The following is a 227409-nucleotide window of genomic DNA, read 5'->3' on the forward strand; positions in this document are numbered from 1 at the left end:
CACCGACCTGCGCGATCCCCTGCGCGGGCCGGTCCCGTTGGGCGACTGACCGGCCGTCAGGCGGTGGAGGCGGCGGGCGCGGGCGCCCGTCCGGCGCGGTCCGCGCGCGGCTCCCCGGCGTCTCCGGCGCCGTGCCGCAGCGCGTCCCGGCGCGCCCACACGATCGCCGCGCCGGTCACGGCGGCCACCGCGGCGACCACGAACGGCACGTGCGTGTCCGTCCACTCCGCGAGCTTCGGCGCCAGGTAGGGGGCCGCCGCGGCGGCGAACCACCGTACGAAGTTGTAGCCCGCGCTGGCCACCGGCCGCGGGCTGTCCGAGACGCCGAGCGCCAGCTCCGTGAACACCGTGTTGTTGACCCCGATGAACGCCCCCGACAGCACCGTCCCCGCGACGGCCGCCGCGTGCCCGCCGTACCCGAGCACCAGCAGGTCGGCCGCGAGCAGCAGCAGCGAGCCGCCGAGCACCCGCAGCGAGCCGAAACGGCGCTGGAGCCGGGGCGCGACGAGCACGGAGAAGACGGCGAGCAGCAGGCCCCAGCCGAAGAAGACGGCGCCGGAGCGGTACGGCGACATGTGCAGCACGAACGGCGTGAAGGCGAGCACCGTGAAGAAGGCGTAGTTGTAGCAGAACGCCGCCGCCGCGGTCGACGCCAGCCCGCCGTGCCCCAGCGCCCGCAGCGGGTCGAGCAGCCCCGTCTTCCGCGCGGGCGGCGGCTGTTCGCGCAGGAACGCGGCGATGGCGGCGAAGCCGACGGCCATCAGGACGGCGGTGCCGAAGAACGGGTAGCGCCAGTTCAGGTCGCCCAGTACGGCGCCGACCAGCGGGCCGCAGGCCATGCCGAGGCCGAGGGCCGACTCGTACAGCAGGATCGCCGCCGCGCTCCCGCCGGACGCGGCGCCGACGATGACGGCCAGGGACGTGGAGACGAACAGCGCGTTCCCCAGGCCCCAGCCCGTACGGAAGCCGACCAGCTCGTCCACCGACCCGGCCGTCCCGGACAGCGCGGCGAAGACGACGACGAGCGCGAGGCCCGCGAGGAGCGTCCGGCGCCCGCCGATCCGGCTGGACACGAAGCCGGTGAACAGCATGGCCACGGCCGTGACCAGGAAGTACGAGGTGAACAGCAGCGACACCTCGCTCGGTGACGCCGCCAGGCCCGCCGCGATGGACGGCAGGATCGGGTCGACGAGGCCGATGCCCATGAACGCGACGACCGCCGCCCCCGCCGTCGCCCAGACCGCCTTCGGCTGGCGCAGGATGCCGCCGCCGTCGTCTCCGCCGTTCCCGGTCCCGTTCCCGCCGTCGGTGCGGTCTCCGTCGTACGGGTCGTACGGGTCGTGCGCGTCCGCCATGTCGTCCTTCCCCTCTCCGCCTCGCGCGGTGTCCGCTCCGCATATTAGGTTAGGCATGCTAATTAATGCAAGCTACATCTATCCCGGGAGGGTGCTTTCGGGCGCCTCGGAAGAGGGTCGGCGGGTGATCGTCCTTGACGCCGTGGCGGCCTGGTAGGAACGTGGTGCTTCATGAGGGGCGAACCGAGTTGCCCGAAATGTGGTGGCCGGGTCCGGGCGCCCGGTCTCTTCGCGGACACCTGGCAGTGCGACGCGCACGGCAGCGTCCACCCGCTGCAACCGGTGATACCGCCCAGCGTCGAAGCGCTCGCCGTCGTCGTCGGCCGGACCCGGGTCCCCGTGTGGATGCCCTGGCCGCTGCCCGTCGGCTGGCTGTTCTCCGGCGTCGCCTGCGCGGGCGACGACCGCAACGGCGGCCGCGCCACCGTCGTCGCCTGCTCCGGACCGGGACCGCTCGGCGGCCCCGGCGAGCTGCTGCTCGTCGCCGAGGAGCTGGGCGTCGGCCTCGGCGCCCGCTACGCCGGGATCGACGGCCCCGACCCAGGCCCGTACATGTGCGTCGACAAGCCCCCGCAGGCCAAGGTCCTCGCCGCCGGGCGCCCCACCCCGCTCTGGCACGTCGGGGACGCCCCCGCCGACCGCGCCGTCTTCGCCGGCGAGGCGCGCGGCCTGTGGCTGTGGGCCATCGTCTGGCCGGAGCAGTCCGGGCTGCTGCTCTACGACGAACTGGTCCTCACCGACCTGCGGGACGCCGGAGCCGAGGTCGACCTGCTGCCGCTGGGCGCCCTGTCGCCCCGCATCCTCGCCTAGGACATCGCCCAGACCGGCGGGCGCGTCCCCGCCCGCCGGTAGGGTGGGCCGCGACCGTCGCCGCCTGCCCCGCTGGAGCGCCGCCCGTGCGTATTGACCTGCACACCCACTCCGCCGCGTCCGACGGCACCGACTCCCCGGGCGAACTCGTACGCAACGCCGCCGCCGCGGGCCTCGACGTCGTCGGCCTCACCGACCACGACACCGTCGCGGGCCACGACGAGGCCGCGGCGGCGCTGCCCACCGGGCTCACCCTCGTCACCGGCGCCGAGCTGTCCTGCCGTTACGAGGGCATCAGCCTGCACATGCTCGCGTACCTCTTCGACCCCGCCGAGCCCGAGCTGGCCCGCGAACGCGAGCTGGTGCGCGACGACCGGGTGCCGCGGGCGCGCGGCATGGTCGGGAAGCTGCGGGAGCTGGGCGTGCCGGTCACCTGGGAGCGGGTCGCGGAGATCGCGGGCGACGGCGCCGTCGGCAGGCCGCACATCGCCACGGCGATGGTCGAACTGGGCGTCGTGGACAGCGTCTCCGACGCCTTCACCAGCGAGTGGATCGCCAACGACGGGCGGGCTTACGTGGACAAGCACGAGCTGGACCCGTTCCTCGCCGTCCGCCTCATCAAGGGCGCCGGGGGCGTCGCGGTCTTCGCGCACCCGCTCGCGGTCAAGCGCGGCGAGTGCGTGCCCGAGTCCGTCCTGGCCGAGCTGGCCGCCGCCGGACTCGACGGACTGGAGGCGGACCACATGGACCACGAGCCCGCCACCCGCACCCGGCTGCACGGCATGGCCGCGGACCTCGGCCTGTTCGCCACCGGCTCCAGCGACTACCACGGCAGCCGCAAGGACGTCGCGCTCGGCGCGCACACCACGTCCCCGGAGGCGTACGAGCGGCTCGTCGCGCGGGCGACGGGCGCGAAGCCGATCACGGGCTGAGCCCCCGGGCGGGCCGCCTCACCGGCCGGTGCGTCACCGCCCGGTGCGCGCCGCCGCCTCCCAGCCGCGCACCAGCGCGTGCGCGGTCTCCGACGGCCGGTCCACGTTCGGCGAGTGCTCGGCGCCCGCGACGACCGTACGGCGCGCGCCCAGCCGTACGGCCATGTCGTCCAGCCAGTCCACCGGCCACACGTAGTCCGCCTCCCCGGACAGCACGTGCACCGGCAGGTCCAGCGCGGCCAGTTCCGCGACCCGGTCCGGCTCGTCGAGCAGCTGCCGGGCGGCCGCCGTCACCTGCTGCGGCGCGGTGTTGATCCAGCGGCGGTGCAGGAACTCCCGTACGGCGGGCGGCGTCCGTTCGTCGGCGGCCTCCGGCGGGTCCAGCTCGCGCATCGCCTGCCAGACGGCCTCCATGTCCAGCACGGCCAGCCCGGCGACCAGCAGCTCCAGCCGCTCCCGCTGGGCCCGGCAGACGGCCGCCGGACCACTGCTCAGCAGCGTCAGCGACGCGGCGCGGGAGGCGTCGCGGAGCATGGCCGCCCGCGAGATCTGGCCGCCCAGCGAGTGCCCCACGAGATGCACCCGGTCGCCCTCGCCCACGGCGGCCAGCAGCGCCAGCACGTCCGAGGCCAGCTCGTCCTGCCCGTACGCGGCCTCGTCGGACGGCCCGGGGGACTCGTGCTGGCCGCGCCCGTCGACGGCCACGACCCGGTAACCGGCGTCGGCCAGCGGGGTCAGCAACGCGATGAAGTCCTCCTTGCTGCCGGTGAAACCGGGCAGCAGCAGGGCCGTACCGTGCCGGGCGCTCCCGGCCTCGTGCGCGGCGAACTCGCCGCGCTCCGTCACCAGCGGGAACGCGCGGGCACCGGCCGGGAGGTCGACGTTCGGCGGCTTGCTCATGCGAGGACGCTACTGCCCGCGCGCCCCGCCCCCGCACGCGCCCCCGGGCACGCGGCCCGTACGCGCGCCCCGTCCCGTACGCACCGGCCAACACCCCCGTACGCACGACCGCGCCCGCCGTGCGCGGGGCACGACGGGCGCGGTGACGCTGCCAGGGGTACGGCTAGGTGGTGTCCGGGGCTCAGCCCTCGGACGTCCCCGTCCCCGACTTGGGCCGGGACCGGCGCCGCCTGCGCGGCTTGCGCGCGGCCGACTCGTCGGACGGCGCGGACGCGTCGCCCTCCGCCGCGGGCGCCGCCTCGGCGGCCGCCTGCTGGCCGGTGCCGCCGCCGCCCGAGCGCGTACGCCGCCTGCGGCGCGGCGCGCGCGCCGGCGCCTCGCCGTCCGCCTGCGGACCGGCCGCTGCCTCGGCGGCCTGCCCCCCGGCGGTGTCCACGGCCGCGACCGCGTCACCCGGGGCGCCGTCCACGGACCTGCCACCGCGCGTACGGCGGCGCTCCCGCGGCGCACGCGTGCGCTTCGGCCGCTCCTCGGCGGCCTGCCGACGCCCGCGCGGCGCCCGCGAACCGGGCTCGCCCAGGTCCTCGACCTCCTCCGCCGACAGCCCGGCCCGGGTGCGCTCGGCGCGCGGCAGGATGCCCTTGGTGCCCGCGGGGATGCCCAGCGCCTCGTAGAAGTGCGGGGACGTGGAGTACGTCTCCTCCGGGTCGTTGAAGTCCAGCTCCAGCGCCTTGTTGATCAGCTGCCAGCGCGGGATGTCGTCCCAGTCGACCAGGGTGACGGCCGTGCCGTACCCGCCCGCGCGGCCCGTACGGCCGATGCGGTGCAGATACGCCTTCTCGTCCTCGGGCGTCTGGTAGTTGACGACGTGCGTCACGCCGGAGACGTCGATGCCGCGCGCGGCGACGTCCGTGCACACCAGCACGTCCACCTTGCCGTTGCGGAACGCGCGCAGCGCCTGCTCGCGCGCCCCCTGGCCGAGGTCGCCGTGCACGGCACCGGCCGCGAAGCCGCGCCGTACGAGCTGCTCGGCGGTGTCCGCCGCGGTCCGCTTCGTCCGGCAGAACACCATCACCAGGCCACGGCCGTCGGCCTGGAGGATGCGGGCGAGCATCTCGGCCTTGTCCATGTTGTGCGCGCGGAACACGTGCTGCGTGGTGTTCGCCACGGTCTGGCCCGCGTCGTCCGGCTCGGAGGCGCGGATGTGCGTGGGCTGGCTCATGTAGCGCCGGGCGAGCGAGATGACCTGACCCGGCATGGTGGCCGAGAACAGCATCGTCTGACGCTTCACCGGCAGCAGCTGGATGATCTTCTCGACGTCCGGCAGGAAGCCCAGGTCCAGCATCTCGTCGGCCTCGTCGAGGACCAGCGACCGGACGTGGGACAGGTCCAGCTTCCGCTGGCCCGCCAGGTCGAGCAGGCGGCCGGGGGTGCCGACGACGACGTCGACGCCCTTCTTCAACGCCTCGACCTGCGGCTCGTAGGCGCGGCCGCCGTAGATGGACAGCACGCGGACGTTGCGCACCTTGCCCGCGGTCTGGAGGTCGTTGGTCACCTGCTGGCACAGCTCACGCGTCGGTACGACGACGAGCGCCTGCGGGGCGTCGGTCATCCGGTCGGGTCCGGCGCGGCCGGACTCGACGTCGGCGGGCACGGTGACGGCCTCCAGCAGCGGCAGCCCGAAGCCCAGCGTCTTGCCGGTGCCGGTCTTGGCCTGGCCGATGACGTCGCTGCCCGCGAGTGCGACGGGGAGGGTCATCTCCTGGATGGGGAAGGGGACGGTGATGCCGACGGCTTCGAGGGCCTCGGCTGTCTCGGAAAGGATTCCGAGCTCTCGGAACGTGGTGGACAGGATGCTTGTCCTCTTCTGTGTGACGCGGAACGGGGCGTCGTAGGGGACCTGGTCCCCAGCGGAGCGAGGGCGGGTCGTACCGCACCGGACGGCGGATCGGCCTTCTCGGCCTCGGTCCGCCAGTCGGTGCGGGACCACAAGCTCTCGCTCTAGCGCCCGTATCGCGCGAGCGGCCCCTCGTTGCCGCGGTCCGTGCGGGGAGCACGGGCCCGGCGGAGGGCTTTCGGGTCGGAGCCGATCGGGCCACCGACCGGGCATCCGCATATGCGTGGAGCCCACCGACATCAGGTGGGCCGATATCACTGTACCCCGGATACGCGCATGTGTACCGGGGCGATTGTTGTGTACGAGTTCCGTGGGGCGGTCCGGCAGCCGGAACAGGGCCTCCCGACCCTGGTCGTGCGGGCTATCGTGCACGGCATGGAGACGTCTGACACAACCCCCGACACCGCGGCGGCAGCCGACGACGACAGCAGCGGCGAGACCGGCGGGATCGCCGCCCAGGACTGGGCGGAGGCGTCCGCCGACCCGCAGTACCGCGCCGCGGTCGTCGACCTGCTCGGCGCGCTGGCGTACGGCGAGCTGGCCGCCTTCGAGCGGCTGGCCGAGGACGCCAAGCTCGCGCCCTCGCTCGCCGACAAGGCGCAGCTGGCGTCGATGGCGTCCGCGGAGTTCCAGCACTTCGACCGGCTGCGCGAGCGGCTGGCGGACATCGACGAGGACCCGACGGAGGCCATGCGGCCGTTCGCGAAGCCGCTCGACGAGTTCCACCGCCAGACCGCGCCCTCGGACTGGCTGGAGGGTCTGATCAAGGCGTACGTGGGCGACTCGATCGCCTCGGACTTCTACCGCGAGGTGGCCGTACGGCTCGACAGCGACACCCGCGCGCTCGTCCTCGGCGTCCTCGACGACACGGGTCACTCCAGCTTCGCCGTCGAGAAGGTGCGCGCCGCGATCGAGGCCGACCCGCGGGTCGGCGGGCGGCTCGCCCTGTGGGCGCGGCGGCTGATGGGAGAGGCCCTGTCGCAGGCCCAGCGGGTGGTCGCGGACCGGGACGCGCTGTCGACGATGCTGGTCGGCGGCGTCGCGGACGGTTTCGACCTGGCGGAGGTCGGGCGGATGTTCTCGCGCATCACGGAGGCGCACACGAAGCGGATGGCGGCGCTGGGGCTGGCGGCGTGACGCACGGCCGGTGACGTAGGGGGCGCGGCGTACGGGTCGTGCCGTACGGCCGGTGACACGGGACCCGTGGCGTACGGCGTACGGGAGGCCGGACGCGGGACGGCCGCCGCGGGTGGCGGCGGCCGAGGGCGGGTCCGGTGGCGGGTCAGGGGACGCGGGGTCGGGGCGCGACCTCCGGTCGGAAGGTGACGGGCGGCCGCACGTTCCCCAGCAGCAGCGAGAGGATGGCCGCGCTCACGGCGGCGGCGACGGACAGGGTCACCAGCGAGTGCCCGGTGCCCAGCACGATCCGGGTGATCACGCCGCCGAGCAGCGCGGCGGCGGTCCCGGTGCCCAGGACCAGCACCCGGTCGGGGAGCCGCGACGGCAGCCAGCGGACGGCCGCGAGCGCGAGGACGAGTCCGAGGACGGCGGAGCCGAGCGCTTCCCAGAACACGGGGCCTCCCAGAGGTGGTGTCGTGCGGTCGCTCCCGTACTCCCCGGGTGAAGAGAATGTGAAACGGCGGCCGCGGTGAATTCTCGGGTGTGTGCCCGGGAGTTCACCGCGGCCGCCGTCGGCTGCGGCGCGCGCCCCGCGAACAGGGGCGCACGGCAGGTCAGATGGCGCCGAAGCCCACCTTGCGGGCGGCCTGCTCGCCGATCTCGACGTACGCCACGCGGTCGGACGGCACCAGGACCTTCCGTCCGCGCTCGTCCTCGAGGCAGAGCACGGTGCCGTTCTTGCCGAGCGCCGTCTCCACCGCGCTCCGCACCTCGTCGGCGGTCTGCCCGCTCTCGATGACGATCTCGCGGGGCGCGTGCTGCACGCCGATCTTGACCTCCACGGCTATGTCCCTCCGAACGGTCAGTTGGGTGCGCGGCCAGCCGCGCGGTACGCAGCACAGATTAGCCCGCCCGCGTACCGCGGCGGCGCACGAGGCCGCATGCCAACAGCGAACACGACGCCCGGTGCCGGGGCCCTGCGAGGCGGGCGCTACTGGAGCGGGAACTCCGCGATGCCCCGCCACGACAGCGACGCGATCAGCCGCGCCGCCGCGTCGCGCGGGATGCGCTGGCCCGCGCCGAGCCAGTACCGCGCGGTGATCTGGGCCATCCCGCACAGGCCCACCGCCAGCAGCATCGCCTGCTCGTCGGGGAGCTTGGTGTCCTCGCTGATGACCTCGCTGACGGCCTTGGCGCAGTCGAGGCTGACCCGGTCGACCCGCTCCCGTACGGCGGGCTCGTTCGTCAGGTCGGACTCGAAGACCAGCCGGAAGGCGCCGCCCTCGTCCTCGACGTACGCGAAGTACGCGTCCATGGTCGCGCCGACGCGCAGCTTGTTGTCCGTGGTGGACGCCAACGCCGCGCGCACCGCGGCCAGCAGCGACTCGCAGTGCTGGTCGAGGAGGGCGAGATAGAGGTCGAGCTTGCCGGGGAAGTGCTGGTACAGCACCGGCTTGCTGACCCCGGCCCGGTCCGCGATGTCGTCCATGGCCGCCGCGTGGTAGCCCTGCGCGACGAAGACCGCCTGGGCGGCGCCCAGCAGCTGGTTGCGCCGCGCCCTGCGCGGCAGGCGCGTGCCGCGCGGGCGCGCTTCTGCTGTCGGCTCGGTCGCTGTCACGCTCGCCTCCCGGTACTTCCCCGGCGGAACCGGGGGACGTTCATCCTGCGCGCCGCGCGCGCCGAACCGTCATCGTACTTTTCGGTAACAGCGCTGTGCGTCCCGCGGGCGGAGAATTTCACCGGCTGGACGGAGAGCCGGACCGAGTCGTGCCGCTTTAACGGTATTCGTCCTCGTTCACCTCCACCTCCCGCGCCTGCTCGGCGGCGTCCGCGGGGTCCGCCTCCTCGCCGCCACGGGCGGTCAGCGGTGCCTCCCGCTGTCGGAGCGCGTGCGTGCGCTGCTCCGTGGTGTCCGCTTCGGGGGCTTCGAGGGCGATCTCGCCCGGTCCGTCCTCGCCGCCGTCCTCGCCGTCCTCGAAGGTGTCGGGGTCGGTCGGGTCCACGTTCATGTCGATCCCCTTCCGGGCCGGAGCCCTTCGTACGAGCGTACGAGCGTCCTCCGGCCGTCGCCAGCAGGTCGCCGGTCGTACGAATTCCCCCTCCGTGCGGCCGAACACGTGAGCCCGTACGTGATCGTCTCGTAACATTGCCCCATGTCGTCGACCGAGCAGCCCGACATCCAGGCCGCGATGCCCCCCGCGGTCCCTCCCACCAGCAGCGCGCGCGTCGGAGACGGCGAGTCGCTGCGCGCCGTGCGGCTGCCCGGCCTCACGCTCGGAGTGCGGTCCCGCGTCCCGAGACGGGACGGCTTGCCGCCCGCGCTGTACGTGCACGGGCTCGGCGGCTCCTCGCAGAACTGGTCGCTCCTGATGGAGCTGCTCGACGACACCGTCGACGGCGAGGCCGTCGACCTGCCGGGCTTCGGCGACTCCCCGCCCGCCGACGACGGGGACTACTCGGTGACGGGCCACGCCCGCGCCGTCATCCGCTACCTGGAGGCCGCCGACCGCGGCCCCGTGCACCTGCTGGGCAACTCGATGGGCGGCGCCGTCTCCACCCGCGTCGCCGCCGTACGCCCCGACCTCGTCCGTACGCTCACCCTCGTCTCGCCCGCGCTGCCCGAACTGCGGCCGCAGCGTACGGCCGTGCCCACCGCGCTCCTCGCGGTACCCGGCGTCGCCGGGCTGTTCGGGCGCCTCACCAAGGGCTGGACGGCGGAACGCCGCACGCGTGAGGTACTGGCGCTCTGTTACGGCGACCCCGGACGGGTGACACCGGAGGGCTTCGCGTTGGCGGTCGAGGAGTACGAACGGCGGCTCACGCTCCCGTACTTCTGGGACTCGCTGGCCGGTTCGGCGCGCGGCATCGTCAACGCGTACACGATGGGCGGCCAGCACTCCCTCTGGCGGCAGGCCGAGCGGGTGCTCGCGCCGACGCTGCTGGTGTACGGAGGGCGCGACCTGCTGGTGTCCTACCGGATGGCGCGCCGGGCGAACGCGGCCTTCCGCGACTCGCGGTTGCTGACCCTGCCGGAGTCCGGACACGTGGCGATGATGGAGTATCCCGAAGTGGTCGCGGGCGCCTTCCGCGAACTGCTCACCGAGACCGGCCGCGCGCCGGACGGGACCGCCGTGAACTCCGAGACCCTGACGAGGGGTGCCTAGTGGGACGCCACAGCCGTAAGCGCCGCGGCGGGGACGCCGGGAGCCCCGACGCGCCCGAGGGTGCCGCCGCCGAGGTGCCGCGGCAGCCGCCGCCGTCGGCACGACCGCCCGGTGGGCGGGGCGCGCCCGGCGCCGACGCGACGGGGACGCCCGCGCACGGGACGTCGCTGTTCGGCGGCCCCGCGGCCGGGCCGGGGCCCGGTACGCCGCCGCGCGGTGTGCCCGGCGTCGGCCCCGCCACCCGTGGCGGGCACCCGCAGCACCGCGAACCGGGCGGCGGCTGGGGCGCGTCGGGCGCGGGCCAGGGCCCGCCCACCGGCGGCGTGCCGCGGGTGTCGCCGCTGCCCGGCCGGGGGACGCCGAACCGGCCGTCCGGGCCCCGGCAGGAGTACCTCGACGCGTTCGACGCCCTGGACGACACGGGCGAGAACGTCTTCGCGGCGGGCGCCCCGCAGCGGAAACCGCAGCCCCGGCGGCCGTCGCAGCCACAGAAGCAGTCGCAGCAGCAGCCACCGGCGCGGGCGGGGCGCGAGGAGCCGGACCCCGGCCCCCCGGAGTTCGAACCCCCGGAGCCCGGCCACCCGTTGGACGACTTCCCGGTGAAGCCCCTGGCCGTACGGGAGCGGCGCGCGCCCGACGGGGACCGGGACGACGAGGACCGCGGCCCGGAGCCGGGCCCGGGAAGGCGCCCGCCGGACGACGACGAGCCGTACGCGCCCCTGGCGGTGGTCGACACGGGCGGTGGGAAGCCCGCCCGCAAGCGCACGTTCGCGGGGGTGGGCGCCGCGGCCGTCGCGACGGTGCTCGCGGTCGTCGTGGGCGGGCAGATCGTCAGCGGCTCGCACGACCGTGACACCCGGGCCGCGAGCCGCGACGTCGACCGCGGCAGGGGCGACGACGCCTCCCGCTCCGACGCGCGCCCCGGCCCCGCGCAGGGGCCCGCGAAGCCCGAGGCGCCGCTCACGTACGACGACAAGCTGGCCGCGGTGCTGCCGCTGGACGGGAAGCTGAAGGGGCCGGGCGACTTCACGGCCGTACCGGGCCGTCAGACCGGCGCCGAGGGCGGCCCGGTGATGCGCTACCGGGTCGACGTGGAGAAGGAACTCCCGCTCGACGGCGAGCTGTTCGCGCAGGCCGTGCACACCACCCTGAACGACGAACGGAGTTGGGCGCACGACGACGCCCGCAGCTTCGAGCGCGTGTCCTCCGGGCGGGCCGACTTCGTCATCACCCTGGCCAGCCCCGGCACGACCGCCGAGTGGTGCGCCAAGTCCGGCCTGGACACCCGCGAGCAGAACGTCTCCTGCGACTCCGCCGCGACCAACCGAGTCATGATCAACGCCTACCGCTGGGCGCAGGGTGCGAAGACCTTCGGGGACAAGCTGATGGGCGAGTACCGGCAGATGCTCATCAACCACGAGGTGGGCCACCGCCTCGGGCACGACCACGTGGGCTGCGAGAAGCGGGGCGAGGCCGCGCCCGTGATGATGCAGCAGACCAAGACGCTGACGACGGACGGCCGGACGTGCCGCCCGAACGCCTGGCCGTTCCCGCACGCGTAGCGGGCCCGGCGCGTACGGCGTGCGCGGCGCGCTCGGTACGCGGGGCGCGCGCGGCCCCGTCGCGTCGGCCCGCGCGCGGGGCGTACGGGCGCTCCCCTCGGCGCGCGTCCGGCCTCTAGCCGCCCGGAACGCCTCACCGCAGGGAAAGTCACGACCGTTCACCCCTTCTGGTGGCGCGACGGACAACCGTCCATCACTGTCGGGCGTCAGCCGCATACCGTCGGTCGCATCACACCACTGCGGAGCCCCGTCAGTGGCATGGACGACGACGGACCGGGGGTGCGCCCGTGCGCGTGGCACTGCTGACGGAGGGTGGTTACCCGTCTGCGCGTGGTGAGTCGGTGCTCTGGTGCGACCGGCTGCTGCGGGGACTGGACAGCCACGAGTTCGAGCTGTACGCGCTGACCCGCAGCGCCCGCCAGGAGCGGGCCGGTTGGTGCGACCTGCCGCGGAACGTCGCGCGGGTGTCCGTCGCCCCCCTGTGGGGCGGTGCCCCCGCGGCGGAGCCCGGCGGCGGGCGCGGCCTGGAGGGGCGGCGCGAACGGCGCCTGTTCGAGGCGCACTTCGGCGAGCTGGCCGCGGCCGTCTGCGCCGTCGGCCCCGACGACGGCTCCACGGCCCTGGCGGACCGTTTCGCCTCCGGCCTGTACGGCCTCGCCTCCCTCGCCCGGCAGCACGGCGGACTCCCCGCCGCGCTCCGCTCCGAACGGGCCGTCCGCATCCTGGAGTCCGCCTGCCGCGCGCCCGGCGCGCTGCGCTCCGCGCAGTCCGCGAAGGTGCCCGACCTGCTGGCCGTCGTGGACCGGCTGGAGCGCGCGCTGCGCCCGCTGTCGCTGGACTGGTACGGCGAGCCGGACGGCGACAGCGGCCTCGCCGCCGCCGACCTCTGCCACGCCGTGGGCGGCGGCACCGCAGCCCTCGCGGGGCTGCTGGCGGCCCGCGCGTACGGCACGCCGCTGCTCGTCACCGAGTACGGCGTGCGGTTGCGCGAGCACTACCTGGCGAGCGCCGCGGACGCCGTCGCGCCGTCCGCCGCGGGCGCTCCCGTACGTGCCCTGCTGGCGTCGTTCCAGGCCCGGTTGGCCCGCGAGACGTACACGCGGGCACAGCTGATCACCCCCGGCAACGCGCACGCCCGCCGCTGGCAGGAGCGCTTCGGCGCGCGCCGCGAGCGGCTGCGCACCGTGTACCCGGGGATGGACGCCACCCCCTTCGCGGGGGTCGTCGAGGAGACCGCGGACGCGGCGGCGCGCGGCGCGGGCGGCGGGGGCGGCACGCTGGTCTGGGTGGGGCGGATCGCCCCGGCGAAGGACCTGGTGGCGCTGCTGCACGCGTTCGCCGAGGTGCGGAAGGCCGTGCCGCGCGCGCGGCTGCGCATCGTGGACACCTCCGGCGCGCACGAGGCGGCCGCGAACGAATACGCGGCGCACTGCCGGGAGTTGGCCGGCCAGCTCTTCCCCGGCGGCGTCGCGGACGCCCGCGCCGGCCGTACGGCGGACGAGGCGGCGCACCGTACGGCCGACGGGCCGCGTACGGGCGCGGCGGAGCGGGCGGCGGAGCGGGCGCGTACGGCGGCCGGGCGCGCGGGCGGGCAGGCGCGCCCCGAGGAGGCGCCGGTCGTGTTCGACGCGGTCGGCGGTCCGGGGGTGCCGACGCTGGCGGACGCGTACGCGTCGGCGGGCGTGGTCGTCCTGTCGAGCCTTGTCGAGGGGTTCCCCGTCTCCCTGGTGGAGGCCATGTTCTGCGCGCGGGCGACGGTCTCGACGGACGCCGGAGCGGTGTGCGAGGTGATCGGCGGTACGGGGCTGGTCGTGCCGCAGCGCGATCCGCGCGCGCTGGCGGAGGCGTGCGTCGCGCTGCTGCGCGACCCCGCGCGCCGCGCGCGCCTGGGGGCGGCGGCCCGCGCGCGGGCGCTCGAACTCTTCACCGCCGAGCAGAACATCGAGGCGTTCCGCGCCATCTACCTGGAGCTGATGTCGCACTGCCCCGTGCGCCGCGACACCGCCGACGCGACCGGCGAGGACGGCACCCGCCACCCGCTGCCCTTCGCCCGCCCGGCCGAGGCGCACCTGCCCGGCCGCTGGGCGGGCACCACGCGCCCGCCCACGGGTGCCTCCGGCGGCCCCGCCGGGCACCACGCCGGGGGCCAGCGGCCGCCCGCGCGCACCGAACCGCAGCCGGGCGCCCCCCGCCCCGGCACCCCACCCACCTGGGCACGCCGTACGGGGCGCGCCGACGCCGTACGAGGCGCCGCGCCGCCGCGGGTGTCCGCCCGGCACGGAAAGGAGGACCCCAAGTGACCCCCCACGCACCTGGTTTCCCGCCCCCGCCCCCACCGCGGTCCGCCGAGTCCGCCGCGCCCGCCTCCGGTCCGCCTGTGGGGGGCGGCACGGAGGACGTCGGCGCGGCGGGCCCGACGGGCGACGCAGGCGGGTGGCGCGCGGGCCCGGAGGGCGCCCCCGCCCCCGCCCCCGACGCCGGGCCGCACGCGGACGGCGAGCGGCCCGGCGGGCCCGGTCCGGCGGCGTCGGCGCCGGTCAACCCCGGCGCCTGGGACGCCCGTTCGTGGGTGCTCCTGGACGGGCCCGAGCCGGAGCCGGGGCCGTTCGCGGCGCCCGCCGCGCCCGCGCCGCAGCCGTACGGCGAGCCGCCGCGCGTCCACGGCGTCGTGGGCGGTCGTGTGCCGCCCCGTACTGCCGGGGACGCGACGCACGTCCCCGTCCGTACGGCGCCCGCGGCGGACGGTCCGCCTCCGGCGGACGCGCCGACGCCGGACGCGCCGCGGGTCGTCTGGCCCGAGGCGGGGCAGGCCGACGACGTGGCGCCGCTGGACGCCGCGCGGGTGCCCGCCGTGGAGCAGACCGGGGTGACGAAGGGGCCGCGCCGCGACCGGCCCGTCGTGCCGGTGCCGTCCGCCGCGCCCCCGTCCGTGGCGGCCGACCCGCGCCCGGCGGACGGGCCGCCCGCCGAGGACGCCGTACGCCCGGACGCGCCCGGCGCGCACGACGAGCCGCACGTCCCCGACGACCCTGCCCCCGACGCCCCCGCCCCCGCCCCCGAGCCGCAGGCGCCCGACGGGTCGGGTCGCGACCCGCGCGGGCGGGTGTCCGCCGACCCGGTGCGCGCGCTGATGCGGCAGTACCGCGAGCTGTGCGAACGGGCCGTCGACCCGCTGGAGATCGCCGCCGGGCTGGAGGCGCGCGGCGTCACGGACCGTACGGCGGCCCGCTTCCGGCACCGCGACGTCTTCTCGCTCGCCGAGGAGCTGTACGCGCGCGTGCCCCACGCGGAGAGCACCGACGGCACCGACCACCCCGACGGCGAGGGCGGCGGCACCTCCGCCGGGCCCGCCACCCGCGCCCGCACCCGTACCGGCCGCGCCGCCCGCACCCGTACCGCCCGGCGCCGTACGGCCGCACCGTCCGCGCCCTCCGTACCCGCCGCGCGCGCGGCGGGCCGTCCGCCGCTGCGCCGCCGCGTCGCCGCCGCGCTCCGGCGGGCCGCCCTCCGGGTCGCCGTGCCGCTGCTGCCCGGGGTGTTGTGCTGCGCCGCGTTCGCGGCGCTCGCGCGCCCGGACCTGCCGGGCCCGGCCCGCCAGGGCGTCGCCGTACTGGGCACTGTCGCGGTGCTCGCCGCCCTGTGGTGGGCCGTACGGCCGCTCCTGCGCGACGCCGCGCACGCGTCCCCCGTACGGCACGGGCACGCGTACGCCCACGAGGACGGGCACGTGCACGGCGAGCCGCCCCGGACCCCGCTCCCCGTCGTGCCCGCACTCGCCCTCTGCGCGCTCCTCGGCTACGCCCTGCGCGGCGACTGGCTCCTGGCCGAACTCCTCGCGGGCGGCCCGCACCCCGGTGACGCGGCGCCCGCCGGAACGCGCCGGTCCGTGCCGATCGCCCTCGCGTGCGCCGTGGCGCCCGCCGTCTGGTGCGCGCGGTGGTTCGCGGCGCGCGCCCGGCGGCGGTTGGCGCGCAGCCGTACCCTCGCCGAGTTCGCGTCGGGGGTACGCCCGCTGCTCGCGGTCGCGGTCGCGGTGTTCGCGGCGCTGCTGCTCGCCGTGGAGTGCGCGGCGGGGCTCGTGGCGGACGGCGCGCTCCCACCCGCCGGTACGCAGGCCGCCACGGCCGCGCTCGGCGTGCTGCTGTTCGTCGCGCTGCTGCTCGCCGTGCACGGCTTCGCGCGCGCCGCCGTGGTCGGTACGGGCGCGGCCTGCGCGCTGGAGGCGCTGGCCCTGGGCGCCGTGCTCGCCGCCCGGCTGCCCGGCGCCGAGGCGCTGGACGTGCCGGTGGCGCGCACGGCGGGGGAGTGGGGGCCGTCCGCCGTGCCCGCCCTGCTCTGCGCCGCCGTCGCGCTCGCGCTGCTGGCGTACGCCGCCCGCGTGCTGACCGGCGCGTCCGCGCACCACGTACCGGCCGCGCACCCCGTACCGCGGGCGCACCCCGTACCGGCCGCGCCGCAGGGCCCGCCCGCGCACCCGACCCCGTTCGCGTACGACGGGACGGCCGCCCCCTGACCGCCGTCCCCGACACCCACCCCACGTCCCCCTTCCGCCCCGCCCGTCCCCGAACAGGCCCGTCCCGCACCACCGTTCGACCCACCGCCTGAGGAGCACACGCCCGATGACCGCTGAGCCGTCGCGGAGCGCGCAGGCCGCGCACCCGCCGTACCGCACCGCCGTTCCCGCCCACCCCCACCAGGAGGCCGCGCGATGAGAGTGCTGCTCCTCGGCGCCCACGGATACCTCGGCCGCTTCGTCGCCGACCGGCTGCTGGCCGACCCCGCCGTGACGCTCACCGCCCTGGGCCGGAGCGACGACTCCGACGTGCGGTTCGACCTGTCCACGGGCAGTCCCGGGGCGCTCACCCGGTTCCTCGACGCCGTGCACCCGGGCGTCGTCGTCAACTGCGCGGGCACCACCCGCGGCAGCGCCCGCGACCTCACCCGGCACAACACCGTCAGCGCGGCCACCGTCTGCGAGGCGCTGCGCCGCAGCGGCTGCGGGGCGCGGCTGGTGCACACGGGCTGCGCCTCCGAGTACGGCCCGTCGCCCGCCGGTTCGTCCACCGCGGAGGACTCGATGCCGCGCCCCGGCGGCCCGTACGGCGTGAGCAAGCTCGCCGCCACCGAACTGGTGCTGGGCTCCGGCCTGGACGCGGTGGTGCTGCGGGTGTTCTCGCCGGTCGGGCCCGGCACGCCCGCCGGTTCGCCGCTGGGCAGGCTCGCGGAGGCGATGCGGCGCGCGATCCAGCAGGGCGACAGCGAGCTGAAGCTGCCGGGCCTCGGCGTGCAGCGGGACTTCGTCGACGTACGGGACGTCGCGCGCGCGGTGCACGCCGCGTCCCTGTCGGCCGCGCAGGGGGTCGTCAACATCGGCACCGGCCGCTCCGTACGCCTCCGCGACGCCGCCTCCGTACTGGCCCGCGTCTCCGGCTACACCGGCGCCGTCCACGAACTGGACACGCAGGCGGCGGGCCTCACCGGCGGGGGTGGCGCCTACCCGTACCCGGACGGCTGCGGCAGCTGGCAGCAGGCGGACGTGCGCACCGCGCGCGACCGGCTCGGCTGGCGGCCCCGTATCGCGCTGGAGGAGTCGCTGGCCGACATCTGGATGGAGGCGGCGTGCCGCATGTGACGAAGCCGGGGTGCGCGCGCCCCGCGAGCGGCACGGAGGGCCGGCTCGGCCTCGGCGTCCCCGGCTACGCGCACCCGCTGCTGGCCCCGCTGGAGTGGGCCGAGCTGGCCCGCCCGGCGGCGCCGCTGCACTGGGCGGTGCTGGACGTGGCCCGCGGGCCCGGCGGCGGCCCCGACCCGGCCTGCCGGGAGGCGGCCGACCGGCTGCGCGCGCGGGGCCGCCCCGTCCTGGGGAACCTGGAACTGCGCGACGGCGCGCGCCCGTTCGGGGAACTGGTGTCGGACGCGCACCGCTTTCTCGACTGGTACGGGGTGGACGGCTTCTACCTGGCGCACTGCCCGTGCGCCCCCGCGCAGCTGGACGAGACGCGGCGCACGGCGACCACCCTGCGCGCCCTGAGCGACGACGGCCCGCTGGTCTTCGGGCACGGGCGGCACCCGTACCCGGGCTACGCCGACTGCGCCGACCAGCTGGTGACCTTCGCGGGCGGCTGGCCCGACTACCGCTGGTCGCAGGCGCCGGAGTGGACCGCCGCACTCCCGCCGGAGCGCTTCTGCCACCTCGTGCACGGGGTGTCCCGCACGCACCTGGACGAGGCGCTGCGCATCGCGCGTTGGCAGGGGGCGGGGACGGTGTGGTTCACGGACCGTTCCGCGGCGCGGGGCGCGGACCCGTGGGAGGGGCTGCCCGGCTACTGGGACGAAATCATCTCGCGCCTCGGACCAGGTGTCTCGGAATGAAAGAGCACGTGGCAGTGTTGAGCGAACACCCGAACGTCACCGACCACCCTTGTTGAGGTCTTCGTGTCGCTGCCACCCCTGGTCGAGCCGGCTCCCGAGCTCACCGTCGACGAGGTCCGCAGGTACTCCCGCCACCTGATCATCCCCGACGTCGGGATGGACGGGCAGAAGCGGCTCAAGAACGCCAAGGTGCTCTGCGTGGGCGCGGGCGGCCTGGGCTCGCCCGCGCTGATGTACATGGCGGCGGCGGGCATCGGGACGCTCGGCATCGTGGAGTTCGACGAGGTCGACGAGTCGAACCTGCAACGCCAGATCATCCACAGCCAGGCCGACATCGGCCGGTCGAAGGCGGCGTCCGCGAAGGACACGGTGCTCGGCATCAACCCGTACGTGGACGTGCGGCTGCACGAGGAGCGGCTCGACTCGTCGAACGTGCTGGACCTCTTCGCGCAGTACGACCTGATCGTCGACGGCACGGACAACTTCGCCACCCGCTACCTGGTCAACGACGCCTGCGTGCTGCTCGGCAAGCCGTACGTCTGGGGCTCCATCTACCGCTTCGACGGGCAGGCGTCCGTCTTCTGGAGCGAGCACGGCCCCTGCTACCGCTGCCTCTACCCCGAGCCCCCGCCCCCCGGCATGGTGCCCAGCTGCGCCGAGGGCGGCGTGCTCGGCGTGCTCTGCGCGTCCATCGGCTCGATCCAGGTCAACGAGGCCATCAAGGTCCTCGCGGGCATCGGTGACCCGCTGGTCGGCCGCCTGATGATCTACGACGCGCTGGAGATGACGTACCGGCAGGTCAAGGTCCGCAAGGACCCGGACTGCGCGATCTGCGGCGAGAACCCGACGGTCACCGAACTGATCGACTACGAGGCGTTCTGCGGCGTCGTCAGCGACGAGGCGCAGGAGGCCGCGGCCGGGTCCACGATCACTCCGAAGCAGCTCAAGGAGTGGATGGACGACGGCGAGGCCATCGACGTGATCGACGTGCGCGAGCCCAACGAGTACGAGATCGTCTCCATCCCCGGCGCCCGCCTGATCCCCAAGGACGGCTTCCTGATGGGCGACGCCCTCGGCGACCTGCCGCAGGACAAGCGGATCGTCCTGCACTGCAAGACGGGTGTCCGGTCCGCGGAAGTCCTCGCGGTGCTGAAGAACGCGGGCTTCTCGGACGCGGTGCACGTCGGCGGCGGCGTCATCGGCTGGGTGCACCAGATCGAGCCGGACAAGCCCGTCTACTGACCGGCTGATGGGCGGGCCTGCGGCGACTGCCGCAGGCCCGCTTTTTCGTGGGGGAGTGCCGCCGTCGTCGGTCGTTGTCGGCCGTCCGTGGCCCTCGTCGCACGGCCCACAGACGGCCCGGCTCGGTGGCGGCTCGTACGAGTGGGTGCGTGATGTGCGGGTGAGGCGTTCGGTTCGATCGAGGACCGCTGTTCGGCTTTGGGCGGTGCGGTCGGAGGCGAGGCCGGCGAGGGCGCGCGGCGGTCGTGTTGCCACTGCTCGGCTCTGCCGGGCCGTGCTCCCGGCCGCGGTCTTCTGGGTGGTGTGTGCGCTTGCCCACGGTGGTCACGGCTCGGCCCCGTCCGTCATCGTCCGCAGACGCAGGCCGGAAGGGTCGGGGACCGCGCACCCCCGTTCGGCGAGGAGCGTGCGTACTTCTGCGATCGCGCGGGTGAGGGTGGAGCGATCCACGCCGAACAGCGGGCCGAGCACCGCGTGCGGCAGGTCGTGCCGCAGATGGATCTCCGAGCCCCCTCCCCCGCACGGGTCCGGGCCGCGGTTCGAGGACGGCTGGGTCGCCGGGCTCCGTGACGTCGCCTGTCCTCGTCGGATGGCTCGCCCGGTGTCAGCGGGTTGCCACGGCCGCCAGGTCGAAGGTGCGCGGGGGGCCGGCGAGGGCCGCCTTGGCCTCGGCGCCGAGACTGTCGAGGATCTCGACCTCTCCTGCTTCGACGCCGTCCAGCGCGAGGCGCGCGAGGGCGGCCGGGTCGTTCATCACCTCGGCGGAGAACGTCAGTCCGGTGTCCTTCATGGCCTCGCGCAGCGTCGCGGTGCCGATGAGCCCGGGGACCAGTGCGGAGACGAGAGTCCCCTGGCCCGCCAACTCCAGCCGCACGCCGTTGGTCAGGCCCCACTGGGCGGACTTGGCGGCGGCCAGGGCGGTGTTCGCCTCGACGCTGGTCCAGGCCGTGAGCGACAGGACGTTGAGGATGGCGCCGCCGCCGTTCCTGGCCAGGACGGGAGCGAAGGCCCGGATCATGTCGAGGGTGCCGAAGAAATGGGTGTCGATCATCTGCCCGATCGCGGCGCGGTCACCGTTCATCAGGCTTGCCACGGCCGTGGAGGCGCCGTTGTTGATCAGGAGGTCGACGTCGGCGGCGGTCCGGCTGACGGCGTCGATGGAGTCTTGGTCGGTGATGTCGAGCGGCAGTACTCGGGCGCCGGGGACGTCGACGAGTTCCGGGCGGCGGGCGGTCGCGTAGACCTTGGCGCCGCGCCGCAGCAGTTCCTCGGTCAGATGGCGACCGAACCCCCGGTTCGCACCGGTGACGAGAGCAGTGGCGCCGTGGATGTGCATGGAAGATCCACTCGATTCTGTCGGGGTGACGAGCAAGAAAGATGACCGCATGGTCATAATCGAGCCTAGGCCGAAGATGACCGACTGGTCAACTTGCTAGGATGCCGTCATGCCTCCAGCAGCTCGTCCGGCTCGCGTCGATGCCGTCCGCAACCGCGCCGCGCTGCTGGCAGCAGCAGAGGCCGAGTTCGCGGAACGGGGCACCGACGCCTCGATCGCCGGCATAGCCCAGCGCGCGGGCGTGGCCAAGGGCACGGTCTTCCGTCACTTCGCCACGAAGGACGACCTGGTCGCGGCCGTGGCCAGTGATCGCTTCGCGCAGCTCGAAGCCGTCGCCCGGCGCCTCGCGGAGTCACCCGACCCTGGTGCGGCGCTACGGGAGTTCACGTCCGCGACCGCGGAGGTCCTGCAGCAGCAGGGCCTCACGTTCCTACGGGCGGCCAGCGAGTGCAGCCCCGTCGTCGCCGGAAGCCGCGACCGGCTGCTCGCGAGCGCCGACGTGCTGGTCGAGCGGGCGCGCCGGGACGGCATCGTGCGCGCCGATGTCACCGGGGCCGACGTCCTGCTGCTGACCTGCGCCACCGTCCACACCGCCGCGGCCGGGCCGGGCCCGGCCCCGGATCTGTGGCGGCGCTACCTGACCATCGTCGTCGACGGCCTGCGTCCCGAGAGCGCCAGCCCCCTGCCGGTCCCGGCCCCGCAACAGCCCTGAGACGTGTTCCGGAAGTCGCGTCGTCCGCCCCGCCCGTCCTGTCGCAGTGCTGACAGACCGTGGGCCGCTGACCTGCAAGGACGGTAGTGGTCTCCCCCGAGCAGCGAGAAGCGGGCTCGCGAGGCGATCGATCGCGCCTTCGGGAGCGGCCTCGATCCCGTAGACGGCCCACAGGCGGAACCGGGTGGCCGCCCCTCCCGCGTGCCGCCCCCCTGACACGGCGCGCCCGTTACAGCGCGCCCTTCCGCGTCAGCTGCGTGAACGAGATCCAGCCGGGCAGCACCGGCAGCCAGAACGTCATCAGCCGGAACAGCAGCACCGCCGGCGTCGCGATCTCCTTCGGGACGCCGAACGTGATCAGGCCCGCGATCAGCGCCGCCTCCACCGCGCCCAGACCGCCGGGGGTGGGCGCGGCCGAGCCCAGCGCGTTGCCCGCGAGGAAGACGACGGCGACGGTCGCGTAGCTCATCTCGTTCCAGCCGAAGGCCCGTACGGACGCGTCCAGGCACATCACGAACGCGATCGACAGCATCAGCGTGCCGCCCAGCCCCGACAGCAGCTGCTTCGGCCGCTGCACCACGTCCAGCATGCGCGGCACCACACCGGCGAACAGCGACCGCACGCGGTCGTACACGAACTTCCGCAGCGTCGGCACCGCCGTCACGATCAGCGCCAGTACCGCCGCCGTCAGCAGGCCCGCGATGACCGTACGGGACGGCGAGAACGTCGGCGTGTGCTCCGTACCGGTGAGGTAGCCGAAGACCATCAGCAGGATGACGTTGTTGGCGAGGCCGAACAGCTGCGACGCCCCGACGCTCGCCACCGCATGGCCGGGCCGTACGCCCGCCCGCTGGAGGAAGCGCGTGTTCAGCGCGACGCCGCCGATGGCCGCCGGGGCGACCAGCTTCACGAACGAGCCCGCGACCTGCGCCTGCACGGTGCGCAGGAACGACACCTTCTCCGGTACGAAGCCGAGCAGCGCCGTCGCCGCCGCCACGTAGGTCAACGAGGAGAACAGCAGTGCCGTCGCGACCCACTCCCACTGCGCCTGCGCCACCACCTCGTCGATCTGCACGTGGCTGAGCTGCGAGAAGAGGAAGTACGCGGCGAGCGCCCCGGCGATGAAGCTGACCAGGGTGCGCGGCTTGATGCGTTCCAGCCGGGCGGGCTCTATCGGGGCCTGCGGACGGATCAGCAGCACCTGCTGCCGGATCTGCACCAGCAGGTCCTCCTCGCGCGCCTCCTCCAACGCCTCGTCGATGGCCTTCTTCTGCGCCCGCTGCTCCGCGCGCAGCGACTTCCGGTCGCTCGCCGACGCGGCGAGCCCCTTCGCCTCCTTCTGCGCGCGCGACGCCTCCAGCACCGCGTCCCGTTCCCGCTGCGCGCGCTCCTTCGCGAGCTTCCGCAGCGTCGTACGGGTGCTGCGGCTGAGCGCGATCGGCTGGAGCAGCGGCAGGCTGTCCGCGATGGCGTCCGGGCCGAGGACGCCCACGGCCGCCGCGACGGCACGTTCGGCACCGGTCCGCAGCCCGAACGCGGTGAGCAGCTGCGCCACGTCCATCCGCAGCAGCAGGTCGCCCGCGGCGATCTCCCCGCCGCGCAGGTCGGTGAGGAAGACCGAGCCGGAACGATCCACCAGCAGCGCCTCGCCCGTCAGCCGCCGATGGGCGATGCGCCGCGACTGGAGCGCCGCGACCTGCCGCCAGGCGCGGTCCATCAGTTCGTCGGTGATCTCCTCGTCCCGGACCGAGTCGAGCTGGCGGCCGCCGATGTGCTCGTAGACCAGCATCACGGCGTCCGGGCCCAGTTCGGAGGTCGCGATGAGGCGCGGCGCGTTGGCACCGGCGGCGATCGCGGCGTACGCGAGGAGCGCCTCCTGCTCCAGCGCCTGCCGCAGCGACTGGAGGCTGCGGCGCTGGGTGAGGCTGCGCAGGGCGAGTCGGCGCCACACGCGGTAGAAGTACCCGTGCGCCTGCTGTTCCCGGTCGACGACGGTGACGTCGAGCGGCGGGCCGTCCTCCAGGGTGACGCGGTACGCGCGACCCCGGTCGTTGGTGTCGGCCTGCTCGGTGTCGGCCTCCTCCACGCGCAGCGCGCTCACCGGGTGGAAGCCGACGCGGCGCAGCCCGGCGAGCAGGGTCTGGCCGGTGGGCCGCACGTTGGGGGAGCCGACCGCGTACAGGGTGGCGTACGCCACGGTCCAGCCGATGAGGACGGTGACGAGGATCGAGAACGGCGTCGAGTAGCCCGCGATGAGCACCGCGAACGAGTCGAGCACCAGCACGCCCCACAGCAGCACCCGCCAGCGCGGGCGGCGGGCCATGCCGACGGCCGTCATGTAGGCGATGACGGGGGCGAGATAGCTGTGCACCGGGGTGGTGACGGAGCCGTCGGTGAGGGGTTTGGTGAGCGCGTCGTGGACGGAGCGGGGCGCGACCTCCGTCACCCACAGGTCGATGGAGAGGGACGTCCCGTGGGCGAGTACGGCGGCGAGGACGCCGTCCGCGATGCGCAGGCCGTCGCGTTTCACGAGCCGTTCGACGGCGAAGGCGACGGGGACGAGCAGCACGGCGACGCTGGAGGCGAGGCCGGTGATGCTGATCAGGAGGGCGGGCGCCTGCTCGGTGCCCTTCTTGACGTCGTCCTCCAGACCGGCCGTGGTGCCGTGCGCGAAGGCGGCGATGGTCAGCACGACGACGATACCGAGCAGGCCGAGGCCCATCCGCATCAGGTCCGAGGGGCGGTGCACCCGGGCGGGCAGCAGCGGTTCGTCGCTCTCGATGTGGTCGCCCCCGGAGGGGTCGCCGGGGGTGGTGGCGCGCGCGGGGGCGCCCTCGGCCCGGTCCGCGTCCCCGGTCCCGTCACCGGGGTCCGCGTCGGCCCCCGGGTGCTCCGCGGTGGCGGACGCGCCGACGGACGGGAGCGCCGCCGCCTGTTGAGGCTCGGCCCCCCGCCACGGCTCGGTCGCCGTCTCGTCCTGGTCTCGTATCACGTGTCACCGCCGGGAAGATGGTGGCACGCGAGTACGGCTACGGGGGACAAGGGGGCGCATTCCGGTAGCGCGAGATTGTTAACACCGCGCCGACGCTGTCGGTGGGGTACGGCAGCATGAGGGCCATGCGAGCAAGCGAGCGCCCGGAGACCGCCGGGCCGCCGGAGACCGCCGGTCCGCCGGAACTGCCCGAGTACGCGGAGCGGGTGCTGGACGTGGCCGAACGGGTCCCGCCGGGCCGCGTGCTGACGTACGGCGACGTCGCGGAGTGGCTGCGGGACGAGGACGAGGAGCGCGACCGGCGTGCCACCGGCGGGCCCCGGCAGGTGGGCCGGGTGCTGGCGCTGTACGGCGGCGCGGTGCCCTGGTGGCGTGTGGTGCGCTCCGACGGTGTGCTGCTCCCCGGGCAGGAGTTGGCGGCCATGGCGCGTTACCGCGCGGAGGGCACGCCCCTCCGCGGCGCCGGGCGCTCGGCGGAGGGGCACGTCCCGCGCGTCGACATGCGCCGGGCCCGGTGGGACGGCGTGGACGGATGACCAGCGGTTCGGCCTGCTCACAGGTACCAGCTTCCGTCATGTCCCCCGGAGCCAGCCACCGGTCCGCCCGTACGGGGGACGCGCGCGGGCGCGGGTGCCGGGCGCCCGCGCCGGGGGTCGGTGACCCGGGGGAGCCGCCGCGCCCCGTGTGCCCCCTGGCGTAGCGTCGGCACCGTCCGGCACCGCACCGCCCCGCGGGGGCCCGCCCCGGCGGTCTCCACCTCGTACGGCCCCACCTCGTACGGCCCCGCTCCGTACCGCCCCACCTCGTACGGCTCCACCGAGCAAGGCCCCGTCCCAAGGCGACCCACGTGAACAGCTCCCTCCCGACCACGACGCACCGGACCGCGCCACGGGCCGGTGCGTACCGTCTGGTGCGTACGCCCGTCGGGCCCGTGGAGCTCCCTGCCTTGGACGCACGCCAGCGTGCGGTGGTTGACCACCGGGCGGGGCCCCTGCTCGTCCTCGCCGGGCCCGGCACGGGCAAGACCACCACGCTCGTGGAGGCCGTCGCGGAACGCGTGCGCGGGGGCGCCGACCCGGAACGTGTCCTGGTGCTGACCTTCAGCCGCAAGGCCGCCGTCGAGCTGCGGGACCGGATGGCCGCGCGGATCGGCGGCCGGGGGGCGCCGCAGGCGTCGACGTTCCACTCGTACTGCTACGCGCTCGTACGGGCGCACCAGGACGCCGAGTTGTTCGCGGAACCGCTGCGGCTGCTGTCCGGGCCGGAGCAGGACCTGTACCTGCGCGAACTGCTCGCCGGGCAGCGGGAGCTGGCGGCCGGTGCCCGCGCGCGCGTCACCTGGCCCGACGACCTGCGCGCCTGCCTCACCACCCGCGGCTTCGCGGACGAGGTCCGCGCCGTTCTCGCGCGCAGCCGCGAACTGGGCCTGGGCCCGGACGCGTTGGGCGCCTTCGCGCGCCGTACGGGCCGTCCCGACTGGGCGGCCGCCGCGGACTTCTTCGCCGAGTACCTGGACGTGCTCGACGCGCAGGGCGTCCTCGACTACGCCGAACTCGTCCACCGCGCGGTGCTGCTGGCCGAGCGCGACGAGGTCGCGCGGAAGCTGCGGGCGGCGTACGACGCGGTGTACGTCGACGAGTACCAGGACACCGACCCGGCGCAGGTGCGGCTGCTGCGGGCGCTCGCGGGGGACGGGCGGACGCTGACGGCGTTCGGGGACCCGGACCAGTCGATCTACGCGTTCAGGGGCGCCGACGTGGGCGGCATCCTCGGCTTCCGTACGGACTTCCGCCGCCGCGACGGGCGCCCCGCGCGCGTGGAGGTGCTGGGCACCAACCGCCGCTCCGGCGCGGAACTGCTGCGCGCCACCCGTGAGATCACCCGCCGCATGCCGCTGACGCGCCTCCCCGCCGACGCCGTACGGGCGCACCGCGACCTGCGGCCGGTGCGCGGGGGCGGCGCGGTGGACGTCGTGACGTGCCCGACGCCGGGCGCCGAACTCGACACCGTCGCCGACGTGCTGCGCCGCGCGCACCTGGAGGACGGGGTGCCGTGGCGGGACATGGCGGTGCTGGTGCGCGCGGGGGGACGCACGATCCCGTCCGTACGGCGGGCGTTGACCACGGCGGGTGTGCCGCTGGCCGTCGACGGCGACGACGTGCCCCTGCGGCACGAACCGGCGGTGGCGCCGCTGCTGACCGCGTTGCGGGTGGCGGCACGGGAGGCGGCGACGGGGGAGGTGTCGGCGGGGGAGGCGTCGACGGAACAGGTGGTTCCGGAACGGGACGTCCCGCCCGCCGGGGCGGCGCCGCCCCTCGACACCGACACCGCGCTCACCCTGCTCACCTCGCCGCTCGGCGGCATGGACGCCGCCGACCTGCGCCGCCTCGGCCGCGCCCTGCGCGACGAGGAACGGGCCGCGGGCCACGCCGTACCGCGCCCCTCCGACACGCTGCTCGCCGAGGCGCTCACCGAACCGGAGCGCCTGGTCGCGCACGACCCCGCGTACGCGCGCGGAGCCCAGCGCCTCGGCCGCCTCCTGCGCGAGGCGCGCGACGTGCTCGCCGCGGGAGGCACCGCCGAGGAGGCGCTGTGGCGCCTCTGGGACGGCACCCCGTGGCCGCAGCGCCTGGAGCGCGCGGCGCTGCGCGGCGGCGCCGCCGGGCGCAACGCGGACCGCGACCTGGACGCCGTGTGCGCGCTGTTCGCCGTCGCGTCCCGCGCGGAGGAACGTACCGGCGGGCGGGGCGCGTTCAACTTCCTGGAGGAGGTCGACGCCCAGGACATCGCCGCCGACACGCTCGCCCCCCGCGCGGTGCGCCCCGACGCCGTACGGCTGATGACCGCGCACCGCGCCAAGGGCCTGGAGTGGCGGCTCGTCGTCGTCGCCGGGGTGCAGGAGGGCCTCTGGCCCGACCTGCGGCGCCGCGGTTCGCTGCTGGAGGCCGACCGCATCGGCCGCGACGGGCTGGCGGAGCCGCTCACCCCGGCCGCGCTGCTCGCGGAGGAGCGGCGGCTGTTCTACGTGGCGGCGACCCGCGCCCGGGAACGCCTCGTCGTGACGGCCGTACGGGCGCAGGCGGACGACGGCGACCAGCCGTCCCGCTTCCTCACCGAACTCGGCGTCGAGCCGCGCGCGGTGACCACCCGCCCGCGCCGCCCGCTCGCCGTGGCGCCGCTCGTCGCGGAACTGCGCGCCACCACCGTCGACCCCGCCGCCTCGCCCGCGCTGCGCGAGGCGGCGGCGGAACGGCTGGCGCGGCTGGCCGCGTTGCGCGACGACGACGGGTACGCGCTCGTGCCCGCGGCCCATCCGCAACGCTGGTGGGGCATGTACGAGCCGACCCGCTCGAAGGTGCCGCTGCGGGACCGGGACCAGCCGGTGGCGCTGTCCGGCAGCGCGCTGGAGCAGCTGGCGCACACCTGCTCGCTCCAGTGGTTCCTGGGCCGTGAGGTGCGCGCGGACGAACCGGCGGGCGCCGCCCAGGGCTTCGGGAACGTGCTGCACGTACTCGCGGACGAGGTCGCCTCCGGCGGGACGCCCGCCGACCTCGACGTGCTCATGGAACGTCTCGACTCCGTCTGGGACGGCCTCGCCTTCGACGCGCCGTGGCGGTCGCGGCAGGAGAAGGAGAGCGCCCGCGCCGCCCTCGAACGCTTCCTGCGCTGGCACGTGACCGCGCGCGGCGAGGGCCGCCGTACGGTCGGCAGCGAGCACGGCTTCGACGTGACGTTGGAGGCCGGGGAGTTCACCGTCCGCATCCGCGGCAGCATGGACCGGGTGGAGGGCGACGCGGCGGGACGCGCGTACGTCGTGGACTTCAAGACCGGCAAGGCCAAGCCCTCCGCCGCCGACGTCGCCGACCACCCGCAGCTCGCCGTCTACCAGCTGGCCGTACGCGAGGGGGCCGCCGACGAACTCTTCGACGGCGCGCGCCCGGAGCCCGGCGGCGCCGAACTGGTCCACCTGCGGCTCGGGGCCACCCGCAAGGAGGGCGGTGCCGAACTGCCCGCCGTGCAGCGGCAGGAGCCCCTGGACGGCGAGCGGGTCGCTGAGCTGCTGGCGACGGCGGCGGGCCGCGTCCTGGACGAGCGGTTCACCCCGGCCACCGGGGGGCACTGCGCGTTCTGCGCGTTCCGCGGGGCGTGTTCGGCGCAGCCGGAGGGGCGGCAGGTCGTCGAGTGACGCGGGCGGGGACCGTACGGGCGCACCGCACGGCGGGCCGCGCGCACCGTACGCCCGCGTCGCGCGCACCGTACGGACGCCACCCCCGCGCCGCCTGTCGGTGCCGGGAGTTAGCGTCTCCGGTGTGCCCGTACAGCTCAGCGATCCCGAACAGCTCAAGGAGCTGCTCGGCATCCCCTTCACCCCTGAGCAGACGGAGTGCATCACCGCGCCCCTCGCCCCGCAGGTCGTCGTCGCGGGCGCGGGCTCCGGCAAGACGACCGTCATGGCGGCCCGCGTCGTCTGGCTCGTCGGCACCGGGCAGGTCGCCCCGGACCGGGTGCTCGGCCTGACCTTCACCAACAAGGCCGCCGCCGAACTGGCCGAACGCGTCCGCTCCGCCCTCGTCCGCGCGGGCGTCACCGACCCCGACCCGGCCGACCCCGACCACGCGCCCGGCGAGCCGCAGATCCTCACGTACCACGCGTTCGCCGGGCGCCTCCTCAAGGAGCACGGCCTGCGGCTCGGCCTCGAACCGGGCGCGCGCCTCCTCGCGGACGCCACCCGCTTCCAGCTCGCGGCGGGCGTACTGGCGGCGGCGCCCGGCCCGTTCGAGGGCCTGCGGAACGGGCTGAGCACGCACGTACGCGACCTGCTCGCGCTCGACTCCGAACTCTCCGAGCACCTCGTACCGCCCGACCGGCTGCGCGCGTACGACGCCGGGCTGCTCGCGGAGCTGGCCGACGCGGAGCTGACCAACGACCAGCTGCGGAAGATCCCGCAGGCCGCGCTCGGCCGTACCGAACTGCTTGGCCTCGTCGAGGAGTACCGCGCCCGCAAACGCGAGCGCGACCGGCTCGACTTCGGTGACCAGATCGCGCTGTCCGCCCGGCTCGCGCGCGACGTGCCGGAGGTGGGGCGGCTGCTGCGGGAGGAGTTCGGGGTGGTGCTCCTCGACGAGTACCAGGACACGTCCGTCGCCCAACGCGTCCTGCTCGCGGGCCTCTTCGGCGCCCCCACCGGGCACCCCGTGACCGCCGTGGGCGACCCCTGCCAGGCCATCTACGGCTGGCGCGGCGCCTCCGTCGCCAACCTCGACGACTTCCCCGGCCACTTCCCGTACGCCGACGGCGCCCCCGCCCGCCGCCTCTCCCTCAGCGAGAACAGGCGCAGCGGCGGCCGCCTCCTCCGGCTCGCCAACGACCTCGCCGCCCCGCTGCGCGCCCGCCACGAGGGCGTACGGGCACTGCGCCCCGCGCCCGGCGCCGAGCACGACGGGCGCGTCCGCTGCGCGCTGCTGCCGACGCACGCCGAGGAGCTGACGTGGCTCGCGGACTCCGTCGCGCACCTCGTCCGTACGGGCACACCGCCCGGCGAGATCGCCGTACTGTGCCGTACGGGCGGCGACTTCGCCGAGATCCAGGGCGCGCTGGTGGCCCGCGAGGTCCCCGTCGAGGTCGTCGGACTGTCCGGGCTCGTGCACCTGCCGGAGGTCGCGGACCTGATCGCCATGTGCGAGGTGCTCCAGGACCCCACCGCGAACGCCCCCCTCGTCCGCCTCCTCATCGGCCCCCGCTGGCGGATCGGCCCCCGAGACCTGGCGCTCCTCGGGCGGCGCGCGCGGCTGCTCGTACGGCGCGCGCGCGACGGCGAGCAGGACCGCGAACGGCGGCTCGCGGCGGCCGTCGAGGGGGTGGACCCCACGGAGGTGGTGTCGCTGGCGGACGCGCTGGACACGTTCCTGGCGGGGGAGGGCACGGACGTCCCCGGTGCGCGGGACGCGCCGGGGGGCCGCGACGGCGGGTACGGGGACGAGCTGCCGTTCTCGGCGGACGCGCGGGTCCGGTTCGCCCGGTTCGCGGCGGAGATCCGGGACCTGCGGCGGTCGCTGGCCGACCCGCTGATGGACGTGCTGCACCGGGTGCTGGCCGTGACCGGCCTGGAGGTGGAGCTGTCCGCGTCCCCGCACGCCCTGGCGGCACGGCGGCGCGAGACGCTGCACGCGTTCCTGGACGTCGCCGCCGGATTCGCCGGGCTCGACGGCGAGGCCACGCTGCTGGCGTTCCTCGGCTTCCTGCGTACGGCCGCCCAGTACGAGAAGGGCCTCGACACCTCCCTGCCGGGCGGCGAGGACACGGTGAAGGTGCTCACCGCCCACAAGGCGAAGGGCCTGGAGTGGGACGTCGTGGCCACCCCCGGGCTGGTCGGCGGGCAGTTCCCCAGCGAGCAGGGCCGCGAGTCGTGGCTCAGCCGCCCCGGCGTCCTCCCGTACCCGCTGCGCGGCGACGCGGCCACGCTGCCCGCGGTCGAGGCGTGGACGGCGAAGGCCCGCAAGGAGTACGACACCGGGCTGCGCGACCACCAGGCCACCGAGGAGCTGCGGCTGGGCTACGTCGCGTTCACCCGCGCCCGTTCGCTGCTGCTCGGCTCCGGGCACTGGTGGGGGCCGAACCAGAAGCGGGCGCGCGGCCCGTCGGCGTTCCTGGAGGCGCTGCGCGCGCACTGCGAGGCCGACCCGGCGCACGGCGAGGTGGAGGCGTGGGCGGAGGCGCCCGCGCCGCACGAGTCGAACCCGGCGCTGGACGCGCCCGCCGAGGAGCGGGCCTGGCCGATGCCGCTGGACGGCGAGGCGCTGGCACGGCGGCGGTCGGCGGCGGCGCGGGTGCTGGCGCGGCTGGAGGAGGGCGCCGGTACGGACGGGGGCGCGGACACGGCGGCGGGTGCGGGGGCCGTACGCGCGGCCGGGCCCGCTCCGTCCGGGCTGACGCCGGAGGAGGCGCGGCTCACCGGCTCCTGGGACCGCGACCTGGACGCGCTCGCCGCCGAACTCCGCCGCGCCCGCGCCACCGTCCACGACGTGCCGCTGCCCGCGTCGCTCTCCGCCACCCAACTGCTGCGCCTGGCCGCCGACCCCGACGGTCTCGCCCGCGAACTCGCCCGCCCCATGCCACAACCGCCGCGGCCCGCCGCCGCGCGGCGCGGCACCCGCTTCCACGCCTGGGTCGAGTCCCGGTTCGAGGCCCTGCCCCTGCCGATGCTCGGCCCGGACGAACTCCCCGGCGCGGACGGGGAGTCGGCGGACACGCCCGCCGGGATCGAGGACGAGCGGGATCTGGCGGAGCTGAAGGAGGCGTTCGAGCGCACCGCGTACGCGCGCCGCACCCCGTACCGCGTGGAGGTCCCGTTCCAGCTGTCCCTCGGCGGCCGTACGGTCCGGGGCCGCATCGACGCCGTCTACCGGGCGGAGGGCGGCGGCGCGGGCGAGGGCGTCGCGTGGGAGATCGTCGACTGGAAGACGGGCCGCGGGCGGCACGCCGACCCGCTCCAACTGGCCGTCTACCGGCTCGCCTGGGCCGAGCGGCGGGGCGTGCCGCTGGAAGCGGTGGACGCCGCGTTCCTGTACGTGCGCACGGGGGAGCTGGTCCGCCCGGCGTCCCTGCCGGGGCGGGAGGAGCTGGCACGGCTGCTGCGGGAACCGGAACCGGAACCGGAACCGGGACCGGGACCGGGGGCGGGCGGCGGTCCGCCGCCGGAACGCGTACCGGGGCCGCGGCACGAACCCGCACCGGAACTGTGGCCCGCGGACGAGCGGGAACCGGACCCGTACGACGACCCCGGCCCGTACGGCGACCCGTACGGCGACCTCGACCCGTACGGCGACGGCGACCGGGGCCCGGACCCCGGCGAGCGGCCGGATGAGGGGGCCGCCGGGCAGGACGGTTAGGCTCGTGGCCATGAGCAGCCCACCGGACGGCGCCGTCCCGGCTCCCGTGGCCGCCGCCCGTACGCACGCCCGCCGCACCGTCGAAGAGCCGCACGCCCGTGGGCCCGTACCGCGTCACCCGCGAGGGTGGTTCGGCGCCGAGCGGGGGCCGGTCGTGGGCGCCGCGTGGTCCGGTACTGCTCGGGAACACCCCCGTACCGTCGGCCGACCCGCACCAGCGGCCGTACGACCGGCGGCGCCGACGACGAAGGGAATCGGGAAGACCACGTGACGACCTGGACCGACGACCGCAGTGCCGACCGGCCGATCATGCTGACCGGGGACGGCGGCATCGACCGCGCCGCCCACCACCGGCTGGACGAGGCGTGGCTGGCCGCGGCGTGGAGCCACCCGACGACACGCGTCTTCGTGGTCTCCGGCGGCCAGGTCCTCGTCGAGGACACGGCGGACGGCCGTACGGAACTGGTGACCATGGGCACGTTCGACGCCCCCATCACCGAGTCGCACCGCTACTTCCTGGGCATCGACGAGGACGGCGTACGCTACTTCGCGCTCCAGAAGGACTCCCTGCCCGGCCGCATGGACGAGGCCGCCCGCCCGGCCGGTCTGCGCGAGGCGGGCGGGCTGCTGTCCGAACGGGACGCCGGGCTCCTCGTACACGCCGTCGCCCTGGAGAACTGGCAGCGCCTGCACCGCTTCTGCTCCCGCTGCGGCGAACGTACGGTCATCGCCGCCGCCGGCCACATCCGCCGCTGCCCGGCCTGCGGCGCCGAGCACTACCCGCGCACCGACCCCGCCGTGATCATGCTGGTCACCGACCACGACGACCGGGCGCTGCTCGGCCGCCAGATGCACTGGCCGGAGGGGCGGTTCTCGACGCTCGCCGGATTCGTGGAGCCCGGCGAGTCCATCGAGCACGCCGTCGTCCGCGAGGTCGCGGAGGAGGCGGGCGTGACGATCGGGGACGTCGAGTACGTCGGCAGCCAGCCGTGGCCGTTCCCCTCCAGCCTGATGCTGGGCTTCATGGCGCACGCCACGTCGCCCGAGGTGCGGGTGGACGGGGACGAGATCGAGGAGGCGCGCTGGTTCTCCCGGGACGACCTGACGGCGGCGATCGCGTCGGGCGAGGTGCTGCCGCTGTCGGGCGTCTCGATCGGGGCACGCCTGGTGGAGCTGTGGTACGGCAAGCCGCTGCCGCGTCCGCGCTGAGGCCGCACGCCTGAACCGCCGCCGGGGGAGGCGCCGTCGACGCGTGCGCCTCCCCGTGGCGGCCGGACCGGTCGGTCGGGCGGACCGGTCCGTCGGACCGGCCGGTCAGACCGCGAGGGCGGCCTTCACCTGGGCCAGCGAGGGGTTCGTCATGGTGCTGGACTCGCCGCCGCTCTCGGGGACCACGAGCACGGTGGGCACGGTCTGGTTGCCGCCGTTGGCCTTCTCCACGAAGGCGGCGGACTCCGGGTCGTGCTCGATGTTGATCTCCGTGTACGCGATGCCCTCGCGGTCCATCTGACCCTTGAGGCGACGGCAGTAGCCGCACCAGGTGGTGCTGTACATGGTCACGGTTCCGGGCATGGCTGCTCGCGCTCCTTCGTGTGGTCGGCGATGGCAGAAGGGGAACGTGCGACCACCCGGAACCATTCCCGTTCCGGCGGCCGACCGCGTACGACCCGCCGCCGGAGCGTCCGCGCCGCCGGTACCGCCGCAGCGCGGACCCGCCCGTATTCGTACGAACAATCCACCCCGGCTGTGGACAACCGACCCGGGAGCCTCCGGGGACCTGACAGCATGGCGGGGTGACTGCAACAACGGACGCCACCCTCTTCCCCTCCGTCCCCGACCGGTCCGATCACGTCGAGCCGCCCCGCGACGCCGACGCCGTGCTGGACGGCCTCGACCCCGAGCAGCGGGCCGTCGCCACCGCTCTCCAGGGACCGGTGTGCGTGCTCGCGGGCGCGGGGACGGGCAAGACGCGCGCCATCACGCACCGCATCGCGTACGGGGTGCGGGCCGGGCTGCTGCCCCCGGCGAGCGTCCTCGCCGTCACCTTCACCAACCGCGCGGCGGGGGAGATGCGCGGGCGGCTGCGCCAGCTCGGCGCCACCGGCGTGCAGGCGCGCACGTTCCACTCGGCGGCGCTGCGCCAGCTCCAGTTCTTCTGGCCGCGAGCGGTCGGCGGTGAGCCGCCGCAGCTGCTGGAGCGCAAGATCCAGCTGGTGGCGGAGGCGGCGGCACGCTCCCGTATCCGCCTCGACCGGAACGAACTGCGGGACGTCACCGGCGAGATCGAGTGGTCCAAGGTCACCCAGACCACGCCGGAGGACTATCCGGCAGCCGTCGCCAAGTCGAGCCGCGAGGCGCCCCGCGACCCGGCGGAGACCAGCCGGATCTTCGCGCTGTACGAGCAGTTGAAGCGGGACCGCTCCGTCATGGACTTCGAGGACGTGCTGCTGCTGACCGTCGGCGTGCTCCAGGACCGGCCGGACATCGCGGACACGGTCCGCGGGCAGTACCAGCACTTCGTCGTCGACGAGTACCAGGACGTCAGCCCCCTCCAGCAGCGGCTGCTGGACCTGTGGTTGGGCGACCGGGACAGCCTGTGCGTCGTCGGTGACGCCAGCCAGACGATCTACTCCTTCACCGGCGCCACCCCCGACCACCTGCTCGACTTCCGCACCCGCCACCCGGACGCCACGGTGGTGAAGCTGGTCCGGGACTACCGCTCGACACCCCAGGTCGTCCACCTGGCCAACGGGCTGCTGGGACAGGCCCGCGGCCGCGCCGCCGAGCACCGCCTGGAGCTGGTCTCGCAGGTCCCCGCGGGCCCCGAACCGGCCTACGTGGAGTACGCCGACGAGCCCGCCGAGGCAGAGGGCACCGCCAAGCGCATCCGCGACCTGATCGACGCGGGTGTGCCCGCCAGCGGCATCGCGGTGCTCTACCGGGTGAACGCGCAGTCCGAGATCTACGAGCAGGCCCTCTCCGACGCGGGCGTGCCGTACCAACTCCGTGGCGCCGAGCGCTTCTTCGAGCGCGCCGAGGTCCGGGAGGCCGGTGTCGCCCTGCGCGGGGCGGCGCGCGCGGGCGGCAACGACCCGCTGCTGGAGGACGCCGCGGACCTGCCCTCGCAGGTGCGCGCCGTCCTCACGTCCCGCGGCTGGACCACCGAGCCTCCGGCCGGTTCGGGCGCGGCCCGCGACCGCTGGGAGTCGTTGGCCGCGCTGGTGCGGCTCGCGGAGGACTTCGGCAAGGCACGCCCGGAGGCCGGGCTGTCCGACCTCGTCGCGGAGCTGGACGAGCGGGCGAACGCGCAGCACGCCCCGACCGTCGAGGGCGTCACGCTCGCGTCGCTGCACTCCGCGAAGGGCCTGGAGTGGGACGCCGTGTTCCTGGTCGGTCTCACCGAGGGCATGATGCCGATCACGTACGCCAAGACGGACGAGCAGGTCGAGGAGGAGCGGCGCCTGCTGTACGTCGGGGTGACCCGCGCCCGCACCCACCTCGGGCTGTCCTGGGCCCTGTCCCGCTCGCCGGGGGGCCGCGCGGGCCGTCGGCCGAGCCGCTTCCTCAACGGGCTGCGGCCGGGCTCCCCGGCGGCGGGCGCCCGTACGGCGGGCGGTGAGGGCGGCGTCGAGCGCGGCCGGTCCCGCAAGCGGCGCGGTCCGGTGCGCTGCCGGGTGTGCGGGCGCACACTCACGGACGCGGGCGAGATGAAGCTGATGCGCTGCGAGGGCTGCCCGTCCGACCTCGACGAGCAGCTGTACGAGCGGCTGCGCGAATGGCGTTCCGGCCAGGCGCAGCAGCTGGGCCAGCCCGCGTACTGCGTCTTCACCGACAAGACGCTGATGGCCATCGCGGAGAGGGTGCCGGGCAGCGAGAGCGAGCTGTCCGGGATCTCCGGTGTCGGCGCGCGGAAGTTGGAGCGTTTCGGCCCCGACGTGCTGGCGCTCTGCGCGGGTGAGGAGCCCGCCGAGGAGGCTGTTACAGAAGAGTCGGAAAAATAGTTTGCGCGGGTGGCGGGGAGCCTCATAGCCTTCCGGACATGGCGAGGGCGGGGCTTCTCAGCTCCACACCTTCCATGCTGTACTGAACTCAGAACCCCTTCGGACCGGCCTTCGACCGGTCCCCCGAGACGCCGAGAGGAGGCGAGCCCAGTGAGCGCAATCATCGAGACAGTCGCGACCGTCGACCTGACCGATCACTCGGTCGTCGCCTCTTGCCTGCCCCAGCTCATCGTCGGCGGCACCGGTGTGTCCGGTGTCAGCGCGAGTGGTGGCCTGCGGCTCGGCGGCAATGAGCGACCGACGACGGCACCGGCGGCAGTAGCGGCGCAGGCGCAGGCGTATGCCTCCGTCTTTGCGGCGGCCAATGGTGCCGGCGAAGGACGCCAGAAGAAGCAGCAGTACACGATGTGGGCCTTCCGTGGCCACGACCCCTGGAGAGATCCAGCCTGATCGGCGCGATCAGGTCGGTACCTTCCAGGGCCGCGGAACCCATACCGGGATCCGCGGCCCTTCTGTTTGCCCCAGCCCGGCCACCAGCCGGGCCGACCAGACAACAGACACGACAGACGAGGACGAACCCGACAGTGCAGACCGAGACGCACGCCCCGTCACCGACCACCGATCTGATGCCACCCGATGCCACGGAGGACACCTTGACCGCGCCGCTCACCACTCTCACCGAACTCGACGAGGCCATCGAGCGCCTCGGCGTCACCGTTCCCTGCCGGTCGTACGACCCGGAGGTGTTCTTCGCCGAGTCGCCCGCCGACGTCGAGTACGCCAAGTCCCTCTGCCAGACCTGCCCGCTGCGTGAGGCCTGCCTCGCCGGTGCCAAGGACCGGCGCGAGCCGTGGGGCGTCTGGGGCGGCGAGCTGTTCGTCCAGGGTGTCGTCGTCCCGCGGAAGCGTCCGCGCGGCCGTCCCCGCAAGAACCCGGTCGTCGCATGAACACCTCGGGCACGATCAGCCGACCGTCGACGCGCGATCCGCAGCTGCGTCACCTTCCGAAGCAGGACCCGATCATGAGCACCTCCACCACCGGCACCGCCGCCCGTCGTCAGACGCTCGCGGACGTGTCACCCCAGAACAGGACCCGAGACATGCAACTCATGCCAGAATCCCTGGCGCGCGCCCATATGGAGACACAGCTGCGCGCCGCCGAATCCGAACGCAGGGCGCTGCGCGTGGTGACCGCCCGCCGCTTGCAGCGCCGTGCCGAACGGGCCTCCCTGCGGGCCCGCCGCGCGATCGCCATGGCGGTCATGCAGTGATCCGGGGCCGGGGCACGGGCACGGTGCCCCGGCGGACGGCGCTGCGCCGGGCCCGGACCGGGGTGGCAGACAGATGACCGAGGAGGGAACCGGGGCGTCGCGCCCCGGTTCCCTCGCGTGCCGCCGTTATCTTCATGAGGATGGATGAGAAGACGACCGGCGCCACGGTCTGCCACCTCTGCGGGACCGCCGCCCCGGAGCCACCGGTGACGTGGGTCTGCTCCGTCGAGAACGGCGACCGGCGGTACTTCTGCGAGCAGTGTTCACGCACCCACCTCCGTTCCATCGAGGGCCGCATCGACTCCAGCTGGTGGTGACGGCGCGAAGCCCGGGACCCACTGCTCCAACTCGTCCCGCATCCGGACCGTGGCGCCCAGCTGGCACAGCACGCCGATGGTGCTGAGCGTCACCCGGTGGATCAGCAGGTACGAGGGCGGCAGGTTGAGCTGCTTGCCCAACTGGTGCGCGGGCGACCGCGGATCAGCGATCCGGGTGGCCTGGTCCCGCATCCAGCCGCGGTCGAAGTCGAAGGACTCCGCGCGTGCCGGCTCGATGATCGGCAGCAGGTAGTCCAGCACGGCGGCCGGGTCCAGTTCTATCGAGTCCTTCACGAAGCCCTCGTCTCGCAGCAGCCCGTACACCTCGTCGGCCTCGCCGTCGAGCGTCATCCGCAGCGCCGTGCCGATCGTGGGCGGCAGCCCGTCGGGCAGCCGGTCGACCGTGCCGAAGTCCATGACGCCCAGGCGCCAGGCGGACGCGGGGCCCTCGTTCCCCGAAGGGCCGGAACCCCCGGTGAGCAGCCGGAAGTTGCCCGGATGCGGGTCGGCGTGCAGCAGGCCCGTACGGGCCGTGCCCGCGAAGAGGAACCGGGCGAGCAGCTGCCCCGCGCGGTCCCGCTCCTCCTCGCCGCCGTCGGAGATCACCTCGGACAGCGGCACGCCCCCCATCCACTCGGTCACCAGCACCTGGTCGCCCTGGTGCACCACGTCGGGGACGAACACGTCGGGGTCGTCGGCGAACTCCGCCGCGTACGCCCGCTGGGCCTCCGCCTCCAGGGCGTAGTCCAGCTCCTCGGTGACCCGTTCCCGCAGCTCAGCGATGAGCGGCTTGATGTCCATGCCCGGGATGAGCGGCCCCAGCAGCCTGGCGAAGCGGCCCAGTTGGGCGAGGTCGGAGACCAGCGCCTCGCCCGCGCCCGGGTACTGCACCTTCACGGCGACCTCGCGGCCGTCGTGCCACACCGCCCGGTGCACCTGGCCGATCGAGGCGGCCGCCGCAGGCTTGTCGTCGAACTCCTCGAAGAGGTCGCGCCAGTCCTCCCCGAGCCGCTCCGCCAGCACGGCGTGCACGGTGGCGGTCGGCATCGGGGGAGCGGCTTCCTGGAGCTTGGTGAGCGCCGCGCGGTACGGACCCGCTATGTCCTCGGGCAGCGCCGACTCGAAGACGGAGAGGGCCTGCCCGAACTTCATCGCGCCGCCCTTCAGCTCCCCGAGCACCTTGAACAGCTGCTCGGCGGTGCGCTGTTGCAGCTCGTGCCCGACCAGATCCGCGGAGTAGCCGCCGATCCGCTTGCCGAGCCCCCAGGTGGCCCGACCCGCGAACCCGAGCGGCAGCGCGGCCAGCTTCGCTGTGCGGGTGACCGCCTTGCGGGGAAGATCAGACATGCGCCCCTCCAACTCCCTGACAGCACCACCGGATCGCGGCACCGACGACACGTCGGCGCATCCGGGACCGCCCACTACCCCGCCATTGTGGCCTGTCCGGCCTCCCGCGCCGAGGGTGGGCGCTCCACCGTCGCTGAATCGGCACCGCACGGACATTCCCGGTGGGCCGTGAACAGCTCCGTGTCCGGTACGAGGTGGGGCAGGACGAGCCGCATGCGGTACCCGGCGGCGCACCCGCCGTCGCCGTCGAGATAGCTCAGCGCGTACGAGGCGACGGCCCCCGCGACCATCAACGCCAGCGCCGTGTCGCAGGCCGCCACCCCCGCCCGCCGCCGCGCCGCGGTGCGCCACTGCCCCACCACCAGCGGCCAGCTGGGCTCCCGCTCGGAACGGGTCCGCATCAGGCAGCTCGCGCACGGTGTCACGCCGGGCAGCACCAACGGGCCCACGACGCCCGTGCCCTCGATGACGCCGCCGTACAGATGCGGGATGCCCGCCCGCACGAACCGCTCGGCGGTGGCCGGGTCCGGGGCGTACGCGTCGAGGCCGTCCCGTGGCGCGATCACCACCAGGCTGAGCCCGTCCCGCGCCCCTTCGTCCGCCGGACTTCCGCGCGTCGGCCACGGTGCCGCGCCGTTGACCGCCTTGCGGGCCGCCGCGTCGCGGCGCTCCCCGACGCCCGTGCCGGGGATGCCGCCGGGCGTCGTGTCCCAGGGCTCCACCTGTCCGCCGTCCACCACGTCCACCCGCCCGACGCCCGCCGCCGACAGCGCCGCGGCCACGGTGGCGCCGACCCGGCCCGCGCCGCGCACCTGCACCCGCCCGGCCCGTCTGGCCGCCAATCTGCGCGGCCCGCCACCCGGCTCCGGATGCACCACGGAGAGCGACGCGAGGTCCGCGCGCAGCCGCTCACCGACACCGGCCGCGGCCTGCCGGTCGGCGGTGGCGTCGTCGATCAGCCCGGCCCTGGTGAGCCGTTCGACGAGTCTGTCCGCCGCGTCCGGCGGCAGCCCCAGCGCGGTGGCCTCCGACCGGAGCCGGGGCAGGCTCCGGGTGCCGTCCAGCAGGTCGAGGAGGACGGCGGTGGTGTCGTCCACGGGCCCCAGCAGCACGGCGTGGGCCGCGGCCACGCCGTACTGAACGGTCTGCCTGTCGCGCCAGCCGCGCCGCAGCGCGGGCTTGATCATCGGGTGCATGGGGACAGCATGGAGGTTCGCGCCGGAACCCCGTCGAGGTTGTCCACAGGTGGGGTTGACTAGTCGTACGAGTCAGGCCCGTCACGGCACGTCCGCGTGATACGGCCCGGAGCCGGGACTTCCGCGGGCGACTGCGGGTAACGTCGGCACGTGCCCGCCGACCCGCTGAACAGCACCAGCAGGGGCGCGGTCGAGGTGCGCCGCAGCGCCCGCCGCCGCCGCACGGTCTCCGCCTACCGCGAGGGGGACCGGACCGTCGTGCTCATCCCCGCCCGCATGACGGTGGCCGAGGAGGAGCGCTGGGTCGGCGTGATGCTCGACAAGCTCGCCGCGCAGGAGAGCCGCCGCCTGCTGAGCGACGCGGAGCTGGCCGAACGCGCCGCGGACCTCTCCGCGCGCCACCTCCAGGGACGTGCCCGGCCCGCGTCCGTACGCTGGGTCACCAACCAGAACACCCGCTGGGGCTCCTGCACCCCCGCCGAGGGCAGCATCCGCCTCTCGCACCGGCTCCAGGGGATGCCGGAGTACGTGATCGACTACGTCCTCCTGCACGAGCTGGCGCACCTCCTCGTCCCCGGCCACGGCGACCGCTTCTGGCGCCTCCTCGACGGTTATCCCCGTACGGAGCGGGCGCGCGGATTCCTGGAGGGCGTCAGCGCCGCCGACCGGCTGCCGTATCTTCCCGCCGTCCGCGACGAGTGAACTGTCGGTCGTACCGGTTAGCCTGGCGCGACGTACACATGGCAGACGGATGGGGGACGGTCGTTACGCATGGGCAGGGAATTCCAGCGAGGCCACAAGGCCAAGATCAGTGACCTGACAGCGGGAACGGATCTGTACGTCGGCGTGCAGATCACGGGTCCCGGGCTCACCTTCGACATCAGCTGCTTCGGGCTGGACGCCGAGGAGAAGCTCTCCGACGACCGCTACTTCGTCTTCTTCAACCAGCCGAAGTCGCCCGAGGAGTCCATCCAGCAGCTCGGCGCGCAGGCCGGTGACACGGAGTCGTTCCGGGTCACCCTCGACCGCGTCCCCCCGAGCATCCAGCGGCTGACCTTCAGCGCGACGGTCGACGGCGGCGGGCAGATGTCGCAGATCGCCCCCGGCTACGTCCGGATCGTCGCGGGTGGTGAGGAGGTCGCGCGGTACGCGTTCCAGGGCTCGGAGTTCAGCACCGAGCGCGCCGTGATGCTCGCGGACTTCTACCTGAAGGACGTCTGGCGGTTCGCGGCCGTCGGCCAGGGCTTCGACGGCGGACTCGACGCGCTGCTCCGGCACTTCGGCGGCGAGGTCGCGGAGGAGGAGCCCGCCGCGCCGCAGGGTGGCGTGCCCGGCTTCGCGCCGCCTCCCGGGTCGCCCGCGCCGCAACAGCCGCAGCCCGCACCGGGGTTCGCCCCGCCCCAGGCGCCCCAGGCCCCGTCGCCCTCGGCCGCGCACGCCGGTGCCCCCACCATCGCCGCGCCCCTCGTACCGCCCGGCCAGCTCCCCGGCCAGCCCGTGCCGCCACCGGGCCCGCCCGGCGCCCCGGGCCAGACCCCGCCGTACGGCCAGCAGCCCCCGGGCCAGCCGCTGCCCGTGCCCCCGCCGCCGGGCGCTCCGCAGGGCGCCCCGTTCGGCCAACCGCCCGCCCAGGCGCCGCCCTTCGGGCAGCAGCCCCCGGGCCAGCCGCTGCCCGTGCCGCCGCCCGGCGGCCAGCAGGGAGCGCCCGGCCAGTCCGTGCCCAACCCGTTCGGCCAGCCCGGCGCCCCCGGGATGCCGCAGGCACCGCACGTGCCGCAGGGACCGGCGGCCGGAATCGCCGTCACCCTGGAGAAGTACCGCGAGGCGCCCACCGGGCAGCGCTGGACCCTCCAGAACAGCCACCTCGCCCGTGTCGACTTCGGCGTCGAGGGCACGCCCGTCCTCGCCAAGCAGGGCAGCATGGTGCTCTACCAGGGCAAGGTCGACTTCAGCTACAAGGGAGCGGGCTTCCGCGGCCGGGTCGTCGGCAACGCCACCGGCCAGGAGATGCAGCTGATGCGCTGCTCCGGCGGCGGCCAGGTGTTCTTCGCCGAGGAGGCGGGCGACCTTCACCCCATCGAGTTGCAGGGCGACGCGATCTGCGTCTCTGCGGAGAACGTCCTCGCGTTCGACGAGACGCTCCAGCACGAGGTACGGCGCATCGAGGGCCACGGGATTCCGGGCGGGGCGCTGTTCACGATGCAGTTCCAGGGCACGGGCACCGTCATCGTCAAGACCCAGGGCACCCCGGTCGTCCTGCCGGTCACGCCGACGACGTTCGCCGACGCCGACGCGGTCGTCGCCTGGTCGGCCGCCGCGCAGGTCATCGTGTCCAGCCAGGTGCGGCTGCGCCGCCAGGCGTACCCGGGGCACAGCGGCGAGACCGTGAACCTCCAGTTCCGCGGCGCCCCCGGCAACTTCATCGTCGTCCAGCCCTGCGAGGTCTGAGGAGCCCGTCATGCACCAGCAATCGATCTCGGGCTACGCCCCGACCGCCCCCGCCGCCCGCATGGAGAACCACGGCGCCAGCATGCTCCGGGTCGCCATGCAGTCCGGTCAGGACCTCTTCGCCCGTACCGGCTCGATGGTCGCGTACGAGGGCTTCGTGCAGTACGAGCCGAACCCGCCCGCCGTCCGCCAGATGGCCTCCCAGTGGCTGACGGGCGAGGGCGCGCCGCTGATGCGGTGCCACGGCGACGGCCTGCTCTACCTCGCGGACTACGGCGCGGACGTCGTCGTGCTCAACCTCAACGAGGACAGCCTCTCCGTCAACGGCAGCAACATCCTCGCCTTCGACGCCCATCTCAGCTGGGGCGTCCAGCGGGTGAAGGGCATGGCCAAGTTCTCCGGCCAGGGCCTGTTCAACGTCGCGATCCAGGGCACCGGCTGGGTGGCGCTGACCACCCGGGGGACGCCCGTCGTGGTCGACTGCGGACGCGGCGCGGACGAGACGTACGTCGACCCGGACGCGCTCGTCGCCTGGTCGACGCATCTGAAGATGAAGGGCAAGCGCAGCTTCAAGGCGTCGTCGATGATCGGGCGCGGCAGCGGGGAGGCGTACCAGATGGGCTTCTCCGGCCAGGGGTTCGTCGTCGTGCAGCCCAGCGAGGACAGCACCGACCGCCTGCGGGCGCGGGGCTGAGGGGGGAACCACACATGCAGAGTCCGCTTTTCGGCTACACCGAGGTCCAGTCCGCCGAGCGCTACAGCCTCCAGAACCCGCGGCTGCTGCGCGTCGCGCTGACCGGCCACGACGACGTGCTCGCCCGGCAGGGCAGCATGGTCGCGTACCAGGGGCTGATGGAGTTCGACGGCGAATACCGTTCGCGCGGCCAGCGCCGCGACCGCGCCCGCACCGGTGAGGGCCTCGACCTGATGCGCTGCTCCGGGCAGGGCACGGTCTTCCTGGCCAACCTCGCGCAGTACATCCACATCGTGGACGTCGACCACGAGGGGCTGACGGTCGACGGGCAGTACGTCCTCGCGCTGGACTCCGGCCTCCACCACGAGGTGATCTCGGTGGACAGTCAGTACGGCGTGTCCGGGTCCGGCAAGTACAACCTGAACATCACCGGCCAGGGCAAGGTCGCGCTCATGACCTCCGGCCAGCCGCTGATGCTCCGGGTCACCCCGGAGACGTACGCGAACGCCGACTCCGACGCCGTCGTCGCCTGGTCCAGCTCGCTGCGCGTCCAGATGCAGGCGCAGACCAGTTCGTCGGGCGTCTGGCGCCGCCGGGGCAACACGGGCGAGGGCTGGGAGCTGAGCTTCATGGGGCAGGGCTTCGCCCTGGTGCAGCCCAGCGAGCTGCTGCCGCCGCAGAACGCGGTGATCGGGCGGGGCGCGGCGCAGTTCGGCATGGGTCAGCAGGGCGCCCGCGGCCAGAACCAGGGCAACATCTGGACCAACTGAGCCACCCGCGACGCGCGACGCGGCGGGACCGGGACCCCCGGACCCGCCGCACGGCCCTCGTCGTACGCTCCGCGCCGCACGGGACCGCCGCCCGCGTCCGGGCTACAGCCGGGCGCGGGTGCGTTCCACCAGCCGTACGACCGACGCGTCGGCCACCGCCGCCACGTCGTCGTACGCGTACCACCGCAGCTCCAGCGACTCCTCGCTGACGGCCTCCACCGCGCCGGGCGGCGCCACCGCCGCGTACTGCACGTCCAGGTGCCAGGCGCACGGCGTCAGATGCCGGTCCAGCCCGACGGGGCCGCCGGGCAGCAGCTCCAGCCCCGCGACGCCGGACTCCTCCACCGCCTCCCGCAGCGCCGCCCCCGCGAGCGTGGTGTCACCGGGCTCGCAGTGCCCGCCGGTCTGGAGCCACATCCGCAGCTTGCGGTGCAGCGTCAGCAGCACCCGGCCGCGTACGGGGTCGACCACCAGGGCGCTCGCCGTGAGGTGGCCGTCCCCGCAGGACCGGAGCATCGCGTCGGGGCGGTCGGCCAGGTGGTCGAGGTACGCCAGCCGGAGCCGGTCCTGGTCCGCTTCGGGCGCGGACCACTCCTTGAGGACGCGGGACGCGTCGTCGTGCAGGGTCACTTCGCCGGGCCGCCGCCGTCGCCGCCGTCACCCGTACCGTCGGCGCCGTCCGTACGGTCCGTGCCGTCCGTACCACCCGTGCCCGCGTCACCCGATCCGGTGCCGCCCTCGCTCCCGCCCTTGCCGCCGCCCGCCGCGCCGCGCTGCTGCTCCGCCGCGTCGCCGAGCATCTTGTCCAGCTCGGAGAAGTCCAGGTGCTCGCGGTGCACGAACCCGTCCGGGTCGTCCAGGTCCTCCGCCGTCGGCAGCATGTCCGGGTGCTCCCACAGCCCGTCGCGCCCGTCCACACCCCGCGCGTCGGTGAGCGACGCCCACAGCCGCGCCGCGTCCCGCAGCCGACGCGGCCGCAGCTCCAGACCGATCAGCGTGGCGAACGTCTGCTCCGCCGGACCACCGGACGCCCGCCGCCGCCGCAGGGTCTCGCGCAGCGCGCCCGCCGACGGCAGGTGCGGCTCGGCGGCACTGTGCACCACCGCGTCGACCCACCCCTCGACCAGCGCCAGCGCCGTCTCCAGCCGGGCCAGCGCCGCCTTCTGCTCCGGCGTGTCCTCGGGCTGGAACATGCCCTGCTGCAACGCCTGTTGCAGCTCCTCCGGGTGCTGCGGGTCGAGCTGCCCGACGACGTCCTCCAGCTTCCCCGTGTCCACCTTGATCCCACGGGCGTACCCCTCGACCGCGCCGAACAGGTGCGACCGGAGCCACGGCACGTGCGCGAACAGCCGCTGGTGCGCGGCCTCGCGGAGCGCCAGGTAGAGCCGTACCTCCTCCTGCGGTACGCCCAGCCCCTCGCCGAAGATCTCGACGTTCTGCGGGAGCAGCGCCGCCTTGCCCGCCGGGCCCAGCGGCAGCCCGACGTCCGTCGAGCCGACCACCTCACCGGCCAGCACGCCCAGCGCCTGCCCGATCTGGGTGCCGAACATGGCGCCGCCCATGGAACGCATCATGCCGAGCAGCGGCCCCGCCATCGCCTGCATCTCGGCGGGCAGCACGTCGCCCATCGCCGCGCCGACCCGCTCCGCGACCGGGTCGACCAGGTCCTTCCACACGGGCAGCGTCGCCTCGACCCACTCCGCGCGGCTCCACGCCACGGCGGCGCCGGAACCGGACGGCAGCGACGTCGCGCCGTCCAGCCACAGGTCCGCGAGGCGTACGGCCTCCGCGACCGCCGCGTGCTCCTGCGGCCCGACGCTGGCGTCCTTCGAACCGGCCCCGGCGCCCGCGCCCGGCGCGTCCTCGGGCACGCCCTGGGCGACGGTCTGCCGGGCGATGTCCTTGGCCATGTCCCAGTTCACCGGGCCGCCGTCGTACGACATCATCTGGCCGAGCCGCTGGAAGGCGGCACCCAGGTCGCCTGCGTCGAACGAGCCGCCGGCACCGCCGCCCAGCGAGCCGAACATGGCGGCCAGAGGATTGTCCGCACCGCCCTGGCCTGCGCCGAAGCCGAACGGGTTGGGCTGGCCGCCCTGGCCGCCGCCCTGCTTCCGCCTGCCCTCGTCCCCGTCCTCGGGCTCCTCGGGAGGTACGCCGAATCCGAATGGGATGTCACTCACGGGTTGCCTCGGATCTGTCTCGTCGGACGGTTCTGTCGGTGCGATCTGGTGGGCTCCGACTCCAGCCTAGACACCTGTCAGGCAGGATGGAGCCTGCGCACCTCGTACCGGAAACAACCGCTGGAGACGCCCGGTGAGTTCCACCCAGACCGACGTTCGCGCAGCGCGAACCCCCATCGTCGCCGTGACCGGCGCTGCCTCCGGGGTCGGTGCGCTGCTCACCGAGCGGCTGGCCGCCTCCTCCGAGGTACGGCGGGTCATGGCCCTCGACGAGCGGAGAGGGGAGGTCGCGGAGGCGGAGTGGCACACCCTGGACGTACGTGATCCGGCCATCGCCGACAGGCTGCGCGGCGACGGTCGCCCGGCGGACGTCGTGGTGCACCTCGCCCTGGACCTCGACCTGGAACGGGACCCCACGGCCCGCACCGCGTACAACGTCCGCGGCACCCAGACCGTGCTCACCGCCGCCGCTGCCGCGGGTGTGCGCCGCGTCGTGCTGTGCACGTCGGCGATGGTCTACGGGGCGCTCCCGGACAACGACGTGCCCCTCGCGGAGGACGCCGAACTCCGCGCCACGGCGGAGGCCACCGGCGTCGGTGACCTGCTGGAGATCGAACGCCTCGCCCGCCGCGCCCCCCGCGCGCACCCCGGGCTCAACGTCACCGTGGTGCGCCCCGCCATCCTCGTCGGGGGCACCGACACCGCGCTGACGCGGCACTTCGAGTCGCCGCGGCTGCTCGTCGTGGCCGGTTCCCGGCCCTGCTGGCAGTTCTGCCACATCGAGGATCTGGTGAGCGCGCTGGAGTACGCCGCGCTGGAGAAGGCGGAGGGCGAACTGGCCGTCGGGTGCGACGGCTGGCTGGAGCAGGAGGAGGTCGAGGAACTCACCGGCACGCGCCGCATGGAGCTGCCCTCCGCGGTCGCGCTCGGCGCCGCCTCCCGCCTGCACCGCCTGGGCCTCACCCCGTCCCCGGCGGGCGACCTCGCGTACACCATGCACCCCTGGGTCGTCAGCGGCCGCCGCCTGCACGAGGCGGGTTGGCGCCCGGGGTGGACGAACGAGGAGGTCCTCGCGGAACTCGTCGAGGAGGTATCCGGCCGCCACACCGTGGCCGGTCGCCGCCTCGGGCGCAAGGACGCCACCGCCGCGGGCGCCACCGCCGCGGGCGCGACCGTGGCCCTGCTGGGCACGGCGGCGCTGGTCCGCCGGGCGCGCAAGCGGCGCGGCCTGTAGCGGGGCCGCGGCCGTACGTACGGGGGCGCGCCGCATCGTACGGCCTGCGGATGTGCTCGCGGGCGGGTCGGTACGGCAGCATGACAGGCATGGCACAGACGTACGATCACCCCGGCGAACGGGGCGCTCCGGACCCGATCAGGTTGCTGGAGGTCCGCGACGGCCCGCTGTCGCTGGACGAGGTCTTCAAGGCGGTGGGCGACGAGGCCGCGGGCGGCACCGCCCTCTTCGTGGGCACGGTCCGCAACCACGACGGCGGCACGGACGTGGACCGCCTCGGGTACTCGTCGCACCCGACGGCCGAGGCGGAGCTGCGCAGGGTCGCGGAGGCGGTGGCGGCGGACTTCCCCGTACGGGCGCTGGCGGCCGTACACCGCGTGGGCGACCTGGCGGTGGGCGACCTCGCCGTGGTGGTGGCGGTGTCCTGCCCCCACCGCGCGGAGGCGTTCGCCGCGTGCCGCCGCCTCATCGACGACCTCAAGACGGAGGTCCCGATCTGGAAGCACCAGACCTTCACGGACGGCCAGGAGGAATGGGTCGGGGCAGGGCTTTAGCCCGCCGGTCGGGGTGGTGGCCGGGTGACGGGAGGGCGGGTGGGGCTTTAGCCCCTCGTATCGGGGTGGTGGCCGGGCGACGGGAGGGCGGGGCGAGTACCCGGCCCCGTGCGGCGAAGTGCGGGTGGGATTGCCCCCGTTCGGCGGCGTTACCCTCGCGGGCGCGTTCCGGTTGCGTGACCGGTGGGGCGGCCGCAGCGTTGGGAACTGCGACGGTTAACCTGCTCATCAGCCGGTCGTTCCGGTTGACGCGGCTCAACGTGAGGCACAGGAGGACTAGATGGCTGCTCTCCTCTGGCTGCTCATCCCGGTCGTGGCCGGTGTGGTGGCGAGCGTGTGGGGCGGTCTGGCCGCACGGCGCCGCACCGTGATCCCCGACGCGGACGGCGTGGCCGGATACGAACGGTTCCGGCAGGCCATAGAGCGTTCCGCCACGGCGCCTCCCGTCTCCTCCTCCCCTTCCCCGTCCCGCGTCGCGGTCGGCTCCGTGCCGGCGCCCGGTGCCACGGACGGACCGGCCCGGGAAGCCCGCTGACGGACCCGTCCCGTACTGTTTCGGCATGCCACGCCGCACCGCCACCATGCTCGCGTCCATGCTGCTGCTGATAGCCGTGCTCTGCGCCGCCATGCTGATGAAGGTGCCGTACGCGGCGATGTCGCCCGGCCCCACGTACAACACGCTGGGCACGGTCAAGGGCAAGCAGGTGCTGAGCTTCCCGGGCAAGGAGGACTCCGGGAACAAGGCCAGTGGGCACCTGAACATGACGACCGTACGGGTCACCAGCTCCGAGTACCGGATGAACCTCTTCGAGGCGGTCTACGGCTGGCTGGCCGACGACAACGCGGTCGTGCCGCATTCCACGCTCTACCCGTCGGACAAGTCGGCGAAGGAGGTGGACGAGGAGAACGCGGAGGAGTTCAGCAGGTCGCAGGAGAGCGCTAAGGTGGCGGCGCTCAAGGCGCTCGGGAAGACCGTTCCCACGCGCGTCGTGGTGCAGTCGGTGGTCAAGGACGGTGCCGCGCACGGCAGGCTGCACGCCGGTGACGTGATCCAGGCGGTGGACGGCAAGCCGGTCGAGAACCCGCAGGACGTGGGCGAGTTGGTGACGAAGCACGAGCCGGGGGCGAAGGTCGACTTCACGATCGTCCCGGCCGCCGAGGCGGACGCCGCGGAGAAGGCGGAGAAGGACCCCAACGACCTGAAGGGGAAGCGGATCACGGTGCCGACGAAGAAGGCACCTGACGACGGGCGCGCACTCGTCGGCATACAGCCGGGGACGGCGCACACGTTCCCGTTCCCCATCGACATCACGCTCGCGGACGTCGGCGGGCCGAGCGCCGGGCTGATGTTCGCGCTGGGCATCGTGGACAAGCTGACGAAGGACGACCTGACCGGTGGGGCGTTCGTGGCGGGCACCGGCACCATCGACGCCGACGGGAAGGTCGGCGCGATCGGCGGCATCCAGATGAAGACCGTGGCGGCCCGCGACAAGGGAGCGGAGTTCTTTATGACACCGAAGGACAACTGCTCCGCGGCGGCGGCGCACACGCCGGACGGACTGACCCTGGTGAAGGTCGACACGATGGACGACGCGATGGACGCGCTGAAGAAGATCCGCGAGGACCGTACGTCGGAGCTGCCGCGCTGCTCCGCGGGGTGAACCGCCCGTGACGCGCGACGGTGGAGCGGCGGGCGCGGGCCCGGCCGTGCCGTGGGGCACGGTCCGGACCCGGGCGCCCCGGCGCGGGACGGGCCCGCGCGGAGCGGGTCAGTCCTCGAACGTGGCGGCCAGCGCGTCCGCCAGGCCCGGTACGAGCCCCGCGCCCGTGAGCACCTCGGTGGCGGAGTCCTTGTCGCGCAGCCGCAGCGCGGAGTCCCGGGCGCCGTCCCGCAGGACGGCCACCGTCATCCGCACCTCCTGCCGCTCGGGGTGCGCGGCCACCCACTCCGCCAGCCGCGACCCGTCCAGCCCGTCCGGTACGGACTCCTCCGCCGACGGCGGCAGCATCAGGCGTTCCACGGTGAGCGCGCAGCCCGCGACGGCGCCGGGCCAGGCGACCGTACCGAGGAACTCGTCGAGCGCGGTGCCCGCCGGGAGCGCCTCCTGCTCGACGGGCGTGTACGTGCCCGCGGCCTCGTCCTGGTGGGCGCCGGGGGCCAGTTGGGCGGCGAGCGAGGGTTCCTCGGCACGCAGTTGCGCGGTGTCGACCAGGGCGAACAGGCGCGCGGGCTGGTCCCAGCCGAGCCCGGCGGCGTACTCGTCGATCTCTAGGACGGCGCGGGTCAGCGGGGTGCCCGCGAGGGGGGTGCCGTCGTGGTGGAAGTTGTCCATCCCCATATCGTGCACTCGAAGACCCCGGAAACGGGAACTGAGTAAAGCTTGAGTAAGTTGCCTTAGTGGGCCGACGATGCGGTCCGTTCCATCCACAGCGAATCTTCGAGGTGCGCACCTTGGCTTTCCAGATGCCGGACCGGGGCTCGGGTGGCCCCACCGGGCCACGGATCAGAGTCGGCCGACCGTCGAGGCGCGCACGCACGCTGCTGATGACAGTCGGCGTCCTCGCCGTCCTGGCCATGCTCTTCGTCATGTTCGCCGGGTTCTGGACCGACTGGCTCTGGTATCGCTCGGTGGGTTACCGCTCGGTCTTCACCAAGACCCTGTGGACCAAGATCGGCCTGTTCGCGGTGTTCGGCCTGCTGATGGCGGGCGTCGTCGGGGTGAACATCTGGCTGGCGCACCGGCTGCGGCCGCCGCTCAGCGCGATGTCGCTGGAGCAGCAGAGCCTCGACCGGTACCGCATGAGCGTCGCGCCGTACAAGAAGTGGATCCTCCTCGGGGTCACCGCTCTCGTGGGGCTGATCTCCGGGGCGTCGGCCGCGGGCCAGTGGCGCACGTGGCTGATGTGGGTGAACGGGGTCTCGTTCGGGCAGAAGGACCCGCAGTTCCACAAGGACGTGTCGTTCTACGCCTTCGACCTTCCGTGGTACCGCTTCCTGCTGAGCTTCGGCTTCGCGGCCGCGGTGCTGTCCCTGCTGGCGGCCGGGCTGGTGCACTACCTCTACGGCGGGCTGCGGATCACCAGTCCCGGCGCGCGCGCGACGGCGCAGGCCACCGGCCACCTGTCGGTGCTGCTGGGCACGTTCGTGGCGCTGAAGGCGGTGGCGTACTGGCTGGACCGGTACGGGCTGGCCGTCAAGGGCAGCGACTTCAAGGCGACGGACAACTGGACGGGCCTGAAGTACGTCGACGCCAACGCGTACCTGCCGGCGAAGACGATCCTGTTCATCATCGCGATCATCTGCGCGCTGCTGTTCTTCGCGACGCTCTGGCGCCGTACGTGGCAGCTGCCGATGATCGGCTTCGGGCTGATGGTGCTCTCCGCGATCCTGATCGGCGGGCTGTACCCGGCGATCGTGCAGAAGTTCCAGGTCGAGCCGAACGAGCAGGCCAAGGAGACGCCTTACATCCAGAAGAACATCAAGGCGACCCGCGACGCGTACAACATCGACGACGCGAAGGTGAACGACTACCCGGGCACGTCCACGTCGGAGAAGGGCACCCTGCGGGACGCCGCCGACAGCGCGGCCAGCATGCGGCTGCTCGACCCGAACGTGGTGTCGCCCACGTTCCAGCAGAAGCAGCAGGTCCGCGGGTACTACCAGTTCCCGTCCACGCTGGACGTCGACCGGTACACGGACAAGGACGGCAAGGAGCAGGACACCGTCGTCGGTCTCCGTGAGATCAACACCGAGGGCATCCCCAAGAAGGGCTGGATCAACGAGCACTTCAAGTACACCCACGGCTACGGCATGGTCGCGGGCAAGGGCACCGAGGTGGACGAGGACGGCGAGCCCGTCTTCACGGAGAAGGACCTGCCGCCGAAGGGCCAGATCGGCAAGTACCAGCCGCGGATCTACTACGGCGAGAAGACCTCGCAGTACTCGATCGTGGGCGGCCCCCAGCAGGAGCTGGACTACGCCGACGACAACGGCGAGAAGACGTACACCTACACCGGCAGCAGCGGGGTGGACCTGTCCAGCCCGGTGAACCGGGCGGCGTATGCGGTGAACTTCAACGAGCCGCGCATCCTCTACTCGGGCGCGATCGGCGAGGGTTCGCAGATCCTCTACAACCGGACGCCGAAGGAGCGGGTCGAGGCGGTGGCGCCGTGGCTGACCATCGACGGCGACCCGTACCCGGCGGTGGTGGACGGCCGGGTGAAGTGGATCGTGGACGCGTACACGACCACGAACCAGTACCCGTACTCGTCGCGTACGACGCTCGGTGACACCACGGCCGACGCGCTGACGGACAGCCAGCGTTCGGTGGTCGCCCAGCAGAACCGGGTCAACTACATCCGGAACTCGGTGAAGGCGACGGTCGACGCGTACAGCGGCAAGGTCGACATGTACCAGTGGGACACCAAGGACCCGGTGCTGAAGACGTGGATGAAGGCGTTCCCGGACACGGTGAAGCCGAAGGCCGAGATCAACGACTCGCTGATGGCCCATCTCCGTTACCCGCAGGACCTGTTCAAGGTGCAGCGGGAGCTGCTGACGCGCTACCACGTCACGTCGCCGTCGCAGTTCTACAGCGGCAGTGAGCGCTGGCAGATCCCGGACGACCCGACGCACAAGGGCAACGCGGTCCCGCCGTACTACCTGAGCATGAAGATGCCGCAGCAGAAGGAGCAGCGCTTCTCCCTGACGACGACCTTCAACCCGGTCGAACGGCAGACGCTGGGTGCCTTCATGGCGGTGGACGCGGACGCGGCGAGCCGGGACTACGGCAAGATCACGATGCTCAAGTTGCCGTCGAACACCACCGTTTCGGGTCCGCAACAGGTGCAGAGCAAGATCAACTCCGATCCGGAGATCGCCAACGACCTCAACATCCTCAAGAGAGGCGACTCCGAGATCGAGTACGGCAACATGCTGACCGTGCCGTTGGAGGGCGGGCTGCTCTACATCGAACCGGTCTACATCCGAGGGGCCGACACCAACTACCCGCGGATGAGAAAGGTCGTGGCGACCTTCGGTGAGGAGATCGCCTACGAGGACACCCTCAAGGAGGCGCTCGACGGCGTCTTCCCGACCGACGGGGACGGGGAGAAGGATCCGGGCGGCGACGAGGACCCGGGTCAGGACGAGGACGAGCAGAAGGACCCGCCGTCGTCCGGCGACCCGACCGCCGAAGAGGCCCTGAAGGACGCCCAGGAGGCGTACGACAAGGGCCAGGAGGCGATGGAGAAGGGCAACTGGGAGGAGTACGGCAGGGCTCAGGAGGACCTCAAGGAGGCTCTGGAGCGCGCGGCCAACTCCCAGGGCGGTTCGTCCAGTTAGTGCTCACTGAGTGAGCGTGGCGCCCGAGGGCCCGGAGTCAACTGACTCCGGGCCCTTCGCTTGAGTGGGGGGTCTTTGGGTATGAGGCGTTTGGAGTGTCTCTCTGTCGGGAAGTCGACAAACCGCTGAAGTGACCTCACTGGCTGCGGTATACCAGGTGTACGAGGGTTGCGGGTGGTGCGACGATGGGGCTTATGGGGGACAAGGCGAAGGTTGCCGGGCAGGGCGTGGATAACGCCCGAGATGCCGGTGCCACGAGCGTACTCGGCGCACAACTGCTGCGCCGTGGCGACCTGGACGGCGCCGAGCCGTACCTGCGCGCCGCCACCGCGGGGGGCGACCGGGCCGCGGCGAACAATCTCGGAGTCCTCCTGCACCAGCGCGGCTACGCGGACGAGGCGGCGGGCTGGTGGCGCGTCGCCGCCGTCGCCGGTTCGGCCGCCGCCGCCCACGCCCTCGGCCGCCACCACCGGGAGCGCGGCGACGAGCCCGCCGCGCACTACTGGCTGCGCCAGTCCGCCGAGTCGGGCCACGCGCTGGGCGCGTACGCCCTGGCGGACCTGCTGGAACACCGAGGTGAGAGCGGCGCCGAGGAGTGGTTCCGGGCCGCGGCCGAACACGGTCACCGGGAGGCGGCGTACCGCGTCGCGCAGTTGATCACCGAGCGGATCGCGTACGAGGCGGAGCGCGGCCCCGCCACCAACGCCCGCCGTGGCGGCGCCGGTTCGACGCCCCCGGCGGCCACGGGCGGGCAGGGCACGGGCCCGGACGGCGCTGCCGCGGGCACCGCGGCGGAGGCCGAGCAGTGGTACATGCAGGCCGCTGCACGCGGGCACCGCCGGGCCGCGCTGCGCCTCGGCGCGCTGCTGGAGGAGCGGGGTGAGGCGAAGGAGGCCGGACGCTGGTACCTGAGCGCGGCCCGCGCCGGTGAGTCGCGCGCCGCCTGCGCCCTCGGCTTCCTGCTGCGGGACGCCGGCGACGAGGAGAGCGCCGCCGTGTGGTGGCGTCGCGCGGCCGAGAGCGGCGACGGCAACGCCGCCAACGCCCTGGGCGCGCTGCACGCGGAGCGGGGCGAGCGGCAGACCGCCGAACGCTGGTACCGCGTGGCGCTCGAAGCGGGTGACGACAACGGCGCGTTCAACCTCGGGCTGCTCTGCGCGGGTCAGGGGCGTACGGCGCAGGCGGAGCAGTGGTACCGCCGCGCGGCCTACGCGGGCCACCGCGAGGCGGCCAACGCGCTCGCCGTACTGCTGCTCCAGCGCGGCGACGCCCAGGGCGCCGAGCCGTGGTTCTCGAAGGCGGCCGAGGCGGGCAGCGTCGACGCCGCGTTCAACCTCGGCATCCTGTACGTCGGCCGGGGCGACGACGCCGCGGCCCGCGGGTGGTACGAGCAGGCGGCGGAGGCGGGCCACGCCGAGGCGGCGCTCCAGGTCGGCATCGTCAGCCTCCGCGAGGGCGACACCGAGGCCGCCGAGCGGCACCTGCGGTGCGCGGCGGAGGGCGGCAGCGTCGAGGGCGCGTTCCGCTTCGGCGCGCTGCTGGAGCGGCGCGGCGGGAACGAGCCGCCGGACACCGGTACGGGTGTGGTCATCGGCCGCGTCGGGGGCGCGGACGGCGACGACGCCCCCGCGGAGCACGAGCAGTGGTACGAGCGGGCGGCCGAGCGGGGCCACCGCCGCGCGCAGGTCCGGCTGGGCATGTCGGCCGCCGCGCGGGGGGACGTGGTCGAGGCCGCGCACTGGTACCGGGCGGCGGCCGAGGCGGGCAGCCCCAACGGGGCGTTCAACCTGGGCCTGTTGCTGGCCCGTGAGGGCAGCGAGCCGGAGGCGGCCCTGTGGTGGACGCGCGCGGCCGAGGCGGGGCACGGCCGGGCGGCGCTGCGGCTGGCGCTGATCAGTGCCAGGCGCGGGGAGTTGGCCGACGGGCAGTACTGGTGCGCCCGCGCGGTGGAGCTGGGCCCGGACGAAGTGGCGGCCCGTGCCGCGAAGTTGCGGGACGCGCTGCGGGACGAGCTGACGGCCTGACGGCCCGTCGGCCGAGCCGGGCGGCTCTCGGGTCGCCCGGCTCGCCGCCCGCGCGCCCGTGCGCCACGCGGGCGCCGGGGCGCCCCGCCCGGTCCGCGTACGGCGCCGCCGCGCGGGGCCCGTACCGTCGCCCGGCGGGCGGCGCGGAACGGATTTGCGCTGGTCGTCGGGCCGGGGTTAGAGTTACGACATCGCCGCGGGGTGGAGCAGCTCGGTAGCTCGCTGGGCTCATAACCCAGAGGTCGCAGGTTCAAATCCTGTCCCCGCTACTCGATACTGAGGGCCCGAATCCATGATTCGGGCCCTCAGTGCTGTGCGCGTGACACGACAGTGGTTGACGGCCGGTCAGCTCCGGGATCAGCCTCCGCGCGCTACGCCCCCGCGCTCGCCGCGCAGGACGGGCAGAGCCCGCGGTACGTCACGGTGGCCCCGGAGAGGGTGTAGCCGAACCGCTCGCTCTCGGGAAGGGACGTCAGCGGATCACCCGTCGGGTGCACGTCCCGGATCGTGCCGCAGTGGGAGCACACCAGGTGCTGGTGCGCGTGGTGCGCGTTCGGGTCGTAGCGCTTGGCGCGGCCGTCGGTGCTGACCTCGCGCACCTCGCCGAGGGTGACGAGTTCGCTCAGCGTGTTGTAGACGGTGGCCCTGGCGATCTCGGGGAGCCGGTCGGCGGCGCGGGCGTGCACCTCGTCGGCGGTGTAGTGCACGTGGTCGCCGTCGAGCACCTCGGCCACGACGCGCCGCTGGGCGGTCAGCCGCCAGCCACGCTCACGGAGTCGTTGCAGCAGGTCGCTCATGCGGACCAGGCTAGCAGCGGGTGTTTGCGTGGCCAGAGCACGTACGGGGCTCGGTCCGCTCTCGGTCCGGACACCGTACGGCCGGGGGGGCGGGCCCGGGAACGGGCTCCCCGTGGGCCCGCGCCCGTACCCGTTCCCGCGCCGCTACGCCGCGCCGGTCCCGGTGGCGGCCGGTGCCGCCGCCCGCCGCTCGTCGTACCGGTCCGGGATGCCGGACCAGCAGCGCACGATGTCCCGTACGGACACCACGCCCACCGGCTCGTGGTCGTCCTGCACGATCAGGTGCCGGAAGCCGCCGTGCGCCATCGCCTGTGCCGCCTCCGACAGCGTCCACCGGGGGCTGGCGAAGACGACGTCGGTGGTCGTGTGGGCGTGCGCGCGCTCGTGTTCGGGGTCCAGGCCCGCGCCGACGGCGTTGAGGACGTCGCGTTCGGTGAGGATGCCGATGCCGCTGGTCTCCGGGTCGAGTACGACGGCCGCGCCGACGCCGCGTGCGGACATCAGTTGGGCGGCCTGGCGGAGGGTGTGGGTCGGTCCGATGGTCAGTACGAGGGTGCTCATGGCGTCCTGGACGAGCGTGGGCATGAGGGTGAGCCCCTTTCGGGAAGTGATTCACAAAGTCACAAGCGCTCGATCCTCATGCTCACACGCGCTTCCGGGGACAGCAAGAGGGCGCACGCGGAGCCGGTACGGCTCACGCGCGCGCCCGTCGCGCCCTCGTCCGCGGGTGTCGGCTGGTGTCGGCGGTCGACCCCCGGTCCACCTCCAACCGCCCGAACACCCCGCGTACGGCTACTGGTTGAGATACCTCAGCAGCTCGTCGTGCAGCAGCCCGTTGGACGCCGCCGCGTTGCCGCTCAGCGGCCCCCGGCGCCCGTCGAGACCGGTGAACTGCCCACCGGCCTCCTCCACGATGATCGCGCTGGCGGCCATGTCCCAGAGCGACAGCTCCGGTTCGGCGCACATGTCCACGGAGCCCTCGGCGACCATCATGTACGGCCAGAAGTCGCCGTACCCGCGCGTGCGCCAGCAGTCGCGCGTCAGCTCCAGGAAGCCGCCGAGCATGCCGCGTTCCTCCCAGCCGGAGAGGGAGGAGTACGCGAAGGAGGCGTCCGGCACCCGCCCCACGTGGGACACCTGGAGGCGGGTCGCCTGGGACAGGCTGCGCCCCGTGTACGCGCCGCCGCCGCGCACCGCCCACCAGCGCCGGTTCAGCGCCGGGGCGGAGACGACGCCGACCACCGGGTGGTCGCCGCCCTCGCTCAGCTCCGTGAGGGCGATCAGCGTGGCCCAGACGGGCACGCCGCGGACGAAGTTCTTCGTGCCGTCGATCGGGTCGATCACCCAGCGCCGGGAGCCGTGCCCCTCGGTGCCGAACTCCTCGCCGAGTACGGCGTCTCTGGGCCGGGCGCGCCGGAGCGAGGTGCGGATCAGCTCCTCCGCCGCCTTGTCCGCGTCGCTCACCGGTGTCATGTCGGGCTTCGTCTCGACCTTGAGGTCGAGCGCCTTGAACCGCTCCATGGTCGTGGCGTCGGCGGCGTCGGCGAGCACGTGGGCAAAACGCAGATCATCGTGGTATCCCGGCATGTGCGAACAGTATCCAGGACCCCTGGTCCGGGCCACACGGCAACGGCCATGTGGGCGTGTGCGCCGTCTTGACACCCCCTGCCCGCGCGTCAATTCTGACGGCGCGAGCCAGCCAGCAACGACCCAGCCAGCAGCAGCCAGCCAGCAACGGGCGCGGGAGGCGCGTAATGCCGTCTGCACGGGAGAGCCTGCTCGAAGCCGCGCACGCGGCGGTGTCGGTCCGCCCGTGGGCGGGCGTCCGGATGGTGGAGATCGCCGCGGGCGCCGGGGTCTCCCGGCAGACCCTCTACAACGAGTTCGGGAGCAAGGAGGGCCTGGGCAGCGCGCTGGTCAGCCGTCGGGTGGCGGACTTCCTGGACGGCGCGACCGCGGTGGCCGCCCAGTCGGTGCGCAGGGGAGCCGACCCGGCGGCGGGTTGCGCGGCCACCGCCGCCTGGATGCTGCGCACGGCGCCCCGCGAGCCCCTCGTACGGGCCGCGCTGACCGGGTGCTGGGGCCGCCGCATGCCGCTGCCCTCGCTGGAACGGCCCGCCGGGCCGGGGGAGTTGGCCACCGAGCTGCGCGACCGGCTGGTCCCCGTACTGGCCGGGCAGGGAGCCGCGTACGACGCGGAGACGGTGCGCCGCGCGTGCGAGGTGGGCCTGCGGCTCGCGCTGTCCTACCTGGTGGCGCCGGAGAGGGGCGCGGGGGAGGAGCCGGGCGTACGGGTCGACGAGGTGGTGCGGGCGCTGCTCCGCTGACCCGGCGGTACGGGAGTGGCGTACGAGCCCGGCGTACGGGATCGGCTTACGGGGGCGCGCGGACGTACGTGTGCCCTCCCGCGCGTCAGTGCGCCCCGCCGGACAGCTGGAGGCCGATCACGCCCACGATCACCAGCGTGATCGACACCAGTTTCAGCGCCGAGACGACGTCACCGAGGAAGACCATGCCGTAGATCGCGGTGCCCGCCGCGCCGATGCCCGTCCACACGGCGTACGCGGGGCCCACGTCGAGCCGTCGCAACGCCAGCGTCAGCAGGCCGAAGCTGCTCAGCGCGAAGGCGCAGAACGCGACGGACGGCCACAGCCGGGAGAAGCCGTGCGAGAGCTTGAGGCAGACGGCGAAGCCCGTTTCGAGCAGTCCCGCGACGACCACCAGCAGCCATGCCATGGACTTCCGCCTCCGGTCGCTCGCCCCGCGCGCGCCCGGCGGGCGCCGGTCGCGAGAGGCAGTATGCACACCGCGCCCGCCGGAACCGGGCAGGCGGCGCGCCGCGTGCGGGTCGTCCGCCGAGGCGCCCGCCCTCAGTCGCCCTCGCGCCGTTCGCGCGACGCCAGCAGCCGCCGCAGCGAGTAGAGCCGCGCCGGTTCGGCGTGGCCGTCGCGCACCCAGTCGTCGAGCGCGCAGGCCGGTTCGTCGTGGCTGCACGCGCGCGGGCAGCCCTCCGTGCCGGGCACCAGGTCGGGGAAGGCCGCCACGACCCGCGCCGCCTCCACGTGGTGCAGCCCGAACGAGCGCAGGCCCGGGGTGTCGATCACCCACCCGTCGTCGCCGGGCAGCGGCAGCGCCAGCGCGGACGTCGTGGTGTGCCGACCGCGCCCGGTGACCGCGTTGACGACGCCCGTGGCGCGCTGCCGCGCCGGTACGAGCGCGTTGACCAGCGTCGTCTTGCCGACGCCGCTGTGCCCGACGAACGCGGTGCTCCGCCCGTACAGCAGCTCGCGCACCCGTTCCGCCGCCCCGCCCGTCGCCAGCTCCTCGCGGCTGGTCACCACGTGTCGTACGCCCAACGGGGCGTACGCGTCGAGCAGTTGACGCGCGGACGCCAGGTCAGACTTGGTGAGCACCAGCAGTGCCTCCAGGCCCGCGTCGAAGGCCGCGACGAGGCAGCGGTCGATGAGGCGCGGCCGGGGTTCCGGGTCGGCGAGGGCGGTGACGACGGCGAGCTGGTCGGCGTTGGCGACGATCACCCGCTCGTACGGGTCGTCGTCGTCCGCCGTGCGCCGCAGCACCGACGCCCGCGGCTCCACCCGTACGATCCGGGCCAGCGTGTCCTTCTCCCCGGACAGGTCGCCCACCAGCCCGACGCGGTCGCCCACCACGACGCTCTTGCGGCCCAGTTCGCGGGCCTTCATCGCGGTGACGGTGCGGCCCTCGACGAGGCACGTGATCCGGCCGCGGTCGACGGTGAGCACGAAGCCCCCGGTGGCGTCCTCGTGCTTGGGCCTGATGTGCGTACGGGGACGGCTGCCGCGGCGGCCGGGGCGTACGCGGATGTCGTCCTCGTCGGTGTGCTTGCCGTAGCGGCGCATCGCGGCGCGCCCTCTAGGCTCTCGCTCCGAGCATGCCGTGCCACAGGTCGGGGAAGTCGGGCAGCGTCTTACCGGTGGTCGCGATGTCCTCGACCCGTACGTCCGGCACCACCAGCCCCAGCAGCGCCCCGGCCGTGGCGAGCCGGTGGTCGTCGTACGTGTGGAACACCCCGCCGCGCAGCGGGCGCGGCCGGATGCGGAGGCCGTCGTCGGTCTCGGTGACGTCGCCGCCGAGGCCGTTGATCTCCCGGCGGAGCGCGGCCAGCCGGTCCGTCTCGTGCAGCCGCAGGTGGGCGACGCCGCGCAGCACCGACTCGGAGTCGGCGAGCGCGGCCACGGCCGCGATGCCGGGCGTCAGTTCGCCCACCTCGCTCAGGTCGGCGTCGATGCCGTGGACGCGTCCGGAGCCGGTGAGCGTCAGGCCGCGCTCGTCCAGGACGCACCTCCCGCCCATCCGCGTGAAGAGGTCGCGCAGCGCGTCGCCCGGCTGCGTGGTGTGCTCCGGCCAGTCCGGGATGGTGACCCGGCCGCCGGTGACGAGGGCGGCGGCGAGGAACGGCTGCGCGTTGGACAGGTCCGGCTCCACGACCAGGTCGCGGCCGAGCAGCGCCTTCGACGTGACCCGCCAGAGGTCCGGCGCCCCGCCGTCCTCGGGGGCGTCGACCTGGGCGCCCGCGGCGCGCAGCATCTCGATCGTCATCCGGATGTGCGGCATCGACGGCAGCCTGCCGCCCGTGTGCCGCAGCTCCAGGCCCTGGTTGAAGCGCGGCGCGGACAGCAGCAGCGCGCTGACGAACTGGCTGGACGACGACGCGTCGATCGCCACCTCACCGCCCGCCAACGCACCCGAGCCGTGCACCGTCATCGGCAGCGCGCCCCGCCCCTCGTCGTCGATGCGCGCGCCCAGCGCCCGCAGCCCGCCGATCACGCCGTGCAGCGGGCGTTCGTACGCGCGGGGGTCGCCGTCGAAGCGGACCGGGCCGTCCGCGAGGGCGGCGACGGGCGGCAGGAAACGCATCACCGTGCCCGCGTTGCCGACGTCGACCGTGACCGGGCCGTGCAGCCCGGCGGGGACGACGCGCCACACCTCGCCGGTCTCGCCGGTGCCGCCGTGCGACGCGTTCGACGGGACCGTCTCCTCGATCCGGGTGCCCAGCGCGCGCAGCGCGCCCGCCATCAACAGGGTGTCGCGGGACCGCAACGGGCGGCGTACCCAGCCCGGTTCGGAGGCCAGGGCGGCGAGCACCAGGGCGCGGTTGGTGACCGACTTGGAACCGGGCACGGTGACGGTCGCGTCGACGGCCCCCTCGGCGAGGGGTGCGGTCCATAGGTCGGGGGCCGTGAGCGCGTGTCCGGCGGGTTCGGTCATGGACCTCACTTTAGTGGCTGCCGACCAGGGCACATCCCGGTCACAGCCCGAGCAGCCAGCGACCACCGCCGATCAACGAGCACAGCGACACGGTGTGGAACAGCAGCAGCCACATCACGGCCGGTACGTGCGTGAGCCGCGCCAGCTGGTCCGCGTCCGAGTCGGGGGCGCCGCCCCGCCGCCGCTTCCCCTGCAACTCGAACACCGGCCGGACGCCGCCCAACAGCAGGAACCACACCGCTCCGTACGCGAACGCCGCCTGCACCTGCGCGTCCGTCAGCCACGACACCAGCAGGAACGCGCCGCCGGTGACGAAGACGGTCAGCACCCCGTACGCGTTCCGGATCATCACGAGCATCGCCAGCAGCAGCGCGGTCGCCCCCCACAGGAGGGCGGTGATGTGGTCGGCGGAGAGCAGCCAGGCGCCGCCGAGGCCGAGCAGGGACGGCGCCGTGTAGCCCGCGGCGGCCGTGAGCACCATGCCGATGCCGTACGGCTTGCCGCGGGAGACGGTCAGCCCCGAGGTGTCCGAGTGCAGCCGGATGCCGTCGAGTTGGCGTCCGGTGAGCAGGGCGACCAGGCCGTGGCCGCCCTCGTGCGCGATCGTCACCGCGTTCCGCGCGACGCGCCACACGCCGTGCGGGGTGACGGCGGCGAGCGCGACGAGGCCGGTGGCGAAGACCAGCCACCGGTCGGGATCGGGTTGGGTGCCGAAGACCCGGTCCCAGAGTTCTGTGATGCTCGCGATGTCCATGTGTCGCTGCGTCCTCCCCTGTTCTCCCCTTGCAACGGGCGGTGACGCCCCGTGGTGCCCCGGCGGTTCCGGGGCGGGGTGGTACGCGTCCCGCCCCGCACCCGCGCTCCCGGTGTCCCGGTGCTCCGTGCCCCGGCGCCGCGTGCCGTGGCAGTCTGGCACTCATGTGCGGACGTTATGCGGCGAGCAGGAAGCCCGAGGACCTGGCCGGGGTGTTCGGGGTGGAGAAGTGGGAGCCCACGGAGACCGTGGCGGCCGACTGGAACGTCGCGCCCACGAAGCAGGTCCACGCCGTGCTGGACCGCCCGCTGAAGGGCGCCGACGACCCGCGCCCCGTACGGCAGTTGCGCACGCTCAAGTGGGGGCTGGTGCCGGGCTGGGCGAAGTCGCCGGACCTGGGCGTCAAGATGATCAACGCGCGGGCGGAGACGGTGCACGAGAAGTCCTCGTACCGCCGTCCCTTCGCCGCCCGCCGCTGCCTGCTGCCCGCCGACGGCTACTACGAGTGGGTCACCGGCAGGCAGGAGCTGGACCTGGAGCAGGAGGGGAAGCGGAAACGCGCCCGCAAGCAGCCGTACTTCGTGACACCGGCGGACGGGAGCGTGTTCGCGATGGCCGGGCTGTACGAGTTCTGGCGGGACCGTACGCTCGCCGACGACCATCCGCAGGCGTGGTGGGCGACGTGCACGGTGATCACCACCGAGGCGGAGACCGCGCTGCTGGCGGACGCCACGGGGGAGGCGGACGCTCCGGGCCCGCAGTCGCTCGCGGACATCCACCCGCGGATGCCGCTGATGCTGACGCCGGACCGTTGGGACGCCTGGCTGGACCCGGCCCGTACGGACACGGAGGAGCTGCGCGGGCTGCTGGAGCCGCCGCCCACGGGGCTGATGCGCGCGTACCCGGTGTCGACGGACGTGAGCAACGTACGGAACAACGGGCCGGAGCTGCTGGAGGAGCTGGCGGCGCCCGAGGAGGAGACGCTGTTCTGAACGGCCACACGGACGGCGCGGCCGTCGAGACCGTCCCCACCCCCATGGGCGACGCCCGCGTCACCTGGCGCGAGGCCCCCGACGCACGGCTCGTCCTGGCCCTCGGCCACGGCGCGGGCGGCGGCGTCGAGGCCCGCGACCTGGCCGCGCTCGCCGCCGTACTGCCCGCGGACGGCGTGACCGTCGCCCTCGTCGAACAGCCGTGGCGGGTCGCGGGGAAGCGGGTCGCCCCGGCGCCCCGCACCCTCGACACCGCCTGGACGGCCCTGTGGCCCGCCCTCACCGCGCGCGGCCTGCCGGTCGTCGCGGGCGGGCGCAGCGCCGGCGCGCGCGTGGCCTGCCGTACGGGCGCGGGGCTGGGGGCGTGCGCGGTGCTCGCCCTGTCGTTCCCGCTGCACCCGCCCGCGCGGGCGGGCGCAGCGGCCGATCCGGCGGGCGGGCCGCGGAAGTCGCGGGCGCACGAGCTGGCGGGTACGGGTCTGCCGACGCTCGTCGTGCAGGGCGGACGTGATCCCTTCGGCCGGCCCGCCGAGTTCCCGGCGGGCACGCGGCTCGTCGAGGTGCCGGACGGCGACCACGGTTTCGCGGTGCCGAAGCGGGCGGCGACGGGGCAGGAGGAGGCGCTGGGGGTGCTCACGGAGGGCGTACGGGACTGGCTGCGCGCGCTGCCCTGACCGGTCGGCCCCGGTTGCCGGCGCCGACCGCCGGTGTGCGGCCGTACGGGAATGCGTCGGGCGGTGCGGCTGTTGACGGGTACACCAAGCACGTCTCGACGAGAGGAAGCCGCCCCCATGGGTTCTGTCGCTTGCCCGCAGCGTCCCCAGGCCGCTGACCTGGACTGGGCCACGCTCGCGCTGGCCGGTGCCCCGAAGATCCCGGCGGCGCGGGAAGTGGATCGTCGTCTATTCTCCGATTCGAGCGGGTCCTTCTTCGGGCCCGGCACACCATCGGAGGAGGTGGGTCCGGTCACCGGGACCGACGACGGCACGGAGAGCACGCCGAACACGCCGCACGAGACCACCGCGGAGCGCAGCGCGCGCTTCGAGCGGGACGCCCTCACGTTCCTGGACCAGATGTACTCCGCCGCCCTCCGTATGACGCGGAACCCGGCCGACGCGGAGGACCTCGTACAGGAGACCTACGCGAAGGCGTACGCGTCGTTCCACCAGTTCCGCGAGGGCACCAACCTCAAGGCGTGGCTGTACCGCATCCTCACCAACACCTTCATCAACTCGTACCGCAAGAAGCAGCGTGAGCCGCAGCGCAGCGCCGCCGAGGAGATCGAGGACTGGCAGCTGGCGCGCGCCGAGTCGCACATGTCGACCGGGCTCCGTTCCGCGGAGGCGCAGGCGCTGGACCACCTGCCGGACTCCGACGTGAAGGAGGCGCTCCAGGCGATCCCGGAGGAATTCCGCATCGCGGTGTACCTCGCGGACGTCGAGGGGTTTGCGTACAAGGAGATCGCGGACATCATGGGGACACCCATCGGCACGGTGATGTCGCGTCTGCACCGCGGACGGCGGCAGCTGCGCGGCATGCTGGAGGACTACGCCCGCGACCGGGGCCTGGTCCCGGCGGGCACCGCGTCCGCGTCGAGCGGGTCGGCTCCGGGGCGGCCGGAGTACGGCACCTCCCCGGCGCAGTCGGGACACGACGGCTCCCCGGCGGGTCCGGGTGACACGTCGCACGACCGGAAAGGCTCGGGTTCATGAGTTGCGGAGAGCCGCATGAGATGGACTGCTCCGAGGTCCTGGACCATCTCTACGAGTACCTCGACCAGGAGATGCCCGACAGGGACTGCGAGAAGTTCAAGGAGCACTTCGACGAATGCTCCCCGTGCTTCGAGAAGTACGGGTTGGAGCAGGAGGTCAAGAAGCTCGTGAAGCGCTGCTGCGGGCGGGACGACGTCCCGTCGGACCTGCGCTCGAAAGTCATGGGCCGGATCGAGATGATCCGCGCGGGCGACGCGGCCCCCGAGGAGTCCGCCGGCGGCGACACCCCGGCGGGCGGCCCGCGCGGGAAGCTCGCCTGACGCGCACGGCCTGAGGCGCGCGCCCCGGTGCACGCGGTCCGGCGCGCTCCGACGCCCCCGCGCGGGCCGTAACGGCCGCCGCCCGTACGGCAGTTGAGCGCGGAACGGTAGCCTCCAGCCGCCGATTCACCCGATCGTGTGGGCCCGCCGTCACCCGCCGGGACCAATGCGCGCATGAGCCCGCGCGAACCCCCGGCGGCGGCCTATTCTCCCCAACCTGTGCGTTACGGGACCGCGTGGCACACCACCGCGCGGTACGGGGGAGGAGTCGCCATGCGGGAACGGGGTGCGGCGCTGCCGTGGGGCGGGCGCCTCCTCATCGTGTGCGCCGCGGCCGCCGCCACCGGCTGCGCGCTGCCCGCCGTCGCCCAGCCGGGCGGCACCGACTGGGCCGCGCTGCTGCCGCTCGCCGCGCTCTACGCGCTGTGCGAGTGGGTGCCCCGCTGCCCCCTGGTCGGCCACCGGGTGCCGCAGCGCATCGGCCCGCTGTTCCCCGTACTCCTCACGGCCGCCTTCCTGCTCCCGCCCGCCGCCGCGGCGCTCGCCCCGCTCCCCGGCGCGCTCTGCGGCCGGGTCGAGCCGCGCCACGCGTCCGCGCGCCGCGTGTGGCACGCCGCGCAGCTCGCGCTGGCCGCGTACGCCGCCGCGCACGTGCGGCTGCTGCTGGCCGGTCCGGACGCGGCCGTGGCGGCCGCCGCCGACTTCCCCGGCGCGCTGCTCCCGGCGTGCGCCACCGCGCTGACGTTCTGCGCCGTCGTCGGGCTCCTCGACGGCGCGGTCCTGGTCGCCGCCGAACGCTGCGCGCCGCGCGCCGCGTGGCGCGGGCGGCTGCTCCGGGACGCGGGCGCGTACGCCGTGCACGGTCTGGCCGGGCTGATGATGGCGGTGCTGTGGCGCAGCCCGTACGGGCCGGTGGCCGCGCTGTTCGTGCTGCTGCCGATGTACCTGTGCGCCTGGGTCTTCGCGCAGTACCACCGCGAGCGCGCCGCCCACCAGGCCACCATCCGCGCCCTGGTGCAGGCCGTCGACATCAAGGACCGCTACACCCGCGGCCACAGCGAACGCGTCGGCCGCGCCTCCGTGCTGATCGCCCGCGAGCTGGGCATGGACGAGGAGCGTACGGAGGCCCTCCGTTTCGCGGGCATCCTGCACGACGTCGGGAAGCTGGGCGTGCCCACCCGGCTGCTGCGCAAGGAGGGCCCGCTCACCGACGAGGAGACGCGGGTCGTGCGGCTGCATCCCGAGTACGGGCACGAGATGGTGCGCGGCATCCGCTTCCTCGGCGACGTGCGGTGCGCGATCCTCCACCACCACGAGCGCCTCGACGGGCGCGGTTACCCGTACGGGCTCAGCGGCGGGCAGATTCCCGAGTTCGCCCGGGTGGTCGCGGTGGCGGACGCGTTCGACGCGATGACCTCCACCCGTTCGTACCGCCGGGCGCTGCCCGTGCCGCGCGCCGTCGCGGAGCTGGAGGACTGCGCGGGCACGCAGTTCGACCCGCGGATGGTCGCGGCGCTGTGCCGGGCGCTGGAGCGGGAGGGCTGGTCGCCCGCGGCGACGGCCGACGACACCGGCGACGCGGCGTACGCCGACGGCCCGGCCGGTACGCAGCCGTACGGACCGGCCCCCGACCTTCCCGACCTTCCCGACCTGCTCGCGGGCCTGCCCGGCGCGCGGTCCGGGGGCCGGGCCCCGGCGGGCGGGCGGCGGGCATGAGCCGCCGGGTGGCGGTGGTGTACGCGGGCGCGCTGCTGCTCGGCGTCGCCGCGACGGCGTACACGCTGGCGCGCGGGCTCCAACAGCCCACCGTGGCGCTCGCCTTCGGGCTGGTGATCGCGGTGGGCGAGGCCGTACGGGTGCGGCTGCCGGGCGTGGACGGCCCGGCGGACGGCGCCGACGGCACCGTCGGCCCGCTGGGCGCGGCCGGTGCCCTCGGGTACGCCCTGCTCGGTGACGCGGGCGGGCAGGCGACCGGGCACGGCGTGCTCCAGGTCGTCGCCGTCGTCGTGGCGGCGACGCTGACCGGCCTGGCGCCGCACCTCCTCGGGGCGGGCGCGGCGGACCGCGCCCCCGTGCTGGACCAGGCGGTGCGCCGCGTGCACGTCGCCGCGTTCGCCGCCGTCTGCTTCCAACCCGCGTACAGCACCGGTGTGTGGGAGCGCTGGCTCGGCACCGGCCCGTACTACGCGCTGTGGCTGCTCGCCGTCGTCCTGCTCTCCGCCGTGTGCGACGCGGTGCTCGCCGCCGCCCTCGCCGCGGGCCGTACGGGCTGGCCGTACGCGCCGCTGCTGCGCGACCGGCTGCGGGCCACCGTCGGGATCGTCCCGGCGATCGCCGCGACCGGGGCGGTGATCGCGCTCGCCGTCGCGGTGGCGGGGCTGTGGGCGCTGCCGGTGTTCTGCGTGCCGCTGCTGCTCACGCAGTTCTCGTTCCGGCGGTACGCGTCGGTGCGCACCACCTACCGGCAGACGATCACGTCCCTCGCGCGGGCCACCGAGGTCGCCGGTTACACCCGGCCGGGCCACGCCCGCCGCGTCGCCGCGCTCAGTCGCGCGGTGGCACGCGAACTGGGGCTGGGCGAGCCGGAGTTGACGGTGCTGGAGTACGCCGCCCTCATGCACGACATCGGGCAGCTCTCCCTCGTCGACCCGGTGGCCGCCGGGGCGACCGAGCCGCTGGAGCCCGCCGAGCGCCGCCGCATCGCCCTGCTGGGCGGCGCGGTCGTGCGGCAGACGGGGGTGCCCGCGGAGGTCGCCGTCGTGGTCGAGCGCCAGGCCGACCCGTACCGCGAGCAGCCGCTCACCGCCCGCATCGTGCGCGCCGTCAACGCGTACGAGGACCTCGTGGCCCGATCCGGTGACAGTCACCCGGACGGCGTGGACGGCGACGGAGCGGGCGACGGCGGTACGGGGCGGCCGGCGTCCGTGGACCGTACGGGGGCGGGGCAGGAACGGGGGCGGGACGTGCGGGACGCGTGTGACGTACGCGACGTGCGGGACGGGATCGCCGGTCCGCTGCACGCGCTGGAGCGGCTGCGGCTGGGGTGCGCGAGGGAGTACGACCCCCGTGTGGTGGAAGCGCTCAGCCGGGTCGTGGCCGAGGGCAAGGTGGCCTGACGCACGGGTAGTGAGCGGGCACCCGAGTGGGCATGGTTGGATGCGAAGAGGGGAACCGGAAAGCGCGGAAGCGGCCCGCGGGACATGCTCGTGGAGCACCGTACGGGCCCCGTGCGGGACATGGCAGACCACCGGCAGGCGGGAATCAGGCGGCACATCGTGAGGATCTTCGGCAAGGTGCGGCACCGGCCCTCCGCTTCCTGGCGGCAGGCGACGGACCGCGCGTTCACGCTCATAGGCGACGGGCGTTACGAGGACGCCGGCGCCCTGCTGACGCGTGCCGCCGACCTGGAGCCGTGGCTCTCGGAGTCGTGGTTCAACCTCGCGCTGCTGCACAAGTTCCGGCACGACTGGGAGCAGGCGCGCGCCGCCGGGCTGCGCGCCGTGGCGCTGCTCGACCGCGAGGCCGGGGCGCCCGACTGGTGGAACGTCGGCATCGCCGCCACCGCCCTCCAGGACTGGCCGCTCGCCCGGCGCGCCTGGCAGGCGTACGGGCTGCGGGTGCCGGGCGAGGCGCACGGCTCGGCGGCCGCCGGGGAGCCGACCGGGATGCAGCTGGGCAGCGCCGCCGTACGGCTCTCGCCGGAGGGCGAGGCGGAGGTCGTCTGGGGGCGGCGGATCGATCCGGCACGGCTGGAGATCCAGAGCATCCCGCTGCCGTCGTCCGGCCGCCGCTGGGGCGAGGTCGTGCTGCACGACGGCGTCCCGCACGGCGAGCGGACCACCGCGGCGGGCCCGGCGTACCCGGTCTTCGACGAGATCGAGCTGTGGGCCCCCTCGCCGGTGCCGACCTGGGTGGTGCTCATCGACGCCGCCACCGAGTCCGACCGGGACGCGCTCGAACGGCTCGCGGCCGAGGCCGGGTTCGCCGCCGAGGACTGGTCGTCGTCCGTACGACTGCTGTGTCGTTCCTGCTCCGAGAGCCGGATGCCCAGCGACGAGGGCGACGGCACGCTGCACCTCGACCCGCACGACCACAGCTCGCCCGGCCACCCCGGACCGCTGGGGCACATGACGGCGGGCGGCCCCGGCGACCTGTGGGTGCCGGAGCGCGAGTGCGGGCTCGCGGCCCCGGCCGGGCTGGTGCGCGGGCTGCTCGACGGCTGGGCGGCGGACAGTCCGGACAGCCGGGAGTGGCGGGATCTGGAAGAGGTCTGCTGACCGCGCCGTAGGCTGTACGGCGTACGGACAGTGTGGTCCCGGGGCACCCGGGCGTGAGGAAGGCGTACGACGGCATGGCGCAGCAGCAGGAGACCCGGGCGGAGTCCGCCGTCGAGTTCGTGGTCGACACGGAGGACACCGCGGAGCGCGAGGCGGCACACGTCGAGCGCGGCACCGCGCGCCCGATCACGGTGGTGGGGAATCCGGTCCTGCACAAGGAGTGCCGGGACGTCACCGAGTTCGGCGACGAACTCGCCGCGCTCGTCGACGACATGTTCGCCAGCCAGCGCGCGGCGGAGGGCGTCGGCCTGGCGGCCAACCAGATCGGCGTCGACCTGAAGGTGTTCGTCTACGACTGCCCGGACGACGACGGCGTACGGCACGTGGGCGTCGTCTGCAACCCGGTGCTGGACGAACTCCCCGCCGACCGGCGGGTGCTGGACGACTCCAACGAGGGCTGCCTGTCGGTCCCCACCGCGTACGCCGCGCTCGCCCGCCCCGACACCGCCGTGGTGCGCGGGCAGGACGCGCAGGGTCGGCCGATCGCGGTGCGCGGCACCGGGTACTTCGCGCGCTGCCTCCAGCACGAGACGGACCACCTCTACGGCTACCTGTACATCGACCGGCTGTCGAAGCGGGAGCGCAAGGACGCCCTCCGGCAGATGGAGGAGGGCACGGCGCGGTACGAGACGGTGCCGAACGCCTGACCCGTCGGCCGCCGTCCGCGTCCGCGCCCGCCTCGCGTGACACCGGCGGTGGTCCGGCGCGCCGTGGGTGAACTCCGTTCAATGGCACGCCCATTGGCACTTCCCCGATGATGTTGACGCCTTGTCTTGGGCACGCCAATCTCAGGTGTTCCCCACAACGACGGAGGCGTCATGCTCGAAAGAACCGTTCCGGACCACCGCCGTGACCTGCGGTCGGGGTCGCGCCGTCCGCTGCGCGTCCTGGCCGCGGCCGGTGCCGCGATCGCGCTCGTCGCCGGTGGCGCCACCGCCACCACGGCCGTGGCCGCGACCGGTGACGCGCCCGCGAAGGCGCCCGCGGCGCAGCCCCTGGCGAAGCTCAGCCACGGGCAGGCGACCGCCAAGTTCCAGGCGGCCGGGATCTCCTGGTCCTCCAGCGGCGGCTGCTCGGACCGGAACACCTCGACCTGCACCTCGTTCGACCAGATCAACTCCGCCACGGTGGACGGCGTGATCACGCTCAAGGGCGCCACCGGCTGCGCCATCAACCTCACCGGCGGCACCGAGACCGGGCACGCCAGCGGCACGTACAGCCACTGGAACGGCTACAAGGTCGACTTCAGCCTGTCGAGCTGCCTGGACAACTACATCACGGGGACCTTCACCTCCATCGGCGGCTCCAAGTGGCAGTCCGGCTCCGGGAACGTGTACTACCGGGAGGGCAACCACTGGGACGTGACCTACCACAACTGCGGAGGCTGCTGAGCCGCGTGCGGTCCCCGGCCCGTCAGGCGCCGGGGACCGCACGGTCCTCCCCGCGGGGAGACGGAGAGGGGCTCAGAAGTCGTCGTCGAAGGAGACGGAGCCCTCGACGGCGACCTGGTAGGCGGAGGCCCGCCGCTCGAAGAAGTTCGTCAGCTCCTGCACGTTCTGGAGCTCCATGAACGAGAACGGGTTCCGCGCCCCGTAACGCGCCGGGAAGCCGAGCCGTACGAGCCGCTGGTCCGCCACCGCCCGCAGGTAGTCGCGCATCGAGTCGGTGTTCATCCCGGGCAGCCCGTCGCCGCACAGGTCCCGCGCGAACTGCAACTCGGCCTCCACGGCCTCGTCCAGCATCGCCGTGACCTCGGCCTCCAGCGCGTCGTCGAACAGGTCCGGCTCCTCCGCCCGCACCGTGTCGACCACGTCGAACGCGAACGACATGTGCATCGACTCGTCGCGGAAGACCCAGTTGGTGCCGGTGGCCAGGCCGTGCAGCAGACCGCGCGAGCGGAACCAGTAGACGTACGCGAAGGCGCCGTAGAAGAACAGCCCCTCGATGCAGGCGGCGAAGCAGATGAGGTTCAGCAGGAAGCGCCGCCGGTCGGCGCGCGACTCCAACCGCCCCGTCCGCGCCACGCCGTCGCCCTCCTCCAGGGCGGCCATCCAGCGGAAGCAGAACTGCGCCTTCTCGCGGATCGACGGGATGTTCTCGACCGCCGCGAACGCCTCGGCGCGCTCGTCCGGATCGGGCAGGTACGTGTCCAGCAGCGTCAGGTAGAACTGGACGTGCACGGCCTCCTCGAACAGCTGCCGGGAGAGGTAGAGGCGCGCCTCGGGCGAGTTGATGTGCTTGTAGAGCGAGAGCACCACGTTGTTCGCCACGATGGAGTCGCCGGTGGCGAAGAACGCCACGAGGCGGCTGATCATGTGCTGTTCGCCGGGGGAGAGCTTCGCCAGGTCGCCGATGTCGGAGTGGAGGTCGACCTCCTCGACGGTCCAGGTGTTCTTGATGGCGTCGCGGTAGCGGTCGTAGAACTCCGGGTAGCGCATGGGGCGCAGGGTCAGTTCGAAGCCCGGGTCGAGCAGGTTCTTCGGCCGGGGGGTGACGGCGGCCGGGGTGGTCGGTGTGGTGGTCACTGGCATGCCTCGCAGGACTCGGGGTTCTCCAGGGAGCAGGCGGCGGCCGCGGCGTCGTCGTACGCGGTCACCGTCGACCCGGACACGGGTGCGGGTACGGGTGCGGTGGCGGCCGTGCCGCCCGCGGCGCGCGCGATCCGGGTGGCCGGACGCGAACGCAGGTAGTACGTGGTCTTGATGCCGCTGCGCCAGGCGTACGCGTACATCGAGCTGAGCTTCCCGATGGTCGGCGAGCCCAGGAAGAGGTTCAGCGACTGGCTCTGGTCCAGGTACGGGGTGCGCGCCGCCGCCAGGTCGATCAGCGCGCGCTGCGGCAGCTCCCACGCGGTGCGGTAGAGCGCCCGTACGTCGTCCGGCAGACCCGGCGCGTCCTGCACCGAGCCGCTGCTCTCGCGCAGCGCCTCCCGGGTCGCGTCGTCCCAGCGCCCCAGCCGCTTCAACTCCGCGACCAGGTACGCGTTCACCTGGAGGAACTCGCCGCTCAGCGTCTCGCGCTTGAACAGGTTCGACACCTGCGGCTCGATGCACTCGTAGACGCCCGCGATGGAGGCGATCGTCGCCGTCGGCGCGATGGCCAGCAGCAGCGCGTTCCGCAGCCCGGAGGTGGCGACCCGTTCGCGCAGCGCCGTCCAGCGCTCCGGCCAGGCGTGCTCGACGTGCGGGTAGTGGTCGGGGTGGAGCACGCCGCGCGCCGCGCGGGTCGACTCCCAGGCGGGGAGCGGGCCGTGGCGTTCCGCGAGGGCGGCGGACGCCTCGTACGCGGCCAGCATGATCCGCTCGGAGATCCGGGTGGACAGCTCCCGCGCCTCCGCCGAGTCGAACGGGAGCCGCTGCCGGAAGAAGACGTCCTGGAGGCCCATCAGGCCCAGGCCGACCGGCCGCCAGCGGGAGTTGGAGGCGGCGGCCTGCGGCGTCGGGTAGAAGTTCACGTCGACGACGCGGTCGAGGAAGAGGACGGCGGTGCGGACGGTCTCGTCCAGCCGCTCCCAGTCGACCTCGCCGTCCGCGCGCAGGTGCGCGGCGAGGTTGACGGAGCCGAGGTTGCAGACGGCGGTCTCCCCGTCGTCCGTGACCTCCAGGATCTCCGTGCAGAGGTTGGAGGAGTGCACGACGTTGCCGGGCTCCGCCGTCTGGTTCGCGGTGCGGTTGGAGGTGTCCTTGAAGGTCATCCAGCCGTTGCCGGTCTGCGCGAGCGTACGCATCATCCGCGCGTACAACTCCCGTGCGGGCAGCGTCCGTACGGCCTTCCCCTCGGCCTCGGCGCGACGGTACGCGGCGTCGAAGTCGTCGCCCCACAGATCCGTCAGCTCCGGCGTGTCCGACGGCGAGAACAGCGACCAGTCGGCGTCCGCCTCGACCCGGCGCATGAACTCGTCCGGGATCCAGTGCGCGAGGTTGAGGTTGTGCGTACGCCGCGCCTCCTCGCCGGTGTTGTCGCGCAGCTCCAGGAACTCCTCCAGGTCCGCGTGCCACGTCTCCAGGTAGACGCAGGCCGCGCCCTTGCGCCGACCGCCCTGGTGCACGGCGGCGACCGAGGCGTCCAGGGTGCGCAGGAACGGCACGATGCCGTTCGACAGCCCGTTGGTGCCGCGGATCAGCGAACCGCGGCTGCGGATACGGGAGTACGACAGGCCGATGCCGCCCGCGTGCTTGGAGAGGCGGGCGACCCGGCCGTAGTTCTCGTAGACCGAGTCGAGGTCGTCCAGCGGGGAGTCCAGCAGGTAGCACGACGACATCTGCGGGTGCCGGGTGCCGGAGTTGAACAGCGTGGGGGAGGACGGCAGATAGGCGAGCGTGCTGGTCAGCCCGTACAGCTCGGTGACCTCCGCGAGCGCCCGCTCGCTCTCGTCGGGGGCGAGACCGCAGGCCACGCGCAGCAGGAAGTGCTGCGGCGTCTCGATGACGCGGCGGGTGACGGGGTGCCGCAGCAGGTAGCGGGTGTGGACGGTGCGCAGCCCGAAGTAGCCGAGGCGGTCGTCCGCGCCGTCCGCCTCCGCCGCCGCGACGAGCGCGTCGAGGCGGGCCGCGTGCGCCCGTACGAAGGACGCCGTGCCGTCCGCGATCAGGCCCTCGCGGTGCCCGACCGCCACCGACTCCGCGAACGAACGCGCGCCCTGCCCGGCGGCCTCCTCCCGTACGGCGAGGGTGAGCAGCCGGGCGGCGAGGCGCGAGTACTCCGGCTCCTCACCGATCAGCCCGGCGGCCGCCTCCGTCGCGAGGGAGCGCAACTCCGCGTCGTCCGAACCCCCGTGGCGGCCGCGGAGCGCCGCGGCGGCGACGCGTTCCGGGTCGGTGGCCGGGAGGTCGGCGGCGAGCCCGGCGAGGAGGCGGGTGAGCGCCGCCGCGCCGTGGTCGGCGGCGGCCGGGGGCTCGCCCTGGGCGGGGACGGCGGTCGGCACCGGCGGCCGGGCCGCGGGCGGCGCAGTCGCGGGGTCGGTCGCGGGTGCGGCGACTGGTGCGGTGGTCACTGGGCGTGCTCTCCCTCGCTCGGCCGGAGCCACGAGGAGGGGTGCGCGCGGGCGCGAGGTGGCGGCCGGGCACCAGGGCACGGCTCCGCTCGCGTCCGGCGGCCCAATCCGCGGAGCCCGGGACGTTGTACGACGCCGTCGGCAGGTGCTCGGGCTCGGCGGGGGCTGGGTGCGTGTTGTCGCGTCAGCGCCCGCCACACCGTTGCGGGTCAGCTCCGGATTCGCACCGGATTCCCCTGCGGCGACAGCAAGCACCACCATACATCTGGTGGCGCTTCATGCGAGCACCCCCATATGTTGTGTCGATCGCCCGGCTCTCGTACGGCCCCCGCGGCACCCCGGCGGCCCCGCCGTACGGCCTCACTCCGGGCCCGTCTCCCGCGTGAACGCCCACAGAGCCTCCATGCCCGGCACCGGCGACCAGTCCCGCTCCGGCGCGCGCCGGAAGCCGAGCCGCCCGTAAAGCCGGTGCGCGGCCGTCATCCGCGACTGGCTGGAGAGCACCAGCCGCGCCAGCCCGAGCGCCCGCGTACGGGCCAGGCACGCGCGCACCAGCGCCTCCCCGACGCCCCGGCCGCGCCCCTCCTCCCGTACCGCCAGCATCCGGAACTCGCCCTCGCCCGGCACCGCGATGTCCGCGTACGCGCCGCCGTCCCCGACGAACGTCACGGTGCCCAGCAGTCGTTCGCCCGCCGCGTCCCGTTCCACGGCCACCAGCACCTCCGAGTGCGCGGCCCGGTGCCGGGCGTCGCGCAGCCTCGCCAGGTACGAGTCCGACTCACCGAAGGTGAGCAGGCCGTCCCCGAGGTACACGTCCGCCGTCAACCCGCCGACCCCGTCCAGCTCCCCGTCCCGCGCCGCCCTGATCGTGAAGTCCATGGCCCCAGCATGCGGCACCCCACCGGCCGGTCGCCGGTGGGGTGCCGAGGGTGCTCCGGGGACTCCCGGTGGGTCAGGGGGCCTTGGTGGCGGGCGGCAGTTCCTCCCGTACGCCCGCGTCACCGACGTCCGCGGTGTAGTCGCCGGCGGTCGTCTCGTCCACGCCGTCCGGCGTGCCGAGCGCCCGCATGACGAGCGTCAGGACGACCGTCACCAGCAGGTTGAGCACGAACGCCGTCAGCCCGATGTAGCCGATCTCGCCGATCAGCGGGATGGTGTCGTTGCTGCCGCCGAAGTGCTTCTGCGTGGGGCTCTCGACGCCGTACGCCGCCAGGGTGCCGTAGAGCATGCCGACGGCCCAGCCCGCGAGCAGCGCCCAGCGGTGGAACCACCGGGTGAACAGGCCGCCGACGAGCGCGGGCATCGTCTGGACGATCCAGATGCCGCCCAGCAGCTGGAAGTTGATCGCCGTGGTCTTGTCCATGGTGAGGACGAAGACCAGCGCGCCGACCTTCACCAGCAGCGACGTGATCTTGGAGACCTGGGCCTCCCGCGCCGGGGTGGCGTCCGGCCGGAAGAAGTCGCGGTAGATGTTCCGCGTGAACAGGTTCGCGGCCGCGATCGACATGATGGCGGCCGGGACGAGCGCGCCGATCCCGATGGCCGCGAAGGCCACGCCCGCGAACCACGCCGGGAACATGTCCTCGAACAGCTGCGGCACCACCAACTGCCCGTTCTCCACCTCGATCCCGGCCGCGATCCCCATGAAGCCGAGCAGTGCGAGCAGGCCCAGCATCAGGGAGTACAGCGGCAGGATCGTCGTGTTCCGCCGGATGACCTCGCGGCTGCGGCTGGAGAGGGTCGCGGTGATGGCGTGCGGGTACATGAACAGCGCCAGCGCCGAGCCCAGCGCCAGCGTCGCGTACGCCCACTGCGCGTCCGCCGCCGGGACCACCGAGCCGCCCTTCTCCGCGAACTTCTCCTCGGCGCTGCTGAAGATGTCGTCGAAGCCGCCGAGTTCGATCGGGATGTAGATGATCGCGACGATGATCACGATGTAGATCAGCGCGTCCTTCACGAACGCGATGAGCGCCGGTGCCCGCAGCCCCGAGGAGTACGTGTACGCCGCCAGCACGCCGAACGCGATCAGCAGCGGCAGGTCCTTCACGAACCAGTGCGTCGACTCCCCGCCGCCGACGCCCATCACGTCCAACACCGCCTGGATGCCGACGAGTTGGAGCGCGATGTACGGCATCGTCGCCAGGATGCCGGTCAGCGCGACCGCCAGGGAGAGGCCGCGGGAGCCGAAGCGGCCCTTCACGAAGTCCGAGGTGGTGACGTAGCCGTGCCGGTGCGAGACCGACCAGAGGCGCGGCAGGAACGTGAAGATCAGCGGGTAGACGAGGATGGTGTACGGCACCGCGAAGAAGCCCGCCGCGCCGCCCGCGTAGATCGCCGCCGGTACGGCCACGAAGGTGTACGCGGTGTAGAGGTCGCCGCCGAGCAGGAACCACGTGATCCAGGTCCCGAAGCTCCGCCCGCCGAGGCCCCACTCCTCCAGGTTGTCGGCCTCCGCCGCCCGGCGCCAGCGCGCGGCGAGGAAGCCCATGACCGTGACCAGCACGAAGAAGAAGACGAAGACCGCGAGCGCGACTCCGTTCACGCCGTCGTTCATCGCGCCGCACCGCCCTCGGCGGCCGCGCGCCGCGCGGCCTTCTCGCGGCGGACCAGGACGTACGCGACGCAGGTCAGCAGCGTGGACAGGGGCACCCACAGCATCTGGTACCAGTAGAAGAACGGGATGCCGATGAACGTCGGGTCCACCCGGTCGTACGAGCCGACCCAGAGCATCGCGACGAACGGGACGACCAGGCACAGCCCGATCACCACGCGCGTGGGCGTGATCACCGACCCGCCTGGTGCCTTATCGGGGGCTGACATGTGTGGGCGCGCTCCGTCCTGGCTGGTCGATCACTGCTGGCCGCCCAGGAAATCTAGCCACGGCGGAGCGCGGAGTCACTACCCCACGGCATAACGGACCGGCCACGCCGCCGCCGGTCAGCGACGTGTGCGGGGGCCGTACGCGCGCGTGCCGTACGTACGTGCCGTGGGTGCCGCGTCGTACGTCCGTCCCGCGTCAGTCGCGCGGGCGCTGGAGGGTGGCGACGAACTTGTAGCGGTCGCCGCGGTAGACGGAGCGGACCCACTCCACCGGCTCGCCGGTGCTGTCCTGCGAGTGCCGGGACAGCATCAGCATCGGCAGCCCCACGTCGGTGGCGAGCAGTCCGGCCTCGCGCGGGGTGGCCAGGGACGTCTCGATCGTCTCCTCCGCCTCGGCGAGGTGGACGTCGTAGACCTCCGCGAGCGCGGTGTAGAGCGAGGTGTACTTGACCAGGCTGCGGCGCAGCGCGGGGAAACGCTTCTGTGAGAGGTGCGTCGTCTCGATGGCCATCGGCTCGCCGCTGGCCAGCCGCAGCCGTTCGATGCGCAGCACGCGCCCCCCGGCGGGGATGTCGAGCAGTCCGGCGAGCCGGTCGTCGGCGGTGATGTAGCCGATGTCCAGCAGCTGGGAGGTGGGTTCGAGGCCCTGGGCGCGCATGTCCTCGGTGTACGAGGTGAGTTGGAGCGCCTGGGACACCTTCGGCTTGGCGACGAACGTGCCCTTGCCCTGGATGCGTTCCAGCCGTCCCTCGACGACCAGTTCCTGGAGCGCCTGGCGCACGGTGGTGCGCGAGGTGTCGAACTCGCTGGCCAGAGTGCGTTCCGGCGGCACCGGGGTGCCGGGCGGCATCGTCTCGGTCATCTCCAGCAAGTGCCGCTTCAGGCGGTAGTACTTGGGCACCCGGGCGGTGCGCGCGGCGGCACCGCCGTTGCTCCCGGCGGTCTCCGCCGGGCCCGTACCGCCCGCGCCGGGCGCCGCGGCGATCCCGTCGCCGCCCATGGCGCGCCTTCCCGGCTCGTGTCGTGCTGCCGTCACCGGCTCCTCCGTGTGTCTAGCGGCTCACATCGTGGCACGAGCCCGGCCCGGGAGGGCGGCGCAGCTCAGATGTCGTTCCGGTAACGGAAAGGACTGCGAGCTTTATACACCGTTGACACCCCCATAGGTCTAGGCCAAGCTGCGCGGACTGGTCTAAACCATTAATGATCAATCCCGGTCCCACGGGCGGTACGCGCCGCAAGGCTTCGTCTGTCCCCGGTGGTTCGTCGCTGGGCGGGGGGTGTCGGGGGTCCCTTGAGGAGGGTGGCGTGAAGCGCAAGCTCATAGCGGCAGTCGGTGTCGCGGCCATGATGGCCGGGGTGGCGGCCTGCGGCTCCGGTGACAGCGGGGCCGAGGGCGACAAGAGTCTCACGATCTGGGCGATGGACGGCTCCGCCCCCGAGCCCTGGGTGAAGGAGCTGAACAAGGCGTTCGAGGCCGAACACGAGGGCGCCAAGGTCGAGATCAAGGTCCAGCAGTGGAACGGCATCCAGGAGAAGATCACCACCGCCCTCTCCGAGGACGCGCCGCCGGACGTGCTGGAGCTGGGCAACACCCAGACCGCCGGGTACGCCGTCACGGGCGGCCTCGCCGACCTCACCGACCTCAAGGGTGAGCTGGGCTACGACAAGTGGAACAAGGGCATGGTCCCCTCCACCGAGCTGGACGGAAAGCTCTACAGCGCGCCCTGGTACGCCGCCAACCGCGTCGTCGTCTACGACAAGAAGGCGTTCAAGGACGCCGGCGTGCAGCCGCCGAAGACCCGCGACGAGTGGCTCGACGGACTCCGGAAGATCAAGGACAAGACCGACTCGCAGCCGATCTACCTGCCCGGCCAGAGCTGGTACGTCTTCGCGGGCCTCCTCTGGGACGAGGGCGGCGACCTCGCGGCCGAGGACGGCGACAAGTGGAAGGGCACCCTCGCGAGCCCCGAGGCGCAGAAGGCCATGGACTTCTACAAGGAGCTCCAGTCCTTCTCCACCGCCCCGAAGGACGCCGACGAGGCGACGCCGCAGCAGTCCACGGACGTCGTGCCCAAGGGCAAGGTCGCGTCCTGGATCGGCCTCGGCTGGGAGGCCGGGGGCGCGATCGACGCGATGAAGAAGGCCGGTTCCGAGGCCGACTTCGGCTACTTCCCGATCCCGGGCAAGACCGCCGACAAGCCCGGCAAGGTCTTCTTCGGCGGCTCGAACCTCGCCGTCTCCGAGCGCTCGCCCGACAAGGAACTCGCCCAGGAGTGGCTGAAGATGGCCACCTCCGAGAAGTGGATGAAGAAGTACGCCGAGGCCACCGAGGGCGGGCTGCTGCCCAACAGCCCCGGTGCCCAGGTCGACCCGGCGGCCGGTTCCTTCGCGGAGGCCATGGTCAAGTCCTCCGAGGTCGGCGCGCTCACGCCGATCACGCCGGGCTGGGCGAACGTCGAGACCGAGCCCAACCCGATCAAGGAGTACATGACCAAGGTGCTCAAGGGCACCTCCCCGGCGCAGGCGGGCAAGGACGCCGACAAGGTCATCGACGAACGCATCAACAAGAGCTGAACCGTCACCCGGCGCCCGTCGCCGGGAGGCCCGAACGGGTGCCGCGGGCGATCGCCCGCCCGCGGCACCCCGCCCCCTCGTCCCCGGCCCTCACCCCGAGGAAGTTGACATGACCGTGCACACCCAGGGCGCGACCCCGGTCGCGGAGGAGCCGCCGCCCGGCGAACCGGAGCCGACGGACGGCGTGTCGCCGAGCGGACCGAAGGACCGCGGCAGACGCCCGGAGAACGCGGCCTGGCTGCCGTACGCGCTGATCGCGCCCGCCGTCGTCTCCCTGCTGGCCTTCCTGGGCTACCCGCTGATCCGGAACGTCGTCCTCTCGGCGCAGCAGCTCGGCCGTACGGAGATGATCTCCCGTACGACCGTCTGGACCGGCCTCAGCAACTACACCGACCTGCTGAAGAACGACACGTTCTGGACCGTCACCCTGCGGACCTTCGTGTTCATGGCGGTCAACGTCGTACTGATCATGGTGCTGGGCACGCTGATCGGCCTGCTGCTGAACACGCTCGGCTCCAAGATGCGGCTGGTGCTCTCGCTGTCCCTGGTGATGGCCTGGGCCATGCCGATCGTCGCCTCCGCCACCGTCTTCCGCTGGCTGTTCGACACGCAGTTCGGCGTCATGAACTGGGTGATGCGCGGCCTCGGCTTCGCGGGCTACGAGCAGCACAACTGGTTCGAGACCGGCCTCTCCACGCTGACCATCGTCACCGTGATGATCGTGTGGGCGTCGATCCCGTTCGTGGCGCTCAACATGTACGCCGGGCTCACCACCATCAGCAGCGAGCTGTACGAGGCGGCGCGGATGGACGGGGCGTCCAGCGTGCGGCTGTTCCGCTCCGTGGTCTTCCCGATGATGAAGCCGTTCTTCCTGATCACCACGTTCCTGGAGATCATCTGGGTCTTCAAGGCGTTCGCCCAGATCGTGGCCCTGAACGGCGGCGGCCCCGACCGCGCGTCCGAGACCCTGCCCGTCTTCGCGTACGTCGAGGGCATGGCGCAGATGAACTTCGGCACCGCCGCGGCGGCCTCCGTGCTGACCATCCTGATCCTGCTGATCGCGATGTCCTTCTACTTCCGCCTGATCCTCAAGCAGGAGGAGGAGCAGTGAGCCACACAGGAACAGTGAGCACCCCGGGTTCGGTGAGCACCACGGGAACGGTGAGCACGACGGGCAAGGTGAGCGACACCCTGCCGGTCGACAAGGCGGCGGTGCGCGCCAGACGCCGTAGGACCCTGGGGAAGGTCTGGCCCAACGCGGTGGCGCTGCTGCTGGTGCCCGTCTTCCTCTTCCCCGTCTACTGGATGTTCTCGACGTCGTTCAAGCCGTCGTCCGAGATCCTCACCAAGACGCCGACGTTCCTCTTCACGCCGACCTTCGAGCACTACGGCACGGCCACCGGCGTCGACATGTTCTGGACGTACGTGCAGAACAGCCTCACCGTCACCATCGGCGCCGTCCTGCTGGCGCTCGTCGTGGCGCTGGCGGCGAGCTTCGCGATCGTACGGATGCGCTTCCGCGGCCGTAAGGGCCTGGTGCTCGCCGTGATGATGGCCCAGATGGCGCCCTGGGAGGTGATGGTCATCGTGATGTACCTGATCGCCCGGGACGCCGAGATGCTGAACAGCATCGGCTTCCTCACCCTCATCTACTTCGTGATGGTCCTCCCGTTCACCATCTGGACCCTCCGCGGCTTCATCGCCGCCGTGCCGAAGGAGCTGGAGGAGGCCGCGCTGATCGACGGGTGCAGCCGTACCCAGGCGTTCTTCCGGGTGATCTTCCCGCTGCTCGCGCCGGGCCTGATGTCGACCTCGCTGTTCGGCTTCATCACGGCGTGGAACGAGTTCGCCATGGTCCTCGTCCTCAACAAGGAGTCCGAGGCGTACACGCTGCCGCTGTGGCTGACGCAGTTCCAGAGCGCCTTCGGCAACGACTGGGGCGCCACCATGGCCGCCTCCTCGCTGTTCGCCGTTCCGGTGCTCCTCCTCTTCCTTTTCCTCCAGCGACGCGCCGTCGGCGGCCTGAGCGCCGGCGCTGTGAAGGGATGACCGGCATGACGACCCTCACCACGGACTCCGGGACCCTCACCCGCGACGCGCTCGCCGTCCTCCAGCCCGGCTTCACCGGCACCACCGCCCCCGCGTGGCTCCTCGCGCAGCTGCGCGAAGGGCTCAGCTCCGTCGGCCTGTTCGGCCGCAACATCGAGTCCGCGGAGCAGCTGGCCGCCCTCACCGCCGAACTGCGCGAGGCCCGGCCCGACATCCTGGTCGCCATCGACGAGGAGGGCGGCGACGTCACGCGCCTCGAAGCGCGTACGGGCTCCTCCTTCCCCGGCAACCTCGCGCTCGGCGCCGTCGACGACCCCGAACTGACCTGGGAGGTCGCCCACGAGCTGGGCAGGCGGCTCGCCGCCTGCGGCGTGAACCTCAACTGGGCGCCGTCGGCGGACGTCAACTCCAACCCGGACAACCCGGTGATCGGCGTCCGCTCGTTCGGCGGCGACCCGCAGCTCGTCGCCCGGCACACCGTGGCGTACGTCGAGGGCCTCCAGGCGGCGGGCGTCGCGGCCTGCGTCAAGCACTTCCCCGGCCACGGCGACACCGCCGTCGACTCGCACCACTCGATGCCCCGCATCGACGCCGACCTCAGCACGCTCCACGACCGCGAACTCGTCCCGTTCCGCGCGGCGGTGGCCGCCGGGAGCAAGTGCGTGATGAGCGCGCACATCCTGCTGCCCGCGCTCGACGAGGCGCTGCCCGGCACCCTCAGCCCGGCCGCGCTGAACGGGCTGCTGCGCGCCCCGCAGAGCAGCGGCGGCGTCGGCCACGACGGGCTCATCGTCACCGACGGAATGGAGATGCAGGCCATCTCCGCCACATACGGCCTCGAGCGCGGCAGCGTGCTCGCCCTCGCCGCGGGTGCCGACGCCATCTGCGTCGGCGGGGGACTGGCCGACGAGGACACCGTGCTGCGGCTTCGCGACGCGCTGGTGAGGGCCGTACGCGACGGCGAGCTCCCCCGGGAGCGACTCGCCGACGCCGCAGCACGGGTGCGCGCGCTCGCGCGCTGGACGGGGGAGGCGGGCGCGCGCGTGAACGGGGGGAGCGCGCCCGTGCCCTCGTCCTCCCGGCCCGCGCCGACCGGCGCCCCGGCGGCCGGCCACGCCGCCGACGACGCGTCGGACGTCGGTCTGCGGGCGGCCCGACGCGCGCTGCGCGTCACCGTCTCCGACGACTACGACCCGCTGGCCTCGCCCCCGTTCGTCGCGGCGTTCTCCCCGCTGGCGAACATCGCCGTCGGCGACTCGACGCCCTGGGGCGTGGCACCCGAACTGGAACGGCTGCTGCCCGGCACCCGTACGGCCACGTACGGGAAGGACGCGGCCTCGGACGCGGACCCGTCCGGCTTGGTCGCAAATGTGCTCGACGCGGCGGCGGACCGTAGGATCGTCGCGGTGGTACGCGACGTCCACCGCCACTCCTGGATGGCCGACGCCCTGGACGCCCTGATCGCCGCACGGCCCGAGTCCGTCGTGGTCGAGATGGGGCTGCCCCAGTCGCCGCCCGCCGGGGCCCTGCACATCGCCACCCATGGCGCCGCCCGCGTATGCGGTCGGGCCGCCGCGGAGGTCATCGTCGGCAAGGGGGCCGGCGGCTGAACCCTCGCGGGCCGCACAGCACAAGCCACCTGGAGGCACCCAGCATGTCCGCCCCGAGCCCGTCCCCGCAGCCCCTCGTGCCGGGGCGGATCATGTCCGGTGAGATGGCCGAGCAGCCCGCCGTGCTCCGGCGCATCCTCGACGAGGGCGCGCCCGCGATCCGCAGGACGGCCGAAGAGATCGCCGGCAGGAACCCCCGTTTCGTCCTTCTCACCGCGCGCGGCACGTCCGACAACGCGGCGCTGTACGCGAAGTACCTCCTGGAGGTGCTGCTCGGCAAGCCCTGCGGGCTCACGTCCATGTCCACCACCACGGCGTACGAGGCACGGGCCGACCTCACCGACTGCCTGGTGATCACCGTCAGCCAGTCCGGCGGCTCCCCGGACCTGGTGGCCTCCACCCGCGCCGCCCGCGAGGCCGGGGCGATCACCCTGGCCGTCACGAACAACGCGGCGTCGCCGCTGGCCGAGGTCAGCGAGTTCCACATCGACGTGCTCGCCGGTCCGGAGAAGGCGCTGCCCGCGACCAAGACGTACACCGCCGAACTCCTCGCCCTGTACCTCTTCGTGGACGGCATGCGCGGCGGCGACGGCGCCGCGTCCGCCAAGGCGCTGCCCGAGCTGGTGGAGTCGGTGCTCGCCCGCGGCGACGAGGTCAAGGCGCTCGCCGGTCGCTACCGCTTCGCGGAGCGCATGGTCATCACCTCGCGCGGCTACGGCTACCCCACCGCGAAGGAGGCCGCGCTCAAGCTGATGGAGACCAGCTACATCCCCGCCCTCTCGTACTCGGGCGCGGACCTGCTGCACGGCCCCCTCGCCATGGTCGACAACATCTCGCCGGTCATCGCCGTGGTGACCGACGGCAAGGGCGGGGCGGCGCTCCAGCCCGTGCTGGACCGGCTCCGCGACCGGGGCGCGGACCTCGTCGTCTTCGGCCCGGAGCCGCAGGTCGATGCGGCGTCGGCGGGCTTCGTCCTGCCCACGGAGGGGCTGGCGGAGGAGCTCCAGCCGGTGCTGGAGATCGTGCCGCTCCAGATGCTGGCGTACGAGGTGACCATCGCGCGCGGCCAGGACCCGGACGCGCCGCGCGCGCTCGCGAAGGTGACCGAGACGCACTGACGGCACCCGCGCGCGAGACCCCGACGGCGGCCGCCCGTACCGGACTTCCGGCGCGGGCGGCCGTCGCCGTACGCGCGCGCCGTGCGCCCGTGCCGCACGCGCCCCGTCCCGCCGTCCCGTACGGGCCCGGGAATCACTTCGGGCCGCGGCGCCGGGACGGGACCCTCAGCCCGTCCGGCACCGCAGCCCGGAGTTCGGAGACCCTGGCGCGGTCAGGGCAGAGAGCGCCTCGGGTCTCGTTCCGCCCTCCTGTGCGGGGAGGGCAGAAGTATGTGGTTGTCCGCGGGGCTCGCCCCGGACCACCCATTGTGGACTAGACCTTTTGACGCTGTCCATGGGCCGGGGCGACTTCTTGTCCGACGCCCGCCGGTAGGCTCGACGCGTGCCCTCCATGAACGACCTCGTACGCCAGCACACCACCCTCGACGACCGTGACCTGGACTGGTTGCACCTGCTGGTCTCCGAGTGGCAGTTGCTCTCGGACCTGTCCTTCGCCGATCTGGTGCTCTGGGTCCCCACCCGCGACGGCGCGCGCTACGTCTCCGTGGCGCAGATGCGGCCCAACACCGGCCCCACCTCGTACCAGGACGACATGGTCGGCCACCTCGTGCCGCGCGGCCGCCGCCCGCTGCTGGACATGGCGCACGACGAGGGCCGGATCGTACGGGAGGGCGACCCGGAGTGGCGCGAGGAGGTGCCCGTACGGGTCGAGTCCATCCCCGTACGCCGCGAGGGCCGGGTGCTCGGCGTCATCGCGCGCAACACCAACCTGCTGACCGTACGCACCCCGAGCAGGCTGGAGCTGACGTACCTCCAGAGCGCGTCCGACCTGGCGCAGATGATCGCCGCCGGATCGTTTCCCTTCCCGGGGGAGCAGGGCGACACCGACGTGTCCCCGCGCGTCGGCGACGGCCTGATCCGGCTGGACGCGGACGGCCTGGTGCAGTACGCGAGCCCCAACGCGCTCTCCGCGTACCACCGGTTGGGCCTCGCCGCCGACCTCGTCGGCCTGCACCTGGGGGAGGCCACCACGGAGCTGGCACCGGCGCGTGGCGCGGTCGACGAGGCCATCGTCAAGCTGGCCAGCGGCTGGGCGCCGCGCGCGGCGGAGGTCGAAGGGAACGACTGCGTCGTGCAGTTGCGCGCGATCCCGCTCAAACCCAAGGGCACGCGCATCGGTTCACTCGTCCTGCTGCGGGACATCACCGAGGTGCGCCACCGGGAACGGGAACTGCTCACCAAGGACGCCACCATCCGGGAGATCCACCACCGGGTGAAGAACAACCTCCAGACGGTCGCCGCCCTCCTCCGGCTCCAGGCCCGGCGCATGGACTCCGACCGGGGGCGCGAGGCGCTCAACGAGGCGGTACGGCGCGTGGGTTCGATCGCCATCGTGCACGAGACCCTGTCGCAGACGCTCGACGAACGCGTCGAGTTCGACGAGATCGCGGACCGGCTGCTGTCGATGGTGGCGGAACTCTCGCCGGGCCGGGTCACCAGCCGCCGTACCGGCCGCTTCGGCATCCTCGACGCCGACGTGGCCACGCCGCTGGCCATGGTCCTCACCGAGGTGCTCCAGAACGCGCTGGAGCACGGCTTCGGCCCGGACACCCTCGGCACGGTCGAGGTCGGCGCCGTACGCGGCGGCGATGTCGGCCGGGAGGAGGGGCGGTTGCTGGTCACGGTGCAGGACGACGGGCGCGGGCTGCCCGACGGATTCGACGCGCGGGAGTCCGGCAACCTGGGGCTCCAGATCGTACGGACCCTGGTCGAGGGGGAGTTGGGCGGCACGTTCGACATGGTGCCGGCGCCGGAGCGGGGCACGCGCGTGACGTTCGACCTGCCGGTGGCGCCCGAGAAGCCCTGACCGGGCGCGCGCGGCGGGGCGCGCGACCGGGGGTGCGCCCGTACGCCCGCGCTTCGCGTACCCCCGTACCTCCGTACTCCCGCACGCGCTACGGGTGTTCGGGGCGGACACCGTCGGTGCGCGGACAGACCGAGAGCCCCGAACGGCGGCTTTCGTCGCCGCGTACCGGGGCTCTCAGGTCTTGTGTGCGCCGCGTGTCAGGCGCTTGTCAGGGCACTGCGCGCTGCGATGCGAGGGGGCAGTTGGTGGCAGTCGCGGGGTGGGTCAGGCGGTCGCGGCGTTGTTCCGCGCGCGGTTGCGTGCGGCGCGGCGCTTCATCGCCCGGCGCTCGTCCTCGCTGAGGCCACCCCAGACACCGGAGTCCTGACCGGACTCCAGCGCCCACTGCAGGCACTGCTCCATGACGGGGCAGCGGCGGCAGACGGCCTTGGCTTCCTCGATCTGCAGCAGCGCGGGACCGGTGTTGCCGATGGGGAAGAACAGCTCGGGGTCTTCCTCGCGGCAAACGGCGTTGTGACGCCAGTCCATGGCTGCTACCTCTCCTCGTGGTGTTACGGGTACGTTGCTTGTGAATGTGAACGCTTTCACGAATCCCCCGACGGGGGAAGGGGTGTCGCGCAAGATGTGATGCGCATCCCACGGGATTCAGGAGGGGGATTCGGGGCTCTCAAGGGGGCCGCCAGTGGGCCGTCCCGATCGCCATGAAGAGACTCGCAAACCTCGGCGGCGGATACAACCCCCTGCCGCAAGTTTTTTTTGAATCCTTGGTTTGGTGTCGCCCCGGGCCGTACTTCCAGTGGGTGGAGGCCAGCCTAAACGTTCGAGTAAAAGGACTTTAGGGCCTTCGACTTACACAATCACACGCAGTGCACGCCCTACACCTGTGAACTGAACGCTGGTGCGGAGTCCCAGGTGGTCGCCGTCCATCTGGAACGGGAGTGGGACCTGCGAATGCAAGGTGAAGGCGCCGAGATCATGCAGGGAGGTCACGTGCTTTCCGTGCGGACCGCGTTCGGGTGTCGAAGCGAGCAGCTGCGTCCCGTAGCGGCTCATCGCGACGGGCGTCATCCGGGACAGTCCCAGCAGGTCGAGGCGGGTGTCGAAGGAGGTCCCGGGCACGGTGTAGAGCGGGCGGTTGCCCAGATAGGTCCACGGCGCCGTATTGGAGATTATGGACATCACCAACCTCTCCACCGGTTTCTCGCCCGGTCGTTCGAGGGTGATCGTTCCGTGCCGGCGGTGCGGTTCCTTCAAGAACTGGCGCACCACCTGCCGCACGTACAACGGGTGAGTCGAACGCTTCCCCTTCTCCCGCTGCTGTTCCACCCGGCCGATCACTCCCGCGTCGAATCCGAGACCCGCGCAGAACGTGAACCAGCGTTCCGGGACTTCCGCGTCGTCGGAATCCCGCGGACCCGACGTGAGGCCCAGCCCGACGGTGCGTTCACGGCCCTCGCGCAGCGCGTCCAACAGGACGCCCGTCGCCTCCACCGCGTGGTTCGGGAAGCCGAGGGCGCGGGCGAACACGTTGGTGGAGCCGCCCGGGACGACCGAGAAGCGGGGGAGGCGCTCCGGGTCGGGGCCGTCGTGCAGCAGGCCGTTGACGATCTCGTTGACGGTGCCGTCGCCGCCGAGGGCGATCACCAGCTCCGTCTCGCCGTCCCGCGCGGCCAGCCGACCGAGGTCGCGGGCATGGCCCCGGTACTCCGTCGTCGCCACCTCCAGCTTCAGATCGCTGGCAAGGGCGTGCGAGATGACGTCACGCGTCCGCGCGCTGGTGGCGGTGGCAGCGGGATTGACGACGAGGAGAGCGCGCATGGAGTGCAGGGTACCCACGGTGCCGTGGGCGTCCCCAGTCCGGTGCCGGGCTACCCTGCTGGGGTGAGTGACAGCACCGCGCCCCAGACCCGTCCGGCCCGTGTCACGGCCGCCGCCGTGCTGACCGCCCTGGAGGGGACGGTGATCGCGGCCTTCGGACTGGGCTCCCTCGTGATGCTGTTCACCGGCGATCCGGACGGCATGACGCAGGCGCTGACGATGGCCCTCACGGTGCTCGCGCTGGCCGCCCTCCCGCTGCTGGCCGCGCGTGGGCTGTGGCTGCGGCGCCGCTGGAGCCGGGGGCCCTCGATGATCACGCAGCTGCTGGCGCTGCCCGTGGGCTGGCAGATGGCGCAGAACGGCGGCGCCTGGGCCGCCGGGGGAGCGCTGATCGGGGCGATCGCCCTCGCCGTACTCGTCTGCGTGGTCAACCCGACCGCGACGGAAGCGCTGGGCATCGGACCGCGGGACGCGTAGCCGCCCCCTCGGGCGCGGTGCGGGCCACGGGTCCGCCGTACGGCCCGGGGCGCGGTCGCGGACGCCCCGTCCCGCCCCGGACGCGGGGTCCAGGGCCTCGGGCGCCGGTCCGTGGCGTACGGCCCGGAGAGCGCCCGGCGCGGGTGTGCGGGCCGGACGGTGGGCGGGACGCCCCGTACCGGCTCGCTCCTCGGCTCACTCCTCCACGAGCAGCCGGTCGCGCAGCTGGGCCAGCGTGCGGGCCAGCAGCCGGGAGACGTGCATCTGGGAGATGCCGACCTCCTGGGCGATCTGCGACTGCGTCATGTTCCCGAAGAAGCGCAGCAGCAGGATCTTCTTCTCCCGCGGCGGCAGCTCCTCCAGGAGGGGCTTGAGCGACTCGCGGTACTCCACGCCCTCCAACGCGTCGTCCTCCGCGCCGAGGGTGTCGGCGACCGCGGGGGACTCGTCGTCGGTGTCGGGCACGTCGAGGGACAGGGTGCTGTACGCGTTCGCGGACTCCAGTCCCTCCAGCACCTCCTCCTCCGAGATCGCCAGCCGCTCGGCCAGCTCGTGCACCGTCGGGGCGCGTCCGTGGAGTTGGGACAGCTCCGCCGTGGCGGACGTCAGCGACAGCCGCAGCTCCTGGAGCCGTCGCGGTACGCGGACCGCCCAGCCCTTGTCGCGGAAGTGCCGCTTGATCTCACCGACGACGGTCGGCGTCGCGTACGTCGAGAACTCCACGCCCCGCTCGGGGTCGAAGCGGTCCACCGACTTGATCAGACCGATCGTCGCGACCTGCGTGAGGTCGTCGAGCGGCTCGCCGCGGTTGCGGAAGCGGCGGGCCAGGTGCTCGACGAGCGGCAGGTGCATCCGCACCAGGTGGTTGCGCAGCTCGGCGCGGGCGGGGGAGCCGTCGGGCAGCTCGCGCAGCTCGATGAAGAGGGAACGCGCGCCGCTGCGGTCGCGCGGGTCGTGCTGCCCGCGCCCGGTGTGCTCGTGCTTCCCGTTCAGCTGCTCGTCCATCGCGACCGCCCGCTCCGCCTGCTCCGTCCGCTCCACTCGCTGACTGCCCGGGTCTGCCGGGTGCGGCCGTGCCTGCTGCTCGGGAATGCCGGGGCCGGCCGCCTCCAGGCGGCCCGCCCACGCTTCTCGTGCCTCGTGCTCGGTCACGACGATTCCGGACCCGCGCCGCGCTGCTTGCGCAGACTGATGCTGACCGTGCGGTCCTCCGACACCACGGAACCCACCTCCCCGGCCAGGGCGGAAAGCACCGTCCAGGCGAACGTGTCTCGCTCGGGTGCCCGGCCGTCGGTCGTCGGCGCCGACACCGTCACCCGCAGCGAGTCCCCGATCAACTCGAAGACGCAGCTGAGCACCGAACCGGGGACGGCCTGCTGGAGCAGGATGGCGCACGCCTCGTCGACCGCGATCCGGAGATCCTCGATCTCGTCGAGGGTGAAGTCCAGCCGGGCCGCGAGCCCGGCCGTGGCCGTACGCAGCACGGACAGATAGGCACCCGCAGCGGGCAGCCGGACCTCGACGAAGTCCTTGTCTCCGGGCTCGCCTGCGATCTGGGACACCCTCACCTCCAAGGTGGCGCAAGCTGGTTAGGCTCGATGGCTGTTGACCAACGCGCCGGTCCCCGCGGCTCCGCGCCGAGAGGCGCGGCACCGCGCGGGCCGACGCGGCGGATGGTACGACTGCGACGCTATCGCGATCCGACTCGGGATGTCGCCCGGACGAATCTTGATCCGCCGCAGCCGCCCCATCCTGGGGGCGTCACCCATAGTAAACACATGGGTACTGTCCGTGGCTAGGGGGTGGAGCCCCCAAATCCGGGACGATTACGCTGCGTTGGTCACGGCCGTCGCGTGCGGTGCCCCTCGGGAGGCCCGGAGGTCCCTGCGGCGGCCCGGCCGCTCGGCGCCCCCCGGCCCGTATCGCGGCCGATGGAACGGGGTGCCACAGGTTCAATACCCATGAGTCGCGGGGTTCATAGCATCCCCCGGCACGTAACTGGCCCCGGCGGGCGGGCGGTACCTTTCCGTGACGGTCGCGGAAAGGGCGCGAGACGGTGCTCCGGCGGCGACGGACACGGAGCGTCACGGCGATACGGGGCTCAACCGGTGATCACCGCGGTGACCGTGCTCCCCGCCGGGAACGCGCCCTCGTCCGTGAGCGTCCGCAGCGCGAACAGCAGCTTGGCCACGTAGACGCGGTCGAGGCGCACGGGCGCCGGGCCGGAGCCCGTACCGGTGCCGTCGGGGGTGGTGCGTACGTCCCCGGCGTACGCACCGGGGGCGCGCCCGGCGGCGGCGTCCGCCAGTACGGCGCCGTGCCGGTCGGTGAAGTCGGCGGCGAAGCGCTCCAGTTCGGGTGTCGTACGGGCGAAGCCGCCGCAGTGGAAACGGTCGTCCAGGGACCAGTCGCCGCGGCGGCCGCCGAACGCCTCCCGCTGGAGCCGCGCCACCTCCGCGCCGAGGAAGCCGCCCCTGAGCACCGGTACGCCGAGGGCGCGTGCCGGTGCCCCCGGCGCGGCGAGGCCCGCCGCCAGCCCCGCCAGCGTGCCGCCCGTACCGCACGCGACGGCGGCGACGTCCGTACGGCCGCGCAGCTCGCGTCCCAGCTCCGTGCAGCCGAGTACGGCGAGGGCGTTGCTGCCGCCCTCGGGGATCAGGTGGAAGTCGCCGTGCCGCGCGCGGAGTTCGGCGGTCCAGGCGGAGTCGTCCCGGCGGCGGTACTCGGCGCGGGACACGAAGAGAAGCCGCATGCCGTCCGCGGCGCAGCGCGCCAGCGACGGGTTGAGCGGCCGGTCGGCCAGTTCGTCGCCGCGGACGACGCCGACCGTGCGGAAGCCCAGCAGGCGGCCCGCGGCGGCGGTGGCGCGCAGGTGGTTGGAGTAGGCGCCGCCGAAGGTGAGGAGCGTACGGTGGCCGCCCTCGGTGGCGGCGCGCAGATTCGGCGTCAGCTTCCGCCACTTGTTCCCGGGCAGCTCCGGGTGGATCAGGTCGTCCCGCTTCAGCAGCAGCCGAACGCCCCGCCGCGCGAACCGCTCGTCGGCCACCTCCTGGAGGGGCGACGGCAGGCGCGGGGCGAGGACGCCGGGGTGCGCGGGGGTCTCGCGGTGCACACGCCGATTCTCGCCCGGCCCGCGTGGTCGTACGAACCCGCCCGCCCGGTCGTGCGAACGGGGCCGCGCGGCGCGCACACGGGGCCCACGTGTGCGCGCCGCGCGGTGACGCGGGTCAGGCCGTCGGCGCGCGGTCCACGCGTACGGGCGCGGGTGCCCGCGACCGGGCGCGTACGGCCGTCACCCCAGCCGTCACTTGAGCCGTTCCGCGATGCGGTCGCGCATGTCGTCCATGCTGAACCCGCGCGGGTCGATCTTCTGGTCCGTCCACTCCTTGTGCCCGATGACGGACGGCGCCTTCCAACCGTGGTGGCGGCAGAGCGCGGCGGCCGCCTTCTCGATGGCCTCCAACTGCGCCGCCGGCCACGGGTCCTCGCCGTCCCCGAGGTTCTCGCACTCGAAGCCGTAGAAGCGGCTGTTCCCGTCGGTGTTCTGCTCGTTGGGCGACGGGAGGTCCTTCTCGGCGATCACCGCGTTCAGCACGTCGTCGTCGCCGAGACCCGCGTGGTTGGCGCGGCCGTGGCCGACCAGATGGACCTTGCCGTCCTTCGTGATCACGCCGTGGCAGAGCGGGCCGGGCAGTTCGGGGTGGCCGTCGTAGCAGAGGTCGACGGTCCGCTCGGCGCCGCTGGTCACGGTGTGGTGGATCATGACGCCGTGCACTGGCCCCCAGTCGCCCTGGTGGTTGCGGTGGTGATTCCGCCAGTCGCGTACCTCGACGACGGTCAGGCCCTCGTCCTTGAGAGCCGCGACCAAGGTGCTCGCGGTGATGGGTGTGGCCATGCTCGCCTCTGTTTCTCCTGGTCTCGGAATTCCGTCGGGGCCCGAAGCCCGTATTCCCGCTTCTACGGGAAATCACCCGTCCCTGCCAGGGCGCCCGAACGTGCCATCAGCGCCTGCGCGCACTCCTCGCGCCGGTACGGGCGGATCAGGCCCGGGATGCGCTCTCGCGCGCGCCGCGCGCGACCGGAGCGGACCATCGAGCAGTCCTCCAGGAACACCTCCCAGGAGGCGCACGCCTCCTCCAACCGGCCGCAGGAGAGCAGCAGTTCGGCCAGCTCCGCGTGGCTGAGCGCGCGGGCGCGCCGCTCGTCCACCGGGCGGGAGCGCAGGGACGCCCGTAACTCCCGGATGGCGCCGCCCCGGTCGCCCAGGACCGCGTGCACCTGGCCCGTCTGGTACTGGAGCGCCGCCTCCTGGTAGCCCCCGACGGGGCCGCCGCCCAACGCGTCGGCGTGCGCCATCGACTGCTCCGCGCGGCGCAGCGCCGCCAGCGCGTCGGCCTTCCCGCCGCCCTCCGCGGCGGCGACCGCCAGCCCCGCGTACAGGAACGCGCGCGCGGACGGCTCGGTGTCCCGCGGCGCCTTCTCGCAGGCGGCCTCCGCCAGCGCGAGGCTGTGCCGGTGGTGCCCCAACTCGTGCGCCTGCGTGCTCAGGGCGCGGCGCGCCAGCGCCGACCCGGCCGGGTCGCCCGCCTCCTCCGCGAGTTCGCCGGAGGTGAGGAACGCGCGCTGGGCGAGCCCGTGCCGCTGCTCGTCGGCGTACACGCGGGCCAGCAGGTAGCTCAACCGGGACGCGCCCGACAGCAGTTCGCCGCGGAAGCGCCCCGCCGCGTCCGGGCCGCGCAGCCTGCGCGTCAGCCCGGAGACGTACGCGGCGAGGGGCGCGCGGATGTGCCCGCCGCCGCGGCGGTCGGCCTGCTCGGCGAAGAAGTACGTGTGCGCGCGGACGGACGCCACGTCCGCCGGGCCGCTGCCGGTCGGGCGTGCCCGTACGGCGGGGGCGGTCGCCGGGCGCGGGTCCGTACCCGTGGCCGTGCCCGAAGTGGCGCCGGGCGGGGCGGACTTCGGCTCCGTCAGCAGGATCAGCCGGTACGGGGCGGGCGTCCGCGCGTGGGCGCGGTGCGCGCCCGTGGCGGGCGCCGTCAGCGCCGCGAGCGTGTCCAGCGGGCGGGTGCGCGGGTCGGGCCACTCGGGCGGTGCCGCCGTACGCCCGTGGGGGCGCCGCCCGGGTCCCCCGGTGCCGCCCATGTCGAGGTCGGCGACGGTCACCGGGCGGCGCAGGCGGCGGCTGAACGCCTCCGCCATCAGCCGTTGGACCGTGGGCCCGGGGCGGCTGCCGCGCAGCCAGTGGGCGACGGAGGTGCGGTCGTAGTGCAGGTGCGTGCCCGTCTCGGCACCCAGCCTGGCCAGCGCGCGGGCGAAGGCCGCCTGCGTCCAGCCGGACTCCTCCAGCAGCGCGCGGAGCGCGTCGTTGGGGGTGCGGGTGCGGCTAGCCGAGCGCATCGTGCGCCTCCTTCCGGAGGTCGGGACGGAAGCGGATCGGGTCGTTCACAGAGCCCTCCTTGGTTGCTCTCCGTAGGCATTTCCGCCTACGGAGGGGTACTTCGACCCAACCGCACGTAACCTACGAAGGGGAGGATGTGCCTCCGTGCGGTGGTCGTGAGCCGTTCGCACCCCGTGTGAACCGACGCGCCGTCACTTTGCGAAACACGTGTTGAAGCACCGGAGGGCCGTGATGGAGCCGAACCGTCAGCTGGACGCGCTGCTCGACCAGTCCGGGATGTCGAGGGCCGGACTGGCGGCACGGATCAACCGGCGCGGCCGGGAGGCCGGGACCACCCTGCGTTACGACCACACGGCCGTGGCGCGCTGGTTGAAGGGGCAACGGCCACGCGGCCGGGTCCCCGAGCTGATCTGCGAGATCCTCGGCGAACAGCTCGCCCGTACGCTCACGCTGGACGACGTGGGCATGGCGGCGCCCTCGGAACCGGCCGCCCAACTCGGCGTGGACGTCGGCGGGTTGAACCGCTTCCTCGACCGCGCCGCCGTGCTGTGGCGGTCCGACCGGATGCACGCCGAGGCGCCCGGCCCGTCGCTCCTGACGGGAGCCGCGGCGGTCGGCCCCGTGTGGGAGTGGGAGAACCCGCCGGAGGACCTCGACGTCTCGCACGGCGGCCGCAGACGCGTCACCGACGCCGAGGTGGCGGTGCTGCACGCGGCCCGCGGCCACTACGAGCACCTCTACCGGAACGCGGGCGGCGTCGCCACCCGCCCCCGCGTCGTCGGCTTCCTGACGGCCGAGGTGACGCCGCTGATGCGCGGCACGTACGACGACCGGACCGGGCGCAGGCTGTGCCGCGCGGCGGGTTCGCTGGCCGCGGTCTGCGGCATCTGCGCGTACGACGCCGACGCGCAGGGCCTCGCCCAGCGCTACTTCCACCAGGCGTTACGCCTCGCGAAAGCCTCCGGCGACCGGCTGTTCGGCGGCTACGTGGTGGCGCTCCTGGTGAACCAGGCACTGTTCCTCGGCGACGACCGGCACTCCATAGCCTGCGCCGAGTCGGTGCTGCGGACCACCGGCCCGCACGCCAGCCCCGCGCTGGCCACCGACCTCTACGCGATGCAGGCGAAGGCGTACGCCCGGCTCGGGGACCGGGCGAGCGCGCACCGCTGCATGCGGCTCGCGGAGACGTTCTCCACGCGGATACGTCCGGAGGAGGAGCCCGACGAGACCAGCTACGTCCAGCCGGGCCTGGCCGAAGTGCGGCTGGCGGAGGCGTTGTTGGTGCTGGGGGACGTACGGGAGGCCGGTCGGTACGCGGAGATGGCCGCGCGTGCGCCGGCGCACGTACGGGGGAGGGTGAACCGGCTCGCCACGCTCACCGACGTCGAACTGCGCAGCGGGGAGGCGGAACGGGCCGCCGCGACCGCCGCCGAGATGGTCGGGCACGCGCAGGGCATCGAGTCGCAGCGGCTGCGGGACCGGATGCGGGCGGTCCGCGACCACCTGGCCGGACACCCCAGCACGTCCGCCGCCGACGCCGCCCGCCTGATCGACGAGGCACTGCGCGTCCCCCTCTGAAGCCGCATGCTGGAGTGCCCAACCTCCATGGGGAAGGGGGCACTTCACGTGCTGTGGAACAACCTCGGTGAGCACACGGTGTACGAGAACCAGTGGCTCCGCGTGAACCTGGCAGACGTCGAGCTGCCGGACGGGCGCCATCTGGACCACTACCTCATCAGACTGCGGCCGGTCGCCATGGCCACCGCCGTCAACGAACGGAACGAGGTGCTGCTGCTCTGGCGGCACCGCTTCATCACCGACAGCTGGGGCTGGGAGCTGGCCGCGGGCGTGGTGGAGGACGGCGAGGACGTCGCCGCCGCCGCGGGCCGCGAGATGCTGGAGGAGACCGGCTGGCGGCCGGGCCCGCTGCGGCATCTGATGACCGTCGAGCCGTCCAACGGGCTGGCCGACGCGCGGCACCACATCTACTGGTCGGAGAGCGCCGCGTACGTCGGCGACCCGGAGGACGACTTCGAGTCCGACAAGCGGGAGTGGATACCGCTGAAGGAGGCGCCGGAACTGATCGCGCGCGGCGAGGTGCCGGCGGCCAACTCGGCGGCGGCGCTGCTGATGCTGCACAGCCTGCGCTTCGGCTGACGCGCGGCGCGCACCGGGCGGCGCACCCGGTTGGTGCACGGGTCGCCCGCGCAGGAGGCCCCGGCCCCCGGACCCCGTCGAGCACGGCGGGGCCGGGAGCCGGGGCCGCGCGCGTGGTGCGGGTGCCGGCGCGGTGCGGCCGTGCTGCGCGGGTGTCCGGCGCGGGCGACGCCCCTACGCCGGAACGCCCTCAGCGCAGGGCGCCGTCCCCGTGCTGGGCGATGTGCTGCTCCACCGCGGACATCGCCTGCTGCGTGCTCGCGGCGGAGCCGGTGCCGTGCCGCTCCGCGTAGTACGCCGCGCCCAGCTTGCGGACGAGGTCGTGCCCCGCGCGCTGCGCCTGCACCTCGCCGACCTTCTCCTTGCCCTGCGTGAGACCGCGCTGGGCCTGCTCCTTGGCCTTGTCGAGGAACCCTGCCATGGTCGTCTCCTGTGCTGGAACGGGATGGGTACGGAAGGCTGTGCCCCTCCGCCCCGTGAACGTACGCGGCACCGACCCGGTTCCCCGGACGCCGACCCGGCGTGCCGCGCGCGGCACGGACCGTTCTAGCGTGGCCGCATGGGCGGTGAGGTCATGGGCGGTGAGGCGGGCCGGGGCACGCAGGCGGCGGGGCAGGGCGCGCACGCGGCGGGGACGACGGCCCCGGGCGGTGCCGGTCGGGCCGGGCCCGGCGGTACGGGCGCGCGTACGGCGGACGGCGCGGGCCGGGCGGGCGCGGTCGGGCTGGTGTGCGCGGGCGCGCTCTCGGTGCAGTTCGGCGCGGCCGTGGCGGCCCTGCTGTTCCCCCGCGCGGGGGCGATCGGCGTGGTGGCGATGCGGCTCACGTTCGCCGCGCTGATCATGCTGCCGCTGTGCCGCCCCCGGGTACGCGGCCACTCGCGCGCGGACTGGGGCGCCGCCGCGGGCCTCGGGCTGGCGCTGGGCACCATGAACACCCTGATCTACCAGGCGATCGACCGCATCCCCCTCGGCGCCGCGGTCACCCTCGAACTGCTCGGCCCCCTCGTGCTGTCGGTGGTCGCCGCGCGCCGCGCGGTCAGCCTGCTGTGGGCGGCGCTCGCGCTGGCGGGCGTGTACCTGCTGGGCAGCAGCGGGTTCCGTGAACTCGACCCGGCCGGAGTCGCCTTCGCGCTGGCCGCGGGCGGCGCCTGGGTCGCGTACATCATGCTGAACGCGCGCGTCGGCGCCCGTTTCCCGAAGGCCGACGGGCTGGCGCTGGCGATGGGTGTCGCGGCCCTGGTGAGCGCGCCGCTCGCGGTGGTCAGCGCGGGCACCGCCCTGCTCGACCCGGTGACGCTGGCGCTGGGCGCGGCGGTGGCGGTGCTGTCGTCCGGACTGCCGTACACGCTCGACCTGTTCGCCCTGCGGCGGATTCCGCAGGCGACGTTCGCCGTGCTGATGAGCCTGATGCCGGTGGCGGCGGCGACCGCCGGGTTCCTGGTGCTGGGGCAGGACATGGAGCCGGTGCAGCTGCTGGCGATCGCGCTGGTCATCGCCGCCAGCGTGGGTGCCGTACGCACCCGGCCGCGTACGGCCGCCGCGCGCGCGGTGGACGGCGCACCGCCCACGTAGGAGGCGCGGGACGCCGCATAGGGTGGTGCGGTGAGCGAACGCCAGACCCTCCACTGGACCGAGGACGGCACGGAACGGTCCGCCCGGTGGCGTTCCGAGAACGGTGCCCGTCCGCCCGCGCGCGTGGCCGTCGCGGACGACCGCACGCGTGCGGCGGACGCGTACAAGCTGATGTGCGAGGGCACCGCGCTGCTGTACCGCGGGGACCACCGGAACGCGCGCCAGCTGCTCGCCGCGCTCACCCGCAGGGTGGACGGCAAGCCGCGTACGGCGGGCGGCGGTTCCCGCACGGCGGACGCCGGGCGGGGAGGCCCGGAGCGACCGGACGCGCCGGAGTCGCCGGAGGAGCGGGCCGCGCGGTTCCACCGGCACCGCGCGCGGCAGGCCCAGCGCGCCCGCGTCCTCGGCATGCTGCTCGTGCCCCTGGACGGCGCCCACGCCGTCCCCCTCCGCCGCGCCCCGTCCGTCGCCGACGCGTGCGCCGCCGCCTACGGCCCCCCGGACGGCACCCCGTCCGTGCTGCCGCTGCGGGAACTGCTCGGCGTGATCGGCGCGTACGAGTGGCAGCGCAAGGGCGTACCCGTACCGGCGCTCGACGGGGACCACGTGCACCCGACGTACGGCGTCTTCTCACCCGTACGCGGCGAGTACGTCGACCTGGTCGCCCACGCCCCCCTGCCGGGCGGCGCGGTGCCGCTCGCGTACGACGTGGGGACCGGCACCGGCGTGCTGGCCGCCGTGCTGGCCCGGCGCGGCACGGGGCGCGTGGTCGCCACCGACACCGATCCGCGCGCCCTGGCGTGCGCCCGCGCGAACGCCGAACGACTGGGCGTGGCCGACCGGGTGGAGGTGCGCGAAGCGGACCTGTTCCCGGCGGGGCGGGCACCGCTGGTGGTCTGCAACCCGCCCTGGGTCCCGGCGAAGCCCACGTCGGCGGTGGAACACGCGGTGTACGACCCGGGCAGCCGGATGCTGCGCGGGTTCCTCGCCGGACTGGCCGACCATCTGACGCCCGGCGGCGAGGGCTGGCTGGTCCTGTCCGACCTGGCGGAACACCTGGGACTGCGCACGCGCGCGGAACTCGACGGCTGGATCGGCTCCGCCGGACTGCGCGTCGTGGGGCGCGCGGACACCGCTCCGCGCCACCCGCGCGCCTCGGACACCGACGACCCGCTGCACACCGCGCGCGCGGCGGAGACCACGTCCCTGTGGCGGCTCGCGGCGGCGGGGGCCTGATCGGGTCCGTACACGTGACGGCGCCCGGTCCGCTGGTTGCAGGACCGGGCGCCGAGGGTGCGGACCGCCGCTGACCGTCCCGGCTGTGGCCAGCCCGCCGGAGGGGTCGGTCAGCGGACGGTCACGGAGGACCGGGACGCGGTGTTACTTGACGAACGCCGCGTTGAGGCCGATCTGGTCGGTCAGACCGTTCGCCCACAACTCGTTCACCTGGGCGGACTCCTCCGCGTTCGGCTGCGAGTTGGTGCAGGACGGGCCGGGGCCGCCACCCGACATCAGCTCCTCGCAGGGACCCTCGTAGTGGTCCGGGAGGCCGAGGACGTGACCCGTCTCGTGCGCGGTGACGCGGGTCGAGTCGTACTCCTCGTTCTGCGCGTAGTCGAGGAAGATGTAGCCGCTGCCGTGGCCGTCCGTCGAGGCGTACGAGCCGCGCGGGTCGTCGCCCTCGCGGTACTCGAAGTCGCTGCCGCCCTCCTGGAGCTGGACGTTCTCGACCGAGCTGTTCCAGATCTGCGTGCTGGACGCGATCTGGTCGGCGAAGGTCGGGGCGCCGCTCGCGTCGTAGCCGATGGTGACGGCCTGGATGCCGGGCTTCTCGGCCTGCTTCTCGATGGCTATCTTGCGGATCGCCTCGAAGAACGCCTGGTTGTTCTTCGCCTCGGCCTTGCTGCCCGCGTAAGCGGAGACGCTGCTGTCCTGCTGGACGGGCGCCGCCGAGGCCGAAGCCACGGGGACCGCGGCCATGCCGGCCGCGAGGCCGAGGCCGACAACACCGGTGAGGGCGGTACGGGAGAATCTCATGGGGGGTTTCCTCCTCGTTTCGTCCGAGAAGTGACAGCCGCCCGAACGTGGGGTGGCGACTGGCTCCTCGGATGAAGGTTCGGTCACGGCAGAGTCTCGATCAGTCACAGGGCGGCGGGATGATGTCAGGAAGCGATAACGCCGGTGAATACCCCCACCCGCGGATCGCCCGCTTCGCAGGTTGCCGGGGCGAACGAATGTCGGTTTTGGGCACTGGTGCGACGAACAGGCGCGCGGCTATGCTCCCTGCGTGGAGCTCGAGGTGAGGCACCTTCGTGCCCTGTGCGCGATAGCCGACACGGGCAGTGTGCGGAAAGCGGCCCGCCAGCTGGGCGTGACCCAGCCTTCGCTGACGACCCAGTTGGGCCGTATCGAACGGGCCCTCGGTGGCCAGCTGTTTACCCGCGAACGTACGGGCAGCCGTCCGACCCCGCTGGGCACCTCCGTGCTCTCCCGTGCCCGCCCGATAGTGGCGGAGATGTCCGCGCTGGTGGCGGAGGCCAAGGACACCGTGATGCTCGCCGGAGGGGCGCGCTTCCGTATCGGCAGCACCGGGAACCGCGCCGTGGCCGGGTGGTTGAGACGTCTCCAGGCGCGGCTTCCCGAGGCGGACATACCGATACGTATCGACGTCTCACCCAGCACCCTGCTCCAGATGGTCGCGGAGAACCAGCTCGACGCCGCCTTCGTGCACGAGGTGGCGGGGTGCCCGTTGAACTTCCCCGACGGCGTTCGCCACCGGGTGCTCGTGGAACGCGAACCGCAGTTCGTCGCGCTCCCCGCCTCGCATCCCGCGGCGGACCGCGAGCAGGTGTCGCTCGCCGACCTCGCCGGGGAAAGCTGGCTGGTGGATTCGAGCGCCGACGGTGAATGGGCGGGCCTGCGCCGGGTGTTCGCGGCCGAGGGCCTCAACCCCCGCGTGGTGCACGGCGACTACCTCACCGGCGCGGACCTCGTCGTCGCCGGGCAGGTGGTCAGCCCCTGCCAGCCGACCGCCCGGCCCCGTCCCGGCATGGCCATCCGGCCGCTGGAGGGCGACCCGCTGACCGTACGGCTGCTGCTGGCCAGCCGCGAGGTGGTCTCCGCGGAGGCGGAGGCGAGCCTCGACGCGGCCTTCGCGGACCTGGAGAGCGCGTACCGCGAGGTGGCCTGGACCAGCACCGCGTACCGCCGGTGGCTGATGTCGCACGACAGTCCGCTGCTGCGCTCGCACGCGGCGTAGCGCCGCCCGCCCCCGTCACCCGTCCGTCGCGCCCCGGCGGGGCCCGTACGGGCGCGCCCCGTCGTGCCCGTACGTCGTGCGGGCGCCCGCGAGGGGGCTGGTGTCGCGGCGCCGCGGACACCAGATATCTTGATATCGAGACGATGCAATCTTGGAGCATGGAGCGGAGTTCCGGTGACTGACTCGACCATCATCTATACGGACACTGACGAGGCCCCGGCCCTGGCGACGTACTCGTTCCTGCCGGTGGTCAAGGCGTACGCCTCGACGGCCGGGGTTTCCGTCGAGAGCCGCGACATCTCCCTGGCGGGGCGCATCATCGCCGTCTTCCCCGAGTACCTGGAGCCGGGCCAGCGCATCGCCGACGAACTCGCCGAGCTGGGCGAGCTGGCGGGCACGCCCGGGGCGAACATCATCAAGCTGCCCAACATCTCCGCCTCGATCCCGCAGCTCAAGGCCGCCGTCGCGGAACTCCAGTCCCAGGGCTACGACCTGCCGGACTACCCCGACGACCCCAAGACCGACGAGGAGCGCGACATCCGCGCCCGCTACGACAAGGTCAAGGGCAGCGCGGTCAACCCCGTCCTCCGCGAGGGCAACTCCGACCGCCGCGCCCCCGCGTCCGTCAAGAACTACGCGCGCCAGCACCCGCACCGCATGGGCGCCTGGACGCCGGAGTCGAGGACGAACGTCGCGCACATGACGGCCGACGACTTCCGCTCCACCGAGAAGTCCGTGGTCGTGAAGGAGGACGGCAGCCTCCGGATCGAACTCGTCGGGGACGACGGCAGCACCACCGTGCTCCGCGAGTCGGTGCCCGTGCAGGCGGGCGAGGTCGTGGACGCCGCCGTGCTGCGGGTCGCGGCGCTCCGCGAGTTCCTCACCGCGCAGATCGCCCGCGCCAAGGCCGAGGGCGTGCTGTTCTCCGTACACCTCAAGGCCACGATGATGAAGGTGTCGGACCCGATCATCTTCGGGCACGTCGTACGGGCGTTCTTCCCGAAGACGTTCGCCGCGCACGGCGAGACGCTGATGGCGGCCGGGCTGACCCCGAACGACGGGCTCGGCGGCATCCTCAAGGGCCTGGAGTCGCTGCCCGACGGCGCCGCCGTCAAGGCGTCCTTCGAGGCGGAGCTGGCCGAGGGCCCCGACCTGGCGATGGTCGACTCGCACCGCGGCATCACCAACCTGCACGTACCGAGCGACGTGATCGTCGACGCCTCGATGCCCGCCATGATCCGTACGTCCGGCCACATGTGGAACGCCGACGACCAGGAGGCCGACACCCTCGCGGTCATCCCCGACAGCAGCTACGCGGGCATCTACCAGGTCGTCATCGACGACTGCCGCGCGCACGGCGCGTACGACCCGGCCACCATGGGCTCCGTGCCGAACGTCGGCCTGATGGCCAAGAAGGCCGAGGAGTACGGCAGCCACGACAAGACGTTCGAGGTCCCGGTCACCGGCACCGTACGCGTCGTCGACGGCGCGGGCGACGCCGTGCTGGAGCAGGTCGTCAGCGCGGGCGACATCTTCCGCGTCTGCCAGACCAAGGACGTGCCGATCCGCGACTGGGTCAAGCTCGCCGTCACCCGCGCCCGCGCCACCGGCACCCCGGCCGTCTTCTGGCTGGACGAGAGCCGCGCGCACGACGCGAACCTCATCGCCAAGGTCGAGCAGTACCTCCCGGAGCACGACACCGAGGGCCTGCGGATCGAGGTCATGGCGCCGGTCGACGCCATCGCCTTCTCCCTGGAGCGCATTCGCCGCGGCGAGGACACCATCTCCGTCACCGGCAACGTGCTGCGCGACTACCTCACCGACCTGTTCCCGATCCTGGAGCTGGGCACGAGCGCCAAGATGCTCTCGGTGGTGCCGCTGATCAACGGCGGCGGACTGTTCGAGACCGGCGCGGGCGGCTCCGCGCCGAAGCACGTGCAGCAGCTCGTCAAGGAGAACTACCTGCGCTGGGACAGCCTCGGCGAGTTCCTCGCCCTGGCCGTCAGCTTCGAGCACCTCGCCCAGAAGACGGGCAACGCGCGGGCCCAGATCCTGGCCGACACGCTCGACCGGGCGACCGCCACGTTCCTGAACGAGAACAAGTCCCCGACCCGCAAGCTCGGCGGCCTCGACAACCGCGGCAGCCACTTCTACCTGGCGCTCTACTGGGCCCGGGAGCTGGCGACGCAGACCGACGACGCGCAGCTGGCCGAGGCGTTCCGCGCGCTCGCGGACACCCTCCGGGAGCAGGAGGAGACGATCGTCGCCGAACTGCTCGCGGTCCAGGGCCAGTCCGCCGACATCGGCGGCTACTTCCGCCCCGACGCGGCGAAGGCCGCGGCGGTCATGCGGCCGTCGAAGGTCTTCAACGAGGCGCTGGCCACCCTCGGCTGACCGCCCTCCCCGTACGGCGCAGGACCCTCGTACGACGAAAGACCGCACCCGGCCCGCGCGTACGCCTCACGGCGTGCGTCGCGGGCCGGGTGCGGTCGTGTGGGACCCCGGCCTGGTCAGCCGTTCTTGGTCGCCCAGAAGATCTTGTCGATCTGGGCGATGTGGTCCAGGGCCTTCTGGCCCGTCGCCGGGTCGCTCGACCCCTTGGCGGCGCTGAGCGCCTTGAGGGTGTCGTTCACCAGCTGGTGCAGCTCCGGGTACTTCTCGAAGTGCGGCGGCTTGAAGTAGTCGCTCCAGAGCACCGACACGTGGTGCTTGGCGAGCTCGGCGCGCTCCTCCTTGATGACGGTGGCGCGGGCCCGGAAGTGCGGGTCCTCGTTCGCCTGGAACTTGTCCTGGATGGCCTTGACGGACTCGGCCTCGATACGTGCCTGGGCCGGGTCGTACACGCCGCAGGGGAGGTCGCAGTGGGCGCTGACCTCCACCTTGGGGGCGAACAGGCGGGAAAGCATAAAGCTGTCCTTCCTCGTGATCGTCTTCTCCCGTGCGAGATTACTCCGTGCGGGAGCGCTTTTCGCGTGTGCCCCGGGGTGCCTAGGACAAAAGTCCAGTAGGAGTCTGAGACAGGTGCAGGATCGGACCGGAGGCGGACAGATGCCGGAGCGGGCGCGGGAACGGTCGTGGCGTCGGCCGTACGGGGAGTCGGGGGAGCCCGGGGCGCGGGAACGGGAGCCGCGGGAGCCGTACGCGCGCAGCCCGTTCGCGCGGATCGGCCTGGCCGAGGTCTACAACCCGTCGATGCTGCCGACACTGCGTCCCGGCGACCGGCTGGTGGTGCACTACGGGACGCCGGTGCGGACGGGGGACGTGGTGGTGCTGCGGCACCCGTTCCAGCACGACCTGCTGATCGTGAAGCGGGCGGTGGGGCGGCGCGGCGGCGGCTGGTGGGTGCGCGGCGACAACCCGGAGGTGCGCAACGACAGCCGCGAGTTCGGCGCCGTACCCGACGAGTTGGTGGTCGCCCGCGCGTGGCTGCGGCTGCGCCCCCCGCGCGGGCTTCAGTTCTCGCCGCTGCCGGTGCTCGGCTGGCTGCTGTCGGCGGTGCGTCCGCTGGGACCGTTCTCCAGGCGCTTCCGGGCGCGGTAGGCGGCGACGTTGGCGCGGGTCGCGCAGCGGTCGGAGCAGTAGCGCCGGGAGCGGTTGGTGGAGGTGTCGAGGTAGGCGTTGCGGCAGGGTTGCGCCTGGCAGACGCCGAGCCGGTCGACGCCGAGGTCGGTGAGGCTGAACGCGAGGCCCATGCAGGCGGTGGCGGCGTACCCGGCGGTCGCGTTGGCGGCGTGGTCGGCGAGGTGCATGTGCCAGCGGGGGCGGCCCTCGTCGTCCAGGTACTCGTGCCCGGAGATCTGGGGGCTGGTGGGGAACTCCATGAGCAGGGAGTTCAGCAGGTCCACCGCCCGTACCTGGTCCCCCTCGGACGCGGCCCCGAAGACGGCGCGCAGCCGGGTGCGTACGCCGCGCAGGCGCGTCACGTCGGCGTCCGTCGCGCGGCGGGCGGCCTGCTGGCTGGGGCCGAACAGTTCGCGTACGGCCTCGACGGAGGTGAGGGTGTCGGTGCCGCGCTCGGGTTCCTCGGTGTTGACCAGGCGGACGGCGAAGTCTGCGTAATAGCTCAGTTCCACTTGTGATCCTTACGGCGGGCCGTCTATGGTCGGTAAGAGCTGAAGGGTGTTTCAGGCTATTACATGCGGGCTGGAGGACGAGCGGTGACGATCGAGGCTACGGGCCGGCGGAACGCGGAGCCCACCGAATGGCAGGCGTGGCAGGACAGTTGGGACCGCCAGCAGGAGTGGTACCTGCCCGACCGCGAGGAACGCTTCCGGGTGATGCTCGACATGGTCGAGGCACTCGCCGGGGACGCGCCCCGGGTGCTGGACCTCGCGTGCGGCACGGGCAGTATCTCGGACCGGGTGCTGAAGCGGTTCCCCCGGGCGGAGACCGTCGGCGTCGACCTCGATCCCGTGCTGCTCGCCATCGCGCGCGGCCACTTCGCGGACGAACCGCGCGCCGCGTTCGTCACGGCCGACCTCACCGACCCGAGGTGGACCGAGGCGCTCCCGTACGACTCGTACGACGCCGTGCTCACCGCCACCGCGCTGCACTGGCTGCGTACGGACGCGCTGGGCGAGCTGTACGGGCGGCTCGCGGGAGTGGTGCGCGAGGGTGGCGTGTTCATGAACGCCGACCACATGCCGGACGCCACCACCCCGCGCGTCGACGCGGCGGAACGCGCCTTCGACCGCGCCCGCCGCGAGGCGGCGAGGGACGCCGGGGCGGAGGACTGGGCGGGCTGGTGGCAGCGGGTGGCCGCCGACGAGCGGCTGTCCGGGCTCGCCGCCGAGCGGTTCGCGCTGCTGGGCAACCCGGTCCGGGGCGACCACGCCGACGGCGAGGTGCAGTCCGTGGACTGGCACGTCCGTACGCTGCGCGGGCACGGCTTCGCCGAGGCCAAGGCGGTCTGGTGCTCGCCGTCGGACGGCCTGGTGCTCGGGTTGCGCTGACCCCGTACGCGTACGGGGGTGGTACGGGCGCACCCGTACCACCCCCGCGTCGTCCCTCCGGGCGGAGCGCCCGACGCCTACCGGCGGGCGACGCCCCCGGCGCGGGCGGCCGCGGCCACGGCGGCGGTCACCGCGGGGGCGACCCGCTCGTCGAACGGCGACGGGATGACCTTCTCCGCGCTCAACTCGTCGGCCACGACGGCGGCCAGCGCCTCGGCCGCGGCGATCTTCATGCCCTCGGTGATCTCCGAGGCGCGCACCTGGAGGGCGCCCGCGAAGACGCCGGGGAACGCGAGGACGTTGTTGATCTGGTTCGGGTAGTCGCTGCGGCCCGTGGCCACCACCGACGCGTACTTGCGGGCCACGTCCGGGTGGATCTCCGGGTTCGGGTTGGCCATCGCGAAGATGAACGCGTCCGGGGCCATCGTCGCCACCGCGTCCTCCGGCACCGTGCCGCCGCTGACACCGATGAACACGTCCGCCCCGGCGAGCACGTCCGTCAACGAACCGCTGTGGCCCGCCTTGTTCGTGAACCCGGCCAGCTCCCGCTTCACGGCCGTGAGGTCCGTACGGTCCGCCGAGACGACACCCTTGCGGTCGCAGACGGCGACGTCACCGATGCCCGCCTCGACCAGGATGCGCGAGATGGCCACGCCGGCGGCCCCGGCGCCGGAGATCACCGCGCGCAGCTGCCCGAGCTGCCGACCGCTCACGCGCGCGGCGTTGCGGAGGGCGGCGAGGGTGACGATGGCGGTGCCGTGCTGGTCGTCGTGGAAGACCGGGATGTCCAGGCGTTCCTTCAGCCGGTCCTCGATCTCGAAGCAGCGCGGCGCCGAGATGTCCTCCAGGTTGATGCCGCCGAAGGACGGGGCGAGCCGCGCGACGGTCTCCACGAGGTCGTCCACCTCGCGGCAGTCGAGCGCGATCGGCACCGCGTCCACGCCGCCGAACTGCTTGAAGAGGATGGCCTTGCCCTCCATCACCGGAAGCGACGCCTCCGGCCCGATGTCGCCCAGCCCCAGCACCGCGCTGCCGTCCGTCACCACGGCCACGACCTGCGACTTCCAGGTGTAGTCGTGGACCTGCTCCGGGTTCTCCGCGATCGCGGTGCACACCTTGGCGACCCCGGGGGTGTACGCGAGGGACAGGTCGTCCGCGTTCCGCACGGGAACGGTCGCCTGGACCGCCATCTTGCCGCCACGGTGGAGGGCGAATGCCGGATCGATGACATCCCCTTCCAGCCTGTCCTCTGAGTTGACGATCTCCGCTGCCACTTTGTGGACCCCTTTATCGTGAATATGGCGAGGGTGGCCGTTCCCGGTGTGGGGAACGGGCGGGCACCACGTCCGCGGCCGGGGCCGCGGTTGGCCGCTGCCACCGGGGGAGTTGCGGACGCCGGGCGCGCCGCACACGCGCCCTGGGTCCCCGGGTGAGGGGTGTAACTGTCTTTTGTACCGGATGACGGTGGCCCCGCACGAACGTCTTTGGTCACACCGCTTCCACACTGTGCGGAAAGTCAGACCAAAAGGGGCCGAGTCACCGCATGAACTGAGGATTCCTCTAGGCGGTGTCCGGGCGATCTTGTCGGGCTCGCGACGACGGCTACGGCACCTCGCCGCGTTGTCGGAGTCGTCCATGTACGGCCCGGTACGAGGACGATCCTCCGCCTTGCGATGCACCGCATCCGACACCGCGAGCCATCCCTCAAAGATCGCCCGGACACCACCTAGGCGGTGCCTCGGGCGGCGGGGGAACGGACTCCCGCGAGGCGTCCGGACCGGAGCGCCGCCGCGCCCTGTATGCGGAGTGAGCTATCCGTTATCCGATTTTGACATCGACGGCGCTCTGCTGCCCGTGGTCCGGATGGCAAGATGCCCCCCATCACACAAGGTCGTGAAGCTCGAAGATGCGTTCCCGGCAGGCGACCGTCACCCAGCAGGAGGACCCGGCAATGACCGTAAGCACCACCCGCCGCTCCACGACCGTGCGATCGCGGGCCGCTGCGGCCGGGGCCGTCGCCGTCGCCGGGGCCCTGCTGCTGAGCGCCTGCGGGGACCAGACGGACGACGCGGACGGCGGCGGGAAGAAGAGCGAGGGCAAGGAAGCGCCCCTCTTCGACCAGCTGCCCAAGAAGATCCAGGACGCGGGTGTGGTCAAGGTCGGCTCGGACATCGCCTACGCGCCCGTCGAGTTCATGGACGAGAACAACGAGGTCGCGGGCATCGACCCGGACGTCGCGAAGGCGCTGGGCGAACAGCTGGGCGTCGAGTTCAAGTTCGCCAACGGCACGTTCGACGGACTCGTCACCGGCCTCAACTCCGGCCGCCACGACGTCATCATGTCCTCCATGACGGACACCAAGGACCGTCAGGAGGGCCTGGACGAGAGCGGCAAGAAGGTCGGCGCGGGCGCCGACTTCGTGGACTACTTCAAGGCCGGTTCCTCGATCCTGGTCAAGAAGGGGAACCCGGACGGCGTCAGCTCCCTCGACGACCTCTGCGGCGAGACCGTCGCGCTCCAGCGCGGCACGGCGAACGAGGACCTCGCCAAGGAGCAGAGCAAGAAGTGCGACAAGCCGATCAAGGTGCTCGCCTTCGAGAAGGACACCGAGGCGCTGCTCCAGCTGAAGCAGGGGCGCGCGATCGCGGACCTCAACGACTTCCCGGTCGCCGCGTACAACGCGAAGACCTCCGGCGGCGGCAAGGACTTCGAGGTCGTCGGCGACCAGATCAACGCCGCCCCGTACGGCATCGCGGTGAGCAAGAAGAACACCGAACTGCGGGACGCGGTGCAGGCCGCCCTCGCGGCGATCATGAAGAACGGGGAGTACGAGAAGGTGCTCGAGAAGTGGGACGTCGCCAACGGCGCGCTGACCGAGGCCACCGTCAACGCCGGTCAGTGACCCGCCCCGCCCGGGGCCCGCGCGGCGTGCGGCACCCGTCCGCGCGCCCCGCCCCGGGCAGCCCCCGCCAGTCCGCCGTGATGTCCGCCGTGCCCGTGCAGTCCCGCCGTGCCGTGCAGTGAGGTAGCCGCCCCGTGTCAGAACCCGTCGTGAAGCAGAAGGTGCCGCACGTGCCACCGGAGGCCATCAAGGCCATCCCGGTGCGCCACTACGGTCGTTGGATCAGCGCCGTCCTCGTCCTGGTGATGCTCGGGCTGCTCGGCTGGGCGCTCTCCAACGCCGAGATCAAGTGGGGCACCGTCCCCGACTACCTCGACTACGACACCGTGCTCAAGGGCGCGGGCAACACGCTGCTGATCACGGTGCTCGGCATGCTCATCGGCGTGCTGCTCGGCACCCTGCTCGCCGTGATGCGCCTGTCGAAGAACCCGGTGGTCAGCAGTGTCGCCTGGGGGTACGTCTGGTTCTTCCGCGGCACTCCCGTACTGGTGCAGCTGATGCTCTGGTACAACCTGGCGCTGATCTTCCCGATCCTCAACCTCGGCTTCTACAAGGACGAGATGAACGACGTCATGACGCCGTTCCTCGCCGCGCTCCTCGGCCTGGGGCTCAACGAGGCCGCGTACATGGCGGAGATCAGCCGCGCCGGCATCCAGTCCGTGGACGAGGGGCAGACGGAGGCCGCGCAGGCGCTCGGCATGACCCGGACCCGCACCATGCAGCGGATCGTGCTGCCGCAGGCGATGCGCGTGATCGTGCCGCCGACCGGCAACGAGTTCATCAACATGCTGAAGACGTCGTCGCTCTGTTTCGCCATCCAGTTCGAGGAGTTGATGAAGTCCGTCACGGACATCTCCTCGCGCAACCTCGCGGTGATGGAGCTGCTGATGGTGGCGACGATCTGGTACCTCGTACTGACCACGGTCTTCAGCATCGGGCAGTTCTACATCGAACGGTACTTCCAACGCGGTTCCTCCCGCACGCTGCCCGAGACGCCGCTACAGAGGGCGAGGAGAAACCTGATGACGTTCACCCGCGGCACCGGATCGGGGGCCAAGGCATGACCCCGATGGTGAAGGCCGAGGCCGTGCACAAGTCGTTCGGCGCCTCGCACGTGCTGAAGGGCATCGACCTGGAGGTCGCGCCGCGGGAGGTGTTCTGCCTGGTGGGCCCGTCCGGGTCCGGCAAGTCGACGTTCCTGCGGTGCATCAACCACCTGGAGAAGATCAGCGCGGGACGCCTCTCCGTGGACGGCCAGCTGGTCGGCTACCGGCAGAAGGGCGACAAGATCTACGAGCTGAAGGAGCGCGAGGTCGCCGCCCAGCGCCGGGACATCGGCATGGTCTTCCAGCGCTTCAACCTCTTCCCGCACATGACCGCCCTGGAGAACGTCACCGAGGCGCCCGTCCAGGTCAAGGGCGAGACCAGGGCGAGCGCGGTGGAGCGCGCCCAGCGGCTGCTCGACCGGGTCGGTCTCCGCGACAAGGCCGGGCACTACCCGGCGCAGCTCTCCGGCGGCCAGCAGCAGCGGGTGGCGATCGCCCGCGCGCTGGCGATGGAGCCGAAGCTGATGCTGTTCGACGAGCCCACGTCGGCGCTCGACCCGGAGCTGGTCGGCGAGGTGCTGGACGTGATGCGCGGGCTGGCCGAGGACGGCATGACGATGATCGTCGTGACGCACGAGATGGGCTTCGCGCGCGAGGTCGGGGACTCGCTGGTGTTCATGGACGACGGCGTGGTCGTCGAGTCCGGCCGCCCCCGGGACGTGCTGACCGACCCGCGGCACGAGCGGACGAAGTCGTTCCTGTCGAAGGTCCTCTGACGTTCTACCGGGAGCGCCCGCGGCCACGGTGCCGCGGGCGCTCCGGCGTGTCCGGGGCCGCATACCCTGGACGCGTACCGTCCCCGCAACTCTGGAGCACCGCCTTGTACTTCACCGACCGCGGCATCGAGGAGCTGGAGCAGCGGCGCGGCGAGGAGGACGTCACCCTCGGGTGGCTGGCCGAGCAGCTGCGTACGTTCGTGGACCTCAACCCGGACTTCGAGGTGCCCGTGGAGCGGCTGGCGACCTGGCTGGCGCGGTTGGACGACGACGAGGACGACGACTGACACGGCGCGGCGCCGGGCGGTAACGGGCGGTACGGGTCGCGTGACGCGTAAGTCGCGTAAGTCGCGAGGCGGGAACGCTTGCACTCCGTGAGGGTCGCGACATATCGTGTCCACGAGGACGCGATATGTCGTCGTACGTCGATCAGGGAGGCCGTCGTGCCCGCTGACAGTTCATGGCAGATCTCGGAGCCGCGGAAGCTCGACTTCGACGCCCCGGTCGAGGAGTTGCAGATCCGCGTGGTCAACGGCGCGGTCAACGTGGTGGGCACCGACGAGCCCACCGCGCGGCTGGAGATCGGCGAGCTGGACGGCCCGCCGCTGTGCGTGCGGCGTGAGGGCGGCAGACTCGTCGTGGCGTACGAGGACCTGCCCTGGAAGGGCTTCCTCAAGTGGCTGGACCGCAAGGGCTGGCGCCGGGACGCCGTCGTCACCGCGTCCGTGCCACGCGGGGTGCGACTCACCGTCGGCGTGGTCGGCGCCAGCGCGGTGATCACCAGGACGAGCGGGCGTACGGACGTGCGCGGGGTGTCCGGCCGCACGACCCTCGTCGGGCTCTCCGGGGAGGTCCGGGCCGAGACGGTCTCGGGGGACGTGGAGACGCAGGCCCTCGCGGGCTCCCTCCGGATGAACTCGGTCTCCGGCGACCTCACCGTCACCGACGGCGGCGGCCCCCGTGTCCGTGCGGAGTCCGTCAGCGGCGCGATGATCCTCGACCTCGGCGCCTCCGCACAGGCCGCGGACATCGGGCTCAGGACCGTCTCCGGGGAGGTCGCCGTCAGACTCCCGGACCCGCCCGACGTGCGGGTCGAGGCGAACACCACGAGCGGCGCCCTCTTCAGTGCCTTCGACGGACTGCGGGTCGACGGCCAGTGGGGCGCGCGACGGGCCGCCGGTGTCCTCGGCGCGGGCAGAGGCTCGCTGCGGGCCACCTCCGTCTCCGGCGCCGTGTCCCTGCTGAGCCGCCCGCACCACGACGACCCGGACGACGTGCTGCACGGCGCGCGGTCCGGCGGGCCCGGCGGCGACAGCCCCCTGACAGGTAAGGATCTCTGACATGCCTCCCGTCTTCGCCCACGGACGCCTCCGTCTCTACCTCCTCAAGCTCCTCCAGGAGGCACCGCGCCACGGGTACGAGGTGATCCGGCTGCTGGAGGAGCGCTTCCACGGGCTGTACGCGCCGTCGGCCGGGACCGTCTACCCACGGCTCGCCAAGCTGGAGGCCGAGGGACTCGTCACGCACGCCACCGAGGGCGGCCGGAAGGTGTACTCGATCACGGACCGCGGCCTGGCCGAGCTGGACGGCAGATCCGACGAACTCACCGATCTGGAACGGGAGATCCGCGACTCGCTGGCGTCACTCGCGGCGGACATCCGCGAGGACGTGAGCGGCTCGGCCCGCGCGCTGCGGCTGGAGATGCGGGAGCAGGCGCAGCGCGCCCGGGGCGCGGACGCGGGCGGCGGACCGTTCGGCGGGTCCGGCTTCGGCGGCGGGTCCGGTGGAGGCGGTGGGGGCCGCCGAGGGACGGAGGAGGCGCGGCGGACCGGCGACGGCGACCGCCACGGAGGGCAGCGGGGGCAGCAGGGCTGGGAGGCGCACGCCCGGACGGCGGAGGAGGCCGGACGGATCGCGCGGGAGGCCGAGCAGCAGCTGCGGGCGCAGGCGCAGGCGGGCGACTGGCAGGGCGTCGTCGCGTCCGGGTTCGAACTGGCCAAGCAGATGGGGGAGTTGAGCCTCGGTGGTTACACGACGCCCTGGCACTCCTTCGTGAAGCCCGACCCGGCCGGGGCCGGGACGCCCGACTGGGCGCGGGAGCCGGAAGGGGGCGCGTCCGGCGGCGACCCGGCACGCGAGCTGGAACGGCTGCTGGACCGCTTCCGCGACGACGTACGGGACACGGCACGCGACCACGGCGTCGACGACGCCCAGGTGCGGCTGGTCCGCCTCCACCTCGCGACGGCCGCCGCGCACATCGGCGGGCTCCTGCGCCAGGAGGAGGAGAAGGCGAGCGGCTGAACCCCCTTACGCGGCCCGCCCGTACGGGACCTGGACGGGCACGACCCGGCCTCAGACGGTCAGGACGACCTTGCCGAACAGGTCGCCGGACGACATCCGCTCGAAGCCCTCACGCGCCCGGTCCAGCGGCAGCGTCGAGTCGATGATCGGCCGCACCCCCGTGGCCGCGCAGAAGCTCAGCAGCGACGCCAGCTCCTCCTTGCTGCCCATGGTCGAGCCGACGACCTTCAGCTCCAGGAAGAAGATCCGGTTCAGCTCCGCCGCCGCCGGGTTCGGCCCACTCGTCGCGCCGGAGATCACCAGGGTGCCGCCCGGCTTCAGCGACTTCACCGAGTGAGACCAGGTCGCCGCGCCCACCGTCTCCAGCACCGCGTCCACCCGGAGCGGCAGCCGGGCACCGGTCTCGAACGCGCCCTCCGCGCCCAGTTCGAGCGCCCGCCGCCGCTTCTCCTCGTCCCGGCTCGTGGCGAAGACCCGTAGCCCCGCCGCCGCCCCCAGCACGATCGCCGCGGTGGCCATGCCACCGCCCGCGCCCTGCACGAGCACCGTGTCACCGGGCCGTACGCCCGCGTTGGTGAACAGCATGCGGTACGCGGTCAGCCACGCCGTCGGCAGGCACGCCGCCTCCTCGAAGGTCAGCTCCGGCGGCTTGGGCAGCACGTTCCACTGCGGTACGGCGACCCGCTCCGCGAACGTCCCCTGGTACTTCTCCGTGAGGATCGAGCGCGTCTCGCGCGCGTCCACCCCGTGCCCCGTCTGCCCGATGACGGAGTGCACGACGACCTCGTTGCCGTCGGCGTCCACCCCCGCCGCGTCGCAGCCGAGGATCATCGGCAGCGACTCCTCGTTCAGCCCGACACCGCGCAGCGACCACAGGTCGTGGTGGTTGAGCGAGGCGGCCCGCACGTTGACGGTCGTCCAACCCGGCGGAGTCTGCGGCTCGGGCCGTTCCCCCGACTCAAGGCCGTTCAGCGGCTGGTCCCGGTCGAGGCGCGCGGCGTAGGCAGCAAACATGATCGCCACGCTAACGCCGCGGGGCGGAGGCCAACCAGCCCCCGCCCCGCGAAGCGATGCACATCACCCGGCCGTGGACCGCGTACGGCCCACGGCCCCCGGTCAGAGCTCGAACACCTCGTTGACCAGCTGGCGCTGCTCCTCGCTGTGCCGCTTGCCCGACCCCACGGCCGGCGACGAGGAGGACGGCCGCGAGACCCGGCGCAGCCGGTCCGCGTTGTCCGGCGCCGCGCCGATGATCAGGTCCAGGTGGTCGACCAGGTTGAGCGCGATGAACGGCCACGCGCCCTGGTTGGCCGGTTCCTCCTGCGCCCACACGTACTTCTGGGCCTTCGTGAACGGCGCCAGCGTGTCCTGGATCTCCTGCCCCGGCAGCGGGTAGAGCCGCTCGATGCGCACGAGCGCGGTGTCCGTGATGCCGCGTTCCTTACGCTCGGCCGCCAGGTCGTAGTAGACCTTGCCGGAGCAGAACACGACCTTGCGCACCGCTTCCGGCTCCACCGTGTCGTCCCCGATGACCGGACGGAAGCCGCCCGACGTGAACTCCTCGACCTTCGACGTCGCCGCCTTGAGCCGGAGCATCGACTTCGGCGTGAAGACGATCAGCGGCCGGTGGTGCGGGTTGTGCACCTGCCAGCGCAGCAGGTGGAAGTAGTTCGACGGCAGGGTCGGCATCGCGACCGTCATGTTGTTCTGCGCGCAGAGCTGGAGGAAGCGCTCGATACGGGCGGACGAGTGGTCCGGGCCCTGCCCCTCGTAGCCGTGCGGCAGCAGCAGCGTGACGCCGGACGTCTGGTTCCACTTCTGCTCGGCCGAGCTGATGAACTCGTCCACGACGGTCTGCGCGCCGTTGACGAAGTCACCGAACTGCGCCTCCCACATCACCAGCGCCTCGGGCCGGGCCAGCGAGTAGCCGTACTCGAAGCCCATCGCCGCGTACTCGCTGAGCAGCGAGTCGTAGACGTTGTAGCGGGCCTGGTCCTCGGAGAGGTAGAGCAGCGGCGTGTAGTCCTCGCCGGTCTCGCCGTCGACCAGTACGGCGTGCCGCTGGCCGAAGGTGCCGCGCCGGGAGTCCTGGCCCGCCAGACGTACGGGCGTGCCCTCCATCAGCAGCGAGCCGAAGGCCAGCGTCTCGCCCATCGACCACTCGATGGTCCCGTCCTCGATCTGCGCCGCACGCCGCTGGAGCTGCGGCATGAGCCGCGGGTGCACCTTGATCCGGTCGGGGATGTTGACCTGCGACTCCGCGATCCGCTTGACGACCTCCTGGCTGATGGCGGTCTCCAGCGGCACGGGGAACTCGGCCGTGGGCGGCGGCACTTCGGCCGGCGGCGGCGTGGTGGTCGCCTCCCGCACCTCCGAGAAGACCTTCTCCAGCTGCCCCTGGAAGTCCTGGAGCGCCTGCTCCGCCTCTTCCATGGTGATGTCGCCGCGACCGATGAGGGACTCGGTGTAGAGCTTGCGCACCGAGCGCTTCTTGTCGATCAGGCTGTACATCACCGGCTGGGTGAAGTTGGGGTTGTCCATCTCGTTGTGGCCGCGGCGCCGGTAGCAGATCAGGTCGATCACGACGTCCTTGTTGAACGCCTGCCGGTACTCGAACGCGAGCCGCGCCACCCGTACGACGGCCTCGGGGTCGTCGCCGTTGACGTGGAAGATCGGTGCCTCGATCATCCGCGCGACGTCGGTGCAGTACATCGACGAACGGGCCGACTCCGGGGCGGCGGTGAAGCCGACCTGGTTGTTGATGACGATGTGCACGGTGCCGCCGCAGCGGTAGCCGCGCAGCTGCGACATGTTCAGCGTCTCGGCCACGACGCCCTGGCCCGCGAAGGCCGCGTCGCCGTGCACCTGGATCGGCAGGACGGTGAAGTCCGTGCCGCCCTTGCCGATGATGTCCTGCCGCGCCCGCGCGACGCCCTCGACGACCGGGTCGACGGCCTCCAGGTGCGACGGGTTGGCGGTGAGCGTGACCTTGATCTGCTCGCCGTCCAGCCCGGTGAAGTTGCCCTCGGTGCCGAGGTGGTACTTCACGTCGCCGGAGCCGTGCATCGACTTCGGGTCGAGGTTGCCCTCGAACTCGCGGAAGATCTGCGCGTACGACTTGCCGACGATGTTCGCGAGCACGTTCAGCCGCCCGCGGTGCGCCATCCCGATGACGGCCTCGTCGAGGCGTGCCTCGGCCGCCGCGTCGATCACCGCGTCGAGCAGCGGGATGACCGATTCGCCACCCTCCAGGGAGAAGCGCTTCTGGCCGACGTACTTGGTCTGGAGGAACGTCTCGAACGCCTCCGCCGCGTTCAGCCGCCGCAGGATGCGCAGCTGCTCCTCACGCTCCGGGGAGGAGTGCGACCGCTCGACGCGCTCCTGGATCCACTTGCGTTCCTTGGGGCTCTGGATGTGCATGTACTCGATGCCGGTGGTGCGGCAGTACGAGTCGCGCAGCACGCCGAGGATCTCGCGCAGCTTCGCCATCGAGCGGCCCGCGAAGCCGCCGACGGCGAACTCCCGCTCCAGGTCCCACAGCGTCAGCCCGTGCTCGGTGATGTCGAGGTCGGGGTGCTTGCGCTGCTTGTACTCCAGCGGGTCGGTGTCGGCCATGACGTGGCCGCGCACCCGGTAGGAGTGGATCAGGTCGAAGACGCGCGCGGCCTTCGTGACGTCGTCGTCGTGCGAGACGTCGATGTCCTTGAGCCAGCGGACCGGCTCGTAGGGGATGCGCAGCGCCTCGAAGATGTCGTCGAAGAAGTCGTTCTCGCCGAGCAGCAGTTGGTGCATGATCCGCAGGAACTCGCCGGACGCCGCACCCTGGATCACGCGGTGGTCGTACGTGCTGGTCAGCGTCATCACCTTGGCGATGCCGAGCCGGTGCAGGGTGTCCTGCGACGTGCCCTGGAACTCCGCCGGGTACTCCATGGCGCCGACGCCGACGATGAGGCCCTGACCGGGCATCAGCCGCGGCACGGAGTGGACGGTGCCGATGCCGCCGGGGTTGGTCAGCGACGCGGTGACCCCGGTGAAGTCGTCCATCGTCAGCTTGTTGTTGCGGGCGCGGCGGACGATGTCCTCGTACGCCTGCCAGAACTCGAAGAAGGTGAGCGTCTCCGCCTTCTTGATGGCGGCCACGACGAGCTGCCGGTCGCCGTTCGGCTTGACCAGGTCGATGGCGAGGCCGAGGTTGACGTGCTCCGGCTTCACCAGCGTGGGCTTGCCGTCGCGCTCGGCGTACGCGTGGTTCATCGACGGCATCGCCTTCAGCGCCTGCACCATGGCGTAGCCGATGAGGTGCGTGAAGGACACCTTGCCGCCGCGGGCGCGCTTGAGGTGGTTGTTGATGACGATGCGGTTGTCGATGAGCAGCTTCACCGGGATCGCCCGCACCGAGGTGGCGGTGGGCAGTTCCAGCGAGGCGTTCATGTTCTTCGCGACGGCGGCGGACGGACCGCGCAGCGCTACGTACTCGGGCCCGGCCGACTCCTCCGCCTCGGGGGCGGCCGCCTTGGCGGGGGCCCCCGCGCCCGCGCTCTGCTGGGCGGGCTTCGCGGGCGCGGCGGCCTTGGCGGGTGCCTTCGCCGGTGCCTGCGCGGGTGCCGGTGCCTGGGCGGCGGGCTTCGCGGGTGCGGCCTGCGGGGCCTGCGCGGGCGCGGCCTGCGCGGGCGGTGCCTGCTGCGGCGCGGCCTGCGCGGGCGGCGCGGCCTGTGCCGACGGGGCGGGGGCGGCCTGCGCCGGGGCGGCGGGCGGAGCGGCGGCGGCGCCCTCCGGCTTCCCGTCGCCCTTCGGACTGGCCCCCGCCGGCCCTGGCTTGTAATCCGCGAAGAAGTCCCACCAGGCTCGGTCTACCGAGTTCGGGTCCTGGAGGTACTGCTGGTAGATCTCGTCGACGAGCCACTCGTTCGGTCCGAACGCGGCGGCGGGGTTGATCCCCGCACCGTGCAGTTCGGCAGAGACGCTCGACGTATTGGGGGACTGTGACGACACGGCGACAACCGCCCTCTTCCGCTTCCTAAGATGGTGGACAGCGGAAGTAAAGGCTACGCCTCCCAGCCGGTTCGTTGCAGTCTGAACGGGCCGTCGTCGTGCAAGTCACATCCGAGACCTGGTTTCGAGTCAGGTTTTGGCGGGAAACACACGACGTTCTGCCTCAGTCACCAACCGGGAGACGTCGCCTCGGCGTCCGTGTCCGCGTGCTCGTGCGACCCTACGTCAACAGGCCGCCCGCTACCGACCCGGAAGCATGACCTGGATACGGCAGCCGCGCGGCGATTCGGCCACCCTGATGCGCCCGCCGTGCAGATCGACCGCCCAGCGCGCGATGGCCAGCCCCAACCCCGTACCCCCGTCGCCCGAACCGGGCGCACCGCCCGTCGCGCGGTTGAAGCGCTCGAAGACGCGGTACCGCTGCGCCTCCGGGATGCCGGGCCCCTCGTCGAGGACCTCGACCTCCAGGCTCTCCGGGCCGTTGCCCGCGCGGGCGCGGACGGTGACCCGGCCGTGCGGCGGGCTGTGCTTCACGGCGTTGTCGATGAGGTTCGCGACCACCTGGTGCAGCCGTTCCGCGTCGGCGTGCGCGGTCAGCTCCGGCGGCGAGACGTCCAGGTGCAGGTGGACGTCCGTACGGGCGTGCCCCTGGCCCTTGCTCATGTTCGCCTCCTTGAGCACGCCCGCCAGGTACGGCCACACCTCGAACCGCCGCGCGTGCAGCGGCACCACGCCGCTGTCCAGCCGCGACAGGTCCAGCAGGTGCTCCACCAGCCGCCCGAGGCGCTGCGTCTGCTGGAGCGCGGTGCGCATCGTCTCGGGGTCGGCGTCGGAGACGCCGTCGACGACGTTCTCCAGTACGGCCCGGAGCCCGGCGATCGGGGTGCGCAGCTCGTGCGAGACGTTGGCGACCAGCTCCTTGCGGTGCTGGTCCACGGCCTCCAGGTCGGCCGCCATCTGGTTGAAGGCGGCGGCCAGTTCACCGAACTCGTCGCGCCGTCCGCCCCGTACGCGCTGCGTGTAGTCGCCCTGCGCCATGCCGCGCGCCGCGTACGTCATCTCGTCCAGCGGCGCGGTCAGCGACTGCGCCACGAACTGCGTGATGAGGAGCGAGACGATGATCGACAGGATCGTGATCACGCGCAGCTCGGTCGCCGAGTGCACGGCGAACAGCGCGAGCAACGTCGTGATCACCACCGAGACGATCACGACCGCGCCGAGCGCCGCCTTGATCGAGCGGTACGGGTCGAGCGGCCGCAGCCCCTCCCACGCGCGGGACCACGTACGGCCGCAGAACGCGCGTACGCGCGGCGAAGCGACTGCCACGCCGCGTCACGCCCCGTCGGGCAGCGCGGGGACGGAGGCGGCCGCGCCGCCGGACTGGCCGGGGGTGGCGGGAGCGGGCGACTCCAGCGCGTAGCCGACGCCGTGGACCGTACGGATGCGTTCCGCGCCGATCTTCCGGCGCAGCGCCTTGATGTGGCTGTCGACGGTGCGGGTCCCGGAGGCGTCCGCCCAGTCCCACACCTCCGCCAGCAGCTGCTCGCGCGAGAGCACGGCGCGCGGCGAGTGCGCGAGGCAGACGAGCAGGTCGAACTCGGTCGGGGTGAGGTGCACGTCCTCACCGGTCACCCGGACCCGGCGCTGCGCGTGGTCTATCTCCAGCTCGCCGAGGCGGAGCGTGCCGCTGCGCGGGGTGTGCGCGGCGAGCGTGGCCCGCTCCACCCGGCGCAGCAGCACGTGCACGCGCGCGGCCAGCTCCCGCATGGAGAACGGTTTGGTCATGTAGTCGTCCGCGCCGACGCCGAGGCCCACGAGCATGTCGGTCTCGTCGTCCCGGGCGGTGAGCATGAGCACCGGCAGCGGGCGCTGCGCCTGCACGCGGCGGCAGACCTCCAGCCCGTCGAAGCCCGGGAGCATCACGTCGAGGACGAGGAGGTCCGGCTGCCACGCCTCGGCGGTCTCGACGGCCGCCGGGCCGTCCCCGGCCGTTTGCACCTGGAAGCCCTCGGCGCGCAGTCGCATGCTGATCGCGTCGACGATCGTGGGATCGTCCTCGACCACCAGGATGCGGCGCTGGGCCCCGGGGGTGGTCGACGCACCGGCTTGGCCGTTGTGCGTTGCTGTGGTGTTGGTCTGGTCCATGCCGTGCCGCCCCTGCTTTGCCCCTGTGGCTTTGTGTATGCCTACTGGCAGCAGAGTAAGGGCCTCGTGCACGTGCGGGCTACGCCGGTCTGGTCGCGAAGTGGACGACGTCGGGGACGCCCCGGGCGACCGGTGTCTCTTCCGTACGGACGGCGCAGAATCCGTTATTCCGCAGTACTTCCGCGAATGCGGCGGAGTGTCCGGCGGACCACACCGCGAGCACTCCGCCGGGGGCGAGCCGCTCCCGGCAGGCGGCCAGTCCGGCGGGGGAGTACAGCGAACGGTTCCCGTCGGTGACGGTCCAGTCGGGGCCGTTGTCGATGTCGAGGCAGAGCACGTCGTAGCGGTCGCGGGTGTCGCGCAGGTGGTCCAGGAGGTCCGCGTGCACCAGCTGCGTACGGGCGTCGGCGCGGGCGGTGGCACTGTACGGGCCGAGTGGTCCAGACCTGTGCCAGTCGAGTACGGCCGCCTCGCGCTCCACCACGGTGATGCGGCCCCAGCGTGTTTCGGCCGCCGCCTCGTCGAGGGAGAAGCCGACGCCGAGGCCGCCGAGCAGCAGGTGCGGGCCGACGCCGGGGCCCGCGGCGCTCGCGTCGTCCGCCGCGACGGCTTCGGACGGCAGGGCGGCGAGCGCGGAGCGGACCAGCAGGCGTTCGGAGCGGCCGTCCGAGGTGTCCATCAGGAAGCAGCCGTTGGCGATGATCTCCAGCCGGTCGCCGTGACGGCGCAGGACGACCTCCCCGTACGGCCCGGTGCGGCGGTCGAGCACGGCGGGCCGGTCCTGCTCCGGTGCGTACAAAGGTGCGTTCCTCTCTCGGGTCCCCGCCGCCGTGGCCCGGCGTCAGCGCCTGAGGGCCTCCGTCAGTGCCGTGCGCAGCAGCGTGATCGCGTCGGACAGCGCCGGCACCGGCTCGGACAGGTCGGTGACGACGACGTGGTCACGGTAGGTGACACGGTAGAGCACGTTGTCGCGGAGGTTCGGGTCGACGCTGCGCGCGGGCAGCCTGGTGAGGGCGGCCTCGTCCAACAGGCGCCGCAGCCGGGCGACTTCGGCGCCGTCGAAGCTGCCGGGGCGGCCCGGACCGCGGCGCCCGGAGGTGGTGTACGAGCCGTCCGTACGCACGACGATCTCGTCGTCGAGGCCCGCGTAGCCCCCGGACATGTGCAGCGTGACCAGCTCCGCCGCGCCGCCCTGCGGCTCGGGCGCCGGGTCGGACGGGGTGGCCGCGTCGGGTCGCTGTCCCGGGTCGGACGGGCCCGGGGCCGGTGGCCGGGGCGCGGACGGCTCCGGCGACCGGGGGGAGTCCGCGCGCGGGGCACCTCCCGAACATCCCGCGAAGGAGCCGAAGAGGAGTCCGGCCAGGAGGACGCGACGGGTGACACGGCGTGAGGGCATGTCCGGAGTATCGCGGATCGCTCAGAGCGAACAACCCCGCGCGCACCGCCCGTACCGGCGCCGCATGGCCGTTCGCCCCGGGCCCGTAAGCCCGTTCACCTGCGGCGTACCGGGGAACAGCCGTCGGCCCGCCGCCGTTGTCGCCTCCGTGTCGCAGTCGCGGGTGTCCCCCGTACGGAGGACGCTTCCCGCCCGCCCGTGTGCCGCTTCCGGGTCCCGTCGCCCCCGCCGTGTTGATCGCTGGCAGCGAACGGCGCCGCCCCTCGGGAACATCCGACCCCGCTCATGCATTGAGTCCACATAGCTCAACTTGCCTGCCTAGGGAGAGATCATGGCTTTGACGTCCGACACACTCACCCTGCCCGTGGTGCCCCTCGACGACGAGGTGGTCCTGCCGGGAATGGTGGTGCCGCTGGACCTGTCCGACACGGAGGTGCGCGCCGCGGTCGAGGCCGCGCAGTCCGCCGCCCCCGAGGGGAAGAAGCCGCGGGTCCTGCTGGTCCCGCGGGTGGACGGCAACTACGCCGGGATCGGCGTGCTCGGCCGCGTCGAGCAGGTCGGGCGCCTCGCCGACGGCGACCCCGGCGCGCTGATCCGCGGCCTGCGCCGGGTGCGCATCGGCGCCGGTACGGCCGGGCCGGGCGCCGCGCTCTGGGTCGAGGGCAGCGAGGTCGCGGAGACCGCCGCGGGTCCCGGCGGCGAGGCGCCGTCGCCCGGCGCGGTCGCGGAGCTGGTGAAGGAGTACAAGGCGCTGGCCACCAGCTGGCTCCGCAAGCGCGGTGCCTGGGAGGTCGTCGACCGGGTGCAGCAGATCGACGACGTGGCGCAGCTCGCGGACAACGCCGGATACTCGCCGTTCCTCACCACCGCCCAGAAGATCGAGCTGCTGGAGACCACCGACCCGGTGCGCCGCCTGCGTGCGGCCGTCGACGCGCTCCGCGAGCACCTCGCCGAGCAGGAGGTGGCGGAGTCCATCGCGAAGGACGTCCAGGAGGGCGTCGACAAGCAGCAGCGCGAGTTCCTGCTGCGGCGCCAGCTGGAGGCCGTACGCAAGGAACTGGCCGAGCTGGACGGGCGTTCCCCCGGTGAGGGCGACGAGGGCGAGGACTACCGCGCCCGGGTCGAGGCGGCCGATCTGCCGGAGGACGTCCGCAAGGCGGCGCTGAAGGAGGTCGACAAGCTGGAGCGGTCGTCGGACCAGAGCCCCGAGGGCGGCTGGATCCGCACCTGGTTGGACACCGTGCTGGAGATGCCGTGGCGGGAGCGGACGGACGACGCGTACGACATCGCGGGCGCCAAGGAGGTGCTGGACGCCGACCACGCGGGCCTGGCCGACGTGAAGGAGCGCATCACGGAGTACCTGGCGGTGCGCAAGCGGCGGGACGAGCGCGGCCTCGGCGTCGTCGGCGGTCGCCGTGGCGGCGCCGTGCTGGCCCTGGTCGGCCCGCCGGGCGTGGGCAAGACCTCGCTCGGTGAGAGCGTGGCGCGGGCCATGGGGCGGAAGTTCGTACGGGTCGCGCTGGGCGGCGTGCGGGACGAGGCGGAGATCCGCGGCCACCGTCGTACGTACGTCGGGGCGCTGCCCGGACGGATCGTACGGGCGGTGAAGGAGGCCGGTTCGATGAACCCGGTCGTCCTCCTCGACGAGATCGACAAGGTCGGCTCGGACTTCCGCGGCGACCCGGCGGCGGCGCTGCTGGAGGTGCTGGACCCGGCGCAGAACCACACGTTCCGCGACCACTACCTGGAGGTCGAACTCGACCTGTCCGACGTGGTGTTCCTCGCCACCGCCAACGTCATGGAGGCCGTGCCGGAGGCGCTGCTCGACCGGATGGAGGTCGTACGCCTCGACGGCTACACCGAGGACGAGAAGGTCACCATCGCCCGCGACCACCTGCTGGCGCGGCAGTTGGAACGGGCCGGGCTGGAGCCGGACGAGGTGACGCTCGACGAGGCGGCGCTGCGCAAGCTCGCGGGCGAGTACACGCGGGAGGCGGGCGTACGGAACCTGGAGCGCGCCGTCGCGCGCGTCCTGCGGAAGGTCGCCGCGGAGCACGAACTCGGCGCGCGCGAGCTGCCGTTCACCGTCGGGCCGGACGCCCTGCGCGAGCTGATCGGGCGCCCGCACCACACGCCCGAGTCGGCGCAGGACCCGGCCGAGCGCCGGACGTCGGTGCCGGGTGTGGCCACCGGGCTGGCGGTCACGGGCGCGGGCGGTGACGTGCTGTACGTCGAGGCGTCGCTCGCCGACCCGGAGACCGGCGGCAGCGGGCTCACGCTGACCGGGCAGTTGGGCGACGTGATGAAGGAGTCCGCGCACATCGCGCTCTCCTACCTCCGCTCGCGCGGCGCCGAACTGGAGCTGCCCGTCGGGGACCTGAAGGAGCGCGGCGTCCATCTGCACGTGCCCGCGGGCGCGGTGCCGAAGGACGGGCCGAGCGCGGGCGTCACCATGACCACCGCGCTGGCGTCGCTGCTCAGCGGGCGCCAGGTGCGGCCGGACGTGGCGATGACCGGCGAGGTCTCGCTGACCGGCCGGGTGCTGCCGATCGGCGGCGTCAAGCAGAAGCTGCTGGCCGCGCACCGGGCCGGGGTGACCACGGTGGTCATCCCGAAGCGGAACGAGCCGGACCTGGACGACGTGCCGGCGGAGGTCCTGGCGGGTCTCGACGTGCACCCGGTCTCGGACGTGCGGCAGGTGCTGGAGCTGGCCCTGACGCCCGCGTCCGCTTCCGCCGCCGACGGTTCAGGTTCCGGTTCCGGCTCCGCGAAGCTCCCGGTCGCGGCGTGACGGACGCGCCCGGGGACGTACGGCCGCGCGCTCACACCGCGCGGCCGTACGGGTCGTGGGCGGTGTCGCGACGGCCCGTCGGCCCGCCGGGCGTGCCCGGCGCAGAAGGAACGGCCCCCTCCCGCCCTGGTGGAGGGGGCCGTTCCCGGTTCCGGGGGAGCGGCGGCGCGCCGCTCCGGTGGGTCGTCGCCGTCAGCCGTTGGCGAGCGCCTGGAGGCGGTCGTACGCGCCGTTGAAGACGTTGTGGTCGCCGACGATCGGCCCGGTGGAGGTGTACTGCCAGAAGGTGTGGAAGCCCCAGCCCGCGGGGAGCCCGCCGGGCGCGGAGGCGTAACGGGCGATCCACAGCGGGTTGGTGGCGCCGAAGCCGCCGTTGTTGCCGGTGCACGCGGTCCACCAGCTCGTGGTGGTGTAGATGACGGCGTCGCGGCCGGTGCGGGCCTTGTAGGTGTTGGTGAAGTCGCGGATCCAGTTCACCATCGCGGAGGCGCTCATGTCGTAGCAGTCGTTGCCGTCGTACGGGTTGTACTCGATGTCGAGCACGCCCGGCAGCGTCTTGCCGTCCTTCGACCAGCCGCCGCCGTGGTCCACGAAGAAGTTGGCCTGCGCGGCGCCGCCGGAGTCCTTCGGGTTGGCGAAGTGGTAGGCGCCGCGGATCATGCCGACGTTGTACGAGCCGCCGTACTGCTGGCTGAAGTAGTCGTTGCGGTAGTACGTGCCCTCGGTCGCCTTCACGTAGGCCCAGCGGACGCCGCTGCCCCACAGTCCGTTCCAGTCGACGTTGCCCTGGTGGCTGGAGACGTCGACGCCTTCCACGCTGGCCGCGAGTCCGGGCGGTGTGCGGTCGGGTCCGCGGCCGCCCTCGTGCCCCGGCACGGTCATGCCCATCCACGCGTTGCCGCGCGGGGCCGGTTCGGCGGGTGCCGGACCGTCGTCCGGGGCGGCGGTGGCCGTGCCGGGCAGGGTGAGGAGGAGGGCGAGTACGGAGAGGAGCATTCCGACCGCGGTCGCGGTGCGGTGGGTGGAGCGGCTGGAACCGGATCTGTAGCTGGGCATCGCTGCCTCCGGAAGGCTCAGTGGGGGGATGGTGCCGTGGGGGTGGTGCCGAGCGGGGCGTGCGCGGTGCGGTGCGGTCTGGTGCGGGGAGACGCGGGGTGTGCCGTGCGGGGACGTGGGGTGCGGAGGTGTCGTGGAGGTCCGGCACACCACGGAACCTGATGTGGTGTGCACATGTCACAGGAAGGTACGCGCGTAGAAATGCCCCGTGGAAGAGGGCCCGAGGGCTGCCGTTGGTCTACTCCTGCGAAATACTGGCCGAGCTGCGACGATCGCGTGCGCTGACGGGAACTTTCATCATGGGAAACGCCGGAGAGGGCGCTGACGTGCACAATGCCGGGACCGAGGGTGACGCTTCGACGAATCCGCCGGGCGGTGCGGCAGGGGGTGCGACGGGCGGCGCCGAGGGCTGTCGGCCGGGCGGCGCGGCGGGCGACCCCGGTGCCGGGGGCGGACCGTACGGGCCCGAGTTCCTCGACCTGGAACGGGAGTTGGCCGTCTTCCTGCGCCGCGCCCGCGCCTCCTCCGGCGAGATGGCCCGCGAGGTCCACCCCGACCTGGAGCCCGCCGCGTACGGGCTGCTCGTACGGCTGGAGGACGTCGGGCCGCAGCGCGCCACCGAGCTGGCGACGTACTTCGGCGTCGGGAAGGCCACGATGAGCCGCCAGTTGGCGGCGCTGGAGGCGCTCGGCCTGGTGGTGCGCTCGCGCGACCCGGCCGACGGGCGTGCCTCCCTGGTCGAGTTCACGCCGGGGGGACGGGAGCGCTTCACGCGCGTACGGCGGGCGCGGCGCGCGCGGTACGGGCGGAAGCTGGCCGCGTGGGACCGTGCGGAGATCTCCGAACTCGCCCGCCTGCTGCACCGGTTCAACGGGTTGAGCGCGGCGGACGACTGACGCGCGGCCGGGTCCCGCCGGGCCCGGTGCGCCTCACTCGGCGTGAACTACCGCGCGTCCGAGGCCAGTTGAGGGCGCGGCAGCTCCACGTACACCGTCGTCGCGTCGTCGTGCGCCTTCCCGCGCGGGAAGGCCGTACCGTCCGGGTCCGCCGACTCGGCCTCGCGCACCCGCGCCACGAGCGCGTACGGGCCCTCCTTGCGCACCAGTTCCAGCAGCTCCGGCCAGCCGCCCAGCCGGAACGTCTCCACCCACCGCGACGCTCCGTCGGTCAGTCCGAGCAGCGCGCCGACGTCCGCCCGTGGCGTCGTGCCGGTCACCGCGAGCCGCGCCACGTCCGGGTCGGCCGCCGCCGTGTGGAACCCGTCGCCGCAGGGGGAGTTGCGCAGCGCCTCGACCGCGCGGGCGTACACGGCGCCCGCCGCCGCGCGTTCGGCGGAGCCGCGCGGCAGGGCGCGCGCCTCGGCGGCCAACGAGCGGACGCTCTCCGGGAGTCGGTCGAGGCGGGTGTCCAACAGCGGTGTGACGGTGCCGTCGACGCCCTCCAGCAGCAGCACCGAGTCGGAGAGCACCAGGTGTTCGACGACGTCCTCGTCCCAGCGGGCCGCGACCACCGTCGCCTGCGGAGTGCGTGGGTGAGAAAGGTCACAGGTTGAGCGGTGGGCCTCGGAGGTACGGGTAATGGCCTCGGACAGGCAGGAGGCGAGCGTCAGATCCCGCCGGGACGCGGCGAGTTCGAGCAGCGCGCCGCCCAGACGTGAGGTGAACCACGGAACCCCGTGCGCGCATCCGTCGTCGTCGGGCGGTGTCACGCCGTCCAGTACGACGAGCGCCCCGCCGTCGCCGGACGCGGGCAGCGCCACGGACGTGTGGTCCTCGTTGGGACGTCCCGCGTCACCCGGTTCGCTGGCCATCTCGATGCGCATGCCGCCAGTCTGCCGGAGGGCCCGGCCCGGAGCGCCCGGCGGAGGCCCCCCGCGGTCGCGCGTTCCCCGCGTACGGGAGCGGGCGCCGGAGCCGACGCGGGCGTGACACGGGGGCGGAACGGCAGGTCAGGCCGTACGGCGGGCGCCGCACGGGCCCGTACGGGCGTCCCGCGCGGCCCGCGGTCGGGGCCCGGCGCGGGTGCGGGCGCGCATACTGCCAGGGTCCCGCGCGGATTTCCAGCCGTGTCCGCGAACGAGCCCGTACGCAGCCGCGATCCGAGTTGTCCCTCGACTACTGCGTGTTGTTCACTCCTTCGGGTGGTGGGGCAGGGGAACCACGCCCGCCCCAATTCGGCACTGGAAGGGTCGTGCGTCGTCAGTCGGGGCGGGAGCCTTCTGGCGCAACATGAGTGGGGCTGTCGCCTCCGGGGCCGTTCCCGGGCCGGGCGGGACGAGATTGCGAGCGCGGGTGCGGACGAACCGACTTCGGAAAGCTGGCAAGCCTGCCGCCACGGCGGCCTCCTCGGCGCCGCCACGGGCACGCGTACGCAACCGGCTGCTCGTCTCCGTCGCGCTCACCGCCGCCTGCGTGGCCGCGGCCGGGGCCCCGACGGTGCTCGCCGCCTCCGGCACCCTCGCCGACGCGCAGGACCGCGTCGACCGCGCGGAACTCAACCAGCGGATCATCGCCCTCACGCACTCCCTCGCCGACGAGCGCGACGACCGCGTCGTCCGGGCCGCCGCCGGTGCGGGCGAGGCGGGCCTGTCCGAGGCCCAACGGGCCCGGCTGGAACGGCAGATCGCCGCCGTCCGCGGCTCCGACGCACTGCCCTCCTCCCTGCGGGAGCGGCTGGCGCGGCTGGCCGAGCCGGGACGGCAGAAGCGGGGCGAGAAGGCGGCGCTGGCGACGTACGACGCGTACAGCGAGACCATCCGCGGCCTCCAGGCCGTCGCCCGCACCGGCACCGGGGACTCGGCCGGCGCCGCCGCGCTCGGGCACCTCGACCGCGCGGTCGCGCACGCGTCGGGCACGCGCGGGATGCTCCAGGGCGCCCTGCTGGCGCCCGGTTCGCAGCCGGACCTGATGGCGGGCGCCGAGCTGGCGCGCGTACGGGACGAGGGCGCGCGGGCCGACTTCGAGGAGACGGCCGCCCGTGGCCCGCGCGAGACCTTCGAGAAGACCGTGACCGGCGGCGACGTGAACACCGCCGACCGGTTCCTGCGGCGGCTCACCGAACGCAGCACCCCCGGGCAGGCCGACTGGTCCGACGTGGACGCCGAACCCGTCGCCGCCGCCCTCACCGCGCGCGTGAGCCTGATGCGCGGTGTCCACTCGTCGCTCGCCGCCGCCGAGGTCCGACGGCTGGAGGGGCTGCGCGACGACGAGGTGACGTCGGCGGAACTCCAGGCGGCGCTGGTCGGCGGCGCCCTGCTGGTGGCGCTGGGCACCGGGGTGTGGTCGGCGCGTTCCGTGGCGCGGCCGTTGGCGGTCGTACGGCGCGGGGCGCGGCGGCTCGCCGCGGACCCGGCCGGTGCGGAGCCGGTGCGCTTCACCGGCCGGAACGACGAGTTCGCCGACGTGGTCGCCGCGCTGAACGAACTGCGGGACACCGCGCTCGCGTTGCGCGGGCGGACCGGTGCCGACGCGGCCGCCGGGCGGGCCGAGGGCGCGGCCCCGGCGGACGGCGGCCAGGGCGCCGCCACCACCGTGGCCGCCGTGGCCGCCGCGCGCGCCGCCGTGGCGGCCACGGCGGCGGAACCGGTGGCCGGGGACCCGGTGGACGAGCCGCGCGGACCGGCGCCGGCCGGGACACCCGAACCGGCCGTCGCCGCCCTCGACACCGACCGGCTCCGCGCCCGGCACGCCGCGCTGGCACGGGAGTCGGCCGCGGCGGAGCAGGCGTCCCCCGACAGTCCGGTGGCGCTGCTGGGGCAGCGCACGCTCGTGCTCATCGAACGCCTGCTGGGCGTCGTCGAGTCGCTGGAGGCCGACGAGACGGACCCCGCGCGCCTCGGCACCCTCTTCACCCTCGACCACCTCGCCACCCGCACCCGGCGGCACAGCGAGGGACTGCTGACGCTCGCCGGCGCCGTACGGCCGGTCCCGCACCACGACGGCCCCGTGCCGCTGCTCGACGTGCTGCGCGCGGCGGTCAGCGAGACGGAGCAGTACGAGCGGGTACGGCTGGAGCCGCTGCCGCCGCAGGCGTTCGTCACCGAGCAGGCGGCGGACGACGTGAGCCACCTCGTCGCCGAACTCCTCGACAACGCCACCACGTTCTCCGCCCCGGGCTCCCAGGCGCAGCTGACCGCGTGGCTGCTCCAGGACGGCCAGGTCATGGTGTCCGTACGGGACAACGGCACCGGGATGACCGGGGAGCGCCTCGCGGAGCTGAACGAACTGCTGGCCGCCCCCGACCCGTACGCCGTCGTGCCGCCCGGCGGGACCGGCGGCGGTACGGGGCTCGGGCTGCACGTGGCGGCGCGGCTGGCGGCGCGGCACGCGCTGCGCGTGGAGCTGCGGTTGCGGTCGCGGGGCGGCATCGCCGCCACGGTGGTGCTGCCGCTCGACGTGCTGGCGGGGACGGACGCGGGGGTGTCGGCGGGGTCCGTCGGGCCCGGCGCGGACGTCCCGGACTTCCCCGTCGTCCCGGACTTCCCCGTGGTGCCGGACTTCCCCGACTTCCCCGACGCGGCCTTCCCGGACGCGGCCTTCCCCGACCCGGCCGCCGCGACCCCCGCAGCCGGTACGCCCGCGGCGCCCGAAGTGCCGGACGCCGACGGCCCGTTCGGCCGTACGGACGCGTCCGCCGCGGCGGACCCGGGGGACACGCAGGGCGGCCTGCCCGTACGGCAGCGCCGCACCGGCTCGGTGCCCCACCCTCCGGCGCTGGAACGGAACGTCGCCCCGCCCGTACCCGTGGCCGACGCCGTCCCCGCCGACCGGGACGTGCCGCGGCACGACACCGCGGAGGACGCCGTACGCGAGGAGCCCGGACGACCCGGTGGCTCCGGCCGCGGCACCCCCGTGGTCCCGCCGCAGGCGGAACCGTATGCGGAACCGCCCGCGGACCAGCCGACCACGGAGACGGGGCTGCCCCTGCGCACGCCGAAGGCCCAGGGCAGGCCCCCCGTGGGCCCGCCCCCGGCGCGTACGGGCGGCGCCGACCCCGACGAACTCCGCCGGCGCCTCGGCGGGTTGCAGAGAGGCGCGCAGAAGGGCCGACGTGACGCGGCGGCGGAGATCGCCGCTGAACGAGGTGCGAACGAAGAGGAGGCTCGGCCGTGAACGCCCCCACCACGGAGCACACACCTGTCAGCAGCGGAGTGCGCAGTCTGCGCTGGATGCTGTCGGACCTCGTGGACGAGGTGCCGGGACTGCTGTCCGTCGTCGTCGTGTCCGCGGACGGGCTCCCGATGCTGTCGTCCGACGACGAGGCGGACTCCGCCCCGCAGGCCGTGTCCCGCGACAACGGCACCGACCTCGCCACCATCGTCTCCGGGCTCGCCTCGCTCACGTCGGGCGCGTCCGAGCTGATGGAGGCCGGGGTGGTGAAGCAGACGATGGTCTCGATGGACCACGGCAGCCTGTGCGTCATGTCCATCAGCGACGGTTCGCTGCTCGGCGCGTACGCCGCGCCCGAGTGCGACATGAGCGCCGTCGCGTACCACATGGCGCTGTTCGTCGGCCGCGCCGGACACCTGCTGACGCCCGAGCTCCGCACGGAGCTGCGCCGGTCGATGGAGTCCGGCGCGGAACTGCCGCCGCTGCCGCGCAAGCGGAAGCACAAGCGGACGGAGCAGGAGCCCCGTCCGTGAACGAACCCGTGGCACTGCCCGTACGCGCGCCCGCCCGGGTGCGTCCGTACGCGCCACCCGGCACCGGCCGTACCGGCCCGTGCTGGGTGCTGCTCCTGGAGAGCTTCGTCGCCACGGCCGAACTGCCCCCGCGCCGCACCGTGCGGCGCGACGGGCCCCAGCGCCCGCTCGCGGAACGGGGGCTGCCGGAGGCCCGCGCCATCGTCGAACTGTGCCGCCGTACGCGGACGGTCGCGGAGATATCCGCCCTCCTGCGGATACCGCTGGGCGTGGTGCGGGTGCTCCTGAGCGAACTGGCGGACCAGGGCCGTATCCGGGTGCACGGCACCGGACACGGGCTCGGGCCGCCCGATCACGCACTGCTGGAAAGGGTGTTGGGTGGACTCCGCCGACTGTGAACAGGACTTCCCGCGAGGCGCCGCCGCGCGTCTGCGCGCCGAGCCGGGCCATGCGCCCACCTCCACGAAGATCGTGGTGGCGGGTGCCTTCGGGGTCGGCAAGACGACCTTCGTCGGCGCCATCTCCGAGATCGAACCGCTGAGCACCGAGGCCCTGATGACCCGGGCCGGGGAGCTGGCGGACGACATCGCCGCCACGCCGGACAAGACCACGACCACGGTGGCCCTGGACTTCGGCCGGATCACCATCGACGAGGGCCTGGTGCTGTACCTCTTCGGTACGCCCGGCCAGCGCCGGTTCTGGTTCATGTGGGACGACCTCGTACGCGGCGCCATCGGCGCGGTGGTCCTCGCCGACACGCGGCGCCTGGAGGACTGCTTCCCGGCGATCGACTACTTCGAGACCAGCGGGCTGCCGTACGCCGTCGTCGTCAACCACTTCGAGGGCACCCGCGCGTACGCCGTGGAGGACGTGCGCGAGGCGCTGACCGTGCCCGACCGCGTGCCGGTGCGGGTGATCGACGCGCGGCGGCGCGCGGACGTCGCGGAGACGCTGGTCACCCTGGTGGGCCACGCGCGGGAGCTGGCCGTCGTCTGAGGGGTCCGCCACACAGGGAGATCCGCGATGCGGAAGATACTCGTCGTCGGTGCCGGGCAGGCCGGCCTCCAGCTCGCGCTCGGGCTCCAGAGCAGGGGCTACGAGGTGACCGTGATGTCGCAGCGGACACCGGACGAGATACGCCACGGCCGCGTCACGTCCACCCAGGTCATGTTCGACCGGGCGCTCCAGCACGAGCGGGACGCCGGGCTGCACTGCTGGGAGGACAAGGCCCCGGTGATCGAGGGCCTCGGAGTCTCGGTCGCCGCGGCCGACCCGGCCACGGGCACCGCGCCGGACTTCCCGGCGCGCGCCGTCGACTGGCTCGGCAGCCTGCGCGGCTTCGCGCAGTCGGTGGACCAGCGGGTGAAGATGGCGGGCTGGATGGAGCTGTTCGCGGCGCGCGGCGGCCAGCTCGTCATCCACGGCGCCGCCGTCTCGGACCTCGACTTCTTCGCGGGCCGCTACGACCTCGTGCTGGTCGCCGCGGGCAAGGGCGAGCTGGTGTCGATGTTCGCGCGGGACGGGGCCCGTTCGCCGTACGACCGGCCGCAGCGCGCGCTCTCCGTCGCGTACGTGCACGGGCTGCTGCCGCGTACGGACGCGCCGGACGTCGAGGCCGTACGGTGCAACCTGGTGCCGGGCGTCGGCGAGCTGTTCGTCATCCCGTGCCTGACCGTGTCGGGGCGGTGCGACATCCTCTTCTGGGAGGGGCTGCCCGGCGGCCCGCTGGACGTCTTCCAGGGCGTCAACGACCCGGGCGAGCACCTGTCCCTCGTGCTGGAGCTGATGGAGCGGCACGTCCCGTGGGAGTACGCGCGGGCCGTACGGGTGGAGCTGACGGACGGTCAGAGCACCCTCGCCGGGCGGTACGCGCCGACCGTGCGCCATCCCGTCGGGTGGCTGCCGGGTGGCGGCGCGGCGCTGGGGGTGGCCGACGTGGTGGTGGCCAACGACCCCGTGACGGGCCAGGGTTCGAACTCCGCGTCGAAGTGCGCAGCCTGCTATCTGGAGGCCATCGTCGAACGGGGCGACCTGCCCTTCGACGAGGCGTGGATGCGGCGGACGTTCGACCGCTACTGGGCCCAGGCCCTGCACGTCACCCGGTGGACGAACACCATGCTCGCGCCGCCGCCCGCGCACGTGCGCACGCTGCTGGGCGCCGGGATGCGGCACCAGCCGGTGGCCGACCGGATCGCCAACGGGTTCGACGATCCGGCCGACTTCGAGGACTTCTTCTACGAGCCGGAGGCGGCGGAGCGCTATCTGGCGTCCGTCGCGGGCGGTGCCGCGCCGGAGTAGTCGCCGCCGGTGTCGCCGCCCGCGCCCGGGTCCGTATCCGTGTCCAGGGGCGGGGGCGTGTACGACGGCAGGGGCGGCGCGGCCGGGTCCGGGCGTACGGCGCCGAGCACCGGGTCGGCCGCGACCGGGGAGAGCCCCACCCGGGCGCCGGGGCGGGGCGACCGTACGACGCGGCCGTCGCCCGCGTACAGGCCGACGCGGGTGGCGCCCGCGTAGACCACCAGGTCGCCGGGGCGCAGCCGGTCCAGCGGCACGCGCGCCAGCCGCCGCCACTGCGCGCGGGCGGTGTGCGGCAGGGTCAGCCCGGCCGCCGCCCAGGCGCGGGCGGTCAGCCCCGGCGAGTCGTACGCCTGCGGGCCGCGTCCGCCCGGGGCGTACGGCTTGCCGCGCTGCGCGAGGGCGAACTCCAGGGCGCGCAGGCCCCGTTCGGAGGGAGCGCGGGTGCCCCCTGCCTCGGTGCCCGCGACCCCCGCGCCGCCGTCCCGCGTGCCGTCGGGGGCGCCGCCCGCCGGGACGTCGTCGCCCAGCGCGCCGCGCGCGAGGAACGCCTCCTGCGCGCGCTCCCCCTCCCGGCTCTCCAGCCGCCGCAGCCGCTCCAGCCGTTCCGGTGGCAGCGCGGACAGCGTCCGCTCCACGGCGCGCAGCCGCCGCTGCGCCGTGTCGCGCTGCCGCCTGCTCTCGGCGGCCAGCCCGCGCTGCTTCTCCAGCGCGCCGCGCGCGCGGCGCGCGAGCGCGTCCCGCCGCCGTTCCCCGCTGGTCAGCCGCTTCACCGCGACGGCCTGGCGGCTCACCGCCCGCCGCAGGGCGTGCCCGCCCTGCAGGGCGCGCACCGGGTCCTCCGCGAGCAGCACCTGCACGGAGGGCGGCAGCCCCGCCGCCTGTTCCCGGTACTGCTGCCGGGCCAGCCGCCCGGCCTCGGCCCGCCCGGCGTCCACGGCGCCGCGCGTACGGGCCAGCCGCGTGTCGAGCGCGCGCACCCGGGTCCGCTGGGCCTCCAGCCGTTCGCGGGCGCCGTCGTACGCCTCCGAGGCCGCCTCGGACGCGCGGTACAGCGCCCGCATCCGGACCAGCAGCTCACCGACCCCCGGCGCTGCGGCGTCCTCCGGCCGCGGCTGGCTTGTGGGGTGCGTCGGTCGGGTGTGCCCTGCGTGCTGGGCGGGTTGGGTGTGCCGGGCGGCCCGCGCCGCGTCGGTCACCCGCGCCGCCTCCGCCCGCTGCGGCGGCTGGGCGGTCACCACCACCATGGCCGCGGTGGCCACGGCCACCGCGCTGACGGACCGTACGGGAATCAGCTCTCTCACCTCCGCGACGGCGCCCTCCGGCCGGGGCCCCGAGGCGATCGTCGCCAGGTGTGCGGTACGCGCGCGCGGTGGACTGGGCGATCCGGCGACAGGTGTCACCCGTTGGGGGAGGGGCGGCGGGTAGGTGGTCACCCGTCCGGCGGCTCGATGCCCTCCGCGCGCGCGGAGGGCGAGAAACGGGAGGGTGTCCGCGCGCGCGGACACCGGGAAAGCGCCGTGCCCCGACCCGTACGCCCCCGGCTCAGCGGCCGAGGAAGCGGCGCCCCCGCGACTCCCGTACGTCCTGCGCGCGCAGGACGATCTCGTCCAGGTACGCCTCCGGCAGCCACTCCGTCGCCTCCCGCTCCGCGCGCCCCGCCGGGTCGAGCAGCCGCGCCAGCTCGTGCGCCTCCGGCCGCGCCCCGGGGGCGGCGCGCAGGCAGGCGAGGAGCGCGGGGCGCAGCGCCTCGGGCACCGCCGCCACGTCGGGCGCCGCGCGCGCGGCGGACGCCGGGCCGCGGGGGGACGGGCGCGCACCCGCCGCGTGGCAGAGGAGCGCGCCCAGGTCGAACAGGTCGGCGGCGGTCGGCTCGACCGTCCCGTCGTCGGAGCCGCGGTCGCCGACGACCGTGCCGAGGGCGTGGTCGACGACGCGGGGCGTGTCGGAGGTGAGCAGTACGTTGGCCGCGCGCAGGTCGCCGTGCGGCACCCCGGCGGCGTGCAGCGCCGCCAGCGCGCGGGCCACGGCGCCGCCGACCGCGCGCAGCCCCGGCTCCGGCAGCGGCCCGTACCGGGCGACCAGGGTCGCCAGCGCGGTGCCCGGCACCAACTCGCCCGCCAGCCAGGGCCGTTCGCCGTCCAGCTCGCAGTCCAGGGCCCCGGCCACGTACGGGCTGGCGACCTCGTCCGCGAGGGTCCGCGTGACGTGCCGCAGCCGGGCGCGCAGCGAGCGGTCCCGCAGCAGCTCCGGGCGCAGCGCCCGAACCGCCACGGATCGCCTGCGTCCGCCGCGCCCCGGCGTACCGCGCCCGGCGTAGACGGTGCCGAGCGCGCCGGAGCCGAGCACCCCGTGCAGCCGGTACGGACCGAGCCGACGGGGGTCGGCGTCACCGAGGCGCGTCATCCCTTCGAACACGCTGGGCAGACTAGGCCCGATGGGCCCTCACGGGGTCAGGACCCGTAATAACTGTCGAAGTTCTTCATGAACTGCCACTCGCCGAAGGCGTCCCAGTTGATCGACCAGGACATCAGCCCGCGCAGGTCCGGCCAGGTGCCGGACGGCTCGTACGAGCCGCAGTCGCTGCCCTTGGTGAGGCAGTCGAGCGCCTTGTTCACCTCGGCGGGCGGGGTGTGCCCGCCGCCCGCGGACTCCGACGCGGGCAGGCCGATGGCAACCTGTCCGGGGTCGAGCGCGGGGAAGACCTTGTCCTTGTCGCCCGCGACCGGGAAGCCGGTGAGCAGCATGTCGGTCATCGCGATGTGGAAGTCGGCGTTGCCCATGGTGTGGAACTGGTCGTCGAGCCCCTTGATCGGGCCCGAGTTGTAGTCCTGCACGTGCAGCATCGTCAGGTCGTCGCGCAGCGCGTGGATGACGGGCAGGTACGCGCCCGCGCGCGCGTCCTGGGCACCGTCCGGGCCGGGGCCGTAGAACTGGTAGCCGAGCTGCACGAAGAACGTCTCGGGCGCCATCGTGAGCGCGAACCCGTCGCCGTACTTGCCCTTGAGGGTCTTCAGCGCGTCGATCAGGTTGACGACGACCGGGGTCTTCGGCTCGCGGAAGTCCGTGTCGCCGGGGTCGAGGGAGAGGGAGTGGCCCTCGAAGTCGATGTCCAGGCCGTCGAGTCCGTACCGGTCGATGATCCCGCTGACGGACTCCACGAACTTGTCCCGCGCGGCCTCGTCCTTCAGCTGCACCTGGCCGTTCTGGCCGCCGATGGAGAGCAGCACCTTCTTGCCCGCGGCCTGCTTCTCCTTGACGGCCGCCTTGAACTCGTCCTCCGACTCCACGTTCGGGCACTCGTCCTTGGGACAGAGCTGGAACTGGATGTCGCCCGAGGTGGTGGACGTGGGCTCGCCGAAGGCGAGTTGGATGACGTCCCAGCTGTCGGGCACCTCGGAGAGCGGCGTGTAGCCGGAGCCGTTGGCGAAGCTGGTGTGCAGATAGCCGACGAGGGCGTGTTCGGGCAGGTCGGCTGCCGCGGCGTTCGTCTTCGCGCCGGTGGCGGCTGGCGCGTCCGAACCGTCGGACTGGCCGGCGTACGCGCCGGAGATGAACAGTCCCGTGCCGACGACTCCGGCCACTACGGCGGCGAGCGTGCGGGTGTGCGGGATACTGCGGCGGCGATGGTGCATGGGGGGACGCTCCTGGGTCGACGTCGGACGTGCGGGTGGGGCGTACGTACGGTCGAGCTGGTCGGCGCACCGCCCGGAAGTCTTCGTGTGCGGGAGCCATCCCGGGCGGCGGCCCTGGTCAGGGAGCAAACAGGACTAGACCAGTGTGTGTCAATGGTCCGTACCAGAACTGTTCACGTCCCCGTCCCCGTCCCGGTCCGCGCCGGTGTCCGTGCCCGTGACCCCGTCCGACCCGGCGGCCCGGCGCCGCGCCGCCCGCGAACCCCGGCCGCTCCAGGGCCACTTGGGGCGGCGCTCCGCGGCGTCCGCGTCCGGGTCGTACACGTAGACCCAGCCGCGCGGCAGCCGCAGCCGGGGCGTCACCGACGCCGCCTCCAGCCGGTACACGTGCACCGTCCCCGCCCCGCCGTCCACCCCCGGCACCGGCACCTCGTACGTCGCGGGCGGCCGCCCCGTCGGTCCCAGCAGCACCGGCAGCGCCCGGCCGTCGAGCGGGCCGCCGGTGAACGCCGTGTCCTCGCTCCGCACCCGCTCACTCCCCGTCCGGGGCGCAGGGCTGCGCCAGCCGACGGGCGCCCGGCCCCTCGTCCCCGAGCTGGTCGTACGGGTTGGCCAGCACGCACACGTCGATAGAGAGGCAACCGCAGCCGATGCAGTCGGTGAGGTTGTCGCGCAACTGCTGGAGCAGCCTGATCCGCTGGTCCAGGTCGCCGCGCCAGCACTCCGAGACCCGCGCCCAGTCCTCGCGGTTGGGCGTGCGGTTGTCGGGGAGCAGGGACAGCACCTCGCGGATGGCGGCGAGCGGGATGCCGAGGCGCTGCGAGGCGCGGATGAACGCGACGCGGCGCAGGGTGTCGCGGCTGTACCGGCGCTGGTTGCCGCTGGTGCGCCTGCTGCGGATGAGGCCCTCGCGCTCGTAGAAGCGGAGGGCGGAGGTGGCGACCCCGGCGCGTTCGGCCAGTTCGCCGACTGTGGCTTCCTTGGCGTTCCAGGAGAGGTGAGTCGACATGCGGCCAGCGTAGCCCGTTGTTGAAGCTGCGTTTAAGTCGCCCGGGGGGCCGCGCTCAGCCCTCCGGCGGCGCCAGCAGGTGCGCGCCGTCCGCCACGACCGGCAGCAGCCGCCGCACCAGCCCGGCCACCCGCCCGTCCGCCTCCTCCCGCGCCAGCGCGCGGCGCGCGATCGCCGCCGTCTCCGGGTCGCCCGCCGCCGTGATCGTCAACAGGGACACGAAGTGGTCCAGCAGCCAGTCGTGCAGCCCCTCCACGGGCGGCTGCTTGTCCTCGTCCAGCCAGATCAGCGACGCGCCCTCGACCGCGCTGATCCAGGTCCGCACCATGAGCCGGAGCCGCGCCCCGGGTTCGGGTGCCCCCAGGTGCGCGAGGATCTGCTCGGCGGCGGTGCGCCGCACCTCGTCCACGATGGCGTGCGTACGGGAGGTCTCCACCACGCTGCCGCCCTGGAGCAGCGCCATGAAGCCGGTGTCGTGCTCGTCCACGAACCGCAGGTAGCGGCTCAGGGCGCGGCCGAGCCGTTCGACGAGCGGCCCCTCGTGCGGCTCGTCGAAGCAGCGCTCCAGTTCGTCGGCGGCGGAGCGCAGCGCGGCCTCGTACAACTGCTGCTTGCCGCCCGGGAAGTAGCGGTACACCAGCGGCCGGGAGACCCCGGCCGCCGCCGCGACCCCGTCCAGGGAGACGTCCTCCGGCAGCTGGTGCGCGAAGAGGCCGAGCGCCGCCTCGATCAGCTGGGTGCGCCGTTGCTCGACGCTGAGTCTGCGGTACGCCGGGGCGCTCATACCGGGCAGCGTAGCCGCCCCGGCGTCCGTGTCCCGTACGCCCTCAGGCGAGCAGTCCCGAGCTCTTCCACATCCGGCGGCCCGCGCCCCGCAGCACCCCGATCTCGTCCAGGAAGTCGGTGAGCCGCTTCGCGCCCTGCTGCATCACCTCGCGCCGGTGCCCGCTGGCCTTCACCTGGGCGAGCGCCTCCCGCTTGTCCAGGCCCACGTCCGCGTACACCTGCGGGTTGACGAAGGAGACGGAGAAGACGCGCGCGGCCTCGCCGGAGCTGAGCCGGGTGAGTTCGGCCTCCCAGCGCGGGCAGCTGACCATCTGGCGGCGCAGCTCCTCCCGCGCGTACCGCACGTGCCGGGCCTCCTCCACCACGTGGATACGGGTCACGCCGCGGACGAGGGGCTGTACGCGCTCGTCCGGGAACGTCAGCCGCTGCATCCAGTCGAGGATCTCCTCGCCCAGCAGGGTGCAGGTGAACGAACCCGGCGTGGTGGAGATGGTCTTGAGCACCCGCGCCAGGTTGTGGTGCGTCCGGCTGACCGGGTACGCGGGCGCGCCCGCCTTGGTGATCATGCGCGCGAACATCATGGAGTGGCGGCACTCGTCGGCGATCTCGGTCAGCGCGTACCGCACGTGCGAGCTGGTCAGCGGCTTGTCGTAGATGTGCCGGACCAGCAGCTGCATCAGGATCACCTCGAACCAGATGCCGAGCGACGCCAGCGACGCTGCCTCGTGCCGGGCCAGGTCGAAGCGCTGTTCCTCGGACATCCGCCGCCACAGGGGGGTGTCGTAGAGGGACACCAGCTCCGGGGGCCAGAACCACTTGCCGTCCTCGAAGGGGGCGTCCCAGTCGAGTTCGGTGTCGGGGTCGAAGGAGTGCTTGCGGGAGGACTCCAGGAGGCGTTCGGCCACCTGCTCCCGGTCCTTGAGCAGGCCGAGCGCGTCCCGGAGGACCTCGTTCTCGGTCATCGTCGTCATCGCTGGGGACACCTCGCTGCGAAGTCGTCGTCCGGGTTACCGGTGGTCACCTTTGCGGCCGTCTCTTATGAGACTGCGCGTCAGCAAGCACGTCAATCCCCTGGGCGCGACTTGTTGACCCGGGAGTAAGGCCGGGGCCGTACGGGCTGGCGCCGCCCGTGGTACGTACCGGCCGCGTACGTGGCGCCCGCACGCGGACAGCACCGTGCCCCCAGGCCGCTCGGGCGACTGGGGGCACGGTGGGTCGTGTCACCGGGCCGGTGGAGGGGAGGGTGCTACCGGCCGGTCACACGTGCGGGGGGTGGGGTCAGCGGGCGCGGCACCACTCGGGGGCCTTGCCGATGTTCTCGATGTAGCGGGCGGAGGCCCAGGCCCAGCGACCGTCGGCCAGCTTGTACCAGCGCGGGTTGCCGTTGACCCAGCCGCCGTTCACCTTGCACTTGATCTTGACGGTCTGGCCGTAGTGCAGCACGCCGGTGACGCGGTAGTTCTGGCTGGGTCCGGAGCGGACCTTGAGGCCGGTGCGGGCGATCACTCTGCCCCAGTAGACCTTCCCGCTGCCGCCGAGCCGCGGCAGTTCCTCGGCGCTGAACGTGTGGGTGTTCGCGGGCGGGGTGGGGGCGTCGGTGGCGGCCGTCGCGGGACCGACGGCGGTCATCGCGGCGACGGCGCCGCCCGCGGCGCAGAGGGCGAACTTGCTGAGGGTGGAGTCGAGCATCGTCTCTCCTGTGGGAGCGGGCCCCTGGGAGCGGGGGTCCTGGGAAGCGCGCGGAGCACGGTCCGTGACGGCCCGTTCACTCCTTGCAGGCATCACGCTAAATGTCCTACTTTGTGCCCGCAACTCGTCACTCTCCGCTGTCAGTTCCCGGTGCTCGCCGCGCGCCGCTTCCTGACGTTCCGCCCCGGGCCCGTACGGGCCCGGCCCCGGATCAGACGCCGACCAGCGTCCGGTCCTGGCTGGCGGCAGTGGCGGCGAGGGAGGCGTCGCCCAGGTGCGCCATGCGCTCGGCGACCGCGGAGGGTGTCGGCTGGTGGAGCTGGCCCGCGAGCCTGCCGTCCGCGAGGAAGAGGACCGAGTCGGCGTACGAGGCGGCGACCGGGTCGTGCGTCACCATGACGACCGTCTGGCCGAAGTTCCGCACCGTCTCGCGCAGCAGCTCCAGTACGTTCTTCGCGCTGCGGGTGTCCAGGGCGCCGGTCGGCTCGTCACCGAAGATCACGCTGGGGTTGGTGACCAGGGCACGGGCCACGGCCACCCGCTGGCGCTGGCCGCCGGACAGCTGCGAGGGCAGCGCGTCCAGCCGGTTGCCGAGGCCGACCTGCGTCAGGATGTGCTCCGCGTGGCCGGGGCGGGGGCGCTTGCCCGCCGTCCGCAGCGGCAGCGTGACGTTCTGGAGCACCGTCAGGGTGTCGAGCAGGTTGTACTGCTGGAAGATGAAGCCGATCCGCTCCCGGCGGAACTTGGTCAGCTGCGCCTCCGTACGCCCCGCCATCTGCGCGCCGTCCACGACGACCACCCCGTTGTCGAGGCTGTCCAGGCCCGCCGCGCACTGGAGCAGCGTGCTCTTGCCGGAGCCGGAGGGGCCCATCACGGCGGTGAAGGTGCCGGCCGCCAGGCTGAGGGACACGTTGTCCAGGGCCGTGGTGCGGCTCTCGGGGTGACCGGGGGTTCCGTACGTCTTGCTGACGGACACCAGGCGAAGGGCTTCGGCGCTCCTGGAGTTGTCGTGGTGACGGAACATGGTGGTCACTTCCCTTCGGCGACGGCGCCGTGTGCGCCTTCGAGTAAGAAGTTACGCAGCGCGGCGGGCCGTCACGAGGGCTCTACGCACCAGAACGGGGTGGACCTAGCGACACCCCCCGCCGGTGGTGCTGACCGCAGAGCGACCGTGTGGCGGCCGGTGCGCGGACCCGGCGGACACGGCGCCGGCACGGGCCGGGAGAGGTGCCGGGAGGGGCGCCGTACGGCTCACCCCGTCGGGCGGAAGCCGCGCAGCCGCAGGCTGTTGGCGACCACGCACACCGAGGAGAACGCCATCGCCGCCCCGGCGATCATGGGGTTCAGCAGCCCGGCCGCCGCCAGCGGCAGTGCCGCCACGTTGTACCCGAAGGCCCAGCACAGGTTCGCCCGGATGGTGCCCAGCGTCCGCCGCGCCAGCCGTACGGCGTCCGCGGCCACCCGCAGGTCGCCCCGTACGAGCGTGAGGTCGCCCGCCTCGATCGCCGCGTCCGAGCCGGTGCCCATGGCCAGGCCCAGGTCGGCCTGGGCGAGGGCGGCGGCGTCGTTCACGCCGTCCCCGACCATCGCGACCCGGCGCCCCTCGGCCTGCAACCGCCGGACCACGTCGACCTTGTCCTCCGGCAGGACCTCCGCGATCACCTCGTCGACGCCCACCTCGGCGGCCACGGACGCCGCGACCGCCTCGTTGTCGCCGGTCAGCAGGAGGGGCGTGAGGCCCAGCGCCCGCAGCCGTACGACCGCCTCGCGGCTCGTCGGCCGCACCGCGTCGGCCACCTCCAGCACGGCGCGCGCCTCGCCGTCCCAGGCGACGGCGACGACCGTACGCCCGGCCGCCTCCGCCTCCGTACGGGCACGGGCCAGCTCCGGGGGCAGCTCCACGGGGGACGGTTCCGCCGCGAGCAGGGCCGGGCGGCCGACGACGACGTCGTGGCCGTCGACCGTGCCCCGTACGCCGAGGCCGGGGACGGACACGAAGTGCTCCGGGGTGGGCAGCGCGGGCACGGCGTCGGGGGCGTCCGTACGGTCGGCGCCGTCCGTACGTTCCGTGCCGTCGCGCCCGCGCAGGCGTGCCACCGCGCCGCGCGCCACGGCGCGGGCGACCGGGTGCTCGGAGGCGTGCTCCAACGCGCCCGCCAGGCGCAGCACTTCGGCCTCGGGAACACCCTCGGCGGTACGGACCGCGAGCAGCGTCATCCGGCCGGTCGTGACCGTGCCGGTCTTGTCCAGCACGACCGTGTCGACCCGCCGCGTGGACTCCAGCACCTCCGGGCCCTTGATGAGGATGCCGAGCTGCGCGCCCCGGCCCGTGCCCGCCAGCAGCGCCGTCGGTGTGGCCAGGCCGAGGGCGCACGGGCAGGCGATGATCAGCACGGCCACGGCCGCGGTGAACGCGGCCGTGGGCTCGGCGCCGTTGCCCAGCCAGAAGCCGAGGGTGCCCAGCGCCAGGGCGATGACGACCGGCACGAACACCGCCGAGACCCGGTCCGCCAGCCGCTGCGCCGCCGCCTTGCCGTTCTGCGCGTCCTCCACCAGCCGCGCCATGCGGGCGAGTTGGGTGTCGGAGCCGACGCGTACGGCCTCGGCGGCGAACCGGCCGCCGACGTTCAGGGTGGCGCCCGTGACGGCGCTGCCGGGCGCCACCTCGACGGGTACGGACTCGCCGGTGAGCATCGACGCGTCGACGCTCGACGTGCCCTCCCGCACCACCCCGTCGGTGGGGATCTTCTCGCCGGGGCGCACCACGAAGCGGTCGCCGACGGCGAGCGAGGCGGCGGGCACCCGTTCCTCGCGGCCGTCGCGCAGGACGGTGGCCTCCCGGGCGCCCAGCTCCAGCAGCGCGCGCAGGGCGGCGCCCGCCTGGCGCTTGGCGCGGGCCTCGAAGTACCGCCCGGCCAGCAGGAAGGCGGTGACCCCGGCGGCGGCCTCCAGGTAGAGGTTCCCCGCGCCGTCGCCGCGCGCGACGGTCAGTTCGAAGGGGTGCGTCATGCCGGGCGTACCGGCCGTGCCGAGGAACAGCGCCCACACCGACCACAGGAACGCGGCCGAGACCCCGACGGAGACCAGCGTATCCATGGTGGCCGCGCCGTGCCGCAGGTTGGTGACGGCGGCGCGGTGGAACGGCCAGGCGGCGTACGTGACGACGGGCGCGGTGAGCGTCAGCGACAGCCACTGCCAGTACGTGAACTGCCAGGCGGGCACCATCGCCAGCGCGATCACCGGCACCGCCAGTACCGCCGCCGTGACCAACCGCTGCCGCAGCGACAGCAGTTCGTCGGCGGGGGTGGACGCGGAGGGGGCGCCCGCGTCCGGCTCCCCGGCGCCCGCGTCCGTACGTGCCGGGGGCGTACGGGTGGGGGCGGGCGGCGTCGCGGTGTAGCCCGTGGCCTCCACGGTGGCGACCAGGTCCGCGACGGCGACGTCCTCGGCGTGGGTGACCTTCGCCTTCTCTGTCGCGTAGTTGACGGTGGCCTCGACGCCGTCCATGCGGTTGAGCTTCTTCTCCACGCGGGCCGCGCACGAGGCGCACGTCATCCCGCCGATGACCAGCTCGGTCGCGCGCGCCGTCCCGTCGGCGGGGGCGCCGGTGGGAGCGGGCCGGTCCGCCCGTCCCGCGCGGGCCGTCCCGTGCGGTGCCGTGGTGGTCATCGTCGCTCCTCGCTGAAGACTGCGGTGCCGCTGGCGCGGTGTGTGCGGGGCGTCCCGTACGCGCGCCACCGAGGGCTCCTCTATACCCCTACCCGGTATGCTCGCGCAAGCGTTCCCCTCGCTTGGCATGATACCCCCTGGGGGTAATCTCGGGATTCCGAGCCGTCCTCTCCCGCGGCGGTTTCCCGGAAAGGAACGCCATGAACACGGGCACGACCACAGGGCTGCGGATCACCGCCTTCGCCACCGCCCTCGCCGCCGTCTTCGGCGGCGCCTACGGCCTCGGTTCGGGGCTCGACCCGCTCGTCGACGACCCCGCGCCCGCCGCCCACGAACGCCACCCGGGCGGCGAGGCGGGCGGCGCCGACCGCTCGGCCGACGGCGGGCACGGCGGTCACGGCGACGGCGAGGACGGCGGGCACGGGGGACGTAAGCCCGACCCCGCGTCGGACGAGCCCGTCGGCGGGCTCCGCGTCTCCTCCGGCGGCTACGCGCTGGACCTCCGTACGCCCCGGGTCGAGGCGGGCCGCGCCGCCACCCTCCGCTTCCGGGTGCTGGACCGCGACGGGCGTCCCCTCACCGAGTACCGCCGGGACCACGACAAGGAGCTGCACCTCGTCGTCGCCTCCCGCGACCTCGGCACGTACCGCCACGTGCACCCCACCCGCGCCGCCGACGGCACCTGGAGCACCCGGCTGACCCTCCCCGTGGCCGGTGACCACCGTGTCTTCGCGGACTTCGTGCCCGGCGCGGACCCGGAGGCGGGCGCGGACGCCGAGGGCGTCACGCTGGGCACGGACCTCGCCGTGGCCGGTCCGTACGCGCCGCGGGAGCTGCCCGCGCCCACCCGTACGGCGGAGGTGGACGGCTACCGCGTACGCCTCGACGGGGCGCTGCGGCCGGGCGCGGCACGGGAGTTGACGCTCACGGTCACCAGGCACGGCAGGCCGGTCACCGACCTGGAGCCGTACCTGGGGGCGTATGGGCACCTCGTCGCGCTCCGCTCCGGCGACCTGGCGTATCTGCACGTCCACCCCAACGGGGCACCGGGCGACGGCGCCACGGAGCCCGGCCCGGAGGTGTCGTTCACGGCGACGGCGCCGAGCGCGGGGGCGTACCGGCTGTTCCTCGACTTCAAGCACCGGGGCGAGGTGCGCACCGCCGCGTTCACCGTACGGGCGGGGACGGCGTCGGGCGCGGGCGGCACGGACGGCGCGGGTGACGCGGGTGGGGACCACGGCGGCGCGGGGCACGGGCACTGACGGGGTGGGCGGACGGGCGGGCGGCGGCGCCGTTCCGCCTCACCACCGCCGTCGCGCCACGTCGTCCCGCAGCCGGGGCAGCTTCGCGTACAACGCCTCGCCGGGGCAGGCCGTCTCGAAGCCGTCCCGGTGGCCGGAGATCGTGTGGAGGAGCGCGGCGGCGCCCTTCGGGTAGCGGCTGTCGCTGTTCGTCGACACCAGCCGCACCCTGCCGTGCGGATCGGCGCCGGGCCGCAGCTGCCACGCCGCCACCGCGGCGATGGACGCCAGCATCGCGCGCGGTACGCGCGCCCCCTCGCGGAAGTCGCCGAGCGCGGCGATCCCGACGCTGCGGGCGTTGAAGCCGGTGGCGTGCGCGCCGCGCAGCGGCCGGCCCGCATGGTCGACGCGGCCCGCGTAGACGGTGCCGCAGCGGTCGACGACGTAGTTGTAGCCCACGTCGTCCCAGCCCATCCGGTGCACGTGCTGCTGCTGGAGGGCGCGCATGATGCGGGGCGTGTCGGCGCAGTCGTACGCGTCGGGGTGGCTGGTGTGGTGCACGAAGACGGCGCTGACGCGGGTGACGTACGGGGCCCGCTCCCGTACCAGCTTCTCGTCCGCGCCCCACGCCGCCCGGCTCACCACGTCGGGGCGCGCCGCGGCGGGGCGGGCGGCGGCGGTCGACGGGGTGCGGTGCTCCGGGGGGCGCTCCCGTGCGGGGGCGTCCCAGCGGGTCAGCACGGCCAGGGGCAGTGCCGCCGCGACGAGGGCGAGCTTGGCGAGACGCATACGGATCACGGTGCACCGGGGCGACCGGTCGCACATGTGCACGCATCCGTTCGGGTGAACGGGGAGGAGCGGCGGGTGTCTCCGCACCGCTTCCGGTTGCGTACCGTGGGGCTTTGCGGAAAGCATTCCGCTCCGCCGTCCGGAGCGGCCCGCTGGCCCCAATACTAGGGATTCCGCTACTTGTTGGGAGGGTTCCGCTTCAGGCGTTTGGCGGGCCGTCGGGGGGAAAGGCGGAGCGCATGACTAATTTGACGCTGCCGGAAGAGTTCATGCTCATCGCGTTGGACGACGACTCCGGCCGGGGCAAGACCCGCCCCGGTACGGACTACGCGGTGGCGGGGATGGCGCTCGTGGAGCTGTCCCTCTCGGGCCGGGTGGAGGTGGGCGACGACGAGGTCGTGCGGGTCGTGGACAAGACCCCGATGGGTAACTCGTTCCTGGACGGGCAGCTGTCGAAGATCGCCGCCGACGGTGGCACCGCCGAACTGAAGGACGTGCTGAAGCACACCCGCAAGGGGGTCGTCGAGGGCACGGTGAACTCCCTCGTCTCGCAGGGCGTGCTGAAGCAGGAGAAGAAGCGCGTGCTCGGGCTGGTGCCCGTCAACCGCTACCCGAAGGGGCAGGACGGCCCCGAACTGGCCGTCCGCAAGCGGCTGGACGAGGTGGTCCTGCAGGGCCAGGACCCGGATGAGCGCACCGCCTCCCTCATCGCCGTCCTGCACGGTGCCCGTCTCTGGAAGCTCGCCTTCCCGGACGCGGACCGCAAGCAGGTCAAGAAGCGGATGGAGGAGATCTCGGAGGGCAGCTGGATCAAGCCCGCCGTCGCCTACACCGTGAAGCGGACCCGTATCGCCATCGCGGCGGCCGCCGCGGGCGGCTGATCCCGCCCGGCCGTCGTCGCGGGGCGGCCGAACGGGAGCGGCACACCGGGCGGGCCCCGACCCTCGAGGTCGGGGCCCGCCCGGTCGTGCGTGCGGGGGTCGCGGCGGCGGGGCGTACGGGGTGGGCGGGACGTCCGAGGCGTACGGGACGTACGGGGTGGACGGCGGGTGGCGGGAACGGGTCGTACGCGCAGAAGCGATCACGACCGCACCTCTTCCGACGGAACCGCACAGTCCCTACGGTGAGATGTCGTACTTGGCACGGACATGCCACATCCGCCACGTCCCTGACCCCGGAGGAAGGCGACGATGAGACCCCACACCGTCCGTACGGACCGCCGAGTCACCGCCACCCTGGCCGCCGCGCTGCTGAGCGCCGCGACCCTCACCCCCACGGCGGCCCACGCCGCGCCGGAGCCCGCGCCGTACGCCCCGGCCGCCCCGCACGCCCCCGCCGCGACGCCCGCCGCCGACGGACTCGCGGCCACCCCGCCCATGGGCTTCAACAACTGGAACTCCACCCACTGCCGCGCCGAGTTCGACGCCGACATGGTCAAGGGCGTCGCGGACGTCCTGGTGGAGAAGGGCCTCAAGGACGTCGGCTACGAGTACGTGAACCTGGACGACTGCTGGGCCCTGCCCGAACGCGACGCGGACGGCCAGCTCGTACCCGACCCGGCGCGCTTCCCCGACGGCATCGCGGCCGTCGCGGACTACGTCCACGACAAGGGGCTGAAGCTCGGGATCTACACCAGCGCGGGCACCAAGACGTGCAACGACGCCGGGTTCCCCGGCGCGCTCGGCCACGAGTACGGCGACGCGCGGCAGTTCGCGGACTGGGGCGTCGACTACCTCAAGTACGACAACTGCAACAACCAGGGCGAGGACGCCAGGACGCGCTACACCACCATGCGCGACGCCCTCGCCGCCACCGGCCGCCCCATCGTCTACAGCATCTGCGAGTGGGGCGAGAACGAACCCTGGGAGTGGGCGAGCGAACTCGGCCAACTCTGGCGCACCACGGGCGACATCAGCGACAGCTGGGACTCGATGCTGTCGATCATGAAGCAGAATCTGCCGCTCGCCCCGTACGCGGGCCCCGGCCGCTGGAACGACCCCGACATGCTGGAGGTCGGCAACGGCGGGATGACGGACACCGAGTACCGCACCCACTTCTCCATGTGGGCGGTCATGGCCGCGCCCCTGCTGATCGGCTCCGACCTGCGTACGGCCTCCCCGGAGACCCTGGAGATCCTCGGCAACGAGGAGGTCGTCGCCGTGGACCAGGACCCGCTCGGCAAGCAGGGCGAAGTGGTGTCCGAGGAGGACGGGCGCTGGGTCGTCGGCCGGGAACTGGCCGACGGCGGCCGGGCGGTGGCGCTGTTCAACGAGACCGGCGCGGAGCAGACCGTCGCCACCACGGCCGCGGCCCTCGGACTGCCGCAGGCGGACTCGTACGCGCTGCGCGACCTGTGGCGGCACGAAGACGGCAGCACGGCGGGCGACATCTCGGCGGTGGTGCCCGCGCACGGGACGGTGCTGCTGCGGGTCACGGCGGACGGCTGACCCTCCGCCGGGGCGGCCCCGCCCCGGCCCGCCTCGCGTCCGCCTCGCCGAACGGGCGGGCGCGGGGCGGGAGTTCGCGTCCTCAGTCGAGTACGGCCGTGGCCTCGACCTCGACCAGGTGCTCGGGCACGTCCAGAGTGGGGACGCCCAGCAGCGTGCCGGGCGGCACCGGCGTGGTGCCCAGCCGCGCCGAGGCACGGGCGATCCCGTCCAGCAGCAGCGGCATCTTGTCGGGGGTCCAGTCGACGACGTGGATCGTCAGCTTCACCAGGTCGTCGAGGGTGCCGCCGACGGCGGCGAGCGCGGTGGCGACGTTCAGGTAGCACTGTTCCACCTGCGCCGCGAGGTCGCCCTCCCCGACGGTCCTCCCACCGGCGTCCCAGGACACCTGCCCGGCGACGTGCACGAGCCGCGTACCGGTCGCGACCGACACCTGCCGGTACGCGTCGACCTTCGGCAGTCCGTCGGGGTCCACGAGGGTGATCGGCATGCTGTCCTTCTCCTTGTCGCGCGGTGGCCACGCGTGCGGGTCACCCCGTACGCGTGCTCTCTTGCGGTTACTGGAGAACCGTAGGAAAGTAGCCGCTGACATGGAAGAACGCACTTTTCAGTGACTGGGGAACCGAATGGTGACCAAGCAGCTCGGGGGCCTGCCCGAGCACGCCGACCTGACGCGCGCGGACTCGCTGGCGCGGGAGATCTTCTCGGACGTCGCCAACAAGTGGGCGCTCCTGATCATCAACGTCCTCGACGACCGCACCCTCCGCTTCAGCGAGCTGCGCCGGGAGGTCGAGGGCATCAGCCACAAGATGCTCACCCAGAACCTGCGCATGATGGAACGCAACGGCCTCCTCGTACGCGAGGTGCACCCCACCGTGCCGCCGCGCGTCGAGTACACCCTCACCGAGCCCGGCCGCGCGCTGCAGCGCATGGTCAACGGCATGTGCGACTGGACGCAGCGCTACCTCGGCCACATCGAGGGGTCGCGGCGCCGCTTCGACGACGCCTGACCGGGGCCCCGGCCCCCGGCCGACCCCCCGCCCGCGCGCGTCCGGGTCACGTGCGGACGAGCCGCCGCGACAGCCCCCGCAGCTCCTCCGCGATCACCGTCCGCGGCGACAGCGCGGCCGACCGCAGCACCGGTGCGGCCGTCTCCCACGCGGCGTCGTGGTCGCCCGCGCAGGCGTGCCCGTCCGCCAGCCGTACGGTCAGCAGCAGCCGTATCGGCCGCATCCACTGCGGCAGTTGACCCAGCGCCGACCCCGTCGCGGCCACCGCCCGGCGGGCCGCGCGGCGGTCCCCGGTGGACACGGCCAGGTCGCGCAGGGACGCGCCCGTGTTGGAGTCGAGGTGCAGCGTGCCCTGCGCGCCCTCCAGGCACGGCGACTCGGCGACGTCCCGCCCGTCGAGCCGGTCGAGTCGGCGTCCCGCGAGGGTCAGGTGGCGGCGGGTCTCGTACGGGTCGGCGGCGCGCGCGTACGCACGCGCCTGGAAGATGTGCGACAGCACGGCGGTCCAGCCGCGGTCGGGACGGAGCGCGCCGAGCGCCTGCGCGTACGACAGGGCGGAGCCCAGATCGTGCTCCGCGCGCGCGAGCGTCGACATCTCGCCGAGCAGCTCCGCGCGCGCGGACACGTCCTCGCCCGCCTCCGCCCACCGGGCGCCGTGCCCGAACCAGGCCATCGCCGCCGCGTTCTGCCCGTTCTGCCGTCGCAGCCGCCCGGCGAGCACCGCGTAGTGCGCGCCCAGTACGAGCTGCCCGCGCGGGGCGCGCCCGGCCGCGTGCAGGTGCTCGGCCCAGCCCGTGAGGGCGCGCAGTACGCGTTCCACGTGCGCGGTGTCGTCGCTGGCGAGATCCGTACGGTTCTCCACCACCAGGCACTCCAGCAGTGCGGTGAGCCCGTGGAGCACGTCCTCGTCGGAGCCGTCGGGGAACGGCGCCCCGGACCGGCCGAACCCGCGGACACCGTCGAACAGGGCGTGGACCGTGGCGAAGTCCGGCACCGGGCAGTGCGCGGCGCTGCCGTGCAGCGGGCAGTTCAGCTCGCGCAGCGGGAGCCGTTCCGGCCACCGGGCGAGCGCCGACGCGGACAGCGGCCCGCCGTACGCCTCCGCCGCGCGCGCGGGTGGTGCCGGGAGCAGCGGCGGACGGGGCAGCGGGAACGGCAGCGGGGACGCCGTCGTGGGGGAGTGCGCCGTGGCGGACGCCGCCGTACGGGACGGATGCGCGGGCGCGTGCGCGGACGGCGACGGGTGGGGCGGGCCGCCCGGCGGCAGCTGACCGCGGACCAGCGCGTCGGCCAGCTGCCCGCCGGTGTCCAGCGCCACGTCGAGCCGGAGCACGGTCGCGGCGGGCGGGGGCTCCCGCGTGCCGCGTTCCCAGCGGCTGACCATGCTGTGGTCGTAGCCGACGACGGCGGCGAGTTGACGCTGCGTCATGCCGCGCTGTCTGCGGAACGCGCGCAGCCGTCGGCTGAAGGCAGCCGCGGTCCGCACGTCCCCGTGACCCTCGACGGACACTGTTCCCTCCCAGGCGCGTGCTGAGACGAGTGGAACCGAAAAGGAGTCCGGTGCGGGCCGCACCCGTACGGGGTGGTGGGCGATACGGCGGGTGCGGTGTGCCGCGCGGGTGTCCTGTGGCAGCTGTATACCTTGTCGGCCTTCATCCCGCCATAGCACCTTCGTCGGGCGCCGTGTTGCCTGGATTTGCCAACCCGCCGTGCGGGGCCGCGGCGCGTTGACGCACCGGCCGCGCGGTGCGACTGTTCATGCGTCCGGCGGGAGCCGCCGCACAACCGGAACCGTTTCCCCCTCCGGTGGTCGCGGCGGGCGGACCGTCACGGCGGAGCGATCCGGCCGTGGTCCGTACCGCGCACAGCACCCGTACGGCACCCAGCACCCCCGCACCCCCGCAGCCCCCGTCCCGTGGGAGCACCGTCGCGGGACGTCGTGGCAGCACCGAGGCAAGGCGCGCGCACCACCACCCCCATCGGGCAGGACCGTCCTTCTTCTCGGGAGGAAGAATGACCAAGCGCAGCACTCCCCACGGTGGCACGACCGGGCGCGCCCGGCTCACCGCCATCGCCACCGGCCTCGCGGCCGTGGCAGGACTCACCCTGGCTGCCACGACCGCCAGTGCCGAACCCGCCCCCACGGCGGAGAAGTTCAGCGCCACGCAGCTGGCCAAGGCCAGCGACGCGGTCCTCGACGCGGACGTGGCGGGCACCGCCTGGCACACCGACGCCCGTACGGGCGAGGTGGTCCTCACGGTCGACAAGCGTGTCTCCGACGCGCAGATCGCGAAGATCAAGAAGAGAGCCGGTGTCAACGCGGGCGCCCTCAAGGTCGAGAGAACCTCGGGGACGTTCCGCAGCTACATCCAGGGCGGTGACGCCATCTACACCGGCGGCGCCCGCTGCTCCGCGGGCTTCAACGTCCGCTCCGGCAGCACGTACTACATGCTGACCGCCGGGCACTGCACGGAGCTGGGCGGCAACTGGTACGCCAACTCCAGCAGCACCACCCTGATCGGCCCGACCGTCGGCTCCAGCTTCCCGACCAACGACTACGGCATCGTCCGCTACGACGGCAGCGTCGCCCACCCCGGCACCGCGGGCGGCGCGGAGATCAACAGCGCGGCCAACGCCACCGTCGGCATGAGCGTCACCCGGCACGGCAGCACCACCGGCACGCACAGCGGCCAGGTCACCGCCCTGAACGCGACCGTCAACTACGGCGGCGGCGACATCGTCTACGGCATGATCCGCACCAACGTCTGCGCCGAGCCCGGCGACAGCGGCGGCTCCCTGCGCTCCGGTGACAAGGCCGTCGGCCTGACCTCCGGCGGCAGCGGCAACTGCTCCTCCGGCGGTACGACGTTCTTCCAGCCGGTCACCGAGGCGCTCAGCGCGTACGGCGTCAGCATCTACTGACCCGCGGCTCCGCGCGGCACCGGCCGGACCCGCGACAGCCGTCGCACGGTCGGCGTCACCCGGCCCCGTCCGGCCCCTCCGTACGTGGAGGGGCCGGGCGGGGCCCGCGCGCTCCGCCCCCTGGAACGCCGGGCCCGTCGCCCTCCGCCGAACCGACGGCGGGGGAGGACCTCTTGTTGCCCCCGGGAGCCTCCCCTAGGCTCGGGCCGCTTCTTTGTGCCCTTGCTGTTCGCGACCGCGACCGCGACCCGAGCGCGGTCCCGGACGGCCCGAAGGAAGGACCCCCCATGCTCAGGAAGTTCAGGATCGGCGTGCTCGCCGGTGTCGCCACCGTCGCGCTCGCCTCCGGGCCCACCGCGCTCGCCGCCCCGGCCCCCGCGCCCGAGGCCGCCGCGCCGACCACGCTCCACTACGACGCCAGCCAGGCCCCCGGCTGGGAGGACGCGGTCGCGGCCGGCGTCGAGCAGTGGAACAGCAACGTGGACAACGTCGAGCTGGTGCCCGCCGAGTCCGGCGCCGACGCCGAGATCACCATCGTCGCCACCGACGGCTGGCCGCAGGCCACCCTCGGCCCCGTGCAGCCGGGCGGCAGCGGCACCGTCGAACTCGGCGAGGAGGCCGTGACCGAGGGCCACGACAAGACCCGGATCGCGGCCCACGAGATCGGCCACAACCTCGGCCTGCCCGACACCAAGCCCGGCCCCTGCACGCAGCTGATGTCCGGCGCGTCCGCGGGCACCGACTGCAAGAACGCGACCCCGGACGAGGCGGAGCAGTCGGAGGTCGAGGGTTACTACGGCAGCGCCGCCGCCCGTACGCCCTTCGACGGCCGCGTGCTCGTCGACGCGTCCTGACGTACGGCGTCACCGCCCGTCCGCCCACCGGTCCGGCCCGCCGCGGCCGGTGGGGGGACGGGGCGCCCCACCGTTACCGCCCGCGCCCGGCCCGCCTTGACACCGTCCGCCGCCGCTCCCGCAGACTTGGCCGCATGGGTGACGACGACCTCGCACACGTACTGACCGCCGTCGGGCCCCGGCTGCGCGCCCTGCGGCACGCCCGCGGCGCCACCCTGACCCAGCTCAGCGCCACCACCGGGATCTCCACGAGCACCCTGTCCCGGCTGGAGTCCGGGCGGCGCGAGCCGACCCTGAAGCTGCTGCTGCCCCTGGCCAAGGCGCACGGCGTACCGCTGGACGAGCTGGTCGGCTCCCGTACCGGCGACCCCCGCGTCCACCCCCGCCCGTTCACCCGACACGGCCAGACGTGGATCCCGCTCACCCGGCACCTCGGTGGCCTGCACGCGTACAAGCAGATCCTCCCGGCGCCCGACGGCCCCCGGCAGGGGCGGCTGGAACAGGGCGCGCACGAGGGCTACGAGTGGCTGTACGTCCTCTCCGGCCGCCTGCTCCTCGCCCTCGGCGAGCACGACCTGGTGCTGACGGCGGGGGAGGCCGCCGCGTTCGACACCCGCGTCCCGCACGCGGTCGCCAACGCCGGTGACCGGCCCGTCGAATGGCTCGCCCTCTACGGCCCCCAGGGCGAACGCCTGCACGTCCGCGCCCGTTCGACCGCCACCTGAGCGGACCGCGCCCGCCGCGCCCACCGCGCCCACCGCGCCCGCGCACGCCTCCGCCGTCTCGCGGGCAACTCCCGTACCCACGCGGCCGGTTGGCCGAATAGGCCCGCTTGTCGGAGGGGCCCGTACGCCCGGACACTGCCGGTCATGGCGGCGTATCTGTGTCACGCGCTCACGACGAGAAGAAGACCCTGCCGACAGCCCGTACGCGTCCCCGACACCCGGTGCTTCTGGCACCCCGGGAAGCCACGGTTCAGCGCCTCACCCGCCCGCTCCCCGCGGCGGCCCGCACGACGACCGACGCACGCGCCGAGCGGGAGGACCGCGGGTCCGCTCCCCGGCGCGGGCGGCAGCGCCCCGTACGCCGAACTGCTGACGCCCGGGGCGGTCGACGCGATCGGCGCCCGCGCGGGCGCGTACGCCCCGCGCGGTGCCTGGCAGGAGCTGGTACGCGGGCGTCGCGGGGGCGGCTGCGACGACCTCGCGCGGCTCGCCCGCGCGGTGCTCGCGGGAAGGGACCTGCTCCAGGACGCCGTCGGTGACGCCCTCGGGAGCCTGGCCCGTACGCCCGTGGAACGGCTCTTCACACGGGAACTCGCCCGTCGGCTCCCGCTCCCGCCCGGAGCTCAACTCGCCGCCGCCGCACGCGGGTTGCAGATCGCCGGAATCTGCGCGTGCGCCCTCGACGGCCGCCTCCCCGACTGCGCCTGCCTGCGCGACGTGGCCCGGCACGAGGGCGAGGACCACGTCCGCCGGCTGCTGGACGTGGCCACCGAGGACTGGCAGCACCTTCCGGGCGGCGTCGGCTGAGGGCGGCCCGCTACGTCCGGGCGCGGGCCCGGTCCAGCAGGGTCGGGTCGTGGGCCGAGACCAGGGTCAGGGCGGGGTCCGCCTCGTGGTGGAGGCGGGTGAGGCGGCGGTGGTTGGCGCGGACCTTCGCGCGGTCGTACGCCACGGCCGTCTCCATGGCGCGTACGCCCGCCGGCACGTGGGTCAGGCCGTCGAGCTGCCCCTGGTGGTAGAAGGCGTCGCCCGCGTGCAGCACCCAGTGGGAGCCCGCGTCGACCGCGACGGCGGTGTGGCCGCGGGTGTGGCCGGGGAGGAAGACGAGCGCGATGCCGGGGGCGATCTCCGCGTCGAGCTGCTTCACGGCGGGGAAGCCGCGCCACGCCTCGCCGTCCGGATGGTGCTCCACGAGCCGCGGCCCGTGCGCCCACTGCGGCGCCCGGTAGCGGACGCGTTCCCGGCGGGAGGGGGAGTGGACGGCGCCTGCGGCCTCGTCGGCCGTGACGTGGACGTCGGCGTGCGGGAAGTCGGACAGTCCGCCGACGTGGTCGGAGTCGAAGTGCGTGACGACGACGTGGCGTACGTCCTCCCGCCGGAAGCCGAGCCGTTCCACCTGCCGGGCCGCGGTCTCCTCGGGGTCGAGCGCGGGCCTGACCAGGTGCCGTACGGGACCGAGGCGGGCGGCGGGATCGGCGATGTCGTCGAGACCGTAGCCGGTGTCGACCAGGACCAGGCCGTGGTCGGTCTCGACGAGGAGCACGTGGCAGACGAGCCGCGTGCGACGCATGCGCATGGTGCCGCAGTTGAGGTGGTGGATCTTCACGGCAGGTCGGCCTTCGGAGTGTCGACGAGCGACGGGTGCGGCGCCTCGCCGGACATCTTGAGGAGGCCGCGCAGGCAGCGGAGGGCGAGCAGCACGTTCCTCGGCTTCTTCAGGTCGAGGCCGCCGATGAGCTGCTTGAGCATGGTCAGGGTGTCGAAGTAGACGCGTTCGCAGACGAGTCGCTCGTCCTCGTCGAAGAGGAAGTACGCGGTCATGCGCACGCGGAAGCGGCTGCCGGTGGCCGGGATGGAACCGAGCGGGCCCTTGTGCGTGCCCAGCAGCCAGAACTCGACGATGACCGCGTCGTCGCTGTGCCGCAGCGCGATGATCTCGTGGTCCTGGTCGGGGAAGGCGACGCGGGTGTCGTGGTAGTAGCCGCGGACCGCCGAGTCGCCGTCGTGCACCTGCATGGTGGGGATCAGCTCGTAGTGCGGGTGCGGGAAGGTGGCCAGGACGTCGTCCCAGTCCTGGCGGACCTCGTCGTGGAAGTGGTCGAGGACCAGCTTCCGGCGTGCCTCGCGGATCTCGTCGGTGGTCATCAGTGCGTCAGCGCCTTGGGTGGGGAGGGCGGCCCGCTGCCGGTGGGGAGGGTCGCGCGGGTGCGGGCCGCGCGGGTGCGGGCCGGGACCGCCGGTCGACGGCGACCGGGCCGGTGGGCGTCACATGATACTGCCCGGTAGGGACGCCTCGCGGGGTGCCCGCGGGTGCCGGGAGCCCACGGCGGCGTACGTGCCGCTGCACGCCGTCGCGGCGAGCGGCAACGCGCTGCTGGGCGACCGCGTACCGGACGCGGACCGCTGGATCGCCGCCGGGCTGGCCGTCGTGGTCACGGTGGGCGGCACGCTCCTCCACCCGTGGCTGCTCGTGGACGCCGACGGCCGTACGCCCGGCACGCAGTCCGGTACCCAGCCCGACACGTACCCGGGCAGGCGGCACGGCGGCGGCACGGCCGCTCCCGCACGCGGGGGCTCAACAGGCCGAGCGCGTCGCCGAGTTCGGTGACGGGGACGCGCGGTGCCGGCGGTGGTACGCCACGGTGACCGCGCCGAGCAACGGCCCCCAGGCGGTCAACGGGAGGTAGAGGAGACCGACGACGACGGCACCGGTGTCCGTCAGATCGGGATGGGGCAGCGCCCACCACGCGACGAACGGCGTCCACAGCAGGGTCAGTACGACCGCCCCGCAACCGGCGACCGCGGTGACGAGCCTCGGCGCGACGACCCGTCCTCCCCACCCGGGCACGCGGGACGGGACGACCTCACCCCACGGCCGTACCAGCCCGAGCGTCAGCAGCGCCAACACCTCACTCACCACGCTCAGCGCGACCAGGTACACCGCGCCCCGACCGGTGGCGTCCATCGCGGCGTAACCCGTCGCGGTGTATCCGGCCGGGAACCCGGCGGCGAGCAGCAGCCGCCAGACGCCCGTCGGCAGGGTGACGAGGGCGGCGGCGTGCGCGGCCCGAACCGCCCAGCGGGGCGCGGGCGGCGCCGGAACGTACGGCTCGTCGACGCGCGAGAACACGTGCATGCGGGGGTACTTCCTTCAGGGAGGCGCCGTCGACCGGACGGCGCGGGCGGGCGTCACGCCGCGCGTCGGCGTCGCCGTACGGCGAGGGCGCGGGCGGACGGGAACGTACGGGTGCCGACGGGCCCCGGCGACACGACCGCCGCCGGGGCCCGTCGGGCTCAGCCGTCCGTGGGCCGCTCCGGGCGCGCGGTGGCGAACGTGTAGCGGACGGCGTCCTCCGTGCCACCCGCGTACCGGAAACCGGCCTTCTCCAGCACACGTACGGAGGCGGGGTTGGGCGGCTCCACACCGGCGGACACGGTACGGACGCCGGGCGCGGTGAGCGCGTACGCCGCCATCGCCCGCGCGGCCTCCGTCGCGTAGCCGCAGCCGCGGCGGGACGCCACGATGCCGTAACCCAGCTCCAGCACGCCCTCGGCGGGCGGCCAGAACAGGCCCACGGAACCCACGAGCACACCACTCGCGCGCTCGACGACCAGGCGGTGCCCGTACGGGCCGAGCCAGGCGGGGCGTTCCGCGAACAGACCGGCCATCAGCCGGTCACCCTCCGCGGGGAAGTCGTCGGCCCAGTCGGCGGCCCGGGTGCCGGAGCCGTCGACCACGGCGGCGACGTCGGCGGCACTCCACGGCCGCAGGATCAGACGCGCCGTGCGCAGGTCGGTGGGGTGGTGGGAGGGGGATGAAGCGAGGGAAGACATGGGTCTCTCCTGGTCGTCGGGAACGACCCGGCCGCGCTCTCCTACCGCGCGGACCGGACAAGGGCAGGCTGAAGAAGGCCGACGGCGGCCATATTCATCAACCTCCCGTGTCCGGGAACACGCGTCTCTCGCGCCGCTCCGACGCTAACGGGTGTCCTGCGCCCCGCCAACTGCTTTGACGGCGGCCCGGATTGACCCGGCGCCCACGGGAGTCAGGCGTGCAGGCCGGGACGGTAGACCAGCTCCTGCACGCGGCCGTCGAGCGTCCGCTGTTCGAGCAGCTCCAGGTCGAAGTCGGCCGCGCCCCGGAACACGGGCTCCAGCCAGCTCCGGCCGGTGACCACGGGGAAGACGGTCAGCTGCACCCGGTCGACCAGCCCGGCGGCCATCAGCGCCAGGTTCATCGACAGGCTCCCGTGCGAACGCAACGGCACCGCCGACTCCTCCTTCAGCCGCGCCACGACATCGACGGCGTCGCCGCGCGCGACGGTCGCGTCCGGCCAGTCGAGGGGAGCCTCCAGGGTGGACGAGACCACCGTCGCCGGAAGGTTCCGCATCCGCGTCACCCACGCGTCGCGCACCTCGTCCCCCTCACCGGACTCCTCGTTCGCGGCCAGCATCCGCGCGAACGCCCGGTAGGTACGGGCACCCAGCACCATCCGCTGCTCCTCCTCGTACACGGCGAGGCGGTGGGCGAGCAGCTCGGGGCCCTGCTTGCCCCAGTAGCCGGGCCAGCCGCCGCTGGCGGCACCGAAGCCGTCGAGGCTGGAGAAGACGTCGAAGGTGTAGACGGCGGTCATGGCGCGCTCCTCGTACGGTCCGCGGGGTGTCGACAGGACAGACGGGGACCCCGGCCGGAACTCATCGCGCCACCCCGCCCGCCCAGGCCGGTAGCCGTACCGTTGCGACGCCCGTTCGCTCGAACGACGCCGCTACGTGATCACCGCGAGCCCCGGCCTTGGGTGGGGAGTCCGACTGGCATTTCGCCATCGCGCGATCACCGGTAGCCGAGGTGCCTCCAACAGGATGCGAACCCGCGCACACGGCTCCGAGATCATCGTGCGGATCGATGTCCGCCGACGGGTTGACCAGTGAAGATGCGAGGCGACGGGGGTACCACGGCCTCCTGTGCGTCGAAGGAGTGTCGGATGGCCGCATCTCTATGGGACTGAGGAGAGCGGCTCTGCATCTCTCCGTCCACCCTTCAACTTCGAGCCGCTTGGCTCGAACAGCGCCCTTTTTCTTGCTTGCGGCACTCGTCACCCTGTCGTTAGCGACAGGCTCGGCAAGTAGCAGAGTGCGGGGGTGCTCGTGGTCTACGTTCCGGTACTCAAGGGCAAAGCGGGTGAGTTCTATGCTCTGGGGCATACTTCGGCCACCGTTCAGAATCTAGTGCGTCCTGTAATGGAGCTTGTTCCGGACGATGAGCTGCGAGACCTGTTGGAAACCTTCTGTGACCACGCGATGCATCACGTTCCCAACGACATGGTCATCACGGTTGATTGCGGAGAGTTGCCGAACGTTCGCGTACTCGAAGGTGCTGCCGGTGGTCCCGTGGCGCGAGTAAGCGAGTCATTGGGATTGCGAGATCGTCCGATGCGCCCTGTCTTCAGGTGTCTCGACCGAGAGGAAGTCTTGGGCGAAGTCGCCGAGGCGGCTGCTGCTCACGGGCATGGAGCCTGCATGAGGTTCACCGCAGCTGCGGACACTGTCGACGTGGTTCCGGATGAACGACAGATGCGCGAGTTGCTTGCAGCGGTGCAGCTGGCCCCAGAAGAAGTCGACCTGCTCGTTGACGCGGGCCCTGTCCAGGCTGGTCGAACGAGGGAACGGTTGACTGCCCGAGTACTCAGTACCCTGGAATCACTGTCGAGTTGGCCTTGGAGGAGTCTATGTCTGGCGTCAGGGGCTTTTCCTCGCAACCTCACAGGATTTCCCCGAGGTACATCTACACGCGTGATCCGTGAGGATGCAAAGTTCTGGGGTGACGTTGTTGAGATATGGCGCGGGCCACAGTTGGATTTCGGTGAATTCGGAGTGACGCACCCGTGGATGCCGTCCAAGAGTCGCGGGGCACCTCATCCCAACATGCGCTACACCGCGGAGGGCGACTGGCAGGTGTTCGTCTATCCAAAGGTCAAAGCGGGCAACGACGACTTCTTTGATCTGAGCAAGGACTTGGTCGATTCTCCTTACTGGCCTGCGACTGGGGCTGCCACATCATGGGGAGATGAACGCTTGCAAGAATGCGCCCAACGTCGACGTGAGAAGGCGGGCGGTGCGAAGGAGTGGCGTGCTTGGGCAACGTCGCACCACCTGGCAGTTGTGACGGCCCGCTTAGCCCACGAGGGGCGCCCGTAGCGACGGCCCGCGCCGCGAGTCGGCGGCCAGCGTCGCTGATAGGCGAGCGCCTGCATGAGTTCAGAGCCGATGCCTTGATCATCACGTCGTCATGACGTGACCGCTGGCAAACAGCCGCTTCGAGCCGCATTCGGCTGCGCACGCGCGAACGCCCCGCGTCCAGGGAAGTCCCTGGTGGCGGGGCGTTGTGGCACCTTCTGCGAGGTGCCCCCGGCAGGATTCGAACCTGCGCACACGGCTCCGGAGGCTGTGAACCGCTCGTCAGCGCCCGGCATCTGACCAGCGACGACGGGGCGTCCTGGCCGTCGCAAGCCAAGATCATCACGCCCCTCTTACGCGGACCGTCTGTCGGCCCCGGAGGCCGGGCGGTAGCGTCGATCGCATGATCTCGGGCGACGGCACATCGCGGAACGGAGCGACAGACCTGACGGAGGAACGCGCGGACGCCGTCTTCAGAGAAGCGTGCGAAACGGCGGGCCTCGACCCGTCGGGGGCGGAGCTGCTGCGGCTCGGTTCGAACGCCGTCTACCGCCTCGCCTCGCCCCCTGTGATCGTCCGCATCGCCCGTGATCCGGAAGCGCTGGAGGAGATGCGGCGCGCGGTCGGCGTCGCACGCTGGCTGGAGTCGGAGGACTTCCCCGCGACCCGCGTCATGCCGGACGTGGAGCAGCCGGCGTTCGTCGGCGGCCGGGTCGTCACGTACTGGCGGAGCGCTCAGGACGAGATCGAGTACGGGCGGCTGGATGAGCTGGCGGACCTGCTGAAGCGGCTGCACTGGCTGGAGGAGCCGGAGGTCCTTGGCCTGCCGTACTTCGACCCGTTCGCCAAGGGTGGGATTCGCTCGGTCGTCTGGACGGCGTCCGGGAGGAGGACCGGAAGTTCCTGGAGGAGCGCGCCGGGCGGCTCAACAAGGAGTACGACCGGCTGGACTTCGTGTTGCCCTTCGGGATGATCCACGGTGACGCGAACATCGGGAACCTCCTCCGTGACCGCGACGGCCAAGCCATCCTCATCGACCTGGACGGCTTCGCCCTCGCCCCGCGCGAATGGGATCTCGTACTCACCGCCCTCTACTACGACCGCTTCGGCTGGCACACACGCGCCGAGTACGAGTCGTTCGTCCACCACTACGGATTCGACCTGATGAACTGGCCCGGCTACCCGGTCCTGGCCGACGTCCGCGAGCTGATGATGATGCTCTGGCTCGGCCAGCAGGTCACGACGAGCGGCAAATCCGCGGAGGAGTTCGCACGCCGGGTCGAGACCATTCGTACGGACGGCAGCCGACGGGACTGGCAACCGTTCTGATGCTCCTCACGCCGTACGCCCGGCAGCGATCCACAGCCTGTGAGCGGCGGCCTCGTCGTGAAAAGCGCGGACGAACGCCGTGTCACCGACCGTTCCGAGATGCTGCCGGAACTCCGCCAAGTAGCTGACGCAGCGCGCGGATTTGAGCTGTTCGCCCAGGTCGAGCGCGTCCAGCGCCACGCGGCAGGCTTCTTCCGCGTCGCCCGCGCGAAGATGCGCGTCCGCGAGCACCATGGTCGCGAAGAAGTCGCTCCGCACATGGCTGCCGCTCATCGCGTTCTCGGCGTTGGCGACGGCCTGGCGGGCGCTGTTGACGTCGCGGAAGCAGTGCGCGGCCTCGGCCGCCAGCTCCGCCGCGTCGAAGTACGTGATCCACTCAGGCTCGTGGGTGTCGTTCCGACGTTCCAGCGCGCTCGCTGCCTCCGCGAGCGCCGTCTCGCATGCCTGCCGGTCGCCGGTCCGAGCCAACGCGCGGGCCTCCATGGCGTGGAACTGGGCCATCAGCGTCGGAGTGGCCACTCCCGAGATGCCCATCCGCGCCGCGCGGGCGAGCGTGGCGGCCTCGGTGTACTTCCCGAGGAACGTGGCCTGGTGGCTCATGGCGGACAGGATGCTGCCCGCGAGTCGTCGGTCGTCGCCGTCCTGAGCGAGCCGTAGCGCCTGGAGGAAGTACCGCTGCGCGAGTCCGTGATGACAGGAGTCGTACGACATCCACGCCGCGAGGAGCGTCGCCTCAGCGACCGTTGAGAACAGCGCGCGTCCTACGGATTCCTTGTACTGGCCCTTGAGGAGCGGGGCCACGTCGCGGCTGAGGTACTGGATCACCGCGTGCCGCGCGTGCTCACCTCCGAAGCGATCGTCCAGGGCGGCGAACATGTCGCTCGTCGTCTTCACGGTGGCCACGTCCGAGAGCCCCACGCGCACGCGTCCGTCGACCGGCTCGCTGGGGAACGCTGGCTCGGGCGCCACCAGCCAGCGCAAGGACGCCTCGCTCCACGCGGCGGCGGAGGTCTCGGAGAGGAGCAAGGGTTCGTAGCCGTTGAGGTCAGCGCGCCACAGCTGGTCGACTCCGTTGATCGCGCTCTCCGGGCTGGGCGGATAGCGCGTCTCCAGCAGTTGCCCGTCCTGTGTGGTGGGGCTGTTCAACCCGAGTTGCGCGCCGGTCACGTCCAGCGCTTCGCAGAGCAGCGCGCCGTAGAACTCATCGGGGCCGCTGTGCCCGTTCTCCCAACTCGCCACCCGTCGCTTCACGCTCGCGTCGCTCGGGAGTGCCTGACCGCGACGGGCCGCGAGGCGCCGGAGTTCGTTCACCAACCGTGACTGACTCCACCCGCGATCTCTGCGGGCGGCTTGCACGAGTACGCCTGTCGGCTGTGCCTCAATCGCCACCGCTGCCCCCTTGCCGTTCTCCAACCCACCGTTCACCGCGTCACGCTGCGAAGTCAAGGCATCACCGGCGCTGGTGGTGCGGTCGGCGGGGGTGACGGGGGATGACGCGGGTTCGGGTGACGGATCATCCCCCGTCACCCGTCGTCATCTCCCCAGCTCAGGGGTGTGCGCAGGAGGCTTGTCGCACAAGGCGGCTGATGTGCCGTCGGACACGCCGACCGAGGTGAGATGACGTGCAGAGGATGACACGACGCGGCATTGACTGGCTCGCTGCTGCGGCGGACGAGCCGATGAAGTGCAAGGCCGTATGGGCGGACGATCCTCGACGACCGTGCGTGCTGCCGACGGGGAAACACTTCGACGCGGTGGTGTTGGACGAACGCGTCGGCCTGGAGACGTTCGACCAACTCGACCGTCGGCGGCTGCCTCTCGGCCCGGTCATGGTCGACCACGCCTCGCGACAGGTCGGCTTCCTCCTGCCCGCGAAGTCGGAGCAGCGTTTCGCGCGGCTGTTGCCCGAGGGCGCCGACGACGGATCGCCCGCGCACAAGTACCTGGGCGTCGGCGGGCACATCGTCGTTCCCGGCCCGATCGCGCTGAGCGGCGACCGCTACGAGTGGCTGCGGGCGCCCGTACGGCACTCGGACTGGAGCCCGGCCCGGATCGCCGCGCTGGCAGCCATGTTCGTCGCGGCGCATTCGCTGCTCGTCCGCGCGGACCAGTACGGCAGGGAGCTGTCCCGTGGCTGCTGAGCAGTACCGCGACCGACACGACTCCGCGAGCTGGTCGCCGCTGGAAAGCCGCGAGTGGTACGAGGCGCGGGACGCGGTCGTCGCTCTACGGGACGTGCTCACCGCCGCTGGGTTGGAGAGGGAGTTCCCGTACCTGCGCGCGGACCTGAACGCCTTCGGTCACGGCCTCATCGAACTCGGCCGCGTGTCCCCGGAGACGGCCGAGCGCCTTGCCGAGCTGTTGAGGCTCGCGCTCTCGTCGATGGACTGTGCGACTTTGCCCGAACAGACGGAGGAGGGGCAGGAATGACGGACGCGCGAGGCGTGTGCATGCCTCAAGCGGAGACCTTGGACCCGGCGGTGCCGTATGTACGTGGCTGGTCTGCTGCGCGACAAAGCACGGACGCACTGGCCGAGCAGCTCACGGAGCTGGGGCTCAGCGCCGACTTCCCCGCCCTCAAGGCCGATGTGAACGTGCGCGGCGACGGCGTGGTCCGCCTCGGCGCCATCCGCCCGGACGCTGCGTCCCTCCTCGTCCGTTTGCTCACGGCTGGCCTCACGGCGGAGATGGGCCGAAACGAGAACCGCCCGGACGACGATGACGACGCCCCGGTTGATGCGGCCTAGCGTCAAGGCCATCGAGCCCTCTGCGTTCGGGGTACGCCGCCGCACGGCCGGGACCGGCGCCCCAGCGCCGCAGCCCGGACAGTGCGGCGGCTTACCCAGGCGCTACTGACACTTTCCAAAGTATGAGCTTGGGAATCAGCGGTCTTTGGTCGCCAGATTGCTAGTTGACCTGCACTTACGCGCTCACGAGCTGCCGCTACCCGCGTGTCCTGTGTCCGCCATTTACCGTGGTTCCCCGTCTGTTCTGGCATGGCTGTGGCACGGCCGGTAGGTGTCCATGAGGTCGGTGGAATGACTTTGGGCTGGAGCTGCCATGGGGCGAGAGATCTGGGGCCCGTAAGCTTGCCCGGCGTAGTGGGGAGGCTTGCCACCCCACCCGATTTCCCCACTGGGCCCCTGATCTTCGAGGCTCGCCCCATGGTGGCTGCCTAAAGTCATGGAGCCGACCGCCCCCGCCACCCACTTCCCCACCTCCATCCCGCTTTCGGCGCTTTGCGGCCGTTGTGCTCGTGGCGGTGCGTCGGTGTTGGGGTCTCGTCGCCTGGGCTCGGTGTCGTCGCAGCGTCGGGGGTGTTGGCTCGGCTGGTCGCCTGGTGGTGGGTGTCGGCGTGGTGGTCGGAGTGGCTTGGGGGGTCGGGCTGACGCTGTCGTTCGAGGCGTGTCGAAGCGTGAAGCGGACATCCCATAGCTGTGAGTTGCTGCTGTGGGGCCGTGGCGGCGCGCCGAAGGCAGGCGCCGCCACGAGCCCCGACGGGCCCGCGTGGGCGGGCCGAGGGTGTGTCCGTAGCGTCTGCTGACGAAGCAGTTGATCCGCCGGGCGTCTGCTGCCCGAAGGGCAAGGGACCCGGCTCGACGGACGCGAGCGGAGATGCCCGCCCGGGGAAGCGGCGAAGCCCAAGCCCGTCTCCCCGCGCCAGCGGTACGACTCACCGCACGCCCCGGGGCTCAGGTCCCCGAACGGCCTTTCCCGCGCCCGCCTCCGGCAGCCCACCACGCCCCGGTAGGCGCCTCCCCCGCGCGGCAACTCCCGAAGGGAGCCCCCTCCCCACCCCGCGAGCGCAGCGAGCCTTGATGAAGTAGGGAAACCTGTAACAGCTCGGTTGACCGCTATGCCACGTCCTGCTCGGCAGAGAGCATGCGTCCTGCGCCAAGGAAGTCCGTCGCATACTCCGTAGTTGTGCCGTACTGGTCCCAGTACTGATTGGTCATGGTGAGAGCGGGCGTTCCGGGCTCAAGGTCCAACCACTCAGCCAAGCTATCCGGCACAGGGCGTAGTGATACAAGATCCCGTCGCCGCACGACGATTCGGCCAGTGCGGTCCTCGATCAAGCCGAACGTCATCTTCGGCAAGGGTTCTGTAGAGATCAGCTCAGGCGCGCTGTCTGCGAGTTCGCCGGACAGCCAAGACGTTGAGACCGACACGACGCCCTCATCGTCGAGATACCTACGCCTTCGCTGCACGACGGAAGCGCCCTCGTTGACCTCGAAAGCTTCGGCTACTTCGGCGCTGGCAGATACGAGTTGGGCGTCAAGAATCTCCACCCGCTCCCCCGGTCGAAACCCGGAACCACCGACGCGGAGCATCTGAAGTCGGTCAGGTCCGGTTGTCTGCCTGCGCCCGAGATCAACAAACGTCCCCTGCGACGTTGAGCGCACGTAGCGCTCCGCCTGAAGCTGCTTGATCGCCTTGGCGGCTGTGGCGGATGCGACGCCCCAATCGCTGGCAATCGTCGTGATCGCTGGCAGTTGAGCGTCCGGCGCCAGCTCACCGTTGACGATCTTCGCCCTGAAGTGGGTCGCGATCTGCATGAACGGTGGGGTGCTTCGCTCGATCTTCGGAGTCATCCTCTCCCTTCCTTTCCGGTCGCATGCTAGGGCTTGCTACTTCCCGCGCCCTAGCTCGCGTACTCATGTTAGGAGGCGGACCGCCTAACCGCAGGGCTGAAGTCGGCCGATGTCTTCGCTTGACGCACGCGTACTAGCATGCGTACTCTCAACGTAAGCTAGTACGCGAACGCAAGTTGAAAGGACAGGCGTATGCCTTCGTTCAAGATCGATCTGTCGTCCGCTGTGGTGTTCGTGGCGACGGCGCCGGAGCCGAAGATGGCGAACAAGAAGACGGGGGAGCGGGCGGTGGACCGGGAGACCGGTGCGGGTCTGTCGACGGTGGGGCTGCTGGTGTCGGACGAGGGGGAGGGAAACCTCTACCAGGTGACGGTCCTGGAGACGGGTCTCCCGGACGGGTTGTCCCCGGGGATGCCGGTGTCGGTGACGGGGCTGAAGGCGCGGGACTGGGAGAACGAGTTCAACGGCCAGAAGCGGCACGGGATCGCGTTCCGCGCCGTCGCGGTCACCCCGCTGGGGGCCTGATCATGGCGGATCTCGGGGTGGCGGTTGAGGTCGCTTCGGTGGCTGCCGGTGCCGGTGGGTTGGGTTACGCGAAGGTCCGTGCCCCGGGGGTGTACTGGTCGCTGGTGGGGTTGCCCGCCGCGTGGGGCCGGTTCACCTTCACCTACCGCTCGACGATGGAGGTGTGCGGTCTGACCGTGCAGCCTTCCGGGTTCCGGGCGTTCATGTCCCGCAACGTGGCCCGCCGTGAGGTGCGGCCGGTGGTCCCGGTCAAGCGCATGGTGCGTCCCACCTCGACGGGGCTGCGGGTGCGTCTGCGGCTTCCGGCCGGGTTGGAACCGGCGGATGTGGCGGCGGCTTCGGAACGGCTGCGGCACGCCTGGGGCATGCGGTCGGTGACCGTGGTGGAAGTGAAGTCGGGTGTGGTCGAGCTGCGGATGACCGGCTACGACGTCCTGGCCCGCGTCCGTCTCCCGCGTTCGGTCGAGGTCGGGCTGATGGTGGTCCCGATGGCGTTGCGGGAGGACGGGAGTGTGTTCGCCCGGGAGTACCGGAAGGTGCCGCACTCGCTGACGCTGGGCGCGAACCAGTCGGGCAAGTCGATGTTCCAACGGAACCTGATCAAGGGCCTCGCCCGCCTGCCGGTCGGCCTGGTCGGGATCGACTGCAAGCGTGGGGTGGAGCAGTCCTCCTACGCTCCGCGCCTGTCGGCGTTGGCGACGACTCCGCAGACGGCATCGGAGCTGCTGGAAGCCCTCGTAGCGGAGATGGAGAGCCGGTTCGACGTGCTGTCCGAGCACGGCGTGTCCGACCTGTGGCAGCTCCCGGAACAGGTACGGCCGGTGCCGCTGGTGGTGCTGATCGATGAGGTCGCGGAACTCTTCCTCGTCACGGCGAAGAAGGAGGAGGAACGCCGGGACCGCATGGTGCAACACCTGGTGCGGCTGGCGCAGATGGCCCGCGCGGTCGGGATCTATCTGGAGGTGTGCGGGCAGCGGTTCGGCTCCGAGCTGGGCAAGGGAGCGACCATGCTCCGCGCGCAGTTGACCGGCCGGGTCGTCCACCGCGTCAACGACAAGGCGTCTGCCGAGATGGGCTTGGGCGATATCGCTCCGGACGCGGTGTCCGCTGTGACCACGATCCCGCCGGACCAACCCGGTGTGGCGGTGGCCGGTGACGCCTCCGGTGGCTGGTCCCGCATCCGCACCCCCGAGGTCTCCCAGGCCGAAACCGTGTCCGCCTGCCGGGAGTTCGCGCACCTGACCCCGCACCTGCCGGTGCTGGCCCCGTTCCGCCCGGCCGTACGACCCGAACCGGCCCTCGTGCCGGACGGTGTGCCGCCGCTGCTGATTCCGCGCCCGATCACCGACTGACACTCCCTCGTTTCACGGTCGGCGCGGCCGTTCCTCGCGCCAGGTCCCTACCCCGCCCATGCCTGAAATCGGAAGGGAATCCACTCCATGGCGACACGGAAGACGACCCCGAAGCGCACGGCGAAGAAGTGCACGACCTGCGACGGCGCCGGTGAGATCCGCGAATCGGTCCGCGTCGGCACCCGGAAGGGCCGTGCCACCGCCGATCAGCAGACCGCCATGTGCCCCTCGTGCTGGGGCTCCGGCGAAGCCGACTGATCCCGCCCCCCGGGGGGCCGGGCGGCCGAAGATCGCCCGTCGCCCGCCCCCGGTGGCCCAACCCCTTGGAAGGAGGTGACGACATGATCCGCAAACTGCCGTTCCGGCTGGACGCGGTACTCGTACAGGCGGTGATCGCGGGGGCCTTGTCCTTCGCCCACCTGCACGACCTCGCCGCTGCTGCCGGGCAGGACGGTTGGAAGGCCTGGGCCTACCCCATCTCGGTTGACCTGCTGCTCGTCGCCGCGTGGCATCGGCTGCGCACCGGCTCGGAGAAGGTCGCGGCGTGGTGCTGGTTCATGATCGCGCTCGCCGCGTCACTCGGCGCGAACATCGCCACCGCCGGGCTCCTCGATCTGGAGAACGTGCCGGACTGGCTGCGCATCCTGGTCGCCGGATGGCCCGCCCTGGCGTTCCTCGGCGGAACCCTTCTCGCCCACACCGCCCCACCTGCCCCGGTGCAGGACGCGGCCCCGGTGGTGCCCGAGGTGGAACAGATCCCCGTGCCCGAGTCTCCGGCCGAGCGTGAGCAGTTCCCCGAGTCGGAGCCCGTTCCGGCCTTGCCTGAAGCCCCGGCCCCCGCACCGCCTCCGGTTCCTGTTCCGGCTGCTGCGGCGTCGGGTGTTCCTCCGGCGCTGATCGAACACGCCCGGAAGCTCGCAGAGGCTCACCGTGTGCGGACCGGCGAGCACATCGACACCGGCACCCTCCGTGCCCGGCTCGGTGTCCCGGAAGCACTCGCCCATGCCATCGCCGCTCAACTCGCTTGAGATGAAAGGAGGTTGACCGAATGTCTCGTCCGAACCGCTTCTACGACGTGCGCCGTTTCGGTCCGGTCCAGGTCGGCAGCTACCGCAACCGCCGGGGCTTGGAGAAGCACACCGCCGCGTGCACCGCGCCCCGCTGCGGCTTCTCCGCCGACTACACCGACCGCTCGGCGGCCGAACTCGCCGCTCGTACCCATCGCTGCACCTGACAAGGACCCCTGTCATGCGACTGCCTGACGAACAGCTCCGCGCCGGACACATCCCCACCGACCTCTACCGCCGGATGCCTCCGGGCACCGACCTGCGGAAAGTCGTGATCGTCCAGGAAGCGCCCCGCTCCTACAAGGGCCCCATCCTGCTCGCCTTCACCATCACGGTCGGCACGGTGGTCGTGCTGCTGGTGATCGCCTTCGTGGCCCAGATCATCGCCGCGTCCATGGTCGCGGTCCTCACCGCGAGCTGCGGGATCGGCTACAGCTTCACCCGCCCCACCCGCCGCAAGACCAAGCCCCGCCCCGCGACCAAGGGACGGCCCGGCAAGCGCCCCGTACGGCGCCCGCGCAAGCACCTGTAACAGCCCTCCGGGGCGGCCTCAACCGGCAAGTTTTCGCCGCCCCGGACGGCCCATCCCCTTCCAGACCCGAAGATCCGAAAGGACACCACCATCATGACCCAGCCCACCCCTGCCCGCGCACGGTTCTGCCCGAACTGCGACGGCTTCCCCCGCGTCCACATCGACACCGGCACCCGCCACACCGACGGCACCCGCACCACCGTCCCCGTCGACTGCCGCACCTGCCACGGCACCGGCACCCGCCGCAGTCGCCTCAACACTCCGCTCCCGGTTCGGACCGAGGTGGCCTGATGACTGACCTCACTCCGTCCCAGGACCGCCCCGGCCTGCACGTCACCAAGAACGCGCCCTCGGCTCCGGCTACCGCATCCGCACGCTGCCACTGCGGCGCTTCGGCCACTGCCAACGGGGACGCACAAGTCGCCCTCCTGGTCCAGGGCTGGACCGCCAACCACGGCCCCGCCCACAACCGGCAGGGTGGGTGACCACATGACGGACACCGCCACCTCGGCGGGCCTGGCCCCGGCGACCTTGAGCGATGCGCTCCGGGTCGCCGGGGCCCCCGGCTTCGACCGCTGGCAGGACCAGATCCGCCGCACCGGCGGCTGCTCCGACCCCATCCACCTCACCGGCGGCACGGTCACCCGCGACCGCGCCACGGGTGAGGTCCTGCACCACTACAGCACCGACACCGAACCCGGCGGACGCCTACGGATCGCCTGCGGCAACCGCCGCGCCTCCCGCTGCCCCGCCTGCGCCTGGACGTATGCCGGGGACACCTTCCACCTCATCCGCGCCGGGCTCACCGGCGACGACACCAAGGGCGTCACCCCCGCCGTGCGGGACCACCCCCGGGTGTTCGCCACCCTCACCGCCCCCTCGTTCGGCCCGGTCCACAACCGGCCCGGGAACCGGCCCTGCCGCTGCGGCACCCGCCACACCGACACCGACCCCGCCCTGGGCACACCCCTCGACCCAGGCACGTACGACTACGCGGGCGCGGTGCTGTGGAACAACCACGCCTCCCAACTGTGGCAGCGCTTCACCATCTACCTCCGCCGGGAGATCGCCGCCCGCGCCGGACTCACCCAGAAAGCCGCCCGCGAACAATGCCGGGTGTCGTTCGGGAAGGTCGCGGAGTACCAGAAGCGCGGGGCCGTGCACTTCCACGCCGTCATCCGCTTCGACGGCCCCGAAGGCCCCGACACCCCGCCCCCGCACTGGGCAACCACAGCCCTCCTCGACGCGGCGATCCGCGCCGCCGCCGCACGCGTCCAGGTCACCATCCCGGCCGTTGACGAACACGGCCTGCCCGAACGGGACTTGCGCTGGGGGCAGCAGATCGACGTGCAGCCCATCGGCGCTTTCGGCAACGGCGAAGACCTCACCGAACAGGCCGTCGCCTCCTACGTCGCCAAGTACGCCACCAAAGCCGCCGAGACCACCGGCACCGTGGACCACCGCATCGGCAGCCACGAAGCCATCGCCCTACTCGACATCCCCGACCACCCCGCCCGACTCATCGCCGCCTGCCTCGACCTCCACCCCGCCTACCCCGAACGACGACTCCGCGACTGGGCCCACATGCTCGGCTTCCGCGGCCACTTCTCCACCAAGTCCCGCACCTACTCCACCACCCTCGGCGCGCTGCGCCAGACCCGTGCCGACTACCGCGCCACACAACAACGCGAAGCCCTCGGCCTCCCCAACCCCGACGACACACCAGAAGAAGCGACCACCCTCACCCTCACCCACTGGACCTACGCCGGACACGGCCACACCCCCGGCGAATCCTGGCTCGCCGCCACCATCCACCGCGACATCACCGCCAACCGCGAAACCGCACGCCAACAACGCACCGTGATCAACGACCATGAGGGGGAATGGTGACCGTGGAAAAGCTCTTGTCTGTGCAGGAAGTCGCGGAAATCCTCGGCACGACAATCCGATTCCCTCGCCGTCTGATTGAAGAACGACGGATCACTTTCGTCAAGGTTGGTCGACACGTTCGCATTCCTGAAAGTGCCGTTCAGCAGTTCATCGCCTCCCATACCGTTACTCCGATCTGTCGATCGCGGGCTCGCTACGGGAGGGCTGCCTAATGGCGAATAACAGGGGGAGGCGTCGCCGCTTTGGTGCGATCCGGAAGCTGCCTTCCGGGCGGTACCAGGCTCGCTATCCCGGGCCGGATGGCGTCATGCGACCTGCTCCGGAGACCTTCGCGGCCACCGTCGATGCCGATGATTGGCTTGCCGAGAAGCAGACTGAAATTCGGCGCGGTGAATGGGAAAACCCGGATTCCAGGACCGTGAACTTCGCGGAATACGCGCTGAAATGGATTAGCGAACGCGGCTTGTCGATTACAACTGAAGACCTCTATCGGCGTCTCTTGTCGCAACATCTCGCGCCGGCCCTTGGGGACCTAGACCTGGATGAGATCACCCCGCCGCGCGTGCGCACCTGGCGAGCCGAACGACTTAAAGCCACTGGAGCAACGACCGTGGCCAAGTCGTACCGGCTGCTGAAAGCGGTCATGGAAACCGCAACGGACGATGAGCTGATCAAGCGGAACCCGTGCCGGATCAAGGGTGCGGGAATCGAGAAAGCGGCCGAGCGGAGGATCGCGACCGTGGTTCAGGTGGATGCCCTGGCCCGCGCGGTCGGTACCAGGTGGCGCTTGATGGTGTTCCTTGGGGCGTACGGACCGCTACGTCCGGAGGAGTTGGCGGCGCTTCGTCGGCGGGATGTTGATGTACGCGCTATGACGATCACGGTGCGATGTGCCGAGCCGGAACGAACCAACGGTCGTCGCGCTCCGGGCGACACCAAGTCGGAGGCGGGTACTCGGACCGTGGTGCTACCCGGCTTCCTGCGATCGGAGCTGCGTGCCCATATGGAGTTGTACGCCGAGTTCGGGCCTCGCGGACTGCTGTTCGTCGGGGAGCGCGGTGCCCCGTTCCGGCGCAGCACCTTCGGTCGAACCTGGCGTCGGGCTCGTGACGTTGTCGGCATGTCAGACGACTTCAGGTTCTACGATCTTCGACACACGGGGCATACGCTCTCCACGCGCTCGGGTGCCACGCTCAAAGACACGATGGTCCGTGCGGGCCAGTCCTCGGAAAAGGCGGCGTTGATCTACCAACACTCCGACGATGAGCGTCAACGCGAGGTCGCTGCCGGTCTTGATGAGTCGGTGCGCCGGATGCGCCGGTCTTCTGGCACGGATCTGGCACGTGGTGAGTGATCACCGCTGACAGCAAACAACCCCCGGGTCGGATGACCTGGGGGTTTGTCATGGAGCGGGCGACGGGAATCGAACCCGCGCTATAAGCTTGGGAAGCTCGCGTCGTCGTTACGGACAGCCGTCGCGGCTTGCCCTGGTCGATCGCGCAAGTCGGTAGCGTGGCTGAGCGCAGTGGGGGTGCAGCGGGACATATGGGGCTAGTGGTAGCGGGATTCCAGTAGGGAGAGGTGCACTGGAATCATTCGTTACGCGGACAATACAGGAGAAGGAGAGTACCCTCAGATTATCAACGCTTACGAAGGGCTATCGATGTCTACCAAGCAGACCGAGTTGGCAATCCAGAACGCTCTGGCCGACCGCCTAGGAGCCATCGAGCCCGGAATGAAGCTAATTAAGGAGAACTATCACCTTCAGAATAGTGCCGGCACGCGTGGCTTTGTCGATATACTCGCTCGCGATCGTCACGGTATATTCGTTCCGATCGAAGTAAAAAAATCCGACAACACCGCCCGGGAGGCAATTCACGAAGTTCTGAAATACTGTGAACTCTTGCGGCGGGAGCGTGGGATGCGAGTCGATCAAGTCAGAGCGGTGATCGCTAGCACCGATTGGAAAGAGCTCATCGTTCCGTTTAGCGAGATAAGTCGATCGAGTGTGTATCCCATTACGGGAGTGAAGATTGATGTCGGGACAGATTTCCCTGCATCTATGCTAGTGGAGCCTATCAAGCCGTTGCCGGTCCCGAACGAAAGAGATCTCTCCGTAGTCGCAATCCGAATGTCCATCGTAAATCGATCTGATGCTGACGAGAAATGGGATTCACTAACAAGATCCTTGGTGAAGGTAGGGGTAGGGGATCTGATTGGTGTCCTTGCAGTGAGGCCTCATGATGAGACGGGAATCCTCCATGTGGCCCTCGGTGTGGCGGATTGTAATGACCCCAGGCTGCCGGCTCCAGATGAGAACGAAGGGCTTGAGGAGCCGGAATTGCATGCGGCTGAGTATCGTGCCGCTTGTGCTGTCGGGTTTGAGCATCCAGAGGCTGAAGTTACAGTACCCGAGAAGCTAACTCGATACATGCAAACAAACTCACTGGAGGTTGCTCACGTATATCGCAGGGGAAGCTTTGAAAAGTGGCGTGATCTCATAGATGATTCCGAAGCGGCTACAATGGCTCAGCACGCTGCTGGTTGGAATCAAGTACTCTTCCGGTCGTCTGCTAACACTTCTCATTCTCTCGCATGGGGGCGTTTCCGTGCGCGCATCGATTATGTCCTTGAAAGTAACCCGGATTGGGCACAGATGTTGAGGCTATGGCTCGACGAAGTGGAACATCAAGAGAGTAGTCTTGACGTAGTTTTGCAAGTGTATAATCCCGCCGACTTCTTGGCTTCCCTCGTCCATGGCTATGGTGGAGATTTGCACTCGATGGTTCCCGGCATCTCTGGAGCTGTTGACGCCCCGAGAGGCGATGGCAAGCTAATTCATGGCCTTCTGACATGGGACGGGAGGCCAATCAAGGACTTGTTGCAAGCAATTCATGCTGCTTATCCCACCGTGGCTGACTGGGGAATGGCGAGGGCGCTTGGGGTTGTCTACGAGAAGGATATGGACTTGTTGAGGTCCCTTGGATTGAAATATTCCTTTTTTGAATTCCTTCCAGGTGATTCCGCTCTTCCGAGTCAACTGATTGTGGAGGATGGCAATTTGCGGCGAATCCCGAGCGGCGCAGATGGCGTCTCGTGGCCGGGGGTACAACCTCTTCAGGAGCTTCTGCAGCATGTTGACTTCGGACCCGTCGTCGAGTCCTTCCGTCAGTGCATAACTCCGGTGGACGGCGGCGACCAATGGATCGTGAGTAGTTCGCGAGACGTCTGAGGCCCGCTAGGACGTGGCCGAGCGGCCGTCCTCAGGGTGGTGGAGGTCTTCGCCATCGCCCACTCGATAGCGCCGCGCAACCGGCTGCTCGTGCTCTTGGCTGCCTTCACCACCCCTGCGGTTCGGCGAGCTGGCCAGCCCTGCAGCGGGGGCATCGACCGGGACGGGCTGACCGTCACCGTGTGGTGCCCAGGTCGAGTTGCGAGACGGTCGGCTCTTCGGCAAGGCGCGGAAATCCGCAGTCGGGGCGCGCTCAGTCTCCTTCCCGGCCGGACTGCTCGACGCGGTCACGCACCGCTTGGAGCACTTCGCCGCTTCCGTCTCGATGCACCCCCGCCGGCCTCAGCCACGCTGCCGAGTTGGGTCGTCGACCGAGAGCAATCCGCGACGGCCGTCGTCGTGACCACGGTGCGCGCGCCCTCAGCTTGGGGGACCCTTGGGTCTTTGACGGCTGCGTGTTGGAACAAGCTCACGACATGGGCGATAGCGCCTGCAGCGATTGCGTCACGGTGACGGGAAGGTTCTGCGAGCGCGCGTGTGCTCATCCAGACTGCGAGGGACGAGGAGACTCCACTCGCAGTTGCTCGAAGGTGTCCCATCGAGGCCCTACTGGCCTTACCATCGCGACATGGCAACCGGACTTTCCCCATTGAACCGAGCCCTCAACCTCGTGCCCAAGCGGGCTGAGTCGCGTCAGTCGGAACAGTTGAGGGACACTTTCGTTGACTCAGGCGTCGCTGTCGTCATGGAGTCGGTCGATCATCAAATCATCTATGGTCGACGAGGTACGGGAAAGACTCACGCTTTCAGGTACCTTGAGACCGTTTTAAGGGTCAACGGGGACGTCCCTATCTATCTTGACTTGCGCACCGTAGGGTCTCCCGAGGGTTTGTTCTTGGGGGAGGAAGTGAAACCCACGGAACGAGCTTCCAGGTTGCTGGTTGACTTGCTTAACCAGTTTCACGCCTCTCTCATGGAAGCCGTTCTTGAAGATGATGATCTGATCGCAGATGTTGCCCTGATCTCTAAACTTGATGCACTTCTCGATTCCATCTCAACGGTTCGGGTCTCTGGCGAGATTGAAGTCTCCAACGAGGGCGAAAGAGTGAAGGGGGCAAAATCGAGTCTGGCTGTCAGGCTCGGCTTTAGAGCCCCCGAGGTGGATCTCTCAGCGGAAGACTCTGACGAGACCAGAAAGATGACGACGGAAACTCGTCGTGGCACCGAAAGCATCTCGCTCAATTTCAGCGACATAGCACGGAGCTTGCGTTCTCTTTTCGACTCACTCAAAAGTCGCCGCGTGTGGCTGTTGCTTGACGAGTGGAGCAGCGCTCCTGGGGAAATTCAGCCCTATCTGGGCGAGTTCCTTGTCCGATGCCTTCTGCCCCTTCAAGGTCTTACTGTTAAGATCGCGGCGATCGAACAGCAAACCAACTTCCGGACCGCGCTACCATCTAGTCAGTTGATTGGCCTCGAACTCGGCGCCGATATTGCGGCCAACGTGAGCCTTGACGAGTTCATGGTTTTCGAGGAGAATAAGGAAAGGTCGCGCGAGTTCTTCAAGAGTCTATTCTTTAATCACCTCACCTTGGGTGGTGCCCCCAACTCGCCCGTTGCAAGCATTTCTAGCCCGCAAGGGATTGTTCGGCAAGGTTTCACTGATACGCGCGCTTTTGATGAATTGGTGCGCGCGGCTGAAGGGGTTCCTCGCGATGCCTTGAACATCGCCGCAAAAGCGGCCGTAAGGGCCGCTACGGAGAAGATTTCCGTTCACGATGTGCGGGCTGCTGGGCGGGGATGGTTCCAGTCAGACAAAGAGGCAGCTCTCAGAAGCAGCGAAGAGGCCTCCAGGCTACTGAACTGGATCATTGACAAGGTAATCCGTGAACGACGCGCTCGTGGATTCTTGGTCAATCAACGTGACGCTAATAATGCGCTATTGCTGGCGTTGTTTGACGCTCGGGTTCTCCATGTCGTTAGGAGGGGCTACTCCGCGCAGGATGAACCCGGCGAGAGGTATGACGTCTACGTGATCGACTACGGCGCTTACGTGGACCTCATGCAGACTCGTTACGCCCCACAAGGAGTGCTGCCAATCGGCCCCGAGGACGAGGAGCCCGAGTACGTCGAGGTGCCAACTCAGGATCTCCGCGCTATCAGGCGTGCAGTACTTGACATCGAGTCATTCATCGCGACTCTGCCGGGAACGCGTGCCGGCTCTTGACCTGATCGGGGATGCCGCCGCTGGAAGGTAGACGGAGCGGATTTGGGCTGGAGCTGCCATGGGGCGAGGGATCGGGGCCCGTAAGCTTGCTGCGACTCGGGCAGCACCTAGCCTGCCCGCAACAGCCCGAAGTGGGCCCCCGATCTTCGAGGCTCGCCCCATGGTGGCTGCCTAAAGCCGTGGAGCCGACCGTCCCAGCCACGATGCCCCTCTTTCTCTGACGCTAGTTGGCAGCCAGCTTGTGTCGCGCGGGGGTGGCGGCTGGGCTGGAGCGAGGCGGAGACAGGAGCGTCGGCCCGGCCGGGAGCCGGGGCGCGCGGCGAGCGGAGCGAGGCGCCTTGAAGACGTAGAGAAGGTTTGAGCCACCCCAGCATCAGAGCGGGTACGTCAACTCCAGGTCGTTGCCCGGCACGTGGAACTCCTCCAGTGCGAGCGGGGTGCTGGTCGCGTCGAGCGTGACGCGCAGGATGTGGATTATCGGGACGCCGTCGGAGAGGCGTAGCGCTTCCGACTGGTCCGGCTGGGGCATGCGGGTGCGTACGTACTCCGTGAAGTGGAGTTCGTGGCCGAGTTGCTCCATCGCGCCGTACAGGGCCGGTGCCGGTGGTGGCGCCTTCTCCTCGTACTCAGTGCCGACCAGGACCGAGAACGGCACGTACGTCCGGTGGAGTTGGCGGAGAAGGCCGTTGTCGGCGGTCTGCAACGCGTCGTACGTGTAGAGCGGTTCGCCCGGCGGGACGCGGAGGAGATCCGCGATCGCGACCGGGGCGTCGGTGCGCGTGGCTACCGGCTCCTCTGCGTTCGTCCAGCGGAGGCCGTCCGCCTCGACGTACCCGCCGTCGGGCTCACGGCGCACGCCGCGCGGTCGCGTGATGCTTGGCCGGGCGTGTGGGGAGCGGACGAAGCCACCTCGTCCCGCCATGACCTCGACCAGGCCCGAAGCGCGCAGTTCCGCGATGCCCTGGCGCACTGTGGGGCGGGTTACGCCGAACTGCTTCGCAAGCGATTCCTCCGACGGGAGCGGCTGCCCCGACGGGTACGTGCCGTCCATGATGCCCGCCCGCAAGTAGTCCGCGATCTCGCGGTACTTGGGCTTCTTCTGCTGGTCCCCGGACCTCTGAATCGGCATCTGGCTCCCCGGAAGCGCTGGTCATCCTGCTGTTGTCTGCGGGCTGTAGACCGGTCTACAGCCCGCAGACAGCTTCCCCCATCCTCAATCGGTTGACAACCCGTACTACGGGTGCGCACTCTGGAGTCTCTTCACCCGTACTACGGGTGGTCTAGCAGTTCGAGGGGTCGACCCTCGGACGCCCGAGACGAAGGAGGTCCAACAAGTGGTAGCCCTACCGATCGACACCGCGAAGTTCACCGCGATCATCTGCGCCGTCGCCCCGACACCGCGCCTCGCCAACCGGGAGACCGGACAGGTGCGCGTGGACCGGGACACCGGCAAGACCGTCTACCAGGTCGGCCTGTGCCTGATGGCCGGAACCACGGCCGACGTCGTGAACGTCAACGTCCCCGGCGAGCCCAGCGGCGTACAGAACGGTGTCCCCGTACAGGTCCGCGACCTGATCGCCACCCCGTGGGAGAACGAGGGGAGGCACGGGGTCGCCTTCCGCGCCGCCGAGATCAAGCCCCTCTCCGCGCCCGGTACTTCGACCGCCGGAGCGCCCGGAAAGGGGGCCGGGCAGTGATCGTCTCGGCCTCCGCCACTCCGGGTGCGGACGTCACACCGAGCGCGGTACTGCTGGTGGCCGCAGCGTTGGCGTCGGGTCTGCTGCTCGCAGGCCCGGCCCTGCGCCACCGCTTCCCCGTTGCCTGGTGGTTCTGCCTCGGCTTCCCGGTCGTCTGGCTACGCGTGGTGCGTACGTGGCGCCCGTTGATGGCCGGGTGCGGGCTCGCTGTCAGCCGCAAGGCCGCGCTGACGGTGGTCTCCGGGCTCATCGGCAACGGCGCACCGCCGCCTCTTCCCCGTGTGCCCCGACGTGGTCCGGTACTGCCGACCGGCGGCGGCTTCTCCCTCCTGGTGCGTCTCCTGCCCGGTCAGGTGCCGGAGGACTTCGTCAAGGCGGCCCCGGCCATGGCACACGACTGGGAGGTGCACGCGGTCCGCGTCACCACCTGGCGGCCGGGCGTCGTACGGATCGTGGCCTCCGCCGCCGACCCCCTCAAGAAGCCGCGCCTTCCCCGGCAGCGGGGGAGTACCGAGCTGCTACGGGTCACCGTCGGCGTGCTGGAGACCGGCGCGCAGTGGGTCATCGACCTGCGCCGGGTACCGCACTGGCTCATCGTCGGCGCCACCCGTTCCGGGAAGTCCACGCTCATCAACGCGCTCGTCGCGGGTCTGGCCCGGCAACCGGTCGCGCTGGTCGGCATCGACTGCAAGGGCGGCATGGAGCTGTCGCTCTACGGCCCGCGGTTGTCCGCTCTGGCCACCGACCGGGCACAGGCGGTGAAACTGCTCGGCGCGCTCGTGGACCTCACCCTCGACCGGATGACGGTCTGCCGGGACGCCCACGTGAGGAACGTGTGGGGGCTGCTGGAAGAGGAACGCCCCGTACCCGTGGTCGTGATCGTGGACGAGATCGCTGAGCTGTTCCTCGTCGCCAGTCGCGGCGAGAAGGACGAAGCACAGGCGGCGGCCACGGCGTTGATCCGCCTCGCCCAACTCGGCGCCGCTCTCGGCGTGTTCCTCGTAGTCGCCGGACAGCGGGTCGGTTCGGACCTCGGTCCCGGCGTGACCGCTCTGCGTGCTCAGCTCGGCGGCCGGATCTGTCATCGGGTGGCCGACCCCGGTACGGCGGAGATGGCCCTCGGAGACCTCCACCCGGACGCTCTCCACGCCGCTCAGTCGATCTCGCCGGAGCAGGCCGGAACGGCTGTCCTGGCCTCCTCCGACGGCTGGGACCGTGCCCGCTCCCACCTCGTCACCGAAGCGCAGGCGGAAGAGGTGGCGGCCGAGTACGCCCACCTGACGCCCTGCCTGCCCGAACTCGTCGGCGTCGTCAGCGGCGTCGAGCCGGACGACCCGGACATCCACATCGAACGACTCGACCGCGAGCAGTGAAGGGAGGACCCCGTGCTCGTCTCCATGTCCGGCGTCGTCCTGCTCGGTCTCGTGATCTGGCTGCTGATGAAGGTCCGCTACTTCCAGTGGCTGGAGGTGCTGATCTGCTCCACCTTCGGCTTCCTCCTCGCGGAGTCGGCGGCGGCCCCGGTGGTCCGCGAACTCCTCGAAGGCGTCGCCGGATTCCTCGGCCAGCTCTGACCCGCTCACCGCGACAGAAAGGAGGGACCCGCCATGCCCGGACCCGACATCAGGGGGCGGCCGTGACCGCCGTACAGACGGGTTCCCGACGGGGCGCGAAGTCGCCAAACCCGACCCCGCCAGGAACCCACTCCATCCGCCACATCAGCAGTGAAAGGAGTAACCCCACCTTGTCCACCGCGCATCGATCGCGCAAATCCCCTCGCCCCTGGTGCGAGCTGTGGGAACCGGAGGCCCCGACCTGCGCCGGACGGGAACCCGTGGTGCTCGTCGGAACGGACGACCGCGAACGCCACGTCTGCCCCGCGCACGCCGCCGCCCTCTGGCTCACCGAACCGACCTACCGGTTCTCCGCAAAGACCAACCCGGACGCCATCGGCTCCGCCATGCGGCACGCCTTCGGAGGTGACCGATGAACACCCCCGTTCCCCACTCCGTGGGCGCCCTGCTCGAACGTGCGGCTCGCCCCGACTTCGACGCCTGGCGCCGCAACATCGTCCGCCTCGACGGCTGCACCAATCCCGTACATCTTGTCGGCGGCTCGGTTGCCGTCGACCGGGCGACGGGCGAGGTGCTGCACGCCTACGGCTCCGGGACGCACGGCGGTCGGCTGCTCGTGGCCTGCGGCAACCGGCGTGCGTCGGTCTGCCCGACCTGCGCCAGCGTGTACCGGGCCGACACCTACCAGCTCATCCGGGCCGGGCTGGTGGGCGGCAAGGAGGTCGCCCCACAGGTCGGCGGCCACCCGCGCGTGTTCGCGACGCTGACCGCGCCGGGCTTCGGCCCGGTGCATACCCGTCGTGAACAGGATGGTCGGGTACGGCCCTGCCGTCCCCGTCGGGCCGAGGAACGCTGCTCGCACGGTGTGCCTGTCGGGTGCCCCGTACGGCACACGGAAGGTGAACGTCGACTGGGTGAGCCGCTGTGCGCGCGCTGCTACGACTACGCGGGTGCCGTGCTGTGGCAGGCACAGGCGGGGGAGTTGTGGCACCGCTTCACGCTGGAGCTGCGGCGCGTCCTGGCGCGCAGGAGCGGGCTCTCGCGCGGCGCCTTCGCGGACGCGGTCCGGCTGTCGTACGCGAAGGTGGCCGAGTACCAGCGGCGCGGCCTCATCCACTTCCACGCGGTGATCCGTCTGGACGGTCCCGACGGCCCGGCGGAGGAACCGCCGGACTGGGCGACGGCCGGGCTCCTCAGCGGGGCCGTACGGGAAGCGGTCGGTCGGGTACGGCTGCCCTCGTACGGGGCCGACGTGGTCGGGCGACGTGTGCTGCGCTTCGGTCGGCAGGCCGACGTACGGCCGGTCGCCGCGTTCGGCTCCGGTGAACTGTCCTCGTCGGCGGTGGCGGGCTACATCGCCAAGTACGCGACCAAGGGCGCCGAGTCGGCCCGGTGCGGTCGACGGCCGTATCTACCATGCGACCGAGCTACAGCTGTTGCCTGTCCGGGCGCACGCCCTCCGCATGATCGGTACGTGCTGGTGGCTCGGCGCGCTGGAACCCTTCGCTCCGCTGCGCCTGCGCCGCTGGGCCCACATGCTCGGCTATCGCGGCCACTTCTCCACCAAGTCCCGCCGCTACTCCACCACCCTCACCGCCCTGCGGGAGGCCCGCGCCGAACACCGCGCCCAGGAGCAGCGCGCCGCCCTCGGCCTGGACGACGGCACGACGGTTCTGGTCGGCAACTGGCGCTACGCGGGACGGGGTTACGACCCGGAGGGCACCCTCGTCGCGGCCTCCTTGCGGGGAGGGGGTGACGGGCATGACACGTCACCGCACTGAACTGCTGACCGTGCGGGAGGTCCTGAACGAGTTGGGCGGTGTCTCCCGCCGGACCTTCTACCGCTGGCGCGAACTGCGGACGGCCCCGCGCTGCATCCGATTGCCCAACGGTGAACTGCGCGTCCGGCGGGACGCGTTGGAGGACTGGCTCCGGGAACGGGCGGAGGGGGCGCGATGAAGTCGTACAAGGTCTCCGTCTGGCAGCTGAGCGTCAACCGGACGACGAAGAAGCCGACGTATGTCGCCCGTTGGAAGGTGGAGGGGCAGACGTTCGGTGAGTCCCACAAGACGAAGACGCTCGCGGACCGCTTCCGGGCCAAGCTCCTCCGCGCTGCGGAGAGGGGCGAGCCCTTCGACACGGTGACGGGCCTTCCGGACTCCCTGCGGGGAGGGAAGGCGGCACTCAGCATGCTGGAGTTGGCAGTCCAGTACGTCGACCACCGTTGGCCGGATGCCTCGGCCAAACAGCGCGACAGCATGACCGACTCGCTGGCGGTCGCCGTACCCGCCCTCACCCGAGTGCTGCGCGGTCGGCCCGAGCCTCCACTCCTGCGGCAAGTGCTGCGGTCGTACGTCTTGCCTCCGACCCGCCGTGAAAGGGAACGGTCGGACGAGATCGCGGCTGGCGTGCGCTGGTTGGAACGGGCCTCCCTGCCCCTGGCGGAACTCGGGGAGATCGACCACGTACACGCTCTGGTCGACGGGCTCAGCCGGAAACTCGACGGCAAGCCCGCCGCGAACCAGACGTACCGGCGCCGCCGTGCGGTGACGTACAACGCCCTTGAGTACGCCGTCGAAATGGAGCAGCTGACCGCCAACCCGCTGGACAAGGTCCGACGCAAGCGGGGCCAACGGCCGGTGCAGGAGGTCGACAACCGGGTTGTCGTCAACCCTCGGCAGGCTCGGGAACTGCTGACGGCCGTTACCTACGTGGGTGGCTGGGAGCGTGCGTCGGGCCGTCGCCTGCGCGCGTTCTTCGGGTGCCTCTACTACGCGGCGACTCGACCAGGCGAAGCGCTCGGACTGCGTGAGTCCGACTGCTTCCTGCCGGATTCGGGTTGGGGCCGGATCACGGTGGAGGAGACCCGGCCTTCCGTCGGAAGGACGTGGACCGACACCGGTGAGGCGCACGACAGGCGCGGGTTGAAGCAGCGGAGCCCTGGTGAGGTACGGATCGTGCCGATCCCGCCGCCGCTCGTCTCCATGCTGCGCGACCACTTGTCGGACTTCGGCACGGCTGAGGACGGCCGGATCTTCGCCAGTGAGCGCGGGAACGTGGTGGCGTCCTCGTCGTACTACCGGGTGTGGACGCGGGCCAGAGAACTGGCACTCATGCCGGATCAGGTGTCGACGGTGCTGGCGGCCAAGCCGTACGACCTGCGCCACGCGTGCGTGTCCCAGTGGCTCAACTCCGGTGTGCCAGCACCGGAGGTCGCCCGGCGAGCCGGTCACTCGGTAGAGGTGCTGCTCGAGATCTACGCCAAGTGCGTCGACGGGCAGGAAGCCGAGATGAACGAAAGGATCATGAAGGGTCTGGGATTACCTACGCCCTGACTTGCACACCTGAGGGCGCCCCCCAGATCCTTCGGGGGCGCCCTCTTGCTGACACCAACTCCTCTTGTTGCACAGAGAAATGGCTCAGAGTATGAGCATGTGAGTAATTGGGCGGCATTTCTAGGAGATCTGACTACGGCTCTGATCGGTGCCGTGGTGGGCGGTGGCATAGCCTTCTTCGTCACGTGGTGGCAGACAGCGAAGAGCGCCGAAGCGCAGGCCCGCCTCACCGCGTCTCAGAATCACACCAGCAGCAGCTTGCACGCGCACGAGCACTCCGCTGGTGCAGCGCGTGCCCTGCTGGAGAGGCTGGCAGACCTCTACGCCTGGTTGCCCTCGCTGCCCGATGTGTCCTCAGACCAGCCGCGGCTCAGCGAGCATGCTCGTAACGAGTGTCGCAAGGCAATGGAGTCTCTCCGCAGGGGCATGCAGACGGATCTCCTCTCTGTCCGAGACCAGGCCGTTCGGGAGCGTTACCGTGCTTTGGTCAAGCTCACCTTCGACGCTGGCTGGCGCGGTGCCGGACAAGCACACCCCGGGCGATCGGTACGCGATGTACGTGCCTACCTCCGCTACGTGCAGTTTTCGTTGGAAGCGGTGATAGGAGGTACCCCGATGCCTCAGCATGTAGAGCCACCCTGTTTGGATCGTTCGAGCAGCGAGTCATGGCGCCCGGCTCAGATCCCTGAGGGTTAGGGCGATCCCGCCGACCTGTCGTGAGGCTCAGGCTCGTGTATCAGGGTGCGCAGAGTCGCCCGCTGGCCTGCCCGTATGGCTTCCAAGATCATCACGCCATTACAACGTGACCGCTGGCAAACAGCCGCTCCGAGTCGCATCCGGCTGCGCACGCGCGAACGCCCCGCGTTCAGGGAAGTCCCTGGTGGCGGGGCGTTGTGGCACCTTCTGCGAGGTGCCCCCGGCAGGATTCGAACCTGCGCACACGGCTCCGGAGGCCGTTGCTCTATCCCCTGAGCTACGGGGGCGCTGTCGTCGTGGTGGCGACGGGTGAAACCTTACCAGCACCCGGACGGTGATCCGGAACAGGTTTCGCCGGGTGGTGGCGTCCGCCCGCCCGGGGCTTCCGTGGTCGTGTCGGCGCGGTTGCGGTCGGGTGAAGTGGCTCCGGTGTCAAGGGAGTTGGTGCGGGGCGGGAGCGGGTGGAGGTGGTGGGCCCCGTGGGGGAGGGGTGTGGGGGTGGTGCGTCAGCGTGGTTTCGGCCGTTCCACGCACGGGTGGAAATGGGCAAAACCCGGACGCAGTCCGTGCCGCGCGCCTAGGCTCTGTCGTGTGCAAGGCGTCTCCGGTCGGGTCCTCGTCGTCGACGACAACAAGGTCATCCGGCAGCTGATCAAGGTCAATCTCGAGCTGGAGGGCTTCGAGGTCGTGACCGCGGACGATGGTGCCGAGTGCCTGGAGGTCGTCCACCGGGTACGGCCCGACGTGATCACGCTCGATGTCGTGATGCCACGGCTCGACGGTCTGCGTACGGCCGCCCGGCTGCGCTCCGATCCGCGTACGCGGCACATAGCCGTCGCCATCGTGTCCGCCTGTCCGCAGGCGGAGATCGACGCGGAGGGTGGTGCCGGTGTGGACGCCGTGTTGGCGAAGCCGTTCGATCCGGCGGCGCTCGTACGGATGGTGCGGCGTCTCGCGTACGGCGAGGCGGACGGCGGTGACGGGCGTACGGAGCCGCCGGTGCAGGGCGGTTCCGAGTCGGCCGTACGGCCCCTGCGCTGAGCCGTGCCCCTTCGCGCCCGACGCCCCCCGGGGCTTCGCGTCCTCAAGCGGACGGACTTCCTCCGCCCGCGACGCCGCAGGTCAGGAGGGGCGGGACGGGTCGTCGCGGTAAACCGTTCGCGTAGCACTCCCTCTCCTCCCCTACGCTTGCACCGTGACACCCGCACAGCTCTCCCGCACCGTGCTGCTCTCGCTGCGCGGCGTGGTCGGTGACGCCGGGCTGCGCGGTGTGGAACTTCCCGAACGCGCGGTGGTCGAGTCGCCCCCGCGCCGCGGCGGCGGGGACTACGGCACCGGCGTCGTCCTCCAGCTCGCCCGGCATCTCCGCCCCGGCTCCGCCCCGGGCGGCGCGGCGGCGACGCCGCCCGGCCCCCTCGACCTCGCCCGGCGCCTCGGCGCCCGCCTGGAGTCGCTGCCGGGCGTGGCGCGTACGGACATCGCCGGTGCCGGTTTCGTCAACGTCACGCTGAACGCGTCCGGCCGCGCCGCCCTCGTACGGGAGTTGGCCCGCCCCGCGCACCCGTCGAGCGTCGCCGACGCCCCCGCCCGCGACGCCGCCCGCTGGGCCGCCGCCACCGCGGACGGCCCTCGCGCGTCGGTCGGCGCGCTGCTGGTGCGTACGGCCGACAGCCCGCTGTTCCGCGTGCAGTACGCGCACAGCCGCGCCCGCGCCGTGCTGCGCGGCGCCGACGCGTTGGGCGTGCGCCCGGAGGCCGGGGCGGACGGCCACGCCTACGCCGCCCCCGCCGAACGCGCCCTCCTGGCCCTCCTCGCCGACCACGACCGCCTGGCCGCCGCCGCCCTCCCCGCCCCCGCCCTCCGCACGTCGCCCGCCCTCCGTACGGCGCCCGCCACCGCCCCCCGCGCGGCCACCGCCGCCGCGTCCGCCCCCCGCGCGGACGCCGTCTCCCGCCTCGCGCGCCATCTCGTCGCCGTCGCCGACGCCTTCCTCGACCTGCGCGACACCTGCCCGCCCCTCCCCCAGGGGGACCAAAAACCCGGGGCCGCCCACCGCGCCCGTACGGCCCTCGCCGAGGCCGCCGGGTCGGTGCTGGCCGGCGGCCTGGCACAGCTCGGCGTCACCGCACCCGCACACCTCTGAGGGGATTCAGAGAAGTCATGAGCCGTTCCGCACACCCCGCCGGGCCCCGCCACGCCGACGTACTGCCCGAGGGCCACTACTCGGCCCCGCCCGCCGACCTCAACCACCTCGAACCGGGCGTCTGGTCCCGCACCGTCGCCCGTACGCCCGAGGGCGCGGTGACCGTGGGCGGCCTGGACGTACGGGAGTTGGCCGAGGAGTTCGGCACCCCCGCGTACCTCCTCGACGAGGCGGACTTCCGCGCGCGCTGCCGTGCCTGGCGGGACGCGTTCGGCGCGGACGCCGACGTGTTCTACGCGGGGAAGGCGTTCCTCTGCCGCGCCGTCGTGCGCTGGCTGAACGAGGAGGGCCTGAACCTCGACGTGTGCTCGCTGGGCGAGTTGACCACCGCGCTGGCCGCCGGGATGCCCGCCGAGCGGATCGCGATGCACGGCAACAACAAGTCGACCGAGGAGATCCGCCGCGCGGTCGAGGAGGGCGTCGGGCGGATCGTGCTGGACTCGTTCCAGGAGATCGCGCGCGTCGCGCACATCGCGCGCGAGCTGGGGAAGCGCCAGCGCGTGCAGATCCGGGTGACGGTCGGGGTCGAGGCGCACACGCACGAGTTCATCGCGACGGCGCACGAGGACCAGAAGTTCGGGCTGGCGCTGGCCGGGGGCGGTTCCCGGCCGGACGCGGCGGGCGGTCCGGCGGCGGAGGCCGTACGGCGCGTGCTCCAGCTGGACAGCCTCGAACTGGTCGGCATCCACTCCCACATCGGTTCGCAGATCTTCGACACCTCCGGCTTCGAGGTCGCCGCGCACCGCGTGGTGGGCCTGCTGCGGCAGGTGCGCGACGAGCACGGCGTGGAGCTGCCGGAGATCGACCTCGGCGGCGGCCTCGGCATCGCGTACACCGCCGACGACGACCCGCGCGAGCCGCACGAGATCGCCAAGGCGCTGCGCGACATCGTCACGCGCGAGTGCGAGAGCGCGGGGCTGACGGTGCCGCGGCTGTCGGTGGAGCCGGGGCGGGCGATCGTGGGGCCGACGGCGTTCACGCTGTACGAGGTGGGCACGGTCAAGCCGTTGGAGGGGCTGCGCACGTACGTGAGCGTGGACGGCGGCATGTCCGACAACATCCGTACGGCGCTGTACGACGCCGAGTACACGGTGGCGCTGGTGTCCCGCGCGTCGACGGCGGAGCCGATGCTGACGCGCGTCGTCGGCAAGCACTGCGAGAGCGGCGACATCGTGGTGCGGGACGCGTTCCTGCCGGCGGACGTGGCGCCCGGCGACCTGCTGGCGGTGCCCGCCACGGGCGCGTACTGCCGTTCCATGGCGAGCAACTACAACCACGCGCTGCGGCCGCCGGTCGTCACCGTGGGCGACGGCGCGGCCCGGGTGATCCTCCGGCGCGAGACGGAGGACGACCTGCTGCGCCTGGACGTCGGCTGAGGCGGGCAGGCGGGCAGGCGGGCGGGGGCGTCGGGGCCGGGACCGGCACCCCCGTATGTCGGTTGGCGAGACATACGTCCCACATCCTGGAATCGGCGGGGAATCTGCCGACCGGTGCGTGAGACTGGCACCACCACGATGGACAAGTGAGCTGAGCGAGGTCGAATGATGCGTACGCGTCCGCTGAAGGTGGCGCTGCTGGGCTGTGGAGTCGTCGGCTCAGAGGTGGCACGCATCATGACGACGCACGCGGACGACCTCGCCGCCCGGATCGGGGCGCCGGTCGAGCTGGCGGGCATCGCCGTACGGCGGCCGGGTCGGGTCCGCGAGGGCGTCGACCCGGCCCTGGTCACCACCGACGCGGCCGCGCTCGCCGGGCGCGACGACGTGGACGTCGTCGTCGAGGTCATCGGCGGCATCGAGCCCGCCCGCGCCCTGATCACCTCCGCGTTCGAGCACGGGGCCAGCGTCGTCACGGCCAACAAGGCGCTGCTCGCGCAGGACGGCGCGACGCTCCACGAGACCGCCGAGAAACACGGCGCCGACCTCTTCTTCGAGGCGGCCGTCGCCGCCGCCATCCCGCTCGTACGCCCGCTGCGCGAGTCCCTCGCGGGCGACAAGGTCAACCGGGTCCTCGGCATCGTCAACGGCACCACCAACTTCATCCTCGACCGCATGGACTCCAGCGGCGCGGGCTACGCGGAGGCGCTCGACGAGGCGACCGCGCTCGGTTACGCGGAGGCCGACCCCACCGCCGACGTCGAGGGCTTCGACGCCGCCGCCAAGGCCGCGATCCTCGCCGGGATCGCGTTCCACACCCGGGTCCGCCTCGACGACGTGCACCGCGAGGGGCTGACCGAGGTCACGGCCGCGGACATCGCGTCCGCGAAACGGATGGGCTGCACCGTCAAACTGCTCGCCATCTGCGAGCGCGCCGCCGACGGCCGTTCCGTCACCGCCCGGGTGCACCCGGCGATGATCCCGCTGAGCCACCCGCTGGCGTCCGTGCGGGAGGCGTACAACGCGGTGTTCGTCGAGGCGGACGCGGCGGGCCAGTTGATGTTCTACGGGCCCGGCGCGGGCGGCGCGCCCACCGCCTCCGCGGTCCTCGGCGACCTCGTCGCCGCCTGCCGCAACAAGCTCAACGGGGCACGGGGGCCCGGCGAGTCGGCCTACGCGCGGCTGCCCGTGTCCCCCATGGGCGAGGTCGTGACGCGCTACCACATCAGCCTGGACGTCGCGGACAAGCCCGGTGTCCTCGCCCAGGTGGCCACCATCTTCGCGGAGCACGGCGTGTCCATCGACACCGTCCGCCAGCAGGGCAAGGACGGCGAGGCGTGGCTCGTGGTGGTCACCCACCGGGCCCCGGACGCCGCGCTGGGCGCGACCGTCGAGGCACTCCGCAGGCTCGACACCGTCCGCGGCGTGGCCAGCATCATGCGGGTCGAAGGGGAGTAGGGAAACGATGAGCATCATGGACAGGACACCCCCCGTGCCGCCCGCGGCCGACGCCCCGCCGGGGCCGGGCACGTCGCGGCAGTGGCGCGGCATCATCGAGGAGTACCGCGACCGGCTGCCCGTCGGCGCCGGTACGGAGGTCGTCAGCCTCCGCGAGGGCGGCACCCCGCTCGTACCGGCGCGGGTCCTCTCCGCGCAGACCGGCTGCGACGTCCACCTCAAGGTCGAGGGCGCCAACCCGACCGGGTCCTTCAAGGACCGGGGCATGACGATGGCGATCACGGAGGCGAAGGCGTCCGGCGCGCAGGCCGTCATCTGCGCCTCCACGGGCAACACCAGCGCGTCGGCCGCGGCGTACGCGGTGCGCGCGGGCATGGTGTGCGCCGTGCTCGTACCCCAGGGGAAGATCGCGCTGGGGAAGATGGGGCAGGCGCTCGTGCACGGCGCGAAGATCCTCCAGGTCGAGGGGAACTTCGACGACTGCCTGACGCTCGCGCGGGGCCTCTCGGAGAAGTACCCCGTCGCACTGGTGAACTCCGTGAACCCGGCCCGTATCGAGGGACAGAAGACGGCGGCCTTCGAGGTCGTCGACATGCTCGGCGACGCCCCCGACATCCATGTGCTGCCGGTGGGCAACGCGGGCAACATCACCGCGTACTGGAAGGGTTATCGCGAGTACGCGGACCGTACGACGGGCGGCCCGGCCACCCGTACCCCCCGGATGTGGGGCTACCAGGCGTCCGGCTCCGCGCCCATCGTGCACGGCGAACCGGTGCGCCAGCCGAGCACGATCGCCACCGCGATTCGCATCGGCAACCCCGCGTCGTGGCAGCAGGCGGAGCGCGCCCGCGACGAGTCCGGCGGCTTCATCGACGCGGTGACGGACCGTCAGATCCTGCGCGCCTACCGGCTGTTGGCGGCCGAGGAGGGCGTGTTCGTGGAGCCCGCCTCGGCGGCGTCCGTGGCCGGTCTGCTCCAGGCCGCCGAACAGGGCGCGCTCGACGGCGGACAGCGCGTCGTCTGCACCGTCACCGGCAACGGCCTCAAGGACCCGGACTGGGCCGTGGCGGGCGCCCCGCAGCCGGTCACGGTCCCGGTCGACGCCGACGCGGCGGCCGAACGGCTGGGCCTGGCCTGAGGGTTGGGGGCACCGGCCGTACCCGAGGGACGGCCGGTGCCCCGCCGTACGGGCGCCGCCCGCTCCGGCCCCTACGCCACCGCGCGGGGCGGCGCCACCGGTAGTGCCCCCTGTTCCCGCGCCCCTTCCCCCGTACGCGAGCTGAGCGCACGGCCGTCGCGCGACACGCTTCATGCGCCTCCCGTGCGCCCTGTGTCGCAGGTGAACCTTCCTTCGATAGGCTGGCCTTCACCCCGGTCCCACACACGTACGGAAGAGTGCGTCGGGTCAGTGACCGGTCCGGCAAGGCTGCCGCGGTCCACAGGGGGGTTGCCGCATCTCGCGGCACGTCATGTCGAGCCGCAATCCGATGAGGAGAGTCATCGAAAGATGGCCGGTCCCGCGTTCCGCGCAGCCGCCGTACGGGTGCGCGTCCCCGCCACCAGCGCCAACCTCGGCCCCGGTTTCGACTCCCTGGGCCTCGCGCTCGGCCTCTACGACGACGTGGTCGTCCGCGTCGCCGACTCCGGGCTGCACATCGACATCGCGGGCGAGGGCGCGGAGACGCTGCCGCGGGACGAGGACCACCTGCTCGTACGGTCGTTGCGCACCGCCTTCGACCTGCTCGGCGGCCAGCCCCGGGGCCTGGAGGTCGTCTGTGCGAACCGCATCCCGCACGGCCGCGGCCTGGGCTCGTCGTCCGCCGCGATCTGCGCGGGCATCATCGCCGCCCGCGCCGTCACGACCGGCGGCGAGGCACGGCTCGACGACCGCGCGCTGCTGGAGCTGGCCACCGAGATCGAGGGGCACCCGGACAACGTCGCGGCCTGCCTGATGGGCGGCTTCACGCTGGCCTGGAGCGAGGCGGGGGTGGCGCGGGCGATCCGTATGACGCCCGCGGACTCGATCGCGCCGGTCGTGTTCGTCCCCGCCCGTCCGCTGCTCACGGAGACCGCGCGGGGCCTGCTCCCGCGCACCGTTCCGCACGTCGACGCGGCGGCCAACGCGGGCCGCGCGGCGCTCCTCGTCGAGGCGCTCACCCGCCGCCCCGAACTGCTGCTCCCGGCGACCGAGGACCGGCTGCACCAGGACTACCGCGCACCGGCGATGGAGGAGAGCGCGGCGCTGGTCAACAGGCTGCGCACGGACGGTGTTCCGGCCGTCATCTCCGGTGCCGGGCCCACCGTCCTGGCGCTGGCGGAGGACGGCGCGGCGGACAAGATCGCACGGCTGGCGGGGGAGAACTGGACGGCCAACCGGCTGGCTCTCGACACCACCGGTGCCAGCGTGCTGCCGCTCAACGCGGGCGGCGCACCCCGGTGACACCTGATTGCCGGTCTACGAGAGGGGGAATGTTTGTTGGAGCCGGTAGTGTTAACCTCAAGTCTGCACTCGCAGTCTCCTGGGTTGTACGTATGGCCCGTAGAGTGCGGTGCACGGTGTCCCTGTCAGGGATCACCCCTTCTTCCGGGAGTCTCCCACCCTGCCTGAGCAGCCTGCCGAGCAGCGGTTGTGCACGCCGAAGTGATGTGCACGCTCCGGGACCGGCGCGACGAATCCATGTCGACGGATCGCGCCGAACCATGAACTGATCTCTCCGCCACAGACACAGGCGGAACCACCGCCCCGGCCCGGTCCGCATCGGAGGGACCGCAGCCGGACAGCACAACCGGTCGCCGAGCCAGACAGGCCGACGCCCGCTCCAGGGAAGGACCCTTCGTGAGCGACACCACCGATCTGATGGGCGTGACCCCCGACAGCAACGCTGCCGCCGCGGACGCTCCCGCCGCCCCCAAGCGGCGCCGTTCGGGCACCGGACTGGAGGGCATGGTCCTGGCCGAGCTCCAGCAGGTCGCCTCCGGCCTCGGCATCAAGGGCACCGCGCGGATGCGCAAGAGCCAGCTGATCGAGGTCATCAAGGAGAAGCAGGGAGGCGGCGCCGCCGCCTCCGCGCCCGCCGACACGGCCAAGTCGGCCAAGACCGACGCCGCCACCGAGTCGAAGCCGAAGCGCCGCGCGACCTCCAAGGCCCGTACGGGCGAGTCGGACGCGGGCGAGCAGTCCGCCTCCCAGCAGCAGATCGACATCCCCGGCCAGCCCGCCGACGAGCGTCGCGGCCGCCGGGACAAGGGCGAGGCCGCCGCCGACGCGGCCGAGGGCCGTACGGACACCCGGCAGGACGCGCAGGACGGCGGCTCCGACGGGGCCCGCGACGGCGGCCGGGGTGGCGACGGCGGCAAGGGTGACGCGCGTAACGACGCCGGGAAGCAGCAGGACCGGCAGTCCAAGCGCGACCGCCAGCGCGACCGCGACCGCGACCGCGATCGCGACCGGAACCGCAACAAGAACGACGGCGGCGGCCAGCAGGCCCAGGGCGGCCAGGGCGGCGGTCAGGGCGGCGGCGGCAACCGCCGCGACGAGGACGACTTCGAGGGCGGGCGCCGCGGGCGCCGCGGGCGTTACCGCGACCGGCGCGGCCGTCGCGGGCGCGAGGACTTCGGCGGCCCGGAGCCGCAGGTGTCCGACGACGACGTGCTGATCCCCGTCGCGGGCATCCTCGACATCCTCGACAACTACGCCTTCGTACGGACCTCCGGTTACCTGCCCGGTCCGAACGACGTGTACGTGTCCCTCGCCCAGGTCCGGAAGAACGGCCTCCGCAAGGGTGACCACGTGACCGGCGCCGTACGGCAGCCCCGCGAGGGCGAGCGCCGCGAGAAGTTCAACGCGCTGGTACGGCTCGACTCGGCGAACGGCGTGACGCCCGACGGCGGCAAGGCCCGCCCCGAGTTCAACAAGCTGACGCCGCTCTACCCGCAGCAGCGGCTGCGGCTGGAGACCGACCCGGGCCAGTTGACGACCCGGATCATCGACCTCGTCGCGCCCATCGGCAAGGGGCAGCGCGGTCTGATCGTGGCCCCGCCGCGTACCGGCAAGACCATGATCATGCAGGCGATCGCCAACGCGATCACCACCAACAACCCCGAGTGCCACCTGATGGTCGTCCTCGTCGACGAGCGTCCGGAAGAGGTCACCGACATGACGCGGTCGGTGAAGGGCGAGGTCATCTCCTCGACCTTCGACCGCCCCGCCGAGGACCACACCACGGTCGCCGAGCTGGCCATCGAGCGCGCCAAGCGCCTGGTGGAGCTGGGTCACGACGTGGTCGTGCTGCTCGACTCGATCACCCGCCTCGGCCGTGCGTACAACCTCGCGGCCCCGGCCTCCGGGCGCATCCTGTCCGGTGGTGTCGACTCGACCGCGCTGTACCCGCCGAAGCGCTTCTTCGGCGCCGCGCGGAACATCGAGGACGGCGGTTCGCTGACCATCCTGGCCACCGCGCTGGTCGAGACCGGCTCGCGGATGGACGAGGTGATCTTCGAGGAGTTCAAGGGCACCGGCAACCTGGAGCTGAAGCTCGACCGGAAGCTCTCGGACAAGCGGATCTTCCCGGCGGTGGACGTCGACGCGTCCGCCACCCGTAAGGAGGAGATCCTGATGGGCAGCGAGGAGCTGGGAGTCGTCTGGAAGCTCCGCCGGGTGCTGCACGCCCTCGACCAGCAGCAGGCCATCGAGCTGCTGCTGGACAAGATGAAGCAGACCAAGTCGAACGCCGAGTTCCTGATGCAGATCCAGAAGACGACGCCGACGCCGGGCAACGGCAACGACTGACGGTCGACGGACGGAGTCCGGCGCAGCGTGCCGAAGCCCGGGAGGCCCTCCGGGGCCGAGCGGCGCGAGGTGCGCCGTGGAAACGGGGCTCCAGAAGACGACGCCGACGCCGGGCAACGGCAACGACTGACGGTCGACGGCGGACGGCAACGACTGACGGTCGTCGCCGCGCCGCCGTCGCCACTCGATCGGCGCAGACGAGGGCCGTCCCCCCACCGCGGGGGGACGGCCCTCGCGCCGTGTCCGGCACCGGCCGCCGCCTCCGTACGGGCCCGGCGAGTCCGCCCGTACGGGCCCGGCTCGCCGCGCGCTGTCGTGGCGCCGCCGGTAGAAGGGAGTACGTGTCGCCGCCCGGCGGCGACGGACCGGCGCCCCCGGCGCGCGGCGAGCCGGAACCGTACGGCGACGGCGTGCCCGCCGGGACGACGGGGGTCTGACCGGTCGGCGGAGAGGGAAGAGTAGGGGCGATGGCGGACGAGCACAGCACCGGCGGTGGCGGGGCGGAGTCAGGCGGCTCCGCGGGCGGACGCGCGCCCGGCGCCGTACGGCGCCGGGTCGCCGCGGCGCTCGTCTCCGCGACGGCCGGGCTGGTCCTCCTCGGCGGCCTCGGCGTCGGTTACCTCTACCTCAAGCTGGACGGCAACATCTCCGGCATAGACATCAACGCCGCCCTCGGCGGCGACCGCCCCGCGGACACCGCGAACGGCTCCCTGGACATCCTGGTGATGGGTTCCGACTCGCGTGCCGGGGACAACGCCCGCTTCGGCGGCGCCGACGGCGGCTCGGCCCGCGCCGACACAGCGATGATCGTCCACGTCAACCGGGAGCACGACCGGGCGAGCATCGTCTCGATACCGCGCGACACGCTGGTCAGCCGCCCCCGCTGCGAGACGGGTACGGACGGCACGGACGACGGGGAGGGCGGCGGCGACGGTACGGCCCCGCCCGCGCCCCAGGCGATGTTCAACGAGTCGTACCAGGTCGGCGGCCCCGCCTGCGCGGTGAAGACCGTGGAGCGGATGACGGACATCCGCATGGACCACTACGTGGAGGTCGACTTCACCGGCTTCCGCGACCTGGTCGACACCCTCGGCGGCGTCGACGTGACCGTACGGCAGCCGATCCGGGACCGGGACAGCCATCTCACGCTCTCCGCCGGGACGCGCACCCTCGACGGCGAGCAGTCGCTCGGTCTCGTACGCACCCGGCACGCCGTCGGGGACGGCAGCGACCTGGGGCGCATCCGGCTCCAGCAGGCGTTCGTCAGGGCGCTGGTCGACCAGGTCGACAGCGTCGGGCTGTTCGGCGACCCGAAGCGGCTGTTCGACCTGGCCGACACGGCGACGTCCGCCCTCACCACCGACTCCGAGCTGGACTCGGTCGGGGACCTGACGGGGCTGGCGAAGACGTTGAAGGGCATCGGGTCGGCGGACATCCGCATGGTGACGATGCCGGTGGAGTACGACCCGGCCGACCCGAACAGGGTGCTGCCCGTGGACCGCAAGGCCCGGCAGGTGTGGGCCGCGCTCCGCGCGGACCGGCCGATACCGCGCGCCGCCACCGCGGACACCGCGGGCGGGGAGGGCGACGCCGAGGGAGTCGTACGGTAGGGCGCGCGCACGTCCGGCGCGTACGCCCCCGGAGCGTCCGCGCACGCGTCCGCTCTGGAATAAACGGTTCCGGCCCCCGGTTTTGGGGGGTGCGGTCTGTGATGGCAGACTTGTACGTCGGCTCCGGTTCACGCGACGCAAACGGCCTCGCGACCCGGCGCCCTCCCGAACCTAGGAGACACCTTGAAGCGCGACATCCACCCGGAGTACGTGGAGACCCAGGTCAGCTGCACCTGCGGCGCCTCCTTCACCACCCGTAGCACCGTGGCCGGCGGCACCATCCGTGCCGACATCTGCTCCGAGTGCCACCCGTTCTACACGGGCAAGCAGAAGATCCTCGACACCGGTGGCCGCGTGGCCCGCTTCGAGGCCCGCTTCGGCAAGAAGGCCGGGTCCGGCTCGAAGTAGCGGCCCGACAGCGCCGGTCCTCCGCCGCCCCACCGCGGGCGGCCGGACCGGCGCTTTTTTGCCCGCGCGCACCGCGCACCCCGGCCCGTACGGGCCCCGCGCACCGCGCGCGGCACGGCCCCGTACCGCACCGCCTGCCCGCAGCAGTACGCCGCACGCCGCCCGTACGGGCATCCCGTACGGACGCACCGGCACACCCCCCAGACAAGGGAAGACACGATGTTCGAGGCGGTCGAGGAACTGATCGGCGAACACGCCGACCTCGAGAAGCAGCTCGCCGACCCGACGATCCACGCCGACCAGGCACGCGCCCGCACGCTCAACAAGCGGTACGCCGAGCTGACGCCCGTGATCGCCGCCTACCTCGCCTGGAAGCAGACCGGGGACGACATCCGTACGGCCCGCGAACTCGCCGCCGACGACCCGGAGTACGCCGCCGAGTTCACCGCCGAGGTCAAGGACCTGGAGGTGCGCCGCGAGGGGCTGACCGAGCGGCTGCGGCTGCTGCTGGTGCCGCGCGACCCGAGCGACGACAAGGACGTCATCCTGGAGGTCAAGGCGGGCGAGGGCGGCGACGAGTCCGCGCTGTTCGCCGGGGACCTGCTGCGGATGTACCTGCGGTACGCCGAACGCACCGGCTGGAAGACCGAGTTGATCCAGTCGAACGAGTCGGACCTCGGCGGCTACAAGGACGTCCAGATCGCCGTCAAGGCCCGCCGCTCCGCGGGCGGCGACGAGCCGGGGCAGGGCGTGTGGGCCCGGCTCAAGTACGAGGGCGGCGTGCACCGCGTGCAGCGCGTGCCCGCGACCGAGTCGCAGGGCCGCATCCACACCTCCGCGGCGGGCGTCCTGGTGCTGCCCGAGGCCGAGGACGTGGACGTGGAGATCAACCCCAACGACCTGCGGATCGACGTCTACCGCTCGTCCGGCCCCGGCGGCCAGTCCGTCAACACCACCGACTCGGCCGTGCGCATCACCCACGAGCCGACCGGCATCGTCGTCTCCTGCCAGAACGAGAAGAGCCAGCTCCAGAACAAGGAGCAGGCCATGCGCATCCTCCGCGCCCGGATCCTCGCCGTGGCCCAGGAGGAGGCGGAGAAGGAGGCGTCGGACGCCCGCCGCAGCCAGGTGCGTACGGTGGACCGGTCGGAGCGCATCCGCACGTACAACTTCCCGGAGAACCGCATCTCCGACCACCGGGTCGGCTTCAAGGCGTACAACCTGGACCAGGTGCTCGACGGCGAACTGGACCCGGTGATCCAGGCGTGCGTCGACGCCGACTCGGCTGCCAAGCTGGCGGCTTCGCAGTAACCGCCGTACGGACGGATTGGGTGGAGGACACCAGAAGTGCAGCCATCTCCCGGAGGGCACCACGATCCCCAGCCCCGCCGCGGGCCGTACGCGCAGTCCGTGCTGCTCGCGGAGGTCGCCCAGGCCACGCAGCGGCTCGCCGACGCCGACGTGGCGTCGCCACGCTTCGACGCCGAGGAACTGGCGGCGTACGTGCACGGCGTCAAGCGCGGTGAGCTGCACCGCGTGGCCGACGCCGACTTCGACGCGCGCTACTGGGAGGCGGTGGCCCGGCGCGAGGCCCGCGAACCGTTGCAGCACATCACCGGCCGCGCCTTCTTCCGCTACCTCGAACTCCAGGTGGGCCCCGGGGTGTTCGTGCCGCGCCCGGAGACCGAGTCCGTGGTCGGCTGGGCGATAGACGCCGTACGCGCCATGGACGCGGCCGAGCCGCTGATCGTCGACCTGTGCACCGGCTCCGGCGCCATCGCCCTCGCGCTCGCGCAGGAGGTGCCGCGCTCCCGGGTGTACGCGGTGGAGCTGGACGCCGCCGCGTACGGCTGGGCCTGCAAGAACGTCGAGGGTTCCCGCGTCACCCTGCGGCACGGGGACGCGCTGCACGCCTTCCGCGAACTCGACGGCCAGGTCGACCTCGTCATCGCGAACCCGCCGTACATCCCGCTCACCGAGTGGGAGTATGTGACCCCGGAAGCACGCGACCACGACCCCGAACTGGCGCTGTTCTCCGGGGAGGACGGCCTCGACACCATCCGCGGCCTGGAACGCGCGGCACACCGCCTGCTGCGGCCCGGCGGCGTCGTCGTCGTCGAGCACGCCGACACCCAGGGGGGCCAGGTGCCGTGGATCTTCGCGGACGACCGCGGCTGGGCGGACGCCGCGGACCACCCTGATCTCAACAACCGCCCCCGATTCGCCACAGCACGCAGGGAGGTGCCGTAGATGGCACGCCGTTACGACTGCACCGACGCGACGGACCGCAGGTCCGGACTGCGCGAAGCCGCCTCGGCGGTACGCCGCCGGGAGCTGGTCGTGCTGCCGACGGACACCGTGTACGGCATCGGCGCCGACGCGTTCAGCAAGGAGGCGGTCGGCGACCTGCTGGAGGCCAAGGGGCGTGGCCGAGGCATGCCCTCGCCCGTGCTGGTCGGGTCGCCGAACACGCTGCACGGGCTGGTCACGGACTTCTCCGAACTGGCCTGGGAACTGGTCGACGCCTTCTGGCCGGGCGCGTTGACGCTCGTCGCCAAGCACCAGCCGTCGCTGACCTGGGACCTGGGGGAGACGCGCGGCACCGTGGCCGTACGGATGCCGCTGCACCCGGTGGCCATCGAACTCCTCACGGAGTTCGGCCCGATGGCGGTCTCCTCCGCCAACCTGACCGGCCACCCCGCGCCGCAGGACTGCGACGCCGCGCAGGAGATGCTGGGCGAGTCCGTCTCCGTCTACCTGGACGGCGGCCCGACGCCCGCCTCGGTGCCCTCGTCGATCGTCGACGTGACGGGCCGCGTCCCGGTGCTCCTCCGCGCGGGCGCGCTCAGCGCGGAGGAGCTGCGCAAGGTCGTACCGGACCTCGAGGTGGGGAATTGACGACCCCGCCCGACGGGCGTGGCATACCGGCACAGGCCGAACTCCCCGGGGACGCCGCACTCTCCGGCGTCTTCCGCATCCTCCACGTCTCCACCGGCAACGTGTGCCGCTCGCCGCTGACCGAGCGGCTGACCCGGCACGCCCTGGCGGACCGGCTCGGCGGCGCGCGCAGCGGCGGCATCGTGGTGGAGAGCGCGGGAACGTGGGGGCACGAGGGCGCGCCGATGGAGGAGCACGCGGCGGCGGTGCTGCTGGAGTACGGCGCGGACCCGGAGGGGTTCCTCGCGCGCGAACTGCTGGACGAGCACGTCATCCGCGCCGACCTGGTGCTCACGGCCACCCGCGACCACCGCGCGCAGGTCATCTCGATGGGGCACTCGGCGGGGCTGCGGACGTTCACGCTCAAGGAGTTCACCCGGCTCGTGCGCGCGATAGACCCCGCGACGCTACCCGCGCCCCGTACGGCCGTCAGCGTCGTGGAGCGGGCGGGCGCGCTGGTGCAGGCGGCGGCGGCGCTGCGCGGTTGGCTGCTGGCGCCGAGCCCGGACGCGGACGAGATCTACGACCCGTACGGGGCCCCGATCCCGTACTTCCGCAGCGTGGGCGACGAGATCAGCGAGGCGCTGGACCCGGTGGTGACCGCGCTGACGGGGATGCCGGCGCGGGCGTAGGGGGACGGCGTACGGGAGCGGCGCGCGGGCGGTGCGGGGAGCGGCGCGCGGACTGCCGTACGGGGGCGGCGCGGTGGGCCGCGGCACGCGGAACGTCCACGGAACAGCACGTGGAAAGGCACAGCTTTCACCGGACGCAGAACCGATTCCGGTTTCCGGGTGTCTTAGAGTTGTGGGCCTGAGTTGCCGGCGAGACCCCTGGGGAGCCCGTGCGTGAATATCTGCTGACGCTCTGCGTCACGGCCGCGGTGACCTACCTGCTGACCGGGCCGGTGCGGAAGTTCGCCATCGCGGCGGGCGCGATGCCGGAGATCCGGGCCCGGGACGTGCACCGTGAGCCGACGCCGAGACTCGGCGGCATCGCGATGTTCGGCGGGATGTGCGCGGGACTGGTGGTCGCGTCCCAACTCACCAACATCGGCGTGGTGTTCACGCTCTCCGACGAGCCCCGCGCGCTGCTGTCGGGCGCGGGACTGATCTGGCTGCTCGGCGTGCTGGACGACAAGTGGGGCGTGGACGCGCTGGTCAAGCTCGGCGGCCAGATGATCGCCGCGGGCGTGATGGTCCTCCAGGGCCTCACCATCCTGTGGCTGCCGGTCCCCGGCGTGGGCAACGTCGCGCTGACGCCCCTCCAGGGCACGCTCCTCACCGTCGCGCTGGTCGTCATCACGATCAACGCCGTGAACTTCGTCGACGGCCTCGACGGCCTCGCCTCCGGCATGGTCTGCATCGCCGCGGCGGCGTTCTTCATGTACGCGTACCGCATCTGGTACGGCTACGGCATCGAGGCGGCCTCGCCCGCGACGCTCTTCGCCGCCGTGCTGATGGGCATGTGCCTCGGCTTCCTGCCGCACAACATGCACCCCGCCCGGATCTTCATGGGCGACTCCGGGTCGATGCTGATCGGCCTGGTGCTGGCGGCCGGTGCGGTCTCCATCACCGGCCAGGTCGACCCCGACCTGATGGTGCAGCACGCCGGTTCGGAACGGGACGCGGTCCACACGATGGTGCCGCTGTACATGCCGCTGCTGCTGCCGTTGACGATCATCGCGGTGCCGTTCGCGGACCTGGTGATGGCGATCGTACGGCGGACGTGGAACGGTCAGTCGCCGTTCGCCGCCGACCGCGGCCACCTGCACCACCGGCTGCTGGAGATCGGGCACTCGCACAGCCGGGCGGTGCTGATCATGTACTTCTGGTCGGCGCTGATCGCGTTCGGCGCGGTCGCCTTCTCCGTGCAGTCGTCCAGCCTCGTGATCGTCCTCATGGTGGTGCTGCTCAGCGCCATGGGCCTGGTGATCCTGCTGCTCCCGCGGTTCACCCCGCGCGTCCCGGACTGGGCGCTGCGCTGGGCACCGCCGCGCTACCGGCCCGGCCCGGCGGGCGAGGGCCCGGCCGCGCACGGCGCCGAACCGGCTCCGGGGGAACGGGAGTCGGCCGCCGCCGACGGGCGGACCACGACGGCGTCGGACGCCAACGGCGGTGCGCCGCGTACGGCTTCGGGCGCCGGAGCGGACGGGGAGGCGGACGCGGACGCGACGGACGGGGAACGGGAACCGGCCCTCGCGGGGCTGCACGGCTCGACCGCGATCGGTGACCGGCACCGCTTCACCAGGCGCAGGAAGATCGATAGCGCTTCGTAACATAGCCGGAACCGGGTCCGTACGACGGGGAGATGAGACCTCCCAAACCGGACAAACGGTCAGGCGTCCGTGCGTTCACATCCGCTCGCTCACGCGTGTGAGGTGGAGTACGGAAGCAGGTAAAGACCTCATCAAATAGTTTGTGATACCGTTCACGAAACCCGGTGACAGTCCGAAGAACCGCAGTGAGACGGTTCTCGGCAGGACCGACGTCCCCTCTCGGACGCGGCCCTCCACGCCGGGGATACGCTCGTCAACGACGACAGACGCCCCCGACTCCCCGGAGCGACCCCCGTGCCGCCGAACGATGCCCGCATGCTGCTGCACTGCGCCGTGCCGACCGCCCTCGCGGGCGTGGTGGGCGCCGTTGTGAGCGGTGCGCTGGCCGGCGGAAAGGGCGCGATCGGCGGGGCGTTCGGCGCCGTCGTCGTCATCCTCTTCATGGGCCTCGGCCTGTACGTCCTGCAATGGGTGGCGCGGTCCTTCCCCCATCTCTTCCAGGCCATGGGGCTGTTGCTCTACACGACGCAGATCCTGCTGCTCGCCGTCGTGCTGGCGGTGTTCCGCGACACGACGCTCTTCAACACCAAGGCGTTCGGCTTCACGCTGCTCGGCGCGACCCTCGTCTGGGTCGTCTCGCAGGCCAGGGCGCACATGAAGGCGAAGATCCTCTACGTCGAGCCCGAGGCCGCGGGTCCGGGCGGCACCGCCGCCAAAGCCTCCTCGACGGAGGCGAGTTCATGAAGCCCAGGGGCGCGACGGGAGCACGGCCGGGCAACTGCTATCGTCCGTTCCCAACTGCGGCGCAGCAGGTGCAGACGGCTGACATGTCGTGTCCCACAGCGTGGGGCGGGCAGCCCCGCTCGCTGATCAGCCGCCGCCACATTCGCAAGACCAGTCCAGTGCCGTTCCGCGGCGGTACGCCGCGCCGACACATCGAGGTAGCCGTATCCATGCGCCATGCAGAAGGAGCTCGCGGTGAGTGCTGACCAGACGCTTGCCTTCGAGACCGATTGCCACATCTTTGACGGTTGCGGCTTCCCGGCTCCGGGCCTGCACTCTTTTGTGTTCAAGCCGATGTTCGAGGTGGGCGGCTTCGAATTCAACAAGGCCATGCTGCTCGCCCTGCTGGGCTCCGTGGCGATCGTCGCCTTCTTCTGGGCCGCCTTCGCCAAGCCCAAGGTGGTGCCCGGCAAGCTCCAGATGGTCGGTGAGGCGGGCTACGACTTCATCCGCCGCGGTGTCGTCTACGAGACGCTCGGCAAGAAGGAGGGCGAGAAGTACGTACCGCTGGTCGTCTCGCTGTTCTTCTTCGTCTGGATCATGAACCTCTGGTCGGTGATCCCGCTCGCGCAGTTCCCGGTGACGTCGATCATCGCCTTCCCGGCCGGACTCGCCGCCATCGTCTACGTGCTCTGGGTGTCCCTCACCTTCAAGCGGCACGGATTCGTCGGCGCCTTCAAGAACTTCACCGGCTACGACAAGTCGCTCGGCCCGGTCCTGCCGCTGGCCATGACGATCGAGTTCTTCTCCAACCTGCTGGTGCGGCCGTTCACCCACGCGGTACGGCTCTTCGCCAACATGTTCGCGGGCCACCTGCTGATCGTGATGTTCACCATCGCGGCCTGGTACCTGCTGAACGGGGTCGGCATCGCGTACGCCGGCGTCTCGTTCCTGATGGCCGTGGTGATGACCGGCTTCGAGCTGTTCATCCAGGCCGTCCAGGCGTACGTCTTCGTCCTCCTGACCTGCACCTACATCCAGGGTGCGCTCGCCGAGCACCACTGAGCACCACCCGCCCGTCCCGTACTTCCGGTGGCCAACCCCCATCGGATCGTGAAAGAGAAGGAAGAACCGGCATGTCTGCTCTCCAGACCATCGCTGCAGAAGGCGTCACCGGCTCGCTCGGTTCCGTTGGCTACGGCCTTGCCGCCATCGGCCCCGGCATCGGCGTCGGCATCGTCTTCGGTAACGGCACCCAGGCCCTGGCCCGTCAGCCCGAGGCGGCCGGCCTGATCCGTCAGAACCAGATCCTGGGCTTCGCCTTCTGTGAGGCGCTCGCGCTGATCGGCATCGTCATGCCCTTCGTCTACGGCCCCTGATCAGTGCCGGACAACAGCCCTTTTTTCAACGAAAGGCACTGATGTGAACGCCCTGACACTGATCGCGGCCGAGGAGGAGCAGAACCCCCTCGTCCCGCCGATCCCAGAGCTGGTCATCGGTCTGATCGCCTTCGGCATCGTCTTCTTCTTCCTCTGGAAGAAGCTCCTCCCGAACATCAACACCGTTCTGGAGCAGCGTCGTGAGGCCATCGAGGGCGGCATCGAGCAGGCCAACGACGCCAAGCTCGAAGCTCAGCAGACGCTCGACCAGTACAAGGCGCAGCTCGCGGAGGCCCGGCACGAGGCCGCCCGGATGCGCAGCGAGGCCGAGCAGCGCGGCGCCGACCTGATCGCCGAGATGCGCGCGGAGGGTCAGCGGCAGCGCGAGGAGATCATCGCGGCCGGCCACGCCCAGATCGAGGCCGACCGCAAGCAGGCCGCGCAGGCGCTCCGCCAGGACGTGGGCAAGCTCGCCACCGAGCTGGCCGGCAAGCTGGTCGGGGAGTCCCTGGAGGACCACGCACGCCAGAGCCGTACGATCGACCGCTTCCTCGACGAGCTCGAGGCCAACGCGGAGACCACGGCCGGGTCCACCGGAGCCGCCCGATGAACGGAGCGAGCCGCGAGGCACTGGCAGCCGCACGGGAGAACCTGAACGCGCTGACGGACAGCACGTCCGTCGACGCCACGGTCCTCGCCGACGAGCTGGCCGCCGTCACCGCGCTGCTCGACCGCGAGGTGTCGCTGCGCCGGGTCCTGACCGACCCGGCGCAGGCCGGGGAGGCCAAGGCCGAGCTGGCCGGGCGGCTGCTGAGCGGACAGGTCGGCGGCGCGGCCGTCGACCTGGTGTCCGGGATGGTGCGGTCGCGCTGGTCGCGCTCGCGCGACCTGGTGGACGCGCTGGAGGAGTTGGCGGACACCGCCGACCTCGTGGCGGCCGAACGCGCGGGCGCGCTGGAGGACGTGGAGGACGAGCTGTTCCGGTTCGGCCGGACCGTCGCCTCCTCGTCCGAGCTGCGGGCGGCGCTGACCAGCCGTACGGCGAGCAGGACGGCGCAGACCGAACTGCTGCACACGCTGCTCGGCGGCAAGGCCAGGCCCGCGACCGAGCGGCTGGTGACCCGCCTCGTGGGTCAGCCGCGTGGACGTAGCCTGGAGGGTGGGCTCGAAGCCCTCTCGAAGCTGGCCGCGGAGCGCCGGGACCGTTCGGTCGCCGTCGTCACCTCGGCGGTGCCGCTCAGCGACTGGCAGCGGGAGCGGCTGAGCGCCGCGCTCGCCTCGTTGTACGGGCGTCAGGTGCACCTCAACCTCGACGTGGACCCCGACGTCCTCGGCGGGATCGCGGTGCGCATCGGTGACGAGGTCATCAACGGCTCCATCGCGGACCGCCTCGACGAGGCGCAGCGGCGGATGGCCGGCTGACGGCACACGCCGCCCACCAACTCAACAAGCATGACCAGCGGCCCGGGTTGGGCCGTATCAAGGGACCCTCTGGGAGCACCCCAGAGCCCCCGAGGCAACTTACGGGCCCAACAAGGAGAGCAGGGAACCCAGATGGCGGAGCTCACGATCCGGCCGGATGAGATCCGGGACGCGCTGGAGAACTTTGTCCAGTCGTACACGCCGGACGCGGCCTCGCGCGAAGAGGTCGGGACGGTCAGCGTTGCCGGCGACGGCATCGCGAAGGTCGAGGGTCTTCCCTCGGCCATGGCGAACGAACTGCTGAAGTTCGAGGACGGCACCCTCGGCCTCGCGCTCAACCTCGAAGAGCGCGAGATCGGTGCAGTTGTCCTCGGTGAGTTCAGCGGTATCGAGGAGGGCCAGCCGGTGCAGCGCACCGGCGAGGTGCTGTCGGTCCCGGTCGGCGAGGGCTACCTCGGCCGCGTCGTGGACCCGCTGGGCAAGCCGATCGACGGTCTCGGCGAGATCGCTTCCGAGGCCACCCGCGCGCTCGAGCTGCAGGCGCCCACGGTCATGGACCGCAAGTCGGTGCACGAGCCGATGGAGACGGGCTACAAGGCCGTCGACGCGATGACCCCGATCGGCCGCGGCCAGCGTCAGCTGATCATCGGTGACCGGCAGACCGGCAAGACCGCGCTCGGTGTCGACACGATCATCAACCAGCGTGACAACTGGCGTTCGGGCGACCCGGAGAAGCAGGTCCGCTGCATCTACGTCGCCATCGGCCAGAAGGGCTCCACCATCGCGTCCGTACGCGGTGCGCTGGAGGAGGCCGGTGCCCTGGAGTACACGACGATCGTCGCGGCTCCCGCGTCGGACCCGGCGGGCTTCAAGTACCTGGCGCCGTACACCGGCTCGGCCATCGGCCAGCACTGGATGTACCAGGGCAAGCACGTCCTGATCGTCTTCGACGACCTGTCCAAGCAGGCCGACGCCTACCGCGCGGTCTCCCTGCTGCTGCGCCGCCCGCCGGGCCGCGAGGCGTACCCGGGCGACGTCTTCTACCTGCACTCCCGGCTCCTGGAGCGCTGCGCGAAGCTCTCCGACGAGATGGGCAAGGGCTCGATGACGGGTCTCCCGATCGTCGAGACCAAGGCGAACGACGTCTCGGCGTTCATCCCGACCAACGTCATCTCCATCACCGACGGCCAGTGCTTCCTGGAGTCCGACCTGTTCAACGCGGGCCAGCGCCCGGCGCTGAACGTCGGTATCTCGGTCTCCCGCGTCGGCGGCTCCGCCCAGCACAAGGCGATGCGGCAGGTGTCCGGCCGACTGAAGCTGGACCTGGCGCAGTACCGCGAGCTGGAGGCGTTCGCCGCGTTCGGCTCCGACCTGGACGACGCCTCGAAGGCGGCGCTCGCCCGCGGTCAGCGGATGATGGAGCTGGTGAAGCAGGACCAGTACGCGCCGTTCTCCACCGAGGACGAGATCGTGGCGATCTGGGCCGGCTCCAACGGCAAGATGGACGACGTCCCGGTCGCGGACATCCGCCGCTTCGAGCGGGAGATGCTCGACACGCTGCACCGTGAGCACAAGTCGCTGCTCACGAGCATCGTCGAGGGCGGCAAGATGTCCGACGACACGATCCAGTCGCTCAGCGACGCCGTGGACTCCTTCAAGAAGCAGTTCGAGACCTCGGACGGCAAGCTGCTGGGCGAGGGCTGAGCATGGGTGCCCAGACCCGGGTCTACAAGCGGCGGATCAAGTCCGTCACTGCGACCAAGAAGATCACCAAGGCGATGGAGATGATCGCCGCCTCGCGCATCGTCAAGGCGCAGCGCAGGGTGGCGGCCTCCGAGCCGTACGCGACGGAGCTGACGCGCGCCGTCACGGCGGTGGCCTACGGCTCGAACACCGAGCACTGGCTCACCACCGAGGTGGAGCGCCCGACCCGGGCCGCGGTGCTGCTCGTCACGAGCGACCGCGGACTGGCCGGCGGTTACAACTCCAACGCCATCAAGCAGGCGGAGTTGCTGACCAACCGGCTGATCGGTGAGGGCAAGGAGGTCCTGCACTACGTCGTCGGCCGCAAGGGCGTGGCGTACTACGGCTTCCGCGACCGCCCCGTGCAGGAGTCCTGGACCGGCTTCACGGACAGCCCGTCGTACGGCGACGCCAAGGAGGTCGCGGCCCCGCTGATCGAGGCGATCAAGGCGGAGACCGCGCAGGGCGGCGTGGACGAACTGCACATCGTCTACACCGAGTTCCACTCGATGATGACGCAGAGCGCGGTGGACCAGCGGATGCTGCCGCTGACGTTCACCAAGTCCGCGGAGGACTCGGCCGAGGTGCTCCAGCGCGGCAAGGAGATCCTGCCGCTGTACGACTTCGAGCCGTCCGCCGACGACGTACTCGACGCGCTGCTCCCGCGGTACGTCGAGAGCCGCATCTACAACGCGCTGCTCCAGTCGGCCGCCTCCAAGCACGCCGCCACCCGGCGTGCGATGAAGTCGGCGACGGACAACGCCGAAGAGCTCATCAAGTCGCTCACGCGGCTTGCCAACGCGGCCCGACAGGCCGACATCACCCAGGAAATCAGCGAGATCGTCGGCGGTGCCAGCGCGCTGGCCGACGCTTCCGCGGGGAGTGACAGGTAAACATGACTACCTCTGTTGAGACGGCCCCAGAGGTCGTCGGCGCGACGGGCCGCGTCGCGCGTGTCATCGGCCCGGTGGTCGACGTGGAGTTCCCCGTCGACGCGATGCCCGAGATCTACAACGCGCTGACGGTCGAGGTCGCGGACCCGGCCAAGGCCGGTGAGAAGAAGATCCTCACCATGGAGGTCGCGCAGCACCTCGGTGAGGGCGTCGTCCGCGCGATCGGCATGGAGCCGACCGACGGCCTCGTCCGCCAGGCCCCCGTGACCGACACCGGCAAGGGCATCACCGTGCCCGTCGGCGACGTCACCAAGGGCCGGGTGTTCAACACCCTCGGCAAGATCCTCAACGACCCGGAGGCCGAGTCCGAGGTCACCGAGCGCTGGCCGATCCACCGCCAGGCCCCGGCCTTCGACCAGCTCGAGTCGAAGACCGAGATGTTCGAGACCGGCCTGAAGGTCGTCGACCTGCTGACCCCGTACGTCAAGGGCGGCAAGATCGGCCTCTTCGGCGGCGCGGGTGTGGGCAAGACCGTCCTCATCCAGGAAATGATCATGCGTGTGGCCAAGCTGCACGAGGGCGTTTCCGTGTTCGCCGGTGTCGGTGAGCGCACCCGTGAGGGCAACGACCTCATCGACGAGATGACGGACTCCGGGGTGCTGCCCCAGACCGCGCTCGTCTTCGGTCAGATGGACGAGCCGCCGGGCACCCGGCTGCGCGTCGCGCTGGCCGGTCTGACCATGGCGGAGTACTTCCGCGATGTGCAGAAGCAGGACGTGCTGTTCTTCATCGACAACATCTTCCGCTTCACGCAGGCCGGTTCCGAGGTCTCCACGCTGCTCGGCCGCATGCCCTCCGCGGTGGGCTACCAGCCGAACCTCGCGGACGAGATGGGCATCCTCCAGGAGCGCATCACCTCGACCCGTGGCCACTCGATCACCTCGATGCAGGCGATCTACGTGCCCGCGGACGACCTCACCGACCCGGCGCCGGCGACCACGTTCGCCCACCTCGACGCCACCACGGTGCTGTCGCGTCCGATCTCCGAGAAGGGCATCTACCCGGCGGTCGACCCGCTGGACTCGACGTCCCGGATTCTGGACCCCCGTTACATCTCGCAGGACCACTACCAGTGCGCCTCGCGCATCAAGGGAATCCTGCAGAAGTACAAGGACCTCCAGGACATCATCGCCATTCTCGGCATGGACGAGCTGGGCGAGGACGACAAGCTGGTCGTGTACCGCGCCCGCCGTATCGAGCGCTTCCTGTCGCAGAACACGCACGCGGCGAAGCAGTTCACCGGTCTGGACGGGTCGGACGTGCCGCTGGACGAGTCGATCGCCGCGTTCAACGCGATCGCCGACGGCGACTACGACCACTTCCCGGAGCAGGCGTTCTTCATGTGCGGTGGCCTGGACGACCTCAAGGCCAAGGCCAAGGAGCTGGGCGTCTCCTGACGCGTACGCCCCGCGGCGGGGGCGGGTCCTTTGGACCGCCCCCGCCCGCACCCCCTATTCTTTTCCCCATCCCAGTCTGAGGAGCCACAGTGGCTGAGCTGCACGTCGAGTTGGTCGCCGCGGACCGCAAGGTCTGGTCGGGAAAGGCCAGCCTGGTCATCGCGCGGACCACGTCGGGCGACATCGGCGTCATGCCCGGTCACCAGCCGCTGCTCGGTGTCCTGGAGACGGGCTCGATCACCATCCGTACGACGGGTGAGAGCGGCGAGGGCACGGTGGTCGCCGCCGTGCACGGCGGGTTCATCTCGTTCTCCGACGACAAGCTGTCGCTGCTCGCGGAGATCGCGGAGCTGTCCGACGAGATCGACGTGCAGCGTGCCGAGCGCGCGCTGGAGCGCGCCAAGTCGGACGCGGACGCCGCGGCGGAACGGCGCGCGGACGTACGTCTGCGCGCGGTGGCGGGTGCCCACTGACGCGGGGACCCGAGGACGACACCCTCAGCCGCGGACCGCACTGGACTCCTCCAGGGCGGTCCGCGGCTGAAGGCATACAGGTGCGGTGGGCGTGCGACGGGGTCGCACGACCGGGGACGGAGCGGGGAGGTCGGTGAAGATGGTCCTCGCACTGCTGGTGTGCGGCGCGGTCGTGCTGCTGGTGCTGGTGGGGCTGTTCGTCTTCGGGTTGCGCAGGAGACTGCTCCAGCGCTCGGGCGGCACGTTCGACTGCTCGCTGCGCTGGGACGTCCCCGACACCGGTGACGCCGAGCCGGACGGCAAGGGCTGGGTCTACGGCGTCGCCCGCTACAACGGGGACCGCGTCGACTGGTTCCGCGTGTTCTCGTACGCGCCCCGGCCGCGTCGCGCCATGGAGCGCGGCGCCATCGAGGTGCTGGCCCGCCGGATGCCCACCGGCGAGGAGGAGCTGGCGCTGCTCTCCGGCCAGGTGGTGCTGGCCTGTTCGCTGGGCGGCGTACGCGTCGAGCTGGCGATGAGCGAGGACGCGCTGACCGGCTTCCTGGCGTGGCTGGAGGCGGCCCCTCCGGGGCAGCGCGTCAACGTGGCGTAACGGTACGCCAGTCGTACGGGTGACCCCTCCGAGGTGGCCGTGGGCCGCCCCGCCAGCGGCGGTCCGTACGCGCCGCCGTGCGTCTCCGTACGGGCCCGCTGCCGTACGCCCCGGCGCGTACGCCCCGTACCCCGCCTGGTCCGGGCCGCCCCGGAAACGCGTCGCGCGCGAAACCGGGAGTGCGGACTCCGGCTTCGCGCGCGGGGGCCGGGGAGGAGGGAGGCGGTCCCGCCTCCCCGGCGGTTTCTCGGGTTTCCGACGCGGTGCTGCTGCTGTGCGGTGCGCTGCCACTGTGCGGTGCTGCCGTACGGTGCGCCGCCGCTGTGCGGGTGCGTGGTCCCGGCGGACGTGCCGCCGGGACCGGTCCGTCAGAGGTTGCTGTCGACCGCGGTCACCAGCTCGCCGTCGGCGGTGTCACCGCTGAAGTCCCAGAAGAACGCGCCTCCCAGGCCCTGCTCCTTGGCCCAGCCCATCTTGTTCTTGATGGTCTCCGGGGTGTCGTAGCTCCACCACTGGTCGCCGCAGTGCGCGTACGCGGTGCCGCCGATGGTGCCGTTGGCGGGGCAGCGGTCCTTGAGGACCTTGTAGTCGTCGATGCCGGGCTCGTACTTGCCGGGCGCCGGGCCGGTGGCGGTGCCGCCGGGCTCCGCCTGGCTGACGCCGGTCCAGCCGCGACCGTAGAAGCCGATGCCGAGCAGCAGCTTGTTGGAGGCGACGCCCTTGTCCTTGAGCTTCTTGATGGCGGCGTCGGAGTTGAAGCCGTCCTTCGGGATGCCGTCGTACGAGGTGAGCGGCGAGTGCGGAGCCGTCGGGCCCTGGGCGTCGAAGGCGCCGAAGAAGTCGTACGTCATCACGTTGTACCAGTCGACGTACTCCGAGGCGGCCGCGTAGTCCGCCTTGTCGATGCGGCCGTCGTCCGAGGCGTCGGCGGTGATGGCGGCGGTCACCAGCTGGTCACCGAACTTGCCGCGGAACGCCTTCATCATGTCCGTGAGGACGCCGGGGCCGCTGGTGTCACAGCTCAGACCGCAGGCGTTGGGGTACTCCCAGTCCAGGTCGATGCCGTCGAACAGGCCCTTCCAGCGCTCGTCGTTGACGAGGTTGTAGCAGGAGTCCGCGAACGCCTCCGGGTTCTTCATGGCGTCGCCGAAGCCGCCGGACCAGGTCCAGCCGCCGAAGGACCACAGCACCTTGAGGTCCGGGTTCTCCTTCTTCAGCTTCAGCAGCTGGTTGAAGTTGCCGCGCACGGGCTGGTCCCAGGCGTCGGCCTGGCCGTCGACGCTCTGGTCGGCGGTGTACGACTTCTCGATGGCCGCGAACGAGTCGCCCATCGTGCACTTGCCGCCCTGGACGTTGCCGAAGGAGTAGTTGATGTGCGTGATCTTGTCGGCGGTGCCGCTGCTGACCAGGTTCTTGACGTGGTAGTTGCGGTCGTAGACGCCCCACTCGGTGAAGTAGCCGAGCTTGACGCCGGAGGCCATGGTCGTGGCCTCGGAGCTGAGCGGGGCCTTCGCGGGCTCCTCGTCCGCCTGGGCGACCGCGCCCACGCCGACGATCACGCCGACGGGCAGCAGCAGTGCGGCGACGATGGCCGTCACCCTGCGTCTGATGCGACGACCTGTGGTTGCAGAACTCAAGGATGCTCCTCGGTTAGGTCCGGAGAACCCGGATGGGGGTCGGGACGGGGACCTGCGCCGCCACGCGAGGTGTGTGGGGCACGCTCGCCGCAGTGTTCGGGAGACTAAGGAGGTCTGGACCAGTGGTCAATAGGTCTGGACCATATCCACGCCTTAAGGGAACCTGAGGTCACCGCGCCGCGACCCCCGCCGCCGCCCGTTCTCAGTCCGGTCCGATCCCCAACTCCTGTGCTAGCACTGCCGCTTGGGTCCTGCTGCGCAACTCCAGCTTGCGCAGCAACCGGCTCACGTGCGTCTTCACCGTCGCCTCCGCCATGTCCAGCCGTTCCGCCACCTCCGCGTTCGACATGCCCTCACCGAGACAACCGAGCACCTGGTGCTCGCGCCGGGTCAGCTCGCCCAGCCCGGCCGGTGCGGACTGCGGCGCGCGTACGGCGCGGGGCCGGGCGAACTCCGCGATCAGCCGACGCGTGACCGCGGGCGCGATCATGCCCTCGCCGCGCGCGACCGTACGGACCGCCTCGATCACCGCGACCGCCTCGCTGTCCTTCAGCAGGAACCCGGCGGCACCGGCCCGGAGCGCCCCGAAGACGTACTCGTCCAGGTCGAACGTCGTCAGCACCAGCACGTCCGCCAGCCCCTCCGCCGCCACCAGGCGGGTGGCGGAGACGCCGTCGAGCCGCGGCATCTGTATGTCCATCAGCACGACGTCCGGGCGCAGCTCGCGGGCGAGGCGCACCGCCTCCTCGCCGTCCGACGCCTCCCCGACCACCTCGATGTCGCCCGCGCCGCGCAGGATCAGCAGCAGCCCGGCCCGTACGGCCCGCTGGTCCTCGGCCACCACCACCCGGATCGGCCGCGCCGACTCGTCGTCCACTCCCACTCCCGTACCTCCGTCGTCGTGCCGCTGGCCCGCGTGCCGTCCCCGACTACGGCTCCGCCAGGGGCAGTTCGGCCCGCACCTCCCAGTGCGCGCCGCCGTACGCCGCGTCCGCCGGACCGGCCGACAGCGTCCCGCGCAGCAGCTCCACCCGCTCCCGCATCCCCACCAGGCCCGCGCCCGAGCCGGGCGCGCGCGGCCCCGCGGGTACGGCGGCGCCGCCGAGCGGGCTCGTGACGCGGACGACGAGGGGGCCGCCGTCCCCGTCCGGCAGGGTGAGACGCACGGTGACGGCGCCGGGGGAGGCGTGCTTGAGCGCGTTCGTCAGGGACTCCTGCACCACGCGGTACGCGGCCAGCTCCACGGGCGTGGGCAGGGAGCGCGGGCCGTCGCCCCCGTCGTCCGCGCCGACGCGCTCGTCGACCAGGGTGAACGTGAAGCCCGGCGCCGCCGTCCCGCGGGCGCGTGTGAGCAGCGCGTCCAGGCCGTCCAGCGTGGGGGAGGCGACGGCCGCCGCGTCCTCCGGGCCCTCCGCCGCCCGCAGCAGGCCGATGAGGCGGCGCATCTCGGTGAGGCCCTGCACACTGTTCTCGCGGATGACGCCGAGCGCGTCGCGCGTCGCCGACGGGTCGCCGTGGCCCTCGGGGCCCTCGGGGAGGGACAGGGCGGCCGTGGAGTGGATGGCGATGGCGGACAGGTGGTTGGCGACCATGTCGTGCAACTCCCGTGCCATGCGGGCCCGTTCGGCGTTCACCGCCTGCGTGCGGTCCATCTCGGCGAGCAACGCGGTCTGTTCGGCCCGCAACCGCTCGGCAGCCGCCTCGTCGCGGTGGTCGCGGACGATCACGCCGGTGAACGCCGGCGCCACGGTGATCAGTCCGACGCTGAGGCCGAGCAGCAGCGAGTCGGCGCTGCGGAGGATCACCACCGGCACGAACGTCGACACCAGCGTCACGGACAGGGTCGCGAGCGGCAGACGGCGCGCGAACGGGCGCTCGGCGTAGACCACCCCGGCGTAGATCAGGTCCGTGAACATCAGCACGGTCGGCACCAGCGTGCCCACCGTGGAGTCCGCCACCAGCGCGGCCGTGCCCACGGCCAGGGCCGCGCGCGGAGCCGTGCGGCGCAGCAGCTCGGCGGCGGAGATCACCGCCAGCGGTACGAGCGCGACCCACCCCGGCAGGTGCACGTCCGGCCAGTCGCCCTGGAGCCCCACGGCCCACGCGAACACGCCGCCGACGAGCCCGGTGCCCGCGATGAGGAAGTCGTCGCGCTCCGGGCGGAACCACCGGGGCGCGCGCGGGAACCGTCGGGGGAGGGACGGGCGGCGCGGGGGAGGCATGCGTCCATCACAGCACGCGGCGCCCGCCCGCCGCGTCGGCTCGCGGGCGTACATCGAAGGATGCAGCGCGGGATCGTCGCTGGTGACGACGTGGTGGCGGTGCGTACGCGGGAAGCTGGTACCAGCCGCGGGGGCAGCCCGTCGGCACCCGCCCCCGACCCGTCGGGACGGCGGGGGACGGGACCGTACGAGAGGAGCCGTCATCGTGCTCGTCGCCTTGATCCTCGCCTGCGAGATCGCCTTCTGGGTGCTGCTCGCCGCCGGACTGGGGCTGCGCTACCTCGCGCGGATGCCGCGCACGGGAGCCGCCGTCCTGCTGTGCGAGCCGCTGCTGGAGCTGGTGCTGCTCGTCGTCACGGCGATGGACCTGAAGAACGGGGCGGAGCCCGACTGGAAGCACGGTCTCGCCGCCGTCTACATCGGTTTCACCGCCACCCACGGTCACTACATGATCCGGTGGGCCGACGGCCACTTCGCGCACCGCTTCGCGGGCGGGCCGCCGCCGGTCACCCGGCCCAAGTACGGCAGGGGGCGCACCGTCCACGAGTGGAAGATGTCGCTCCGCGCGATAGGCGCGGCCGCCATCGCCGCCGCCCTGCTCCAGGCCGCCGTCTGGTACGTGGACGACGCGGGGCAGACGGAGTCGCTGCGCGCCTGGCAGGTCAAGATGGGCTTCGTCGTGGTCATCAGCCTGGTGATCGCGGTCAGTTACACGCTCTGGCCGAAGGAGGACCCGCAGGCGGAGGTGCGCGACGACCTGCGCGAGGAGATGCGCCGCGAGGTGCGTGCGGAGGTCCTGGCGGAGGAGCGGGCCGCGGCGGCGCGCGACCCGGAGCACGACCGGATCGGTCGGTGACGGGCCGGACGCCGGGGGCGTCCCCGGTGCAGTGCTGGGGCGGGCGTCGCGCGCACGCGGGGCGCCCGCCGGGGTCAGCGGTTCTCGCCGGGCACCCAGAGGACGTCCCCGACCTCCTTGTTCGCCGAGCGGGCGAGGATGAACAGCAGGTCGGAGAGGCGGTTGAGATACGTCGCCGTCAGCGGGTTCATCAGCTCGCCGTGCTCCGCGAGCGCCGCCCACGTCGAGCGCTCGGCACGGCGTACGACGGTGCACGCCTGGTGCAGCAGTGCCGCACCCGGTGTGCCTCCCGGGAGGATGAAGCTGCGCAGCTTCTCCAGCTCCGCGAGGAAGGTGTCGCAGTCCGCCTCCAGCTTGTCGACGTAGCCCTGCTCGACGCGCAGCGGCGGGAACTCCGGGTCCTCGGCCACCGGGGTGGCCAGGTCGGCGCCCACGTCGAACAGGTCGTTCTGCACCCGGACGAGCACCGCCCGGACCTCGTCGGGAAGGTCGCCCAGGGCGATCGCGACGCCGATGGCGGCGTTGGCCTCGTTCGCGTCGGCGTACGCGCCGATGCGGGGGTCCGTCTTGGCGGTGCGGCTCATGTCGCCGAGCGCGGTGGTGCCGTCGTCGCCGGTGCGGGTGTAGATGCGCGTCAGGTTGACCATGCGCAGAGCGTAGCTCGTGGGTTCCGCCCGGCCGACGGCGTCACGCGCCTGCCCGGCGGAAGACGCGGGTCCCGAGGGTGAGGGAGACGGCGGCGAGTAGCAGCCCGACGCCCGCGCCCAGCGCCATGGTGCCGCCGTACTCGCCGACGAACCCCGCCCGTACGGCGTCCACGAGATAGCGGAACGGGACGAAGTGCGAGACCACGTCCAACCAGTGGGGCGCGAGTGACATCGGCAGCAGGATGCCGGAGAGGAGCATGGCGGGCAGGTTCACGGAGTTGATGACGGGGGCGAACTCCTGCGGGGTGTTGACGCGCATGGCCAGCGCGTACGACAGCGACGCGAGCGACATCGCCAGTACGCACACGAAGAGGCAGCCGACGACGACGCCGAGCACCGGTGCGCGGAGCCCGAAGGCGACACCGGCGGCGACCAGCATCAGCGACTGCACGAGGAGCTGGAGGGCGTCCCGCAACAGGCGTCCCAGCAGCAGCGCGAGGCGGCTCACGGGAGTCACCCGCATCCGTTCCACCACGCCGTACTGCTTCTCCATGATGATGCCGAAGCCCGCGAACGCCGAGCTGAACAGGCCGAGTTGGATGAGCAGCCCGGGGATCAGGGTCTGCCACGAGTCGCCCTTGCCGCCCAGCGGTACGTCCCGGAGCAGGGGACCGAAGAACACCAGGAACAGCATCGGCTGGAGCAGCCCGAAGACCAGGGAGACGCGTGAGCGGAGCGTCTGCCGCAGATAGCGGCCGAAGATGATGCCGGTGTCGGTGAGCAACCGGTCGGGGTGGGTCATGGTGTGCCTCCTCAGACCGCGAGCGGAGCGTCGTCGTCCCGCGCGCCGGTGCCGCGCCCGGTGATGGCGATGAAGGTGTCCTGGAGCGTGGCGTCGGGGGAGCCTCCGTACGCGCGTTTCAGCGCGTCCGCGGTGCCCTCCGCGACGATCAGACCGTCGTCGACGATCACCAGGCGGTCGGCCAGGGCGTCGGCCTCGTCCAGGTAGTGCGTGGTGAGGAAGATGGTCATGCCCCGCTCCGCGCGCAGTCGCCGCACCAGGTCCCACAGGTCGGCGCGGCTGGCGGGGTCGAGCCCGGTGGTCGGCTCGTCCAGGAAGAGGATGCGGGGCTGGTGCGTGAGGCCCATCGCGATGTCGAGGCGCCGCCGTTGCCCGCCGGACAGCGCCGAGCACTTCCGCCCGAGCAGTTCGGTGAGCCCCAGCTCGGCGGCCAACTCCTCGGTACGGGCGCGGGCTTCGGCCTTGGACAGCCGGTAGAAGCGGCCCTGCGTGGTGAGTTCCTCGTGGACGGAGATGTGCGGGTCGACGCCGCCGGACTGCGCCACGTAACCGATCCGCGCCCGTACGCCGCCGGGGTCGGTGGCCAGCTCGCACCCGGCGACGGTCGCGGTGCCGCCGGTCGGCGGGAGGAGGGTGGTGAGCATGCGGAGGGTGGTGGTCTTCCCGGCGCCGTTGGGCCCGAGGAAACCGAGGATCTCGCCGTCCCGGACGGTGAGGTCGATACCGCGGACGGCTTCGACGGGCCCGGCCTTGGTGTCGAAGGTACGGGTGAGCCCGGTGGTGCTGATGGCGGGGACGCCGCTGGCGTCGTCGTCTCGCGGTGGAGCTGGCGAAGGTGACATGACAGCCAGAGAAGCAGAGCGATTCAAAGTTTGCAACGACTATAAAAATCAGCGCGCTCTACGATAGGATGGCCCCATGACGGGCCTCAGGGAGCGGAAGAAGCAGCAGACGCGCCGGCTCATCTCGGACATCGCGACGGGCCTCTTCCTGGAACGCGGCTTCGACGAGGTGACCATCGCCGAGATCGCGGAGGCGGCGGACGTCTCCGTCGCCACGGTCTACAACTACTTCCCGGCGAAGGAGGACCTGTTCTTCGACCGGGAGGAGGAGACCGTCGACCGGTACAGCCGCTTCGTACGGGAGCGCGCCCCCGGCCAGTCCGCCGCCCACGCGATCCTGGAGCGGATGCGCGCCGAGGTGGAGGAGTGCAGCCCCGTGCTCGGGCTCGCGGACGGCTTCGACCGGTTCCTGCTCGTCATGCGCCGGTCGACCGCCCTGATGGCCCGGCTGTCCCTGATGCACTACCGCATCAGCGCCGCCCTCGCCGCCACCCTCCGCGAGGAGAGCGGCGCCGAACCGGACGACCCCACGCCGGAGTTGGTCGCGGAACAGCTGATGGGCCTGCACAACGCGGTCGTGGGCGGCGCCGGGCGCGGCACGTTCACCGGGCTGCCGCCGGAGGAGATCGCCGCGCGGATGCTCGTACGACTCGACGCGTACGAGGCGCTGCTGAGCGACGAGGTCCTCAACTACGCGCCGCGCCGGCCGTCTTGAGCGCGTCGCCCGTACGGGTCGCCGCGCGCGTCCGGTCGCGTCCGGGCGGCCGGTGGCGCGGGTCGAGCGGGAGTTCGGAACGCGGGCGGAATGAGCACCAACGCCACGGATCGGACGCCCGCCGGTGTGACGTCCGCCATGTGAGACGTGATGCGTGTCTCTTCGCGCTCCATGGGCGCTTGCCAAAGCGCTAAAGTCCGCTCCACGCAACGTTCGGGAAAGGTGGATGTCGTGGCGAAGAAACTCGCCGTCATCGGAGCCGGGCTGATGGGTTCCGGTATCGCGCAGGTCTCGGCCCAGGCGGGCTGGGACGTGGTCCTCCGCGATGTGACCGACGAGGCACTCACGCGCGGCACCGACGGAATCAAGGCGTCCTTCGACAAATTCGTCGGCAAGGGCAAGCTGGCGGCCGAGGACGCCGCCGCGGCACTCGCCCGTATCAGCACCACCACCGAACTGGAAGCCGCCGCCGACGCCGATGTGGTGGTCGAGGCGGTCTTCGAGAAGATCGAGGTCAAGCGGGAGATCTTCGCCACGCTCGACCGTCTGGTGAAGGACGAGACGATCCTCGCCTCCAACACCAGCGCCATCCCGATCACCAAGATCGCGGCGGCGACACGGCGCCCGGAGCGCGTCGTGGGCACCCACTTCTTCTCGCCCGTACCGATGATGGGGCTGTGCGAGCTCGTACGGGGCCACAAGACCAGCGACGAAACCCTCGCCGCGGCCCGTGAGTTCGCCGAGTCCACCGGCAAGACCTGCATCGTCGTCAACCGCGACGTCGCGGGCTTCGTCACCACCCGGCTCATCGCCGCGCTCGTCGTCGAGGCGGCGAAGCTGGCCGAGTCCGGCGTCGCGTCGGCGGAGGACATCGACATCGCCTGCAAGCTCGGATTCGGGCACGCCATGGGCCCGTTGGCCACGGCGGACCTGACGGGCGTCGACATCCTGCTGCACGCCGCGGAGAACATCTACACGGAGTCGCAGGACGAGAAGTTCGCGCCGCCGGAGCAGATGCGCCGCATGGTCGACGCCGGTGATATCGGCCGCAAGAGCGGTCAGGGCTTCTACCGGTACTGACCCTTCCCCGCGTCGACCGTGATTGACGGGGAAGGCGCGGGAATACGGGAACACGGTTCGGTGCGACTCACTCGCAGGGGTGAATTCGGGACCGTTCCGGGCACAGACGGCAACTTCGCTGCCCGTCGGGCAGTCAGTTGTGGTGAGACATTCAGACGTAAAGGCCGACGCGCGCATTCGATATTCCGGGGAGCGGTTATGCACATCACGGGCGACCACGCGGCGCTGGTCGTCGGAGGCCGACTCGACGTCCGTAACGCAGCGGACGCCCGTACGGCTCTGCACACCGCGGTGGACGCGGGATGCGGCGACCTCGTACTGGACCTGGCGGAGCTGGACTCCTGGGACGCGACCGGGCTCGGCGTGATCATGGGCGCGCACCGGCGCGCGGGCCGCTGCGGCCGGAGACTCGTCCTGCGGGACGTACCGCCGCAGATGCAGCGGCTGTTGGTGGCCACCCGGCTGCACCGCATCCTCGCGATCGAGGGCGGGTCGGCCGGTTATCCGGCCGTCGCCCCCGCCGCCTCGGCGCCCGCGGACGCCGTGCACTCCGGACAGGTGCAGATCCTCACCAAGCCGTGACGTACGGGCGCGTGCCCCCGCCCCCACCCCTCCGGGATACTCTGCTGCGGAACGTGGTGTGCTGCCGATAACGCGTCTTGGGGGCGGAGGTCATGGTTCAGCACGAGAGTGAGCAGCCCGCGGGCGCGGAGCCGCAGGAGCACGGTGGCGAGTCGCCTGTCCGTACTGTCCGACTGATAGCGGGCGAGGACCTGCTGACGCTCAACCCCGTGGACGGCAGCGAGATCGAGCCGTGCCCGCCCAACCTGCGGCCCGGCCCGCTGCGCAAGCGCCCGCCGGAGGACCGGCCCGGCCAGTCGCGGCCCGGCCACGCGCTGAGCGGCGCCGCCGCCGTCACCTCCGGGCGCCCGCCGCTGCTGGAGCGCGAGGAGGAGCGCGAGCGGCTGACCGCGCTGCTGTCGCAGGGCCGTTCCGTACGGGTCACCGGCCCCTCAGGCTCCGGCCGCAGCGTCCTGCTGGACGCCGTCGCGGACGACGTCGCAGAGGTGGCCCCCGACGGCGTCGTGCGGTTGAACGGTCACCGGCGCACCGTGGACGACCTGCTACACGCCCTCTTCGCGGCCGTCTACGACGCGCCCTCGATACGCCCCGACCGCGAGCAGCTCCAGGAGGCGCTGGGCACCGTCGGCGCGATCGTCCTGCTGGACGACCTGGAGTTCGGGGGCGCAGCCCTCGACGAACTCCTCGACACCACCCCCGAATGCGCCTTCCTCGTCGCGGCCACCCCCGAGGTCGCCGCGCCCTCGCCGGAGTCCAGGCTGGAGGAGATCTTCCTCGCCGGGCTCAGCCGCACCGCGTGCCTGGAGCTGCTGGAGCACACCGCCCGGCGGCAGTTGGCCGACGACGAGTCGGACTGGGCGGGCGACCTCTGGTTCGGCAGCGAGGGGCGCCCGCAGACCTTCGTGCAGGCGGGTGCGCTGCTGCGGCAGCGCGGTACGGCCCCGGGCGGCCCCGTCGTCCCGCAGCTGCCGACGCCCGACGCGCGGAGCAGCGCGTACGGCCTCGCCGCCGTCGTCGCCACCGGGCTGTCGGCCGCCGCCCAGGAGACGTTGCGGTTCGCCGTCGCCCTCGGCGGCGGGCTGCCGCACCCCGCGCACCTGCCCGCGCTCGTCGGTGATCCGCAGGCGGACGACGCGCTCGCCGAGTTGGCCGCCTCCGGGCTGGCCAGCTCGGCCGGTGCCCACCGTCGGCTGGCGGCCGGGGTGACCGCGGAGCTGGCGGCGGCCGGGTACGACGAGGGCGCGGGGGCGCGCGTACGGGCCGCCGCGCAGCACTACGGCTGGTGGGTGGCCCATCCCTCGGTGACGCCGGAGAGCGCGGTCGCCGAGTCGGAGACGATCGTGGCGGCGCTCCAGGGGGCGCAGCGCGGCGGGCGGCCGAGCGTGGCCGTGCTGCTGGCGCACTCGGCGGCCCCGGCGCTCGCCGCGGGCCTGCACTGGGGCGCCTGGGAACGGGTGCTGCGGGGCGGCCAGGAGGCGGCGCGCAAGTCCGGTGAGGTGGCCGAAGAGGCGTACTTCCACCACGAGTTGGGCGTCCTCGCGTTGTGCGGGGGGAATCCGGAGCGGGCGGCGACGGAGCTGGAGGCGTCGATAGCGCTGCGCCGCGTCCTCGCGGACCAGCGCGGTACGGTCGCGGGCCGCCGCGCGCTGGCCCTCGTGACGGACCGGCTCCAGGCGGCGTCCGCCGCCCACCCGCCGAACGCGGCACCGGTCGCGGGTCCTGTCGGCGGCGCGGGAGCGGCCTCCGCCGCCTCCGCCGTGGACGCCTTCGGGAACGGGCGCCCCACCCCCGCCGCGCCCCCCGCGTCCGGCCCGGCCGCCGGACCCGTCCCGCACCCCGCCGCCCCCGCCGCTCCCGCGCCGGAGGCCGCGTCCACCCCCGCCGTACCGGCGTCCGGGGCGGGCCCGGCGCGCGGCGTACGGGCGCCCGGCGTGGCGGACACCGCCGCCGAACCGCGTACGGACCGGACGCCGGCGGCGCCGGTGCCGTCGTTCGGCGCGACAGCCGCGCGGGCGGACGACCTCGACACGGTGGTCTCCCGCTCGCACGCCCCGAACGCGCCCGCGAACCCCGACGGGAACGGGAGCAGAACGGGCTCCCACAGACTCGCGGCGCGTACGACCCGCCGGAACGTGTACGCCGCCGGTGCCGGCGCGCTGATGGCCCTCGCGCTGGGCACGGTCGTTACGGTGAACACCGTCTCGGACGGCACCAAGGGCTCGTCGGACTCGGTGAAGCCCGACCGTACGTCGTCGCAGCCGGACGAGTCGGACGACGTCGGCGACGACACGGACGAGGCCGCGTCGGACACGCCCGCGGGCGCGGGGAAGGGCAAGGGCGAGGACAAGGACGGGAAGAAGGACGGCCGTTCGCCCTCCGACTCGGAGTCCTCCGACCCCGGTCGACCGGGGTCCGGGGACGAGTCGTCGTCGGGTTCGTCGCCCGACCGGCCCTCGCCGACGCGGAGTTCGTCCCGGCCGCCGTCCACGCCGGACGACCCGACGACGCCCCCGGACGATCCGACGACACCGCCCGAGGACGACCCGACCACCCCGCCCGAGGACGATCCCACGACGCCCCCGGAGGACGACCCGACCACCCCGCCCGGGGACGACCCGACGACGCCCCCGGAGGGCACGCCGTCGGAGACGGACAGCGGTACGCCCGGGGGCGCTGGGGAGTCGGCCCGCGCGTAGCGACGCGGGCGGGCGGCCGGGGCCCGTACGGGCTCAGAACAGGCGGAGCTTGTCGTCGTCGATGCCGCGCAGCGCGTTGTAGTCCAGCGTCACGCAGGCGATGTCGCGGTCCGTCGCGAGCACCCGCGCCTGCGGCTTGATCTCCTGCGCGGCGAACACGCCCTTGACCGGGGCGAGTCGAGGATCGCGGTTGAGCAGCTCCAGATAGCGCGTCAGCTGCTCCACGCCGTCGATCTCGCCGCGCCGCTTGATCTCGATCGCGATCGTCGTGCCGTCCGCGTCGCGCCCGAGGATGTCCACCGGCCCGATCGCCGTGGGGTATTCACGCCGGATCAGCGACCAGCCGTCGCCGAGGGTCTCCATGCGGTCCGCGAGCAGCTCCTGGAGGTGTGCCTCCACGCCGTCCTTGATCAGCCCGGGGTCCACGCCCAACTCGTGCGAGGAGTCGTGCAGGATCTCCTCCATCGTGATGATGAGCTTCTCCCCGCCCTTGTTCTCCACCGTCCACACGGCTCCGCCGTCCGACGTGGCCTCCTTGACGGAGCAGGGCGGGGACATCCAGTTGAGCGGCTTGTACGCGCGGTCGTCCGCGTGCACGGAGACCGATCCGTCGGCCTTGACGAGGATGAGGCGCGGGGCCGAGGGGAGATGGGCGGTGAGCCGGCCCGCGTAGTCGACTGAGCAGCGGGCGATGACGAGTCGCATGGTCGGTCACGCTACTCGACGGGACGTCCGGGAGGCGATTCGGGGCGCGGAGCACCGCAGTTGGGCCGCCGTACGGCCGTGGTGGCGGCGGTTCGGGGGAGTCGTCCAGGCGTGTTCGGGCCGTGCTGACGAATGGCTTGTTGTATACGGCGTCACCTGTTGGCATTCGCGCGCTCAGGCTTACGCTACGCAGCGGGGGCGTCGCCGTCCGGAACTGCGTGACCCGGGTGGGGTCCCTGTCACGTCCGTGAGACCCCGGGCCCCGGGGTCGCGAGAGGAGTACTCATGTCGCTCGACGTCTCACCGGCCCTCCTCGAACAGGCCGAGCGAGGTGACGTCGATGAAGCCGACTTCGTCGACTGCGTCCGTACTTCCCTGCCCTTCGCATGGGAGATGATCAGTTCGCTGGTGACGCAACTTCAGGTGGACGGCGGTCAGTTCGCCGACAACCAGACACCTCCGCCGAACGAGCAGGCGCGCGGCCAGCTGCTACGGGCGCTGGCCAGCGACGCGATACGCGGCGCGCTGGAACGTCACTTCGGCGTCCGGCTCGCCTTCCAGAACTGCCACCGCGTGGCCGTCTTCCCGTTGGACGCCTCGGTGGACGACCGGCTGGCCAAGTTCACCTCGGTGCGCGGCCAGTTGCTCAACCAGTCACCGGAGCTGCGCGACTGCTGACCTGGCCCCACGCGACCGGTCCGGGCCCCGGCGCGGGTGGTCGGGGCCGGGCCGTACGGCGACGTGGGTGCTGCCGCTGCTCAGGGGAGGAGCGGCAGCACCTCGCTGCCGAGTCGCTGCACGTTCGCCTCCGTGGCGGCAAGATCACCCGTACCCTCGACCAGTAGTGCGAAACGACTGATTCCTGTCACCTTCGCCGTCTCCGCCAGCCGGTCCGCGCACAGCCGTGGCGGGCCCACGGGGTGCAGGGAGCAGAGGAGTTCGGTGTAGGCGAGGGGGTCGCGCGGGTTCCGCTCCCGGTCGTCCACCGTGCGGTGCGCGCCCAGTCCCTCGCGCAGCCAGCCGGGCATCGCCTTGGTCAGCGACTCGACGGCCTCGCGGCGGGTGTCCGCCACCTGCGCGACGCCCGCGGAGACATGGAGCGTGGCGGTCTCGGCCACCACGTCCGGATCGAGCCCGGACGCGAGCGCCTCGCGCCGCCACAACCGCGTCATCCCGGCCTTCTCCTCGTTCCCGCAGTGCATGCCGAGCAGCATCGGCAGCCCGCGCCGGGCGGCGAGCCGTACGGTGCCGGGTGAGGTGCACGCGACGACCACGGGTGGGTGGTCGGCCGGGTCGGCGCACCGCTCGGTGGCGCGCGGTACGACGTCCACCGCGCGGAAGTCGTAGCGCGGGACCGTCGTGTCCCCGGCCCCGTCCGTGGCCTCCGCCGCCGTCGCACCGCTGCTTTCGGCCCCGATCCCGGTGGCCCCCGCGCCCGACCCCGCGCCCGCCCCGGCGCCGACGCGCGGCTCGCGGAGCCAGCGCAGCAGCAGGTCCAGGGCCTCCGGGAACCCGTGCTCGTACGCGTCGAGCCCGCCGCCGAACACCTCCAGGTCGATCCACGGCCCGCCCCGGCCCACGCCCAGCGTGAACCGCCCGTCCGACGTGAGGTGCAGCAACGCGGTCTGCTCGCCGAGGGTCACCGGGTGCGTGTTCGGCAGCACGCTGACGGCCGTGCCCACGCCGATGCGGCGGGTGCGGCCGAGGAGCAGCGCGGCGAGTGTCACGGCGGAGGGGCACACGCCGTACGGCACGAAGTGGTGCTCGGCCAGCCACACCGAGTCCAGCCCGGCCGCCTCCGCCTCCTCCGCGGCCCGTACGGCGCGGTGCAGCGCCTCCCCCTGCCCCTGCCCCGGGAACTGCGCGGCCAGTACGAACGCTCCGACTCGCAATGTCATGCGCCTCCTTCGCCCTCCGTGGAAGTCCGCCGGGCTTCCCCGAGGCACTAACGCGTGACACGTGCCAAAGGCACGGGCTGGCATGAAAATCGTTCGATGAGCCCGGTGCGCGCGGTCAGTACGCTGGGGGCACGGCCGTACGCGGCCGGTGAACCGCTCCCGGCCGAACGAGGTGTCCCGTGTCCCCGCGCCGCAACCACCAACGCCGCGGCGGCGGCAGGCCCGCCGCCCGCAGGGACGACGGCGCTGACGGCGGCACCGGCGGCGACCGCTACGGGTTGGAGCGCACGGAGGACTGGGGCGGCGAGGAGTGGGCCGTACGGCAGGTCGGGGGCGGCTCCGGCAAGCACTACCGCTGCCCCGGCTGCGACCAGGAGATCCCGCCCGGCGTCCCGCACGTCGTGGCGTGGCCGCGCGAGGGGCAGGTGGACGACCGGCGGCACTGGCACCGCTCGTGTTGGAACGCGCGCGACCGCCGTGGGGCGCGGCTCCAGCGGTCGCGCAACGCGCCGCGCTACTGAGCGCCCCCGGCGGGGCTTCGGCCCGAAGCGGGTGCCGCGCCCGTACGCCCGTCAGCACGACGCCCGGCGGTTCACCCGCCGGGCGTGCGTACGAACGGGCCCGTACGGTCGCCCCGTTGCCCGGCGACCGTACGAACTCCCTTACACGTCGCGGGTGTTGATCAGCGCCGCCGCCGCGCCGACCGCCACCGCCGTGATCACGGCGAGCACGCCGAGCAGCGGCCAGCCGGAGGCGTTCACCTCGTCGCTCATCGGCACGCCGTAGAGCGTCGCGAGTCCGTTCAGCGGCGAGTAGTCGAGGAGGGCGTCGCGGACGCCCTCCAGGCTCTCGCCGATCATGAACGCGGAAAGGATCGGCGGCAGCAGCACCGCGCCCATCATGGTGGTGATCGCGCCCGCCGAGTGCCGCAGCATCGCGCCGACCGCCAGCGACAGCAGCCCGAGCAGCGCCACGTACAGCCCGGCGCCGACCGTGGCGTCCAGCCACTCGTCGCTGGTGGCGATCAACTCGCCGTTCCGGATGGAGTCGCGTACGGCCTCGCCGACCGGGTCCTCCGGGGAGACGGTCCGGCCGCCGAGCATCGACGACTGGATCATCGCCGTGAGCGTGCACGCCAGCGTCGTCGTCACGAACGCCAGCAGGAAGAAGACCAGCGCCTTCGCCGCCAGCACCCGGCCGCGGCGCGGGCAGGCGGTGAGGGTCGTACGGATCATGCCGGTGCCGTACTCGGACGTGATCACCAGCACGCCCAGCGTGATGACGCAGATCTGGCCGAGCATCAGCCCGAAGAGGCCGCCCGCCAGCAGCGGCATGTCGATGTAGCCGTCGCCCTCGGAGTCCAGACCGACGGCCGTCAGCAGACCGATGCCGACGACCAGCATGAACATGATGCCGAGCGTCCACACCGTGGAGCGCACCGAGCGGATCTTCGTCCACTCCGAGGCGAGGGCGTGCCCGAGGTGGGCGCGGGTGACCGGGATGGGCGAGGAGTACCCGCCGCCGGGCGGCGCGGTGTACGGCGGGTGCGGCGCGTGCCCCGGGGGAGTGGGCACGGGCGAGGGCGGGGGCTGCTGCGCGTACGGCGTGCTCATCGGGCGTCCTCGGTGTGCGGGTCGGCGGGCGGCGGAACGGGCGCGGCGGCGGGCGGCGCCACCGGAGGAGCGGCCGGGGGCCCGGCCGGGGGCGGCGGCCCCCAACCGGCCTGCGGGGGCGCGGCGTACGGGCCGGGCGGCGCGTACCCCCAAGCGCCGTGACCCGGCGGCGCGTGGCCCGGGGCCCCGTACCCCGGAGCGCCGTACCCCGGTGGCGCCATGACGGGCTCCTGGAGCCCGGACCGCTGGTCGACCGTCGAGCGGTAGTCCTCGGCGCCCTGCGTCATCCGCATGTACGCCTCCTCCAACGACGCCTGGTGCGGCGACAGTTCCCACAGCCGTACGTCCGCCCCGTGCGCCAGGTCGCTGATGCGCGGCAGCGGTACGCCCGACACCCGCAGCGCGCCGTCGTCCTCCGTCCGCACCTGCCCGCCCGCCTCGGTCAGCGCCGCGCTCAGCTTCTCGCGCTGCGCGGGGTCCCCCTCGGGCGTACGCACGCGGGCGAAGCCCACCGAGTTCCGCGTGATGAACTCGGTGACGGACGTGTCGGCCATC

The 227409-nt window shown here is 72.5% G+C and carries 212 protein-coding genes, 2 tRNA genes, 4 pseudogenes and 1 riboswitch (2 of these 219 running past the window's edge); of the genes and pseudogenes, 137 read left to right on the forward strand and 81 right to left on the reverse strand.

All coding sequences use genetic code 11. From position 1 onward, the window contains the following. Positions 1-49: the end of a suppressor of fused domain protein gene (locus tag D7M15_RS20215; RefSeq protein ID WP_121518802.1), read on the forward strand. The gene continues 557 nt to the left of window position 1, outside the view; only the last 49 of its 606 coding nucleotides appear in the window; the start codon falls outside the window, past its left edge; it ends in the stop codon at positions 47-49. 7 nt (positions 50-56) lie between these two features. Here D7M15_RS20215 and D7M15_RS20220 read toward each other — a convergent pair whose 3' ends face one another. Further along, on the reverse strand, positions 57-1355 hold the full coding sequence (locus D7M15_RS20220) for an MFS transporter (RefSeq protein WP_121518803.1): 1299 nt from the start codon (positions 1353-1355) through the stop codon (positions 57-59). A gap of 171 nt (positions 1356-1526) precedes the next feature. On the opposite strand from D7M15_RS20220, the gene D7M15_RS20225 reads away from it, so the two are divergent. Together D7M15_RS20225 and D7M15_RS20230 are read left to right on the forward strand one after the other, a co-directional pair. Next, entirely contained in the window at positions 1527-2165 is a 639-nt protein-coding gene (locus D7M15_RS20225; RefSeq protein ID WP_121518804.1) for a DUF6758 family protein, read from the forward strand. Positions 2166-2251: 86 nt separating this feature from the next. After that, entirely contained in the window at positions 2252-3097 is an 846-nt protein-coding gene (locus tag D7M15_RS20230; RefSeq protein WP_121518805.1) for a PHP domain-containing protein, read from the forward strand. A gap of 33 nt (positions 3098-3130) precedes the next feature. Here D7M15_RS20230 and D7M15_RS20235 read toward each other — a convergent pair whose 3' ends face one another. Both D7M15_RS20235 and D7M15_RS20240 read right to left on the reverse strand, forming a co-directional pair. Continuing rightward, positions 3131-3997, reverse strand: a complete 867-nt coding sequence (locus D7M15_RS20235; protein ID WP_121518806.1) for an alpha/beta hydrolase — start codon at positions 3995-3997, stop codon at positions 3131-3133. 181 nt (positions 3998-4178) lie between these two features. After that, a complete protein-coding gene (locus tag D7M15_RS20240) occupies positions 4179-5756 on the reverse strand; it encodes a DEAD/DEAH box helicase (protein WP_346428818.1) in 1578 nt (525 codons plus the stop codon). A 513-nt stretch (positions 5757-6269) separates the two neighbouring features. On the opposite strand from D7M15_RS20240, the gene D7M15_RS20245 reads away from it, so the two are divergent. Beyond that, a complete protein-coding gene (locus D7M15_RS20245; RefSeq protein WP_121521101.1) occupies positions 6270-7031 on the forward strand; it encodes a ferritin-like fold-containing protein in 762 nt (253 codons plus the stop codon). Between the two features lie 145 nt (positions 7032-7176). Here the strand turns inward: D7M15_RS20245 and D7M15_RS20250 are convergent, their stop codons facing one another. From D7M15_RS20250 to D7M15_RS20265, 4 genes are all read right to left on the reverse strand, one after another. Further along, on the reverse strand, positions 7177-7467 hold the full coding sequence (locus tag D7M15_RS20250; RefSeq protein WP_121518807.1) for a hypothetical protein: 291 nt from the start codon (positions 7465-7467) through the stop codon (positions 7177-7179). A gap of 160 nt (positions 7468-7627) precedes the next feature. Further along, on the reverse strand, positions 7628-7855 hold the full coding sequence (locus D7M15_RS20255; protein ID WP_206337394.1) for a DUF3107 domain-containing protein: 228 nt from the start codon (positions 7853-7855) through the stop codon (positions 7628-7630). Between the two features lie 149 nt (positions 7856-8004). Next, complete coding sequence (locus D7M15_RS20260; protein ID WP_121518808.1) at positions 8005-8631, reverse strand: TetR/AcrR family transcriptional regulator; 627 nt, start codon at positions 8629-8631, stop codon at positions 8005-8007. Positions 8632-8788: 157 nt separating this feature from the next. Beyond that, the gene (locus D7M15_RS20265) at positions 8789-9022 is read right to left on the reverse strand and encodes a hypothetical protein (protein ID WP_121518809.1); all 234 of its coding nucleotides are present in this window, start codon (positions 9020-9022) and stop codon (positions 8789-8791) included. 144 nt (positions 9023-9166) lie between these two features. On the opposite strand from D7M15_RS20265, the gene D7M15_RS20270 reads away from it, so the two are divergent. From D7M15_RS20270 to moeZ, 7 genes are all read left to right on the forward strand, one after another. Further along, complete coding sequence (locus D7M15_RS20270) at positions 9167-10177, forward strand: alpha/beta hydrolase (protein ID WP_121518810.1); 1011 nt, start codon at positions 9167-9169, stop codon at positions 10175-10177. Further along, positions 10177-11739 carry a DUF3152 domain-containing protein gene (locus D7M15_RS20275; RefSeq protein ID WP_121518811.1) on the forward strand — a complete coding sequence of 521 codons (1563 nt, stop codon included), beginning with the start codon at positions 10177-10179 and terminating at the stop codon, positions 11737-11739. The genes D7M15_RS20270 and D7M15_RS20275 overlap by 1 nt, the downstream gene beginning before the upstream one ends. A gap of 287 nt (positions 11740-12026) precedes the next feature. Continuing rightward, positions 12027-14039, forward strand: a complete 2013-nt coding sequence (locus D7M15_RS20280; RefSeq protein ID WP_121518812.1) for a DUF3492 domain-containing protein — start codon at positions 12027-12029, stop codon at positions 14037-14039. 77 nt (positions 14040-14116) lie between these two features. Further along, positions 14117-16252: a hypothetical protein gene (locus tag D7M15_RS20285; RefSeq protein WP_121518813.1), complete on the forward strand. Its 2136-nt coding sequence runs from the start codon at positions 14117-14119 to the stop codon at positions 16250-16252. Between the two features lie 195 nt (positions 16253-16447). Further along, the gene (locus D7M15_RS20290) at positions 16448-17371 is read left to right on the forward strand and encodes an NAD-dependent epimerase/dehydratase family protein (RefSeq protein WP_121518814.1); all 924 of its coding nucleotides are present in this window, start codon (positions 16448-16450) and stop codon (positions 17369-17371) included. Then, on the forward strand, positions 17359-18111 hold the full coding sequence (locus D7M15_RS20295) for a spherulation-specific family 4 protein (protein WP_121518815.1): 753 nt from the start codon (positions 17359-17361) through the stop codon (positions 18109-18111). Before D7M15_RS20290 ends, D7M15_RS20295 begins: the two co-directional genes overlap by 13 nt. Before the next feature lie 63 nt (positions 18112-18174). Further along, a complete protein-coding gene (moeZ, locus tag D7M15_RS20300) occupies positions 18175-19353 on the forward strand; it encodes an adenylyltransferase/sulfurtransferase MoeZ (RefSeq protein WP_121518816.1) in 1179 nt (392 codons plus the stop codon). A 324-nt stretch (positions 19354-19677) separates the two neighbouring features. On the opposite strand, the gene D7M15_RS29550 is transcribed toward moeZ, so the two are convergent. Continuing rightward, positions 19678-19824, reverse strand: a complete 147-nt coding sequence (locus D7M15_RS29550) for a hypothetical protein (protein ID WP_346428819.1) — start codon at positions 19822-19824, stop codon at positions 19678-19680. Between the two features lie 133 nt (positions 19825-19957). Beyond that, positions 19958-20689, reverse strand: coding sequence for an SDR family NAD(P)-dependent oxidoreductase (locus D7M15_RS20310; protein ID WP_121518817.1), 732 nt, complete (start codon positions 20687-20689; stop codon positions 19958-19960). Between the two features lie 109 nt (positions 20690-20798). On the opposite strand from D7M15_RS20310, the gene D7M15_RS20315 reads away from it, so the two are divergent. Continuing rightward, a complete protein-coding gene (locus D7M15_RS20315; RefSeq protein ID WP_121518818.1) occupies positions 20799-21401 on the forward strand; it encodes a TetR/AcrR family transcriptional regulator in 603 nt (200 codons plus the stop codon). A 229-nt stretch (positions 21402-21630) separates the two neighbouring features. On the opposite strand, the gene D7M15_RS20320 is transcribed toward D7M15_RS20315, so the two are convergent. Continuing rightward, positions 21631-24393 (reverse strand): flippase-like domain-containing protein, encoded by a 2763-nt coding sequence (locus D7M15_RS20320; RefSeq protein ID WP_240649391.1) that lies wholly within the window; start codon positions 24391-24393, stop codon positions 21631-21633. A 125-nt stretch (positions 24394-24518) separates the two neighbouring features. Between D7M15_RS20320 and D7M15_RS20325 the strand changes: the two genes are divergently transcribed. The 4 genes from D7M15_RS20325 (at position 24519) to nudC (ending at position 33491) form a co-directional block, all read left to right on the forward strand. Continuing rightward, positions 24519-24929: an MGMT family protein gene (locus D7M15_RS20325; protein ID WP_121518819.1), complete on the forward strand. Its 411-nt coding sequence runs from the start codon at positions 24519-24521 to the stop codon at positions 24927-24929. Positions 24930-25240: 311 nt separating this feature from the next. Beyond that, entirely contained in the window at positions 25241-28579 is a 3339-nt protein-coding gene (locus tag D7M15_RS20330; RefSeq protein ID WP_121518820.1) for an ATP-dependent DNA helicase, read from the forward strand. 124 nt (positions 28580-28703) lie between these two features. Next, the gene (locus D7M15_RS20335; RefSeq protein WP_121518821.1) at positions 28704-32282 is read left to right on the forward strand and encodes an ATP-dependent DNA helicase; all 3579 of its coding nucleotides are present in this window, start codon (positions 28704-28706) and stop codon (positions 32280-32282) included. Positions 32283-32549: 267 nt separating this feature from the next. Continuing rightward, the gene (gene nudC / locus D7M15_RS20340) at positions 32550-33491 is read left to right on the forward strand and encodes an NAD(+) diphosphatase (RefSeq protein WP_121518822.1); all 942 of its coding nucleotides are present in this window, start codon (positions 32550-32552) and stop codon (positions 33489-33491) included. A 105-nt stretch (positions 33492-33596) separates the two neighbouring features. Here nudC and D7M15_RS20345 read toward each other — a convergent pair whose 3' ends face one another. Further along, on the reverse strand, positions 33597-33854 hold the full coding sequence (locus D7M15_RS20345; protein ID WP_121518823.1) for a mycoredoxin: 258 nt from the start codon (positions 33852-33854) through the stop codon (positions 33597-33599). A 221-nt stretch (positions 33855-34075) separates the two neighbouring features. On the opposite strand from D7M15_RS20345, the gene D7M15_RS20350 reads away from it, so the two are divergent. The 5 genes from D7M15_RS20350 to D7M15_RS28565 all read left to right on the forward strand — a co-directional run bounded on the left by D7M15_RS20350 (position 34076) and on the right by D7M15_RS28565 (position 37870). Further along, positions 34076-36283, forward strand: a complete 2208-nt coding sequence (locus D7M15_RS20350; RefSeq protein ID WP_121518824.1) for an ATP-dependent DNA helicase UvrD2 — start codon at positions 34076-34078, stop codon at positions 36281-36283. Between the two features lie 150 nt (positions 36284-36433). Further along, a complete protein-coding gene (locus tag D7M15_RS20355) occupies positions 36434-36733 on the forward strand; it encodes a hypothetical protein (RefSeq protein WP_346428820.1) in 300 nt (99 codons plus the stop codon). A gap of 134 nt (positions 36734-36867) precedes the next feature. After that, complete coding sequence (locus tag D7M15_RS20360) at positions 36868-37230, forward strand: WhiB family transcriptional regulator (protein ID WP_121518825.1); 363 nt, start codon at positions 36868-36870, stop codon at positions 37228-37230. After that, positions 37227-37553: a hypothetical protein gene (locus D7M15_RS20365; RefSeq protein WP_121518826.1), complete on the forward strand. Its 327-nt coding sequence runs from the start codon at positions 37227-37229 to the stop codon at positions 37551-37553. The genes D7M15_RS20360 and D7M15_RS20365 overlap by 4 nt, the downstream gene beginning before the upstream one ends. Positions 37554-37693: 140 nt before the next feature. Further along, a complete protein-coding gene (locus D7M15_RS28565) occupies positions 37694-37870 on the forward strand; it encodes a hypothetical protein (protein ID WP_165906301.1) in 177 nt (58 codons plus the stop codon). On the opposite strand, the gene D7M15_RS20370 is transcribed toward D7M15_RS28565, so the two are convergent. Beyond that, positions 37817-39217 (reverse strand): AarF/ABC1/UbiB kinase family protein, encoded by a 1401-nt coding sequence (locus tag D7M15_RS20370; protein WP_121518827.1) that lies wholly within the window; start codon positions 39215-39217, stop codon positions 37817-37819. The genes D7M15_RS28565 and D7M15_RS20370 overlap by 54 nt on opposite strands. 74 nt (positions 39218-39291) lie before the next feature. After that, a complete protein-coding gene (locus D7M15_RS20375; RefSeq protein WP_121518828.1) occupies positions 39292-40413 on the reverse strand; it encodes a ThiF family adenylyltransferase in 1122 nt (373 codons plus the stop codon). A 150-nt stretch (positions 40414-40563) separates the two neighbouring features. On the opposite strand from D7M15_RS20375, the gene D7M15_RS20380 reads away from it, so the two are divergent. The 4 genes from D7M15_RS20380 (at position 40564) to D7M15_RS20395 (ending at position 44325) form a co-directional block, all read left to right on the forward strand. Then, positions 40564-41115: a M48 family metallopeptidase gene (locus D7M15_RS20380; protein WP_121518829.1), complete on the forward strand. Its 552-nt coding sequence runs from the start codon at positions 40564-40566 to the stop codon at positions 41113-41115. 69 nt (positions 41116-41184) lie between these two features. Further along, positions 41185-42861: a TerD family protein gene (locus D7M15_RS20385; protein ID WP_121518830.1), complete on the forward strand. Its 1677-nt coding sequence runs from the start codon at positions 41185-41187 to the stop codon at positions 42859-42861. Positions 42862-42871: 10 nt separating this feature from the next. Then, complete coding sequence (locus tag D7M15_RS20390; RefSeq protein WP_121518831.1) at positions 42872-43555, forward strand: AIM24 family protein; 684 nt, start codon at positions 42872-42874, stop codon at positions 43553-43555. Positions 43556-43569: 14 nt separating this feature from the next. Continuing rightward, complete coding sequence (locus D7M15_RS20395; RefSeq protein ID WP_121518832.1) at positions 43570-44325, forward strand: AIM24 family protein; 756 nt, start codon at positions 43570-43572, stop codon at positions 44323-44325. Positions 44326-44427: 102 nt separating this feature from the next. Here D7M15_RS20395 and D7M15_RS20400 read toward each other — a convergent pair whose 3' ends face one another. Next, positions 44428-44955, reverse strand: coding sequence for an NUDIX domain-containing protein (locus D7M15_RS20400; RefSeq protein WP_121518833.1), 528 nt, complete (start codon positions 44953-44955; stop codon positions 44428-44430). Then, on the reverse strand, positions 44952-46505 hold the full coding sequence (locus D7M15_RS20405) for a zinc-dependent metalloprotease (RefSeq protein ID WP_121518834.1): 1554 nt from the start codon (positions 46503-46505) through the stop codon (positions 44952-44954). Before D7M15_RS20405 ends, D7M15_RS20400 begins: the two co-directional genes overlap by 4 nt. A 133-nt stretch (positions 46506-46638) precedes the next feature. Here D7M15_RS20405 and D7M15_RS20410 point away from each other — a divergent pair, with 133 nt between their 5' ends. From D7M15_RS20410 to D7M15_RS20425, 4 genes are all read left to right on the forward strand, one after another. Then, positions 46639-47739: an SDR family oxidoreductase gene (locus tag D7M15_RS20410; RefSeq protein ID WP_121518835.1), complete on the forward strand. Its 1101-nt coding sequence runs from the start codon at positions 46639-46641 to the stop codon at positions 47737-47739. 80 nt (positions 47740-47819) lie between these two features. After that, positions 47820-48293, forward strand: coding sequence for a molybdenum cofactor biosynthesis protein MoaE (locus D7M15_RS20415; RefSeq protein WP_121521109.1), 474 nt, complete (start codon positions 47820-47822; stop codon positions 48291-48293). Positions 48294-48573: 280 nt separating this feature from the next. Further along, on the forward strand, positions 48574-48828 hold the full coding sequence (locus D7M15_RS20420) for a hypothetical protein (protein WP_121518836.1): 255 nt from the start codon (positions 48574-48576) through the stop codon (positions 48826-48828). Between the two features lie 25 nt (positions 48829-48853). Further along, positions 48854-49954 carry a PDZ domain-containing protein gene (locus D7M15_RS20425; protein WP_121518837.1) on the forward strand — a complete coding sequence of 367 codons (1101 nt, stop codon included), beginning with the start codon at positions 48854-48856 and terminating at the stop codon, positions 49952-49954. Between the two features lie 108 nt (positions 49955-50062). Here D7M15_RS20425 and D7M15_RS20430 read toward each other — a convergent pair whose 3' ends face one another. Then, positions 50063-50626 carry a PPA1309 family protein gene (locus D7M15_RS20430; protein WP_121518838.1) on the reverse strand — a complete coding sequence of 188 codons (564 nt, stop codon included), beginning with the start codon at positions 50624-50626 and terminating at the stop codon, positions 50063-50065. Between the two features lie 110 nt (positions 50627-50736). Here D7M15_RS20430 and D7M15_RS20435 point away from each other — a divergent pair, with 110 nt between their 5' ends. The 3 genes from D7M15_RS20435 to D7M15_RS20445 all read left to right on the forward strand — a co-directional run bounded on the left by D7M15_RS20435 (position 50737) and on the right by D7M15_RS20445 (position 55930). Further along, positions 50737-53637, forward strand: coding sequence for a UPF0182 family protein (locus tag D7M15_RS20435; RefSeq protein ID WP_165906302.1), 2901 nt, complete (start codon positions 50737-50739; stop codon positions 53635-53637). A 194-nt stretch (positions 53638-53831) separates the two neighbouring features. Next, on the forward strand, positions 53832-55661 hold the full coding sequence (locus D7M15_RS20440; RefSeq protein WP_240649392.1) for a tetratricopeptide repeat protein: 1830 nt from the start codon (positions 53832-53834) through the stop codon (positions 55659-55661). A gap of 195 nt (positions 55662-55856) precedes the next feature. After that, a tRNA-Met gene (locus D7M15_RS20445) sits at positions 55857-55930 on the forward strand. A gap of 102 nt (positions 55931-56032) precedes the next feature. Here D7M15_RS20445 and D7M15_RS20450 read toward each other — a convergent pair. The 3 genes from D7M15_RS20450 to hisN all read right to left on the reverse strand — a co-directional run bounded on the left by D7M15_RS20450 (position 56033) and on the right by hisN (position 58045). Then, entirely contained in the window at positions 56033-56458 is a 426-nt protein-coding gene (locus D7M15_RS20450; protein WP_121518841.1) for a Fur family transcriptional regulator, read from the reverse strand. Between the two features lie 144 nt (positions 56459-56602). Beyond that, on the reverse strand, positions 56603-57043 hold the full coding sequence (locus tag D7M15_RS20455) for a CBS domain-containing protein (RefSeq protein ID WP_121518842.1): 441 nt from the start codon (positions 57041-57043) through the stop codon (positions 56603-56605). A 207-nt stretch (positions 57044-57250) separates the two neighbouring features. Further along, positions 57251-58045 (reverse strand): histidinol-phosphatase, encoded by a 795-nt coding sequence (gene hisN, locus D7M15_RS20460; protein WP_121518843.1) that lies wholly within the window; start codon positions 58043-58045, stop codon positions 57251-57253. 167 nt (positions 58046-58212) lie between these two features. Between hisN and D7M15_RS20465 the strand changes: the two genes are divergently transcribed. Further along, positions 58213-58785 carry a TetR/AcrR family transcriptional regulator gene (locus tag D7M15_RS20465; RefSeq protein ID WP_121518844.1) on the forward strand — a complete coding sequence of 191 codons (573 nt, stop codon included), beginning with the start codon at positions 58213-58215 and terminating at the stop codon, positions 58783-58785. Between the two features lie 85 nt (positions 58786-58870). Here the strand turns inward: D7M15_RS20465 and D7M15_RS20470 are convergent, their stop codons facing one another. From D7M15_RS20470 to D7M15_RS20485, 4 genes are all read right to left on the reverse strand, one after another. Next, positions 58871-59194, reverse strand: a complete 324-nt coding sequence (locus tag D7M15_RS20470; RefSeq protein ID WP_121518845.1) for a multidrug efflux SMR transporter — start codon at positions 59192-59194, stop codon at positions 58871-58873. 134 nt (positions 59195-59328) lie between these two features. Then, a complete protein-coding gene (gene rsgA, locus D7M15_RS20475) occupies positions 59329-60336 on the reverse strand; it encodes a ribosome small subunit-dependent GTPase A (RefSeq protein ID WP_121518846.1) in 1008 nt (335 codons plus the stop codon). A 13-nt stretch (positions 60337-60349) separates the two neighbouring features. Then, positions 60350-61705, reverse strand: a complete 1356-nt coding sequence (gene aroA / locus D7M15_RS20480; RefSeq protein WP_121518847.1) for a 3-phosphoshikimate 1-carboxyvinyltransferase — start codon at positions 61703-61705, stop codon at positions 60350-60352. A 40-nt stretch (positions 61706-61745) separates the two neighbouring features. Then, positions 61746-62459: a M50 family metallopeptidase gene (locus D7M15_RS20485; RefSeq protein ID WP_121518848.1), complete on the reverse strand. Its 714-nt coding sequence runs from the start codon at positions 62457-62459 to the stop codon at positions 61746-61748. Between the two features lie 164 nt (positions 62460-62623). Here D7M15_RS20485 and D7M15_RS20490 point away from each other — a divergent pair, with 164 nt between their 5' ends. The 9 genes from D7M15_RS20490 to D7M15_RS20530 all read left to right on the forward strand — a co-directional run bounded on the left by D7M15_RS20490 (position 62624) and on the right by D7M15_RS20530 (position 71211). Further along, positions 62624-63451, forward strand: coding sequence for an SOS response-associated peptidase (locus D7M15_RS20490; protein ID WP_121518849.1), 828 nt, complete (start codon positions 62624-62626; stop codon positions 63449-63451). A 44-nt stretch (positions 63452-63495) separates the two neighbouring features. Continuing rightward, a complete protein-coding gene (locus tag D7M15_RS20495) occupies positions 63496-64125 on the forward strand; it encodes an alpha/beta family hydrolase (RefSeq protein ID WP_121518850.1) in 630 nt (209 codons plus the stop codon). Positions 64126-64242: 117 nt separating this feature from the next. After that, positions 64243-65163, forward strand: a complete 921-nt coding sequence (locus tag D7M15_RS20500) for a sigma-70 family RNA polymerase sigma factor (RefSeq protein ID WP_240649393.1) — start codon at positions 64243-64245, stop codon at positions 65161-65163. Further along, positions 65160-65483, forward strand: coding sequence for a mycothiol system anti-sigma-R factor (gene rsrA, locus D7M15_RS20505; RefSeq protein WP_121518851.1), 324 nt, complete (start codon positions 65160-65162; stop codon positions 65481-65483). Before D7M15_RS20500 ends, rsrA begins: the two co-directional genes overlap by 4 nt. A 273-nt stretch (positions 65484-65756) precedes the next feature. After that, positions 65757-67199, forward strand: a complete 1443-nt coding sequence (locus D7M15_RS20510) for an HD-GYP domain-containing protein (protein WP_121518852.1) — start codon at positions 65757-65759, stop codon at positions 67197-67199. After that, complete coding sequence (locus D7M15_RS20515; RefSeq protein ID WP_121518853.1) at positions 67196-68599, forward strand: HD domain-containing protein; 1404 nt, start codon at positions 67196-67198, stop codon at positions 68597-68599. The genes D7M15_RS20510 and D7M15_RS20515 overlap by 4 nt, the downstream gene beginning before the upstream one ends. A 159-nt stretch (positions 68600-68758) precedes the next feature. Then, the gene (locus D7M15_RS20520; RefSeq protein WP_121521111.1) at positions 68759-69760 is read left to right on the forward strand and encodes a hypothetical protein; all 1002 of its coding nucleotides are present in this window, start codon (positions 68759-68761) and stop codon (positions 69758-69760) included. 74 nt (positions 69761-69834) lie between these two features. After that, the gene (gene def / locus D7M15_RS20525; RefSeq protein ID WP_121521113.1) at positions 69835-70467 is read left to right on the forward strand and encodes a peptide deformylase; all 633 of its coding nucleotides are present in this window, start codon (positions 69835-69837) and stop codon (positions 70465-70467) included. A 171-nt stretch (positions 70468-70638) separates the two neighbouring features. Beyond that, a complete protein-coding gene (locus D7M15_RS20530) occupies positions 70639-71211 on the forward strand; it encodes a hypothetical protein (RefSeq protein ID WP_121518854.1) in 573 nt (190 codons plus the stop codon). 72 nt (positions 71212-71283) lie between these two features. Here the strand turns inward: D7M15_RS20530 and D7M15_RS20535 are convergent, their stop codons facing one another. The 6 genes from D7M15_RS20535 to D7M15_RS20560 all read right to left on the reverse strand — a co-directional run bounded on the left by D7M15_RS20535 (position 71284) and on the right by D7M15_RS20560 (position 78633). Then, positions 71284-72351, reverse strand: a complete 1068-nt coding sequence (locus D7M15_RS20535; protein WP_121518855.1) for a ribonucleotide-diphosphate reductase subunit beta — start codon at positions 72349-72351, stop codon at positions 71284-71286. Beyond that, positions 72342-74744 carry a ribonucleoside-diphosphate reductase subunit alpha gene (locus tag D7M15_RS20540; protein ID WP_240649698.1) on the reverse strand — a complete coding sequence of 801 codons (2403 nt, stop codon included), beginning with the start codon at positions 74742-74744 and terminating at the stop codon, positions 72342-72344. Before D7M15_RS20540 ends, D7M15_RS20535 begins: the two co-directional genes overlap by 10 nt. A gap of 191 nt (positions 74745-74935) precedes the next feature. Continuing rightward, positions 74936-75087, reverse strand: a riboswitch (cobalamin riboswitch). Between the two features lie 86 nt (positions 75088-75173). Then, entirely contained in the window at positions 75174-75692 is a 519-nt protein-coding gene (locus D7M15_RS20545; protein WP_121518857.1) for a GNAT family N-acetyltransferase, read from the reverse strand. Positions 75693-75765: 73 nt separating this feature from the next. After that, positions 75766-77367 carry a sodium:solute symporter family protein gene (locus D7M15_RS20550; protein ID WP_121518858.1) on the reverse strand — a complete coding sequence of 534 codons (1602 nt, stop codon included), beginning with the start codon at positions 77365-77367 and terminating at the stop codon, positions 75766-75768. Beyond that, positions 77364-77633, reverse strand: coding sequence for a DUF3311 domain-containing protein (locus tag D7M15_RS20555; protein ID WP_121518859.1), 270 nt, complete (start codon positions 77631-77633; stop codon positions 77364-77366). The genes D7M15_RS20550 and D7M15_RS20555 overlap by 4 nt, the downstream gene beginning before the upstream one ends. Before the next feature lie 196 nt (positions 77634-77829). Then, entirely contained in the window at positions 77830-78633 is an 804-nt protein-coding gene (locus tag D7M15_RS20560) for a GntR family transcriptional regulator (RefSeq protein ID WP_121518860.1), read from the reverse strand. A 305-nt stretch (positions 78634-78938) separates the two neighbouring features. On the opposite strand from D7M15_RS20560, the gene D7M15_RS20565 reads away from it, so the two are divergent. The 6 genes from D7M15_RS20565 (at position 78939) to D7M15_RS20590 (ending at position 86851) form a co-directional block, all read left to right on the forward strand. Further along, complete coding sequence (locus tag D7M15_RS20565) at positions 78939-80207, forward strand: extracellular solute-binding protein (protein WP_121518861.1); 1269 nt, start codon at positions 78939-78941, stop codon at positions 80205-80207. Between the two features lie 109 nt (positions 80208-80316). Further along, complete coding sequence (locus tag D7M15_RS20570) at positions 80317-81318, forward strand: sugar ABC transporter permease (RefSeq protein ID WP_121518862.1); 1002 nt, start codon at positions 80317-80319, stop codon at positions 81316-81318. Positions 81319-81419: 101 nt separating this feature from the next. Then, on the forward strand, positions 81420-82256 hold the full coding sequence (locus D7M15_RS20575; protein WP_206337503.1) for a carbohydrate ABC transporter permease: 837 nt from the start codon (positions 81420-81422) through the stop codon (positions 82254-82256). 5 nt (positions 82257-82261) lie between these two features. Continuing rightward, positions 82262-83866: a glycoside hydrolase family 3 N-terminal domain-containing protein gene (locus D7M15_RS20580; protein ID WP_121521117.1), complete on the forward strand. Its 1605-nt coding sequence runs from the start codon at positions 82262-82264 to the stop codon at positions 83864-83866. A 44-nt stretch (positions 83867-83910) separates the two neighbouring features. Further along, positions 83911-84984, forward strand: coding sequence for an SIS domain-containing protein (locus D7M15_RS20585; protein WP_121518863.1), 1074 nt, complete (start codon positions 83911-83913; stop codon positions 84982-84984). A gap of 391 nt (positions 84985-85375) precedes the next feature. Continuing rightward, entirely contained in the window at positions 85376-86851 is a 1476-nt protein-coding gene (locus D7M15_RS20590) for a PAS domain-containing sensor histidine kinase (RefSeq protein ID WP_121521119.1), read from the forward strand. Positions 86852-87115: 264 nt separating this feature from the next. On the opposite strand, the gene D7M15_RS20595 is transcribed toward D7M15_RS20590, so the two are convergent. Both D7M15_RS20595 and D7M15_RS20600 read right to left on the reverse strand, forming a co-directional pair. Beyond that, positions 87116-87379, reverse strand: a complete 264-nt coding sequence (locus D7M15_RS20595) for a WhiB family transcriptional regulator (RefSeq protein WP_027747983.1) — start codon at positions 87377-87379, stop codon at positions 87116-87118. Positions 87380-87700: 321 nt separating this feature from the next. Beyond that, positions 87701-88669 carry a diacylglycerol kinase family protein gene (locus tag D7M15_RS20600; protein ID WP_121521121.1) on the reverse strand — a complete coding sequence of 323 codons (969 nt, stop codon included), beginning with the start codon at positions 88667-88669 and terminating at the stop codon, positions 87701-87703. Positions 88670-88732: 63 nt separating this feature from the next. Here D7M15_RS20600 and D7M15_RS20605 point away from each other — a divergent pair, with 63 nt between their 5' ends. After that, positions 88733-89146: a hypothetical protein gene (locus D7M15_RS20605; protein WP_206337395.1), complete on the forward strand. Its 414-nt coding sequence runs from the start codon at positions 88733-88735 to the stop codon at positions 89144-89146. Positions 89147-89341: 195 nt separating this feature from the next. Here the strand turns inward: D7M15_RS20605 and D7M15_RS20610 are convergent, their stop codons facing one another. The 5 genes from D7M15_RS20610 to D7M15_RS20630 all read right to left on the reverse strand — a co-directional run bounded on the left by D7M15_RS20610 (position 89342) and on the right by D7M15_RS20630 (position 94543). Continuing rightward, the gene (locus tag D7M15_RS20610) at positions 89342-90298 is read right to left on the reverse strand and encodes an RNA polymerase sigma factor SigF (RefSeq protein WP_240649394.1); all 957 of its coding nucleotides are present in this window, start codon (positions 90296-90298) and stop codon (positions 89342-89344) included. Then, the gene (locus D7M15_RS20615) at positions 90295-90708 is read right to left on the reverse strand and encodes an anti-sigma regulatory factor (protein WP_121518864.1); all 414 of its coding nucleotides are present in this window, start codon (positions 90706-90708) and stop codon (positions 90295-90297) included. Before D7M15_RS20615 ends, D7M15_RS20610 begins: the two co-directional genes overlap by 4 nt. A 539-nt stretch (positions 90709-91247) precedes the next feature. Beyond that, positions 91248-92258 (reverse strand): pyridoxal-phosphate dependent enzyme, encoded by a 1011-nt coding sequence (locus D7M15_RS20620; protein ID WP_121521127.1) that lies wholly within the window; start codon positions 92256-92258, stop codon positions 91248-91250. A 192-nt stretch (positions 92259-92450) separates the two neighbouring features. After that, on the reverse strand, positions 92451-93041 hold the full coding sequence (locus tag D7M15_RS20625; RefSeq protein ID WP_121518865.1) for a peptidoglycan recognition family protein: 591 nt from the start codon (positions 93039-93041) through the stop codon (positions 92451-92453). Between the two features lie 62 nt (positions 93042-93103). Next, positions 93104-94543: a hypothetical protein gene (locus D7M15_RS20630; RefSeq protein WP_121518866.1), complete on the reverse strand. Its 1440-nt coding sequence runs from the start codon at positions 94541-94543 to the stop codon at positions 93104-93106. Between the two features lie 232 nt (positions 94544-94775). On the opposite strand from D7M15_RS20630, the gene D7M15_RS20635 reads away from it, so the two are divergent. Both D7M15_RS20635 and D7M15_RS20640 read left to right on the forward strand, forming a co-directional pair. Further along, a complete protein-coding gene (locus tag D7M15_RS20635) occupies positions 94776-96122 on the forward strand; it encodes a transcriptional regulator (protein ID WP_121518867.1) in 1347 nt (448 codons plus the stop codon). Positions 96123-96170: 48 nt separating this feature from the next. After that, positions 96171-96701 carry an NUDIX hydrolase gene (locus D7M15_RS20640; RefSeq protein ID WP_121518868.1) on the forward strand — a complete coding sequence of 177 codons (531 nt, stop codon included), beginning with the start codon at positions 96171-96173 and terminating at the stop codon, positions 96699-96701. Between the two features lie 190 nt (positions 96702-96891). Here the strand turns inward: D7M15_RS20640 and D7M15_RS20645 are convergent, their stop codons facing one another. Next, the gene (locus D7M15_RS20645; protein ID WP_121518869.1) at positions 96892-97122 is read right to left on the reverse strand and encodes a hypothetical protein; all 231 of its coding nucleotides are present in this window, start codon (positions 97120-97122) and stop codon (positions 96892-96894) included. 138 nt (positions 97123-97260) lie between these two features. Here D7M15_RS20645 and D7M15_RS20650 point away from each other — a divergent pair, with 138 nt between their 5' ends. Next, on the forward strand, positions 97261-98274 hold the full coding sequence (locus D7M15_RS20650) for an EamA family transporter (protein ID WP_240649395.1): 1014 nt from the start codon (positions 97261-97263) through the stop codon (positions 98272-98274). 30 nt (positions 98275-98304) lie between these two features. Continuing rightward, positions 98305-99510, forward strand: a complete 1206-nt coding sequence (locus D7M15_RS20655) for a class I SAM-dependent methyltransferase (protein WP_121518870.1) — start codon at positions 98305-98307, stop codon at positions 99508-99510. 144 nt (positions 99511-99654) lie between these two features. On the opposite strand, the gene snpA is transcribed toward D7M15_RS20655, so the two are convergent. Continuing rightward, positions 99655-100311, reverse strand: coding sequence for a snapalysin (snpA, locus tag D7M15_RS20660; RefSeq protein ID WP_121518871.1), 657 nt, complete (start codon positions 100309-100311; stop codon positions 99655-99657). 262 nt (positions 100312-100573) lie between these two features. Here snpA and D7M15_RS20665 point away from each other — a divergent pair, with 262 nt between their 5' ends. Then, positions 100574-101533, forward strand: a complete 960-nt coding sequence (locus tag D7M15_RS20665) for a LysR family transcriptional regulator (RefSeq protein ID WP_121521131.1) — start codon at positions 100574-100576, stop codon at positions 101531-101533. A 174-nt stretch (positions 101534-101707) separates the two neighbouring features. Beyond that, positions 101708-103927 (forward strand): NADP-dependent isocitrate dehydrogenase, encoded by a 2220-nt coding sequence (locus tag D7M15_RS20670; RefSeq protein WP_121518872.1) that lies wholly within the window; start codon positions 101708-101710, stop codon positions 103925-103927. A gap of 116 nt (positions 103928-104043) precedes the next feature. Here D7M15_RS20670 and sodN read toward each other — a convergent pair whose 3' ends face one another. After that, positions 104044-104439, reverse strand: a complete 396-nt coding sequence (sodN, locus tag D7M15_RS20675; protein WP_121518873.1) for a superoxide dismutase, Ni — start codon at positions 104437-104439, stop codon at positions 104044-104046. 115 nt (positions 104440-104554) lie between these two features. Between sodN and sodX the strand changes: the two genes are divergently transcribed. After that, on the forward strand, positions 104555-105073 hold the full coding sequence (gene sodX, locus D7M15_RS20680; RefSeq protein ID WP_240649396.1) for a nickel-type superoxide dismutase maturation protease: 519 nt from the start codon (positions 104555-104557) through the stop codon (positions 105071-105073). Here the strand turns inward: sodX and D7M15_RS20685 are convergent. After that, entirely contained in the window at positions 104986-105606 is a 621-nt protein-coding gene (locus D7M15_RS20685) for a CGNR zinc finger domain-containing protein (RefSeq protein ID WP_121518875.1), read from the reverse strand. The genes sodX and D7M15_RS20685 overlap by 88 nt on opposite strands. An 84-nt stretch (positions 105607-105690) precedes the next feature. Between D7M15_RS20685 and D7M15_RS20690 the strand changes: the two genes are divergently transcribed. After that, on the forward strand, positions 105691-106485 hold the full coding sequence (locus D7M15_RS20690) for a class I SAM-dependent methyltransferase (protein ID WP_240649397.1): 795 nt from the start codon (positions 105691-105693) through the stop codon (positions 106483-106485). 77 nt (positions 106486-106562) lie between these two features. Here D7M15_RS20690 and D7M15_RS20695 read toward each other — a convergent pair whose 3' ends face one another. Next, positions 106563-107759 (reverse strand): NADP-dependent malic enzyme, encoded by a 1197-nt coding sequence (locus tag D7M15_RS20695; RefSeq protein ID WP_276314469.1) that lies wholly within the window; start codon positions 107757-107759, stop codon positions 106563-106565. Positions 107760-108436: 677 nt separating this feature from the next. Here D7M15_RS20695 and D7M15_RS20700 point away from each other — a divergent pair. From D7M15_RS20700 to D7M15_RS20725, 6 genes are all read left to right on the forward strand, one after another. Then, positions 108437-109387, forward strand: coding sequence for an ABC transporter substrate-binding protein (locus D7M15_RS20700; protein WP_121518878.1), 951 nt, complete (start codon positions 108437-108439; stop codon positions 109385-109387). A gap of 134 nt (positions 109388-109521) precedes the next feature. Then, a complete protein-coding gene (locus D7M15_RS20705) occupies positions 109522-110451 on the forward strand; it encodes an amino acid ABC transporter permease (protein ID WP_240649398.1) in 930 nt (309 codons plus the stop codon). Between the two features lie 5 nt (positions 110452-110456). Beyond that, a complete protein-coding gene (locus D7M15_RS20710; protein ID WP_121521135.1) occupies positions 110457-111209 on the forward strand; it encodes an amino acid ABC transporter ATP-binding protein in 753 nt (250 codons plus the stop codon). Positions 111210-111313: 104 nt separating this feature from the next. Next, on the forward strand, positions 111314-111496 hold the full coding sequence (locus D7M15_RS20715; RefSeq protein WP_121518879.1) for a DUF6104 family protein: 183 nt from the start codon (positions 111314-111316) through the stop codon (positions 111494-111496). Positions 111497-111652: 156 nt separating this feature from the next. Continuing rightward, the gene (locus D7M15_RS20720; RefSeq protein WP_165906303.1) at positions 111653-112549 is read left to right on the forward strand and encodes a DUF4097 family beta strand repeat-containing protein; all 897 of its coding nucleotides are present in this window, start codon (positions 111653-111655) and stop codon (positions 112547-112549) included. A gap of 1 nt (position 112550) precedes the next feature. Beyond that, complete coding sequence (locus D7M15_RS20725) at positions 112551-113510, forward strand: PadR family transcriptional regulator (protein ID WP_121518880.1); 960 nt, start codon at positions 112551-112553, stop codon at positions 113508-113510. Between the two features lie 51 nt (positions 113511-113561). On the opposite strand, the gene D7M15_RS20730 is transcribed toward D7M15_RS20725, so the two are convergent. The 6 genes and pseudogenes from D7M15_RS20730 to D7M15_RS20755 all read right to left on the reverse strand — a co-directional run bounded on the left by D7M15_RS20730 (position 113562) and on the right by D7M15_RS20755 (position 122043). After that, positions 113562-114524: a zinc-binding dehydrogenase gene (locus D7M15_RS20730; RefSeq protein ID WP_121521137.1), complete on the reverse strand. Its 963-nt coding sequence runs from the start codon at positions 114522-114524 to the stop codon at positions 113562-113564. 102 nt (positions 114525-114626) lie between these two features. Further along, positions 114627-118379: pseudogene (locus D7M15_RS20735) on the reverse strand (multifunctional oxoglutarate decarboxylase/oxoglutarate dehydrogenase thiamine pyrophosphate-binding subunit/dihydrolipoyllysine-residue succinyltransferase subunit); the annotation flags it as partial. 363 nt (positions 118380-118742) lie between these two features. Beyond that, the gene (locus D7M15_RS20740; protein WP_121518882.1) at positions 118743-119828 is read right to left on the reverse strand and encodes an ATP-binding protein; all 1086 of its coding nucleotides are present in this window, start codon (positions 119826-119828) and stop codon (positions 118743-118745) included. A 6-nt stretch (positions 119829-119834) separates the two neighbouring features. Beyond that, entirely contained in the window at positions 119835-120647 is an 813-nt protein-coding gene (locus D7M15_RS20745) for a response regulator transcription factor (RefSeq protein ID WP_121518883.1), read from the reverse strand. A 79-nt stretch (positions 120648-120726) separates the two neighbouring features. Next, complete coding sequence (locus D7M15_RS20750; RefSeq protein WP_121518884.1) at positions 120727-121446, reverse strand: spermidine synthase; 720 nt, start codon at positions 121444-121446, stop codon at positions 120727-120729. Between the two features lie 42 nt (positions 121447-121488). Next, positions 121489-122043 (reverse strand): hypothetical protein, encoded by a 555-nt coding sequence (locus tag D7M15_RS20755; RefSeq protein WP_121518885.1) that lies wholly within the window; start codon positions 122041-122043, stop codon positions 121489-121491. Between the two features lie 331 nt (positions 122044-122374). On the opposite strand from D7M15_RS20755, the gene lon reads away from it, so the two are divergent. Continuing rightward, positions 122375-124834 carry an endopeptidase La gene (gene lon / locus D7M15_RS20760; RefSeq protein ID WP_121518886.1) on the forward strand — a complete coding sequence of 820 codons (2460 nt, stop codon included), beginning with the start codon at positions 122375-122377 and terminating at the stop codon, positions 124832-124834. 192 nt (positions 124835-125026) lie between these two features. Here lon and D7M15_RS20765 read toward each other — a convergent pair whose 3' ends face one another. Beyond that, a complete protein-coding gene (locus tag D7M15_RS20765) occupies positions 125027-125890 on the reverse strand; it encodes a lysozyme (protein WP_121518887.1) in 864 nt (287 codons plus the stop codon). A 299-nt stretch (positions 125891-126189) separates the two neighbouring features. On the opposite strand from D7M15_RS20765, the gene D7M15_RS20770 reads away from it, so the two are divergent. Further along, positions 126190-126786 carry a MarR family transcriptional regulator gene (locus D7M15_RS20770; protein WP_121518888.1) on the forward strand — a complete coding sequence of 199 codons (597 nt, stop codon included), beginning with the start codon at positions 126190-126192 and terminating at the stop codon, positions 126784-126786. A 47-nt stretch (positions 126787-126833) separates the two neighbouring features. Here D7M15_RS20770 and D7M15_RS20775 read toward each other — a convergent pair whose 3' ends face one another. After that, entirely contained in the window at positions 126834-127712 is an 879-nt protein-coding gene (locus D7M15_RS20775) for a protein phosphatase 2C domain-containing protein (RefSeq protein WP_121518889.1), read from the reverse strand. Between the two features lie 469 nt (positions 127713-128181). On the opposite strand from D7M15_RS20775, the gene D7M15_RS20780 reads away from it, so the two are divergent. The 5 genes from D7M15_RS20780 to D7M15_RS20795 are packed head-to-tail and all read left to right on the forward strand — an operon-like array spanning position 128182 to position 133829. Further along, positions 128182-131001: a nitrate- and nitrite sensing domain-containing protein gene (locus tag D7M15_RS20780; RefSeq protein ID WP_165906304.1), complete on the forward strand. Its 2820-nt coding sequence runs from the start codon at positions 128182-128184 to the stop codon at positions 130999-131001. Between the two features lie 56 nt (positions 131002-131057). Further along, positions 131058-131531, forward strand: coding sequence for a roadblock/LC7 domain-containing protein (locus tag D7M15_RS28570; protein ID WP_240649700.1), 474 nt, complete (start codon positions 131058-131060; stop codon positions 131529-131531). Beyond that, positions 131528-131929 carry a DUF742 domain-containing protein gene (locus D7M15_RS28575; RefSeq protein ID WP_165906172.1) on the forward strand — a complete coding sequence of 134 codons (402 nt, stop codon included), beginning with the start codon at positions 131528-131530 and terminating at the stop codon, positions 131927-131929. The genes D7M15_RS28570 and D7M15_RS28575 overlap by 4 nt, the downstream gene beginning before the upstream one ends. 31 nt (positions 131930-131960) lie before the next feature. Continuing rightward, on the forward strand, positions 131961-132527 hold the full coding sequence (locus D7M15_RS20790) for an ATP/GTP-binding protein (RefSeq protein ID WP_240649701.1): 567 nt from the start codon (positions 131961-131963) through the stop codon (positions 132525-132527). Positions 132528-132554: 27 nt separating this feature from the next. Then, the gene (locus D7M15_RS20795) at positions 132555-133829 is read left to right on the forward strand and encodes a styrene monooxygenase/indole monooxygenase family protein (protein WP_121518892.1); all 1275 of its coding nucleotides are present in this window, start codon (positions 132555-132557) and stop codon (positions 133827-133829) included. Here D7M15_RS20795 and D7M15_RS20800 read toward each other — a convergent pair. From D7M15_RS20800 to D7M15_RS20845, 10 genes and pseudogenes are all read right to left on the reverse strand, one after another. Beyond that, entirely contained in the window at positions 133790-135130 is a 1341-nt protein-coding gene (locus D7M15_RS20800; protein ID WP_127201779.1) for an NlpC/P60 family protein, read from the reverse strand. The two genes, D7M15_RS20795 and D7M15_RS20800, sit on opposite strands and share 40 nt — an antisense overlap. Before the next feature lie 241 nt (positions 135131-135371). After that, entirely contained in the window at positions 135372-136244 is an 873-nt protein-coding gene (locus D7M15_RS20805) for a protein kinase (RefSeq protein ID WP_127201780.1), read from the reverse strand. Positions 136245-136279: 35 nt separating this feature from the next. Further along, positions 136280-137305, reverse strand: a pseudogene (locus tag D7M15_RS20810) (chitinase); the annotation flags it as partial. A gap of 306 nt (positions 137306-137611) precedes the next feature. Beyond that, positions 137612-137989, reverse strand: coding sequence for a hypothetical protein (locus D7M15_RS20815; protein ID WP_240649399.1), 378 nt, complete (start codon positions 137987-137989; stop codon positions 137612-137614). 4 nt (positions 137990-137993) lie between these two features. After that, positions 137994-138470, reverse strand: a complete 477-nt coding sequence (gene soxR, locus D7M15_RS20820; protein WP_121518896.1) for a redox-sensitive transcriptional activator SoxR — start codon at positions 138468-138470, stop codon at positions 137994-137996. Between the two features lie 55 nt (positions 138471-138525). Then, on the reverse strand, positions 138526-139254 hold the full coding sequence (locus tag D7M15_RS20825; RefSeq protein WP_121518897.1) for a TetR/AcrR family transcriptional regulator: 729 nt from the start codon (positions 139252-139254) through the stop codon (positions 138526-138528). A 43-nt stretch (positions 139255-139297) separates the two neighbouring features. After that, positions 139298-140227, reverse strand: a complete 930-nt coding sequence (locus tag D7M15_RS20830; RefSeq protein ID WP_121518898.1) for a diiron oxygenase — start codon at positions 140225-140227, stop codon at positions 139298-139300. 307 nt (positions 140228-140534) lie between these two features. Next, a complete protein-coding gene (locus D7M15_RS20835) occupies positions 140535-140945 on the reverse strand; it encodes an SH3 domain-containing protein (protein WP_240649400.1) in 411 nt (136 codons plus the stop codon). 211 nt (positions 140946-141156) lie between these two features. After that, positions 141157-141969 (reverse strand): ABC transporter ATP-binding protein, encoded by an 813-nt coding sequence (locus D7M15_RS20840; RefSeq protein WP_121521143.1) that lies wholly within the window; start codon positions 141967-141969, stop codon positions 141157-141159. A 227-nt stretch (positions 141970-142196) separates the two neighbouring features. Continuing rightward, positions 142197-144500: a heavy metal translocating P-type ATPase gene (locus tag D7M15_RS20845; RefSeq protein WP_240649702.1), complete on the reverse strand. Its 2304-nt coding sequence runs from the start codon at positions 144498-144500 to the stop codon at positions 142197-142199. A 314-nt stretch (positions 144501-144814) separates the two neighbouring features. Between D7M15_RS20845 and D7M15_RS20850 the strand changes: the two genes are divergently transcribed. Continuing rightward, the gene (locus tag D7M15_RS20850; RefSeq protein WP_121518900.1) at positions 144815-145876 is read left to right on the forward strand and encodes a hypothetical protein; all 1062 of its coding nucleotides are present in this window, start codon (positions 144815-144817) and stop codon (positions 145874-145876) included. 39 nt (positions 145877-145915) lie between these two features. Here the strand turns inward: D7M15_RS20850 and D7M15_RS20855 are convergent, their stop codons facing one another. Next, positions 145916-146644: an N-acetylmuramoyl-L-alanine amidase gene (locus D7M15_RS20855; protein ID WP_121521145.1), complete on the reverse strand. Its 729-nt coding sequence runs from the start codon at positions 146642-146644 to the stop codon at positions 145916-145918. A gap of 239 nt (positions 146645-146883) precedes the next feature. Between D7M15_RS20855 and D7M15_RS20860 the strand changes: the two genes are divergently transcribed. Then, positions 146884-147525, forward strand: a complete 642-nt coding sequence (locus tag D7M15_RS20860; protein WP_121518901.1) for a GPP34 family phosphoprotein — start codon at positions 146884-146886, stop codon at positions 147523-147525. Positions 147526-147834: 309 nt separating this feature from the next. Next, positions 147835-149085 (forward strand): annotated as a pseudogene (locus tag D7M15_RS20865) (glycoside hydrolase family 27 protein); the annotation flags it as partial. An 88-nt stretch (positions 149086-149173) separates the two neighbouring features. Here D7M15_RS20865 and D7M15_RS20870 read toward each other — a convergent pair. Next, entirely contained in the window at positions 149174-149581 is a 408-nt protein-coding gene (locus D7M15_RS20870) for a Rid family hydrolase (protein ID WP_121518902.1), read from the reverse strand. A gap of 136 nt (positions 149582-149717) precedes the next feature. Between D7M15_RS20870 and D7M15_RS20875 the strand changes: the two genes are divergently transcribed. Then, entirely contained in the window at positions 149718-150101 is a 384-nt protein-coding gene (locus D7M15_RS20875; RefSeq protein WP_121518903.1) for a helix-turn-helix domain-containing protein, read from the forward strand. 46 nt (positions 150102-150147) lie between these two features. Here the strand turns inward: D7M15_RS20875 and D7M15_RS28775 are convergent, their stop codons facing one another. Continuing rightward, a complete protein-coding gene (locus D7M15_RS28775) occupies positions 150148-151587 on the reverse strand; it encodes a helix-turn-helix transcriptional regulator (RefSeq protein ID WP_206337396.1) in 1440 nt (479 codons plus the stop codon). A 527-nt stretch (positions 151588-152114) separates the two neighbouring features. On the opposite strand from D7M15_RS28775, the gene D7M15_RS20885 reads away from it, so the two are divergent. From D7M15_RS20885 to D7M15_RS20900, 4 genes are all read left to right on the forward strand, one after another. Beyond that, the gene (locus D7M15_RS20885) at positions 152115-153023 is read left to right on the forward strand and encodes a S1 family peptidase (RefSeq protein WP_121518904.1); all 909 of its coding nucleotides are present in this window, start codon (positions 152115-152117) and stop codon (positions 153021-153023) included. Positions 153024-153310: 287 nt separating this feature from the next. Continuing rightward, on the forward strand, positions 153311-153877 hold the full coding sequence (locus tag D7M15_RS20890) for a snapalysin family zinc-dependent metalloprotease (protein ID WP_121518905.1): 567 nt from the start codon (positions 153311-153313) through the stop codon (positions 153875-153877). Between the two features lie 134 nt (positions 153878-154011). Then, entirely contained in the window at positions 154012-154602 is a 591-nt protein-coding gene (locus tag D7M15_RS20895) for a helix-turn-helix domain-containing protein (protein ID WP_121518906.1), read from the forward strand. 144 nt (positions 154603-154746) lie between these two features. Beyond that, on the forward strand, positions 154747-155409 hold the full coding sequence (locus D7M15_RS20900) for a hypothetical protein (protein WP_121518907.1): 663 nt from the start codon (positions 154747-154749) through the stop codon (positions 155407-155409). A 10-nt stretch (positions 155410-155419) separates the two neighbouring features. Here D7M15_RS20900 and D7M15_RS20905 read toward each other — a convergent pair whose 3' ends face one another. Both D7M15_RS20905 and D7M15_RS20910 read right to left on the reverse strand, forming a co-directional pair. Beyond that, positions 155420-156208 (reverse strand): MBL fold metallo-hydrolase, encoded by a 789-nt coding sequence (locus D7M15_RS20905; protein WP_121518908.1) that lies wholly within the window; start codon positions 156206-156208, stop codon positions 155420-155422. Then, positions 156205-156747, reverse strand: coding sequence for an ester cyclase (locus tag D7M15_RS20910; protein ID WP_121518909.1), 543 nt, complete (start codon positions 156745-156747; stop codon positions 156205-156207). The genes D7M15_RS20905 and D7M15_RS20910 overlap by 4 nt, the downstream gene beginning before the upstream one ends. Positions 156748-156871: 124 nt before the next feature. Here D7M15_RS20910 and D7M15_RS20915 point away from each other — a divergent pair, with 124 nt between their 5' ends. Beyond that, positions 156872-157210: a hypothetical protein gene (locus D7M15_RS20915; protein WP_165906306.1), complete on the forward strand. Its 339-nt coding sequence runs from the start codon at positions 156872-156874 to the stop codon at positions 157208-157210. On the opposite strand, the gene D7M15_RS20920 is transcribed toward D7M15_RS20915, so the two are convergent. The 3 genes from D7M15_RS20920 to D7M15_RS20930 form a co-directional block, all read right to left on the reverse strand. Continuing rightward, positions 157178-157738 (reverse strand): hypothetical protein, encoded by a 561-nt coding sequence (locus D7M15_RS20920; RefSeq protein ID WP_121518911.1) that lies wholly within the window; start codon positions 157736-157738, stop codon positions 157178-157180. The two genes, D7M15_RS20915 and D7M15_RS20920, sit on opposite strands and share 33 nt — an antisense overlap. 158 nt (positions 157739-157896) lie before the next feature. Then, positions 157897-158436, reverse strand: coding sequence for a GNAT family N-acetyltransferase (locus tag D7M15_RS20925; RefSeq protein WP_121518912.1), 540 nt, complete (start codon positions 158434-158436; stop codon positions 157897-157899). Between the two features lie 212 nt (positions 158437-158648). Next, positions 158649-159236, reverse strand: coding sequence for a dihydrofolate reductase family protein (locus D7M15_RS20930; protein ID WP_121518913.1), 588 nt, complete (start codon positions 159234-159236; stop codon positions 158649-158651). Positions 159237-159741: 505 nt separating this feature from the next. On the opposite strand from D7M15_RS20930, the gene D7M15_RS20935 reads away from it, so the two are divergent. From D7M15_RS20935 to D7M15_RS29560, 3 genes are all read left to right on the forward strand, one after another. Then, positions 159742-160797, forward strand: coding sequence for a hypothetical protein (locus D7M15_RS20935; RefSeq protein ID WP_121518914.1), 1056 nt, complete (start codon positions 159742-159744; stop codon positions 160795-160797). Positions 160798-161179: 382 nt separating this feature from the next. Beyond that, positions 161180-161749 carry a phosphotransferase gene (locus tag D7M15_RS29555; RefSeq protein WP_346428821.1) on the forward strand — a complete coding sequence of 190 codons (570 nt, stop codon included), beginning with the start codon at positions 161180-161182 and terminating at the stop codon, positions 161747-161749. Beyond that, positions 161680-162105 (forward strand): phosphotransferase, encoded by a 426-nt coding sequence (locus D7M15_RS29560; protein ID WP_346428834.1) that lies wholly within the window; start codon positions 161680-161682, stop codon positions 162103-162105. The genes D7M15_RS29555 and D7M15_RS29560 overlap by 70 nt, the downstream gene beginning before the upstream one ends. A 6-nt stretch (positions 162106-162111) precedes the next feature. Here the strand turns inward: D7M15_RS29560 and D7M15_RS20945 are convergent, their stop codons facing one another. Next, positions 162112-163356: a hypothetical protein gene (locus D7M15_RS20945; protein WP_206337397.1), complete on the reverse strand. Its 1245-nt coding sequence runs from the start codon at positions 163354-163356 to the stop codon at positions 162112-162114. Positions 163357-163736: 380 nt separating this feature from the next. Between D7M15_RS20945 and D7M15_RS20950 the strand changes: the two genes are divergently transcribed. Genes D7M15_RS20950 through D7M15_RS20960 form a run of 3 tightly spaced genes read left to right on the forward strand, consistent with a single transcriptional unit; the run spans position 163737 to position 164852 of the window. Beyond that, positions 163737-164246 carry a bifunctional DNA primase/polymerase gene (locus D7M15_RS20950; RefSeq protein ID WP_240649703.1) on the forward strand — a complete coding sequence of 170 codons (510 nt, stop codon included), beginning with the start codon at positions 163737-163739 and terminating at the stop codon, positions 164244-164246. Continuing rightward, complete coding sequence (locus D7M15_RS20955; protein ID WP_121518917.1) at positions 164236-164535, forward strand: hypothetical protein; 300 nt, start codon at positions 164236-164238, stop codon at positions 164533-164535. Before D7M15_RS20950 ends, D7M15_RS20955 begins: the two co-directional genes overlap by 11 nt. After that, positions 164532-164852, forward strand: a complete 321-nt coding sequence (locus D7M15_RS20960; RefSeq protein WP_206337398.1) for a hypothetical protein — start codon at positions 164532-164534, stop codon at positions 164850-164852. The genes D7M15_RS20955 and D7M15_RS20960 overlap by 4 nt, the downstream gene beginning before the upstream one ends. Positions 164853-165959: 1107 nt before the next feature. Here the strand turns inward: D7M15_RS20960 and D7M15_RS20965 are convergent. Next, positions 165960-166697, reverse strand: a complete 738-nt coding sequence (locus tag D7M15_RS20965) for a GntR family transcriptional regulator (protein ID WP_121517766.1) — start codon at positions 166695-166697, stop codon at positions 165960-165962. Between the two features lie 192 nt (positions 166698-166889). Between D7M15_RS20965 and D7M15_RS20970 the strand changes: the two genes are divergently transcribed. From D7M15_RS20970 to D7M15_RS21020, 13 genes are all read left to right on the forward strand, one after another. Then, positions 166890-167222, forward strand: coding sequence for a hypothetical protein (locus D7M15_RS20970; RefSeq protein WP_121517765.1), 333 nt, complete (start codon positions 166890-166892; stop codon positions 167220-167222). A 2-nt stretch (positions 167223-167224) separates the two neighbouring features. Then, on the forward strand, positions 167225-168574 hold the full coding sequence (locus D7M15_RS20975; RefSeq protein WP_121517764.1) for an FtsK/SpoIIIE domain-containing protein: 1350 nt from the start codon (positions 167225-167227) through the stop codon (positions 168572-168574). 87 nt (positions 168575-168661) lie between these two features. Next, the gene (locus D7M15_RS28580; protein WP_165906253.1) at positions 168662-168832 is read left to right on the forward strand and encodes a hypothetical protein; all 171 of its coding nucleotides are present in this window, start codon (positions 168662-168664) and stop codon (positions 168830-168832) included. Positions 168833-168915: 83 nt separating this feature from the next. Then, entirely contained in the window at positions 168916-169602 is a 687-nt protein-coding gene (locus tag D7M15_RS20980) for a DUF2637 domain-containing protein (RefSeq protein WP_121517763.1), read from the forward strand. A gap of 20 nt (positions 169603-169622) precedes the next feature. After that, the gene (locus D7M15_RS20985; RefSeq protein WP_121517762.1) at positions 169623-169808 is read left to right on the forward strand and encodes a mobile element transfer protein; all 186 of its coding nucleotides are present in this window, start codon (positions 169623-169625) and stop codon (positions 169806-169808) included. 14 nt (positions 169809-169822) lie between these two features. Continuing rightward, entirely contained in the window at positions 169823-170173 is a 351-nt protein-coding gene (locus D7M15_RS20990; protein ID WP_121517761.1) for a hypothetical protein, read from the forward strand. Between the two features lie 93 nt (positions 170174-170266). Next, complete coding sequence (locus D7M15_RS28585; protein WP_165906252.1) at positions 170267-170464, forward strand: hypothetical protein; 198 nt, start codon at positions 170267-170269, stop codon at positions 170462-170464. Next, the gene (locus D7M15_RS29175) at positions 170464-170658 is read left to right on the forward strand and encodes a hypothetical protein (protein ID WP_121517760.1); all 195 of its coding nucleotides are present in this window, start codon (positions 170464-170466) and stop codon (positions 170656-170658) included. The genes D7M15_RS28585 and D7M15_RS29175 overlap by 1 nt, the downstream gene beginning before the upstream one ends. A 4-nt stretch (positions 170659-170662) precedes the next feature. Beyond that, complete coding sequence (gene repSA / locus D7M15_RS21000; RefSeq protein ID WP_121520744.1) at positions 170663-172063, forward strand: replication initiator protein RepSA; 1401 nt, start codon at positions 170663-170665, stop codon at positions 172061-172063. Beyond that, entirely contained in the window at positions 172057-172275 is a 219-nt protein-coding gene (locus D7M15_RS21005) for a helix-turn-helix domain-containing protein (protein WP_121517759.1), read from the forward strand. Before repSA ends, D7M15_RS21005 begins: the two co-directional genes overlap by 7 nt. Then, on the forward strand, positions 172275-173417 hold the full coding sequence (locus D7M15_RS21010) for a tyrosine-type recombinase/integrase (protein ID WP_121517758.1): 1143 nt from the start codon (positions 172275-172277) through the stop codon (positions 173415-173417). The genes D7M15_RS21005 and D7M15_RS21010 overlap by 1 nt, the downstream gene beginning before the upstream one ends. Before the next feature lie 309 nt (positions 173418-173726). After that, positions 173727-175295: an endonuclease NucS domain-containing protein gene (locus tag D7M15_RS21015; RefSeq protein ID WP_121518918.1), complete on the forward strand. Its 1569-nt coding sequence runs from the start codon at positions 173727-173729 to the stop codon at positions 175293-175295. Positions 175296-175923: 628 nt separating this feature from the next. After that, a complete protein-coding gene (locus tag D7M15_RS21020) occupies positions 175924-177519 on the forward strand; it encodes a hypothetical protein (RefSeq protein ID WP_165906307.1) in 1596 nt (531 codons plus the stop codon). Positions 177520-177892: 373 nt separating this feature from the next. On the opposite strand, the gene D7M15_RS21025 is transcribed toward D7M15_RS21020, so the two are convergent. Continuing rightward, positions 177893-178648, reverse strand: coding sequence for a GntR family transcriptional regulator (locus D7M15_RS21025; RefSeq protein ID WP_121518919.1), 756 nt, complete (start codon positions 178646-178648; stop codon positions 177893-177895). A 205-nt stretch (positions 178649-178853) separates the two neighbouring features. On the opposite strand from D7M15_RS21025, the gene D7M15_RS21030 reads away from it, so the two are divergent. The 7 genes and pseudogenes from D7M15_RS21030 to D7M15_RS21060 all read left to right on the forward strand — a co-directional run bounded on the left by D7M15_RS21030 (position 178854) and on the right by D7M15_RS21060 (position 184125). After that, positions 178854-179216 (forward strand): hypothetical protein, encoded by a 363-nt coding sequence (locus D7M15_RS21030; RefSeq protein WP_121518920.1) that lies wholly within the window; start codon positions 178854-178856, stop codon positions 179214-179216. Then, on the forward strand, positions 179213-180589 hold the full coding sequence (locus tag D7M15_RS21035) for an FtsK/SpoIIIE domain-containing protein (protein WP_121518921.1): 1377 nt from the start codon (positions 179213-179215) through the stop codon (positions 180587-180589). The genes D7M15_RS21030 and D7M15_RS21035 overlap by 4 nt, the downstream gene beginning before the upstream one ends. Before the next feature lie 12 nt (positions 180590-180601). Further along, positions 180602-180790 carry a hypothetical protein gene (locus D7M15_RS21040; RefSeq protein ID WP_121518922.1) on the forward strand — a complete coding sequence of 63 codons (189 nt, stop codon included), beginning with the start codon at positions 180602-180604 and terminating at the stop codon, positions 180788-180790. Between the two features lie 263 nt (positions 180791-181053). After that, complete coding sequence (locus D7M15_RS29180; RefSeq protein ID WP_240649401.1) at positions 181054-181206, forward strand: hypothetical protein; 153 nt, start codon at positions 181054-181056, stop codon at positions 181204-181206. Further along, positions 181203-182571: pseudogene (locus D7M15_RS21050) on the forward strand (replication initiator). The gene D7M15_RS29180 and the pseudogene D7M15_RS21050 overlap by 4 nt, the downstream one beginning before the upstream one ends. After that, positions 182552-182749, forward strand: a complete 198-nt coding sequence (locus D7M15_RS21055; protein WP_121518924.1) for a helix-turn-helix domain-containing protein — start codon at positions 182552-182554, stop codon at positions 182747-182749. The pseudogene D7M15_RS21050 and the gene D7M15_RS21055 overlap by 20 nt, the downstream one beginning before the upstream one ends. Further along, positions 182746-184125, forward strand: coding sequence for a site-specific integrase (locus D7M15_RS21060; protein ID WP_121518925.1), 1380 nt, complete (start codon positions 182746-182748; stop codon positions 184123-184125). The genes D7M15_RS21055 and D7M15_RS21060 overlap by 4 nt, the downstream gene beginning before the upstream one ends. Before the next feature lie 911 nt (positions 184126-185036). On the opposite strand, the gene D7M15_RS21065 is transcribed toward D7M15_RS21060, so the two are convergent. Then, positions 185037-185108: transfer RNA gene (locus tag D7M15_RS21065), tRNA-Arg, on the reverse strand. Between the two features lie 304 nt (positions 185109-185412). On the opposite strand from D7M15_RS21065, the gene D7M15_RS21070 reads away from it, so the two are divergent. The 25 genes from D7M15_RS21070 (at position 185413) to D7M15_RS21185 (ending at position 210559) form a co-directional block, all read left to right on the forward strand. Continuing rightward, positions 185413-185862 carry a response regulator gene (locus tag D7M15_RS21070; protein ID WP_121518926.1) on the forward strand — a complete coding sequence of 150 codons (450 nt, stop codon included), beginning with the start codon at positions 185413-185415 and terminating at the stop codon, positions 185860-185862. A gap of 154 nt (positions 185863-186016) precedes the next feature. Further along, complete coding sequence (locus D7M15_RS21075) at positions 186017-186964, forward strand: DALR anticodon-binding domain-containing protein (protein ID WP_121518927.1); 948 nt, start codon at positions 186017-186019, stop codon at positions 186962-186964. Positions 186965-186981: 17 nt separating this feature from the next. Next, the gene (lysA, locus tag D7M15_RS21080; protein ID WP_121518928.1) at positions 186982-188400 is read left to right on the forward strand and encodes a diaminopimelate decarboxylase; all 1419 of its coding nucleotides are present in this window, start codon (positions 186982-186984) and stop codon (positions 188398-188400) included. A gap of 165 nt (positions 188401-188565) precedes the next feature. After that, positions 188566-189858 (forward strand): homoserine dehydrogenase, encoded by a 1293-nt coding sequence (locus D7M15_RS21085; protein ID WP_121518929.1) that lies wholly within the window; start codon positions 188566-188568, stop codon positions 189856-189858. A 16-nt stretch (positions 189859-189874) separates the two neighbouring features. Continuing rightward, positions 189875-190996 carry a threonine synthase gene (gene thrC / locus D7M15_RS21090; protein WP_121521151.1) on the forward strand — a complete coding sequence of 374 codons (1122 nt, stop codon included), beginning with the start codon at positions 189875-189877 and terminating at the stop codon, positions 190994-190996. 369 nt (positions 190997-191365) lie between these two features. After that, entirely contained in the window at positions 191366-192298 is a 933-nt protein-coding gene (thrB, locus tag D7M15_RS21095; RefSeq protein ID WP_121518930.1) for a homoserine kinase, read from the forward strand. 396 nt (positions 192299-192694) lie between these two features. Next, complete coding sequence (gene rho, locus D7M15_RS21100; RefSeq protein ID WP_121518931.1) at positions 192695-194647, forward strand: transcription termination factor Rho; 1953 nt, start codon at positions 192695-192697, stop codon at positions 194645-194647. Between the two features lie 239 nt (positions 194648-194886). Continuing rightward, a complete protein-coding gene (locus tag D7M15_RS28260; RefSeq protein ID WP_127201781.1) occupies positions 194887-195084 on the forward strand; it encodes a hypothetical protein in 198 nt (65 codons plus the stop codon). Between the two features lie 30 nt (positions 195085-195114). Further along, entirely contained in the window at positions 195115-196257 is a 1143-nt protein-coding gene (locus D7M15_RS21105; protein WP_121518932.1) for an LCP family protein, read from the forward strand. A gap of 183 nt (positions 196258-196440) precedes the next feature. Beyond that, positions 196441-196665: a 50S ribosomal protein L31 gene (gene rpmE, locus D7M15_RS21110; protein WP_121518933.1), complete on the forward strand. Its 225-nt coding sequence runs from the start codon at positions 196441-196443 to the stop codon at positions 196663-196665. A gap of 219 nt (positions 196666-196884) precedes the next feature. Further along, positions 196885-197976, forward strand: a complete 1092-nt coding sequence (prfA, locus tag D7M15_RS21115; protein ID WP_121518934.1) for a peptide chain release factor 1 — start codon at positions 196885-196887, stop codon at positions 197974-197976. A 99-nt stretch (positions 197977-198075) separates the two neighbouring features. Further along, the gene (gene prmC, locus D7M15_RS21120; protein ID WP_121518935.1) at positions 198076-198915 is read left to right on the forward strand and encodes a peptide chain release factor N(5)-glutamine methyltransferase; all 840 of its coding nucleotides are present in this window, start codon (positions 198076-198078) and stop codon (positions 198913-198915) included. Then, positions 198916-199563 carry an L-threonylcarbamoyladenylate synthase gene (locus D7M15_RS21125; protein ID WP_121518936.1) on the forward strand — a complete coding sequence of 216 codons (648 nt, stop codon included), beginning with the start codon at positions 198916-198918 and terminating at the stop codon, positions 199561-199563. A 23-nt stretch (positions 199564-199586) separates the two neighbouring features. After that, positions 199587-200234: a protein-tyrosine-phosphatase gene (locus D7M15_RS21130; protein WP_240649704.1), complete on the forward strand. Its 648-nt coding sequence runs from the start codon at positions 199587-199589 to the stop codon at positions 200232-200234. Positions 200235-200443: 209 nt separating this feature from the next. Further along, positions 200444-201877: an MraY family glycosyltransferase gene (locus D7M15_RS21135; RefSeq protein WP_121518938.1), complete on the forward strand. Its 1434-nt coding sequence runs from the start codon at positions 200444-200446 to the stop codon at positions 201875-201877. 294 nt (positions 201878-202171) lie between these two features. Then, the gene (locus D7M15_RS21140) at positions 202172-202621 is read left to right on the forward strand and encodes a hypothetical protein (RefSeq protein ID WP_121518939.1); all 450 of its coding nucleotides are present in this window, start codon (positions 202172-202174) and stop codon (positions 202619-202621) included. A 234-nt stretch (positions 202622-202855) separates the two neighbouring features. Continuing rightward, the gene (atpB, locus tag D7M15_RS21145; RefSeq protein ID WP_121521153.1) at positions 202856-203665 is read left to right on the forward strand and encodes a F0F1 ATP synthase subunit A; all 810 of its coding nucleotides are present in this window, start codon (positions 202856-202858) and stop codon (positions 203663-203665) included. 71 nt (positions 203666-203736) lie between these two features. Further along, positions 203737-203979 carry an ATP synthase F0 subunit C gene (gene atpE, locus D7M15_RS21150; RefSeq protein WP_121518940.1) on the forward strand — a complete coding sequence of 81 codons (243 nt, stop codon included), beginning with the start codon at positions 203737-203739 and terminating at the stop codon, positions 203977-203979. A gap of 43 nt (positions 203980-204022) precedes the next feature. Further along, positions 204023-204589 (forward strand): F0F1 ATP synthase subunit B, encoded by a 567-nt coding sequence (locus tag D7M15_RS21155; protein WP_121518941.1) that lies wholly within the window; start codon positions 204023-204025, stop codon positions 204587-204589. Then, on the forward strand, positions 204586-205401 hold the full coding sequence (locus tag D7M15_RS21160; protein WP_121518942.1) for a F0F1 ATP synthase subunit delta: 816 nt from the start codon (positions 204586-204588) through the stop codon (positions 205399-205401). The genes D7M15_RS21155 and D7M15_RS21160 overlap by 4 nt, the downstream gene beginning before the upstream one ends. A gap of 132 nt (positions 205402-205533) precedes the next feature. Further along, on the forward strand, positions 205534-207105 hold the full coding sequence (gene atpA, locus D7M15_RS21165; protein WP_121518943.1) for a F0F1 ATP synthase subunit alpha: 1572 nt from the start codon (positions 205534-205536) through the stop codon (positions 207103-207105). A 2-nt stretch (positions 207106-207107) separates the two neighbouring features. Continuing rightward, positions 207108-208037, forward strand: coding sequence for a F0F1 ATP synthase subunit gamma (locus tag D7M15_RS21170; protein WP_121518944.1), 930 nt, complete (start codon positions 207108-207110; stop codon positions 208035-208037). A gap of 2 nt (positions 208038-208039) precedes the next feature. After that, positions 208040-209494 (forward strand): F0F1 ATP synthase subunit beta, encoded by a 1455-nt coding sequence (gene atpD, locus D7M15_RS21175; RefSeq protein ID WP_121518945.1) that lies wholly within the window; start codon positions 208040-208042, stop codon positions 209492-209494. A gap of 89 nt (positions 209495-209583) precedes the next feature. Continuing rightward, positions 209584-209967, forward strand: coding sequence for a F0F1 ATP synthase subunit epsilon (locus D7M15_RS21180; RefSeq protein WP_121518946.1), 384 nt, complete (start codon positions 209584-209586; stop codon positions 209965-209967). 139 nt (positions 209968-210106) lie between these two features. Beyond that, the gene (locus D7M15_RS21185) at positions 210107-210559 is read left to right on the forward strand and encodes a DUF2550 domain-containing protein (protein WP_121518947.1); all 453 of its coding nucleotides are present in this window, start codon (positions 210107-210109) and stop codon (positions 210557-210559) included. Positions 210560-210927: 368 nt separating this feature from the next. On the opposite strand, the gene D7M15_RS21190 is transcribed toward D7M15_RS21185, so the two are convergent. The 3 genes from D7M15_RS21190 to D7M15_RS21200 form a co-directional block, all read right to left on the reverse strand. Continuing rightward, a complete protein-coding gene (locus D7M15_RS21190) occupies positions 210928-212196 on the reverse strand; it encodes a glycoside hydrolase family 18 protein (RefSeq protein ID WP_240649402.1) in 1269 nt (422 codons plus the stop codon). Positions 212197-212398: 202 nt separating this feature from the next. Continuing rightward, on the reverse strand, positions 212399-213073 hold the full coding sequence (locus D7M15_RS21195) for a response regulator transcription factor (RefSeq protein ID WP_206337505.1): 675 nt from the start codon (positions 213071-213073) through the stop codon (positions 212399-212401). Positions 213074-213125: 52 nt separating this feature from the next. Beyond that, positions 213126-214418, reverse strand: a complete 1293-nt coding sequence (locus D7M15_RS21200) for a histidine kinase (protein ID WP_121518948.1) — start codon at positions 214416-214418, stop codon at positions 213126-213128. A gap of 205 nt (positions 214419-214623) precedes the next feature. Here D7M15_RS21200 and D7M15_RS21205 point away from each other — a divergent pair, with 205 nt between their 5' ends. Further along, a complete protein-coding gene (locus D7M15_RS21205; RefSeq protein WP_121518949.1) occupies positions 214624-215274 on the forward strand; it encodes a hypothetical protein in 651 nt (216 codons plus the stop codon). Between the two features lie 74 nt (positions 215275-215348). Here the strand turns inward: D7M15_RS21205 and D7M15_RS21210 are convergent, their stop codons facing one another. From D7M15_RS21210 to D7M15_RS21220, 3 genes are read right to left on the reverse strand one after another with little or no spacing between them, the layout of a single operon-like run. Next, a complete protein-coding gene (locus D7M15_RS21210; protein ID WP_121518950.1) occupies positions 215349-215921 on the reverse strand; it encodes a cob(I)yrinic acid a,c-diamide adenosyltransferase in 573 nt (190 codons plus the stop codon). A 40-nt stretch (positions 215922-215961) separates the two neighbouring features. After that, the gene (locus D7M15_RS21215; RefSeq protein WP_121518951.1) at positions 215962-216723 is read right to left on the reverse strand and encodes an ABC transporter permease; all 762 of its coding nucleotides are present in this window, start codon (positions 216721-216723) and stop codon (positions 215962-215964) included. Positions 216724-216734: 11 nt separating this feature from the next. After that, the gene (locus tag D7M15_RS21220) at positions 216735-217565 is read right to left on the reverse strand and encodes an ABC transporter ATP-binding protein (protein ID WP_121518952.1); all 831 of its coding nucleotides are present in this window, start codon (positions 217563-217565) and stop codon (positions 216735-216737) included. 76 nt (positions 217566-217641) lie between these two features. Here D7M15_RS21220 and D7M15_RS21225 point away from each other — a divergent pair, with 76 nt between their 5' ends. The 4 genes from D7M15_RS21225 to D7M15_RS28590 all read left to right on the forward strand — a co-directional run bounded on the left by D7M15_RS21225 (position 217642) and on the right by D7M15_RS28590 (position 222638). After that, complete coding sequence (locus tag D7M15_RS21225; protein WP_121518953.1) at positions 217642-218280, forward strand: TetR/AcrR family transcriptional regulator; 639 nt, start codon at positions 217642-217644, stop codon at positions 218278-218280. A 231-nt stretch (positions 218281-218511) separates the two neighbouring features. Next, the gene (locus D7M15_RS21230) at positions 218512-219360 is read left to right on the forward strand and encodes a 3-hydroxyacyl-CoA dehydrogenase family protein (RefSeq protein ID WP_121518954.1); all 849 of its coding nucleotides are present in this window, start codon (positions 218512-218514) and stop codon (positions 219358-219360) included. Positions 219361-219558: 198 nt separating this feature from the next. Continuing rightward, complete coding sequence (locus D7M15_RS21235; protein ID WP_240649403.1) at positions 219559-219942, forward strand: STAS domain-containing protein; 384 nt, start codon at positions 219559-219561, stop codon at positions 219940-219942. A 92-nt stretch (positions 219943-220034) separates the two neighbouring features. Continuing rightward, positions 220035-222638: an ATP-binding protein gene (locus D7M15_RS28590; protein WP_165906309.1), complete on the forward strand. Its 2604-nt coding sequence runs from the start codon at positions 220035-220037 to the stop codon at positions 222636-222638. Positions 222639-222671: 33 nt separating this feature from the next. On the opposite strand, the gene nucS is transcribed toward D7M15_RS28590, so the two are convergent. Then, positions 222672-223343: an endonuclease NucS gene (gene nucS, locus D7M15_RS21245; protein ID WP_121518955.1), complete on the reverse strand. Its 672-nt coding sequence runs from the start codon at positions 223341-223343 to the stop codon at positions 222672-222674. 285 nt (positions 223344-223628) lie between these two features. Between nucS and D7M15_RS21250 the strand changes: the two genes are divergently transcribed. Further along, positions 223629-224021: an SCO5389 family protein gene (locus D7M15_RS21250; protein ID WP_121518956.1), complete on the forward strand. Its 393-nt coding sequence runs from the start codon at positions 223629-223631 to the stop codon at positions 224019-224021. An 80-nt stretch (positions 224022-224101) separates the two neighbouring features. On the opposite strand, the gene D7M15_RS21255 is transcribed toward D7M15_RS21250, so the two are convergent. Continuing rightward, on the reverse strand, positions 224102-225235 hold the full coding sequence (locus D7M15_RS21255) for an LLM class flavin-dependent oxidoreductase (protein WP_121518957.1): 1134 nt from the start codon (positions 225233-225235) through the stop codon (positions 224102-224104). Between the two features lie 185 nt (positions 225236-225420). Between D7M15_RS21255 and D7M15_RS21260 the strand changes: the two genes are divergently transcribed. Continuing rightward, the gene (locus tag D7M15_RS21260) at positions 225421-225762 is read left to right on the forward strand and encodes an ATP/GTP-binding protein (RefSeq protein WP_121518958.1); all 342 of its coding nucleotides are present in this window, start codon (positions 225421-225423) and stop codon (positions 225760-225762) included. 141 nt (positions 225763-225903) lie between these two features. On the opposite strand, the gene D7M15_RS21265 is transcribed toward D7M15_RS21260, so the two are convergent. Beyond that, positions 225904-226854 (reverse strand): ABC transporter permease, encoded by a 951-nt coding sequence (locus D7M15_RS21265; protein ID WP_240649404.1) that lies wholly within the window; start codon positions 226852-226854, stop codon positions 225904-225906. Beyond that, positions 226851-227409, reverse strand: partial view of an ABC transporter ATP-binding protein gene (locus D7M15_RS21270; protein WP_121518959.1) — the final stretch only. Its footprint extends 614 nt past the window's final position; only the last 559 of its 1173 coding nucleotides appear in the window; the start codon falls outside the window, past its right edge; it ends in the stop codon at positions 226851-226853. Before D7M15_RS21270 ends, D7M15_RS21265 begins: the two co-directional genes overlap by 4 nt.

The organism is Streptomyces sp. Z26 (assembly GCF_003665095.1).
Taxonomy (GTDB): Bacteria; Actinomycetota; Actinomycetes; order Streptomycetales; family Streptomycetaceae; genus Streptomyces; species Streptomyces phytohabitans.

Excerpts from the sequence above, each read along its gene's own strand:
- D7M15_RS20220 (WP_121518803.1), bottom strand. The coding sequence starts at position 1,355 with ATGGCGGACGCGCACGACCCGTACGACCCGTACGACGGAGACCGCACC.
- D7M15_RS20225 (WP_121518804.1), top strand. The coding sequence starts at position 1,527 with ATGAGGGGCGAACCGAGTTGCCCGAAATGTGGTGGCCGGGTCCGGGCG.
- D7M15_RS20235 (WP_121518806.1), bottom strand. The coding sequence starts at position 3,997 with ATGAGCAAGCCGCCGAACGTCGACCTCCCGGCCGGTGCCCGCGCGTTC.
- D7M15_RS20240 (WP_346428818.1), bottom strand. The coding sequence starts at position 5,756 with ATGACCCTCCCCGTCGCACTCGCGGGCAGCGACGTCATCGGCCAGGCC.
- D7M15_RS20245 (WP_121521101.1), top strand. The coding sequence starts at position 6,270 with ATGGAGACGTCTGACACAACCCCCGACACCGCGGCGGCAGCCGACGAC.
- D7M15_RS20265 (WP_121518809.1), bottom strand. The coding sequence starts at position 9,022 with ATGAACGTGGACCCGACCGACCCCGACACCTTCGAGGACGGCGAGGAC.
- D7M15_RS20270 (WP_121518810.1), top strand. The coding sequence starts at position 9,167 with ATGTCGTCGACCGAGCAGCCCGACATCCAGGCCGCGATGCCCCCCGCG.
- D7M15_RS20290 (WP_121518814.1), top strand. The coding sequence starts at position 16,448 with ATGAGAGTGCTGCTCCTCGGCGCCCACGGATACCTCGGCCGCTTCGTC.
- D7M15_RS20310 (WP_121518817.1), bottom strand. The coding sequence starts at position 20,689 with ATGCACATCCACGGCGCCACTGCTCTCGTCACCGGTGCGAACCGGGGG.
- D7M15_RS20315 (WP_121518818.1), top strand. The coding sequence starts at position 20,799 with ATGCCTCCAGCAGCTCGTCCGGCTCGCGTCGATGCCGTCCGCAACCGC.
- D7M15_RS20325 (WP_121518819.1), top strand. The coding sequence starts at position 24,519 with ATGCGAGCAAGCGAGCGCCCGGAGACCGCCGGGCCGCCGGAGACCGCC.
- D7M15_RS20345 (WP_121518823.1), bottom strand. The coding sequence starts at position 33,854 with ATGCCCGGAACCGTGACCATGTACAGCACCACCTGGTGCGGCTACTGC.
- D7M15_RS20365 (WP_121518826.1), top strand. The coding sequence starts at position 37,227 with ATGAACACCTCGGGCACGATCAGCCGACCGTCGACGCGCGATCCGCAG.
- D7M15_RS28565 (WP_165906301.1), top strand. The coding sequence starts at position 37,694 with ATGGATGAGAAGACGACCGGCGCCACGGTCTGCCACCTCTGCGGGACC.
- D7M15_RS20370 (WP_121518827.1), bottom strand. The coding sequence starts at position 39,217 with ATGTCTGATCTTCCCCGCAAGGCGGTCACCCGCACAGCGAAGCTGGCC.
- D7M15_RS20375 (WP_121518828.1), bottom strand. The coding sequence starts at position 40,413 with ATGCACCCGATGATCAAGCCCGCGCTGCGGCGCGGCTGGCGCGACAGG.
- D7M15_RS20385 (WP_121518830.1), top strand. The coding sequence starts at position 41,185 with ATGGGCAGGGAATTCCAGCGAGGCCACAAGGCCAAGATCAGTGACCTG.
- D7M15_RS20390 (WP_121518831.1), top strand. The coding sequence starts at position 42,872 with ATGCACCAGCAATCGATCTCGGGCTACGCCCCGACCGCCCCCGCCGCC.
- D7M15_RS20395 (WP_121518832.1), top strand. The coding sequence starts at position 43,570 with ATGCAGAGTCCGCTTTTCGGCTACACCGAGGTCCAGTCCGCCGAGCGC.
- D7M15_RS20415 (WP_121521109.1), top strand. The coding sequence starts at position 47,820 with ATGACAGGCATGGCACAGACGTACGATCACCCCGGCGAACGGGGCGCT.
- D7M15_RS20420 (WP_121518836.1), top strand. The coding sequence starts at position 48,574 with ATGGCTGCTCTCCTCTGGCTGCTCATCCCGGTCGTGGCCGGTGTGGTG.
- D7M15_RS20425 (WP_121518837.1), top strand. The coding sequence starts at position 48,854 with ATGCCACGCCGCACCGCCACCATGCTCGCGTCCATGCTGCTGCTGATA.
- D7M15_RS20430 (WP_121518838.1), bottom strand. The coding sequence starts at position 50,626 with ATGGACAACTTCCACCACGACGGCACCCCCCTCGCGGGCACCCCGCTG.
- D7M15_RS20440 (WP_240649392.1), top strand. The coding sequence starts at position 53,832 with ATGGGGGACAAGGCGAAGGTTGCCGGGCAGGGCGTGGATAACGCCCGA.
- D7M15_RS20450 (WP_121518841.1), bottom strand. The coding sequence starts at position 56,458 with ATGAGCGACCTGCTGCAACGACTCCGTGAGCGTGGCTGGCGGCTGACC.
- D7M15_RS20455 (WP_121518842.1), bottom strand. The coding sequence starts at position 57,043 with ATGCCCACGCTCGTCCAGGACGCCATGAGCACCCTCGTACTGACCATC.
- hisN (WP_121518843.1), bottom strand. The coding sequence starts at position 58,045 with ATGCCGGGATACCACGATGATCTGCGTTTTGCCCACGTGCTCGCCGAC.
- D7M15_RS20465 (WP_121518844.1), top strand. The coding sequence starts at position 58,213 with ATGCCGTCTGCACGGGAGAGCCTGCTCGAAGCCGCGCACGCGGCGGTG.
- D7M15_RS20470 (WP_121518845.1), bottom strand. The coding sequence starts at position 59,194 with ATGGCATGGCTGCTGGTGGTCGTCGCGGGACTGCTCGAAACGGGCTTC.
- rsgA (WP_121518846.1), bottom strand. The coding sequence starts at position 60,336 with ATGCGCCGCTACGGCAAGCACACCGACGAGGACGACATCCGCGTACGC.
- aroA (WP_121518847.1), bottom strand. The coding sequence starts at position 61,705 with ATGACCGAACCCGCCGGACACGCGCTCACGGCCCCCGACCTATGGACC.
- D7M15_RS20485 (WP_121518848.1), bottom strand. The coding sequence starts at position 62,459 with ATGGACATCGCGAGCATCACAGAACTCTGGGACCGGGTCTTCGGCACC.
- D7M15_RS20490 (WP_121518849.1), top strand. The coding sequence starts at position 62,624 with ATGTGCGGACGTTATGCGGCGAGCAGGAAGCCCGAGGACCTGGCCGGG.
- D7M15_RS20495 (WP_121518850.1), top strand. The coding sequence starts at position 63,496 with ATGGGCGACGCCCGCGTCACCTGGCGCGAGGCCCCCGACGCACGGCTC.
- D7M15_RS20500 (WP_240649393.1), top strand. The coding sequence starts at position 64,243 with ATGGGTTCTGTCGCTTGCCCGCAGCGTCCCCAGGCCGCTGACCTGGAC.
- rsrA (WP_121518851.1), top strand. The coding sequence starts at position 65,160 with ATGAGTTGCGGAGAGCCGCATGAGATGGACTGCTCCGAGGTCCTGGAC.
- D7M15_RS20510 (WP_121518852.1), top strand. The coding sequence starts at position 65,757 with ATGCGGGAACGGGGTGCGGCGCTGCCGTGGGGCGGGCGCCTCCTCATC.
- D7M15_RS20515 (WP_121518853.1), top strand. The coding sequence starts at position 67,196 with ATGAGCCGCCGGGTGGCGGTGGTGTACGCGGGCGCGCTGCTGCTCGGC.
- def (WP_121521113.1), top strand. The coding sequence starts at position 69,835 with ATGGCGCAGCAGCAGGAGACCCGGGCGGAGTCCGCCGTCGAGTTCGTG.
- D7M15_RS20530 (WP_121518854.1), top strand. The coding sequence starts at position 70,639 with ATGCTCGAAAGAACCGTTCCGGACCACCGCCGTGACCTGCGGTCGGGG.
- D7M15_RS20535 (WP_121518855.1), bottom strand. The coding sequence starts at position 72,351 with ATGCCAGTGACCACCACACCGACCACCCCGGCCGCCGTCACCCCCCGG.
- D7M15_RS20545 (WP_121518857.1), bottom strand. The coding sequence starts at position 75,692 with ATGGACTTCACGATCAGGGCGGCGCGGGACGGGGAGCTGGACGGGGTC.
- D7M15_RS20550 (WP_121518858.1), bottom strand. The coding sequence starts at position 77,367 with ATGAACGACGGCGTGAACGGAGTCGCGCTCGCGGTCTTCGTCTTCTTC.
- D7M15_RS20555 (WP_121518859.1), bottom strand. The coding sequence starts at position 77,633 with ATGTCAGCCCCCGATAAGGCACCAGGCGGGTCGGTGATCACGCCCACG.
- D7M15_RS20560 (WP_121518860.1), bottom strand. The coding sequence starts at position 78,633 with ATGGGCGGCGACGGGATCGCCGCGGCGCCCGGCGCGGGCGGTACGGGC.
- D7M15_RS20570 (WP_121518862.1), top strand. The coding sequence starts at position 80,317 with ATGACCGTGCACACCCAGGGCGCGACCCCGGTCGCGGAGGAGCCGCCG.
- D7M15_RS20580 (WP_121521117.1), top strand. The coding sequence starts at position 82,262 with ATGACGACCCTCACCACGGACTCCGGGACCCTCACCCGCGACGCGCTC.
- D7M15_RS20585 (WP_121518863.1), top strand. The coding sequence starts at position 83,911 with ATGTCCGCCCCGAGCCCGTCCCCGCAGCCCCTCGTGCCGGGGCGGATC.
- D7M15_RS20590 (WP_121521119.1), top strand. The coding sequence starts at position 85,376 with ATGAACGACCTCGTACGCCAGCACACCACCCTCGACGACCGTGACCTG.
- D7M15_RS20595 (WP_027747983.1), bottom strand. The coding sequence starts at position 87,379 with ATGGACTGGCGTCACAACGCCGTTTGCCGCGAGGAAGACCCCGAGCTG.
- D7M15_RS20600 (WP_121521121.1), bottom strand. The coding sequence starts at position 88,669 with ATGCGCGCTCTCCTCGTCGTCAATCCCGCTGCCACCGCCACCAGCGCG.
- D7M15_RS20625 (WP_121518865.1), bottom strand. The coding sequence starts at position 93,041 with ATGGCCACACCCATCACCGCGAGCACCTTGGTCGCGGCTCTCAAGGAC.
- D7M15_RS20630 (WP_121518866.1), bottom strand. The coding sequence starts at position 94,543 with ATGCGCTCGGCTAGCCGCACCCGCACCCCCAACGACGCGCTCCGCGCG.
- D7M15_RS20635 (WP_121518867.1), top strand. The coding sequence starts at position 94,776 with ATGGAGCCGAACCGTCAGCTGGACGCGCTGCTCGACCAGTCCGGGATG.
- D7M15_RS20645 (WP_121518869.1), bottom strand. The coding sequence starts at position 97,122 with ATGGCAGGGTTCCTCGACAAGGCCAAGGAGCAGGCCCAGCGCGGTCTC.
- D7M15_RS20650 (WP_240649395.1), top strand. The coding sequence starts at position 97,261 with ATGGGCGGTGAGGTCATGGGCGGTGAGGCGGGCCGGGGCACGCAGGCG.
- snpA (WP_121518871.1), bottom strand. The coding sequence starts at position 100,311 with ATGAGATTCTCCCGTACCGCCCTCACCGGTGTTGTCGGCCTCGGCCTC.
- sodN (WP_121518873.1), bottom strand. The coding sequence starts at position 104,439 with ATGCTTTCCCGCCTGTTCGCCCCCAAGGTGGAGGTCAGCGCCCACTGC.
- D7M15_RS20700 (WP_121518878.1), top strand. The coding sequence starts at position 108,437 with ATGACCGTAAGCACCACCCGCCGCTCCACGACCGTGCGATCGCGGGCC.
- D7M15_RS20710 (WP_121521135.1), top strand. The coding sequence starts at position 110,457 with ATGGTGAAGGCCGAGGCCGTGCACAAGTCGTTCGGCGCCTCGCACGTG.
- D7M15_RS20725 (WP_121518880.1), top strand. The coding sequence starts at position 112,551 with ATGCCTCCCGTCTTCGCCCACGGACGCCTCCGTCTCTACCTCCTCAAG.
- D7M15_RS20730 (WP_121521137.1), bottom strand. The coding sequence starts at position 114,524 with ATGTTTGCTGCCTACGCCGCGCGCCTCGACCGGGACCAGCCGCTGAAC.
- D7M15_RS20745 (WP_121518883.1), bottom strand. The coding sequence starts at position 120,647 with ATGGACCAGACCAACACCACAGCAACGCACAACGGCCAAGCCGGTGCG.
- D7M15_RS20755 (WP_121518885.1), bottom strand. The coding sequence starts at position 122,043 with ATGCCCTCACGCCGTGTCACCCGTCGCGTCCTCCTGGCCGGACTCCTC.
- lon (WP_121518886.1), top strand. The coding sequence starts at position 122,375 with ATGGCTTTGACGTCCGACACACTCACCCTGCCCGTGGTGCCCCTCGAC.
- D7M15_RS20765 (WP_121518887.1), bottom strand. The coding sequence starts at position 125,890 with ATGCCCAGCTACAGATCCGGTTCCAGCCGCTCCACCCACCGCACCGCG.
- D7M15_RS20770 (WP_121518888.1), top strand. The coding sequence starts at position 126,190 with ATGGGAAACGCCGGAGAGGGCGCTGACGTGCACAATGCCGGGACCGAG.
- D7M15_RS20775 (WP_121518889.1), bottom strand. The coding sequence starts at position 127,712 with ATGCGCATCGAGATGGCCAGCGAACCGGGTGACGCGGGACGTCCCAAC.
- D7M15_RS28570 (WP_240649700.1), top strand. The coding sequence starts at position 131,058 with ATGCTGTCGGACCTCGTGGACGAGGTGCCGGGACTGCTGTCCGTCGTC.
- D7M15_RS20795 (WP_121518892.1), top strand. The coding sequence starts at position 132,555 with ATGCGGAAGATACTCGTCGTCGGTGCCGGGCAGGCCGGCCTCCAGCTC.
- soxR (WP_121518896.1), bottom strand. The coding sequence starts at position 138,470 with ATGTCGACTCACCTCTCCTGGAACGCCAAGGAAGCCACAGTCGGCGAA.
- D7M15_RS20825 (WP_121518897.1), bottom strand. The coding sequence starts at position 139,254 with ATGAGCGCCCCGGCGTACCGCAGACTCAGCGTCGAGCAACGGCGCACC.
- D7M15_RS20830 (WP_121518898.1), bottom strand. The coding sequence starts at position 140,227 with ATGACGACGATGACCGAGAACGAGGTCCTCCGGGACGCGCTCGGCCTG.
- D7M15_RS20835 (WP_240649400.1), bottom strand. The coding sequence starts at position 140,945 with ATGCTCGACTCCACCCTCAGCAAGTTCGCCCTCTGCGCCGCGGGCGGC.
- D7M15_RS20840 (WP_121521143.1), bottom strand. The coding sequence starts at position 141,969 with ATGTTCCGTCACCACGACAACTCCAGGAGCGCCGAAGCCCTTCGCCTG.
- D7M15_RS20845 (WP_240649702.1), bottom strand. The coding sequence starts at position 144,500 with ATGACGTGCGCCTCGTGCGCGGCCCGCGTGGAGAAGAAGCTCAACCGC.
- D7M15_RS20850 (WP_121518900.1), top strand. The coding sequence starts at position 144,815 with ATGAACACGGGCACGACCACAGGGCTGCGGATCACCGCCTTCGCCACC.
- D7M15_RS20855 (WP_121521145.1), bottom strand. The coding sequence starts at position 146,644 with ATGCGTCTCGCCAAGCTCGCCCTCGTCGCGGCGGCACTGCCCCTGGCC.
- D7M15_RS20860 (WP_121518901.1), top strand. The coding sequence starts at position 146,884 with ATGACTAATTTGACGCTGCCGGAAGAGTTCATGCTCATCGCGTTGGAC.
- D7M15_RS20870 (WP_121518902.1), bottom strand. The coding sequence starts at position 149,581 with ATGCCGATCACCCTCGTGGACCCCGACGGACTGCCGAAGGTCGACGCG.
- D7M15_RS20875 (WP_121518903.1), top strand. The coding sequence starts at position 149,718 with ATGGTGACCAAGCAGCTCGGGGGCCTGCCCGAGCACGCCGACCTGACG.
- D7M15_RS20885 (WP_121518904.1), top strand. The coding sequence starts at position 152,115 with ATGACCAAGCGCAGCACTCCCCACGGTGGCACGACCGGGCGCGCCCGG.
- D7M15_RS20890 (WP_121518905.1), top strand. The coding sequence starts at position 153,311 with ATGCTCAGGAAGTTCAGGATCGGCGTGCTCGCCGGTGTCGCCACCGTC.
- D7M15_RS20895 (WP_121518906.1), top strand. The coding sequence starts at position 154,012 with ATGGGTGACGACGACCTCGCACACGTACTGACCGCCGTCGGGCCCCGG.
- D7M15_RS20900 (WP_121518907.1), top strand. The coding sequence starts at position 154,747 with ATGGCGGCGTATCTGTGTCACGCGCTCACGACGAGAAGAAGACCCTGC.
- D7M15_RS20910 (WP_121518909.1), bottom strand. The coding sequence starts at position 156,747 with ATGACCACCGACGAGATCCGCGAGGCACGCCGGAAGCTGGTCCTCGAC.
- D7M15_RS20915 (WP_165906306.1), top strand. The coding sequence starts at position 156,872 with ATGATACTGCCCGGTAGGGACGCCTCGCGGGGTGCCCGCGGGTGCCGG.
- D7M15_RS20920 (WP_121518911.1), bottom strand. The coding sequence starts at position 157,738 with ATGCACGTGTTCTCGCGCGTCGACGAGCCGTACGTTCCGGCGCCGCCC.
- D7M15_RS20925 (WP_121518912.1), bottom strand. The coding sequence starts at position 158,436 with ATGTCTTCCCTCGCTTCATCCCCCTCCCACCACCCCACCGACCTGCGC.
- D7M15_RS20930 (WP_121518913.1), bottom strand. The coding sequence starts at position 159,236 with ATGACCGCCGTCTACACCTTCGACGTCTTCTCCAGCCTCGACGGCTTC.
- D7M15_RS29555 (WP_346428821.1), top strand. The coding sequence starts at position 161,180 with ATGATCTCGGGCGACGGCACATCGCGGAACGGAGCGACAGACCTGACG.
- D7M15_RS20950 (WP_240649703.1), top strand. The coding sequence starts at position 163,737 with ATGACACGACGCGGCATTGACTGGCTCGCTGCTGCGGCGGACGAGCCG.
- D7M15_RS20960 (WP_206337398.1), top strand. The coding sequence starts at position 164,532 with ATGACGGACGCGCGAGGCGTGTGCATGCCTCAAGCGGAGACCTTGGAC.
- D7M15_RS20965 (WP_121517766.1), bottom strand. The coding sequence starts at position 166,697 with ATGACTCCGAAGATCGAGCGAAGCACCCCACCGTTCATGCAGATCGCG.
- D7M15_RS20970 (WP_121517765.1), top strand. The coding sequence starts at position 166,890 with ATGCCTTCGTTCAAGATCGATCTGTCGTCCGCTGTGGTGTTCGTGGCG.
- D7M15_RS20975 (WP_121517764.1), top strand. The coding sequence starts at position 167,225 with ATGGCGGATCTCGGGGTGGCGGTTGAGGTCGCTTCGGTGGCTGCCGGT.
- D7M15_RS28580 (WP_165906253.1), top strand. The coding sequence starts at position 168,662 with ATGGCGACACGGAAGACGACCCCGAAGCGCACGGCGAAGAAGTGCACG.
- D7M15_RS20980 (WP_121517763.1), top strand. The coding sequence starts at position 168,916 with ATGATCCGCAAACTGCCGTTCCGGCTGGACGCGGTACTCGTACAGGCG.
- D7M15_RS20985 (WP_121517762.1), top strand. The coding sequence starts at position 169,623 with ATGTCTCGTCCGAACCGCTTCTACGACGTGCGCCGTTTCGGTCCGGTC.
- D7M15_RS20990 (WP_121517761.1), top strand. The coding sequence starts at position 169,823 with ATGCGACTGCCTGACGAACAGCTCCGCGCCGGACACATCCCCACCGAC.
- D7M15_RS28585 (WP_165906252.1), top strand. The coding sequence starts at position 170,267 with ATGACCCAGCCCACCCCTGCCCGCGCACGGTTCTGCCCGAACTGCGAC.
- D7M15_RS29175 (WP_121517760.1), top strand. The coding sequence starts at position 170,464 with ATGACTGACCTCACTCCGTCCCAGGACCGCCCCGGCCTGCACGTCACC.
- repSA (WP_121520744.1), top strand. The coding sequence starts at position 170,663 with ATGACGGACACCGCCACCTCGGCGGGCCTGGCCCCGGCGACCTTGAGC.
- D7M15_RS21005 (WP_121517759.1), top strand. The coding sequence starts at position 172,057 with ATGGTGACCGTGGAAAAGCTCTTGTCTGTGCAGGAAGTCGCGGAAATC.
- D7M15_RS21010 (WP_121517758.1), top strand. The coding sequence starts at position 172,275 with ATGGCGAATAACAGGGGGAGGCGTCGCCGCTTTGGTGCGATCCGGAAG.
- D7M15_RS21015 (WP_121518918.1), top strand. The coding sequence starts at position 173,727 with ATGTCTACCAAGCAGACCGAGTTGGCAATCCAGAACGCTCTGGCCGAC.
- D7M15_RS21020 (WP_165906307.1), top strand. The coding sequence starts at position 175,924 with ATGGCAACCGGACTTTCCCCATTGAACCGAGCCCTCAACCTCGTGCCC.
- D7M15_RS21025 (WP_121518919.1), bottom strand. The coding sequence starts at position 178,648 with ATGCCGATTCAGAGGTCCGGGGACCAGCAGAAGAAGCCCAAGTACCGC.
- D7M15_RS21055 (WP_121518924.1), top strand. The coding sequence starts at position 182,552 with ATGACACGTCACCGCACTGAACTGCTGACCGTGCGGGAGGTCCTGAAC.
- D7M15_RS21060 (WP_121518925.1), top strand. The coding sequence starts at position 182,746 with ATGAAGTCGTACAAGGTCTCCGTCTGGCAGCTGAGCGTCAACCGGACG.
- lysA (WP_121518928.1), top strand. The coding sequence starts at position 186,982 with ATGAGCCGTTCCGCACACCCCGCCGGGCCCCGCCACGCCGACGTACTG.
- D7M15_RS21085 (WP_121518929.1), top strand. The coding sequence starts at position 188,566 with ATGATGCGTACGCGTCCGCTGAAGGTGGCGCTGCTGGGCTGTGGAGTC.
- thrC (WP_121521151.1), top strand. The coding sequence starts at position 189,875 with ATGGACAGGACACCCCCCGTGCCGCCCGCGGCCGACGCCCCGCCGGGG.
- thrB (WP_121518930.1), top strand. The coding sequence starts at position 191,366 with ATGGCCGGTCCCGCGTTCCGCGCAGCCGCCGTACGGGTGCGCGTCCCC.
- D7M15_RS21105 (WP_121518932.1), top strand. The coding sequence starts at position 195,115 with ATGGCGGACGAGCACAGCACCGGCGGTGGCGGGGCGGAGTCAGGCGGC.
- prfA (WP_121518934.1), top strand. The coding sequence starts at position 196,885 with ATGTTCGAGGCGGTCGAGGAACTGATCGGCGAACACGCCGACCTCGAG.
- D7M15_RS21125 (WP_121518936.1), top strand. The coding sequence starts at position 198,916 with ATGGCACGCCGTTACGACTGCACCGACGCGACGGACCGCAGGTCCGGA.
- atpE (WP_121518940.1), top strand. The coding sequence starts at position 203,737 with ATGTCTGCTCTCCAGACCATCGCTGCAGAAGGCGTCACCGGCTCGCTC.
- D7M15_RS21160 (WP_121518942.1), top strand. The coding sequence starts at position 204,586 with ATGAACGGAGCGAGCCGCGAGGCACTGGCAGCCGCACGGGAGAACCTG.
- atpA (WP_121518943.1), top strand. The coding sequence starts at position 205,534 with ATGGCGGAGCTCACGATCCGGCCGGATGAGATCCGGGACGCGCTGGAG.
- D7M15_RS21170 (WP_121518944.1), top strand. The coding sequence starts at position 207,108 with ATGGGTGCCCAGACCCGGGTCTACAAGCGGCGGATCAAGTCCGTCACT.
- atpD (WP_121518945.1), top strand. The coding sequence starts at position 208,040 with ATGACTACCTCTGTTGAGACGGCCCCAGAGGTCGTCGGCGCGACGGGC.
- D7M15_RS21185 (WP_121518947.1), top strand. The coding sequence starts at position 210,107 with ATGGTCCTCGCACTGCTGGTGTGCGGCGCGGTCGTGCTGCTGGTGCTG.
- D7M15_RS21200 (WP_121518948.1), bottom strand. The coding sequence starts at position 214,418 with ATGCCTCCCCCGCGCCGCCCGTCCCTCCCCCGACGGTTCCCGCGCGCG.
- D7M15_RS21210 (WP_121518950.1), bottom strand. The coding sequence starts at position 215,921 with ATGGTCAACCTGACGCGCATCTACACCCGCACCGGCGACGACGGCACC.
- D7M15_RS21215 (WP_121518951.1), bottom strand. The coding sequence starts at position 216,723 with ATGACCCACCCCGACCGGTTGCTCACCGACACCGGCATCATCTTCGGC.
- D7M15_RS21220 (WP_121518952.1), bottom strand. The coding sequence starts at position 217,565 with ATGTCACCTTCGCCAGCTCCACCGCGAGACGACGACGCCAGCGGCGTC.
- D7M15_RS21225 (WP_121518953.1), top strand. The coding sequence starts at position 217,642 with ATGACGGGCCTCAGGGAGCGGAAGAAGCAGCAGACGCGCCGGCTCATC.
- D7M15_RS21235 (WP_240649403.1), top strand. The coding sequence starts at position 219,559 with ATGCACATCACGGGCGACCACGCGGCGCTGGTCGTCGGAGGCCGACTC.
- D7M15_RS28590 (WP_165906309.1), top strand. The coding sequence starts at position 220,035 with ATGGTTCAGCACGAGAGTGAGCAGCCCGCGGGCGCGGAGCCGCAGGAG.
- nucS (WP_121518955.1), bottom strand. The coding sequence starts at position 223,343 with ATGCGACTCGTCATCGCCCGCTGCTCAGTCGACTACGCGGGCCGGCTC.
- D7M15_RS21250 (WP_121518956.1), top strand. The coding sequence starts at position 223,629 with ATGTCGCTCGACGTCTCACCGGCCCTCCTCGAACAGGCCGAGCGAGGT.
- D7M15_RS21265 (WP_240649404.1), bottom strand. The coding sequence starts at position 226,854 with ATGAGCACGCCGTACGCGCAGCAGCCCCCGCCCTCGCCCGTGCCCACT.